We start from the raw sequence: 230,686 nt of genomic DNA on the forward strand, positions 1-230,686 counted from the left end.
GCCGGCGGCGGGTCTCCCGCCGCCGGCCCTCCGGCGTTTCGCCGCGCGCCCGTTCACCGGTGCGGCCCGCAGGGCCCCACCGCCCCGGCCGCGCCGGGCGGCCGCGCCGGGCGGCCGCGGCGGACCGCCGCCGCGCCCGTCAGCCGTTCCTCGGCCCGCCCAGCTGGATGCCCGCCATCCGCTCCCACTCGTAGGGGCCGGTGCGGATGCGGGCGGCCAGTTCGCCGTCCAGGTTCTCGTGGAGGGCGACTCCGGCCTCCTCCGCGGCCCGCTCCGCGATCTGCCGGGAGGGGGCCACCAGGTCGCCCCAGCCGCCGTCGGCACCGACCAGGACGAGTCGCACGCCGCGCTGCCCGAGGTACGCGATCTGGCCGTCGGCGCTGCCGCCGCGCTCCCGGGCGAACGCCGTGATCTCCTTGGCGAGCTTGGTCGTCCAGCGCCGGGCCCGGGCGTCGGACCTGGTCTCTTCCGCCTGCTGTGTAGTGGCCATGCCCTGGATGCTACCGGTGGGTAGATCACCTGGCGACTGCTGCTGCGGGTGGCCTGCGCCACCTCTGCGCGCCGGCCGGCGCGCTCAGGCGCGCAGGGGGCGGCGGGGGTGCCCCCGCGCGCCTCAGCGCAGGAACGGATCGACCGCCACCGCCACGAAGAGCAGCGACACGTACGTGATCGACCAGTGGAACAGCCGCATCTCCTTGAGCTTCGCCCCGGTGACCCCGGCCTTGGCACGGGCCTGGAGGGCGTGGGCCTCCCACAGCCACCAGCCGCCCGCGACGACCGCGACCAGCGGGTAGAACCAGCCGACGTACCCCAGCGGCCACAGGGTCAGCGAGACGGCCACCATGATCCAGCTGTAGACCACGATCTGCCGGGCCACGGTCCGGTTGCCCGCGACGACCGGGAGCATGGGGACGCCCACCCGGGCGTAGTCGTCCCTGACCTTCATCGACAGCGGCCAGTAGTGCGGCGGCGTCCAGAAGAAGATCACCAGGAAGAGGACGACGGCGGCCCAGCTCACCTCGTTCGTCACCGACGACCAGCCGATGAGGACGGGCATGCAGCCCGCGATGCCGCCCCAGACGATGTTCTGGGAGGTGCGCCGCTTGAGGAGCATCGTGTAGACGACGACGTAGAAGAGCAGGGCGGCCAGGGAGAGCGCCGCCGAGAGCCAGTTGACCAGCACCCCGAACCACACGGTGGAGACCACCGCGAGGGTGAGGCCGAAGACCAGCCCCTCGCGCGGCGAGACCACTCCGGTCACCAGCGGGCGCTGCTCGGTGCGGTGCATCAGCGCGTCGATGTCGCGGTCGATGTACATGTTCAGCGCGTTGGCGCCGCCCGCCGACAGGTAGCCGCCCACACAGGTGGCCAGGACCAGCCACAGGTCGGGCACGCCCTGCTCGGCGAGGAACATCACCGGAATGGTGGTGATCAGCAGCAGTTCGATGATCCGCGGCTTGGTCAGCGCGACGAAGCCCTTGATGCGGGCCCCGAGCGGCCGGTGCACTGGGCTCGGATCGAGCTCCCCCTCAGCCCTCCGGGCGTGGGCGGTACCCCCACCCGTGGGACGGGATTCGACGGCCGTCACGGACACCCCTGATCACGATGCGACATGCGCGGCTCGCGCCGCGTGGGAACAAGCGAGCCCGGGCCCCCCGGGGCCGGCGGTGACTCGCACGTACCACGCCACTGTAGACGCTGGCCATACGCCGCTCGCCTCCGGGGTGGCCCGTGTTGGGGACACCCCGCGCCGGGAGGCGGCGGGGGGCGCCCGGACGGGGGCGGCGGAGCGCGCCGGGCGGCACCCCGCCGGACGCCGCCCGGCGGCGCCCGTCCCCACCCCCTCCCCACCGTTACGGAGAGTGACGGAGATCGGAGTGCCGGGCTCGGCGGAGCGCCTCCGCTCATGTGCGCTCCGTGGCCGTCAGATGCCCGCCGGAAGCCCCGCCGGACATCCGTTTCCATCCGATTCGTCCAGGGCGTTGCCCAAAGGATGAGGAGCGGGAAAAGGGGAACACCAGCGGGGGTACGCTCGACACCGCCCGGTGTGACCCGACCGACACCGGCCTTCGACCTGTGGAGAGGAGCCCTGACGCAGGGTGAGCACCAAGCCGACCGCAACAGACCTCGAGTGGACCGAACTGGATCAGCGGGCTGTCGACACCGTCCGTGTCCTGGCCATGGACGCCGTGCAGAAAGTCGGCAACGGCCACCCAGGTACGGCCATGAGTCTGGCGCCCGCCGCGTACCTGCTCTTCCAGAAGCTGATGCGGCACGATCCGTCCGACGCGCGGTGGGCGGGCAGGGACCGGTTCGTCCTCTCGCCCGGCCACACCAGCCTGACCCTCTACATCCAGCTCTACCTGTCCGGTTACGGGCTGGAGCTCGACGACCTCAAGGCCTTCCGCACCTGGGGCAGCAAGACCCCGGGCCACCCCGAGTACGGCCACACGGCCGGCGTGGAGACCACCACCGGCCCGCTGGGCCAGGGCATCGCCAACGCCGTGGGCATGGCGATGGCCGCCCGCTACGAGCGCGGCCTGTTCGACCCGGACGCCGCGCCCGGCACCTCCCCCTTCGACCACACCGTCTGGGCGATCGTCTCCGACGGCGACCTGGAGGAGGGCGTCTCCGCCGAGGCGTCCTCGCTGGCCGGCCACCAGAAGCTGGGCAACCTCGTCGCCCTGTACGACGACAACCACATCTCCATCGAGGGCGACACGGCGACCGCGCTCTCCGAGGACGTCCTCAAGCGCTACGAGGCCTACGGCTGGCACGTCCAGCGCATCGAGCAGGCCGAGAACGGCGACTTCGACGTGCGGGCGCTGTACGCGGCGCTGAAGGCGGCGCAGGAGGAGACCGAGCGGCCGTCCATCATCGCGGCCCGCACGATCATCGCCTGGCCCGCGCCGAACGCCCAGAACACCGAGGCCTCCCACGGCTCGGCGCTGGGCGAGGAGGAGGTCGCGGCCACCAAGCGGGTGCTGGGCTTCGACCCCGAGCGGCACTTCGACGTCGCCGACGAGGTCCTCGCGCACGCCCGCAAGGTCGTCGACCGGGGCCGCGAGGCGCGCGCGGAGTGGGACAAGCGGCTCGCCGAGTGGCGCGAGGCCAACCCCGAACGCGCCGCCGAGTTCGACCGGATCAGCGCCGGCGAGCTGCCCGAGGGCTGGGAGAAGGCGCTGCCCGTCTTCGAGCCGGGCAAGGACATGGCCACCCGCAAGGCCTCCGGCGCGGTGCTCAAGGCGCTGGGCGGGGTGCTGCCCGAGCTGTGGGGCGGCTCCGCCGACCTCGCGGGCTCGAACAACACCACCATCGACGCCTCCTCGTCCTTCCTGCCGGCGGACAACCCGCTGCCGGAGGCGGACCCGTACGGCCGCACGGTGCACTTCGGCATCCGCGAGCACGCCATGGGCTCGACCATGAACGGCATCGCGCTGCACGGCAACACCCGGATCTACGGCGGCACCTTCCTGGTGTTCTCCGACTACATGCGCCCGGCGGTGCGGCTGGCGGCGCTGATGAAGCTGCCGGTCACCTACGTGTGGACGCACGACTCCATCGGCCTGGGCGAGGACGGCCCGACCCACCAGCCCGTGGAGCACCTGGCCGCGCTGCGCGCCATCCCGGGCCTGAACGTGGTCCGCCCGGCCGACGCCAACGAGACCGCGATCGCCTGGCGCGAGGTCATGCGCCGCCACGGCGACCGCCCGGCCCCGCACGGCATCGCGCTGACCCGCCAGAACGTGCCCACCTACGAGCCGAACGAGGACGCCGCGCGCGGCGGCTACGTGCTGTTCGAGGCCGAGGGCGGCGAACCGGAGGTCGTCCTGATCGCCACCGGCTCCGAGGTGCAGCTCGCCGTCGCCGCCCGCGAGACCCTCCAGGCCGAGGGCGTGCCCACCCGCGTGGTGTCGATGCCGTGCCTGGAGTGGTTCGAGGAGCAGGACCGGCAGTGGCGCGAGAGCGTCCTGCCGCCGTCGGTGAGGGCGCGCGTGGCGGTCGAGGCCGGCGTCGGCCTGACCTGGCACCGGTACGTCGGCGAGGCCGGCCGGATCGTCTCCCTGGAGCACTTCGGCGCCTCGGCCGACTACAAGGTGCTCTACCGCGAGTTCGGTCTGACCCCGGAGGCCGTCGTCGCCGCGGCCCGGGAATCGATCGACGCCGCCGCACGCTGACGCCAACAGGCAACGGAACAGGAGAGCATCCCTCATGACAGACGCACTCAAGCGCCTGAGCGACGAAGGCGTCGCGATCTGGCTGGACGACCTGTCCCGCCAGCGCATCACGTCCGGCAACCTGGCCGAGCTGGTGGACGACAGCCACGTCGTGGGCGTCACCACCAACCCCTCGATCTTCCAGAAGGCGATCTCCGAGGGCCACGGCTACGACCGGCAGCTCACCGACCTCGCCTCCCGCGGCGTCACCGTGGAGGAGGCGATCCGGATGATCACCACCGCCGACGTCCGCGACGCCGCCGACATCCTGCGCCCGGTCTTCGACGCCACCAACGGCCAGGACGGCCGGGTCTCCATCGAGGTGGACCCGCGCCTGGCCCACGCCACGCGCCCGACGGTCGCCGAGGCCAGGCAGCTCGCCTGGCTGGTGGACCGCCCCAACACCCTGATCAAGATCCCCGCCACCAGCGCCGGTCTCCCCGCCATCACGGAGACCATCGCCGCAGGCATCAGCGTCAACGTCACGCTGATCTTCTCCCTCGAGCGCTACCGGATGGTGATGGACGCCTACATGGCGGGCCTGGAGCAGGCCAAGGACGCGGGCCTGGACCTGTCGGAGATCCACTCCGTGGCGTCGTTCTTCGTCTCCCGGGTGGACACCGAGATCGACAAGCGGCTGGCCGCCCTGGGCACCGAGGAGGCCGACGCGCTCAAGGGCAAGGCCGCGCTGGCCAACGCCCGGCTGGCCTACCAGGCCTACGAGGAGGTCGTCGCCTCCGACCGCTGGACGGCCCTGGAGGCCGCCGGCGCCAACCGGCAGCGCCCGCTGTGGGCCTCCACCGGCGTGAAGGACCCGGCCTACCCCGACACCCTCTACGTCACCGAGCTGGTCGCCCCGAACACGGTGAACACCATGCCGGAGGCCACCTTGAAGGCCGTCGGCGACCACGGCGAGATCACCGGCGACACGGTGCGCGGCACCTACGAGCAGGCCCGCGCCGACCTCGACGCGATCGCGCGGCTCGGCATCGACTACGACGAGGTCGTCGAGCAGCTGGAGGTCGAGGGCGTCGAGAAGTTCGAGAAGGCCTGGAGCGACCTGCTGGCCTCCACCGAGGCCGAACTCGAGCGTCTCGCCCCGAAGGAGGCCTGACGCAGGTGAGCAGCGCAGCCAACCCGCTGCGTGACGCACAGGACCGGCGGCTCCCGCGCATCGCGGGGCCGTCGGGCCTGGTCATCTTCGGCGTCACGGGTGATCTGTCGCGAAAGAAGCTGATGCCCGCCATCTACGACCTGGCCAACCGGGGCCTGCTCCCCCCGGGCTTCTCCCTCGTCGGCTTCGCCCGCCGCGAGTGGGCGGACCAGGACTTCTGCCAGGTCGTGTACGAGTCCGTCAAGAAGTACGCGCGCACGCCCTTCCGCGAGGAGGTCTGGCGGCAGCTGGGCGAGGGCATGCGCTTCGTGCCGGGCGTCTTCGACGACGACGAGGCGTTCGCCACGCTGAAGTCCACCATCGAGGAGCTGGACTCCTCCCGCGGCACCGGGGGCAACTTCGCCTTCTACCTCTCGGTGCCCCCGAAGTTCTTCCCCACGGTCCTGGAGCAGCTCAAGAAGCACGGGCTGTCCGACGCGCCCGAGGGGTCCTGGCGCCGCGCGGTCATCGAGAAGCCCTTCGGGCACGACCTGGCCAGCGCCCAGGAGCTCAACCGGGTCGTCCACCGGGTCTTCCGGCAGTCCGACGTCTTCCGGATCGACCACTACCTGGGCAAGGAGACGGTCCAGAACATCCTGGCGCTGCGCTTCGCCAACACGATGTTCGAACCCCTGTGGAACCGCAGCTACGTGGACCACGTGCAGATCACGATGGCCGAGGACATCGGCATCGGCGGACGGGCGGGCTACTACGACGGCATCGGCGCGGCGCGCGACGTCATCCAGAACCACCTGCTCCAGCTGCTGGCCCTGACCGCGATGGAGGAGCCCTCCTCCTTCGACGCCAAGGCGCTGGTCACCGAGAAGCTCAAGGTGCTCAACGCGGTGCGGCTGCCGAAGGACCTGGGCCTGCACACCGTGCGCGGGCAGTACCAGGCCGGCTGGCAGGGCGGCCGGAAGGTGCCCGGCTACCTGGAGGAGGAGGGCATCGACCCGGCCTCCCGCACCGACACCTACGCCGCCCTCAAGCTGGAGATCGACAACCGCCGCTGGGCGGGCGTCCCCTTCTACCTGCGCACCGGCAAGCGGCTGGGCCGCCGGGTCACCGAGATCGCGGTGGTCTTCCAGCGCGCCCCCTACTCCCCCTTCGACGCCACCGACACCCAGGAGCTGGGCCAGAACGCCCTGGTCATCCGGGTGCAGCCGGACGAGGGCGTCACGATCCGGTTCGGCTCCAAGGTGCCCGGCACCTCGATGGAGATCCGCGACGTGACGATGGACTTCGCCTACGGCGAGTCCTTCACCGAGTCCAGCCCGGAGGCCTACGAGCGGCTCATCCTGGACGTCCTGCTGGGCGACGCCAACCTCTTCCCCCGGCACCAGGAGGTCGAGCGGTCCTGGGAGATCCTGGACCCGGTCGAGGAGTACTGGGACAAGCACGGCAGTCCCGAGCCGTACACCGCCGGGACCTGGGGGCCCCAGGCGGCCGACGAGATGCTCGCACGCGACGGACGGAGCTGGCGGCGGCCATGAACATCGACCTCACTGACACCACCTCCGGCGAGATCAACTCCACCCTGGTCACGGCGCGGCGGGCGATGGGCAGTCCGGCCGTCGGAATGGTCCTCACCCTCGTCATCGTCACGGACGAGGGCAGCCACTACGACGCGCTGAAGGCGGCCAACGAGGCGTCGAAGGAGCACCCCTCGCGCATCCTCGTCGTCGTCCGGCGCCCGGGCCGCTCCCCCCGCGACCGGGCCACGGCCCGGCTCGACGCCGAGGTGCGGGTGGGCGGTGAGACCGGCACCGGGGAGACGGTCCTGCTGCGGCTGCACGGCGAGCTGGCGGGCCACGCCCACAGCGTGGTGCTGCCCCTGCTGCTGCCGGACGCCCCCGTGGTGGTCTGGTGGCCGGCCGACGCACCCGAGCACCCCTCGAAGGACCCGCTGGGCGCCCTCGCCCAGCGGCGCATCACCGACGCCGCCGAGACCGAGGACCCGGTCTCGGCCCTCCGGCTGCGCGCCCTGTCCTACGCGCCCGGCGACACCGACCTGGCCTGGACCCGCGTCACCCTGTGGCGCAGCGTGCTGGCTGCGGCCCTGGACCAGGGGCAGACCCCGATCACCGGGGCCGCGGTCGAGGGCGAGGAGTACAACCCCAGCGTCGAGCTGCTGGCGCTCTGGCTCGCGGCACGGCTGGAGGTCCCCGTGCGGCGGGTGGTCTCCGAGGGGCCGGGCATCACGGCCGTGCGGATGGCGACCGGTGAGGGCGACGTCTGCCTGGTGCGCGGCTCCGGCTCGCTGGCCCGGCTCTCCGTGCCCGGTCAGCCGGACCGGGGCGTGGCACTCCACCGGCGCTCCACGGCCGAGCTGATCGCGGAGGAGCTGCGGCGCCTGGACCCGGACGAGACCTACGCGCAGGCGGTCGGTTTCGGCCTGGACCGGCTGGAGCGCCCCGGGGCCGCGGCGGCGACGGGAGGCGCCGCGGAGCCGGCGCAGGACGCGGAGCCGGCGCAGGAGCCGGCGCAGGAGCCGGCGCAGGAGCCGGCCGCGGAACCGGCAGGGGGCGCCGGGTCCCCCGCCGCGAAGGGCGCGGGCAGGAGCCGGGCGAAGCGGTCCGGCAGGAAGGAGGCCCGGTGACCGCCCCCGGACACGGCTCCCCCCAGCTCGTCGTCCACCCCGACACCGGGCGGATGGCCCGGGCCACGGCGGCCCGGCTGGTCACCGCGGTCGCGGAGGCGCAGGCCGCGCGCGGCGGCGCCTCCGTCGTGCTGACCGGCGGCCGCAACGGCAACGCGCTGCTGGCGGCCCTGGCCCAGGCACCGGGACGGGACGGCGTGGACTGGTCCCGGGTCGACCTGTGGTGGGGCGACGAACGCTTCCTGCCCGACGGCGACCCGGACCGCAACCACACCCAGGCCCGCGAGGCGTTCTTGGACGCCGTGCCGCTGGACCCGGCGCGCATCCACCCGATGCCGGCCTCCGACGGACCGCACGGCCACGACGCGGCGGCCGCCGCCGCGGCGTACGCGGCCGAACTGGCCGCCGCGGCGGACGCGGACGGCGCGGGCGGGGGCACGCCGCGGCTGCCGGTCTTCGACGTCCTGCTGCTCGGCCTCGGCCCGGACACCCACGTCGCCTCCCTCTTCCCCGGGCACCCGGCCGTGCGGGAGGAGGAGCGGACGGTCACCGGCGTCCTGGAGGCCCCCAAGCCGCCGCCGACGCGGATCTCCCTCACCCTGCCCGCCATCCGGTCGGCCCGGCAGGTCTGGCTGCTGGCGGCGGGCGAGGACAAGGCGGAGGCCGCAGCCGGCGCGCTGGCGGCCGACGACCCCTTCGAGGTCCCCGCGGCGGGCGCCCGGGGCCGTGAGCGCACCGTGTGGATCCTGGACGAGGCGGCGGCCGCCCGCCTGCCCGCCTCGGCCCGGGGCTGAGCGGGGCCGGGAGGCACCGAAACGGCCTGTGGCCCGCTCCCCCCGGCCGGGGGAGCGGGCCACAGGCGCACCGGCCCGGCCGGCGCGGGCTCAGCCGCGGCCGCGCAGGTCCCGGTAGCGGGCCACCAGAGCGGCCGTGGAGGCGTCCAGGCCCTCCACCTCGGCGCCCTCGGTCAGGGCGGGCTCGACGCGCTTGGCGAGCACCTTGCCCAGCTCCACGCCCCACTGGTCGAAGGAGTCGATGTCCCACACCGCGCCCTGGACGAACACCTTGTGCTCGTAGAGCGCGACCAGCTGGCCCAGCACCGACGGCGTCAGCCCGGAGGCCAGGATCGTCGTCGTGGGGCGGTTGCCCCGGAAGGTGCGGTGCGGCACCTGCTCCTCGGCGACGCCCTCCGCCCGGACCTCCTCGGCGGTCTTGCCGAACGCCAGGGCCTGGCCCTGGGCGAAGAGGTTGGCCATCAGCAGGTCGTGCTGCCCGGCCAGCTCCGGTGACAGTCCGGGCACCGGGCGGGCGAAGCCGATCAGGTCGGCGGGGACCAGCCTGGTGCCCTGGTGCAGCAGCTGGAAGTAGGCGTGCTGGCCGTTGGTGCCGGGGGTGCCCCAGACCACCGGCCCGGTCTGCCAGGCGACCGGCTCGCCCTGCCGGTCCACCGACTTGCCGTTGGACTCCATGTCGAGCTGCTGGAGGTAGGCGGTGAACTTCGACAGGTAGTGGCTGTAGGGCAGCACCGCGTGCGACTGGGCGTCGAAGAAGGAGCCGTACCAGATCCCCAGCAGGCCCAGCAGCAGCGGGGCGTTCTCCTCCGGCGGCGCGGTGCGGAAGTGCTCGTCGACGGTGCGGAAGCCGTCGAGCATCTCGCGGAAGCGGTCCGGGCCGATGGCGATCATGAGCGAGAGGCCGATGGCCGAGTCGTACGAGTAGCGCCCGCCGACCCAGTCCCAGAACTCGAACATGTTCGTGGTGTCGATGCCGAACGCCTCGACCGCCTCCGCGTTCGTCGACAGCGCCACGAAGTGCTTGGCCACCGCCTCCTTCCCCGCGCCCAGGCCGCTCAGCAGCCAGTCCTTCGCCGAGGTGGCGTTGGTGATCGTCTCGATCGTGGTGAAGGTCTTGGAGGCGACGACGAACAGCGTCTCGGCCGGGTCCAGCCCTTGGAGCGCCTCGTGGAGGTCCGAGCCGTCCACGTTGGAGACGAAACGGACGTCCAGCTTCCGGTCGGTGTAGGCGCGCAGCGCCTCGTAGGCCATCGCCGGGCCCAGGTCGGAGCCGCCGATGCCGATGTTGACGACCGCCCTGACGGGCCTGCCGGTGTGGCCGGCCCACTTGCCCGAGCGCACCGCCTCGGCGAACGCCGACATCCGGTCGAGCACGGCGTGGACGGCGGGGACGACGTTCTCCCCGTCGACCTCGACCACCGCGTCGCGCGGCGCGCGCAGGGCGGTGTGCAGCACGGCCCGGTCCTCGGTGGTGTTGATCCGCTCGCCGCGGAACATCGCGTCCCGCAGCCCGGCGACGCCGGCGGCCCCGGCCAGCTCGCGCAGCAGCCGCAGCGTCTCGTCCGTCACCAGGTTCTTGGAGTAGTCCAGGTACAGGTCGCCGACCCGGACGGTGTACCGCTCGGCGCGGCCCGGGTCCGCGGCGAACAGGTCGCGCAGGTGCACCTCCCCCAGCTCCTCGCGGTGCCTGGCCAGCGCCTGCCACTGCGGCATGCGGTCGAGCCTGTCGCGGCCTTCAGCGTTCATCTGCGAACTCAGTCCACTTCTCTCGTGACGAACCCCGCCGCGGACCAACCTAATGGAACGACGGCTCGGCCGCGCGCCCCGGCGGGGCGTACGGCCGAGCCGTCGCCGCGTGTCCGCCGGCCGGTCGGCCCGCGTTCAGATCTCGCCGCGGAGCTTGGCCAGCGCCTCGGCGAGGATCGCCTCGCCGTCGGCGTCGCTGCGCCGCTCGCGCACGTACGCCAGGTGCGTCTTGTACGGCTCGGTGCGCGGCGGGTCCGGCGGGTTGTCCCGGTCCTTGCCGGCCGGAAAACCACAGCGCGGACAGTCCCAGGTGTCCGGGATCTGCGCATCGCTGGCGAAGCTCGGCTGGGTCTCGTGCCCGTTGGAGCACCAGAAGGAGATGCGCAGACGCGGCGCGGACTCGCCCCGCTCGGCCTCCCCCATGGGCCCCGCTCCAACCCGGCTTCCCCGGATCGCGTTGCCACTTGCCACGGTCGTAACTCCCTGCCTCATGGTGCGGCGGAGCCTCGACGGACCGCTCCGCTGCGGGTGCCCCAGTGTACGTAGGGCCCAACGCACGTCCACAGACCGGAGTTACCGCCCCGCAGGACCGTGGACGCGAGCCTCATGATAGGCCGGGACGGCGGCGGAGCGTCAGGCGTCGAGCTTCATCAGGATGCCGAGCGCCACGATGATGGCGAACCAGACGAGGCCGACCACGACCGTGATGCGGTCGAGGTTGCGCTCGGCGACCGAGGAGCCGCCGACGGAGGACTGCATGCCGCCGCCGAACATGTCGGAGAGGCCGCCGCCCTTCCCCTTGTGCATCAGCACGAGCAGCATCAGCAGCAGGCTGAAGACGACGAGGGCGATGGAGAACCCCAGGATCACGGCTGGACCAACTCTCTCGGACGGGTGGAAGACGGATGGGAACTGCCGGGTGGTGCGGGTGGTGCCGGTGGTGCGTGCCCCGCGCGGGTGCGGGGCCGGGAGGCGCGCGGTGTGCCCGCTCCCGGCCCCGACAGGGTACGACGTGCGGCGCCCGGCGTCACTCGCCGCCGATCACGGCGGCGGCTCTCACTGGTCGCGGAAGCGGACGATCCGCACGAACTCGTCCACGTCCAGCGAGGCCCCGCCCACCAGGGCACCGTCCACGTCCGGCTGCGCCATGATCGCGGCGACGTTCCCGGCCTTCACCGAGCCGCCGTACTGGATGCGGACCCTGTCGGCCAGCTCCCGGTCGTACAGCTCGGCCAGACGGCCGCGGATCGCGCCGCACACCTCCTGGGCGTCCTCGGGGGTGGCGACCTCGCCGGTGCCGATGGCCCACACCGGCTCGTAGGCGATGACGACGGTCGCGGCGTGCTCGGCGGGGACGCCCTCGAGCGCGCCGTCCACCTGGGCGAGGGTGTGGGGGACCTGGTCGCCCGCCTTGCGGACGTCCAGGCCCTCGCCGACGCACAGGATCGGGGTCAGGCCGTGCCGGTAGGCGGCCTTGACCTTGGCGTTGCACAGCTCGTCGGTCTCGCCGTGGTACTGGCGGCGCTCGGAGTGGCCGACGGCCACGTAGGAGCAGTTGAGCTTGGCGAGCATCGCGCCGGAGACCTCTCCGGTGTACGCGCCGGACTCGTGCGCCGACAGGTCCTGGGCGCCGTAGCGGATCTTCAGCTTGTCGCCGTCGACCAGGGTCTGCACCGACCGCAGGTCGGTGAAGGGCGGCAGGACGGCGACCTCGACGGCCTCGTAGTCCTTGTCGCTCAGGGCGAAGGCGAGCTTCTGGACGTGGGCGATGGCCTCGAGGTGGTTGAGGTTCATCTTCCAGTTGCCCGCCATCAGCGGGGTGCGGGTGGCCATGGCTCTGCCTCTCAGTTCGCTTCTCCGCCCGCGCGGCGCGGGGGCGCGGGCGTCCTCGTGATCGTCTGCGGCGCGGCGGCCGCGCGCGCGGCGCCCATCCCTCAGTCCTCCAGCGCGGCGAGGCCCGGGAGCGTCTTGCCCTCCAGGTACTCGAGGCTCGCGCCGCCGCCGGTCGAGATGTGGCCGAACGCCTTCTCGTCGAAGCCCAGGATGCGGACGGCCGCGGCGGAGTCGCCGCCGCCGACGACGGTGAAGGCCGGGCTGTCGACCAGGGCCCGGGCGACGGCCCGGGTGCCCCCGGCGTAGTCGGGGTGCTCGAAGACGCCCATCGGGCCGTTCCAGAAGACGGTGGCGGCGTCGGCGAGCTTGGCGGCGTACAGCTCACGGCTGCGGGGGCCGATGTCCAGGCCCATCAGCTCGGCCGGGATGGCGTCCGCGGGGACCGTGGTGTGCTCGGTGGGAGCCTTGGCGCCCAGGTCGGGGAAGCCGGCGGCGGCCACCACGTCCACGGGCAGGACGAACTCCACGCCGCGCTCCGCGGCGCGCTTGAGGTAGCCCTGGACCGCCGGGACCTGGTCCTCCTGGAGCAGCGAGGAGCCGATCTCGTGGCCCTGGGCCCGGAGGAAGGTGTACGCCATGCCGCCGCCGACGAGGATGCGGTCGGCGCGCTCCAGCAGGTGCTCGATGACACCGAGCTTGTCGGAGACCTTGGCGCCGCCCAGGACGACCGCGTAGGGGCGCTCGACGTCGTCGGTGAGCTTGCGCAGCACCCCGACCTCGGTGGCGATGAGGTCGCCGGCGGCGTGCGGCAGCCGCGCCGGGAGGTCGTAGACGGAGGCGTGCCGGCGGTGGACGGCCCCGAAGCCGTCGCCGACGTAGAGGTCGGCGAGGCCGGCGAGTCGGTCGGCGAAGGCGCCGCGCTCGGAGTCGTCCTTGCTGGTCTCCCCGGCGTTGAAGCGGAGGTTCTCCAGCACCGCCACCTGCCCGTCGGCGAGGCCGCCGACGGTGGACCGGGCGGACTCCCCGACGGTGTCGGAGGCGAACGCGACCTCCCTGCCCAGGAGTTCGCCCAGCCGCCTCGCGACGGGGGCGAGGGAGAACTCCGGGTCCGGGGCGCCCTTGGGACGGCCCAGGTGGGAGGCGACGACCACCCGGGCGCCGGCCTCGGCCAGCCTGGTGATCGTGGGGACGGCGGCGCGGATGCGGCCGTCGTCGGTGATGGTCCCGCCCTCGAGCGGCACGTTGAGGTCGGCGCGGACGAAGACCCGCCGGCCCGCCACGTCGAGATCGTCGATCGTCTTCATGGTCTGACTCCGTAGTGGTCGGCCCCCGGGGCCGGTTCCGTGGTCGGTCGTCGTGAGGCGGGGCCCGCGGGGCGCGTCGTCGCGCCCTGCGGGCCCCGCCGTGTCACGTCTCGGCGCTGGTGGGGTGGAGCGGTGCGGTCAGAGCCGCTCGCCGACGTAGACCGTCAGGTCCACGAGGCGGTTGGAGTAGCCCCACTCGTTGTCGTACCAGCCGACGACCTTGACCTGCTTGCCCTGGACCATGGTCAGGGAGGAGTCGAAGGTGCAGGAGGCCGGCCAGTTGACGATGTCCGAGGAGACGATCGGGTCCTCGGTGTACTCCAGGATGCCCTTCAGCTGGCCCTCGGCGGCCTTCTGGAAGGCGGCGTTGATCTCGTCCCTGCCGGCCTCGCGGTCGAGCTCCAGCACGAGGTCGGTGACCGAGCCGGTCGGGACCGGGACGCGCATGGCGATGCCGTCCAGCTTGCCCTTGAGCTGCGGCAGGACGAGGGCGGTGGCCTTGGCGGCACCGGTCGAGGTCGGGATGATGTTCTCGGCCGCGGCGCGGGCCCGGCGCAGGTCCTTGTGCGGGAAGTCCAGGATGCGCTGGTCGTTGGTGTAGGCGTGGACGGTCGTCATCATGCCCTTGACGATGCCGAAGTTCTCGTCCATCACCTTGGCCATCGGCGCCACGCAGTTGGTGGTGCAGGAGGCGTTGGAGACCACGTGGTGCTTCTCGGCGTCGTAGGACTCGTGGTTGACGCCCATGACGACGGTGATGTCCTCGTTCTTGGCCGGGGCCGAGATGAGGACCTTCTTCGCGCCGGCCGCGAGGTGCTTGGCGGCGTCCTCGCGCTTGGTGAAGATGCCGGTGGACTCGATGACGATGTCGGCGCCGAGCTCGCCCCACGGGAGGGCGGCCGGGTCGCGCTCGGCCATCGTCTTGAAGGTCTGGTTGCCCACCGTGATGGTGTCGGCGGTGTGGCCGACCTCCTGGTTGAGGCGGCCCAGGATGCTGTCGTACTTCAGCAGGTGCACCAGGGTCGCGTTGTCGGTCAGGTCGTTGACACCGACGATCTCGACGTCCGCGCCCTGCTCCAGGAGAGCGCGGAAGTAGTTGCGACCGATGCGGCCAAAGCCGTTGATGCCTACGCGGATCGTCACGAACCGATCTCCTCGTTGGTACGCCGGTGCGGATACCGACGATGCTGTTTGGGATGTCCCCGACCACTTCCGACCCTACCGCGCCAGGCCCCGGCGAGTGGCATCGGCCACTATCCGGACACGGTGTGGCGCGGGGCGCCGCGCCGGGCGCGGACGGGCGGCCCGGACGGGCGGCGGGGGCGAGGAGAGGCACCCGGTGCGGGCCGCGGGCCCCGGCGTCAGCCGACCATCTCCTCCGTCAGGTTCGACTCGGTGCCGGGGATGCCCAGATCGGCGGCGCGCTTGTCGGCCATGGCGAGCAGCCGCCGGATGCGTCCGGCGACGGCGTCCTTGGTCAGCGGCGGGTCGGCCAGCGCGCCCAGCTCCTCCAGGGACGCCTGCTTGTGCTCCATCCGCAGCCGGCCGGCGGCGGCCAGGTGCTCGGGCACGTCGTCGCCCAGGATCTCCAGCGCGCGCTGCACCCGGGCGCCGGCGGCGACGGCCGCGCGGGCCGAACGGCGCAGGTTGGCGTCGTCGAAGTTGGCCAGCCGGTTGGCGGTGGCGCGCACCTCGCGGCGCATCCGCCGCTCCTCCCAGGCCAGCACCGACTCGTGGGCGCCCAGGCGGGTGAGCAGGGCGCCGATGGCGTCGCCGTCCCGGACGACGACGCGGTCCACGCCGCGCACCTCGCGGGCCTTGGCGGCGATCTGGAGGCGCCGGGCGGCACCGACGAGGGCGAGGGCGGCCTCGGGGCCGGGGCAGGTGATCTCCAGGGAGGAGGAGCGGCCGGGCTCGGTGAGCGAGCCGTGCGCCAGGAAGGCACCGCGCCAGGCGGCCTCGGCGTCGCAGGTGGCGCCGGAGACGACCTGCGGCGGCAGGCCCCGCACGGGGCGGCCGCGGCCGTCGACCAGGCCGGTCTGCCGGGCGAGCTGGTCGCCGCCCGCCACCACCCGCACCACGTAGCGGCTGCCGCGGCGCAGTCCGCCGGGGGCCATCACCACCAGGTCGGAGGCGTGGCCGAAGATCTCCAGGATGTCCTTGCGGAGTCTGCGGGCGGCGATGCCGGTGTCCAGCTCGGCCTCGATCACGATGCGACCGCTCACCAGGTGCAGTCCGCCCGCGAAGCGCAGGATCGACGAGACCTCCGCCTTCCGGCAGCAGGTCCGGGTGACGGGGAGCCGGGAGATTTCGTCCTTCACCGCTGCCGTCATCGCCATGGGCCGATCCTTCCATGCATTCGAAAAATACGGTCGTACGCGGCGGCCAGCAGCTCCGGATCGTGCCGGGGCACTCCGCCCGGCCCGGCGACCTCGGCCAGTTCGACCGTTCCGCCCAGCCGCCCGGCGGCATCGCGGAGGCCCTCCTCGTCGGGCACGGCGGCCCGGTCGGCCAGCACCACGTCGAAGGTGAGTTTAGGGGCGTGCCGTGCCAAAACCTCCAAATGACGCTGCGGTGAGAAGCCCTCGGTCTCACCGGGCTGCGGCGCGAGGTTGAGCGACAGCACCCGGCGCGCCCGGGTCTCGGTGAGCGCCTTGAGGAGTTCGGGGACCAGCAGGTGCGGGATCACCGAGGAGAACCAGGAGCCGGGCCCGAGCACCACCCAGTCGGCGTCCATGACCGCCTCGACCGCCTCGGGGACGGCGGGCGGGTCGTGCGGGACGAGGTGCACCCGCTGCACCTCGCCGGGGGTGAGGGCGACGGTGGCCTGGCCCCGGACGGTGGTGACCTCCTCCGGGCGCGCCGGGTCGTGGCCGCGCACCAGGGCCCGCAGCTCCAGGGGCACGGCGGACATCGGCAGCACCCGGCCGTGCGCGCCCAGCAGCTTCCCCACCAGGTCGAGGGCCGCGACGTGGTCCCCGAGCTGCTCCCACAGGGCGACGATCAGCAGGTTGCCCACCGCGTGCTCGTGCAGGTCCCCCCTGCTGACGAAGCGGTGCTGGATGACCCGGGCCCACGTCCGGCCCCACTCGTCGTCGCCGCAGAGCGCGGCCAGGGCCTTGCGGAGGTCCCCCGGAGGCAGTACGCCCAGCTCGTCGCGGAGCCGCCCGCTGGAGCCGCCGTCGTCGGCGACGGTGACGACGGCGGTCAGGTCGCGGGTGATGCGGCGCAGCGCGGCGAGCGAGGCGGACAGGCCCATGCCGCCGCCGAGTGCCACCACCTTCGGGGTCCCACCGCGGCTGACGCGGGTGGTGACCAGCCGCCTCAGCCTCCGGGTGCGGACGCTCACTCGCGTCCCATGTCCCGGTGCACCACGACGGTCTCCACGCCCTCGGCGGCCAGCCGCCGGGCCAGTCTCTCGGACATCGCGACGCTGCGGTGCTTGCCCCCGGTGCAGCCCACGGCGATGGTCGCGTAGCGCTTGCCCTCCCGCCGGTAGCCCGCGGCGACGAGCTGGAGCAGCTCGGCGTAGCGGTCCAGGAACTCCTTGGCGCCGGGCTGGTTGAAGACGTACTGGGCGACCTCCTCGTTGAGGCCGGTGTACGGCCGCAGCGCGGGGACCCAGTGCGGGTTGGGCAGGAAGCGGCAGTCGACGACCAGGTCGGCGTCCACGGGGAGGCCGTACTTGTAGCCGAAGGACATCACCGTCGCCCGCAGCTCGGGCTCCTCCTCGCCGGCGAACTGGGCGTCGAGCTTGGCGCGCAGCTCGTGGACGTTGAGGGAGGAGGTGTCGATGACCAGGTCGGCGTCGCCGCGCAGCTCGCGCAGCAGGTCGCGCTCGGCGGCGATGCCGTCCACGATCCGCCCGTCGCCCTGGAGCGGGTGGGGGCGGCGCACCGACTCGAAGCGGCGCACCAGGGCGTCGTCGGAGGCCTCCAGGAAGACGATGCGCCGGGTGACGTTCTTGGCGTCGAGGTCGGCGAGGGACTCGCGCAGGTTGTCGAAGAAGCGGCGGCCCCGGACGTCGACGACGACGGCGATCTTCGCGACGTTGCCCTGGGAGCGGGCCCCCAGGTCGACCATGGTCGGGATCAGGGCGGGCGGCAGGTTGTCCACCACGAACCAGCCGAGGTCCTCCAGGCACTTGGCGGCGGTGCTGCGGCCCGCGCCGGACATGCCGGAGATGATCACCAGTTCGGGGATCGCCGAGCCCTCGCCCCCGGCCGCCTGGCCCGCGGCGTCCGCGGCCTGCGCGTCGTCCGCGGCGGCGTCCGCCGGGTCCCTGCCCGTGTCCGTTCCCACCTGTGCTCCGTCTCCCGTGTTCCCGCTCATCCGCTCTCCCCCGGTGGACGATGGTCCGCTCGTGCTCACTGGTCTTCCAGGATCTCACCCGTGGCGGTGTTCACCGCCGGGGCGGCCGGTGCCGCCTGCGCCAGGGCGGCGGCGACGGTCTCGGCGGTCTTGCGGCCGATCCCGGGGACCTCGCATATCTGGTCGACGGTGGCGGCGCGCAGGCGCTTCACCGAGCCGAAGTGCTTGATCAACGCCTGTTTCCTGGTCTCCCCCAGGCCGGGGACGGCATCCAGGGGGCCTGCCCTCAGCGACCGCGACCGCTTGCCGCGCTGGTAGCGGATGGCGAAGCGGTGCGCCTCGTCGCGGACCCGCTGCAGAAGGTACAGGCCCTCGCTGGTGCGCGGCAGCACCACCGGGTCGTCCTCGCCGGGCAGCCACACCTCCTCCAGGCGCTTGGCCAGCCCGCACACGGCCACGTCGTCGATGCCCAGCTCGTCCAGGGCCCGCCGGGCGGCGGCGACCTGCGGCTGCCCGCCGTCGACGACCACCAGCTGCGGCGGGTAGGCGAACTTCGGCGGCCGCTCGCGCCCCGTCCCGCCGTCCCGCTCCCCGGCGGGCCGTTCGGCCGGGGCGGGCCCTTCGCCGGCCCCGGTCCCCTCCGCGCCGGCGGCCGGGAGGCCGCCGGGCTCCTCCCCCGTCCCCCACTCGCCGGTGCGCTGCCGCTCCTGGAGGTAGCGGCGGAAGCGGCGGGAGACCACCTCGTGCATGGAGCGGACGTCGTCCTGTCCCGCGAAGCCCTTGATCTGGAAGCGGCGGTACTCGCTCTTGCGGGCCAGGCCGTCCTCGAAGACCACCATCGAGGCGACCACGTCGTCGCCCTGGAAGTGGGAGACGTCGAAGCACTCGATGCGCAGCGGCGCCGAGTCCAGCCCGAGGGCCTCGGCGATCTCCTCCAGGGCGCGGGAGCGGGTGGTCAGGTCGGAGGCGCGCCTGGTCTTGTGCAGGACCAGGGCCTGCTGCGCGTTGCGCTGGACCGTCTCCATCAGGGCCCGCTTGTCGCCGCGCCGGGGCACGCGCAGGTCGACGGCCGCGCCGCGCCGCCCGGCCAGCCATGCCGTGACGGGCCCGGCCGGCTCGGGCAGGGCCGCGACCAGCACCTCCCGGGGGACGGCGTCGCCGCTCTCCTCGCCGTAGAGCTGCTGGAGGGCGTGCTCGACCAGTCCGGCGGCGGTGACCTCCTCCACCTTGTCGGTGACCCAGCCGCGCTGGCCGCGCACCCGCCCGCCGCGGACGTGGAAGATCTGGACGGCGGCCTCCAGCTCGTCCTCGGCCACCGCGATCAGGTCGGCGTCGGTGGCGTCGGCGAGGACGACCGCGTTCTTCTCCATGGCGCGCCGGAGCGCCTCGATGTCGTCGCGCAGCCGGGCCGCCCGCTCGTACTCCATCTCCTCCGCGGCCCGGTGCATCTCCTGCTCCAGCCGGCGCAGGTGCGTGCCCGTGCGCCCCGCCATGAAATCGCAGAACTCCTCCGCCAGCCGGCGGTGCTCCTCGGCGGTGACGCGGCCGACGCAGGGGGCGGAGCACTTGCCGATGTAACCCAGCAGGCAGGGGCGGCCGATCTGGGCCGAGCGCTTGAAGACGCCGGCCGAGCAGGTGCGCACGGGGAAGACCCGCAGCAGCAGGTCCACCGTCTCGCGGATCGCCCAGGCGTGGGCGTAGGGGCCGAAGTAGCGCACGCCCTTCTTCTTGGGTCCGCGCATCACCTGGACGCGCGGGAACTCCTCGTTCAGCGTCACCGCGAGGGAGGGGTAGCTCTTGTCGTCGCGGTACTTGACGTTGAACCGGGGGTCGTACTCCTTGATCCAGGAGTACTCCAGCTGGAGCGCCTCGACCTCGGTGGTCACCACCGTCCACTCCACGGAGGCGGCCGTGGTGACCATGGTGCGCGTGCGCGGGTGGAGGCCCGCCAGGTCCTGGAAGTAGTTGGCCAGGCGCTGGCGCAGGCTCTTCGCCTTCCCGACGTAGATCACCCGGCCGTGTTCGTCACGGAACCTGTAGACCCCCGGGGAGTCGGGGATCTCTCCAGGCCTGGGGCGGTAGCTGGAGGGGTCTGCCATGCGGCCAACCCTACTGGCGGGGGGTGACGGGAGGGGCGGGCGACGCGGTTCGGCCCGGCCGCCCCTCCCGGCCGCGGCGGCCCGCGGTCACCAGCCGCGCTCGCGCCACTGCGGCAGGTGGGGGCGCTCGGCGCCCAGGGTGGTGTCGGCGCCGTGCCCGGGGTAGACCCAGGTCTCGTCGGGCAGCTCCCCGAAGAGCTTGGTCTCCACGTCGTGCAGCAGGGAGGCGAACGCCTCGGCGTCGCCGCGGGTGTTGCCCACCCCGCCCGGGAAGAGGCTGTCCCCGGTGAAGACGTGCGGGTGGCCGTGGGGGTCGTCGTAGACGAGCGCGACGGAGCCGGGGGTGTGGCCCCGCAGCCGGCGGACGGTGAGGGGGACCCGGCCGACGGTGACGGTGTCCCCGTCGTCCAGGAGCGTGTCGGTGGGGACGGGGATGCCCTCGGCGTCGTGGCGCCCGGCGCAGGTGCGGGCCCCGGTGGCGCGCACGACGTCGTCGAGCGCCTGCCAGTGGTCGGCGTGGCGGTGGGTGGTGACGACGGCGGTCACGCCGTCGTCGCCGATGAGGCCGAGCAGGGTCCCGGCGTCGGCGGCGGCGTCGATCAGCAGCTGCTCGCCGGTGGCGCGGCAGCGCAGCAGGTAGGCGTTGTTCTCCATGGGGCCGACCGCGACCTTGGAGATCATCAGGTCGGTCAGCTCGTGGACGTCGGCCGGGCCGCCGACCACGACCTTTCCGGTGTACGGCATGGGGCTCGCGACTCCTTTCGGGGGGCGCTTCGGGCAGGTGGCGCGCGGTGCGGGCGGCCGGCGCGCCTACAGGGGCGGCAGCGGGGGCAGGACGGGGACGGAGGCGGTGAGCCCCGCGCCGTCGGTGCGGCCGGTGAGCCAGCCGACGAGAGCGGTGGCCGTGCCCGAGACCACGACCGCCTCCTCCGCCGCGCCCTCCGGTCCGTCCTGCCCGGCGCCGGCCGTGCGGCCGGTGCGCAGGGCCCGGCCGTCCCCGGCGCGCAGTTCGAGGGGCCTCACCTTGGGGTTCCCCGAGAACCGCCTGGCCATGTTCTCCAGCTCGCGCTCGGTGAAGTCGGCCGGCATGTCGCCGAGACCGTAGCCGATGCCGAGGTCGACGTGGTGCAGCTCGACCTCGATGCGGCGGCGGAAGGGCACGGAGGAGGCCAGGTCGGTGACGCCGTTGCGCAGCTCGACGGTGGCCCGCCACCGCTCCCCGGTGAGGGCGGCCATCGCCCGGTCCAGGCGGGCGGCGCTGGTGCGCAGGTCCTCCAGCTGGACCGCCAGGGGGCGGGGGGCGCCGCGCTCGATGTCGGCGTCGCGGGCCTCGGCGCTGGGATACATCGGCCGTCCGGCGAGTACGTTGGTCAGGGCGTCGGCGTTGCGGGACAGGTGGGCCAGGACGTGTCCGCGGGTCCAGCCGGGCAGCCGGGAGGGTTCGGCGAGCGCGGCGTCGTCCAGCTTCTCCACGGCGGCCAGGAGGCGGTCGGTGGACTCCTTCAGGGCGGCGGCGTCGGCGGCTGGGTCAGCGGCGGGGTCAGCGGCGGGCGAAGTCATGATCCAAAGCTATCCCCGCCACTCCTTCGGGTGAAGCTCTGGGAGGCCGCCCGTAAATCGAATGTGCGTGCTATAGGCTCGCGATGTGCACCGCGTACGACATCACGGCGGCGCTCCCCATACCCTGGGCGGGGGCTCCGCCCCCTGTTCTCCACACGAAAGGTGCCGACCGGCGTGACCGACCGTCTCATCGTCCGTGGCGCTCGCGAGCACAACCTCAAGAACGTCTCGCTCGACCTCCCCCGGGACTCCCTGATCGTCTTCACCGGGCTCTCGGGGTCGGGCAAGTCCTCGCTCGCCTTCGACACGATCTTCGCCGAGGGGCAGCGCCGTTACGTGGAGTCGCTGTCCTCCTACGCCCGGCAGTTCCTGGGGCAGATGGACAAGCCCGACGTGGACTTCATCGAGGGGCTGTCGCCGGCGGTCTCCATCGACCAGAAGTCCACCTCGCGCAACCCCCGCTCGACGGTCGGCACCATCACGGAGGTCTACGACTACCTCCGTCTGCTGTTCGCGCGGATCGGCAAGCCGCACTGCCCCGAGTGCGGGCGCCCGATCGCCCGGCAGTCCCCGCAGGCCATCGTGGACAAGGTGCTCTCCCTGGAGGAGGGCAGCCGCTTCCAGGTGCTCTCCCCGCTGGTGCGCGAGCGCAAGGGCGAGTTCGCCGACCTCTTCGCCGAGCTCCAGTCCAAGGGCTACAGCCGCGCCCGGGTGGACGGCGAGACCGTCCAGCTCTCCGACCCGCCGAAGCTGAAGAAGCAGGAGAAGCACACCGTCGAGGTGGTCGTGGACCGCCTGACGGTGAAGGAGAGCGCCAAGCGGCGGCTGACGGACTCGGTGGAGACCGCCCTCGGGCTCTCCGGCGGCATGGTCGTCCTCGACTTCGTCGACCTGGACCGGGACGACCCGCAGCGCGAGCGGATGTACTCCGAGCACCTGTACTGCCCCTACGACGACCTGTCGTTCGAGGAGCTGGAGCCGCGCTCGTTCTCCTTCAACTCCCCCTTCGGGGCCTGCCCGGAGTGCACCGGCATCGGCACCCGCATGGAGGTGGATCCGGAGCTGATCGTCCCCGACGAGGACAAGTCGCTGGACGAGGGGGCCATCCACCCCTGGTCGCACGGGCACTCCAAGGAGTACTTCGGGCGGCTCGTCGGCGCCCTGGCCGACGCCCTGGGCTTCCGCACCGACATCCCCTGGAGCGGGCTGCCGCAGCGCGCGAAGAAGGCCCTGCTCAACGGCCACAGGACGCAGGTCGAGGTCCGCTACCGCAACCGCTACGGGCGGGAGCGGTCGTACACCACCGCCTTCGAGGGCGCGGTGCCCTTCGTGCGGCGGCGGCACTCGGAGGCCGAGTCGGACGCCGGCCGGGAGCGCTTCGAGGGCTACATGCGCGAGGTGCCCTGCCCGGCCTGCGAGGGCACCCGGCTCAAGCCGGTCGTCCTGGCCGTGACGGTGCAGGGGAAGTCGATCGCGGACATCTCCGCGATGTCGATCAGCGAGTGCGCCGACTTCCTGGGCGCCATGGAGCTCGACGACCGCGAGAAGACCATCGCCGAGCGGGTGCTGAAGGAGGTCAACGAGCGGCTGCGGTTCCTGGTCGACGTCGGCCTGGACTACCTCTCCCTCAACCGCGCCGCCGGGACGCTCTCGGGCGGCGAGGCGCAGCGCATCCGGCTGGCGACCCAGATCGGCTCCGGTCTGGTGGGCGTGCTGTACGTGCTGGACGAGCCCTCCATCGGCCTGCACCAGCGCGACAACCACCGGCTGATCGAGACCCTGGTGCGGCTGCGGAACCTGGGCAACACCCTGATCGTCGTCGAGCACGACGAGGACACCATCAAGACCTCCGACTGGGTGGTGGACATCGGCCCCGGCGCGGGCGAGCACGGCGGGAAGGTGGTGCACAGCGGTCCGCTGAAGGAGCTGCTGGCCAACGAGGAGTCGATGACCGGGCAGTACCTGTCCGGCCGGCGCAGCATCCCCACCCCCGCCGAGCGCCGCCCGGTGGACCGCAAGCGGATGCTGACGGTGCGCGGGGCCAAGGAGAACAACCTGCGCAACATCGACGTCTCGTTCCCGCTGGGAGTGCTCACCGCGGTCACGGGCGTCTCCGGATCGGGCAAGTCCACCCTGGTCAACGACATCCTCTACACCCACCTGGCGCGCGAGCTGAACGGCGCGAAGGCGGTGCCCGGGCGGCACGTGCGGGTCGAGGGCGACGAGAAGGTGGACAAGGTCGTGCACGTCGACCAGTCCCCCATCGGCCGCACCCCGCGCTCCAACCCGGCCACCTACACCGGCGTCTTCGACCACGTGCGCCGGCTGTTCGCGGAGACGACGGAGGCGAAGGTCCGCGGCTACCAGCCGGGGCGCTTCTCCTTCAACGTCAAGGGCGGCCGCTGCGAGAACTGCTCCGGCGACGGCACGATCAAGATCGAGATGAACTTCCTGCCGGACGTGTACGTGCCGTGCGAGGTCTGCCACGGCGCGCGCTACAACCGGGAGACGCTGGAGGTGCACTACAAGGGCAAGTCCATCGCGGAGGTGCTGGACATGCCCATCGAGCAGGCGCTGGACTTCTTCGAGGCGGTCCCCGCCATCGCCCGCCACCTGCGCACCCTCAACGACGTCGGGCTCGGCTACGTCCGGCTCGGCCAGCCCGCCACGACGCTCTCCGGCGGCGAGGCGCAGCGCGTCAAGCTCGCCTCCGAGCTGCAGAAGCGCTCCACCGGGCGCACGGTCTACGTGCTGGACGAGCCCACCACCGGCCTGCACTTCGAGGACATCCGCAAGCTGATCGAGGTGCTGTCCGGGCTGGTCGACAAGGGCAACACCGTGATCGTCATCGAGCACAACCTCGATGTGATCAAGACGGCGGACTGGATCGTGGACATGGGCCCGGAGGGCGGCAGCGGCGGCGGCATGGTCGTGGCCGAGGGCACTCCGGAGCAGATCGCCGCGGCCCCGGAGAGCCACACCGGCAAGTTCCTCCAGACCGTCCTGCCGTCGGCCCCCTGAGAGACCGAGGAGAACAAGAGCACCCCATGAGCACCCAGCCTCCCGGCCGCCGCACCGTCCTGTGCGGCGCGGCCCTCACCGGAGCCGCCGGGCTCGGTCTGACCGGCCTGACGGCCTGTTCGGTCCGCCCGGACGACAAGCGCGGTCCGGCCGTCCCGACCGCCCCCGCGGACCTCGGAGCGGCCGACGCCGTACCGGTGGGCGGGGCCCGGCTCTACCGGGACGAGAAGCTGGTCGTCTCGCAGCCGGCCGGGGGCGAGTTCAGGGCGTTCAGCGCGGTGTGCACCCACGCGGGCTGCGTGCTGAGCTCGGTGGAGGAGCTGGAGGCCCTCTGCACCTGCCACGGCAGCCGCTTCGACACCGCCAGCGGCGAGGTGCTGGCGGGCCCGGCGAACGAGCCGCTGCCCGAGGTCCCGGTCCGGGTGGAGGGCGGCCGTCTGGTCGCCGGGCCCGGCGACTGACCCGCGGCGGGCCCGCCCCCGCACGATCCCGCGCCTGCCCCGTCCGGCCCAACGGCCGGACGGGGTAAGCGCGTTGTGCCTTCCGAGTTGTTCTCCCGCAGTTCGCCCACGCCCTCTGGTGTAGACCGGTCGGCCTTGCCACCCTGTGGCGCCGGTGCGCAAGGAGCGCACGGTCTCGCAGCGTCTGTGGGTGATGCCCGTGTCACGAGGATCGCAGGACGGAAGAATCCGCCGACGGGCCGCGGTGTGCGCCGTGGCCGTCCTCTCCCTGGTACTGGGGGCCGCGCCGCCGGCCGCCGCCGGTCCGCCCCCCGTTCCCGCCGCCGCGGCGGCGCCCCCCGCCCCCGCCGCCCCCGGCGCGGACGAGGGCCTGGAGCTCTCCCGCACCACCCGCCCGGTGGCGCCCGGCACCACACTGACCTCGTTCGACCGGCTGGAACCGGACAAGTGGCTGCGCGCCGACGCCCTCAGCGTCGACCTCGACGGCGGTGCCGAGGTCGACTACCTCTCCACCGGCCGGGTCTCCGACCGCGCCACCGTCTCCGAACTGGCCGCCGCGCACGATCCCGGGCCCGGCCGGCGCACCGTCGCCGCCGTCAACGCCGACTTCTTCGACATCAACCAGACCGGTGCCCCGCTCGGCCCCGGCATCGCCGGCGGCGAGGTCACCCACTCCCCCGCCCCCGGCGCCACCGAGGCGGCCGGCTTCGGCCCGGACGGCGCCGGCCGCATCCTGGAGATGTACTTCGAGGGCACACTCACCCTCCCCGGCGGTCCCGTGCCGCTGGCCGCCTACAACGCCGCCGACGTCCCCGCCGGGGGCATCGGCGCCTACAACGCGCAGTGGGGGGAGGCCGACCGCGCCCTGGCCGTGGCAGGGGCCCGGCAGGTCACCGAGGTGACCGTCTCCGCCGGGAAGGTCACCGCCGTCGCCGGCGCGCCCGGCAGCGGGCCGATCCCCGAGGGAACCACCGTGCTGCTCGGCCGCGACGCGGGGGCCGCGGCACTGGCCGCGCTGTCTCCGGGCACCGCGGTGAGCTGGGAGTACGCGCTGCGCACCGCGGACGGCACCGAGGCGCCGCACACGGCCGTCGGCGGCCGCGGCGTCCTCGTCGTGGACGGGGAGCCGCAGAACTGGGACGGACGGCCCAACAACACTCCCGCGCCCCGCACCGCCGTCGGCTTCTCCGAGGACGGCACCACCTTGCACGTGCTGACCGTGGACGGCCGCCAGGCGGCCTCCGGCGGGGTCACCCTCACCGAACTGGCGCTGATGATGGACGAGCTGGGCGCCCACAACGCACTCAACCTCGACGGCGGCGGCTCCTCCACCCTGGTCGCCCGCGAGCCCGGCTCGGACGCCTTGCAGGTGGAGAACAGCCCCTCCGACGGCTCCGAGCGCGAGGTGCCCAACGGGCTGGCCGTCACCGCGCCCGACGGCAGCGGCAGGCCGGCCGGCCTGCGGGTGGAGACGGCCGCGGACCCGGCCCGCGCCCCGTCGGCGGACACCGTGCCCGGCGGCCACCCGGAGCGGGTCTTCCCCGGGCTGACCCGCTCCCTCACCGCCGCCGGGTACGACGAGACCTACGGCCCGGCCGCGGGCACCGCCCGCTGGCACAGCACCCGGCCCCAGGTCGGACGGGTGGACTCCGCCGGCGTCTTCCACGCCCGCCGGCCCGGCCGCACCGAGGCCGTCGCCCGCCTCGGCCGGGCCCGCGGGTCCCTGGGGCTGACCGTGCTGGGCCCGCTGGAGCGGATCGAGCCGACCCGCAAGCGGGTCGGGCTGGCCGGGCCGCAGGACGAGGGCTCCTTCGGCTTCACCGGCTTCGACGCCGACGGCCACAGCGCTCCCGTGGAGCCGGCGGACGTCGTGCTCGACTACGACCGCTCGCTGTTCCGCATCGCCCCCGACCCGGTCGGCGGCGGCTTCACCGTCTCGGCGGCCGGCGGCACCGACGCGGTCTCCGGGCTGGTCCGGGCGACGGTGCCGGGGACGGGGGACCGGGCCGCCGCGACGGCGGTCCTGGCCGTCACCGTCGGCCTGCGGGAGCAGCCGGTGGCCGACTTCGAGGACGCCGGGCGGTGGACCTTCAGCGCCGCCCGCGCCTCCGGCTCCCTGGCCGCCGACCCCGCGGGGCACGACGGCACCGGGCTGCGGATGACGTACGACTTCACGGGCTCCACCGCCACCCGCGCCGCCTACGCCAACCCGCCCGGGGAGATCGCCGTGCCGGGCCAGCCGCAGAGCTTCGCCCTGTGGCTCAGGGGGGACGGGCACGGCGCCTGGCCCTCGCTCCACCTGACCGACGCGGCCGGCACCGCCCAGGTGCTGCGCGGCCCGCACGTCGACTGGACCGGCTGGCGGCGGATCGTCTTCGAGGTGCCCGAGGGCGTCGCCCACCCGCTGAAGGTCCGGCGGTTCTACCTGGCCGAGACCCGCGCCGCCGAGCAGTACGGCGGCGAGGTCGTCCTGGACGGGCTGACCGCCCGGACGCCGCCGGACGTGGAGCTGCCCGGCGCCGGGGGGCACCGGGACCCGCTGATCTCCACGGCCGCCGACGCAGCCGGCCGCGACTGGCGCTTCGCGGTGGTCTCCGACGCCCAGTTCGTCGCCCGCGACCCCGACGGCCCGCCGGCGCGCCAGGCCCGCCGGACCCTGCGGGAGGTGCGGGCGGCCCGGCCCGACTTCGTGGTGGTCAACGGCGACTGGGTGGACGAGGGGTCGCCCGGGGACCTGGCCTTCGCCCGCCGGATGCTCGAGGAGGAGCTGGGCGGCGAGGTCCCCTGGTACTACGTGCCGGGCAACCACGAGGTGATGGGCGGTTCCATCGACGGTTTCCGCGCGGAGTTCGGCGACGCCCACCGCGTCTTCGACCACAAGGGCACGCGCTTCATCACCCTGGACACCTCCTCGCTGACCCTGCGCGGCGGGGGCTGGGAGCAGATCCGGGCGCTGCGCGACCGGCTCGACGCCGCGGCCGGGGACGAGGGGATCGGCTCGGTCGTCGTCCTGGCGCACGTGCCGCCGCGCGATCCGACCGCGCAGCAGGCCAGCCGGCTCACCGACCGGCTGGAGGCGGACCTGCTGGAGGACTGGCTGGCCGACTTCCGCCGCCGCACCGGCAAGGGCGCGGCGTTCATCGGCTCGCACGTCGGCGTCTTCCACGCCTCCCGGGTGGACGGCGTGCCGTACCTGGTCAACGGCAACGCGGGCAAGGCGCCGGCCGCCCCCGCGGCCGAGGGCGGCTTCAGCGGCTGGTCGCTGGTGGGCGTCGACCGGCGGGCGCGGGACGGGGGGCGGGACTGGATCTCGGTGCAGACCCGCGCCCACGTCGACGGGCTCCTCCTCGACGCCCCGGAGGCGGTGAAGGCGGGCGGCCCGCCCGGGAAGGTCTCCGCGACGGTCCTCCAGGGCTCGGGCGGCTCGGCGCGGGCAGTCCCGGTGGGCCGGCCGCTGAGCGCGGACTGGTCCGGCTCGCGCGGGCTGTGCACGGGCGTCCCGGAGCGGGCGCGCGGCCGCTGCACGGCCGTCCTGGATCCGGTGGCGGGCACGCTGACCGGTCTGCGGCCGGGCACGGTGGAGCTGTCGGTGACCGTGAACGGCGAACGGCGGCGGGCGCAGGTCGCGGTCGTGCGGTGAGGTGCGGCGGCGGTCCGGCGGGGTGGGCACCCCGCCGGACCGCCGCCGTGCACCGTGTGCGCCGCTCCCGGGTCAGCCCCGGGGGGCCTGGGACTCCCGCTCCGCCTGCTTGCGGGAGGCGCGCAGGCTGGTGGCCGTCGTGACGACCAGCACCGCGCAGATCACGCCGAGCGAGACCGGGGTGGAGATCTCCGGCACGTGGACGCCGGCCTCGTGGAAGGCGTGCAGCACGAGCTTGACGCCGATGAAGCCGAGGATGATCGACAGCCCGTAGGACAGGTGCACCAGCCGCTTCAGCAGGCCGCCGATGAGGAAGTACAGCTGGCGCAGCCCCATCAGCGCGAAGGCGTTGGCGGTGAAGACGATGTACGGGTCGTCGGTCAGGCCGAAGATCGCGGGGATGGAGTCGAGGGCGAAGAGCAGGTCGGTGCTGCCGATGGCCAGCATGACGACCAGCATCGGGGTGATCAGCCGCCTGCCGTTCTCGACGACGAGCAGCTTGGTGCCGCGGTAGTCCGGGGTGGAGGGGAAGCGCCGCTCGACCATCTTCAGCAGGCGGTTCTCCTCGTAGGCCTCGTCCTCGTGCCCCTGGCCCTCGGCGCGGGCCTCGCGGACCAGCTTCCAGGCCGTCCAGATCAGGAAGGCGCCGAAGATGAAGAACACCCAGGAGAAGGCGGAGATCAGCGCGGCGCCCGCGGCGATGAAGATGGCGCGCATGACGAGCGCGATGAGGACGCCGACCATCAGCACGCGCTGCTGGTAGATCGTCGGCACCGCGAACTTCGCCATGATCAGGACGAAGACGAAGAGGTTGTCGACGCTGAGGGACTTCTCGGTGATGTAGCCGGCGGCGAACTCGCCGGCCGGTTCGCCGCCTTCGGCGACGTAGAGGCCGACGCAGAAAAGGACCGCCAGGACGATCCAGACGACCGTCCAGATGCCGGCCTCCTTGATGGAGACCTCGTGCGGCTTGCGTCCGATGAAGAAGTCGACGGCGATCAGGGCACTCAGACCGACGACGGTCAGGACCCAGACGGTCAGGGAGACGTCCATACGGGAATTCCTCCGGCTCGGGTTGCCGGAGGTCTCTTCCGCCCGGGCCCGACGGGCCTGCGGGCCGACGCCCCGGAACCGGTCACGCCCGGTCCGTACTGACGGAACGCCGCAGCCGGGAATACTCCCCTCCGCTCCAAGGAAGAGTAAAGCAAAGTCATGGGACGGCAAAGCCCCCAGGGCAGACGGGGGCGGGAGGGACGTCAGCGGCCGTGCCTCCCGCGGGCCTCGGCCACCCGCTCCAGCACCCGCGACAGGATCCGGCTGCCCGGCGGCACCAGGGACGGCTCGTACGTCCACGCGTGACCCACCCAGGGGTCGGCGAGGTGGTCCTCGGGCACCGGGGTGATCCGCAGCAGCGCGCGCCACAAGGGGTCGAGCACGGGGCCGTAGCCCCGCGCGTCCTCCCGGTCGGCGACCATCATCAGGTGCACGCCGACGGACGGCCCCTCGTCGGCGAGGTAGCGCAGCCGGGTGACGGCCCGGTCGTCGAAGCCGTGCGGGAAGTCGTGGACGACCAGGAGCTGCTCGGCCGGGTCCACGTCCGGCGGGAGGGAGTCCAGCGCCCCGGTGCGCGCTGCCATCTGCACCAGGTCGACGCGGCGGATCAGCCGGTCGATCACCGGGGCGACGCCTCCGGGTCCGGTGGCGGGCGGCTCGCGCAGCACCCCGGAGTCCACCAGCGGGGCCAGGGCGGGCGAGCCGGCCCCCGCCGGGTCGAGCAGATGGACGGCGAGGCCGCCGGCCGGGTGGACGGCCAGCAGCCTGCCGACGACGGCGGTGGCCAGCTCGCCCGCCGACCGGCGCAGCGCACGGGGGTCGGCGGGGGACGCGGACGAGCGGCTGCGCCCGGCGTCGATCCACAGCCCCCGCTCCAGCGGCAGCCGCACCAGCAGGGGGATGCGGGGGGCACCGGGCTCGGGGAGCGAGAGGTCGCCCAGGCGCAGGGCCATCGGCCTCTCCGCCGGCACCCGGTAGGCGTGCCAGACCGGGCTGTCCCAGCGGGCGAAGGCGGGCGGCAGGGCGGGTTCGACGACCTCGGACTCGGCGGTGAGCTGGGCCAGGTCGCGGTCGAGCACGGCCCGCGCCCGGTCGACGAGGGCCTCGCGGCGGGCCCGGGCCCGTGCGCGGGCCCCGTCGGCGGCGGGGCCGACCCGGGTGCGCGGGTCGGCCAGCACCCGGTCGACCTCCCGCTCCAGGCGGGAGTCGGCGAAGTCGACGGCGCTGCGGTAGGCGGCGGCGGTGCGGGCCAGGTCCTCGAACATCCCCCAGACCTGGTTGTAGAGCCGCTCCTGCGTGCTCCAGCCGGGAGCGTCGCCCGCGACGGGGGCGGTGCCCTCCCCGGGCCCGGAGGGCGGGGCGGCGGGCGGCGGGGGCGGCGGCACGGCCGGCGTGCGGCGGGGGTGGCGGTAGTCGACCGCGCCCGTGCCGTCCGCGGGGCGTGCGGCCGCCCGCACGGCCTGCGGACCGCCCGGCCGCCCGGCGGCCGGGGGCGGTACGGCAGGCGCGGCCGGCTCCGGGGCGGGGCCCGGGCGGCCGGTGCTCCCGGCCGGTACCGCGCGCCGGGAGTCTGCGGTGTCCGCGGTGCGGGGCGGCGCCACCGAGCGGGCCGCTCGGCGGGCCACGGCCTCCTGGACGGCCGCGGCCAGCTCACGGGCCCGGGGCAGGCCCTGGTCCTCCAGCATGGCCGCGAGGCCGCCCGCGTACCCCTGGCCGACCGCACGCACCTTCCACACGCCCTGCCGGAGGTAGAGCTCGACCGCGACGACGGCGGACTCGGAGCCCAGGCCGGCGACGGTGTAGCCGGCGATCCCGGTGCCGTCCGCGGTGGTGACGGCGGCCCGGGGAGCAGGCAGGGCGCCGAAGGAGAGCGGCCCGCCGGCTCCGGTGGGCAGCGCGAGCAGCACGTTGACCCGGTGCGCCCCCGCGGGGAGCGCCTCCAGGTCGACCGCCAGCCGGTGCTCGGCGGCGGCCTGCCGGGGGACCTCCACCCCGGGCAGGCGCGGCGAGCCGGGATGGGCGAACCGGTCCGCCCCGCACAGCCGCCCGCCGCCGTCGTCGAGCGTCACCCCGGCCACGACCGGCCCCCCGGCCGACACCCGGACCTCCAGACGGGTCCCGGGCAGCGGATGGTTCTGCCCCCGGACCAGCTCCACCGTCACCGCCGCGCCCCCTCCTGCCGTGTCCTGCACCGCCGCACCGGCCCTGCGCCGCAGGGCCGTGCCGCGGGGCCGTGCCGCGGGCCCGGCCCCGGTGGTCCCCGTGCCGCCTACAGCAGCGGCAGCATCTGCGGCATCAGGTCCTGGAAGGTGCGGCCGTTGGAGGGGGTGCCCAGGGCGGTCATCTGCCAGCCGCCGCCCTGGCGGTGCACCTTGGCCATGATCTGCGCGGTGTACTCGCCTCCGCCGGTGAGGGTGTAGCGGGCCATCTCCTGGCCGTTGGTCTCGTCCACCAGCCGGCAGAAGGCGTTCTCCACCTCGGCGAAGGTCTGGCCGGTGAAGGAGTTCACGGTGAAGACGATCTGGTCGATGTGGACCGGGACCCGCTGGAGGTCCACCAGGATCGCCTCGTCGTCCCCGCCCTGCCCGGCACCGCCGACCAGGTTGTCGCCGGTGTGCCGCACGGAGCCGTCGTCGCTCACCAGGTGGCGGAAGAAGACGACGTCCACGGGCTGCCGGTCGGCGAAGAGCACGGCCGAGGCGTCGAGGTCGATCTCCTTCGTGCGCCGGCCGAACAGGCCGCGGCGGGGGGCCGCCTGCCAGCCGAGGCCCATCCGCACCGCGGTCAGGGTGGCCCCGTCGGACTTCTGCAGGCTGATCGCCTGCCCCTTGGACAAGTTGACCGTCACGTGCGTTCCCCTCTTTCCTGCCTTGCACGAACAGCGGCCGTCGGCGACGGCTGCCACGAACCCTACGCACCGCGGGCACCGGCCCGTGCGGGGCGGCCGGGTTTGTGTCGCTCCTGCAACACTTCGCCCGGCCGTCCCGTCACCGCAGGCCCGCCTCCCTCATCTGCCGCAGCTCCTTCTTCAGCTCGCCCACCTCGTCGCGCAGCCTGGCGGCCACCTCGAACTTCAGCTCGGCGGCGGCGGCCCGCATCCGCCCGGTCATCTCGTCGATGAGCTCGGCCAGCTCGGCGGCGGGCCGGTCGGTGGGCTGCCCGGCCTTCCCCACGCCCCGCCCGCGGGCCTCGCGGCCGAGGTCGGGGACCGGCGCGCGGCCCTTCCCCTCCTCCCCGGCGCCGGGCCTGCGGTATCCGCTGTCCAGCAGCTCCCGGGTGTCGATCTCCTCGCGCGCGATCGTCGCCACGATGTCGTTGATCTTCTTGCGCAGGGGCTGCGGGTCGATGCCGTTGGCCTCGTTGTAGGCGATCTGCTTGGCCCGGCGCCGGTTGGTCTCGTCGATGGCCCTCTCCATCGCCGGGGTGATCCTGTCGGCGTACATGTGGACCTGCCCGGAGACGTTGCGCGCCGCACGGCCGATGGTCTGGATCAGGGAGGTGCCCGAGCGCAGGAAGCCCTCCTTGTCGGCGTCGAGGATGGCCACTAGGGAGACCTCCGGCAGGTCCAGCCCCTCGCGCAGCAGGTTGATGCCGACCAGCACGTCGTACTCGCCGGCGCGCAGCTCCCGCAGCAGCTCGATGCGGCGCAGGGTGTCCACGTCGCTGTGCAGGTAGCGGACCTGGATGCCCAGCTCTGTGAAGTAGTCGGTGAGGTCCTCGGCCATCTTCTTGGTCAGCGTGGTGACCAGGACGCGCTCGTCCCGCTCGGTGCGGGTGCGGATCTCGTGCACCAGGTCGTCGATCTGCCCCTCGGTGGGCTTGACCACGACCTCCGGGTCGACCAGGCCGGTGGGGCGGATGATCTGCTCCACCACCCCGTCCGAGCGCGACAGCTCGTAGGGCCCGGGGGTGGCCGACAGGTAGACCGTCTGCCCGATGCGCTCCAGGAACTCCTCCCACTTCAGCGGCCGGTTGTCCATCGCCGACGGCAGCCGGAAGCCGTGGTCGACCAGCGTCCGCTTCCGCGAGGCGTCGCCCTCGTACATGGCGCCGATCTGCGGGACGGTGACGTGGGACTCGTCGATGACCAGGAGGAAGTCCTCCGGGAAGTAGTCCAGCAGGGTGTGCGGCGGGGATCCCTTCTCCCGGCCGTCGATGTGCAGCGAGTAGTTCTCGATGCCGGAGCAGGTGCCGATCTGCCGCATCATCTCGATGTCGTAGGTGGTGCGCATCCGCAGGCGCTGGGCCTCCAGCAGCTTGCCCTGCCGCTCCATCCGGGCGAGGGTCTCCTCCAGCTCGGCCTCGATCCCGGCGATCGCCCGCTCCATGCGCTCGGGGCCCGCCACGTAGTGGGAGGCGGGGAAGACGTACAGCTCCCGCTCCTCGGAGACGACCTCCCCGGTGACGGGGTGCAGGGTGGTCAGGGCCTCGATCTCGTCGCCGAACATCTCGACGCGGACGGCGAGCTCCTCGTAGACGGGGAAGATCTCGACCGTGTCGCCGCGCACCCGGAAGGTGCCGCGGGTGAACGCCATGTCGTTGCGGGTGTACTGGATGTCCACGAAGCGGCGCAGCAGCTCGTCCCGGTCGACCTCCTGGCCCACCCTCAGCGGCACCATCCGGTCGACGTACTCCTGCGGGGTGCCCAGGCCGTAGATGCACGAGACGGAGGCGACCACGACGACGTCCCGGCGGGTGAGCAGCGCGTTGGTCGCGCTGTGCCGCAGCCGCTCGACCTCCTCGTTGATGGAGGAGTCCTTCTCGATGTAGGTGTCCGTCTGCGGGACGTACGCCTCGGGCTGGTAGTAGTCGTAGTACGACACGAAGTACTCGACGGCGTTGTTCGGCAGCAGCTCGCGGAACTCGTTGGCGAGCTGGGCGGCCAGCGTCTTGTTCGGCGCCATCACCAGCGTCGGGCGCTGGAGCCGCTCGATCATCCAGGCGGTGGTGGCCGACTTGCCGGTGCCGGTCGCGCCCAGCAGGACGACATCCTTCTCACCTGCTGTGATGCGCTTCTCCAGCTCCTCGATGGCCGCCGGCTGGTCACCGCTGGGCTGGTAGGGGCTGACGACCTCGAAGGGCGCCACCCTGCGTTCGATCTGAGTCACGGGCCGCATGCCCACCACCGTACGTCCCCGCACCGACAGCCGGGCCCGGCCGGAACGCCCCGCCGGTGCGGGCCGGCGCCGGCGGGGCGTTCCGTAGCGCGTTCAGGTTCTGTCCGCCTCCCGCTCAGGTAACCGACCGCCGAACCCGGAATGCTCTCCGTGTCCAGGTGCACCGCAAGACGTGAGGAGTCCTCGTGTCCCTACGCCCCGCCGTCGTCTTCGCCGGTCCGCTCGCCGGTCTGTGCGCGCTCGTCCTCACCATCTCGCCCGCCCACGCCGCACCGGACGCCCCTCCCCTCCCCGTCGCCCACCGCGGCGCCTCCGGCTACGCGCCCGAGAACACCCTGGCCGCCGTCGACGCCGCCCACGACCTGGGCGTGGCCTGGGTGGAGAACGACGTGCAGCGCACCCGGGACGGCGAGCTGGTCGTCGTGCACGACGCCACCCTCGGCCGCACCACGGACGTGGAGGAGGTCTTCCCCGACCGGGCGCCCTGGCGGGTGGCGGACTTCACCGCCGCGGAGATCGCCCGGCTGGACGCCGGGAGCTGGTTCGGCCCGCGGTACGCGGGCGAGCGGGTGCCCACGCTGGAGCAGTTCCTGCGGCACATGAACCGCACCGGGCAGAACCTGCTGCTGGAGATCAAGCGGCCCGAGCTGTACCCGGGCATCGAGGCGGACGTCCTGCGGGAGCTGCGCAGCGAGGGGTGGCTGGACCGGCGGCACGTGCGGGACAAGCTGGTCGTGCAGAGCTTCGGGGCCGACTCGGTGCGGGCCGTGCACGACCAGGCGCCGGCGGTGAGGACCGGCTTCCTGGGGACCCCGGAGCCGGCGGAGCTGCCGGAGTACGCGCGGTTCACCGACCAGATCAACCCGCCCCACACCACCCTGTCCGAGGAGTACGTGCGGCGGGTCCACGCGCTGGAGGGCGCGCACGGCAGGCCCCTGGAGGTCTTCACCTGGACGGTGAACGACGCGGGGACCGCCCGGCGGGTCGCGGACATGGGCGTGGACGGGATCATCTCCAACGTCCCCGACGTCGTCCGGGACGCCGTGTCGCCCGCCGGCGAGGGCGAACCGGGCGGCGCGGAGGACGGCCGGCCGGACGGGACCGGCGAGGACGGCCCGGACACACCGCGCCGGGTCGTCCTGGAGGTCGCCCTGCGGGAGGCCGGGGTCCCCGCAGGGGGGTGAAGCGCCCGGGCGGGGCGGCCCGGGCGCGGAACGCGCGGAACGCGGGCCGCCGTCGGCGCCGACCCGTAGGCTCGTGGCATGACGCAGACGTTCGCGGGGCCGGCGGAACCGGCCGGGCCGGTGTGGACCGTGCTCGACCGCACCCCCGTCGGCCCGCTGCTGCTCGCGGCCACCGAGCGGGGCCTGGTGTCCGTCGTCTTCCACGCCCGCGGGCCGCTGGTGGGCCGCTCCCTGGAACGGCTCGCGGTGCGGCTGGGTGCCCGGCCCGTCCCGGCCGGCGGGGACGGCCGGGGGTGCGGCGGCGGGCCCGAGGTGCTGGAGGAGGCCGCGCGGGAGCTGGAGGCCTACTTCCGCGGGGCGCTGCGGGAGTTCTCGGTGCCGCTGGACTGGTCGCTGTCCTCCGGCTTCAACGAGCGGGTGCTGCGGACGCTGGCCGGCACCGTGCCGTACGGCGCCGTCGCCGGGTACGGGACGCTGGCCGAGCGCGTCGGCGAACCGGGTGCCGCCCGCGCGGTGGGCGTCGCCATGGGGTCCAACCCGCTGCCCGTGGTGGTGCCGTGCCACCGGGTGGTGGAGAGCGGCGGCGGGATCGGCGGCTTCGGCGGCGGCCTGGAGGTCAAGCGGACGCTGCTCGCCCTGGAGGGCGTCCTGCCCGCCCCGCTGTTCTGAGCGGCGCCGGCCCACCGGGCGCGCCCCGCGGGCACGGACGGGGCGCGCCCGGTGGGCCGGCGCTCCGGCCTGCGTGCGGGGCCCGGCGGGTACCCGCCCGCGTCCCCTGCCCGGCCGCCGCTGCCTGGCAGACTGCCCCCGTGACCGACACCTCCGCGACGGCCGGCGCCGCCGGCGACCCCTCGGACATATCCCGCCGCGCCGCGCGTCCCCCGTCCGGGGAGGAGCTCGGCGCGCTGCGCCGCCGCACCACCGCGGTGCTCGTCCTCAGCCAGATCCTGGGCGGCCTGGGCGTGGCCACCGGTATCGCGCTGGCCGCCGTGCTGGCCGAGGAGGTCGGCGGGTCGAAGGCCCTGGCCGGGCTGGCGGTGACGTCCTCGGTGCTGGGAACGGCCGTGCTCTCCCTGCCCTTCGCCGCCCTGACCGCCGCGCGCGGCCGCCGTGCGGGGCTGGCAGCGGGCTACCTGGTCGGTGCGGCGGGCGGCGTCCTGGTGGTCCTGGCCTCCGCCGCCGGCAGCTTCCCCCTCCTGCTCCTGGGCACGGCGGTCTTCGGGGCCGGCTCCTGCGCCAACCTCCAGGCCCGGTTCGCCGCCGCCGACCTCGCCGAGCCCGCCCACCGCGGCCGGGCCATCTCCACGGTGGTGTGGGCCACGACGATCGGAGCGGTGCTCGGCCCGAACATCGCGGCCCCGGCCGGGCGCAGCACCGCGGGCCTGGGGATCCCCGAGGCGGCGGGCCCCTTCCTGTGGGGCGCGGCCGTCTTCCTGCTGGCCGCCGTCCTGGTGCTCGCCCTGCTGCGCCCGGACCCCCTGCTCACCGCCCGTGCGCTGGCCGCCGCCGGCCCCGCCTCCGCTCCGGAGGCGGGCCGCTCGCTGCGGGCCGGGGCGGCCGCCGTCGCCGCCTCGCCGCACGCCCGGCTGGCCCTGGCCGCCGTGGCCTGCTCGCACACCGCCATGGTCTCGATCATGGTGATGACCCCGGTGGACCTCGGCCACCACGGCGCGGACATCGAACTGATCGGCCTGGTGATCAGCCTGCACATCACGGGCATGTACGCCTTCTCGCCCCTGGTGGGCCGGCTCTGCGACCGCCTCGGCCGGCTTCCGGTGATCGCGCTGGGCGTCGCGCTCCTGGCAGGCGCGGCGCTCACGGCCGGCACGGCCGACGGCGACCACGTGCAGACCGCCGCCGGCCTGTTCCTGCTGGGCCTGGGCTGGTCGGCGGGGCTGGTGGGCGGCTCCACCCTGCTGACCGACTCGGTGCCGCAGTCCTCCCGCGCGGCCGTCCAGGGCCTGTCCGACCTGGTGATGAACGCGGCGGCGGGCGCGGGCGGAGCGCTGGCCGGGGTGGTCGTCGCGCAGGCCGGTTACGGCTGGCTCAACGCGATGGGCGCGGCCGTGCTCCTGCCGGTCGCCGCGCTCGCCCTGTCCGCGCCCGCCGCCCGCCGCCCCGGACCGGGCGGCGGGTGACCCGCGCGGGGCCGGCCGCCTCCCGGCCGGGCGTCGTGGACCGGTCCTCCGGGAGGGGGCGCCGTGCCGCCCCTCCGCTGCCCGGGTCCGGACTCCTGCCCGGGGAGCGCCGCGTCAGCCCCGCGGGTAGAGCTGGAAGGCCACGGCCGGCCGGCCGCCCGTGTGCGGGGCGGCGGCGTCCAGCCCCCCGGTGACGACGTCACGGGCGTACGCGGCCGGCTCGCGGTCGCTGAGGGCCGTGATGTAGGCGCGGTGCTCGGCGAGCGAGGCGACGGCCCGTTCCACGTCCTCCTCCCCCACCTCCACCGCGTGCGTGGGCTGCGGCGACCCGGCCACCGCCACCCAGCGCACCCCGTCCCAGGGCCGCAGGCCCTCCCCGGCCAGGTCGGTGAAGATCCAGCGGTTGCCCGCGTCCCCGGCGGCGTCCAGCACCGCGCGCCCGACGGTCCGGTGGTCGGGGGTGTTCCAGGCGGTGCCGCCCCAGGTGTCGTGGTGGTTGAGGGTGACGACCAGTTCGGGGCGGTGGCGGCGGATCGCGGCGGCCAGGTCGCGGCGCAGGGCGACGCCTCCCTCGATCACCCCGTCCCGGTGGTCGAGGAACTCCACGCTCCCCACCCCGACCACGGCGGCGCTCGCCCGCTGCTCGGCCTCCCGCACGCGCGCCGCCTCCGCCGGCTCCATGGTGTCGATCCCGGCCTCGCCCCGCGTCACCAGCAGGTACGAGACCTCGCGCCCGGAGGAGGTCCAGCGCGCCACGGCGGCGGCCGCGCCGTACTCCAGGTCGTCCGGGTGCGCGACGATCGCCAGTGCGCGCTGCCAGTCCTCGGGCATGGGGCCGAGCCGGTCGTTCACGGTGCCTCCTGGGCGACGGCGGTGCGGAACGGTGCGCGGGTGCGCCCCGATGTGCTGTGCCCGCCCACGGGCGGTCCGGCGCGGGACGTACCGCCACCGGAGGCGGTGCACCACCCGGTTGCGCCCCGTCCGGTCCAGCGCCCGCGTCTCCCCCCGCATTCCCCGCGGACGCCCCCCGACGCGCAGAGCCCCGCCCCTCCCTTCCGGTCGCTTTCCGAAACCTTGCCACGCCAGAGAACTGGCGCAACGGCTTCCGTCACCCCTATCCGGAAGTACCCCCAGTTCAGATCGGTTGACAAGCCAATTTGCACCGATTTGTTTCTCGGAAATATTCCGGAACTAGTTATTGACGCCTCCTCAGAGATCCCCCAATACTCCTACCGATCGCAGCCGTCCGCCCCCGACCACCGCTTCCCGCCCCGACGGTGCGGGAGCCGCGGAGCCGCGGCCGGCGCGTCCAGAACCGGACTCCCCCCACGTCCGGTCCCGAGGAAGGGACAGCAATGACCGACCACTCCCCCCACGGGCGGCGCCGCTCACGCGCGCTGCCGGGCTTCCGCAGGGCCGCCGTCCTCGGCGCGGGCCTGGCGGTGGCCGCCGCCGGCACCCTCACCGCCCTGAGCGGGACCGCTTCGGCCGCCTCCACCCTGCACGCGGCGGCCGCCGAGAAGGGCCGGTACTTCGGCACCGCGATAGCGGCCGGCCGCATGGGCGAATCGGACTACATGGCCACCTTGAACCGCGAGTTCGGCTCCCTGACGGCCGAGAACGAGATGAAGTGGGACGCCCTGGAGCCCTCCCGCAACTCCTTCACCTTCGCCACCGCCGACCGCATCGCCGACCACGCCCGCAGCCGGGGCATGGCCCTGCGCGGCCACACCCTGGTGTGGCACTCCCAGCTCCCCGGCTGGGTCGCCGGGCTCTCCGCCGGCGACCTGCGCTCGGCGATGAACAACCACATCAACCGGGTCATGGGCCACTACAAGGGCCGGGTCCACTCCTGGGACGTGGTCAACGAGGCCTTCGCCGACGGCTCCAGCGGCGCCCGCCGGAGCGAATCCCCCTTCCAGCAGAAACTGGGCAACGGCTACATCGAGGAGGCCTTCCGCACCGCCCGCGCCGCCGACCCGGCCGCCAAGCTCTGCTACAACGACTACAACACCGACAACTGGAACCACGCCAAGACCCAGGCCGTGTACGCCATGGTCAAGGACTTCAAGGCCCGCGGCGTCCCCATCGACTGCGTCGGCTTCCAGGCCCACTTCAACAGCGGCAACCCGGTGCCGGCGAACTACCACACCACCCTGCAGAACTTCGCCGACCTCGGCGTCGACGTCCAGCTCACCGAGCTGGACATCGCCGGCTCCGGAACCTCCCAGGCCGAGCAGTACCGCGGCGTCGTCCAGGCCTGCCTCGCCGTCTCCCGCTGCACCGGCATCACCGTCTGGGGCGTCACCGACAAGTACTCCTGGCGCTCCTCGGACACCCCCCTCCTCTTCGACGGCTCCTACCGCAAGAAGCCCGCCTACGACGCCGTCCTGGCCGCCCTCGGCGGCACCGGAGACGGCGGCACCACCACCGGCGGCACCACCGGCGGCACCGGGGGAACCGGAGGAGGCGGCACCGCCTCCTGCACCGTCACCTACGAGCAGACCGACCGCTGGGGCGACCGCTTCAACGGCAGGGTGACCGTGAGGGCCGGCGACTCCCCCCTCGGCGGCTGGTCCACGACCGTCACCGTGACCCCGCCCCAGAAGATCTCCGCCACCTGGAACGGCTCCCCCACCTGGGACTCCAGCGGCAACGTGATGACCATGCGCTCCAACGGCACCCTCCAGGCCGGGGCCTCCACCAGCTTCGGCTTCACCGTCATGGCCAACGGCAACTGGTCCGCGCCCCGGATCGGCCCCTGCACCGCTTCCTGACCCCGGCCCCGGCCGGTGACGGACGGACGGCGCGGCGGCTCCTCCCGGCCGCCGCGCCGTTCACCGCCGTGCCCCCGCGCCCGCCGTGCCCCCGCGCCCGCCGCGCTCCCGGGCCCGCCGCGCTCCCGGGCGGCCCGGCGCGGACGGCGCACGATATACCACGGATCCGGACGGTGCGCGGGAACCCGTGGCGGCGTGTTCAGGCGCGGGCCGGGGCCGATACGGTGTGAGCGTGTTGCCTTCCCCCCGTTTCCTGCCCCGATCCCCGCTCAGGCTCTGCTGTTTCAGCGCGTCGTTCCACCGGAGGCCGGTCCGGGCGCGTTGCCGTCCGAGGGCCGGCAGGGAGCACGCCGGACGGCCGGTGGTCAGGGCCGGCTCCGGGCGCACCGTCGTCTGCCGACGGCTGTGCGGCCACCTGCCGCCCCCGTCCGCCCGGGCCCACTAGGCCCTGTATCGAAAGTGGATCTTGGGCTGTGAATGATCACGGTTCATGGGTCGGGGAGATCTCACGGACGAGCAGTGGGCGGTGCTGGAGCCGCTATTGCCGAAGGGTGCCAGGTTGGGGCGGCCGCCCGTCTGGCCTCGGCGGCAGCTGATCGACGGCATACGGTTCCGGGTCCGGACCGGCGTTCCGTGGCGGGATGTCCCCGCCGAGTACGGACCGTGGAGCCGGGTCTATGACCTGTTCCGCCGGTGGCAGCGCAACGGCACCTGGCACCGGCTTTTCACCCGTCTCCAGTCCCTGGCCGACGCGGAAGGTGCGATCACGTGGGACCTGAGCGTCGACTCCACGGTGTGCCGCGCTCATCAGCATGCAGCCGGGGCCTGTAAACAGGGCGACCTGCAGAAGGAACCGCCTGGTGGTATATCCACCGAACCGGTCGATCACGGGCTGGGACGGTCGCGTGGCGGGTTCACGACCAAGCTGCACCTGGCGGTCGAGCAGGGCCAGAAGCCCATGTCGATCGTGGTGACGGCCGGGCAGCGCGGGGATTCACCGCAGTTCGAGGCGGTGTTGGACAAGGTCCGCGTGCCCCGCATCGGTCCGGGACGGCCTCGCGTCCGCCCCGACCGCGTGCGGGCCGACAAGGCGTACGCCTCCCGCAGGAACCGGGCTTACCTGCGCAGGCGCGGGATTCGCTGCACCATCCCGGACAAGACCGACCAGGCCCGCAACCGCCGAAGGCTCGGTTCGCGCGGCGGCCGGCCGCCGCGCTTCGACCCGCTCGACTATCGCGAGCGCCACGCGGTCGAGTGCGGAATCAACCGCCTCAAGAGGAACCGCGCTGTCGCCACGTGGTACGACAAGCTCGCTGTCCGCTACGAGGCGACAGTCCTGGTCGCGGCGATCAACGAGTGGCTGTAATCCTTCACCGAAAAGGCATAGGGGTCCACGGCAAGGCCTCGCGCCATCCCTGTCGATCGTGAGCCCAGTCCATCATCACCTTGGCGGTCGACTCTTCCGGGCCGAACACTTCATGGACCCTTGGAACGTGGGCCTGGTAGTGCTGATCCGCACTGCCTTCGCGGTACTCGACCTGGTAGCTGAGGTCGTCGTTCAGGTACGCCTGAATGTAATGCTGATCCACAGGCTCCAGATCGAGTCTTTCCAGGATCACAAACCGGTGCGACAGGCTCATCTCGGACAACAGGTCGTGCAGGGCCTCCTCGGTCGGGTCGTCCACGGTACGACCGCCCGCTTCAACTGCACGCAGCAGTGGCTTCAGCATGCACGCGACTGTACCGATCAAGAAGACTGAACTGCCCAGCAGTCCACTTCCGCAACAGGCCCTAGAGCGGTCCCGCCCGCGGACCGCGGTCCGGGTCAGGAGTACGGGCAGTGCTCCACGTCGTCGAGGTACAGGCAGCCGCCGTCCCCGATCCGCCACTCGTGGGCCTTCGGCTCCCCCTCCTCGGGGAAGGTCAGCAGCGTGCCGCCCTTGACCTCGTAGCGGCCCGTGCGCCGGGACGCCCCCGTCTCCTCGGTGTAGACGCCGTCCTCGTAGAAGCTGTAGACGGTCGACTCGAAGGCGCTCGAACTGTCGGTGCTCCAACTCCCCACCACCTCGGGAGGGATGGAGCGCTCCTTGGTGCCGGTCCGCCCCGCGGCCCGGCCGTCCGGTCCCCCGGTGCCGTCCGTGCGGCCGCAGCCGCCCAGCAGCATCGCCCCGGCCGTCACCGCCGCGCTCACAACCGTCCGCCGTGTGGTGCCCACAGTCCCCCGCCTTCCGTGCAGTCGTTCCGGCGCCGCAGAGTACATGCGCCGTCACTCCTGCGAGACGGTACGGACGGGTACGGTCGTCCCTTCCGGGAAAGACCGTCAGTCCGTCTCGTCGGCCCGGGATATACGCCGTACGTCCTCTACGGCGGCGGCCGGGCGCGGTCCGCGCGGTACGGGCCCGTCAGTACAGCGACAGCCCGTAGGCCGCCAGGGCCTCGGTGACCGGCTGGTAGTACGCGGCGCCGCCGGAGGAGCAGCTGCCGCTGCCGCCGAGGACCAGCCCGACGGCCAGCGTGCCGGAGAAGGCCGGGCCCCCTCTGTCGCCCGGCTCCGCGCAGGCGTTGGAGCGGACGAGGCCGTGGACGGCCTGCCCGCCGCCGTGGTCGATCGTGGCGTTGAGCCCGGTGACCGTGCCGCAGCGGGTGCCGGTGGTCCGGCCGGCGTGGCAGACGGACTGCCCGATCCGCGGGGCGGCGGCGCCGGTGACGTCCCGGACGACGCCGCCGCCCAGGTGCACCTCGCCCGGGTGGGACAGGGAGGGGTTGGTGTAGCGGATGATCCCGTAGTCGTCGCCGGGGAAGCTGTAGGCCTCGGTGGCACCGGCCGGCACGGTCAGCGCCGGGTCCGCGTACCAGGCGGTGGCCGCAAGGGCGCAGTGCCCCGCGACGAGGGCGTAGTACGAGCCGCCGCCGCGGGCGTTGAAGCCCACCGTGCAGGAGACACCGCCCGCGCCGTACAGCCGGTCGCCGCCTCGCACGGCGGTCGCCGCGGCCGATGCGGCGGGGGCGGCCGCCGCAACCGGTGCGGCAGCGGTCGCCGTGGCCGATGCGGCGGGGGCGGCCGGCAGGACGGCTGCCAGGGCGGCCAGGGCGGCCGATGCGGCGGCGAGGAGGGGCGGACGTCTCACGGTTCCTCCCGGTGGGGATCCGGCGGAGTGGTGCGGTCGGTTCCCCCATGGTGGGGAAGGACCGGCCGCGCCACCAGACCGCCTCGCGCCGCCTCGGCCCGGGCTCCGGGACGCCCCGGCCGCTCGGTCAGCCGCCGCACTGCCGCAGCATCATCCGCTTGTCCGCGGCCGTCACCGGCATCTCGTAGTCGAGGGCGACCTGGGCGAAGCGCACCGCGTAGGCGCAGCGGATCCGCTTGTTGGGCGGCAGCCAGGAGGCCGGCCCGGAGTCGCCCTTCGCCGAGTTGGCGCGGCCCTCGACCGGCAGCAGGTTCAGCGGGTCGTTGGCGAGCCGCTCACGCTTGCCCTCCGGCCACCGGGAGGCCCCCATCCGCCAGGCGTACGACAACGGCACCACGTGGTCGATCTGCACCTCGGCGGCGTCCTGCTTGCGCCACTCGATCGTCTTGCCCGTGTAGGGGTCGGCCAGGGTCAGGGAGACGACCACGCAGTCGGAGCCGGAGCGGAAGCGCAGCTCACGGCCGTCCCGGGCCAACAGGTCGTTGCGGGTGTCGCAGCCGTTGCGCGCCAGCGGCACGCCGTCGGCGGTGTCCATCCAGGCGTAGCCGAACTCGTCGCGGTCGTAGCCGGTCCCCGGGCCGCGTCCCCTGGTGGCCAGCTCCCCGATGAGCCGGCGCGCCTCCTCCCGGTCCGCCTCCGAGGTCACGGGGGCGAGCCCGGGCCCCGTCCCCTCCCCGTTCTCCAGCGGGTTGACGGAGCGGCCGTCGGAGGCGGTGGCCTCCCGGCCGTCGCCGCCGCCCTCTCCACCGACCGTCCCGCAGCCGCCCAGGGCGAGCGCGGCGGTCAGGGCGAGTGCGGCGGCGGGGACGGCGGGGCGGCCCGCGGCGGAGCCGGGGCGGCGGCGGTGTCGTGGCGTCACGGGAGGTCCAGAGGTCGGCGGCGGGAGTGCGGGCAGGCCGTCGTGTCCTGCTCGTGCCCATCATGCCGCCCGGTGCGGGGGAGGCCCCGGCCGCCCTCGGTCCGGGTGGGGGCGCGGGGCCGGGCCGGAGGGACGCGGCGGGGTGCCGCCCGCCCGGTGGCCGGGCGGGCGGTGCACCGCCGGGAGCGTCTCAGGCCGCGTGGTCGCCGAAGCGGGCCGCCTCCCAGAAGTCCGGGCGGGGGTCCAGCGCGGCGGCGAGGCGGAAGTGGCGCAGCGCCTCGCCGTCCCGGCCCCCGCGCTCCAGGGTGCGGCCGAGGGCGAAGTGGGCGAAGGCGTTGTCCGGTTCGCGCTCCAGGACGACCTGGAACTCCTCCTCGGCGGCGCGCAGCTGGGCGCTGAGGAAGAAGGCCCGAGCGCGGAGCAGACGCACGGAGGTCTTCTCCGGGAAGGCGGCGACCACCGACTCCAGGAGCTTCAGCGCGCCCCTGGGATCGCGGGCGGCCAGCAGCTGCTCCGCGGCGCGGTACTGGATGACATGGGTCTCGGGCGTGGCCTCGTGCACGTCGACGCCTCCTCGACCTGGATCGGCCGCTTCGCGTTCGTTCCGCGGGATCACGGGTCCTCGGGTACGGATGGTGGTGCCGGGGCACCCCGGACGCCGGGGGCGTCACGGGCGCCGCGAACGCACCGCCACGGCAACGTGCGGCCGCACGGACGTATTCCCCGGGCCCGCGGGTCCCGCGGTTCCCATTCGGGGAGTCTTCCCGCCCGGCACGGCGGTCAAGCGCGTTCGCGCAGCCGCCGCCAGAGCTCCGCCACCCGCTCCCGGAGCTGCTCCGGCGAGCCGTCGTTGTCGATGACGACGTCGGCCACCGCCAGTCGCTGCTCGCGCGTGGCCTGGGCGGCCATCCGGGCGCGGGCGTCGGCCTCGGTCATGCCGCGCAGCCTCACCAGGCGGTCGAGCCGGTTCTCGGTGGAGGCGTCGACGACGACCACCAGGTCGTACAGGGGACCCAGACCGTTCTCGACCAGCAGCGGCACGTCGTGGACGACGACCGCGTCCTCGCCCGCCGCCCGCTGGAGCTCGGCGGAGCGGGCCCCGACCAGCGGGTGGACGATCGCGTTGAGGGCCTTGAGCCTCTCGGGGGCGCCGAAGACGAGGGCGCCGAGCCTGGGCCGGTCCAGGGTGCCGTCGGGGGCCAGGACCTCCTCGCCGAACTCGGCCACCACCGCCGCGTGCCCCTCGGTCCCGGGCGCCACGACCTCGCGGGCGATCCGGTCGGCGTCGACGATCACGGCGCCGTGCTCGCCGAGCAGCCGCGACACCTCGCTCTTGCCCGAGCCGATCCCGCCCGTCAGCCCCACGGAGAGCATGGCCGTGCCTCCACCCGCACCTTCGGTGTCCGTCTCGCGCCCCGCTCCGGGCGGCGGGGCCGCGCGCCGCGTCCGGTCGGTGCCCGCCGCGGCCCCGTCAGGGTACCCGGGCGCGGTCGGCGCCCGGGCGGCGGCCGTTCAGGGCCGGCGGTCCCCGGCCCCGGCGTCCCCGCCGCCGGTCTCCCCGGTCCCGCCCTCGCCCTCGCGCTCGGCGAGGAAGCGCTCGAAGACGGCGCCCAGTTCGTCGGCGGAGGGCAGGTCGACGGGCTCGGCGACCAGGCTGCCGCGGGTCTCGGCCCCGGCCATGGCGTCGTACTGCTGCTCCAGCCCGCGGACGACCGCGACCAGTTCGCCGTCCCCCTCCGCGAGCTGCCGCTCGATCTCGCTCTGCACCCGGTGCGCGTCCGTGCGCAGCGCGTGGGCGACGTCCGGCAGGACCAGGCCGGTGGCCGCCGTGACGGCCTCGACCACGGACAGCGCGGCGTCGGGGTAGGTGGAGCGGGCGACGTAGTGCGGCACGTGCGCGGCGAAGCCCAGGACGTCGTGGCCGGCCTCGGCCAGCCGCAGCTCCAGCAGCGCGGCGGCGCTGCCGGGCACCTGCGCCTCCTCGAACGGGGTCTGCCGCACAGGGGTCAGGTCCAGGCGGTTGCCGTGCGGGGTGAGCCCGACAGGGCGGGTGTGCGGGACGCCCATGGGGATGCCGTGGAAGCCGACCGAGATCCGCACCGCGAGCCGTTCGGCGATGGCGCGCACGGCGGCGGTGAAGCGTTCCCACTCCACGTCCGGTTCGGGGCCGGACAGCAGCAGGAAGGGGGTGCCGGTGGCATCGTGCAGCAGCCGCAGCTCCAGCCGGGGGGTGTCGTAGGAGACCCAGCGGTCGCGCCGGAAGGTCATCACCGGGCGGCGGGCCCGGTAGTCGACGAGGCGGTCCGCGTCGAAGCGCGCGACGGTCCGGTGCGGCCGGCTCTCCAGCAGCTTCCCGACGATCTGGCCGCCGGTCTCACCGGCGTCGATGAAGCCCTCGAAGTGGTGGAGCATGACGAGCCCGGCGCTGCCCGGCTCGCCGACGGCCCTCTCGGCCTCCACCAGGCCGGTCGGGTCCCACTCGTACAAACCCTGCGGGTCCAGCACTGCTGCCGCTCCTCCGTGTCGCTTCCCTGCCCCGGCAACGTCCCCGGCCTCGCGCGCATTCCCGCGGCCGGCGGCCGGAGGCCCTGCGTGATCACGATGGTGCCACGCCCCGCGCGGCGCCCGGCACCCGGTCCCGCGCCGGGCACCCGGCGCGGGACCGGGTGCCGGGGGCGGAACGCCGCAGGGCCCCCTTCCCCGTGGGGAAGGGGGCCCTGCGGCGGACTTCACCGCGAACCGCCGGCCGGACCGGCCGGCGGACCCGGGTCAGATCAGCTCTGGCCGCCCGCGAGCTTCTCGCGGAGAGCGGCGAGGGCCTCGTCCGACGCCAGGGCGCCGGAGTTGTCGTCCGACTCCGAGGAGTACGAGCCGCCGCCACCCTGCTGACCGCCGGTGCTGCCGGCACCGCCCTCGGCCTCGGCCTCGGCGTCGGCCTCGCGGGACTTGAGGACCTGCGCCTGGTGCTGCTCGAAGCGCTGCTGCGCCTCGGCGTACTGGCGCTCCCACTCCTCGCGCTGCTTCTCGTAGCCCGGCAGCCAGTCGTTGGCCTCCGGGTCGAAGCCCTCGGGGTAGATGTAGTTGCCCTGGTCGTCGTAGGACGCGGCCATGCCGTACAGGGTCGGGTCGAACTCGACCGCCAGCGGGTCGGCGCCGAAGGCCTCGTTGGCCTGCTTCAGCGAGAGGCTGATGCGGCGGCGCTCCAGGTCGATGTCGATGACCTTGACGAAGATCTCGTCGTTGACCTGGACGACCTGCTCGGGGATCTCCACGTGGCGCTCGGCCAGCTCGGAGATGTGGACCAGACCCTCGATGCCCTCGTCGACGCGGACGAACGCACCGAACGGCACCAGCTTGGTGACCTTGCCGGGGACGACCTGGCCGATCTGGTGGGTGCGGGCGAACTGCTGCCACGGGTCTTCCTGGGTCGCCTTCAGCGACAGGGAGACGCGCTCGCGGTCCATGTCGACGTCCAGGACCTCGACCGTGACCTCCTGGCCGACCTCGACGACCTCGGAGGGGTGGTCGATGTGCTTCCAGGACAGCTCGGAGACGTGGACCAGACCGTCCACGCCGCCCAGGTCCACGAAGGCGCCGAAGTTGACGATCGAGGAGACGACGCCGGACCGCACCTGGCCCTTCTGCAGGGTGGTGAGGAAGGTCTGGCGGACCTCGGACTGGGTCTGCTCCAGCCAGGCGCGGCGGGAGAGGACCACGTTGTTGCGGTTCTTGTCCAGCTCGATGATCTTGGCCTCGAGCTCCTTGCCGACGTACGGCTGGAGGTCGCGGACCCGGCGCATCTCGACCAGGGAGGCCGGGAGGAAGCCGCGCAGGCCGATGTCGAGGATGAGACCGCCCTTGACGACCTCGATGACGGTACCGGTGACGATGCCGTCCTCTTCCTTGATCTTCTCGATGGTGCCCCAGGCACGCTCGTACTGGGCGCGCTTCTTCGAGAGGATCAGGCGGCCCTCCTTGTCCTCCTTCTGGAGGACCAGGGCCTCGATCTCGTCACCGACGGCGACGACCTCGTTCGGGTCGACATCGTGCTTGATCGACAGCTCGCGGGAAGGAATGACGCCTTCGGTCTTGTAGCCGATGTCGAGCAGGACCTCGTCCCGGTCGACCTTCACGATGACGCCGTCGACGATGTCGCCGTCGTTGAAGTACTTGATCGTCTCGTCGATCGCGGCGAGGAAGGCTTCCTCGGAACCGATGTCGTTGACCGCAACCTGCGGGGTGGTCACGGTGGTCTCGGTGCTGCTCGTCATGTGGAAAAGGGCTCCGGTACGGACATTGAAGTCGTAGGTACTGCTACGCCGAGAGCCCGTATCGCACTGCCGAAGCCGGACAGCCTGGGAGGCGCCTGCCGAACGATTCCCGAGGAAACCACAAGCACCTCGACACACCGAGGGGACATACAACAGATGCGAGCGCGACCTGCTCCGTCCGAGGCGCGCAGGCCCGCAGCGCAACTTGTAGCATACGGGGGCAGCCGGGCGGGGTCAATGCGCGAAAGCTGACACACCGGAAGGACATCTTATTTCCGGCACACGTCACTCCGTTCGCACTCCGAATCCCCCCTCGTCCGGCCCCTCGCCGGCGGGCGGGGACCGGTCCCGACCCCCCGGCCGCCGCGGAGAGCCCGCCGGCAGGCGGGCACGCGCCGGAACGAGGCCACGACGACGGGCAGCATGAACCAGCACACCGAACCAGAGGTCACCCGCCGCCACGCCGGCGACACCGAGAGCAGCCGGGCCAGCCGCGGCTGGTGGGACCGGAACGCCGACGACTACCAGCGCGAGCACGGCGGCTTCCTCGGCGACGACCGCTTCGTGTGGGGTCCGGAGGGCCTGGACGAGGAGGAGGCCGGGCTGCTGGGGCCGGCGGAGGGACTGGCCGGACGGCGGGTGCTGGAGGTCGGAGCCGGGGCGGCCCAGTGCTCCCGCTGGCTGGCCTCGCGGGGCGCACGGCCGGTGGCCCTGGACATCTCCCGCCGGCAGCTCCGGCACGCCCTGCGCATCGCGGAGGGCTCCCCCGCCTCACCGGCGTTCCCCCTCGTCCAGGCGGACGCCGGCGCCCTGCCCTTCGCCGCCGGCTCCTTCGACCTGGCCTGCTCGGCCTACGGGGCGCTGCCCTTCGTCGCCGATCCGGTGCGGGTGCTGCGCGAGGTGCACCGGGTGCTGCGGCCGGGCGGGCGCTGGGTCTTCTCCGTGACGCACCCGATCCGCTGGGCGTTCCCCGACGAGCCGGGGCCCGAGGGGCTGACCGTCGCCGCCTCCTACTTCGACCGCACCCCCTACGTGGAGCAGGACGAGCGGGGGCGGGCCGTCTACGTCGAGCACCACCGCACGCTCGGCGACCGGGTGCGCGACGTCGTCGCCTCCGGGTTCCGGCTGGTGGACCTGGTGGAGCCGGAGTGGCCCGAGTGGAACCGCCGGGAGTGGGGCGGCTGGTCGCCGCTGCGCGGGCGCCTGATCCCGGGCACGGCGATCTTCGTCTGCGAGCGCGGCTGAGGGACGCTCCCGCGCGGCCGGCCGTGCGGGGGCGGGGGGACGCGCTGGGAGGATGGGGGCATGCTCCAGCGGACCGACGCCCTGCGGCACCTGCCCGTGCGCTCCAGCCTGCCCGCCCTCGCCGCCGCCCTGGAGGAGTCCGGCGCGGCCGTGCTGTGCGCGCCGCCGGGCACCGGCAAGACCACCCTGGTGCCGCTCGCCCTGGCCGGGCTGGCCGGGCCGGACGGGCCCGGAGGACCGAGCGGCCCCGGTCCGGGTGCCGCGCGGCGCGTGGTCGTGGCCGAGCCGCGCCGCATCGCGGTGCGGGCCGCGGCCCGGCGGATGGCCTGGCTGCTGGGCGAGGACGTGGGGGAGCGGATCGGGTTCACCGTGCGCGGGGAGCGTGCGGTGGGCCCGCGGTGCGCGGTGGAGGTGGTGACCACCGGCGTGCTCCTCCAGCGCCTCCAGCGCGACCCCGAGCTGCCCGGCGTGGACGTGGTGGTGCTGGACGAGTGCCACGAGCGGCACCTGGACGCGGACACCGCCGCCGCCTTCCTGCTGGACGTGCGGGCGGCGCTGCGCCCGGAACTGCGCCTGGTCGCCGCGTCGGCCACCACCGACGCCGGCGCCTGGGCACGGCTGCTGGACGCACCCGTGGTGGAGTCGCCCGGCGCCGCGCACCCGGTGCGGGTGGTGTGGGCGCCGCCCCCGCGCCCGGTGCGTCCCGCCCACGGCACGCGGGTGGATCCGGCGCTGCTGGAGCACGTCGCGGCCGTGGTGCGGCGGGCGCTGCGCGAGGAGGACGGCGACGTGCTGTGCTTCCTGCCCGGCACCGGCGAGATCGCGCGGGTCGCCGGGCTGCTGGGCGGCGGCCTGGACGGCGCGGACACCGAGGTGCTCCAGGTGCACGGGCGCGCCCCGGCGGCCGTCCAGGACGCGGTGCTGGCCGGGGGCGGCGGGCGGCGGCGGGTGGTGCTGGCCACCTCCGTCGCCGAGTCCAGCCTGACCGTGCCGGGGGTGCGGGTGGTGGTGGACGCGGGGCTGGCCCGCGAGCCGCGCACCGACCACGCCCGCGGTCTGAGCGCGCTGACGACGGTGCGCGTCTCGCGGGCGTCGGCCGAGCAGCGTGCGGGCCGGGCCGGGCGCGAGGCGCCGGGTGTGGTGTACCGCTGCTGGCCGGAGGCCGAGCACGACCGGCTGCCCCGCTTCCCCTCCCCCGAGATCGCGGTCGCCGACCTCACCTCGTTCGCCCTGCGCACCGCCTGCTGGGGCGATCCGGACGCCCGCGGCCTGGCGCTGCCCGACCCCCCGCCGGACGGTGCGATGGCCGCGGCCCGTGAGGTGCTGCGCGCGATCGGCGCGGTGGACGGGGAGGGGCGGGCCACCGGGCGCGGGCGGGCGATGGCCGCCCTGGGCCTGCACCCCCGGCTGGCGCGCGCCCTGCTGGACGCCGCCCCCCTGGTGGGGGTCCGGCGGGCGGCGGAGGTGGTCGCGCTGCTGAGTGAGGAGCCGCCGCGGGAGTACGGCGACGAGGTGGCGGCGGCGTGGCGCGCCGCGCGCCGCGGCGGCGACGCCTACGCGGCGCGCTGGCGCCGGGAGGCCCGCCGCCTGGCGGGCGCCCTGCCGGGGGGCGCCGGGGACGCGCCGGGGCGGGGGGCCGCGGCGGAGCTGCCGGACGGTGCCGCCGCGGGGCTGGTGGTGGCGCTGGCCTTCCCCGAGCGGGTGGCGCGCTCGCGCGGCGAGCGGACGTACCTGATGGTCTCCGGGACCCGCGCGGAGCTCTCCCCCGGCTCCGGGCTGCGCGAGGCGCCCTGGCTGGCGGTCGCCGTCGCCGACCGGCCGGTGGGCTCGGCCTCGGCGCGGGTCCGGCTGGCCGCGGCGGTCGACGAGGACACCGCGCGCCGGGCCGCCGGGGCGCTGCACTCGGACGCGGAGGAGGTGGGGTGGTCCCCGGGGCGGCAGGGCGCCGGGGACGTCGTGGCCCGCCGGGTGGAGCGGCTGGGCGCCGTCGAGCTGTCCTCCCGTCCGCTGCGCGACCCCGATCCGGCGCTGGTGCGCACCGCGCTGCTGGAGGGGCTGCGGCACGAGGGCGTGGAGGTGCTGCACTGGTCGCGGGAGGCCCGTTCGCTGCGGGAGCGGCTGGCCTTCCTCCACCGTGAGGTGGGCGAGCCGTGGCCGGACGTGTCCGACGAGGCGCTGCTGGAGCGGGCCGGGGAGTGGCTGGGCACGGTGCTGGACTCCGCCCGGCGGCGGGCCGATCTGGAGCGGGCCGACGCCGGACGGCTGCTGGGGGCCCTGCTGCCGTGGGCCTCCGGCGAGGCGGCACGGCTGGACGAGCTGGCGCCGGAGCGGATCGAGGTGCCCTCCGGCTCGCGGATACGGGTGGACTACGGCGGCGAGCGGCCGGTCCTCGCGGTCAAGCTCCAGGAGCTGTTCGGCTGGCAGGAGGCCCCGCGGCTGGCGGGCGGCCGGGTGCCGCTGCTGGTGCACCTGCTCTCGCCCGCGGGCCGTCCGGCCGCCGTGACCGCGGACCTGGCGTCGTTCTGGCGGGACGGCTACCGCTCGGTGCGGGCCGAACTGCGCGGCCGCTACCCCAGGCACCCCTGGCCGGAGGATCCGGCGGCCGCGGAGCCGACGCGGCGGACGGCGGCCGCCGCGCGCAGGGCCGCGGCGGACCCGGGGGCGCGGGACCGGTCCCGCTGACGCTCTGGGCCGGCACCGACCCGGTGCCGGCCCAGAGCGGGCGGTCTCAGCCCAGGCGGCTGACGGCGTGGGCCGACCGGGACGGGGTCGCGGCCGGGGAGGGCGCGGTCGCGTTCCCGGCACCGTCTCCGCCGTCCTTCTTCGCCTCCTCGCCGCTGCCGTCCTGCTCGCCCTCCTGCTCGCCGCAGGGCTCCTCCGGGCCGCCGGACTCCCCCGGCTCCTCCGGGCCGCCGGGACCGTCGGCCGGTGTCGTGGTCGGAGTCGGCGTGGTGGTGGGCTCCGGAGTCGGCGTGGTGGTGGGTTCCGGGGTCGGCGAGCCGCTGCCGGTGGGTTCCGGGGTCGGCGAGCCGCTGCCGGTGGGTTCCGGGTCCGCGGGGCAGGTGGTGGTCGGGTCCGGGGACACGGTCGGCCCACCGGTGCCGCCGGCCGGCGGCGGGGTGATGATGGGCGTCCTGGTCGGTCCGATCGTCGGCAGGACGGGCGAGACGGTGGGCCGCGGGCCGACGGTTCCGCTCTCGGTGGCGGTGGGCTGCGGCAGGGGGTCCTGCTTGCCGCCCCCGCCTCCCCGGCCGTCCTCCTCGCGGCCGCCACCGCCGTTCCCGGGGCGGTCCTCCGGGCGGGAGGTGGAATCGGTGTCCGGCTCGGCGGGCCGCTTCTCGTTGCCCGCTCCGGGGCTGTCGGGCAGCACGCCCTCGCCGTCGGGCACCTCGTGGACGCCCTTGCGGTAGAACTCCAGCCAGGACAGCACCGTCCGCAGGTAGTCCCGCGACCGGTTGTAGCTGAGGATGGCCCGCTCCAGGTCGGCCCGATCCGACAGGTCCCTGTCGCCCGCGCACAGGTAGCGGCCCGCGGCGAGCGCCGCGTCGTAGATGTTGTTGGGGTCCTTGCGGCCGTCGCCGTTGCCGTCTGCGCCCCAGCCCGCCCAGGTGGACGGGATGAACTGCATGGGTCCGACGGCCCGGTCGTACCGGGTGTCGCCGTCGTACGCGCCGTTGTCGGTATCCGATATGTGCGCGAAGCCCACGCCGTTGAGAGCCGGTCCGAGGATCGGCTTGTGGGTGGTGCCGCCGGAGTCGACCGCGCCGCCGCGCGCCTGGCCGGACTCCACCTTGCCGATCGCGGCGAGGAGCTGCCAGGGGAGGTTGCAGCCGGGCTGCTCGTCCCTCAGCGTGCGCTCGGCCTTCTTGTAGGCGGCCAGGACGGTGGCGGGGATGCCCGACTCGGTGGGGCCGGTGGCGCCCGGCAGGTCGTGGGAGGAGTCCGGCTTGTCCGGCTTGACCAGCGGCGGGAGGTCGGTGTGGTAGGGGGAGTTGCCGTCGGCGGGCAGATCGGGCGACGGGGAGGAGGCGGCGTCTCTCCCGCCGGGCTGGACGAGTTCCACACCGGGCCCCTGCGACGCGGTGAGCGCGGCCATCGCCGCCGCAGCCACCGCGGTGCCGGTCACACCCCTACGGACCCTGCCCACGAGCCGACCCGCCATCTGACCAGATCCTCCACGCTGATGTCCCGCGCCGGCGCGACGGCTCGCGTGCGCCGGTTCCCCGTGCTTCGAGTGCTGTGCGCGCCCGGTGCTCCCGGCGCCGCCGGAGCGCCCGCGCCTGCCGTGCGTCCGCTCCGGCCGCCCCGCTCCCGTGCGGACGGCAACGATCGTGACACTACGGCAAGTTCGGCACCCGATCCACCACCCCGCACGAGGACGCCGGAGGGGGATCTTCCGTTTCCCTCGGTGTCCACGGCGGTTCACCCGGCCCCTTCCCGCGCGCCTGCCCCGCGGCGCCCGGGAGGCGGGCCGGCGGACCGCCGGCCCGCCTCCCGGGCGCGCCCCCGCGGGCGGCGTCCTCAGTGGGCGGCGTTCTCCCAGTCCCCGCCCGAACCCACGGAGACGTCCAGCGGCGCCCGCAGTTCGACGGCCCCGGCCATCTCCCGGCGCACCAGCTCCTCCACGGCCTCCCGCTCCCCCGGGGCGACCTCCAGCACGATCTCGTCGTGCACCTGGAGCAGCATCCTGGAGCGCAGCTTCTCCCGCGCCAGCGCCCGGTCCACCTTCAGCATCGCGATCTTCACGATGTCCGCGGCGGTGCCCTGGATCGGGGCGTTGAGCGCCATCCGCTCGGCCATCTCCCGGCGCTGGCGGTTGTCGCTGTTGAGGTCGGGCAGGTAGCGGCGGCGGCCCAGGATGGTGGAGGTGTAGCCGGTGGCCCGCGCCTCCTCCACCACCCGGTGCAGGTAGTCGCGCACCCCGCCGAACCGCTCGAAGTAGGCGTCCATCAGCCGGCGCGCCTCGTCCGGCACGATGCCGAGCTGCTGCGACAGGCCGAAGGCCGACAGCCCGTAGGCCAGCCCGTAGGACATGGCCTTGATCTTGCGGCGCATCTCCGGGTCCACCCGGTCCTTGGGCACCTCGAAGACCTGGGAGGCGGCGGTGGTGTGCAGGTCCTCGCCGGAGGTGAACGCCTCGATCAGGCCCTCGTCCTCCGACAGGTGGGCCATCACCCGCAGCTCGATCTGGCTGTAGTCGGCCGTCAGCAGCGTCTCGTAGCCCTCGCCGACGACGAAGCCGCGGCGGATGGCCCGGCCCTCGTCGGTGCGGACGGGGATGTTCTGGAGGTTGGGGTCGGTCGAGGACAGCCGGCCCGTCGCGGCGACCGTCTGGTTGAAGGTGGTGTGGATGCGGCCGTCGGCGGCGACCGTCTTGATCAGGCCCTCGACGGTGGTGCGCAGCTTGGACTGCTCGCGGTAGCGCAGCATGACCACCGGCAGTTCGTGCTCGGTCTGCGTCGCCAGCCAGGCCAGCGCGTCGGCGTCGGTGGTGTAGCCCGTCTTGGTCCGCTTCGTCTTCGGCAGCCCCAGCTCGCCGAAGAGCACCTCCTGCAGCTGCTTGGGCGAGCCGAGGTTGAACTCGTGTCCCACCGACGCGTGCGCCTCGCGCACCGCCTGCTCGACGGCGGCGGCGAACTGCTGCTCCAGGTTCCCCAGCCACGCCCGGTCGGCGGCGATGCCGGCGCGCTCCATCCGCGCCAGCAGCTCGGAGGTCGGCAGCTCCACCTCCCTGAGCAGATCGGCCGCGCCCACCTGCTCCAGCCGCCCGGTCAGGGCCTCGCCCAGATCCAGGATGGTGCGGGCCCGGCCCATCAGGGCGTCCGCCTCGGCCTCCTCGTCGCCGCCGAGGGTCAGCTGCCCGCTCGCCTCGGCGGTGCGGGCCGGCTCACGCCCCAGGAACTCCACCGACAGCGCGTCCAGCGCGAAGGAGCGGCGGCCCGGCTGCACCAGGTAGGCGGCCAGCGCGGTGTCCATCACCACCCCGTCGACCCGCCAGCCGTGCTCGGCGAAGACCCGCATCACGGCCTTGGCGTCGTGCATGACCTTGGGCCGGCCGGCGTCCGCGGCCCAGCCCGCGAACGCCTTCTCGTCGGCCTCGTCCAGCTGCGCCGGATCGAACCACACCGCCGGACCGGCGGCCGTGGCCAGGGCGATCTCGGTGACACCGCCCGCCCCCAGCCGCCAGTTGTCGACGGTGGCGAGCCCCAGCGGGCCCGAGCCGGACGCGGCGTGCTCCGCCAGCCACGGCGCCAGCTCGCCCGTCCCCAGGATCGCGCCGTCGACCTCGACGCCGTCGGACGGGGCGGCCTCCTCCTCCGCCGCGCCCGGGTCGACGGCGTACAGCCGGTCGCGGAAGCCGGTGTTGCGGAACTCCAGCGCGTCCAGCACGACCTCCAGCGCCTTGCGGTCGTACGGCACGCGCTCCAGGTCCGCCGGGCCCGCGGGCAGCTCCACGTCGCACACCAGGGCCGTCAGCCTCCGGTTGAGGCGGACGCCGTCCAGGTGCTCGCGCAGCTTCTCGCCGACCTTGCCCTTGACCTCGTCGGCGCGCTCCAGCAGCTGCTCCAGCGAGCCGAACTGCCTGATCCACTTCGCGGCCGTCTTCTCGCCCACGCCGGGGATGCCGGGCAGGTTGTCCGACGGGTCGCCGCGCAGCGCGGCGAAGTCCGGGTACTGCCGGGGGGTGAGGCCGTACTTCTCCTCCACCTTCGCGGGCGTGAAGCGCGTCAGCTCCGACACCCCCCGGGTGGGGTACAGCACCGTCGTCGAGTCGTTGACGAGCTGGAAGGAGTCGCGGTCGCCGGTGACGATGGAGACCTGGAAGCCCTCGGCCACCGCCTGCGTGGCCAGGGTGGCGATGACGTCGTCCGCCTCGAAGCCCTCCACCGCGAACCGCCGCACGTTCATCGCGTCCAGCAGTTCGCCGATCAGCTCCACCTGCCCCCTGAAGCTGTCCGGCGTCTTGGCGCGGTTGGCCTTGTAGTCGGCGAACTCCGCCGAGCGCCAGGTGACGCGGGAGACGTCGAAGGCGACCGCCAGGTGGGTGGGCACCTCGTCGCGCAGGGTGTTCGCCAGCATCGAGGCGAAGCCGTAGACGGCGTTCGTCGGCTGCCCCGTGGTGGTGGAGAAGTTCTCCTCGGGGAGCGCGAAGAACGCCCGGTAGGCGAGGGAGTGCCCGTCCAGCAGGAGCAGGCGCCTCTCGGCGGGCGCGGACGGCTGTGTCGGTGCTGCGGTCGCTGTCGATGCTTTGTTGGCCACGCCCCGATCCTGCCACGCACCGCCGACAATCCCTCCCGGGCGTCCGCGGCGCCGTGCCGCATGTCGGCCGCGCGTGGCAGGATCACCCTCCATGAAGCGCAAGCCGCCCGCCACCGACCCCGTCCAGGACGCCCCCGCGGTCGGCGCCCCGCGCCGCTCGGCCGCCGGGCTGCCCGCCGTCGCCCGGTCCCTGCGCACGGCCCACCGGCAGATGGGGGTGCGGCGCACCGCCCTGACGCTGCTGGGGGTCAACCAGGAGGACGGCTTCGACTGCCCCGGCTGCGCCTGGCCCGAGCCGGGGCGGCGGCACACCGCGGAGTTCTGCGAGAACGGGGCCAAGGCCGTCGCCGAGGAGGCCACCCTGCGGCGCGTCACCCCCGACTTCTTCGCGCGGCACCCCGTCTCCGAACTGGCGGCCCGCTCCGGTTACTGGCTGGGGCAGCAGGGGCGCCTCACCCGTCCGATGTACCTGGCGGAGGGCTCCGACCACTACGAGCCGGTCGACTGGGACCGCGCCCTCGACATCGTCGCCGAGGAGCTGCGCGCCCTCCCCTCCCCCGACGAGGCCGTCTTCTACACCTCCGGGCGCACGAGCAACGAGGCCGCCTTCCTCTACCAGCTCCTCGCCCGCTGCTTCGGCACCAACAACCTGCCCGACTGCTCCAACCTGTGCCACGAGTCCTCCGGCGCGGCCCTGACCGAGACCCTCGGCGTCGGCAAGGGCAGCGTGCTGCTGGAGGACCTCCACCGCGCCGACCTGATCGTCGTCGCCGGGCAGAACCCGGGCACCAACCACCCCCGGATGCTCTCGGCGCTGGAGGAGGCCAAGAGGGGCGGGGCGCGGATCATCACCGTCAACCCGCTGCCCGAGGCGGGCCTGGAGCGGTTCGACAACCCGCAGACCCTGCGCGGCCTGGCCGGCCGCGGCACCCGGTTGACCGACCTGTTCCTGCAGATCCGCCTCGGCGGCGACCAGGCCCTCTTCCGGGAGCTGTGCCGCCGCGTGCTGGCGGCGGACGGCGGGGTGGACGAGGAGTTCGTCCGCGAGCACACCCACGGCTACGAGGAGTTCGCGGCAGCCGTCCGCGCCACCGACCCCGGGGAGGTGCTGCGCGCCACCGGCCTCGACCCGGCCGACATCGACCGGGCCGCCGAGATGGTGCTGGCCTCGGAGCGCACCGTGGTGTGCTGGGCGATGGGCCTGACCCAGCACCGGCACGCCGTGCCCACCATCCGCGAGATCGTCAACCTCCTGCTGCTGCGCGGCGCCGTCGGCCGCCCCGGCGCCGGGGTGTGCCCGGTGCGCGGCCACAGCAACGTCCAGGGCGACCGCACCATGGGCATCGTCGAGAAGCCCTCCCCGGCCCTGCTGGACGCCCTGGAGGAGGAGTTCGGCCTCCCCATGCCGCGCGCGCACGGCCTGGACGTGGTGAACGCCATCCGCGCCCTGCGCGACGGGCGGGCGAAGGTGTTCTTCGCCCTCGGCGGCAACTTCGTCGCCGCCTCCCCCGACACCGAGGTGACCGAGGCCGCGATGCGGCGGGCCCGGCTGACGGTGCACGTGTCCACCAAGCTCAACCGCTCCCACTGCGTCACCGGCGCCCGCGCCCTGATCCTGCCCGTCCTCGGCCGCACCGAGCGCGACGTGCAGGCGGGCGGCGAGCAGTTCGTCACCGTCGAGGACTCCATGGGCGTGGTCCACGCCTCCCGCGGGCGGCTGGCCCCGGCCGGCGGGCACCTGCTGTCGGAGCCCGCCCTCGTGTGCCGCCTGGCCCGCCGCGTCCTGGGCCCCGACCACCCCGTGCCCTGGGAGGAGTTCGAGGCCGACTACGCCGCGATCCGCGACCGCATCGCCCGCGTGATCCCCGGCTTCGCCGACTTCAACGCCCGCGTCGCCCGCCCCGGCGGCTTCACCCTCCCCCACGCCCCCCGCGACGAGCGCCGCTTCCCCACGGCCACCGGCAGGGCCAACTTCACCGCCGCGCCCCTGGCGTACCCGCGCGTCCCGCCCGGCCGCCTGCTGCTGCAGACGCTGCGCTCCCACGACCAGTACAACACCACCGTCTACGGCCTGGACGACCGCTACCGCGGCATCAGGGGAGGCCGCCGCGTGGTGTTCGTCCACCCCGGCGACGCCGCCGCGCTGGGCCTGCCCGACGGCTCCTACGCCGACCTCACCAGCGAGTGGGACGACGGCCGCGAACGCACCGCGCCCGGCTTCCGCGTCGTCCACTACCCCACCGCCCGCGGCTGCGCCGCCGCCTACTTCCCCGAGACCAACGTGCTGGTCCCCCTCGACGCCACCGACGAGGTCAGCAACACCCCCGCCAGCAAGTCCGTGGTGGTCCGCCTCACCCCCGCCGGGGAGCCGGCGCCGGCCTCTGGTAAGTAAGACGGTGTAGAGCGCAACCATCCGCACCGGGGCGGCGCACCTCCACCGCCCCGGCACGACGATCGGAGCCGTGGGCCCATGGGCGAGCCGACCAGCACCACCTTCCCGCAGGAGATCATCGACCAGTGGGCCGGGTCCGGCGTCGACCTGCCCTCCCTGTTCTCCGCGGGGGACCTCGGCCGCCGCATGGGCCTGGAGGTCCTCCAGGCCTCCCCGGAGAAGGTCGTCGGCACCCTGCCCGTCGAGGGCAACACCCAGCCCTACGGGCTCCTGCACGGCGGTGCCTCCGCCGTGCTGGCCGAGACCCTCGGCTCCATCGGCGCCATGCTCCACGGCGGGCCGGGCAGGATCGCCGTCGGCGTGGACCTCAACTGCACCCACCACCGCGGGCTGAGCTCCGGCACCGTCACCGGCACCGCCACCCCCCTGCACCGCGGCCGCACCACCGCCACCTACGAGATCGCCGTCACCGACGAGCAGGGCCGGCGCGTGTGCTCCGCCCGCCTCACCTGCCTGCTGCGCGACGCGCCCGAGGGCGCCCACGGCTGACCACCGAACGGAATCCCCCGCTCCAAGGGGTGTTCCCGCCCGCCCCCGGCACGCTTCAATACCGGCTCGGGCCGCCACCGGGGCGGCCGGGACCGAAAGGGCACCGATCGTGCGGGCCATACGCCTGACAACCACCCGGCAGCGCGCCGCGGCCACCGCCGCGGCCACCGCCGCGGCCGTCGCCGCCCTCGCGCTGGCCGCCGCGGCACCCGCCGCGGCGATCAGCTCCTACAACTCCGAACCCGCTCCGGAGCGGACCGAGGTCGGAGCGCTGGTGGTCTCCCACGACCACGACGAGGACCCCGCCACCCCCGAGCAGGTCGACTGGGTCTGCTCCGGCACCATGATCGACCGGGACACCTTCCTCACCGCCGCCCACTGCACCACCGACTGGCCGGCCGGCGCCCGCTTCCACGTCTCCCTCGACCAGGACGTGCAGGCCGCCCTCGACGCCGCCGCCGGGGAGCACCCCGGCGACCCCGGCGCCGTCGCCGCGGCCGTCGCCGTGGAGGGCACCGCGCACAACCACCCCGGCTACCCCGGCCCCTCCTCCGACACCCGCGACATCGCCGTCGTCGAGGTCCCGGCCGACGAGATGGCGCGGCGCTGGGACTTCACCCCGGCCACCCTGCCCGCCGCCGGGCAGCTCGACGCCCTGGGCCCCGCCGCGCTGGACGACGCCGCCTTCACCGTCGCCGGCTACGGCACCCAGGAGGCCCGGCGCGGCCCCGGCGGCCACACCCACCCCGGCGGTGGCGTCCGCCTGAAGGCGCCCACCGACTTCAACGCCCTCAACAAGGCGTGGGTGCGGGTCTCCATGATCGGCGCGCAGGGCAACGGCGGCGCCTGCTACGGCGACTCCGGCGGCCCCAACTTCGCCGCGATCGGCGGCGAGCGGATCCTGGTGGGCACCACCATCACCGGCGACTCCCCGTGCTACGCCACCAACGTCGCCTACCGGCTCGACAGCCCCGGCGCCCGCGCCTTCCTCGCCCCGTACACCGACCTGCCCTGACCGGCGGCACCCGGCCCGGGAGCGGGACGGCGGTGCCCCCGCGGCCGGGGAGGCCGCCGCGGCACCGCCGCCGGTGACAGGGGGAAGGGGCCCGCTACGCGGCTCCCTCGCCCAGGTAGGCGGCCCTGACCCGGGGGTCGGACAGCAGCACCGACGCCTCGCCCTCCATCGCCACCGCACCGGTCTCCAGCACATAGCCGCGGTCCGCCAGCTGGAGCGCCTGCGCGGCGTTCTGCTCCACCAGCAGCACCGTGGTGCCCTGCTCGTTGATCTCCCTGACGATCTCGAAGATCTGCTGCACGATCAGCGGCGCCAGACCCATCGACGGCTCGTCCAGCAGCAGCAGCTCCGGCCTGCCCATCAGGGCCCGGCCGATCGCCAGCATCTGCTGCTCGCCGCCGGAGAGCGTCCCGCCCAGCTGGCTCCTGCGCTCCCCCAGCCGGGGGAAGAGGGTGAACACCCGGTCCAGGTCGGCCTTGTCCACCGATTTGAACCGGTAGGCCCCCATCCTGAGGTTCTCCAGGACCGTCATCCGCGGGAAGACCCCACGCCCCTCGGGGACGTGCCCGATGCCGAACCGGACCAGGTCGTGCGACTTGATGCCGTCGATCCGCTCCCCGTGCAGCAGCACCTGGCCCTCGCGCGGGGCGATCATCCCCGACGCCGTCCGCAGCGTGGTCGACTTGCCCGCGCCGTTGGCGCCCAGCAGCGCGACCACCTCACCGCGGCGGACCGTCAGGTCGATGCCCTTGAGCGCCTCGATCGCGCCGTAGAACACCCGCAGGTCGCGGAGTTCCAGCAGCACCGGGGCGGACGTCCCGCCGTCGCCGGGCTGCTCCTTCTTCAGCTGCGTGGTGACGCTCACTCGTGCTCCTCGGTGTCCTGCGCCCGTGCCTCCGGGCCGTCCGTGCCGTCGGAGTCCGCGGCCCCCGTGCCCGCCTCGGCGACCACCTCCGCCACCGCGGCCTCGTCCTCCTCGCCCACGGCACCCAGGTACGCCTCGATCACCGCCGGGTCCCGCTGCACCTCGGCCGGCGACCCCTCGGCGATCTTCCGGCCGAAGTTCAGCACCATCACCCGGTCGGCCACCGACATCACCAGCCGCATGTCGTGCTCGATCAGCAGCACGCTCACGCCCAGCTCGGTGTTGATCCGCCGGATCAACACCTCCAGCTCCAGCTTCTCCGTCGGGTTGGTGCCCGCCGCCGGCTCGTCCAGCAGCAGCACCTCCGGGTCGGTCGCCAGCGCCCGCGCGATCTCCAGCCGCCGCTGGTCGCCGTAGCTCAGCGACCCCGCCAGCTCGTTCATCTTCTCCAGCAGGCCCACGAACGACAGCACCTCGTGCGCCCTGCGGTCGCTGGTCCGCTCCGCCCTCCGCGCGCCCGGCAGCCCCAGCATGACCGAGACCGGCCCGGCCTTCAGCCGCGTCTCCGCCGCGATCTTCACGTTCTCCAGCGCCGTCAGCGCCCCGAACAGCCGGATGTTCTGGAACGTGCGCGCCAGGCCCAGCCGGCTCACCACGTGCGGCTTGGCGCCCAGCAGCGAGTGCTCACCGCCACCGCGCGGACGGTAGGCGATCCGCCCCTCCTGCGGCACGTACGCGCCGGTCAGCGAGTTGAACAGCGACGTCTTGCCCGCGCCGTTGGGGCCGATCACCGCCAGCACCTCGCCGCGCCGCATCCGCAGCTCGACGTCGTCCAGGCTGGTCAGGCCGCCGAACCGCAGCGTCACGCCCGACGTCTCCAGCACCAGGTCCCCGGCCGCGTCCGCCGCCGGCACCCGGCCCGTCTTCGTCACCTCGGTGGTCACCGCTGTCCGCCTTCCGCCGGGCCGGTCGCGTCGGCGCCACCGACCCCCGCCTCCGCCATCCTCAGCTCGCGCTTGCGGCGGCGGGAGGGGATCACGCCCTGCGGCCGGTAGATCATCATGATGACGAGCAGGGCCCCCAGGTACATGTAGCGGTCCTTGGGGTCCACCCACTCGCGCAGGTACTCCGGCAGCCACACCAGGAACGCGGCGCCGAACAGCACGCCGGGGATCGACCCCATGCCGCCGAAGATCACGTAGGCGAGCACCAGGACCGACAGCAGGATCGCGAAGTTCTCCGGGTTGAAGTACCCGACCTTGCTCGCGTACGCCACACCCGCGACACCCGAGGTCGACGCGCCGATCGCGAACGCCATCAGCTTGTACCGCACCGTGTCCACACCCGTGGCCGCCGCGGCCACCTCGTCCTCGCGGATCGCGGTCCAGGCCCGGCCCACCTTGGAGTGCTCCAGCCGCATGAACAGGAAGATCGCCAGCACGATGAACCCGATCAGCAGCCAGTAGTACGGCATCGGGTCCAGCTCCCACTCGTAGGAGAAGAAGCCCAGGTCGATGCTGAACCGCTCGACCTTCACGCCCCGCGCGCCCTCCGTGACGCCCTCGGCGTTCTTCGCCATCAGGTAGACGATCTCGTGGAAACCCAGCGTCACGATCGCCAGGTAGTCGCCGCGCAACCGCAGCGTCGGCGCGCCCAGGACCACCCCCGCCACCAGGCAGGTCAGCACCGCGACCGGCAGCACCAGGAAGTTGTTCAGCACCACCGGCGGCTGCACCGGCAGCGCACCCGTCCAGTACGCCGCGCTGTAGGCGCCGATCGCGAAGAACGCGATGAAGCCCAGGTCCAGCAGGCCCGCCCAGCCGATCACCACGTTCAGGCCGATCGCCAGCAGCACGAAGATCGCGATCTGGTCCACCAGCACCTGCTGCCAGTACCGCTCCACGCCCAGCGGCCCGAACACCGCCAGCGCCAGCAGGGCCGTCAGCACGCCCGCGCGCACCCGCCCGTCCGACTCCCACCGGCTCCGCGCCGCCGCCAGCGGACCGGAGGCGGCCTGCCTGGCGCCCCCCACCGCGCGGGCGGCCTGGTCGGCCAGGAACTCCCGCACCGCCCAGACGGCCACCGCGGCGGCGACCCAGATCCACAGGCCCGGACCGGTGAAGTCCTCCCGCAGCGCCAGGAACAGGTCCTGGGTGGTGCCCTCCTCGCCCGTCATCAGCGTCAAGGTCACCGCGATCGCCAGCATCGCGCCCAGCCGCCGCCACCGCGGCTGCTGGTACCAGCGCACCCTCCGCAGCCGGGCCGCGGCCGACAGCGCCTCCGGAGCCTCCGGGGCGGACCCTGCCGGAGCCGAGGTCTTCACGCTCATGCCGTCCTCCCCAGACGCTCGCCGAGAATGCCGGTCGGACGGACCATCAGCACCAGCACCAGCACCACGAAGGCCCCGACGTAACGCCAGTCGTCGCCCCACAGGCCGACCGTCATGGTCTCCACCACGCCCAGCAGCAGACCGCCGAGCATCGCACCGCGCACGTTGCCGATGCCGCCCAGCACCGCCGCGGCGAACGCCGTGATGCCGGGCAGGAAGCCCATCGTGTACCACACCTGGCTGTTGGTGCCGAAGAGGAAACCGGCCGCACCGCCGAGCAGACCGCCCAGCACGAACGTCCGGGAGACCACCTTGTCGATGTCCACGCCCATCAGCGACGCGACATCCGGGTCCTGCGCCACCGCGCGGATGCCCGACCCCATCTTCGTGCGGTTCACCACGTAGTCCAGCAGGACCATCATCGCGACCGCCGACACCAGGATCAGCACCTGGGTGACGGTCAGCTGGGCGCCGAAGACGCTCAGCACCTTCGTGTTCTCGTACATGGTCGGCATCGGCAGCGGATTGCGGCCGAACAGCTTGCCCGCCAGGTTGTACAGGAAGAACGAGGCGCCGATCGCGGTGATCAGGAACACCAGGCGCGGCGCGCCCCGCCTGCGCAGCGGCCGGTACGCCACCCTCTCCAGGCCGAAGGCCACCGCGCCTCCCAGCGCGGCGCCGGCCAGCATGCCGATCAGCACGTAGCCGACCGAGCCCATCCCGGTGGGCGTCGTCTCGGGAATCAGGGCGGTCAGGGCCAGCAGGCCCCCGTAACCGCCGAACATGAACACCTCGCTGTGCGCGAAGTTCAGAAGCTGCAGCACGCCGTAGACCAGCGTGTAGCCGATGGCGATGACGGCGTAGAGACTGCCGAGCACCACCCCTAGGACGAGGAAGTCCCAGAATTCGCTGAGGGACATCGAACTGTCTTCCTTGTGGGAATGTGCCGCCCGGCCGTGCGTTCAGCACCGGGCAGGGGCGGCCCGGGATCACGGGGGCGGACGCGCCGGGACGCGGGCGTCCGCCGGGTGTCGTGCCGGCCGGCGCGGGAGCCGAGCCCGCCGCGCCGGCCGGCCGGAAGCATCGGCCGGCTCAGCCGACCAGCTCGTCGATGTTGCCCTGGTACTCGATGCCGTCGCCCTTGACCTGGTACAGGTAGATCGTCTGGTTGGTGAACTCGCCCTTGTCGTCGAAGGAGAACTCCTTCGTCAGACCCTCGTACTTCGCGCCGCGCAGCGCGTCCACCAGCGCCTGGCGCTCGACACCGCCCTCGGCGTGGAGCTTCTTGATCTCCTCGATGATCATCGTCGCGGCGTCGTAGGACTCGGCCGAGTAGGTGCCCGGAGCCTGCTTGAACTCCTTCTCGTAGTCGGCGGCGAACTTCTTCGTCGCCTCCTCCTTCGTGGCGTCCGTGCACGGGCAGGTCAGCAGCCAGCCGTCGGCCGCGTCGCCCGCCAGGTCGATGAACTGGACGTCGTTGGTGCCGTCGCCCGACATCGCCACACCGTCGAAGCCCGCCTCCTTGAGCTTCTTGGCGAACGGCCCCGCGTCCTGGTAGTAGCCGGCGTAGATCATGGCGTCCGGCTTGTTCTTCACGACGTTCTTCGCCGCGGCGCTGTAGTCCGGGGTCTTCTGCGGCACGCTCTGGCGCACCACCTCCACGCCCGCCGCCTTCAGGTCCTTCTCCGCGACGTCCGCCAGGCCGATGCCGTAGTCGGTCTTGTCGTCGACCACCACGACCTTCCCGGCCTTCTCCTTCTCCGCCAGGTACTTCGCCATGCCCGCGCCCTGGGCGCTGTCGTTCGGCACCGCGCGCAGGAACGTCTCGTAGCCCTTGGTGGTCAGGTCCGGGCGCGTCGCCGAGGACGACAGCGCCACCAGGCCCGCGGCGCCGTACACCTCGGCAGCGGTGTCCGCCGGACCCGAGAACGCCGGGCCGATCACCGCGACGACGCCCTCGTCGTCGATCGCCTTCTGCGCGGCGGCCGTCGCCTTGTCCGGCAGGCCCTGGTCGTCGACCGGCATGTACTCGACCTTGAAGCCGAGGTCGCCCGAGGCGTTCGCCTGGTCGATCGCCAGCTTGATACCGTTCTCCATGTTCTGGCCGAGCTGGACGTTGTCGCCGGAGAGCGGGCCCTGGAAGGCGATTTTGTACGCGCCGTCGCTTCCGCTGTCCCCCCCGCCGCATCCGGTGAGCGCGAGCGCACCGATGGCCATGGGAACGGCCAGCTTGACGATGGTCTTGTTGAGCACCTGGAACCCCCTGGAGCCAGCTCAGATCACGACGACCGCCGTACTGTCCCGGCGTCGCGGCCCGCACGTACGTGTGTGCGGTGTGGCCCGGAATCTATTGCCCCGGAAGCGGACCAGACAGATGAGAGCGACAGATGTGATCTCCCTGTGACCTGCGCCATGCGCCGGAAACAGAACACTCCTTACCGGAGAACGGACAGAAAGGGAAAGATCAACAGAGGCCGGACCGGTGGAATTCCGATCCGTTCCGACCAACTCCCCGACCAAAGGGCGCACTTGCGGTCGCACACGCGCCGGAGACAAACCCGCGCCCCCGGTCCCCGGCCCGACCAGGCGAAACCACCCCCGGCGCCCTTTGCACCCCCGCCCCCGAAAACGACGCCGGACACCCGCCGACTCCCCTCTCCGGCCGCCGGCGCGCGAATCCCGCGCGAAAACGCCCGGACACCCGTCCGCGTCCCACCGCGGAGGGGCCCGGGCGCCACCGGACCACCGGGAGCGGCCCCGGTCACTTCCGCTGCTTCTTCTCCTCCGCGTCCTGGATCACGGCCTCCGCCACCTGCCTCATCGACAGCCGCCGGTCCATCGACGTCTTCTGGATCCACCGGAACGCCGCCGGCTCCGACAGCCCGTACTGCGTCTGCAGCAGCCCCTTGGCCCGGTCCACCAGCTTCCGCGTCTCCAGCCGCTGCGCCAGGTCCGCGACCTCCTGCGTCAGCACCTTCATCTCGTTGAACCGCGACACCGCCATCTCGATGGCGGGCACCACGTCGCTCTTGCTGAACGGCTTCACCAGGTACGCCATCGCACCCGCGTCCCGGGCCCGCTCCACCAGCTCGCGCTGCGAGAAGGCCGTCAGCATCAGCACCGGCGCGATGGCCTCCTCGGCGATCTTCTCCGCCGCCGAGATCCCGTCGAGCACCGGCATCTTCACATCCATGATCACCAGGTCGGGACGGTGCTCCCGCGCCAGGTCCACGGCCCTCTGCCCGTCCCCGGCCTCGCCGACGACGGTGTAGCCCTCCTCCTCCAGCATCTCCTTGAGATCCAGGCGGATCAACGCCTCGTCCTCGGCGATGACGACCCGCGTCGTCTCCGGCGGCACGTGCGCCCGCTCGTCGGCGCCACCGCCGGCGCCGTCGCCGCTGTCGGTGCTGATGGGCTCGGGGATGTCCGCGGTGCTCACTGGGCTCCTCGTTTTCCGGCCGGGTGGACCACATGAGCCTACCTAGTTCCTGTAAGGTGGTCCCACGTCGGGAGGGCTCGACCTTCGATTCCCAAGGCCCCGGTAGCCCAATTGGCAGCAGGCAATGGATTCAAAACCCATACAGTGTCGGTTCGAATCCGACCCGGGGCACTTTCCCTTCGTTTCCAAGGCTGCAAGCGCAACAGGGGAACTTCACTGATCAGGAGTAACGTCCTCCTGCTGCCCCCTTGGAGAACCCCGCTCCGTGCACGCTTGCGGCCATGTACGACCTCGACACCCGTAGGCGCGTCCTCACGCTTGTCGGTCAGGGACGCAGCCTCAACTCGGTCAGCAGAGCGACCGGGATATCCCGCTCCACCATCCGCGCCTGGCAGACCAGGATCGAGCCACTTCCCCACCCCCGCGCCTCCCGGGAAGCCAAGTGCGTCCGCTGTGCGCCCGAGCCGTCCCTCCCCGCCGACCGCCCCGCCTACGCCTATCTCCTCGGCCTCTATCTCGGCGATGGGTGCATCAGCGCGCATCCGCGGCGCGACGGCCACTACCTGCGCATCGCTTGCGCCGACGCCTGGCCCGGGTTGATCACCGCTTGCTGCGAGGCGATCACAGCCGTCCTGCCGGATCGCAGCGCCTACCGTGCGCGGGCCGAGGGCTGTGTGATGGTCACCTCCTACGGCCATCACTGGCTCTGCCTGTTCCCACAGCACGGCACGGGCAGAAAGCACGAGCGGCGGATCACTCTGGAGTCCTGGCAGCGGGAGATCACCGACGGGCACCCCTGGGAGTTGGTCCGGGGTCTGGTCCACTCCGACGGCTGCCGGATCACCAACTGGGCGACGCGCCCCGTGGGCGGCGTACGGAAGCGCTACGAGTACCCGCGCTACTTCTTCACCAACACCTCCGAGGACATCGTGCGCCTCTACGTCGAGGCCCTGGACCGCGTCGGGGTCGAGTGGAAGGCGACACGCCGCCGCACGGGCGTGTACGACGTCTCCGTGGCCCGGCGGGCGTCCGTGGCGCTGATGGACGAGCACATCGGCCCCAAGCACTGAGCCGGGGCCGGGCCGGGCGCGGGTCCGCGGTGGAGGGGCGGGGAAGCCCCGGCCGCCGCTGGCGCGGGACGGCGTCCGGGGCTTCCGGTCCGTGGGGGCCGGTCCGTGGCGGGGCCGGCGGATCAGCGGACGGGGCCGCTCTCGCCGATGTGGTGGACGCGGACCATGTTGGTGGTGCCGGGGACTCCGGGCGGGGAGCCGGCGGTGATGATCACCTTGTCGCCCTCCCGGCAGCGGCCGATCCCCAGCAGCTGCTCGTCGACCTGCCGGACCATCTCGTCGGTGGTCCGCACGGTGGGACCGAGGAAGGTCTCCACGCCCCAGGTCAGGCTGAGCTGGGTCCGGGTGGCCGGGTCGGGGGTGAAGGCGAGGACGGGGATGGGCGAGCGGTAGCGGGACAGGCGCCGGGCGGTGTCGCCGGACTGGGTGAGGGCGACGAGGAAGTCGGCGCCGAGGAAGTCGCCCATCTCCGCCGCGGCGCGGGCCACGGCACCGCCCTGGGTGCGGGGTTTGCCGCTCTCGGTGAGCGGGGGCAGGCCCTTGGCGAGCATGGCCTCCTCGGCGGCGGCGACGATGCGGCTCATGGTCCTGACCGTCTCGACGGGGTGTTTGCCGACGCTGGTCTCGCCGGAGAGCATCACGGCGTCGGTGCCGTCCATGACGGCGTTGGCGACGTCGGAGGCCTCGGCGCGGGTGGGCCGGGAGGAGTCGACCATGGAGTCGAGCATCTGGGTGGCGACGATGACGGGCTTGGCGTTGCGCCGGGCGATCTCGACGGCGCGCTTCTGCACCATCGGGACGGTCTCCAGGGGCATCTCGACGCCGAGGTCGCCCCGGGCCACCATGAGCCCGTCGAAGGCGGCGACGATGTCGTGGAGGTTCTCCACCGCCTGGGGCTTCTCTATCTTGGCTATGACGGGGAGGTGGCGCTCCTCCTCCTTCATGACGCGGTGGACGTCGGCGATGTCGCGTGCGCTGCGGACGAAGGACAGGGCGATGACGTCCACGCCGGTGCGCAGGGCCCAGCGCAGGTCCTCGACGTCCTTGCCGGAGAGGGCGGGTACGGAGACGGCGACTCCGGGGAGGTTGAGGCCCTTGTGGTCGGAGACCACGCCGCCTTCGGCGACCTCGGTGCGGATGCGGGGCCCGTCGACGGCGGTGACCCGCAGGGCGACGCGCCCGTCGTCGACGAGGATGGTCTCCCCGGGGGAGACGTCGTCGGCGAGGCCCTCGTAGGTGGTGCCGCACTGTTCGCGGTCGCCCTCGACGTCCTCGGTGGTGATGGTGAACTCGTCGCCGCGTTCGAGGAGGACGGGCCCTTCGCGGAATCGTCCCAGCCTGATCTTCGGGCCCTGGAGGTCGGCGAGGACGCCGACGCTGCGTCCGGTCTCCTCCGCCGCGCGGCGCACCCGGTGGTACCTGTCCTCGTGTTCGGCGTGGCTGCCGTGGCTGAGGTTGAGGCGTGCGACGTCCATGCCGGCTTCGACGAGTGCCCTGATCCGCTCGTACGAGTCGGTGGCGGGCCCGAGCGTGCAGACGATTTTGGCGCGGCGCATGGCGTCGACCCTATGTCGTACCTGTGGGTAGGGAAATGCGATGAGGCAACTGTTCAGCGGCTGTTTCTCAAAGGGCCGCCGACGGCCTGTGGAATGTGCGCGGAGTTGCTCTGATGAGCGTTTCCTTTTCGTTCGGCGCCGGGAAAGGGAGGGCGTTCCGGGCGTTCCGGAAGGGCGCGCGAATTTCCGGAGCACCGCATTCCCCCTTTCTCGCGGGGCCGTCCGCCTCCGGCGGGCGTCCGCGGGGGCTCTGTTGACAGCAGCGGGGGCCGCGTCGGACTCTACGCGCGTCGCCAGGGAGGCGGCGGTACGCGCCGCTTCGGGGGCGCGGGTTCGCACGACCGCGAGGAGAACAGCACCATGCCGCTCGACCGCAGAGGTTTCCTGGGCCGGACCGCGGCCACCGGAGCGGGCGTCGCCCTGGCGGGCGCGGTGGCCGCGCCCGCCGGGGCCCGGGAGGAGGACCGGAGCGGGGGCGGGGCTGCCAAGCGGTACTCGTTCACCGTGATGGGGACGACGGACCTGCACGGCACCGTCTTCAACTGGGACTACTTCACCGACGCCGAGTACGACGACAGGGACGGCAACGACATCGGGCTGGCCAAGATATCCACCCTGGTCGCCCGGATCCGGCAGGAGCGGGGGCGGGGCAACACCCTCCTGATCGACGCGGGCGACACCATCCAGGGCACCCAGCTGTCGTACTACTACGCCAAGGTCGACCCGATCACCGGCGAGAACGGCCCGGTGCATCCGATGGCACAGGCGATGAACGCCATCGGCTACGACGCGGCGGCGCTGGGGAACCACGAGTTCAACTACGGCATCCCGGTGCTGCGGAAGTTCGAGGAGCAGTGCGACTTCCCGCTGCTGGGCGCCAACGCCCTGGACGCGGTCACCGGCCGTCCGGCCTTCCCGCCGTACTGGACGGGCCGGCTGCGCACGCCGCGCGGCCGGGACGTGAAGGTGGCGGTGCTGGGGCTGACCAATCCGGGCATCGCCGTCTGGGACAAGGCGCACGTGCAGGGGAGGATGACCTTCCCCGGCCTGGAGGAGCAGGCGGCGTTCTGGGTGCCGCGGCTGCGGTCGATGGGTGCGGACGTGGTGATCGTCTCGGCGCACTCGGGCACCAGCGGCACGTCCTCCTACGGGGACCGGCTGCCGCACGTGGAGAACGCGGCGGCGCTGGTGGCGGAGAGGGTGCCGGGCATCGACGCGGTCCTGGTGGGCCACGCGCACGCCGAGATCCCCGAGCGCCGGGTGGTGAACGCGGAGACGGGCCGCGAGGTGGTGCTGTCGGAGCCGCTGAAGTGGGGGCAGCGGCTGTCGGTGTTCGACTTCGGCCTGGTGTGGGAGCGGGGCCGCTGGGTGGTGGAGTCGGTCTCGGCGCGGGTGCTGGACTCCGCCGAGGTGGAGGAGGATCCGGCGATCACGCGCCTGCTGGGCGACGAGCACGCGAAGGTGGTGGCGTACGTCAACCAGGTCGTCGGGACGTCGGTCGAGGCGATGTCGTCCGCCGAGGCCCCGTACCGGGACACGCCGGTCGTCGATCTGATCAACTTCGTGCAGGCGGAGACGGTCCGCGAGGCGCTGGCGGGCACGGAGCACGCCGGGCTGCCGGTGCTGTCGCAGGCGGCGTGCTTCTCGCGGTCGGCGGTGATCCCGGCGGGCGAGGTGACGATCCGGGACGTGGCGGGGCTGTACCCCTTCGAGAACACGCTGGAGGCGCGGCTGATCACCGGCGCGCAGTTGCGGGAGTACCTGGAGTTCTCGGCGCGCTACTACGCGCGGGTGCCGGCGGGCGCGCCGGTCGATCCGGCGGGGCTGACGAACGCGGGCGGCATCCCGGACTACAACTACGACGTGGTGAGCGGCGTCTCGTACGACGTCGACATCTCGCGGGAGCCGGGGTCGCGGATCGTCGGGCCGGTCATCGGGGGGCGCGAGGTGGCGGACGACGACCGGTTCGTGCTCGCGGTGAACAACTACCGGGCGAACGGGGGCGGGAACTTCCCCCACATCGCGTCGGCCCCCCAGGTGTGGGCGAACTCGGAGGAGATCCGCAACACGATCATCGCGTGGGTGCAACGGGCCGGGGAGGTCGACCCGGCGCGGTTCGCCTCGGTGGACTGGCGGCTGGTGCGCGAGGGGACGCCGGTCTTCTGACAGGGCCGGCTCCGCCGAGCCCGCCGCGAGCGGCCCGGGGCGGGCCCCGCCCCGGGCGGCCGTGCACGCGCCGACTCCGCACTGTTATTGTCCGGACACCGAATCGATCCGACCGGTCATGGGGGACGCATGTCGTTCGACGAGGAGTGGGCCGCCCTGGTGGCCGGGGCTTCGCAGCAGGGCGGCGTCCGCGTGCACGTGAACAGCGCCGGTCCCGGCGGGGGCGGAGGCGGCGGGCAGCACGACCTGTCGACCAGCCAGGTCGAGCTGGGGGCCATCGGGCACGACGCCTACGTACTGTTCGGGCGACTGCAGAAGGACGGCGACATCGCCCGCGACTCCAGCGACACCGCCGCCACCACGTTGAAGAACGCCGATTTCACCCTGGGTGAGGAGCTCGGTCTCACCGTCGGCGTGTGGAACTCCCAGCTCAAGACGTTGCTGCAGTCCTGTGCCCACATCTCCAACCACCTCGACTACAGCGCGAAGTCCTACGCCAGGCAGGACGAGGAGATCGAGGCCCGGATGCGGCACCGCGACGGCTCGGCCATGTCGGTGTCGGAGATCGAGCGGTACTACAGGTGACGGACGGGGAACCGGGGGAGGCACCACCATGGCCACGTTGACCTTCAGCGATCTGTACGGCGTCTCCTTCTCCAACCTGTCGGCGGCGGTCTCGGACTGGGAGTCGATGGCCACCAAGCTGGAGAAACTGGCCGACGACGCCCGCACCGGCATGGCGGCCAAGGCCGACAAGGCCGAGTGGAGGGGTGAGAACGCGGGCGTCACCAAGCCGTTCGTCCGCAAGACGGCCAAGGAGTTCGAGGATGCGGCCGCCCAGGCCAGGAGCATCAGGAACATCCTCAAGGACGCGCACGCGGACCTCAGGTCCGTCCAGTCGGACCTGAAGAAGGAGGTCGGGGACGGCCGCAAGCAGGGCATCCGGGTGGTGGACAACGGCGACGGAACCGTACGGTGCGCCTTCGACCGCCAGCCGGACAACAGCGCCCCCTCCGAAGAGCAGCGGCGGGCCGGAGCGGACCTGGCGACCCGGATCGACCGGCTGATCGTCCGGGCCGAGGAGATCGACGACCTGGCGGCACGGGCGCTGAAGAAGGTCCACGGCGGCGACACCCACAACTTCGGGCACGCCACCTACAGGTCGTTGGACGAGGTCGAGGCCGAGCGCGCCGTGGAACTGGCGAAGTTGGGCCCCGACATGTCCACCGCCCAGTACCGCGAGTTCAACAACCTGATGGCCTTCAACGCCCGGGACCCGGAGTTCTCCACCTCCTTCTACAAGGGGTTGGGCGGGCCCGAGGAGGCCCTGCGCTTCTACGGCCGCATGGCGCTCGACGGCACGCAGGGGGACGGGGAGGAGAACAAGGAGCGGCTGGCACTGTCCCGGGAGCTCCAGCGGAACATGGGCATCGCGCTGGCCGCAGCCACCGACCCGGACAACAGGACGCACCTGCCGTCCGGTTGGGGTGACGAGTTCCGCAAGCTCGGCACCCAGCAGATCGAGCTGGAACCGGGGGCGTTCGGCCGGCAGCCGTACGGATACCAGGTCCTCGGCGGGATGCTGCGGTACGGGAACTACGACGCGGACTTCCTCACCCCGATCGCGGAACACGTCACCCAGCTCCACCACGAGAACCCCATGCGGTTCATGTCGAACAAGCCGGTGGGCATGGGGGACATGGACTTCGGTTACAACCCGTCCGGGAAGGGCGGGGCCGGCTACGACCCGTTGACGAGCGTGCTGGAGGCGCTGGGACACAGCCCGGAGGCGTCGGAGAGGTTCTTCACGGGCGAGCCGACGGTGTACCGGGAAGACGGAACGGTGAACCCGGACAGGAAAGCGGAGCTGGGGTACACGTACAAGGAGGAACTCCTCAAGAAGGACTTCGTCTGGCCGCCGGACACCCTGGCGATGCCGGGCACGGAAGGTTCCAGGGACGTCTTCGAGCACGGCCCCGACGCGCTCGGTCACGCGCTGGAGTCCGCGGCCACCGGACGCGCGTACGACAGCGAGTCGACGGAACCGGTCGAGCACACGGTGGAGCGTGCGGAGTTCACCGAATACCTGGTGTCGTACTTCGGCGAGAATCCCGATCTGATCCGCCACAACGAGAACGGGGAAGCGAAGGACCTGAAGTCCGGCCCGCTCCACGTGCTGCGGGACAGTCTCGGCAACATCACCGCCGAGTACATGGGCGACTTCCAGCGCTCCATGTACGGGGACGACCCGTCGGACCACTTCCCGATCAACGGTGTGCCGGCGGTCTTCGAGGACAGCAGTCACGTGATGCGGTTCCTGGGCGAGGTGGGTCAGGACCCGGACGCCTACGCCACGATCACCAGCGCTCAGCAGGCGTACACGACGTTGATGGTGGACAGGGTCGTCAACGAGGAGACGCAGTCGACGGTCTCCCTGGAGCAGCGGGTCAGCAACGCGGTCGCCCCCGGCGCGGTGATCGCGGGCATCATGAGCGAGGCCCGCGCCGACGCCGTCCACGACTACCACACGGCGGCCGCCAAGGACTTCAACGAGGCCGCGGCCGAGAAGGGCAAGTGGGCCACCCGTACTATCGAGTTGGGCACTTCCTTCATCCCGCAGCGGGTTCCGGTGGTGGGCGAGGTCGTCAACTGGCTGGCCGAGGACATCACCAACAGTGTGGTGAAGAGCACCGAGAAGGATGTCACCGAATTCAAGGGTGACGGCAGTCGGGATTACAGTCAGGCAAGAGACGCAACCGTCGAAGCTTCCAAGGAAGCCATCAGGCGCGCCTGCTCAATGAGCCCTGAGATCAACCTTCAAACCATGGAAGACCTTCAGCGCTCGGTGGGCCCCCAGGCGGGAAACAGTTACAGCGAGGGAACCAGTTGGAGGCGTTCGGGAGATGTTTCGTGAAGCTTCCCTCGATTGATTCGGCGCGCTTTTCGTGCTGCCTGCTGGCAGCTGTTCTGATCCTTTCTTCGGTCGGCTGCTCACAGGAGGAGAAGAAACGGAACTACTCGGTTCCCGAACAGTTGTGCGGCCTGGATGTCGGCGGGAAGTTGGCCGAGCCGTTCATGCCTCCGGGCGATCGAGTGCACCAGGCCGAAGAAGGCGGTGGCGTCTCCATCTGGCACTGCGACATCTCGGTCGATGACAAAGCCGTTTTCCAGATGGCTCGCGAATGGTGGAAACCCGGATGGTCGGCACGGCGCTTCGCTCCCTCGCAGGCCTACGTGGAGCCGGAACACGAAGCCGCCGACGAGTCGTACGTCTACTCGGACGAGGGTGCGGTAGCGGCCCTGCGCTGCACCGAGGAGGGGAACGACTGGGACCTCTTCCTGGTGGCCAGGGTGAGGGACGCGGGCGTACCCGACGAGAAGGCCATGGGGAAGTTCATCACCGCCTATCGCGCCGAGGTTCTGAAGACCGACCCGTGCGCCGAGGAGTGAGTCCCGGCTGACACGGCAAGGCGCCTGACCCCGTCCGCAGCCGGGGCCAGGCGCCTTGCCGTGTCAGTGCGCCTCGCGGACACGGAGGGCGCGGGCGAGGTCGTCGAGCGCGTCGGTCAGGCCGCGGCGCAGGGCGGCGGTGAGGTCGGGAGCGGCCAGGCACCGCTCCCCCGCCGCCAGGGTGGCGGTGTCGGTGAAGGGCCAGGGGAAGCCGTGGCGGACCAGGGCCTGGGCGACGGCCTCGCCCCGGCGGGCGGCGAGGGCGGGGGCCTGGGCGAAGTAGCGGGGCACGTAGTCGCGCAGCAGGTCGCGCTGCTCGGGGTGCCAGAAGCCCTGGAGGGTGGCGGTGAGCCGGTAGGCGGAGAGGGTGTCGGCCTCGTCGAACACGTCCCGCCAGGCGGCCTCCTTGGCCTCGGGGTCGGGCAGGGCGGCGCGGCAGCGGGCGGCTCCCTCGGTGCCGGTGGCGCTGGGGTCGGCGTCGAGGGCGGCGTCGATGTCGTCGGGGCCGGCGGCTCCCAGGGCGGTCAGGCGGTGCAGCAGCCGCCAGCGCAGTTCGTGGTCGAGGGGCTGTCCGCCGGGGAGGGTCGCGGTCTCCCACCAGGTGCGGAGTTCGGTGGGGTCGGTGGTGCTGTCGACGAGGGTGCGCACGGCGGTCAGTCGTGTGCCGCCTTCGTCGTCCTGCTCGCCGGTGGTGGCGTTCGCCAGGAGAGCGCGGGCGGTGCGGGCGAGGGTTTCCAGGGCCGCGGTGCGCCGCCCGGGGGCGAGGTACCGGTCGGCGAGTTCGCCGCGGGCGAAGCCGAGGACGCCGGAGACGACGGCGTTGTCGGTCTCGCGGGGCAGGTGGTCCCGGGCGGTGTCCAGGTACGCGGCGGGCGGCAGTTCGCCGTCGCGGACCATGTCGCGCAGCGCGTTCCAGGCGGTGGCGCGGGTGAGCGGGTCGGGCAGGGCGGACAGGTGGTGCCGTACGGTCCGCCGGGAGCGCTCGTCGAGGCGGACCTTGGCGTAGGTCAGGTCGCGGTCGTTGAGGAGGACGAGGTCGGGGCGGGGGCCGTCGGCGGTGAGGGGGTGCCGGTCCTCGTCGGCGGCCAGGTCGACCTCCAGGGGAGCGCGCGGTGTGAGGGCGCCGCTGCCGTCGCCGGCCAGGTCGTACGGGCCGACGGTGACGCGGTGGGGCCGGTTGCCGCGGTGGGCGATCTCCAGGTGCCAGCGCCGGGCGTCCTCGTCGGCGGTGACGCCGGGGGTGAGGGTGTCGACGCCGGTGGTGCGCAGCCAGCGGCCGGCCCAGGCGTGGACGTCGCGGCCGGAGGCGCGGGTGAGGGAGTCGACGAAGTCGGCGAGGGTGGCGTTGCCGAAGCGGTGCCGGGCGAAGTGGTCGTTGACCCCGGCGAGGAACGCCTTCTCGCCGAGCCAGTGGACGAGTTGGCGCAGGGCGGAGGCGCCCTTGGCGTAGGAGATGCCGTCGAAGTTCAGCAGGGCGGTGTCGGTGTCGGGCACGGCCTCGGGTTCGGGGGCGACGGGGTGGGTGGAGGGCCGCTGGTCGGCGTCGTAGCCCCACGCCTTGCGTCCGATGGCGAACTCGGTCCAGGCGCCGGTGAAGGGGGTGGCGTCGGCGACGACCTGGTAGCCCATGTACTCGGCGAAGGACTCGTTGAGCCAGATGTCGTCCCACCAGCGCAGGGTGACGAGGTCGCCGAACCACATGTGGGCCATCTCGTGGGCGATGGTGACGGCCCGGGTCTGCCGCTGGGTGCCGGTGACGGCGGAGCGGTGGATGTACTCGTCGCGGAAGGTGACCAGACCGGGGTTCTCCATGGCGCCGGCGTTGAACTCGGGGACGAAGGCCTGGTCGTAGGAGTCGAAGGGGTAGGGCTCGTCGAAGATCCGGTGGTAGCGGTCGAAGCAGGCGCGGGTGATGTCGAGGAGTTCGGCGGCGTCGGCGTCGAGGTGGGGGGCGAGGGACTGCCGGACGTGGAGGCCGAAGGGGATGCCGGCGTGCCGGGTGCGCACCGAGTGCCAGGGGCCCGCGGCAACGGCGACGAAGTAGGTGCTCAGGGGCGGGGTGGTGGCGCACTCCCAGCGCCCCGGCCGGTCCCCGGTGCGGCGGGCGGTGCCGTTGCCGAGGACGGTCCACTCCTCGGGTGCGGTGACGGTGACGGTGAAGGGGGCCTTGAGGTCGGGCTGGTCGAAGGCGGCGAAGACGCGGGGTGCCTCGGTCTGGAAGCACATGGTGTAGAGGTAGGTGCGGCCGTCGGCGGGATCGGTGAAGCGGTGCATGCCCTCGCCGGTGCGGGAGTAGGCCATGTCGGCCTCGACGCGCAGTTCGTGGTCGCCCGCGGTCAGTCCGGTCAGGGGGAGCCGCCCGTCGGCGAGGGCCGCGGTGTCGAGGTCGTGCCCGTCGAGGACGGCCCGGTGGAGGGTGTGGGGCCGTACCTCGACGAAGGTGTCGCCGGCTTCGCGGGTGGTGAAGCGGATGGTGGTGGTGGAGCCGAAGACGTCCTCGCCGCGGGTCAGGTCGAGGTCGATCGCGTACTGCCGGACGTCGAGGAGGTGGGCGCGGGTGAGCGCCTCTTCGCGGGTGAGTGCGGGCATGGGGCTCATGCTGCCGCACCCGCCGGGCCGCGCGCACGGCGGTTCCGCGGGGGCGGGGGCGGCCGGTGGCGCTACCGCTGCGGCTGCCCGCCGCGGGTGTCCCCGGCGATCCGCTCGTGGTGCCGGATCACCTCGGCGACGATGAAGTTCAGCAGCTTCTCGGCGAAGGCGGGGTCGAGTTTGGCGCTTTCGGCGAGACGGCGCAGGCGGGCGATCTGCTGGGCCTCGCGGGCGGGGTCGGCGGGGGGCAGGTCGTGTTCGGCCTTGAGGCGGCCGACCTGCTGGGTGCACTTGAAGCGCTCGGCGAGCATGTGCACCACGGCCGCGTCGATGTTGTCGATGCTGTCGCGCAGCCGGGTGAGTTCGGCGCGCACCGCCGGATCGATCTCGCTGTCGGTCATGGTCACCGACCCTATGTCCTGGTGGGCGGGTGTCCCGCCGGGTGTCCGGCGGTCGGGACGGGCCGCGGGTGCGGGCCTGGAGCGCGCTCCAGGCCCTAGGCTCGGGGTATGAGTCCTTCCATCGCCACCACCACCCGCGTCGGCCTCGACGAGCTGCTGGAGTTCGTGCGCCCCCGTCACCGGGCGATCCTGTTCACCCGCCGCGCCGACGGCTCCCCCCAGGGGTCGCCGGTGTCGTGCGGGGTGGACGGCGGGGGCCGGATCGTGGTCTCGACGTATCCGGAGCGGGCCAAGACCCGCAACGCCCGCCGCGATCCGTCGGTCGGCGTGATCGTGCTGTCGGACGACTGGAACGGTCCGTGGGTGCAGGTGGACGGCACCGCGGAGGTGCTGGACGTGCCGGAGGCGGTGGAACCGCTGGTGGAGTACTACCGGTCGATCGCGGGTGAGCACCCGGACTGGGACGAGTACCGGGAGGCGATGGTGCGGCAGGGGAAGTCGCTGCTGCGGATCACGCCGGTGCGGTGGGGGCCGGTGGCCACGGGCGGTTTCCCGGCGCGGCTGGCGGAGGGTTCCTGACCGGTTCTGCGGTCCCCGGCCCGGGCCCGCCGGCCGCGGGCGTGCCGCGGCGCCGGCCCCCGGTCGGGGAGGGGGCCGGCGCCGCGGTTCGCCCCGCCGGGCCCGCCGGCTGCTGCCGTGCGGTGCCCGGCGGGCGGCCGGGTGGGTCGTTCCTCCGGTGTCAGACCGCCAGGGCGCGGTCGGTGGGCCGGATGGGGGCGGGCAGGGAGCTGTCGCCGGTGAGGTAGCGGTCCACGGCGCGGGCCGCGGAGCGCCCCTCGGCGATGGCCCACACGATCAGCGACTGGCCTCGGCCGGCGTCGCCGGCGACGAAGACGCCGTCGACGTTGGTGGCGTAGTCGCCGTCGCGTGCGACGTTGCCGCGCGCGTCCAGTTCCAGGCCGAACTGCTCGACCAGGCCGTTGGTCCTGTCGATGCCGGTGAAGCCCATGGCGAGGGTGACGAGCTGGGCGGGGATCGTCTTCTCGGTGCCGGGCCGGGGTTCGAGCCGTCCGTCCCTCAGGTCGACCTCGACCATGTGCAGGGCCTGCACGTTGCCGTCCTCGTCGCCCTCGAAGTGGGTGGTGGAGACGGAGTAGATCCGCTCGCCGCCCTCCTCGTGCGCGGAGGTGACCTTGTAGAGCATGGGGAAGGTCGGCCAGGGCTGGGAGACCGGGTCCCGCTCCTCGTTCGGCCGGGGCATGATCTCCAGCTGGGTGACGGAGAGGGCGCCCTGGCGGTGGGCGGTGCCGACGCAGTCGGCGCCGGTGTCGCCGCCGCCGATGACGACGACGTGCTTGCCCTCGGCCGTGATCGGGGGCGTGACGTAGTCGCCCTCCTGGACCTTGTTGGCCAGCGGCAGGTACTCCATCGCCTGGTGGATGCCGTTCAGCTCGCGGCCGGGGACGGGCAGGTCGCGGGCGGTGGTGGAGCCGGCGGCGATGACGACCGCGTCGTAGCGCTTGCGCAGGTCGGCGGCGTCGATGTCGCGGCCGATCTCGACGCCGGTGCGGAACTTGGTGCCCTCGGCGCGCATCTGCTCGATGCGGCGGTTGATGTGCCGCTTCTCCATCTTGAACTCGGGGATGCCGTAGCGCAGCAGTCCGCCGATGCGGTCGGCGCGCTCGTAGACGGCGACCGTGTGGCCGGCGCGGGTGAGCTGCTGGGCTGCGGCCAGGCCGGCGGGGCCGGAGCCGATGACGGCGACGGTCTTGCCCGACAGCCGCTCGGGCGGCTGCGGGGTGACGTCCCCGGCCTCCCAGGCCTTGTCGATGATGGAGACCTCGACGTTCTTGATGGTCACCGGGGGCTGGCTGATGCCCAGGACGCAGGCGGACTCGCAGGGGGCCGGGCAGAGCCGTCCGGTGAACTCGGGGAAGTTGTTGGTGGCGTGCAGCCGTTCGCTGGCGGCCTGCCAGTCGCCCCGGTAGGCGTAGTCGTTCCACTCGGGGATGAGGTTCCCCAGCGGGCAGCCGTTGTGGCAGAACGGGATGCCGCAGTCCATGCAGCGTCCGGCCTGCTTGCCGATGATGGGCAGCAGGGAGCCGGGAACGTAGACCTCGTTCCAGTCCTTGACGCGCTCGGGCACGGGGCGGGTCTGGGCGACCTCGCGATCGGTGGTCAGGAAGCCCTTGGGGTCAGCCATGGGTCGCCGCCTCCATCATCTTCTCGTGGGTCTCGGCCTGGGACAGTCCGGCTCGCTCGGCGGCTTCCTTGGCGGCGAGCACTGCCTTGTACGTGGTCGGCATGATCTTGCTGAAGCGGCCGGCGGCGCTGTCCCAGTCGGCGAGCAGCGCCTCGGCGACGGTGGATCCGGTCTCCTCGTGGTGGCGGCGCACGACGTCGTGCAGCCACTGCCGGTCGGTGTCGTCCAGGGGCTCGACGGCGTCCGCGGCGTCGGGGTTGACGTTGCGGAGGTCGAGGTCGACGACGTAGGCGGTGCCGCCGGACATGCCGGCGCCGAAGTTGCGGCCGGTCGGGCCCAGGACGACGGCGGCGCCGCCGGTCATGTACTCGCAGCCGTGGTCGCCCACGCCCTCGGAGACGACCAGCGCGCCGGAGTTGCGGACGCAGAAGCGCTCGCCGACGCTGCCGCGCAGGAACATCTCGCCGCCGGTGGCGCCGTAGGCGAGGGTGTTGCCGGCGATGGTGGAGTACTCGGCCAGGTGGGTGGCGTTCCGGTCGGGTCGGACGATGACGCGCCCGCCCGACAGGCCCTTGCCGACGTAGTCGTTGGCGTCGCCTTCCAGGCGGAGGGTGACGCCGCGCGGCAGGAAGGCGCCGAAGGACTGGCCGGCGGATCCGGTGAAGGTGATGTCGATGGTGTCGTCGGGCAGGCCCGCACCGCCGAACTTCCTGGTGACCTCGTGGCCGAGCATGGTGCCCACGGTCCGGTTGATGTTGCGGATGGGCACCTGGGCGCGGACCGGCTGGGCGGCTTCGGCGGTGTCGGCCGACAGGGCGTCGGCGGCGAGCCTGATCAGCTGGTTGTCCAGGGCCTTGGCCAGGCCGTGGTCCTGGGCGACGACCCGGCGGCGGGCGGCGCCCTCGGGCAGGTCGGGCACGTGCAGCAGCGGGGCGAGGTCCAGGCCCTGTGCCTTCCAGTGGTCCACCGCGCGGCTGACGTCGAGGACCTCGGCGTGCCCGATGGCCTCGTCCAGGGTGCGGAAGCCCAGTTCGGCGAGGATCTCGCGGACCTCCTCGGCGATGAACTCGAAGAAGTTCACCACGAACTCGGCCTTGCCGGTGTAGCGCTCGCGCAGGACGGGGTTCTGGGTGGCGATGCCGACCGGGCAGGTGTCCAGGTGGCACACGCGCATCATCACGCAGCCGGAGACGACCAGGGGCGCGGTGGCGAAGCCGTACTCCTCGGCGCCGAGGAGGGCCGCGATGACCACGTCGCGGCCGGTCTTGAGCTGGCCGTCGGTCTGGACGACGATCCGGTCGCGCAATCCGTTGAGCAGCAGGGTCTGCTGGGTCTCGGCCAGGCCGAGCTCCCAGGGGCCGCCCGCGTGCTTGAGGGAGGTCAGCGGGGAGGCGCCGGTTCCGCCGTCGTGGCCGGAGATCAGCACGACGTCGGCGTGGGCCTTGGAGACGCCCGCCGCGACCGTGCCGACGCCGACCTCGGAGACCAGCTTGACGTGGATCCGCGCCTGGGGGTTGGCGTTCTTCAGGTCGTGGATGAGCTGGGCGAGGTCCTCGATGGAGTAGATGTCGTGGTGCGGCGGCGGGGAGATGAGCCCGACGCCGGGGGTGGAGTGCCGGGTCTTGGCCACCCAGGGGTAGACCTTGGGGCCGGGGAGCTGGCCGCCCTCGCCGGGCTTGGCCCCCTGGGCCATCTTGATCTGGATGTCGTCGGAGTTGACCAGGTACTCGCTGGTGACGCCGAAGCGGCCGGAGGCGACCTGCTTGATGGCCGAGCGGCGGGCGGGGTCGTACAGCCGCTCGGGGTCCTCGCCGCCCTCGCCGGTGTTGGACTTGGCGCCCAGCCGGTTCATGGCGATGGCGAGGGTCTCGTGGGCCTCCTGGGAGATGGAGCCGTAGGACATGGCTCCGGTGGAGAACCGCTTGACGATCTCGGAGACGGGCTCGACCTCCTCGATGGGGATCGAGGGCCGGTCGGAGGTGAAGCCGAACAGGCCGCGCAGCGTCATCAGGCGCTCGGACTGCTCGTCGACGCGCCGGGTGTACTGCTTGAAGATGTCGTAGCGGCGGGTGCGGGTGGAGTGCTGGAGGCGGAAGACCGTCTCGGGGTCGAACAGGTGGGGCTCGCCCTCGCGGCGCCACTGGTACTCGCCGCCGATCTCCAGGTTGCGGTGGGCCGGTGCGATGCCGGAGGCCGGGTAGGCCTTGGCGTGGCGGGCGGCGACCTCCTTGGCGATGACGTCCAGGCCCACGCCGCCGATCTTGGTGGCGGTGCCGTGGAAGTAGGTGTCGACGAACTCCTCGTCCAGGCCGACGGCCTCGAAGACCTGGGCGCCGCGGTAGGAGGCGACGGTGGAGATGCCCATCTTGGACATCACCTTCAGCACGCCCTTGCCGAGCGCCTTGATGAGGTTGCGGATGGCGGTCTCGGGCTCGGTGCCGGCGGGCAGGAAGGTGCCGGCGCGGACCAGGTCCTCGACGGACTCCATGGCCAGGTAGGGGTTGACGGCGGCGGCGCCGTAGCCGATGAGCAGGGCGACGTGGTGGACCTCGCGGACGTCCCCGGCCTCGACCAGCAGGCCCACCTGGGTGCGCTGCCTGGTGCGGATGAGGTGGTGGTGGACGGCGGAGGTGAGCAGCAGCGACGGGATCGGCGCGTGCTCGGCGTCGGAGTGCCGGTCGGACAGGACGATCAGGCGGGCGCCGTCGGCGATGGCGGCGTCGGCCTCGGCGCAGATCTCCTCGATGCGGGCGGCCAGGGCCTCGCCTCCGCCGGCGACGCGGTAGAGGCCGGAGAGGGTGGTGGCCTTCATGCCCGGCATGTCGCCGTCGGCGTTGATGTGGACGAGCTTGGCCAGCTCGTCGTTGTCGATCACCGGGAAGGGGAGGGTGACGCTGCGGCAGGAGGCCGCGGTGGGCTCCAGCAGGTTGCCCTGGGGGCCGAGCGAGGACCGCAGGGAGGTGACGAGCTCCTCGCGGATGGCGTCCAGCGGCGGGTTGGTGACCTGCGCGAACAGCTGGGTGAAGTAGTCGAAGATCAGCCGCGGGCGGGTCGAGAGCGCGGCGATGGGCGAGTCGGTGCCCATGGAGCCGATGGGCTCGGCTCCGGTGCGGGCCATGGGGGCCAGCAGGACGCGCAGCTCCTCCTCGGTGTAGCCGAAGGTCTGCTGGCGACGGGTGACCGAGGCGTGGGTGTGGACGACGTGCTCGCGCTCGGGCAGGTCGCCCAGTTCGATGATCCCGGCGTCGAGCCACTCCTGGTAGGGGTGCTCGGCGGCGAGGGACGCCTTGATCTCGTCGTCCTCGACGATGCGGTGCTCGGCGGTGTCGACCAGGAACATGCGGCCGGGCTGGAGCCGGCCCTTGCGGACGACCCTGTCCTGGTCGATGTCGAGGACGCCGACCTCGGAGGAGAGGACGACCAGGCCGTCGTCGGTGACCCAGTAGCGGCCCGGGCGCAGGCCGTTGCGGTCCAGGACGGCGCCGACCTGGGTGCCGTCGGTGAAGGTGACGCAGGCCGGTCCGTCCCAGGGCTCCATCATCGTGGAGTGGTACTGGTAGAACGCCCGGCGGGCGGGGTCCATGGAGGGGTGGTTCTCCCACGCCTCGGGGACCATCATCAGCACCGCGTGGGGCAGCGAGCGGCCGCCGAGGTGGAGCAGCTCCAGAACCTCGTCGAAGGAGGCGGAGTCGGAGGCGTCCGGGGTGCAGACGGGGAAGATCCGCTCCAGGTCCCGGTCCCCGAACAGGTCGGAGACGAGCTGGGACTCGCGGGCGCGCATCCAGTTGCGGTTGCCGCGGACGGTGTTGATCTCGCCGTTGTGGGCGACGAAGCGGTAGGGGTGGGCCAGCGGCCAGGAGGGGAAGGTGTTGGTGGAGAACCGCGAGTGGACCAGGGCGATGGCGCTGGCGAAGCGGCGGTCGGACAGGTCGGGGAAGAAGGGCTCGAGCTGTCCGGTGGTGAGCATGCCCTTGTAGACGATGGTCCGCGCGGACAGTGAGGGGAAGTAGACGCCGGCCTCGCGCTCGGCGCGCTTGCGCAGCACGAACGCCTTGCGGTCCAGGGCGAGCCCGCTGCTGGTCCCGTCGGCGACGAAGAGCTGCCGGAAGACGGGCATGGTGGAGCGCGCGCCGTTGCCCAGCAGGTCGGGGGCGACGGGGACCTCGCGCCAGCCCAGGACGGTCAGGCCCTCCTCGGCGGCGATCGCCCCGATGGCCGAGACGGCCTCGTCGAGCTGTGTCCCGTCGGTCGGGAGGAAGGCGGTGCCCACGGCGTACGAGCCCGCCTCGGGGAGGTCGAAGCCGGCCGTCTCGCGGAAGAAGGCGTCCGGGACCTGGACCAGGATGCCCGCGCCGTCGCCGGAGTCGGGCTCGGAGCCGGTGGCGCCCCGGTGCTCGAGGTTGCGCAGGACGGTCAGGGCCTGCTCGACGAGCCGGTGGTCGGCCTCACCGGTGAGGGTGGCCACGAAGCCGACGCCGCAGGCGTCGTGCTCATCGCGCGGGTCGTACATTCCCTGCTTGGCAGGGTGGGCCGTCAGGGGCGCAGCACGCATCGGCTCTCCCGTCGTCATCGTGGCTGGTGTGCTCCCGGCCGGGGCCTGGGGAGCGGTGCCGAGGGACGACGCTGGCCCTCTGCTTGCTGGATAAATTTCCGTGCAGGTTACATGATGCGGCTTTTCCCGAGGTACGGACGCCTGGGTCCATCATGTGGACGCTGCGGTGGGGGTGAATCGGACGTACGGCGCGTTGCCCGCCGCATGGGTCCGGTGGCGCCGGCGACACTGCCAGAAGCGCTCGCTGTTCATTCCCGGCGGTGACACGCCTGAAACCACCGGGTAACACGGAAGCCGCCCGGGGCGGAGTGCAACGGGTCACACCCCGGCCGTCCTCGGGCCGCGGCCCCGCGGCCTCACCCCACGGCCACCCCGAACAGGGTACCCAGCCCGTAGGTGACGGCGGCGGCCGCGCCGCCCAGCAGCAGCTGCCGCAGTCCGCTGTACCACCAGGGCCGGGCGGTGATCCGCGCCACGGCCGCGCCGCACAGGAAGAGCCCCGTCAGCGCCACCGCCACCGCCGGCCACAGGGCGGTGGCCCCCAGCAGGTAGGGCAGCACCGGCAGCAGGGCGCCGACCGCGAAGGAGGCGAAGGAGGAGACGGCGGCGAGCATCGGGGACGGCAGCTCGCCCGGGGCCACGCCCAGCTCCTCGCGGGCGTGGGTCTCCAGGGCCTGCTCGGGGTCCTTCGACAGGTGCCGCGCGACCTCCTCGGCCAGCTCCTCCGGCAGCCCCCGGCCCCGGTACAGCCCGACCAGCTCGCGCCGCTCGTCCTCGGGGTTGCGGCTCAGCTCGCGCCGCTCCACCTCCAGCTCCGCCATGACCAGGTCCCGCTGGGAGGCCACCGAGGTGTACTCCCCGGCCGCCATGGAGAACGCCCCGGAGGCGAGTCCGGCCAGACCGGTGATGACGATCACCTGCCGGTCCGCGGCACCTCCCGCGACGCCCGTCATCAGGGCCAGGTTGGAGACCAGGCCGTCCATGGCGCCGAAGACCGCCGGGCGCAGCCAGCCGCCGCTCACGTCGCGGTGGGTGTGGTGGTCGGTGTGGGCCGAGCCGGGCTCCCCCGGCCTCAGCGTCGTCCCGGTGTCTTCCCCGGCCGTGGACGCCATGCGGTGCGGCCTCCTCTCCCCCGGTCCCGGGCTCGTTCCGTCCGTCCGGTCCGGGGCCGGTCCTTCGACCGTACGCCGACCGGGCGAGGGGCTGCCAGCAAGGAAGGCCGTACTAACCGGCGCGGGCGGGCCGGTGGTTCGCCCGGACGGCGGCCGGCCCCGGCGCGCGGGACGCGACCGGGGCCGGGGCCGGAGCGGAGGGGGAGGGCCCGGTTCAGTCGTCCGCGGAGGAGGGGCCGCCGTTGCGGGCGGGCCTGCGCGCGTCGGCGCCGCCGGAGCGCTCGCCGTCCCCGGCGCCCTCCCGCCGGTCGTTCCCGGCGTCCTCCGCCTCCCCGGCGTCCTCCGCCTCCTGCGGGACCGCGGGCCCCGGCTCCACCACGGCCTCACGGCCCGGACGGAGCCTGGCCGAGAGCAGGATGTAGACCACCGCTCCCAGGAACACCGCGATCGAGGTCCAGTTGTTCAGCCGCAGGCCGAGGATCTCGTGGGCCTCGTCGATCCGCAGGTACTCGATCCAGAAGCGGCCCGCCGTGTACGCCGCCACGTACAGGGCGAACGCCCGGCCGTGGCCGAGGGTGAAGCGGCGGTCCGCCCAGATCACCAGCAGGGCCACGCCCACGCACCACAGCGACTCGTACAGGAAGGTGGGGTGGAAGGTGCCGGTGTCGACGCCGTTGTCGATGCTGACGGCCCACGGCAGCTCGGTCGGACGCCCGTACAGCTCCTGGTTGAACCAGTTGCCCCAGCGGCCGACGGCCTGGGCCAGCGCGATGCCCGGCGCGATGGCGTCCGCGTAGGCGGGCAGCGGGATGCCCCGTCGGCGGCACCCGATCCAGGCGCCGACCGCACCGAGCGCGATCGCGCCCCAGATGCCGAGGCCGCCCTCCCAGATCTTGAAGGCGTCGACCCAGTCGCGGCCCGCGCCGAAGTAGAGCTGGTAGTCGGTGACGACGTGGTAGAGGCGGCCGCCGACCAGGCCGAAGGGCACCGCCCACACGGCGATGTCGGCGACCGTCCCGGGCTGCCCGCCGCGGGCGACCCAGCGCTTCCCGCCGAGCCAGACCGCGACGAACACGCCGATGATGATGCAGAACGCGTAGCCCCGCAGCGGGATCGGTCCGAGCACGATCTCGCCGGACGACGGGCTGGGGATGAAGGCAAGGGTGTCCATGGCTCCACGAACGCTACCGCGCCGGGCGCGGCGGACGGCGCCCGGTCCGGCAACGGGTCCGTAACGCACGCCCCGCCGGGGACCGCGCCCCGGCCGCCCCCGCCCGGGGGCGGCGACCGGCGGACGGCGGACGGCGTCCGGGGAGCCTCCGGGCATCCCCTCCGCGCCCCTTCACGGCCGTTTCGCCCCGGGGCGCTGCCGCTCGGCGCGGAACGACGACCGCTCGGCGCACGACGACCTACCGTTCGGCGCACGCATCCGGCGTTCGCCGCACACCGCGAACGGTGTCTTCACCCGGGGTGTGACGCACCTTACGTTCCCCGCATTCCTTGTTCCGCTCCCGTGCGTCGTGTCACATCGCGTCGTGTCGATGAAGGAGGCGGCAGTGTCCGCAGAACGTCCGCAACAAACCCTGGACCCCGCCGGGGAAGCGGAGGACCGCATGGTCGCCATGCACAGCGATCCGCGCTTCGAGAACCTCAGGCGCAGCCTGATGGCGTTCGTCCTCCCCATGAGCCTCGCCTTCCTGGCCTGGTACCTGCTGTACGTGCTGATGTCGGCCTACGCCCGTGGCGTGATGTCCACGGTCCTGTTCGGCGACGTCAACGTGGCGCTGGTGTTCGGGCTCCTCCAGTTCGCCAGCACCTTCGGCATCGCGATCCTGTACGCCCGCTACGCCGACCGGAAGGTGGACCCGCTCGCCGACGACCTGCGCGCCGAGCTGACCGGCGCGGGCGACGCGCGGAAGGGGGCAGGGGCATGACCGGCGCCTCGAACGTGTTCCTGGCCGCGGAGGTCAGCTCCAGCAGCCGCACCCTCACCATGCTGGTGTTCACCCTGATGATCGCCGTCACGCTCGGCGTCACCGTGTGGGCCGGGCGCCAGACCAAGTCGGCGGCCGACTTCCACTCCGGCGGCCGCGAGTTCACCGGCATGCAGAACGGGTTCGCCATCGGCAGCGACTACATGTCCGCCGCCTCGTTCCTGGGCATCGCGGGCATGATCTCGCTCTTCGGCTACGACGGCTTCCTGTACTCCATCGGCTTCCTCGTCGCCTGGCTGGTGGCCCTGCTGCTCGTCGCCGAGCTGCTGAGGAACTCCGGACGGTTCACGATGGCCGACGTGCTGTCGTACCGGATGCAGCAGCGTCCGGTGCGCACCGCCGCGGCCGTCTCCACGATCACCGTGTCCATCTTCTACCTGCTGGCCCAGATGGTGGGCGCCGGCGCGGTCGTCGCGCTCCTGCTGGGCATCAAGCCGGGCGAGACGTACCTGGGCATGGACGCGGACACCGCCAAGATCGTGGGCATCGTCGTCGTCGGCGTCCTGATGACCCTGTACGTCACCTTCGGCGGCATGAAGGGCACCACCTGGGTGCAGATCATCAAGGCCGCCATGCTGATGGGCGGCACCATCCTGCTGGCCGCCCTGGTGATGGCCGTCTACGGCTTCGACTTCGGCGCGCTGATGAGCGACGCCGCGAACGCCAGCGGCGCCGGGCAGTCCTTCCTGGAACCCGGCCTGCGGTACGGCGTCGAGGTGCCCGGCGACGCCCTGCAGACGATGTGGAACAAGCTCGACCTGATCAGCCTCGGGCTGGCGCTGGTGCTGGGCACCGCGGGCCTGCCGCACATCCTGATCCGCTTCTACACCGTCCCCGACTCCAAGGCCGCGCGGAAGTCCGTCAACTGGGGCATCGGCCTGATCGGCACCTTCTACCTGATGACCCTGATCCTGGGCTTCGGTGCGGCGGCCCTGGTGGGCAAGGAGGCCATCACGGCCCAGGACGCCTCCGGCAACACCGCCGCGCCCCAGCTGGCCAGGGAGGTGGGCGACCACTTCGGCGGCGAGCTCTTCGGCTCGGTGATGCTCGCCGTCATCGCGGCCGTCGCCTTCGCGGCGATCCTCTCCACGGTCGCCGGCCTCGTCATCGCCTCCTCCTCGTCCCTGGCGCACGACTTCTACAACAGCGTGGTGCGCAGGGGCCGGGCCTCGGAACGCGAGGAGATCAAGGTCGCCCGGCTGTCCGCGTTCGGCATCGGCGCGGCGTCGATCGTCCTGGCGATCTTCGCCCAGAGCCTCAACGTGGCCTTCCTGGTGGGTCTGGCCTTCGCCATCGCGGCCTCGGCCAACCTGCCGACCCTGCTGCTGAGCCTGTTCTGGAAGCGCTTCAACACCCGGGGCGCGCTCGCGGGCATCTACGGCGGCCTGATCGGCGCCGTCGGCCTGGTGATCTTCTCGCCGGTGTTCTCCGGCGCCGAGAACGCCCTCCTCCCGGGCATCGACATCGCCTGGTTCCCGCTGTCGAACCCGGGCCTGGTCTCCATACCGCTCGGTCTGCTGTGCGCGGTCGTCGGCACGCTGACGTCCGGCGAGAACAACCCGCGGCGCTTCGCCGAGCTCCAGGTGCGGGCCCTGACCGGGGCCGGCGCCGAGGGCGCGGCCCGGCACTGACCCCCACCGGGCCCGGCGGCGCGTCCGCCGGGCCCGCCGGGACCCCGGTGGCGGGTGTTTCTCCCCGGCGTGACCCCCCACGCACGGCGCCGGCCCCGCCACCGGGCCCGAGGACGCCCTGGGGTCCTCGGCGGCACCCCGCCGAAGGCTCCCCAGGGCGTCCGGCGCGTTGTACGGTCGGCCCGTGGTCTGGAGAGCGTGGTCGGGCAGTCGGCGCGGACGGGCGGGCCGGCCGGGACCGGCCGGGCCCGGGCCGTCCGGCGCCTTCGGCGTCCTGCGCGAGGCCCGGCTGATCGGCGCCGACCTCCGGGACGGGCTGCACGGCGACCGGACGCCGGCGGCCGCGCGCCGCATCCGGCGGCTGGTGGGCGCCGAGGCCGTCGTCCTGGCCGATCTGGACGGCCCCGTCGTCCGGCACGGAGCGCTCCCGGAGGGCACCGACCTGGAGGCCGTGCTCGCGCAGGTGTACGAGCACGGTGCCGCCTTCCGCAAGCCGCCGCTGTGCGCGGTCCCGCTGCTGGTGGCGGACGAGCTGACCGGCTGCCTGGTGGCCGCCTTCGCCCCCGGCGTCCGGACGCCCGGCGAGCGGGAGATGGCCGAGCTGGCGGAGATGGTGGCGCAGGCGCTGGACCACTCCGAGCTGCGCAGCGCCCGGGCCCGGATCGCGGCGGCGGACCTGCGGACCCTGCGGGCCCAGATCTCGCCGCACTTCGTGCACAACTCCCTGGCCGTCATCGCCGCGCACATCCGCAGCGACCCCGGCCGCGCCCGCCGGCTGCTCACCGACTTCGCCGACTACCTGCGCTACAGCTTCTCCACGGCGGGCGACTACGTCACCGTGGCCGCCGAGCTCCAGGCGACCCAGACCTACCTGGAGCTCCAGCGGGCCCGGTTCGACGACCGGATGGAGATCACCGTCCGGATGGCGCCGGAGGTGCTGCCCGTCGCCATTCCCTTCCTGGTCGTCCAGCCCATCGTGGAGAATGCGGTGCGACACGGTCTGGAGAAGAAGGCCGGGCCCGGGCACATCGGCGTCTCGGGGTTCGGCGAGGGCCCGCTGTGCGTCATCGAGATCGAGGACGACGGAGTGGGCATGGAGCCGGAACTCGCACGGGCGATCCTCGCCGGAGTCGGCCCCCCTGCCAGGAGCGTCGGTCTGGCCAACGTCGACCGGCGGCTGCGCACCGTCTACGGCCCGGAGTACGGGCTCGTCATCGAGACCGCGCCGGGCAGCGGCACCAAGGTGACGATCCGGGTGCCGAAGTTCATGCGAGGAGTGGTTGTGCAATGAACGGCTCACCGCGGTCCTTGCGGGTCCTCGTGGTCGAGGACGAGGCCTCCACCCGCGAGGAGCTGGCCGAGTTCCTCGGCGACGTCCCCGAGGTCGACGAGGTGTACACCGCCGAGAGCGGCACCCGGGCCGTGCAGCTGCTGGGCGCGGCGGCCTTCGACGCGGTCTTCCTGGACATCTCCATGCCCGGTCTGGACGGGATGGACGTGGCCCGGGTGATCGGCCGGCTCTCGGCACCGCCCTCCATCGTCTTCGTCACCGCCTCGGAGTCGCACGCCATCGAGGCGTTCGGCGTCGGCGCGGTGGACTACCTGCTCAAGCCGATCCGGCCCGAGCGGCTGGCGGAGTCGGTCTCGCGGGTGGCGGCCGCGCGCCGGGCGGCCGCCGGCGACGGCGGCGGGCCGGGCGAGCCGCGCGACGAACTGGCGGTCGTCCAGATCGACCACGGCCGGCGGACGGTGTTCGTGCGGCGCGACGACGTGCAGTTCGTGGAGGCGCACGGCGACTACATACGGCTGCACACCGCGCAGGGCACGCACCTGATCCGGCTGTCGCTGTCGTACCTGGAGGAGATCTGGGCGCCGGCGGGCTTCGTGCGGGTGCACCGGGGCTACCTGGTGGCGGTGGGCTGGGTGCACGACCTGCGGGTCACCAGCTCCTCGGGCCTGGTGGCGTGCACACCGGCCGGCGACGTGCCGGTCAGCCGGCGCCACGCGCGGAGCCTGAAGGAGCAGCTGCTGGAGGCGGCCCGCAGCGGGCAGCTGGGCCGGGCGGCCCGGTGAGCCGCCCGGTCGGCCGGCCGATGGGGCTCCCGGTGGGGCGCCCGGCGAAGGGGGCCCAGCCCGGCGGCACCCGCCGGGCGAAGGTCACCAGTCCGCAGACCCGGCTCGCCCTGGCCCGGGGCCACCGCCGCCATCCGCAGCTGCTGCCGCTGCCGGCGCCGGCGGACGCCGAGGCCGCCCGCGCCGTCTTCGCGGCGCAGCGCCGCACAGCCCTGCGGACGGCGGCGCTGCTGGGCGCGGTGCTGTTCGGGACCAGCGGGACGATCGCGGCGCTGCCCGTGCTGGACCGGCTCTCCGTGGCGGGCGTCCCGGTGTCGTGGCTGGTGCTCGCCGTCGCCACCTACCCGGTGCTGCTGGCGCTCGCCGTCTGCCACGTGCGGCGCGCCGAGCGGGCGGAGGACCGCGCCGGTCCGGGAGGCGGACCGTGACCGGCCTGACGGCGATCGGGCTGGTGCTGGCCGCCAGCCTGGCCATCGGCCTCTACGGCGTCCACGCCGCGCGCACCAGCCCGGACTTCCTGGTCGCCTCGCGCCGCGTCTCCCCCGGCTGGAACGCCATGGCGATCGCCGGGGAGTACGTCTCGGCGGCCTCGGTGCTGGGGCTGGCCGGGCTGATGCTCAAGGACGGCATCGGGGCGATGTGGTACGCCGTCGGCTTCACGGCGGGGTACGTGGCGGTGGCGGCGCTGGTGGCCGGGCCGATGCGGCGCTCGGGGGCGTTCACGGTGCCGGACTTCGCCGAGTACCGGCTGGGGTCGCCGACGATCCGCAGGCTGTGCGGGGTGATCGTACTGGTGATCATGCTGCTGTACCTGGTGCCGCAGTTCAAGGGCGCCGGGGTGGTCCTGCACCTGGTCAGCGGCACCCCGTACTGGGTGGGCGTGGTGCTGGCCGGGCTGGTGGTGAGCGCCTCGATCGCGGTGGGCGGGATGCGGTCGGCGACGTACGTCCAGGCCTTCCACTACCTGGTCAAGCTGGTGTTCATCGCGGTGCCGGCGGTCTACCTGGTGGTCCACGTCGGCCCCGGCACCCGCGCGGAGGCGCTGCGGCCGGCCGGCGCGCACGGCCCGGGGGCCGCCGAGTGGAGCCGTCCGCTCGTCGACATCGAGGGGGCGGGGCTGCCGCTGCTGTCCACCTGGTCGGTGCTGCTGGCGACCACGCTGGGGGCGATCGGGCTGCCGCACGTGATCATGCGGTTCCACACCAGCCCCACGGCCCGGGCCGCCCGCCGGGTGGCGGTGACGGTCATCGGGCTGCTGGGGCTGTTCTACCTCTTCCCGGCGGTGTACGGGCTGCTGGGGCGGGTGCTGACCCCGCAGCTGGTGCACAGCAACGCCACCGACACCGTCTCGGTGGTGCTGCCGGGGACGGCGGTGCAGGGGACGCTGGGCAGCGTGCTGACCGCCCTGGTGGCCACCGGGGCGTTCGCGGCGTTCCTGTCCACCTCCTCCGGGCTGCTGCTGGCGCTGGCCGGCGGGCTCTCCCACGACCTGTTCGGGGGCGGGGTGGCCCGGCTGCGCGCGGCGGTGGCGGCGGGCGCGGCGGTGGCGGTGCTGCTGTCGCTGCCGGCCGAGCACCTGGACATCAACGTCGTGGTGGGCTGGGCCTTCGCGGTGGCGGCGTCCACGTTCTGCCCGCTGCTGGTGCTGGGCATCTGGTGGACCCGGCTGACGGTGGCGGGCGCGGCGGCCGGACTGGCCACCGGGGCGGTCACGGCGACGGGGGCGGCGGTGCTGTCGGCGGTCACACAGCCGGCGTCGCCGTGGCTGACGGTGCTGCTGGCCCAGCCGGCGTCGTGGACGGTGCCCCTGGCGTTCCTGACGATGGTCGCCGTCTCGCTGCGGGGCACCCCGGCCGACTGGTCCGAGCGGGCGGTGCTGCGGCTGCACGCGCCCTGAGGGGCAGGGGCGGCGGCCGGGAGCCCGGGGCGCGCGACCGGTGCCGCACGCCCCGGGTCCGGTGTTCCCGGCGGAGCCGGCTCAGCGGCCGGGCCGCCGCACGCCCCCGGCCAGTTCGCCCGCGAGCGAGCGGACCGCGGCCAGGCCCCCGTCCAGGTCGCCGCTGTGGTCCAGCAGGCGCTTGACGAAGGCCGAGCCGACGATCACTCCGTCGGCGAAGGAGGCCACCTCGGCGGCCTGGTCGGCGTTGGAGACGCCCAGGCCGACGCAGACCGGCAGGTCGGTGGTGGCGCGGGTGCGGCGCACCAGGTCCTCCGCCTCCCGGCCCACCGACTCGCGGGTGCCGGTGACACCCATCAGGGAGGCGGCGTAGACGAAGCCGCTGCCCGCCGCGGTGATCTTCGCCAGCCGCTCGTCGCGGCTGCTGGGCGCCACCACGAAGACGGTGGCCAGGCCGTGCTGCTCGGCGGCCTTGCGCCAGGCCTCGGACTCCTCCACCGGCAGGTCGGGCAGGATGCAGCCCGCGCCGCCGGCCTCGGCCAGCTCGGCGGCGAAGCGCTCGGCGCCGTAGCGGTCGACGGGGTTCCAGTAGGTCATGCACAGCACCGGCGCGCCGGTGGCGGCGTGGGTCTCGCGCACGGTCCGCAGCACGTCGGCGATGCGCACCCCGCCGCGCAGGGCGATGTCGTCGGCGGTCTGGATGACCGGGCCGTCCAGCACCGGGTCGCTGTGGGGCAGCCCGACCTCGACGATGTCGCAGCCGCCCTCCAGCAGGGCCGTGCAGGCGGCGATGCCGCCGTCGACGGTGGGGAAGCCGGCGGGCAGGTAGCCCACGAGCGCGGCCCGCCCCTCGTCCCTCGCCGCCGCCAGGACGCGTCCCAGCAGCTCCGCTCGTCCCGCCATCACTCGGCCCCCTTCGCGGTGTCGGTGCCGCCGGGGGCGTCGTCGTAGAGCCCGAAGTAGCGTGCGGCGGTGTCCATGTCCTTGTCGCCCCGGCCGGAGAGGTTCACCAGCAGCAGCGCGTCCGGGCCCAGCTCCCGGCCCACCTCCAGGGCGCCGGCCAGCGCGTGGGCGCTCTCGATGGCCGGGATGATGCCCTCGGTCTCCGACAGCAGGCGCAGCGCCCGCATCGCCTCGTCGTCGGTGACCGGGCGGTACTCGCCGCGGCCGATGTCCTTGAGGTAGGAGTGCTCGGGCCCGATGCCGGGGTAGTCCAGCCCGGCCGAGATGGAGTACGGCTCGGTGATCTGCCCCTCGTCGTCCTGGAGGACGTAGGAGCGCGAGCCGTGCAGGATGCCGGGCTCGCCGGCGGTCAGCGTGGCGGCGTGCTCCCCGGAGTCCACGCCGTGCCCGGCGGCCTCCAGGCCGATCAGGCGCACGGAGGTGTCGGGCAGGAAGGCGTGGAACAGGCCGATGGCGTTGGAGCCGCCGCCGACGCAGGCCAGCGCCGCGTCCGGCAGCCGCCCGGTGCGCTCCAGGATCTGCCGGCGGGCCTCGACGCCGATGACGCGGTGGAAGTCGCGCACCAGCGCCGGGAAGGGGTGGGGGCCGGCGACGGTGCCGAAGAGGTAGTGGGTGCGGTCCACGTTGGCGACCCAGTCGCGGAACGCCTCGTTGATGGCGTCCTTCAGCGTCCGGCTGCCGGAGGTGACGGGGACGACCTCGGCGCCCAGCATCCGCATCCGGGCGACGTTGAGGGCCTGGCGCTGGGTGTCGATCTCGCCCATGTAGATCGTGCACTCCAGGCCGAACAGGGCGCAGGCGGTCGCGGTGGCGACGCCGTGCTGGCCCGCGCCGGTCTCGGCGATGACGCGGGTCTTGCCCATCCGCCGGGTCAGCAGGGCCTGCCCCAGCACGTTGTTGATCTTGTGTGAGCCGGTGTGGTTGAGGTCCTCGCGCTTGAGGAAGACCCGGGCGCCGCCGGCGTGCTCGGCGAAGCGCCGCACCTCCGTCAGCGGGCTGGGCCGGCCGGTGTAGTGGACGAGCAGGTCCTCCAGCTCGGCGGCGAAGGACGGGTCGGCCTTGGCCTTGTCGTACTCGGCGGCCACCTCGTCCACGGCGGCGACCAGCGCCTCCGGGATGAACTTGCCGCCGAAGGCGCCGAAGTAGCCCTCGGCTGTCGGCACCCGGCCCTCGGGGTCGGGAACGAAGAGGTCGGTAGGCATCCGACGTGCTCCTTGTCGGGGCGCTCGCCCCGGAGAAGGGGTGGTCAGGGAAGGGGACGCCCTCCGCCCCGGCCGCGGGGCGGACGGGGTGCGGGCGGGGACGGAGCTGCCGCGGCACGCCGCCCGGGGAGGCGGCCCGGCCCGCCGCGCTCCGCGCGGCCGGGGCGGTCAGGCGCCGGGAGCGGAGGCGGCGGTGCGGCCGGTGCGCACGGCCCCGGCGCGCCATCGCCTTCCGTCGACCTGGCCCGGTTCGCAGCCGATGTGGTAGCGCACGCGCCGTCCCAGCACCCGGCGCGCGGGCGCGCGGCAGCCGCGCGGGCGGCAGCCGCGGGCCAGGCGGGCGCTCAGGGGCATCGGCGTCGTCCTCCGCTCGTCTTCCGTCCGCTCCCGCTCAGTTCCCGCTCTGCCGCAGGGCGGGATGGGTGCCGGCGGCGACCAGGTCGGCCACGGCCGCCTTCGGGTCCCTGCCGGTGACCAGCGACTCCCCGACGAGCACGGCGTCGGCGCCCTCGTTGGCGTAGGCGATCAGGTCGTGCGGGCCGCGCACGCCCGACTCGGCGACCTTCACGATGCCCTCGGGGATCTCGGGGGCGACGCGGGCGAAGGTGCCGCGGTCGACCTCCAGGGTCTTGAGGTTGCGGGCGTTGACGCCGATGATCTTGGCCCCGGCGTCGACGGCGCGCTCGACCTCGTCCTCGTCGTGCACCTCGACCAGCGGGGTGAGCCCGATCGACTCGGCCCGCTCCACCAGGGACACCAGGGCCTCCTGGTCGAGGGCGGCGACGATCAGCAGGGCGAGGTCGGCGCCGTGCGCCCGCGCCTCCCACAGCTGGTAGGAGGTGACGATGAAGTCCTTGCGCAGGACGGGGAGGTCCACGCGCTCGCGCACGGCCTCCAGGTCGGCCAGCGAGCCGCCGAAGCGCCGCTGCTCGGTGAGGACCGAGATCACCGCTGCGCCGCCCGCCTCGTAGTCGGCGGCGAGCCCGGCCGGATCCGCGATGGCGGCCAGCGCTCCCTTGGAGGGGCTGGACCGCTTGACCTCGCAGATGACCCTGACGCCGTCGCCCTTGAGCGCGGCCACGCCGTCGCGCGCCCGCGGCGCCCCGGCCGCACGCTCCTTGAGCTCGTCGAGGCTGACACGCGCCTGCCGCTCGGCGAGGTCCGCACGGACCCCGTCGATGATCTCGTCGAGCACACTCACGCGAGCGGCCCCCTTCCTGGCTGGCTCGGTCCCTGCGCCGGGCGCGGGGCTGGTCTGGCACGCGGTGGTGCACTGCGATGGTATCCGGCCCGGGACTCCGGGCCCTCATCCGGGCGGCACGGTCCCACATACCGGGCGGTAGCCCCGCCCCCTGCCGGGGGCGGGGGGCGGCCGAGCAACGGAAGAGGCGCGGTGCCGGCGTCCGGCACCGCGCCCGGTCGAGTCGCCCCCGGACGGCTCCGCTACGCCTCCGCCCGCTCCTTGGTCTGGTCGAGGCGGCGGCCCTGCTGCTCGGGCTGCCCCATGCCCATCGAGCGCATCACCAGACCGACGACGCCACCGAGGAGGGTGATGGCCACACCGGCCCAGAAGCCCACCGGCTCGGCCATCACCGTGAAGGCCGAGGCCACGCAGAAGCCGATGAACGCGATGGTGACGCCGGTCCAGGCGGCAGGGGTGTGTCCGTGGTTGTTGCCCGCCATTGAGTGCTCCTCGTAGGTCCGATCTGGGCTCGCTCAGCGGCCATTGTGTCAGGGACGTTTTCCGGTTCTGCCGGTGGTGGGGTCCTCGCCCCGGTCCAGGGCCCTCCACAGTTCCTCGGGGCGTTCCGGGTCGGCGGCGGAACCCCGCGGACCCGCGCTCCGGGAGGCGCCCGCGCGCTCGTGGCGGCCCGACATCGCGGGCCAGTGGCGGCCGTGACGCAGCGCCAGCAGCCCGGCCGCCAGCAGCAGCAGCCCGCCGAACGCGGCCGCGTAGGGCCACACGCCGTAGGAGACGCCCTCGACCGTTCCCCGCGCCAGACCGCTGGCCCTGGACGCCTCCGCCTCCAGCGCGCCCCGGTCGCCCGCGCCCAGCAGCGCCGCGAGGGCGGCGCCGGCGCCGCACAGCGACAGCAGGGCGGCCACGAGCGTGCGGCCGGCCCGGCGGACGGCGAAGACGGCGACCAGCGCGGCCAGGCCGACCAGCGCCAGCGCGCTGGGCACCCCGGTCACCTCGCCGCCCGTGGCCTGCACCGGGAGCTCCCCCTGGGGCAGGACGGCGGTCGCCTCGCCCCAGACCCGTCCGGAGGCCACCAGGACGGTGGCGGCGCCGAGCGCGCCCGCGGCCAGGGCCGCGGCCAGGGCGCGCCGGTGGGCCGCGGCGCCGTCTGCGGCGCCCTCTGCGGGGGCGTCCGGGCCGGGGGTGGCGGGGGTCGCGGAAGTCACCCTTCCACGCTACCCCCGAGGTGTCCGGCGGTGCGCACCGCCCTGAGCACCGCCGCCGCCTTGTTGCGGCACTCGGCGTCCTCCGCCGCGGGGTCGGAGTCGGCCACGACCCCGGCGCCCGCCTGGACGTAGGCCGTTCCGTCGCGCAGCAGCGCGGTGCGGATGGCGATGGCGGTGTCGGCGTCCCCGGCGAAGTCCAGGTAGCCGATGCAGCCGCCGTACAGGCCGCGCCGGGTGGGCTCCAGCTCCTCGATGATCTGCATCGCGCGGGGCTTGGGGGCGCCCGAGAGCGTGCCGGCCGGGAAGCAGGCGGTCAGCGCGTCGAAGGCGGTGCGGCCCTCGGCCAGGCGTCCGGTCACCGTGGAGACGATGTGCATCACGTGGCTGTAGCGCTCGACCGACATGAAGTCCACGACCTCGACGCTGCCGGGTTCGCAGACCCGGCCCAGGTCGTTGCGGCCCAGGTCGACGAGCATCAGGTGCTCGGCGCGCTCCTTGGGGTCGGCCAGCAGCTCCTCGGCGAGCACGGCGTCGTCCTGCGGGGTCGCGCCGCGCGGGCGGGTGCCGGCGATGGGGTGCATCATGGCGCGCCCGTCCTCGACCTTCACCAGCGCCTCGGGGCTGGAGCCGACGACGTCGAAGCCGTCGAAGCGCAGCAGGTACATGTAGGGGCTGGGGTTGGTGGCGCGCAGCACCCGGTAGACGTCCAGCGCGCCCGCCGGGCAGGGCGCCTCGAACCGCTGCGAGGGCACCACCTGGAACGCCTCGCCCGCGCGGATGCGCTCCTTGACGTCCTCCACGGCCTCCCGGTACTCCCTCCCGCCCCACAGGGCGGTGTACTCGGGCAGCTCGGACGGCGGCAGGGGGACCGCGCCGGCGGGCGCGGGGCGGCCGAGGTCGGCGGTCATGGCGTCCAGGCGCCGCACCGCGTCGGCGTACGCCTCGTCCACCCCGGTGTCGAGGTCGTTGTGGTTGATGGCGTTGGCGATCAGCAGCACCGTGCCGTCGCGGTGGTCGAGGACCGCGAGGTCGGAGGTGAGCATCATGGTCAGCTCGGGCAGCGCCAGGTCGTCGCGGGCGCTGTCGCCGATGCGCTCCAGACGCCGCACGATGTCGTAGCCGAGGTAGCCCACCATGCCGCCGGTGAAGGGCGGCAGGTCGGCGCTGCGGTGCAGGTCGCGGGGGGTGTGCAGGGCCTCGACGGTGGCCCGCAGCGCCGCCAGGGGGTCGCCGTCGGCGGGGACGCCGACCGGCGGGGTGCCCAGCCAGTGGGCCTGCCCGTCGCGCACGGTGAGCGTGGCGGAGGTGCGCACGCCCACGAAGGAGTAGCGCGACCAGGTGCGCCCGTTCTCGGCGGACTCCAGCAGGAAGGTGCCGGGGCGCTCGGCGGCGAGCTTGCGGTAGAGCGCGATGGGGGTGTCGCCGTCGGCCAGCAGGCGGCGGGTGACGGGGATGACGCGGCGGTCCTTGGCCAGGGTGCGGAAGGTCTCCAGGTCCACGGCGGTGTGCGGGGCGGTCACGCCGGGCCCCCGTTCCCGCGGGGCCCGCCGTCCGCGGCGTCCGCGCCGTCCCCGGGCCCCGCGGCGTCCGCGGCGGGGCCGCCCAGCGGGATCTCCCCGGCGTCGAAGCAGGTGCGGTCCCCGGTGTGGCAGGCGGCGCCCACCTGGTCGACCTTGACCAGGACGGTGTCGCCGTCGCAGTCCAGCGCCACGGACTTCACGTGCTGGACGTGGCCGGAGGTGTCGCCCTTGACCCAGTACTCGCGGCGGCTGCGGCTCCAGTAGGTGCAGCGGCCGGTGGTGAGGGTGCGGTGCAGCGCCTCGTCGTCCATCCAGCCCAGCATCAGCACCTCTCCGGTGTCGTACTGCTGGGCGACGGCGGGCACCAGGCCGTCGGGGGTGCGCTTGAGGCGGGCGGCCACGGCTGGATCGAGTGGGGATCGGGGCATGGGGCCATTGTGCCGCCGGCGCGGGGCGCGCCGCGACGGCGTCCGGGGGGCGGACGGCCCGCCGGGGCCGGCCGGGCGCCCGCCGGCGGCCCGGAGGCGGTGCCGGCGGTTGCCCGGCTGTGTCAGTGCTGTGACGTACCCGGCGCACCGCGTGTCGGTGCGGTGCGGCATCCTTTCGCCATGAGTTATCCACCGCCGCCGAACGGCGCGCACAACCCCGGCCCCGGCGGCGGTTTCGGTCCGCCCCAGGGCTTCGGTCCCCCCGAGCAGCCGGGCCCGCCCGCGGGCGGTTACGGCTACCCCGGCCCGGCTCCCGGCTACGGGTACCCCGGTCCGGCCGGGGCCCCCGGCGCCGGCGGCCCCGGCGGCCCCGGCGGTTACGGCGGCCCCGGCGGCTACGGTCCCGGCGGTCCCGGCCCCTACCCTCCCCCGCCGGGCGGAGGCGGCGGGGGCAACGGTGGGAAGGTCGCCGCGATCATCATCGCCGCGGTGCTGGTGGCCGGTCTGATCGTCGGCGGCGTGCTCTTCCTGGCCGACGGCGACGAGGGGAGGGAGCACCGGGCCGATCCGGGCTCCACCCCCAGCGCCACCCCCGGGTCCGGGGAGTCCCCCGAGGCGTCCCCCGGGGAGAGCCGGGAGCCGACCGGGCCGCCGAGTCCGGACATACCCTCGCCCGACGCGTCCCCGGACGTGTCGGTGGACCCGGACGAGACCATCGAGTACGTGGTGCTGGAGCCCGGCACCTGCTTCGACCACCCGTCCCTGAGCAGTGACGTCACCGAGGTCGAGGAGCTGTCCTGCGACGGGCCGCACGACGCCGAGGTGATCTCCAACCGCACGCTCACCGGCGACTTCGCCACCACCGAGGAGCTCCAGGACGAGGTGCTGGAGATGTGCCGGCAGGACGCGGAGAAGCGGATGAAGCGGATCACGGACGGCAGGACGTACTACTCCTACGTGCTCTACCCGACGCTGACGACGTACCGGTTCAACGGCAAGGACCAGGTCTCCTGCTCCCTGACGCTCAGCAACCGGCAGGACGGGACGGAGCTGGGGGCGCCGCTGCCGGGCTGACCGGAGGCGGTGCGTGGCGCGTGGCGTGGGCCGCCGGACGGCCGTAGGCTGGCCGCATGTCGACCCACGCCCGGCGCGAACGCCTTCTGCTGGCCGATCTGTTGGAGAGTTGCGGACCCGAGGCGCCCACCCTGTGCGACGGGTGGCGGACCAGGGACCTCGCCGCCCATCTCGTGGTGCGCGAACGCCGCGCCGACGCGGCCGGCGGGATACTGGTCAAGGCCCTCCAGCCCCGACTGGAGCGCGTGCAGCAGGAGTTCGCCTCCAAACCGTACGAGGAACTGCTCCAGCTCATCCGCACCGGACCGCCGCGGGTGTCGCCCTTCGCCCTCAAGCAGGTCGACGAGGCCGCCAACACCGTGGAGTTCTTCCTGCACGGCGAGGACGTGCGCCGCGCCCGCGAGGACTGGACGCCGCGCACGATCGACCCGGTCTTCGCCGACGTGCTCTGGCGGCGGCTGGAGACCTCGGCCCGCGTGTACGGGCGCCGCTGCCCGGTGGGCCTGGTGCTGCGCCGCCCCAACGGCCAGGTGGTGGTGGCCCGCAAGGGCACCCCGGTCGTCACCGTCGAAGGGGAACCCGCCGAGCTGCTCGTCTTCGTCTCCGGCCGTCAGGCCGCGGCGCGGGTGGAGCTGGAGGGCGACGAGAAGGCCGTGGCGCGCGTCCGCGAGGCCGACCTGGGCCTGTGAGGCGGTGCCCGGTGGGCCGGCGGCCGCCCGCCGCCGGCCCTCCGGCCTGCCCCCTCCTCCCGGCGGCCGCCGCCGTCAGCTCCCCAGCCCCGCCTCCCGCGCCCGGGCGGCGGCCGCCATCCGGTCGGTCACCTGGAGCTTGGCGAAGATGTGGGAGATGTGGTTGCGGACCGTCTTGTCGGACAGGACCAGCTCCCGCGCTATGCGGCGGTTGCCGTAGCCGCGGGCCAGCAGGTCGAGCACCTGACGCTCCCGGTTGGTGAGCTGCGGGAAGGCGGCCCGGCCGGGCATGTCGTGGACGGCCGAGAAGTAGTCGCCCAGCCGGTCGGCGACGAACGGGCTGAACACCGCCCCGCCGTCCGCGACCGTGCGCACCGCCCTCAGCAGCTCCTCGCGGGGTGCCCCCTTGGCGACGTAGCCGCGGGCCCCGGCGCGGAGCGCCGATATCACCGCGTCGTCCTCCTCCCGGGCCGAGACCATCAGCACCCGGGGCGGGGCGCAGACGGCCCCCGCGGCGCCCTCCGGCGGAGCGGTGATCCGCCGGGTGGCCTCGGTGCCGGGGCAGTCGGGCAGCCCGAGGTCCATCAGGACCACGTCCGCGGCCACCGCTCCCCCGCGCAGCGTCCGCACGGCCTCCTCCCCCGTGGCGGCCTCTCCCACGACGTCCATGTCGTCCACGCTCTCCACCGCGTGCCGCGTCCCGGCCCGGAACATGGGGTGGTCGTCGACGAGGAAGACCCTGATCGTCACGAGCGCCTCCGCCCCGCCGGTGCGGCCGCGGCCCTCCCGGCGGGGCGCCGGCCGCCGGACGGGGGCCGGCCGGGGCGGCACGCTCCGGCGTTCCCTTCGCACAAGAAAACCCCCGCTCCCCGGCGGAAGAACGGAGCGCCGTGTTTTCCGGTCGCCTCCGGCCGCATCCGCGCCGTTTCGGAGAGGGCGCGGGAGGGCGGTCTCGTTTTCGGTTCAAGCGCTTTCCGGACCGTCCGTCGATCCGGCGTTCCGTCCCCCGACCGCGCTTCCCGGCGTACGAGCCGTCCGGTCGCACGGCTCCCCGGCGTCGCCATGAAAGTCCCCCCAATTCCTCTGAGTCTCGAACATTAATACAGTTGCTCCTGTTTCCGGAGGGATGTATTCGGCCACCGGCGAGCGGCGCCGATCAGTCATTTCCCACCGCCGTCACACTGGGTCCCCGCGTGACAGCGGCATGTGACGGGTGGTCGGGAGGTAGGGAAAGTGGCGAAAAATGATGGGTATTGATGCGGCACGGCCGCCACCCGCCCGTCCTTTTCACCTCGCCCTCACCCGGCCCTTCACCGTCCTGGCCGGGACTTTCCGGGACTCCGCTCCCACGAAACCGGGACATCCGGCCTCCTACGTTGAGGGGGTCCGGAGTGATCCGGCGCCCGTCCGGGCGACGGATTCCGGCGCCCGTCCAGCGACAGCCGCTCTCCGCCCCGCCCCTCCCGAAGGGAAATCCCATGGCGCGCGAGGCCGAACGACGAAATATTCCACGGACACCCCCGGCACCCCCGGGATCGGCGGCGGAAGCCGCCCCGGCCGCACCCCCCGGACGCCCCCTTCGAATAGCGGGCCGCCCCGGCGGGGAAACCGGAGGCACCGCCGGCCCGGCGCGGAACTCCCGCGCCTTTGCCCCACCACTCGCCGGAACGTCGTCCGGCGCCTTTTCCCCGCCCTTTTCCACCGGTGGCAACCGCAACGCCCCGCTGCCGGGCGACCGGTGGGGGAAGGGGGCGTCGTGACGGCGTGGGGTGCATACGGCGGCCAGGGCGCCGTCGGCGTGTGGCTGGTGGGGGCCCGCGGCTCGGTGGGGGTCACCACGATCGCCGGCACGGCGGCGCTGTGCGCGGGGCTGGTACCGCCCACCGGATGCGTCACGGCGCGGCGCGAGTTCTCCTCGCTGGAGCTGCCCCGCTTCGACGAGTTGGTCTTCGGCGGGCACGACATCGCACCGACCGGGCTGCTGGAGCGCGCCGAGCGGCTCGCCGACGAAGGCGTCATGCCGCCCGGTCTGCCCCGGCTGGTGCGCGACGGCCTGCTGGCGGCCGAGGAGGAGGTGCGCCCCGGCGTCGCCGGCACCGGCCCCGGGCCCGGCGGCCGCAGCGGGCGGCCGCCCGGCCAGGAGGAGGCGATCCGCCGCCTGACCGACGACATCCTCTCGTTCCGGCGGCGGCTGGCCCTGGAGCGCGTCGTCGTGGTCAACGTCGCCCCGCCGGGCCCCGCCGTCCCGCCACGCCCCGCCCACGCCTCGCTGTCCGCGCTGCGGCAGGCCCTGGCCGCCGGGGAACGGGTCCTGCCCGACGGCGCCCTGTACGCCTGCGCCGCGCTGCGGGCCGACTGCTCCTACGTGGACCTCGCCCCGCCCCCCGGCGGGGAACTGCCGGTCCTGGCCGAACTGGCCGTCGAGCGGGGCCTGCCGTACGCGGGCGGCGAGGGCGGAAGCGGCGGGGCGCTGCTGAGGTCGGCGCTGGACCCGGTGCTGGCCCACCGGGCCCTGGACGTGCGCTCCTGGTCCGGCGGCCGGGTCCGCGGCGGGCGGCGGACCGCCCGGGAGCAGGTGAGCTTCGAGGGGTTCCTGGGCGCCCGGATGGCCCTGCGGTTCAGCCTGCAGGGCTGCGAGTCCGCCCTGACCGCCCCCCTGGTCCTGGACCTGGCCCGGCTGATGGCGCTGGCCGACCGGGCCGGCGTCCGGGGGCCGGTGCCCGAACTGTCGTTCTTCTTCGGCGGCCCCGCCCCCGATGCCCCCGACGGCCGCGAAGGGCCCCTGGAGGAACGGTACGCGGCGCTGGTCGACTGGGCGCACGGTCTGAGCGTGCCCGTGTGACACCGCCCCGCGGGAGGCGGGCGGACACCGCCCGAGGCGGCGCCGGCGGGACGGCGGCCGGACCCGTCCCGGCGGCGCCGCGGGCGGCGTCCGCCCTGCGCCGGGGCGTCAGCGCACCGGGTGGCCGGCCTCCCGCAGGGCCTCCTTGACCTGGCCGATGCGCAGGTCCCCGAAGTGGAAGACGCTCGCGGCCAGCACCGCGTCGGCGCCCGCCGCCACCGCCGGGGGGAAGTCGGACGTCCGCCCCGCGCCCCCGGAGGCGATCACCGGGATGGTGACGTGCTTGCGGACGGCCCCGATCATGGCGAGGTCGTAGCCGTCCTTGGTCCCGTCGGCGTCCATGGAGTTCAGCAGGATCTCCCCGGCGCCCAGTTCGGCGGCCCGGTGCGCCCACTCCACCGCGTCGATGCCCGTGCCGCGGCGGCCGCCGTGGGTGGTGACCTCGAAGCCGGACGGCGTCACCGTGCCCTCCGGGCAGCGGCGGGCGTCCACCGACAGCACCAGCACCTGGCTGCCGAAGCGCTCGGAGACCTCCCGGATCAGCTCCGGACGGGCGATGGCCGCGGTGTTGACGCCCACCTTGTCGGCGCCGGCGCGCAGCAGCCGGTCCACGTCCTCGGCGGTGCGCACGCCGCCGCCGACGGTCAGCGGGATGAAGACCTGCTCGGCGGTGCGGCGCACCACGTCGTAGGTGGTCTCGCGGTTCCCGGAGGAGGCGGTGATGTCGAGGAAGGTCAGCTCGTCGGCACCCTCGGCGTCGTACACCTTGGCCATCTCGACCGGGTCGCCGGCGTCGCGCAGGTTCTGGAAGTTGACCCCCTTGACGACCCGGCCGCCGTCCACGTCCAGGCAGGGGATGACTCGTACGGCCAGGGACACTTAGGGGCGCTCCTTCGTGGTGCGGAAGGCTTCGATCTCGACCTCGACCAGCACGCGCGAGTCGACGAAGCCGGAGACGACGACGAGCGTGGCGACGGGGCGCACGGACCCGAAGACCTCGCGGTGGGCCCGTCCCACCTCCTCCACGTCGCGCGCGTGGGTCACGTACATGCGGGTGCGCACGACCGAGGAGACGTCCAGCCCGAACGGCTCCAGCGCGGCCAGCGCGTTGCCGAAGGCCGTCCTGGCCTGGACGTACGGATCCCCCTCGCCCTGCACGACGCCGCCGACCAGCGGCATCGTGCCGGCGACGACGACCCGGTCGCCGGCCGCGACGGCCCGCGAGAAGCCGATGGTCTCCTCCCACGGGCTGTCGGACCGGACCCGCTCGACCGGCGCGCGCCCTCCCCCCACCGGATCCGTCATCGGGACACGGCCTCCAGGGCCTCCTCCAGGGTGAAGGCCTTGGCGTAGAGGGCCTTGCCCACGATGGCGCCCTCGACGCCCTCGGGCACCAGGGAGGCGATGGCGCGCAGGTCGTCCAGGGAGGAGACGCCCCCGGAGGCGACGACCGGGCGGTCGGTGGCGGCGCAGACGTTCCTCAGCAGCTCCAGGTTGGGCCCCTGCAGGGTGCCGTCCTTGGCGATGTCGGTGACGACGTAGCGGGCGCAGCCCTCGGAGTTCAGGCGCTCGAGCGTCTCGTAGAGGTCGCCGCCGTCGCGGGTCCAGCCGCGGCCGCGCAGGGTGGTGCCGCGGACGTCCAGGCCGACGGCGATCCTGTCGCCGTGCTCGGCGATGGCCTTGGCGACCCACTCGGGGCTCTCCAGGGCGGCGGTGCCCAGGTTGACGCGGGTGCAGCCGGTGGCCAGGGCGGCGGCCAGCGAGGCGTCGTCGCGGATGCCGCCGGAGAGCTCGACCTTGATCTCCATGGCGCGGACGACCTCGGTGATCCGCTCGCGGTTGTCGCCGGTGCCGAAGGCGGCGTCCAGGTCCACCAGGTGCAGCCACTCGGCCCCTGCCCGCTGCCAGGCCAGGGCGGCGTCCAGTGGGTCGCCGTAGGAGGTCTCGGTGCCGGACTCGCCGTGGACGAGGCGGACGGCCTGCCCGTCGCGGACGTCGACGGCGGGGAGGAGTTCGAGGCGGTGGGTGCTCATCGGGTGGCGGTCCTCGGTACTGGGGGGCGGGGGTCGGGGGCGGTGTCCGGGGCGCCCGGGTCCGGTGTCCGGCCGGCGGCCGGTGCTCCGGACCCGGACCGGGCCGGCTAGAGGGTGCCGATCCAGTTGGCCAGCAGTTGCGCGCCGGCGTCGCCGGACTTCTCCGGGTGGAACTGGGTGGCCCACAGGGGGCCGTTCTCCACGGCGGCGACGAAACGCCCGCCGTGGGTGGCCCAGGTGACCTTGGGAGCGGGCATGGCGGGGTTGGTGGCCTCCAGCTCCCACTCGTGCACGGCGTAGGAGTGCACGAAGTAGTAGCGGGCGTCGGCGGGCAGCCCCGCGAACAGCTTCGAGTCGCCGGGTGCCTCGACGGTGTTCCAGCCCATGTGCGGCACGACGTCCGCCGTGAGCGGCCCGACGGTGCCGGGCCACTCGGCCAGCCCCTCGGCCTCCACCCCGTGCTCGATGCCCCGGCCGAAGAGGATCTGCATGCCGACGCAGATGCCCATCACCGGGCGGCCGCCGGCCAGCCGGCGCTCGACGACCCAGTCGCCGCGGGCCTCGCGCAGCCCCTTCATGCAGGCGGCGAAGGCACCGACGCCGGGGACGAGCAGGCCGTCGGCGTCCATGGCCGCGCCGTAGTCGCGGGTGATCTCCACGTCCGCGCCGGCCCGGGCCAGGGCGCGCTCGGCGGAGCGCACGTTGCCGAAGCCGTAGTCGAAGACGACGACCTTCTTCCTCTCCGTCATGACCACACCTCCAGGCGCAGGACTCCGGCGAGCAGCGCCAGGAACGCCCCGACGCCGAGCAGCGTGATGACGCCCCTGGGCATCCCCTGCTTCCAGAAGGAGACCGCGCCGCCGAGGAGGAAGAGCCCCACGAAGATCAACAGGGTCGAGACACCGTTCACAGCGCACCCTTGGTGGAGGGGATGCCCGTCTGGCGCGGGTCGATCTCGCTGGCGTAGCGCAGGGCCCGGGCGAGCGCCTTGAACTGGCACTCCACGATGTGGTGCGCGTTGCGCCCGTAGGGCACGTGGACGTGCAGCGCGATCTGGGCCTGGGCCACGAACGACTCCAGGATGTGCCGGGTCATGGTGGTGTCGTAGGCGCCGATCATCGGCGCCATGTTCTCCGGCTCGGTGTGCACCAGGTACGGGCGGCCCGACAGGTCCACGGTCACCTGGGCGAGGGACTCGTCCAGGGGCACCGAGGCGTTGGCGAAGCGGACGATGCCGCGCTTGTCGCCGAGGGCCTGCCGGAAGGCGGCGCCCAGCGCCAGCGAGCTGTCCTCGATGGTGTGGTGGCTGTCGATGTGCAGGTCGCCCTCGGTCTTGACCGTGAGGTCGAACAGCCCGTGGCGGCCGAGCTGGTCGAGCATGTGGTCGTAGAAGCCGACCCCGGTCGACACGTCGACCTTCCCGGTGCCGTCGAGGTCGATCTCGACGAGGACGGAGGTCTCCTTGGTGGTGCGCTCCACGCGTCCCACGCGGCTCATCTGTCGTTCTCCTTCAGTACTGCGCGCATCGCGTCGAGGAACGCGTCGTTCTCGGCCGGGGTGCCCGCGGTGACCCGCAGCCGGCCCGGTACTCCGTTGTCCCGGACCAGCACGCCCCGCTCCAGCAGGGCCTGCCACACGGCATGGGCACCGCCGGGGCCGTCGAAGCGCCCGAACTGCACGAAGTTGGCGTCGGACTCGGTGACCTCGCAGCCCATGGCGCGCAGCTCGGTCACCAGGCGGTCCCGTTCGGTCTTCAGCTGCTCCACGTAACCGAGCAGCGTGTCGGTGTGTTCCAGCGCGGCGAGCGCGGTGGCCTGGGTGACGGCGGACAGGTGGTACGGCAGGCGCACCAGCTGGACGGCGTCGACGACGGCCGGGGCGGCGGCCAGGTAGCCCAGCCGCAGTCCGGCGGCGCCGAACGCCTTGGACATGGTCCGCGAGACCACCAGGCCCGGGCGGCCGTCGATCAGGGGCAGCAGCGAGGGCCGGTGGCTGAACTCGCCGTACGCCTCGTCGACGACGACCAGCGAGGGCCGGGCCGCCTGCGCCGCCTCGTACAGGGCCAGCACGATGTCGGCCTCGACGGCCGTGCCGGTGGGGTTGTTGGGCGAGCAGACGAAGACCACGTGCGGCCGGTGCTCGGCGATGGCCGCCCGCGCCGCCGCCACGTCGATGCGGAAGTCGTCGGTGCGCGGCCCGGAGACCCAGCCGGTGCCGGTGCCGCGGGCGATCAGGGCGTGCATCGAGTACGAGGGGTCGAAGCCGATCGCGGTGCGGCCGGGGCCGCCGAACGCCTGGAGGAGCTGCTGGAGCACCTCGTTGGAGCCGTTGGCGGCCCAGACGTTCTCCGCGGTGACCTCGTACCCGGTGGTGCGGCTCAGGTAGCGGGCCAGCCCGGCGCGCAGCTCGACGGCGTCGCGGTCGGGGTAGCGGTTGAGGCCCCGGGCGGCCTCGGCGACGCGCTCGGCGATGCGGGCCACCAGCGGCTCGGGCAGCGGGTAGGGGTTCTCGTTGGTGTTCAGGCGTACGGGGACGTCGAGCTGCGGCGCCCCGTAGGGGGACTTGCCGCGCAGCTCGTCCCGGATGGGCAGGTCGTCGATGCCGGTCACTTTCCCTCGGGCACCTTCCAGTCGAACCTCGCCTTGAGGGCCGCCCCGTGTGCGGGCAGGTCCTCGGCCTCCGCCAGGGTGACGACGTGGTGGGCGACGTCGGCCAGGGCGTCGCGGGTGTAGTCCACGACGTGGATGCCGCGCAGGAACGACTGCACGGACAGGCCGGAGGAGTGGCAGGCGCAGCCGCCGGTGGGCAGCACGTGGTTGGAGCCGGCGCAGTAGTCGCCGAGGGAGACGGGGGCCCAGGGGCCGACGAAGACCGCTCCGGCGTTGCGGACCCGGGCGGCGACCCCGGCGGCGTCCTCGGTCTGGATCTCCAGGTGCTCGGCGGCGTAGGCGTCCACCACGGCCAGGCCCTGGTCCAGGTCGTCCACCAGGATGGTGCCGGACTGCCGTCCGGCCAGCGCCTCGGCGATGCGCTCCTGGTGCTTGGTCGAGGCCAGCTGGGAGGTCAGCTCGGCGTCGACCGCGTCGGCCAGTGCCTCGGAGGGGGTGACCAGGACGGCCGCGGCCAGGGTGTCGTGCTCGGCCTGGCTGATCAGGTCGGCGGCGACGTGCCGGGCGTCGGCGGTGTCGTCGGCGAGGATCGCGATCTCGGTGGGACCGGCCTCGGAGTCGATGCCGATGCGGCCCTTGAGCAGGCGCTTGGCGGCGGCGACCCAGATGTTGCCGGGGCCGGTGACCAGCTGGACGGGGGCGCACTCCTCGGTGCCGTAGGCGAACATGGCGATGGCCTGGGCGCCGCCGGCGGCGTACACCTCGTCCACGCCCAGCAGGGCGCAGGCGGCCAGGATCGTGGGGTGCGGCAGTCCGCCGAACTCCTTCTGCGGGGGCGAGGCGACGGCCAGCGAGCCGACCTCGGCCTCCTGCGCGGGCACCACGTTCATCACCACGGACGACGGGTAGACCGCCCGCCCGCCGGGCACGTACAGGCCCACCCGCTCCACCGGCACCCAGCGCTCGGTGACGGTGCCGCCGGGCACGACGCGGACGGTGGAGTCGGTGCGCCGCTGGTCGCGGTGGACGATCCGGGCGCGGCGGATGGACTCCTCCAGCGCCGCGCGCACCGCCGGCTCCAGATCCGCCAGGGCCTTCTCCAGCGCCTCGGCCGGGACCCGCACCCGGTCGGTCCGCACGCCGTCGAAGCGCTCGTTGTACTCGATCACCGCCGCGGTGCCGCGATGGTGCACGGCGTCGCAGATCGGCCGCACCTTCTCCAGGGCGGCCTCGACGTCCAGTTCGGCTCGGGGCAGCAGGTCCCTGTCGACTCCGGCGGCGGCGAGGTCGCGGCCGCGCAGGTCGAGTCGGGTCATGGATACGGATCGAAGCACGTGTCCCAGTGTCTCAGACGCGATCGCGTGCCCGCCCCCGCGTATCGGTGCGTGATACGGAAGCGACCGCAGGGGGCATCCTGCTGTCAGTGGTGACCGGTAGCGTCGGAGTCATCACACAGAGGCATCTGTGACTTGGGGGAACGAGTCGTGAGCGAACCCATGGAGAACGGGGACCCGCCCCCGGGACTGCGGCTGACCACCGCGGAGTGGGGCATGTGGCAGGCGTTCCGCAACGGCAGCGAGCACGACCTGCGCTCGGGCGAGCCGGAGCTGGACGACCCCAACGGGGAGCACGAGTGGGGCCCGCACCGCACGGTGCGGGCCCGGGTGATCGCCCTGCTCCTGCTGCACGGCCCGCCGCCGCTGCTCGGGCGTGTCGCGTCCCTGCAGCTGACCGGCGCCTACATCGCCGGGCGGCTGGACCTGTCCGGCGGGACGGTGGAGCCGTACTTCGAGTTCCGGCAGTGCCGCTTCGAGCAGGAGGTGCTGCTGCACGAGTGCCGGATGATCACGGCCCGGATGGTCGACTGCCACATACCCCGGCTGGAGGCCGCCCGGATGAGCACCGAGGGCGATCTCCACCTGCCGCGCTGCACCATCCCCGGGGGCGTGCGGCTGACGGACGCCTCCATCGGCACGGACCTGATGTTGAACGAGATGACGGTCGGCAGCGGACGCCGGCCCCGGTCGTTCTCGGCCGACGGCATCCAGATCGCGCAGGACCTCCAGGCCAGTCTGGTGCTGGCGACCGGCGAGGTGAGCCTGCGCGGCGCGGAGATAGGCGGCTCGCTGTTCATGTACGGCAGCGTCCTGCGCAACCACAACGGGCAGTACGCGCTGTACGCCCCGCAGATGACCGTGGAGCACTTCGCGCACTTCGCCTCCTCCGGGCCGCGCGAGCTGCCGGTCGTGCACGGCACCACCCCGCCGGACGGCACCGCCTGGCCGCCGCCGGACGAGCACAGCCACATGGCGCGGCGGAGCAAGCGGTTCGAGTGCACGGGCGGGATGAAGCTGGACGACGGCAGGTTCGGCGACTCCCTGGTGCTGGACGGGGCCCGGTTCGTGCTGGAGCGCGACCAGGAGGTGTCGCTGCGCCGCATCCAGACGCCGGAGCTGTGCTTCACGCCCGAGCGGCCGGCCGGCGGCCGGGTGGTGCTGGCGGGGGCGACGGTGGACAACCTGGTCGACCGGGTGGAGAGCTGGCCGGTGGGCGAGGGCCTGTGGATGGCGGGGTTCACCTACCAGAACCTCATTCCCCGCGGGCCGTTCAGCCTCGCCCAGCGCCTGGAGTGGCTGGCGACGGCGACGCCGGAGTACGCACCGGAGCCGTACGAGCAGTTGGCGGCGGTGATGCGCAGCAGCGGGGAGGACGCGGACGCACGGGCCGTCCTGCTGGCCAAGCAGCGCCGCCGCCGCGAGACGCTCCCGCCGGCCGCCAAGCTCTGGGGATACCTGCAGGACTGGACGGTCGCCTACGGCTACCGGCCCGGCCAGGCCGCCCTGTGGATGGCGGTGCTGTGGGCCTCGGGCACGCTGTCCTTCGCCCGGAACCCGCCGGATCCGCTCAAGCCCGGCGAGTCGCCGCACTGGAACGCGGCGCTGTACGTCCTGGACCTGCTGCTGCCGGTGATCGACCTGGGCCAGGACACCCACTGGAAACCCGCGGGGGCCCACCAGTGGGCGGCCACGGCGCTGATCCTGCTCGGCTGGGTGCTGGCCACCACGGTCGCCGCGGGTGCCACCAGGCTGCTGCGGCGGCAGTGAGACGGCTGTGAGGCGGCAGTGGAGCCGTGTCCCCGTCCCCGCACGCCGCGCCCCCGCCCAAGCCCCCCGCCGCGGGGAGGTGGTGCGGCGCAGCCGGGCGGAGTCCGCGGCGGCGAAGGGGGCGACCGGCCCGCGCCGGCACGGCCGATGGCCTTAGGCTGCCGGGTGTGAGCATCACGCGCCTACCGATCTTCCCCCTCAACACCGTGCTGTTCCCGGGGCTGGTACTGCCGCTGAACGTCTTCGAGCAGCGCTACCGGGCGCTGGTGCGCGACCTGCTGAAGATCCCGGAGGACGCGCCCCGCCGCTTCGGGGTGGTCGCCATCCGGGACGGCCGCGAGGTGGCGCCCACCGCCGTCGGCATGCCCGATCCCACGGGGCCCTCCGCGGTGGGGCCGACGGCGGGCTTCGGCCCGGATCCGATGCGGGCCTTCCACTCGGTGGGCTGCGTCGCCGACGCCTCGTCCATCCGCGAGCGCTCCGGCGGGGACGGCAGCGACGGGGACGACGGGGACGACGGCCCCGGGAAGGGCGACGGCTACGAGGTGCTCGCCACCGGCACCACCCGCTTCCGGCTGCTGTCCGTCGACACCTCGGGTCCGTACCTGGTGGGCGAGGTCGAGGAGCTGCCGGAGGACGGCGGCGAGGGCGCGGGCGCCCTGGCCGCCGGGGTGCTGCGCGCCTTCCGCGGCTACCAGAAGCAGCTCGCCGGCGCCCGGGAGCGGACCCTGGCCGGCGTCCAGGAGCTGCCGGACGACCCGTCGGTGGTGTCGTACCTGGTCGCGGCCGCGACCGTGCTGGACACCCCGACCAAGCAGCGGCTCCTGCAGGCCCCGGACACCGCCACCCGGCTGGCCGAGGAGCTGAAAATCCTGCGGCGCGAGACGGCGCTGATCGGTAGGCTCCCGTCGGTCCCGGCCGCGGAGCTCACCCGGATGCCGACCAGCCCCAACTGACCGGCCCCCGGCGGCACCGCGGCCCGGCTCCGGCGGACGCGAACGAGCACGGCGGGCCGGGGCGGACGGCACAGTCGGCACCACCAGGACGAGGCAGGACGAGCGTGGCCAGGAAGAAGCAGAAGTCCGGCTCCGGCGGCACCCCCGCGACCGTGGCCGCCGCGAAGGCGGGCATCCCCTTCACCCTGCACTCCTACGAGCACGATCCGGCGGCCCCCTCCTACGGCGAGGAGGCCGCCGAGGCGCTCGGAGTCGACCCGGGGCAGGTCTTCAAGACGCTCGTCGCCGAGGTCGACGGCGCGCTGACCGTCGCGGTCGTCCCCGTCTCCGGGTCGCTGGACCTCAAGGCGCTGGCGGCGGCGGTGGGCGGCAAGCGGGCCGCGATGGCGGACCCGGCCGCCGCCGAGCGCACCACGGGGTACGTGCGCGGCGGCATCTCACCGCTGGGCCAGCGCAAGGCGCTGCCGACGGTGGTGGACGCCTCCGCCGAGCGGCACGGGACGATCTGCGTCTCGGCCGGGCGCCGGGGCCTGGAGATCGAGCTGGCGCCCGCGGACCTGGTGAAGCTCACCGGTGCGGTGACCGCCCCGATCGCCCGGCACTAGCCGGCCGCCGGGCGCTTCCGGCCGCGTCCCGCGGGAGGTGCCGGGGCTCAGGCCCTGCCGGCGTCCTCCCCGCCGGCCCGCGGTGCCGGCCCCCAGCCGGGGTGGACGGGCCGGGCGGCCTCCTCCGGTGCGGGATCCCGGGGGCCGAACATCCCGGTGAGCGCCAGGTGCGCCGCGAGCGCGGCGAACGGCCAGACCAGCAGCGCGCCCTTGGCCCGCAGCCCCAGCGGCCCGTCGAAGACCTCCCCCTCGCCCGCCTCCTCGGCGCGGGCGGCCAGGTCCTGTCCGGGGCCGAGCCAGACGCCCAGCCGCCAGGCCAGCACCGAGCCCAGCACCGCGCCGGCCGCCAGGCCGATCGCCACGCCGACGCCGCCCCGGCGCCGGGCGAGGAAGACGGCGGCACCGCTCAGCGCGCCGAAGCCCAGGGCGAGCAGCACGAAGGTGCCGTCGGCGCCGGCGGCCTCCTCGCCCTCGGAGTTCCTCAGGTAGACGGCCGTGCCGTCGGAGACGACCGGCACCCGGGGGGCGAGCCAGAGCCACAGCAGTCCCAGCACCACTCCGGCGGCCGTCAGGACCGCCGCCACCCGCAGGGCGTCGGCCGCCTCGCGCGCGACCTCGGCCCGTCCGGCGGCCTCCGCCGCCTTGCCGTCCCCGCCGCCGGGGGGCGTCCCCCACGGGTCGAAGGGGCTGTCCGGCCGCGACGGGCCGTCGTGCGGGGAGGAAGGCGTCGGTGCGGTCACGCTGCCATCGTGCCAGGTCCGGCTCCGGGCCGGGCGGGGGGCCCGGCCGGTGTCCCGCCCGGCCCGGTTCCGTCAGCGGACGGCGGCCCGGCGGTACGCCCAGGTGGCGGCGGCCAGCGCGGCGGCCCCGACGGCGGCGCACACCCCGAGGTCGACGGCGACCGAGCCCCACGGCGGTTCTGGCCCCAGCGCGGCGGCCAGGGCCTCCACGCCGTACGTCGAGGGCAGCAGGTCCCGCAGCAGCCGCACCGGCCCGGGCAGGGCGCCGCCCGGGAGCACGCCCAGCAGCAGCGCGGCCGACATGCCCAGCTGCCCGCAGAGGGTGGCGAGCTCCTGGCGGGGCGCCAGCAGCCCGAGGGCCGCGCCGAGCCCGGCGAGGGCGGCGCCGGCCAGCGGCACCACGGCCGCCAGCACCCACAGCCCGCCCATCGGCAGTCCGTACAGCAGCGAGCCGGCCACGGCGGTGACCGCCACTCCGGGCACCGTGAAGGAGGCGTAGGCGGCGGCCGCCCCCAGGACCACCGCGGCGGGCGGTACCGGCAGGGTGGCGTAGTGGTCCAGGCCGCCGGAGGCGCGCAGCTGCCCGAAGTACTGGGCGAGGAGGTTGAGCGCGACGAAGGCGACCACCAGCACGCTGGAGCCGGCCACCACCGCCCGTGCCTCGTCGCCGGGCCCGCCGTCCACGACCCCGCGCATCAGGACCATGATCCCGATCGACTGGAAGGTCGCCACGAACAGCAGCGGGATGCGGGCCACCCGCGCCCGGGACAGCTGCGCCCGGTAGACGGCGGCCAGGGAGGGCCACAGGGCGGCGCCCGGGGCCAGTGGCGCCGCCGCGGCGCCGCCGGACCGCTCCCCGGTGCCGGACCCGCCGCTCCTGCCGTTCCGGGCCCCTGCGGACTCCCCGGCCCCTCCGGGGCCTTCCGCCTTCCGGGCTCCCGCCGTGGCGGTGCTCACGCCTTCACCAGACCTTCCGTGTGTCCGCCGAGCGCCAGGTAGACGTCCTCCAGGGTCGGCGTGGCGAGTGTGAAGTCGTCCAGGGCGGCGAACGCGGGCCCGCCGGTGACGGCCGCGACGGCGGCGCGCGCCTCCTGGGGGGAGAGCCGCAGCGTCCAGCGGCGTCCCGAGGTCGCCGCGGACCGGCGCAGGGCGGCGACCTCGGGGACCTCCGTCGGGGCCCGGTCGCGCCACACCAGCTCCAGCCGCACGTCCTCGCCGACCGCGGCCTTCAGTCCGGCGGGGGTGTCGCAGGCGATGGCCCGGCCGCGGTCCATCACCGCCACCCGGTCCAGCACCAGCTCGGCCTCGAGGACGTTGTGGGTCACCAGGACCACGGTGGCGCCGCGCTCGGCCCGCCGCCGGTCGACCGCGGCCCACACCGCGCGCCGCGCCACCGGGTCCATGCCGGTGGTCGGCTCGTCCAGCACCAGCAGGGGACGCTCCCCCACCAGGGCCGCCGCCACGCAGGCCAGCCGCCGCTGGCCGCCGGAGAGCCGCTTGAGGGGGCGGTCGGCCAGGGGGCCCAGTCCCAGCTCCTCCAGGACGGCGTCGCGCTCGCGCCGGGCCGCGGCGGCGTCCAGGCCGCGCAGCCGCCCGGTGGTCTCGGCGGCCACCGCCACGGTCAGTTCGTCCAGCGCGGTGGACTCCTGCCCGAGGTAGGACAGCAGCCGGGCCGCGCGCCGGGGGTGGCGCACCAGGTCGTGGCCGAGGACGTCGACCCGCCCGGAGTCGGGCCGCAGCAGCCCGGTGAGCTGCCGCACCAGGGTGGACTTCCCGGCGCCGTTGGGGCCGAGGAGCCCGAAGACCTCACCGCGCCGGACGGTCAGGCTGACGCCGTCGCTGGCCCGTACCGCCGGGGTGGCGGGGGCGCCGCGCCGCCCGCGGCGGGCGGGGTAGGTCTTGACCAGGTCGCGGACGCGCACGGCCTCCTCCGCCGGCGCGTCCCCGTCGCCTTCCGCGCCGTCCGCCGCGCCCTGCGCCGCCTGCCACGTGCCCGTGCTCACAAGCTACGAGGGTACGCGCCCGCGGTGGCGTCACTCGCCGGTGGGTGCGCGTTCCCCCGCGGTCCGGGCGTCGACCTCGCGCCAGAAACCGGCGCGGATCGCGTAGCGGTCGCGTTCGTCGATCTGGTCGTCCTTGTGGGCCAGCAGGCCGAAGCGGGCCGCGTAGCGCAGCAGCTCGCCGTCGATGCGGTGCGGGACGCGCGGGTACTCGGCGGACAGGGCCCGCAGGTGGGCGGGGTCGGTCAGCCGCTGGACCCAGCGGCGGGCGAAGACCTGGCCGACCTCGAAGGGGTCGCCGCTGACGGTGGTGATGTCCTCCTCGCGGTCCGCCCAGCGCTGCTCGGCGGTGGTGAGCTGGGCGAGCGTGGGCAGGGTCGCGGCCTCGGGGGACTCGGCCGGGGACCCGCGGTCGACCCAGCCCCGGTCGGAGGACCAGCGCAGGGTGGCGCCCGCGGGGGGAGCGGCGTGGTGCGGGTGGCCTGAGTGGCCCGGGTGGTGGGCGCCGGGGCGGCCGAGCCCGGCCAGGTCCTTGGGGGTGGGCACACCCCTGCCGGTGCCGTTGTCGCCGGGGCGCGGCTCCTCCTCGCCGGCCGGCGGGGCGGGGACGGCCGAGCGGGTGGCGTCCTCCGCCGCGGCGGGGGGTCCGGGGGCGGTCCCGTCCGGCGGACGCTGCCCGCCCGTACCCGCGCCGGTCCCGTTCGCGCCGGGGGGCGGGGTCCCTCCGGCGGGGGCGGAGGAGGGCTCGGGCAGCGGGGCGGAGAGGATCGCGGCGATCTCGGGCCGGGTGTCGGGCTGGGGCGGGCAGACGCCGGTGACCTCCCGGGCGCGGACGGCGCGGGTGATCCAGCCGCGGTCCAGGACGCGCCGCTCGTCGGCCTCGGCGACCAGGTCCTCGGACTGGTTGTAGTCCCCGTCGGCGGCCTGCACGGCCCACAGGTGGACGGCCACGCCGTGCTCCTTGGCGGACATCAGGCCGGGCAGCAGGTCCCCGTCGCCGGTGACCAGCACGATGTCGGAACAGGCCCGGTTGCGCGCCAGTTCGGTCAGTTCGGCGTGCATGGCGGCGTCCACGCCCTTCTGGGCCCACCGCCCCTCGCTGCGCGTGAGCGCGCCGAGCCGCACGGTCACGCGCGGCATCACCCGCAGCCGCCGGTGCTCGGGCTGGGGCACCCGGTCGGGGGCGCCGTCGAACCAGTAGATGCGCAGCAGTCGGCAGCCGGTGTCCTCCTCGGCGCGCTCGCGCAGCCCCTGGACGAGCACGGAGTGGTCGACGGTGATCCGGGACCGGGCGGGCTCCCCCGCCAGAAGGCTCGCGGCGGCCCCCAGGAGGTATCCGGCGTCCACCAGGACGACGCAGCGGTCCACGTTCCACCCACTCTCGGTACGACCGGCACGGCCGGCGCGGTCGCCGCGGCCGGACGGTGTCCCGTGCGACTGCGGTCCGCGTCCCTCGGGCCTGTTCCTTCGGATCTGGTTCGAGTCTGCCCGACCGCAGGGGGCTTATCGCCCCCGGGCCCGATCCTCGGCGTGGCGGGCGGCCGGTGTCCACCGCGCGCCGGCCGCCCGCGGGGGCGGGGGCGGCTGCGGCCGCGGCGCCCGGTCCGAAGGCCCCGGCGACTCAGGGTAATTGATCGAAATGCGGCTTCTGTCGGCTCGTGCGAGGCTGAGCACGGCCCATCGCTTCGAGGTCCGTACAGGAGGAGATCATGGGCAAGCGCAAGAAGGACGAACGCCGTCAGCAGCACGACAGCGGCCTCTCCGCCCGGTCCGGGGAGGAGCCGAGGAGCACCGCGGAGGCACGGCCGGCGGCCCCGGCCAGCCCCGCGGACGTGGCCCGCAAGCACCGCAGGCGGTTCGGCCACAACTGACCGGCCGCCGCCCGGATCCCGCGTCCGCGGTTCCCGGCCCTGGCCGCGGCACGGGGGCGGCACGGGCGCCCCGTCAGGCCGGGCGCCCGCCGCACGGGCGGCGCGGTCCCCCGGCGCACACCGCGCCGGGGGACCGCGCCGCATCCGGGTTCGTCAGCCCGCCAGGCAGGACGGGCCGAGCAGCGCCTTGAGGTCGCCGAACAGGGCCGGGTCCGCGGTGACCCGGTGCCGGTCCAGGCGCAGCACCGTCGTCTTGCGGCCGCCCTGGAGCTTGACCCGCACCTCCGTGGAGCCGCGGTGGTGGGTGAGCACCTCGCCCAGCCTCTCCACCAGCGGCGGGGTCACCTTGACCGCGGGGATGGTGATGGTGACGGGCGCGTCGGAGGCGGCGTCCGACAGGTCGGGGACCATCAGCTCCATGGCGACCAGCCTGGGCACGTCCTCGCGCTTGTCCAGCCGCCCCTTGACGAAGACCACCGCGTCCTCCACCAGCTGGGTGGAGACCAGCTGGTAGGTGGCGGGGAAGAACATGCAGTCGATCGAACCCGCCAGGTCCTCGACGGTGGCGATCGCCCAGGCGTTGCCCTGCTTGGTCATCTTCCGCTGGAGGCCGGAGATGATGCCGCCGATGGTGACGATCGACCCGTCGGAGAAGTCGCCGCCGGTGAGCTGGGAGATCGCCGCGTCGGTCTTGTCGGCCAGCACGTGCTCCAGCCCGAACAGCGGGTGGTCGGAGACGTAGAGGCCGAGCATCTCCCGCTCCTGGGCCAGCAGGTAGCTCTTGTCCCACTCCTCGGCGGGGAACTCCACGTCCATCCCGAAGCCCGGACCGCTGTCGGCGGAGTCGTCGCCCATCCCGCCGAACAGGTCGAACTGCCCCTCCGCCTCCTTCCGCTTGACCTGCACCACGTTGTCGATCATCGACTCGAAGTGCGCGGTCAGCCCCTTGCGGGTGTGGCCCAGCTCGTCGAAGGCGCCGGCCTTGATCAGGGACTCGACGGTGCGCTTGTTGCAGACCACCGCGTCGACCTTGTCGAGGAAGTCCGGGAAGGAGGTGTACTTCCCCTTGGCCCGGCGGCAGGCGACGATGGAGTCCACCACGTTCTGGCCGACGTTGCGCACCGCCGTCAGCCCGAAGACGATCACGTCGTCGCCGCGCGGGGTGAAGTTCGCCTCGGACTCGTTGACGTCCGGCGGCAGCACCCTGATGCCCATGCGGCGGCACTCGTTGAGGTAGACCGCCGACTTGTCCTTGTCGTCGCGGACCGAGGTCAGCAGGGCGGCCATGTACTCGGCCGGGTAGTTGGCCTTGAGGTAGGCCGTCCAGTACGAGACCAGTCCGTACGCCGAGGAGTGCGCCTTGTTGAAGGCGTACCCGGCGAAGGGCACCAGCACGTCCCACACGGCCTGGATGGCCTCGTCGGAGTAGCCCTTCTCGCGGGCGCCCTTCTGGAAGTTGACGAACTCGGCGTCCAGGACCTCCTTCTTCTTCTTGCCCATCGCCCGGCGCAGCAGGTCGGCCTGGCCCAGGCTGTAGCCCGCGAGGACCTGGGCGGCCTTCTGCACCTGCTCCTGGTAGACGATCAGGCCGTAGGTGACGTCGAGGACCTCCCGGAGCGGCTCCTCCAGCTCCGGGTGGATCGGCGTGATCTCCTGCTGCCCGTTCTTGCGCAGCGCGTAGTTGATGTGGGAGTTCATGCCCATCGGGCCGGGCCGGTACAGGGCCGAGACCGCGGAGATGTCCTCGAAGTTGTCGGGCTTCATCATGCGCAGCAGGGAGCGCATGGGGCCGCCGTCGAACTGGAAGACGCCCAGGGTCTCGCCGCGCTGCAGCAGCTCGAAGGTCTTGGGGTCGTCCAGCGGGAGGTCGAGCAGCTTGATGTCGACGCCCTTGTTGGCCTTCACCAGCTTGACGGCGTCGTCCATGATCGTGAGGTTGCGCAGGCCCAGGAAGTCCATCTTCAGCAGGCCCAGCGACTCGCAGGTGGGGTAGTCCCACTGGGTCACCACCGCGCCGTCGTTCTTGGGGCTGAAGACCGGCACGTGGTCGACCAGCCGCTCGCTGGACATGATCACGCCCGCCGCGTGCACGCCCATCTGCCGCACCAGGCCCTCGATGCCGCGCGCGGTGTCGATGACCTTCTTCACGTCCGGCTCGTTCTCGTACATCGAGCGGACCTCGGCCGCCTCGCTGTAGCGGGGGTGCTGGGGGTCGGTGATGCCCGACAGCGGGATGCCCTTGCCCAGGACGTCGGCGGGCATCGCCTTGGTGATGCGGTCGCCCATGGCGTACGGGTAGCCCAGCACGCGGGCGGAGTCCTTGATCGCGGCCTTCGCCTTGATCGTGCCGTAGGTGCCGATCTGGGCGACCTTGTCGGCGCCGTACTTCTCGGTCACGTAGCGGATGACCTCGCCGCGCCTGCGCTCGTCGAAGTCGATGTCGACGTCGGGCATGGAGACGCGCTCGGGGTTGAGGAACCGCTCGAAGATCAGCCCGTGCTCGATCGGGTCGAGGTCGGTGATGCCCATGGCGTACGCCACGATCGAGCCCGCCGCCGAGCCCCGGCCGGGGCCGACGGCGATGCCGTTGTTCTTGGCCCACATGATGAAGTCGGCGACGACGAGGAAGTAGCCGGGGAACCCCATCTCGACGATGACGTCCATCTCGTAGTCGGCCTGCTTCTGCCGGTCCTCGGGGATGCCGCCCGGGTACCGGCGCTGCATGCCGCGCCGGACCTCCTCGCGGAACCAGGACTCCTCGGTGTGCCCCTCGGGGACGGGGAAGCGGGGCATCAGGTCCCGCTTCTCGAACCAGCCGGCGGTGTCGACCTGCTCGGCCACCAGCAGGGTGTTGCGGCAGCCCTCCTGCCAGGCGTCGGAGGAGTCGATGGCGTACATCTCCTCCGTGGACTTCAGGTAGTAGCCCGCGCCGTCGAACCGGAAGCGGTCGGGGTCGGAGAGGTTCTTGCCGGTCTGGACGCACAGCAGCGCGTCGTGGGCCTCGGCCTCGTGCGCGTAGGTGTAGTGGCTGTCGTTGGTGACCAGCGGCGGGATGCCCAGCTTCTTCCCGATCTCCAGCAGGCCGTCGCGGACCCGGCGCTCGATCTCGATGCCGTGGTCCATCAGCTCCAGGAAGTAGCGGCCCTTGCCGAAGATGTCCTGGTAGTCGGCGGCCGCCTGGAGGGCCTCGTCGAACTGGCCGAGCCGCAGCCGGGTCTGCACCTCGCCCGAGGGGCAGCCGGTGGAGGCGATCAGCCCCTCGGAGAACTCGGCGATCATCTCCCTGTCGGTGCGGGGCCACTTGACGAAGAAGCCCTCCATGTACGCGTCCGAGGAGAGCCGGAAGAGGTTGTGCAGGCCGGTCTTGTTCGCCGCCCAGATCGTCTTGTGGGTGTAGCCGCCGGAGCCGGAGACGTCGTCGCGCTTCTGGTGCGGCTGGCCCCACTGGACGCGCCGCTTGTAGCGCCGCGACTGCGGGGCGACGTACGCCTCGATGCCGATGATCGGCGTGACGCCCGCCTTGGTGGCGTGCTGGAAGAAGTCGTAGGCGCCGTGGAGGTTGCCGTGGTCGGTCATGGCGATGTGCGTCATGCCCATCTCCTGACAGGCGTCGAACATGTCCTTCAGCCGCGCGGCACCGTCCAGCAACGAGTACTGAGTGTGTACGTGCAGGTGTGTGAACGGCGGTTTGGCCACGGCCTATGACCTCCAACGAGCGGGTGTGCGGCGGTTCCCTGGACGGGTCCGAAGTCTACGTCGCCGGAGCCCCTCCGGCTCCTTCCGCCCCGGCCCCCACACGGGCGGTCCCCGTCCTCCCCCACCCCTCCCGCACGCCCCTCGCGCCCCGTGCGCAACCGGCGTGCGCGCGGGCGTCGCGCACCCTCGAAGGCACCGGTGCGCGGACCGGGGGCCGCGGGCCGTACGGGCCCGCGCCCCGCTCCCCGGACCGCTCCCCGGGCCCCCGAGGCCCCGGGCGGCGTCGCGGCCGTCATCCGGTGACCGCCTTTAGGTCCGTCTTAGCGGAACGCGTGGCACACTCGGCTGCGATGAACAGGACGGGCACCACCGACACGGGCCTCCGGGCGGCACGCGCCGCGGTCTTCACCGCGCTGTGCCTCGCCCTGTCCTCGGGTGCCCACGTGCTGCTCACGGCGGAGCCCCTGCCGTACGCGCCGCTCCTGCTGGTCGGCGCGGCGGTCTTCGCGGTCGCCTTCGCGCTCGCCGGGCGGGAGCGCGGCTACTGGTCGATCGCGGGCCTGATGGTGCCGCTGGAACTGGCGGCCGACACCGTCTTCACCACCGGCCAGCACACCTGCTACGGGCAGGCGGGCGGCCCCGTCGCCGGGCCGCTGCGCTCCCTGGGCCTGGACCTGCTGTGCGCGGGCGGCGACTTCGGCACGCCGCTGGCGCGGATGGCCGCCCCCGGCTCCTCCCCGCTCCCCGCGGCGGCCCACCCCGCGGCCCCCTGGCTGCTGCTGGCCGCGCACGTGGCCGTCGGCCTGGCGGCCGCCGCCTGGCTGCGCCGCGGCGACGCGGCGCTGACCCGGCTGCTGCGCGCCGCCGCGGCGGCCGTCTTCCGGCCGCTGCTGCTGGCCGCCACCGCCCTGCGCACGCCCCCCGCGGCCGCCGGCCCCGGCACCCGCCCGGGCCCCGGCCCCGCGGGGCCGCGCGCGCTCCCGCTGCTGGTCCACTCCGTCGTGCGACGGGGGCCCCCGTGCCCGGTGGCTCCCGCCTCCTGAGCACCACCGCCCCCTGACGCACACGACACGGAGAACACACCCCCATGAGCAAGCGCAACAGCCAGGAAGCCAAGCGTGCCGCCCGCGAGCGCCTGAAGGTCGAGCGGGAGAGGCAGGCCAAGAAGGACAAGCTGCGCCGCCAGCTGATCGTCGCCGTCTCGGTCGTCGCGGTCCTCGCGATCGCCGGCGGCATCGGGTTCGCCGTCGCCAACATGGAGCGCGGCGGCAGCGACAAGTCCTGGGAGAACGTCGCGGACCGGAAGCTGGTGAAGCCGGCCAACACCTCCGGTGAGAACGGCACCACCGTGGTCGTCGGCGGCGAGGACGCCGAGAAGACCATCGACGTCTACGAGGACATGCGCTGCCCGGCCTGCGCCAACTTCGAGCAGCAGATCGGCGAGCCCCTCAAGCAGGGCGCCGAGGACGGCAAGTACAAGCTGCAGATCCACCTCGGCAGCATCATCGACGGCAACATGGGCGGGAACGGCTCCAAGAACGCCATCAGCGCGCTGGGCGCCGCGCTGAACGTGAGCACCGAGGCGTTCGCCGAGTACCACTCCCTGCTGTACTCGGCCGAGCACCACCCGTCGGAGGCCGAGGACAAGTTCGCCGACAACGAGTACCTGCTCGACGTCGCCGAGAACGTCGACGCGCTGAAGGGCAACGAGAAGTTCGAGACGGCCGTCGAGAAGGGCACCTACGACAAGTGGGCCCTGGAGATGGTCGACAGCTTCAACAAGGCCGACATCAAGGGCACGCCCACCGTCCGGATCGACGGCAAGGACGTGGAGACGGCCAAGCTGCCCGAGGAGCTGGGGAAGCTGGGCGTCAAGCTCCAGTGACCGCGCGGCCCGGCTGACCGGGCCGCCGCTCCGGCCCCCCGCACCACCGGCCCGGTGGCCGCCGCACCCCGCGGCGGCCACCGGGCCGAGCCGTCCGCGGGGCCGGAACGGTACGCCCGCCCCTCTTCCCGGCCAACGGTGTCCGACGGCTCGGCGAACTCCCGCGGGCACCCTGTCCGATCACGCTACCGGCGCGTAGCATCTGCCGCCGTGACCGACACCCACACCGCTTCCGACGGCGCCGCCCGCGCCTTCGCGCCCACCCGGCGCACCGTCGTCGCCGCCGGCGCCGCCGGTGCCGCGCTGCTGTCCGTGACCGCCCGGCAGCGCGCGAGTGCCGCCGGCGCCGCCTCCACCCCCGTCTTCGCCCACGGTGTCGCCTCCGGCGACCCGCTGCCCGACGGTGTCCTGCTGTGGACCCGCGTCACCCCCGCCCCCGAGGCCGCCCCGGGCTCCGGCGCGGGCCCGGACGTGGAGGTCTTCTGGGAGGTGGCCGAGGACCGCGGCTTCACCTCCGTCGTCGCCTCCGGCCGCACCACCGCCACGGCCGCCTCCGACCACACCGTCAAGGCCGACGTGCGGGGGCTGCGCCCGGCGACCGAGTACCACTACCGCTTCTCCGCCGCGGGCACCCGCTCCCCCGCCGGACGCACCCGCACCGCGCCGGCCGACGGCGCGGCGGCCGGCCGGATCCGCTTCGGGGTGGTCTCCTGCTCCCACTACGAGAGCGGCTTCTTCACCGCCTACCGGCACCTGGCCGCCCGGAACGACCTCGACGCCGTCCTGCACCTGGGCGACTACATATACGAGTACGGCAAGGGCGAGTTCCCGCTGAAGGACGGCATCGTCCGCGAGATGCGGCCCGTCCACGAGACCGTCACCCTCGCCGACTACCGGCAGCGCCACGCCCACTACAAGTCCGACCCGGACCTGGCGGCCCTGCACGCCGCCCACCCGGTGATCGCGATCTGGGACGACCACGAGGTGGCCAACGACGCCTGGTCCGGCGGCGCCGAGAACCACACCCCCGGCACCGAGGGCGACTGGGCGGCGCGCGCGAGGGCGGCCCGGCAGGCCTACTTCGAGTGGATGCCGGTCCGCCCCTCCACCGAGGGAACCGTCTACCGGCGGCTGCGCTTCGGCGACCTGGCCGACCTCCACCTGCTGGACCTGCGCTCCTTCCGCGACCGGCAGGCCGGCTTCGGCGACGGCGACGTGGACGACCCCGACCGCACCATCACCGGGCGCGCCCAGTTGGACTGGCTGAAGTCCTCCCTGGCCTCCTCCGGCACCCGGTGGCACCTGGTGGGGACCTCGGTGATGATCTCCCCGATGGCCTTCGGCTCCGTGCCCGCCTACCTGCTGGGGCCGCTGGCGGAGCTGCTCGGCGTCCCCCGCGAGGGCCTGGCCGTCAACGCCGACCAGTGGGACGGCTACACCGACGACCGCCGCGAACTGCTGACCCACCTGCGCGACCGGGGCATCGGCAACACCGTCTTCCTCACCGGCGACATCCACATGGCGTTCGCCAACGACGTGCCGGTACGGGCGGCGACGTACCCGCTGCAGAAGCCGGTCGCCACCGAGTTCGTGGTCGCCTCCGTGACCTCGGACAACCTCGACGACTTCCTGAAAGTGCCGCCGCACACCGTCTCCTCCGTCGCCGAGGCCGCCGTGCGCGCCGCCAACCGCCACACCCGGTGGGTCGACATGGACTCGCACGGCTACGGCGTCCTGGACGTCACCGCCGAACGGACCCAGATGGACTACTACGCCCTGTCGGACAAGACCGACCCGCAGGCCGCGTCCCACCACGTCCGCTCCTACCGCACCGTCTCGGGAGCGCAGCGGCTGGAGCGCGCCGAGGAGCCCGTGCGCTGAACCGCCTCCCCCGGCCCGGCGCGTCCCGCGCCGGGCCGGGGCGCGGCCGCCGTCAGCCCTCGCCGGTCCCGGCCAGGAAGTCCAGCGCGATCCGCCAGGTCCGCTCGGCGGCCTCCGCGTCGTGGTCGGGCAGGCCGGGGTCGGTGTACAGGTGTCCGGCCCCGGCGTAGCGGTGGACCTCCACGTCCGCGCCCGCCCGCCGCATCCGCAGGTACCAGGCGTTGAGCCAGTCGTGCGGCTCGAAGGGGTCGGGGTCGGCGACGTGGAGCTGCACGGGCAGGTCGTCGACGGAGGCGTCCTCCGGGATGTCGGAGGTGCCGTGGAGCAGCAGCAGCCCGCGCGCCCGGGTGTCGGCGAGGGCGAGGTTCTGGGCGACCGCCCCGCCCAGGGAGAACCCGGCGTACACCAGCCCCCGCTCGGAGAGGGGGGCGGTGGCGGCGACGGCGCGGCGCAGCAGGTCGTCCCGGCCGATCTCGTCCTTGATCGCCATGCCCTCCTCGACGGTGTCCGCGGTCCGCCCGCCGTACAGGTCCGGGGTGTGCACCTCGTGCCCGGCCTCCCTCAGCCGCTCGGCCGCCTCCAGGACGGCGGGGCGCAGCCCGTAGGCGGAGTGGAACATCACAACGGTGGGCACGGTGTCACTTCCTTCGCAGGTCAGGGTCGTGATCCGGATACGGGCGCCGAGTCCGGGAACAAGACCTGTCCCATGGTGCCAGGTACGGTCGATGGGGTCCCCGCCGTCCCACGGAAGTCCACCGAGGAGTTCACACGACCATGGAGAACGTGCTGCGGCCGCTGATCGTCTTCGGCGGTGCGATCGCCCTGGCGTTCGCCGTCGGCTGGGTGGTGGACCGTGCGCTGCGCCGCATGGACGCCCGGCACCCCGAGACGCCTATGTGGGGCCTGCTGCGCAGCGGCCGGGTGCCCCTCCAGGCGGTGGTCCTCGTCGGCCTGCTCAACGCCTTCTCCGACGAGACGCACCTGGCGCGCGACCACCAGAAGACCGTCGACCTGTGGCTGAGCCTGATATTCACCGGGGCCGCCGCGTGGCTGGCGCTGCGGGCGCTGACGGCGGTGGTGGAGACGGCGTTCTCGCGCTACGCCGGGATCGCGCACGACGCGGCGCGGGTACGGCGCGTGCGCACCCAGCTGACGCTGGTGCGGCGGCTGGCGACGACCGTGGTCGTGATCATCGCCGGCGCGGCGATGCTGCTGCAGTTCCCCGCGATGGAGAAGCTGGGGACCTCCATGCTGGCCTCGGCCGGTGTGCTGGGCATCGTGGTCGGCATCGCCGCCCAGTCCACGCTGGGCAACCTCTTCGCCGGCCTCCAGATCGCCTTCGGCGACATGGTGCGCATCGGCGACACGGTGATCGTGGACGGCGAGTGGGGGACGGTCGAGGAGATCACCGTCTCCTACCTGGTGGTGCGCACCTGGGACGAGCGCCGGATCACCATGCCGGTGTCGTACTTCACCAGCAAGCCGTTCGAGAACTGGTCGCGCGGCGGCGCGCAGATGACCGGAACGGTCTACCTCCACCTGGACCACTCGGCGCCCATCGCGGCGATCCGCGCCAGGACGGAGGAGATCGTACGGGCCAGCGACACCTGGGACGGCCGCTCCTGGGGCCTGGTGGTGACCGACACCACGCCCACCACGATCGAGGTCCGCGCGACGGTGACGGCGCGCAACGCCGACGACATCTGGACGCTGCGCTGCCATCTGCGCGAGGAGCTGATCGCCTGGCTCCACCGGGAGCACCCCTACGCCCTGCCCCGCGTCACCACGGCGCAGGCGGCGCCCGAGCCGCCCCGGCGCGGCGCGCCGGAGCAGGCCGGGCCGCGCGGCGAGGACGGCGGCCCGGGGAGCGGCGGCCCGGGGAGCGGGCGCACGCCGGGGATACCGGACGCCCGCAAGCCGAGCCGCTGAACCGGGGCGCGGGCGGTCCCCCGGGGGCCGGCCCCGTACCGCCCGCGCCCCGGCGGTGCCGCCCTACGCGCTCTCGGCGCGCACCCGGTCCAGCGCGGTCCGCAGGTCGTCGGGGTAGTCGCTGGAGAACTCCACCCAGCGGCCGTCCGCCGGGTGCTCGAAGCCGAGCCGGACCGCGTGCAGCCACTGCCGGGTCAGGCCGAGCCGCCTGGCCAGCGTCGGGTCGGCGCCGTAGGTGGTGTCGCCGACGCACGGGTGCCGGTGGGCGGCCATGTGGACGCGGATCTGGTGGGTGCGGCCGGTCTCCAGCTTGATGTCGAGCAGGCTGGCGGACCGGAACGCCTCGATCAGGTCGTAGTGGGTGACCGACGGCTTGCCGTCCGCGGTGACGGCCCACTTGTAGTCGTGAACGGGGTGCCGTCCGATGGGCGCGTCGATCGTGCCGCTGAGCGGGTCGGGGTGCCCCTGGACGAGCGCGTGGTAGCGCTTGTCGACCGTGCGCTCGCGGAACTGCTGCTTGAGCAGGGTGTAGGCCCGCTCGGACTTGGCGACCGCCATCAGCCCGGAGGTGCCCACGTCCAGCCGGTGGACGATGCCCTGGCGCTCGGCGGCGCCGGAGGTGGAGATCCGGAAGCCCGCGGCGGCGAGTCCGCCGACCACGGTGGGGCCGGTCCAGCCGGGGCTGGGGTGGGCGGCCACGCCGACCGGCTTGGAGACCACCACGACGTCCTCGTCGTCGTGGACCACCTCCATGCCCTCCACGGGCTCGGCGACGACCTTCACCGGCGCGGGGGGCGCGGGCATCTCGACCTCGATCCAGGCCCCGCCGCGCACGCGCTCGGACTTGCCCACCTCGCCCCCGTCGAGCCGGACCTTCCCCGAGGCGGCCAGTTCGGCCGCCTTGGTGCGGGAGAAGCCGAACATCCTGGCCAGGGCGGCGTCTATGCGCTCGCCCTCCAGGCCGTCGGGTACGGGCAGGGTGCGGATCTCGGGAAGCTGGCTCACCCGATCGAGTATGCCGGAAACGGACCGTGCCCCCTCCCGGCGGCCGGGAGGGGGCACGGTGGACGGCCGCCGCGCGGGCGGTCAGTCGCGGTGGACGCTGCCGTCGGGATCCAGTCCGCGGAAGGACAGCAGCACGATCAGCACCCCGCCGCAGACGATCGCCGAGTCCGCGAGGTTGAAGACGGCGAAGTGCGCGGGCGCGATGAAGTCCACGACGTGGCCCTGGAACATCCCCGGCGACCGGAAGACCCGGTCGGTGAGGTTGCCCAGGGCACCGCCCAGGAGCAGCCCGAGGGCCACGGCCCACGGCGTGCTGTACAGCTTGCGGGCGATCCGCACGATCACCACGATCACGGCCGCCGCGATGACGGTGAAGACGACGGTGAGGGCCTCGCCGATGCCGAAGGCCGCTCCGGGGTTGCGCACGGCCTGGAAGCGCAGCCAGGTGCCGATCACCTCGATCGGGTCGTGGCCCTCCAGCTTCTCGACCACGACGATCTTGGTGATCAGGTCCAGGGCGTACGCGACCGCCGCCACGACGGCGAGTTCCGTGATCCGCCGCCGGCCCCGCCCGCCGTCCGCGGCGGCACCCGTGGGGTCCGTCCCCCCCGTCGTCGCCCCCGGCCCGCGCACAGGGGTCCCGGTCTCGCTCTGGGCCTCGCCCGGCTGCTCGCCGGCCCGCTCCACCTCTGTCACGTGATGCAGGGTACGTCACACCCGTGCGGGAGCGGTCAGCGGCGTTCCTGCCGCTGCTTGCACTCCACGCACAGGGTGGCCCGGGGGAAGGCCTGCATCCGCGCCTTGCCGATCGGCCGGCCGCAGCTCTCGCAGGCGCCGTAGGTGCCGGCCTCCAGCCGGTCCAGGGCCCGCTCGGTCTGGTAGAGCATCTCCCGGGCGTTCTCGGCGAGCGCCATCTCGTGCTCGCGCGTGATGTTCTTGGTGCCCGTGTCGGCCTGGTCGTCCCCGGCGCCGTCGGCCGAGTCGCGCATCAGGCCGCTGAGCGCCTCCTCGGCGGCGTGGATCTCCACGCGCAGGCGCTCGGACTCCCGGGCCAGCTCCGCGCGGGCCTCCTCGACCTCCTGGGCCGTCCAGGGCTCCTCCCCGGGCCGCACCAGCAGCTCGTCGGGGGCGGCGAGGGCCGCGGCCGTACGCGCCGGGGGGACCGGAGCCGCCGCCTGCTCGGCAGCCCGTGCTCCCGTCGTGGACTTCTTGGCAACCACCGTCTCGGCTCCCGTCTTCCTGCCGGCCGCCCTTCCGGCGGACGGCTCCCTGGCTGCGCTCCGGCCGGCGTTCCCCGCCGCGGTGCCGCGGGCCGGCTTCTTCCCTCCGGCGGCCCCGGCCGGCGCGGCGGCCGCGGAGGTCCTCCCCGCGGCCCCGCCGGCGGTTCCCGCGGTCTTCCGCGCGGTGTCCGCCCTCGTGCCCGCGGTCTCCTCCGCCACCATGGCCGCGATCCCTTCACATATTATGATCTTGCTCGCGAATCGTGACCGGAACGATAAAACGCCGCCCATCCCTCGGCAACCGGGCACGCCGGTCGACCGCTCCTCTTCCGGCACGAACCCGCGCCCCTGCCCAGTTGTGCCCCACCGTGCCGCCCGAAAACCGGTCCGCCCCCATTGGGCGGCACCCTTACACTGGGCGGAGCGAGAGGCGTCGAAGGGGACGAGTAGCGTCCGTACGCAGCCACGAGCGACCCGGGGACGGTGTGAGCCCGGGGGCGAGCGCGGCGTGAAGATCACCCCGGAGCCGCCGGAAGAAAGTCCTCCGAGGCGTCCGCCCGGAGCGGCGAGTAGAACCGGCATCGCAGCACCAATGAGTGGGCGGTGGACGCGCGGCCCCGCGCGACCGCCGCCAAGGAGGGTGGTACCGCGGGAACCGGCGCCGAGCGGCGGCTCTCGTCCCTCCGGCGGAAGTCACCACGTCCGTTGGAGGAAGCTCGACATGACCCCGCAGTCCCCGCCCCGGTACCGTCCGGTGCCCGCCCAGGTGGACCTCCCCGCCCTGGAGCGCGCCGTACTGGACTTCTGGCGGGACAACAAGGTCTTCGCCCGCAGCCTGGAGCAGTCCGAGGGCCGCCCCGAATGGGTGTTCTACGAGGGACCCCCGACGGCCAACGGCATGCCCGGCGCCCACCACATCGAGGCCCGCGTCTTCAAGGACGTCTTCCCGCGCTTCCGCACCATGCGCGGCTACCACGTGGCGCGCAAGGCCGGCTGGGACTGCCACGGCCTGCCGGTCGAGCTGGCGGTCGAGAAGGAACTGGGCTTCAACGGCAAGCAGGACATCGAGGCGTACGGCATCGCGGAGTTCAACGCCCGGTGCCGCGCGTCGGTGACCCGGCACACCGACGCCTTCGCCGAGCTGACGACCCGGATGGGCTACTGGGTCGACATGGACGACGCCTACCGGACGATGGACCCGCAGTACATCGAGTCCGTCTGGTGGTCGCTGAAGCAGATCTTCGGCAAGGGCCTGCTCGTCCAGGACCACCGGGTGGCCCCCTGGTGCCCGCGCTGCGGCACCGGCCTGTCCGACCACGAGCTGGCCCAGGGCTACGAGACCGTGGTCGACCCCTCGGTCTACGTCCGCCTCCCGCTGACCTCCGGCCCGCTGGCGGGCGAGGCCGCGCTGCTGGTGTGGACGACCACCCCCTGGACCCTGGTGTCCAACACCGCGGTCGCCGCACACCCGGACGTCACCTACGTGGTGGCCACGGACGGCCGCGAGAGGCTGGTGGTGGCCGAGCCGCTGCTGGACAAGGCGCTCGGCGAGGGCTGGAGCACCACCGGGCAGTCCTTCACCGGCCGCGAGATGGAGCGCTGGGCCTACCGCCGCCCGTTCGACCTGGTGGAGATCCCCGGCGCCCACTTCGTCCTCAACGCCGAGTACGTCACCACCGAGGACGGCACGGGCCTGGTCCACCAGTCCCCCGCCTTCGGCGAGGACGACCTGAGGACCTGCCGCGCCTACGGGCTGCCGGTGGTCAACCCCGTCCGGCCCGACGGCACCTTCGAGGAGGAGGTGGGCCTGGTCGGCGGGCAGTTCTTCAAGAAGGCCGACGAGGCGCTGGTCGCCGACCTCGACGCGCGCGGCCTGCTCTTCCGCCACCTGCCCTACGAGCACAGCTACCCGCACTGCTGGCGCTGCCACACCGCGCTGCTCTACTACGCGCAGCCGTCCTGGTACATCCGCACCACCGCCGTCAAGGACGCGCTGCTGCGGGAGAACGAGCGGACCAACTGGTTCCCGGAGTCGGTCAAGCACGGCCGCTACGGCGACTGGCTGGACAACAACATCGACTGGGCGCTGTCCCGCAACCGCTACTGGGGCACCCCGCTGCCGATCTGGCGCTGCGAGGAGGGCCACCTCACCTGCGTCGGCTCGCTGGCGGAGCTGACGGAGCTGACCGGCACCGACCAGTCCGGCCTGGACCCGCACCGGCCCTACATCGACGCCGTCACCTTCCCCTGCACCTCCGAGGGCTGCGCCCTGGAGGCCGTCCGCGTCCCGGAGGTCATCGACGCCTGGTACGACTCGGGCTCGATGCCCTTCGCCCAGTGGGGCTACCCGTACCGCAACAAGGAGGTCTTCGAGAAGCGCTACCCGGCGCAGTTCATCTCCGAGGCCATCGACCAGACGCGCGGCTGGTTCTACACCCTGATGGCGGTCGGCACGCTGGTCTTCGACCGCTCCTCCTACGAGAACGTGGTCTGCCTGGGCCACATCCTCGCCGAGGACGGCCGGAAGATGTCCAAGCACCTGGGCAACATCCTGGAGCCGATCCCGCTGATGGAGCGGCACGGCGCGGACGCGGTGCGCTGGTTCATGGCGGCCGGCGGCTCCCCGTGGAGCGCGCGGCGCGTGGGCCACGGCACCATCCAGGAGGTCGTCCGCAAGACGCTGCTGACCTACTGGAACACCGTCGCCTTCCAGGCCCTGTACGCCCGCACCTCGGGCTGGGCCCCCTCGGCGTCCGACCCGGAGCCCCAGGCGCGGCCGCTGCTGGACCGCTGGCTGCTCAGCGAGCTGCACGCGCTGGTCGACCAGTGCACCCAGGCCATGGAGGCCTACGACACCCAGCGCGCCGGCAAGCTGCTGTCGACCTTCGTGGACGACCTGTCCAACTGGTACGTGCGCCGCTCCCGGCGCCGCTTCTGGCAGGGCGACGCGGCCGCGCTGCGCACCCTGCACGACGTGATCGAGACCGTCACCCGGCTGATGGCCCCGCTGGTCCCGTTCATCACCGAGCGGGTCTGGCAGGACCTGGTCGTGCCCGTCACGCCCGGCGCCCCGGACTCGGTCCACCTGGCCTCGTGGCCGGAGGCCGACCTGGACGCCGTCGACCCCGACCTCTCCCGCGACATGCTGCTGGTGCGGCGGCTGGTGGAGCTGGGCCGGGCCACGCGCGCGGAGTCGGGGGTCAAGACCCGGCAGCCGCTGTCGCGCGCGCTGCTGGCGGCGCAGGGCTTCGAACTGCTCAGCGACGAGCTGCGGGAGCAGATCGCCGAGGAGCTGAACGTCACCTCGCTGGCCTCGCTGTCGGAGGTGGGCGGTTCCCTGGTGGACACCGCGGCCAAGGCGAACTTCCGCGCGCTGGGCCGCCGCTTCGGCAAGCGGACGCAGGCGGTCGCCCGGGCCATCGCCGAGGCGGACGCGGCGGCCCTGTCGGCGGCGCTGCGCAACGGCACGGCGGCGGTGGAGGTCGACGGCGAGACGATCGCGCTGTCGCCGGAGGAGGTCATCATCACCGAGACCCCGCGCGAGGGCTGGTCGGTGGCCTCCGACGCCGGCGCCACGGTCGCCCTGGACCTGGAGATCACCCCGGAGCTGCGGCGGGCCGGACTCGCCCGCGACGCCATCCGGCTGATCCAGGAGGCCCGCAAGAACAGCGGCCTGGACGTCGCCGACCGGATCGCCCTGCGGTGGCGGTCGGACGACGAGGAGGTCGCCCGGGCGCTCACCGAGCACCGGGCCCTCATCGCCGACGAGGTCCTGGCGGCGGAGTACGCCGAGGGCGCGGGCGACGACTCCTTCGGTGAGCCGTTCGAGGACGAGGGGCTGTCCCTGGTCTTCCGCCTCCGCCGGGAGCCGGCCCGGGCCTGAGCCGGCCGCCGCCCTTCCGCCGCCCCGGTTCCGTTCCCGGCCCGCGGCCCTTGTGGGCGCCCGCGGGCCCGTGCGGGGGGGGGGGAGCCCGCCCTCCGCGACAGTGAAATGAGCACGCCAACGGGCCGGGCCCGGGACACCTTCTTCGGTTCCCGGGCCCGGCCCGTTGCGATATGCCGACCTGCCGCCGCCTCCGGCGGCCTCTTCCGACTGCCGGTCAGGGGCCGGTCAGTTGTCGTCCTCGTCGATGAGGAAGCCCCGCATCGGCGAGGGCGCCTGCTGCATCGGCTGCGGACCCTGCGGCCGCACCGGCGCCATCGGCTGGGTCATCGCCGGGGACATCTGCTGCTGTCCGCCGTACGACTGGCCGCCCTGGCCGCCGTGACCGCCGCCGTGGCCGCCCGGCCCGCCCATGGACTGGCCGCCCATCGCCTGGTGGCCGCCCATGGTGTTGCCGGCGGAGGCACCCGCCGACGCCATCGACGGGGACGGCGGCAGCGAGGCCGTGGCCGGCGTGCGCGGCGGGGCCAGGGAGTCGTCGGCCTGGTTCTCCAGCTGGCGCAGCTGGCTCTCCAGGTACGACTTCAGACGGGTGCGGTACTCGCGCTCGAAGCCGCGCAGGTCCTCGACCTTGCGCTCCAGCGTGGCGCGGGCGGACTCCAGGGAGCCCATCGCGACGCGGTGCTTCTCCTGCGCGTCCCGCTCCAGGGCGTCGGCCTTGGCGCGGGCGTCCCGCTCCAGGCCCTCGGCGCGGCTGCGCGCCTCGCCGACGATCTTGTTGGCCTCGGAGCGGGCCTCCGCGATCGCCTGGTCGGCGGTCTGCTGCGCCAGCGACAGCACGCGGGCCGCGCTGTCGCCGCCCGGGCCGCCCTGGCCCGGCTGGGGCATGCCCGGACCACCGGGGCCGCCCATCGGTCCGGGGCCCATCGGCCCGGGACCGTGCGGGCCCTGCGGCCCGTGCCCGCCGGGACCTGCCGGCAGCTGCGGTGCACCGCCGGGCAGCTGGGGCGGGCCGCCCATCTGCCCCGGCGGGACCGGCTGCGGACCCGATATGGCGGCGGGCACCGGCCCCGACCGTTCCTGGGGCTCGGGTTTGCGCATGCCCTGCTGTTGCTGGTTCTGCGCCGCGGCACGGGTGGCGGCGGCCAGCTTGGCGCGCAGGTCCTCGTTCTCGCGGAGCAGTCGGGTCAGTTCGGCCTCGACCTCGTCGAGGAAGGCATCGACCTCGTCCTCGTCGTAGCCCTCTCGCAGGCGGACGGTCGTGAACTGCTTGTTCCGCACGTCCTCGGGGGTCAGCGGCATCTCTTCACCTCAACGTAAGTCATCGGCATATCGGCAAGACCGTATCGCTCACAGCCTGGCCACGACACTGATCAGGATGTAGACGATGATCATCAGTACGAAGAAGGACAGGTCGAGCGCCACGCCCCCGAAGCGCAGCGGCGGTATGAACCGCCGCAGAAGCTTGAGTGGCGGATCAGTGACAGTGTAGGTGGCCTCCAGGACGACCACCATCGCCTTGCCGGGCTGCCATGAGCGGGCGAACATGAAGACGTAGTCCATGACCAGGCGGAAGATCAGCACGACGAGGAAGCATTGCAGCGCAATGAGGACCACCTGCTGTGCGACGCCCATCGTGCGCTTCCCTCTCCCTGTGGGTCGTGTCCGGCCGCCTGCCGGCCGGACTGTCTGCTCGTACTGACCATCAGCTCTGGTTGAAGAACCCGCCCTCTGCGATGCGGGCCTTGTCCTCCGCCGTGACATCGACGTTAGCAGGAGACAGCAGGAAGACCTTCTGTGTCACCCGCTCGATGCTCCCGTGCAGACCGAAGACCAGCCCCGCCGCGAAGTCGACGAGACGCTTCGCGTCGGTGTCGTCCATCTCGGTCAGGTTCATGATCACCGGGGTGCCCTCGCGGAAGTGTTCCCCGATGGTACGGGCTTCGTTGTACGTCCGGGGGTGGAGTGTGGTGATCCGGTAGGGCTCCCGCTCGGACACGACCTTGGGCATGATCACCGGTGCGTTCTTCTCCAGGTTCTGGCGCTCGGGTGTGATGGATGCCACGGGGGCGATTCTCCCGTGTCGCCCGCTTTCGCCGGCGATCGCGGGGGTCTGCTCCCGTTCCCGGTGGGCCGGAGGGGGGACGACCCGCACCGGCTCCTCGGGCTCGGGCTCGCCGCCGGCCTTCACCGCGGGAGCGCCCAGGGGCTGGTGCGCCTGATGCCTGTGCCGGTCCCGCTCGGGCTCCGGCTCGGGCTCGAACTCGTCGTCGGGGTCGAACCCCGGGCCGTCGTACCCATCGTCCTCCACGAGGCCGAGGTAGACCGCCATCTTGCGCATCGCGCCGGCCATTCTCTGCGTCCTCCGCTCTGTGGTGGTGTCCCCGGCCTCCGGCGGGGAGACCCCAAGCTCCCTCACCGGTGGCCCAGGATCCACACGGCCATCCCCTCCGGAGGGAAATGACCATATTTTCTGCTGTGGTCCGACTTGCTTGGCGACGTTACCGGAGGCCAGGTCGTACTCCGAGTACCGCACTGCCGATGCGCACATGTGTCGCACCGGCCGCCACCGCCTCCTCCAGGTCCCCGCTCATTCCCGCGGAGACCATGGTCGCAGCAGGATGGTCGGCCCGCAGTCGGGTCGAGATTTCCCTCAGGCGCTCGAAGGCGGCGCGCGGTCTCCCGGCGTACGGCCCGGACAGGGGTGCGACGGTCATCACCCCGGCCGGCCACACCCCTGGGGAGGAGGCGATCGCGTCGGCCAGCTCCCCCACCGCGTCCGGTTCCACACCACCGCGCTGCCCGGCCGCGCCGGACCCGCGGTCCAGGGCCACCTGGACCAGGCAGCCGATCCGCCGCCCCTCGCGCTCGGCCGCCGCGGAGAGCGCGGTGACCAGCCGGGTCCGGTCGACCGAGTGCACGAAGTCGGCGTAGCGCACCACGGAGCGGGCCTTGTTGGTCTGCAACTGCCCCACGAAGTGCCAGGCCAGGGGGAGATCGGCGCAGGCGGCCGCCTTGGGCGCGGCCTCCTGGTCCCGGTTCTCGGCCACCTGCCGCACCCCCAGCCGGGCCAGCCGCCGCACGTCGTCGGCCGGGTACGTCTTGGTGACGACGACCAGGGTCACGTCCTTCGGTTCGCGCCCCGCGGTGACACAAGCGCGGGTGATGCGCTCCTCCACCCGGGCGAGGTTGGCGGCCAGTTCGGCCTGGCGCCCGTCCGCTTCCCCGCTCATGCTCCGCCTCCTGCCTCCGCCGCGCCGGCGGCACCGTCGCCGGCCAGCCAGACGTACCCCGCCAGCCGCCCCGTCGTCCTCTCCCGGCGGTACGAGTAGTGGTCGGCGGACTCCAGGGTGCAGACCGGCTGCGGCGGCGGCGCCGGGATGCCGAGCCGGGCCAGCTGGGCCCGCACCCCCGCGGCCACGTCGACCGCCGGCGTGCCCCGGCGCGTGGTGGCGTGGGCCTCGGGTACCACGGCCGCGACCTCCGCGCGCATCTCCTCCGGCACCTCGTAGCAGCGTCCGCACACCGCCGGGCCGATGCGCGCCACCGTGCGCGCCGGGTCGGCGCCGAGCCGCACCATCGCCTCCACGGCCGCCGGGACGACGCCGGCGACCAGCCCGGGCCGCCCGGCGTGCGCGGCGGCCGCCACCCCGGCGGCGGGGTCGGCGAGGAGGACGGGGACGCAGTCGGCGGTGAGGACCGCGAGGGCCAGGCCCCGACGGGTGGTCACCACCGCGTCCGCGCAGGGGACCTCGCCGGTGCCCCAGGGGCCGTCGACGACGGCCACGTCGCGGCCGTGCACCTGGTTCATCCAGACCACGGCGGACGGGTCGAGGCCGAGGGCCTCCGCCACCCGCGCGCGGTTGGCCCGTACGGCGCCGGGGTCGTCGCCGACCGCGCCGCCGAGGTTGAGTTCGTCATACGGAGCGGCGCTCACCCCGCCCCACCTGTCGGTGAAGGCGAAGTGCGCGCCGCTCACGCCGTCGTGCCCGGTTATCACGTCGTCACATCACCGGTGCTCACTTGAGGAAGTCCGGTACGTCGAGCTCCTCGGCGGACCCGTCCTGGTACGGGCGGGCCGGGGGGACCTGGGGGGCCGGGGCGGGACCGGTGTCGCCGGACAGCGGCGAGGGGGCCGGCATCCCGTAGGCGGAGGCGGGCTCGCCCACCGGGGCGGGAGCCGTCTCCTCCTCGCGCGGGGTGACCGAGCCCAGGCCCCCGAAGGTCGGGCGGTCGTTGTCGGCGGGGACCGGGCGGGGGGCGGCGGGGACGGGGCTCTCCTCCTTGCCCCCGTACGAGCCGAGCACCTTGTCGCGGTTCTTGGCCGGCGGCTGCCCGCCGTCGAAGCCGGCCGCGATGACGGTGACCCGGACCTCGTCGCCGAGCGCGTCGTCGATGACCGCGCCGAAGATGATGTTCGCCTCGGGGTGGGCCGCCTCGCTCACCAGCTGGGCGGCCTCGTTGATCTCGAACAGGCCCAGGTCCGAGCCGCCGGAGATGGAGAGCAGCACCCCGCGGGCGCCGTCGATGGACGCCTCCAGCAGCGGCGAGGAGATCGCCATCTCGGCCGCGGCCACCGCGCGGTCGTCGCCGCGCGCCGAGCCGATGCCCATGAGCGCCGAGCCGGCCTCGGACATCACGGACTTGACGTCCGCGAAGTCCAGGTTGATCAGGCCCGGGGTGGTGATCAGGTCGGTGATGCCCTGCACACCGGACAGCAGCACCTGGTCCGCCGACTTGAACGCGTCGAGCACGCTCACCTGGCGGTCCGAGATGGACAGCAGCCGGTCGTTGGGGATGACGATGAGGGTGTCGACCTCGTCGCGCAGGGCCGCGATGCCGTCCTCGGCCTGGTTGGCCCGGCGGCGGCCCTCGAAGGTGAACGGGCGGGTGACGACGCCGATGGTCAGGGCGCCGAGGGAGCGTGCGATGTTCGCGACGACGGGCGCACCGCCGGTACCGGTGCCGCCGCCCTCGCCCGCCGTGACGAAGACCATGTCGGCCCCCTTGAGGACCTCCTCGATCTCCTCGCGGTGGTCCTCGGCCGCCTTGCGGCCGACGTCGGGGTTGGCACCGGCGCCGAGGCCGCGGGTGAGTTCGCGGCCGACGTCGAGCTTGACGTCGGCGTCGCTCATCAGCAGGGCCTGTGCGTCTGTGTTGATCGCAATGAACTCGACGCCCTTGAGACCGACCTCGATCATCCGGTTGATGGCGTTGACGCCACCGCCGCCGATACCGACGACCTTGATGACTGCGAGGTAGTTCTGCGGTGCTGCCACGTCGAAGGCCTCTCGCCTCGAGTTACGTGTCGCCGCTCCACGGTGCTTGCGGTGCGCCGACCTATGCCGAGTGGGACGGTCCGGACGCCGACCCCGAACCCTAACGGTGAAGTTTAGGGTTACCTGTGTCTGTCGTTCCTCGGATTCTCCGGAACGGACACTAGGTCGACAGGTGGCCCGCGTTCAACGAACACGCCGAACCTCCCGTTTTTCGTCTCACCCTATGTGATCAGCCGATGCGGTAGCCAACCAGGGTGCTGGCCTGCACGTACGTACGTCAACTCCCCGACGTCGCCGGAGCGGTGGGAACGCTCACGTCGTATCTCCCCGCGTCCGCGGCCGCCTTCATGAGCAGGGAGAGCGAACGCGCCTTGGCCGCACTCCCCTCGGCGCTGCCCCACACCACCGTGCGCCCTCCCGTCAGCTCCAGGGTGACGGAGTCGTGAGAACGCACCCGGATGGTGCGCGTGTCGCGGCGCACCGCATCGGGAAGGGCCGCGGCCACCTTCACCGCCTCCCCGCGGACCCGCTCCTCGCCGAAGCGGTGCCGGCTCGGGGAGCCGTCGAGGTCCAGGACGAGCAGGGGGACTCCGGCGGGCCGCTCGGCGACCGTGCCGAACCGCACCCCCTCCTCGTCCACCTCGGCATACGTCCGCCCCCTCGCGCCGTCCCCACTGCCCCCGCCTTCCCCGTCCGGCGCGTTCTGCACCATGACGACGACGGGTTTCCGCTCGGTGACGGCCACCTCGACACCGTGGGGCCAGGAACGGGCGACCTCCGCGGCGCCGACCCGCGGCAGCCGCTCCAGCAGTCGCCGCTCCACCGCCTCCGGATCGACGGAGACCAGCGGCTCGCCCATCGGCACCTCGGCGGCCCGCAGGACCTGCCGCTCCGTCAGCACCTCCTCGCCGGTGACCGCGACGGCCTCCACCCGCAGCCACGCGGAGCCGTAGAGCACCCACAGGGCGAAGCCGCCGAGCAGCAGGGCCGGGGCGAGCGCGAGGACGAGCGGCAGACGGCGGCGGGCCCGGTCCTCGGGCCGCCCGGGGCCGTCGGGGCGCAGCAGCCGGCGCACGCGCCGGACGGCCGGGAGCGGGCCGGAGCCCTCCCCCGGCCCCCCGGGGGTGCCGCCGCGTCCGGCGGCCGTCGTCCGTCCGGCCACGCTCCCTGCCCTTCCGCGTTCCGTCTCTCCCGTCCGGGCCCGCTCCGGTCCCGGCTGCGCGCCTCAGCCCTGGCGGCGCGCGGCGATCGCCTCGTGCACCATGCCCACCAGCAGCTCGTCGGCGTCGCGGCGGCCGAACTCGGCGGCGGCGCGGGACATGGCCAGCAGCCGGTGCGGATCGGTGAGCACCGGAAGGACCTCGTCCCGGATCCACTCCGGCGACAGCTCGGCGTCGTCGACGAGCAGCCCGCCGCCCGCCTTGACCACCGGCTGGGCGTTCAGCCGCTGCTCGCCGTTGCCGATCGGCAGCGGGACGTAGGCGGCCGGCAGCCCCACGGCGGACAGCTCCGCCACCGTCATCGCGCCCGCGCGGCAGAGCATCATGTCGGCCGCGGCGTAGGCGAGGTCCATCCGGTCCAGGTACGACACCGGGACGTAGGGCGGCATGCCGGGCATGTTGTCCACCTGCGGCAGCTCGTTCTTCGGGCCGACCGCGTGGAGGATCTGGATGCCGGAGCGCTGCAGGGCCGGGGCGACGGCCTGGACGACCTCGTTGAGCCGCCGTGCGCCCTGGGAGCCGCCGGTGACCAGCAGCGTGGGCAGGTTGGCGTCCAGCCCGAAGGCCGCGCGGGCCTCGGAGCGCGCGGCCTGCCGGTCCAGGGTGGCGATGGAGCGGCGCAGCGGGATGCCGACGTAGCGGGCGTTGCGCAGCTTGCTGTCCGGGGTGGAGACGGCGACGAAGCGGGTGTAGCGGGAGCCGATCTTGTTGGCCAGACCGGGCCGCGCGTTGGCCTCGTGCACCACGATCGGCACCCCGAGCCGCTTGGCCGCCAGGTAGCCGGGCAGCGCCACGTAGCCGCCGAAGCCGACCACGCAGTCGGCCTTGGTCCGCTCCAGGACCTGCTCGGCGGCCTTGATGGTGCCCCGCAGCCGCCCCGGTACGGTGATCAGCTCGGGGGTGGGTTTGCGCGGCAGCGGCACGGCCGGGATCAGCGCCAGCTCGTAGCCCCGTTCCGGGACGAGCCGGGTCTCAAGTCCGCGCTCCGTGCCGAGTGCCGTGATCCCCACGGTCGGGTCCTGCCTGCGCAGGGCGTCCGCGAGGGCGAGCGCGGGCTCGATGTGGCCGGCGGTCCCCCCACCGGCGAGTACGACATGCACCGAATTTCACCGCTCTCCGGACGGGCGCCGTACGGCGCTCCGTCGCATCGTCTTCCGTCTCACCCCAGCCAGCTTCTTTCTCACAGCAGGCTGCCGCATGGCCAGTGCCGCCTTCGCGGCGGGCTCGTTTCTCGCGGACGAGATCAGCAGCCCGACGGCGAACATGGTCGGCAGCAGGGCGGACCCCCCGTAGGAGAACAGCGGGAGCGGGACACCGGCGATCGGCAGCAGACCGAGCACCGCACCGATGTTGACCACGGCCTGGGCCGTGATCCAGGTGGTCACGCCTCCCGCGGCGTACCTGACGAAGGGGTCCTCCGTGCGTCCGGCCACGCGGATACCCGCATAGCCTAGAGCCGCGAAAAGGGCGAGCACCGACAGCGTCCCCGTCAGGCCGAGTTCCTCCCCGGTCACGGCGAAGATGAAGTCGGTGTGCGGTTCGGGCAGTTGTCCCCATTTCTCCATGCTGGCACCCAGCCCGGAGCCGAACCACCCGCCGGAGGCCAGGGCGTAGATGCCGTGCACCGCCTGCCAGCATTCGGAGTTGGGGCCCGGCTCGGTGGCGCCCAGGCAGGCGAAGCGCGCCAGGCGGTTGCCGCTGGTCCCGATGAGGAGCGCCCCCAGGACGCCGGCGACGGCGACCACCGCGGCGAAGAGCCGCAGCGGCGCGCCGACCAGCCACAGCAGGCCGACCAGGATCGCGGCGACGATGATCGCGGTGCCCATGTCCCGGCCCAGCATGATCAGGCCGAGCAGCAGGAGCGTCACCGGAACGAGCGGCACCAGCAGGTGCTTCCACTGGACGAGCGTGCGCCGGTCGCCCTTGCGGGCCAGCAGGTCGGCGCCCCACAGCACCAGGGCGAGCTTGGCGAGCTCGCTGGGCTGGAACTGGAAGGGGCCGCCGATGCGGATCCAGTTCTGGTTGCCGTTGACCTCGTGCCCGATGCCCGGGACCTGCACCAGGCAGAGCAGGAAGACGGAGACGGCCAGCAGCGGGTACGCCAGCCCGCGCTGGAGGGCGACGGGCATCCGGGCCGCCGCGAACATCAGCACGCCGCCCAGCACGGCGGCCAGGAGCTGCTTGCGGAAGAAGTAGGCGGAGGGCAGGCCGGAGCCCAGCGCCTCGATCTGGGAGGCGGAGAAGACCATCACCAGGCCCAGGCCGGTGATCATCAGGCTGCCGCCGAGGATCAGGTAGTAGGCGGTCAGCGGCCGGTCCCAGGCCCTCCTCGCCCGCAGGTACAGCCCGCGTACGGCCCGCACGGCGCGGCGCGGGCCGCGGGCGCCGCCCCCCTCGCGCGACGGGCGTGGGGAGCGCGGGGCCGGGGGGCGGAAACCCTGGCGGGCACCCCCCTCCGGGCTCCGGCGGGGCGCCTGCCGCGGGCCGCGCGGGGAGCGCTGCGCCTCGCGCAGGACGGCGCCCGGCAGGGGCGGACCGCCCGCGGCCGCGGCCACCGGCCCACCGGCTGCCGCACGGCGCACGCGGTCCGCCGCGCGGCCCGCGGCGGCGCGCACCGCGCCGCCGCCCTGCGGTGCCGCCGGGGGCGGCGCGGGTCGCTCGGCCGGCATCGTCCCCTCCTGTCTCCCCGCACCGTCCGGCCCCGGCGCGGGGGCCGGCGGGTTATCGCTCCTGGGCCGCGGGCCGGCCGGCGGCCAGCTCGCGGACCGCGGCGGCGAAGGCCTCGCCGCGCTCGTGGTAGTTGGTGAACATGTCCATGGAGGCGCAGGCCGGGGCCATCAGGACGGTGTCCCCGGGACGGGCCAGGCGCGCCGCCTCGCGCACCGCCGCCGCCATCGCCCCAGTGTCGGTCCGGTCGAGCTCGACCACCGGGACATCCGGGGCGTGTCGCGCCAGCGCCTCCCGGATCAGGGCCCGGTCCGCGCCGATCAGGACGGCGGCGCGCAGCCGCCCCGCCGCCTTCGCCACCAGCTCCCCGAAGGTCGCCCCCTTGGCGAGGCCGCCCGCGATCCACACCACCGGATCGTAGGCGCCCAGGGAGGCCTCCGCGGCGTGGGTGTTGGTCGCCTTGGAGTCGTCGACGTAGCGCACGCCGCCCACGTCGGCGACGTGCTCGATGCGGTGCGGATCGGGCCGGAAGGCGCGCAGGCCGTCGCGCACCGCCCTCGGCTCCACGCCGAAGGCGCGCGCCAGGGCCGCGGCGGCCAGCGCGTTGGCGACGTTGTGCGGGGCGGGCGGGTTCACGTCCGCCACCTCCGCCAGCTCCTGCGCCTGCTTCTGCCGGTCCTCGACGAAGGCCCGGTCCACCAGGATGCCCTCCACGACGCCGAGTTCGGAGGGCCGCGGGCTGCCGAGGGTGAAGCCGATCGCCCGGCAGCCCTCCACCACGTCGGCCCGGCGCACCAGTTCCTCGGTGCGCGGGTCGGCGGTGTTGTAGACGCAGGCGACCTCGTTGCCCTCGTAGATCCGGCCCTTGTCGGCGGCGTACGCCTCCATCGAGCCGTGCCAGTCCAGGTGGTCGGGGGCGAGGTTGAGCACCGCGGCCGAGTGGGGGCGCACCGAGGGGGACCAGTGGAGCTGGTAGCTGGAGAGCTCCACGGCGAGCACGTCGTGGGGCTCGTCGGACAGGACCGCGTCCAGCAGCGAGACCCCGATGTTGCCGACGGCGGCGGTGCGCAGTCCGGCGGCCTCCAGGATGGAGGCGAGCATGCGCACGGTGGTGGTCTTGCCGTTGGTGCCCGTGACCGCCAGCCAGGGCGCGGCGCCGGGGCCGCGCAGCCGCCAGGCCAGCTCCACGTCGCCCCACACCGGCACCCCGGCCTCGGCGGCCGCCGCGAACAGCGGCTTGTCCGGCCGCCAGCCGGGCGCGGTGACGACCAGCGAGGTGCCCTCGGGCAGGGTGTCGCCGTCGCCGAGGCGGACCACGGCGCCCAGGGCCTCCAGTTCGGCCGCCTGCCGCCGGGAGCGCTCGTCGTCGCCGTCGTTGACGACCGTCACCTCCGCGCCCAGCTCCCGCAGCACGCGGGCCGCGGGGACGCCGGAGACGCCGAGGCCGGCGACGGTGACATGCCGGCCGGCGAGTTCGCCGGTGGGGTCCTGGATCATTTGCCGGCCGCCCAACCGGCGTAGAACAGGCCGATGCCGACGATGGTGCACATGCCCTGGATGATCCAGAAGCGGACCACGACCAGCACCTCGCTCCAGCCCTTGAGCTCGAAGTGGTGCTGGAGCGGCGCCATCCGGAAGACCCGCTTGCCCGTCAGCCGGAACGAGCCGACCTGGATGACGACGGACATGGTGATGAGGACGAACAGGCCGCCGAGCAGGGCGAGCAGCAGCTCGGTGCGGGAGACGATGGCCAGGCCGGCCAGCGCGCCGCCCAGGGCCAGCGAACCGGTGTCGCCCATGAAGATCTTGGCGGGCGAGGTGTTCCACCACAGGAAGCCGAAGCAGGCGCCCATCAGCGCGGAGGCGACGACCGCGAGGTCCAGCGGGTCGCGCACCTCGAAGCAGCTCGGGCTGCCGGTGAGGGCGCACGAGTCCTGGTGCTGCCAGACGCCGATGAACGTGTAGGCGCCGAAGACCATCACCGAGGCGCCGGTGGCCAGGCCGTCGAGGCCGTCGGTGAGGTTCACGCCGTTGGACATCGCCAGGATCATGAACAGCGCCCAGACGACGAAGAGCACCGGCCCGATCGACCAGCCGAAGTCCTGGATGAAGGAGAGCTTGGTGGACGCCGGGGTCTGGCCGCGGGAGTCGGCGAAGTTCAGCGACAGGACCGCGAAGGCGATGCCGACGATGAGCTGGCCGAGCATCTTGGCCTTGGCCCGCAGGCCCAGGCTGCGCTGCTTGACGATCTTGATGTAGTCGTCGAGGAAGCCGACCAGGCCCATGCCGGCCATCAGGAAGAGCACCAGCACGCCGGAGAACGACGGCGGTTCGCCGGTGATGACCTTGGTGAGCCCGTAGGCGATCAGCGTCGCCAGGATGAAGGCGATGCCGCCCATGGTGGGGGTGCCGCGCTTGCTGTGGTGGTCCCGCGGGCCGTCGTCGCGGATGTACTGCCCGTAGCCCTTGCGGGCCAGCAGTTTGATCAGCAGCGGGGTGCCGATCAGGGTCAGGAAGAGCCCGATGACCCCGGAGAAGAGGATCTGCCTCATCATCGGCCGGCGACCTCGCCCTCGACCAGCGCGAGCGCCACCTTCTCCAGGCCGGCCGACCTGGAGGCCTTCACCAGCACCACATCCCCCGGCCGCAGATCGTCGCGCAACAGGTCGATTGCCGCCTGAGCGTCGGACACGTGCACCGACTCCTCACCCCACGAACCCTCGTTCTTGGCACCCATGTCGAGCCAGCGGGCCTCCCGGCCGCCGACCGCCACGAGCTTGCTGACGTTGAGCCGGACGGCCAGCCGTCCGACCGCGTCGTGCTCGGCGAGCGACTCCTCGCCGAGCTCGGCCATCTCGCCGAGCACCGCCCACGTGCGACGCCCCTGGGCCATGGCGACGAGCGCGCGGAGCGCAGCCCGCATGGACTCGGGGTTCGCGTTGTAGGCGTCGTTGACGACGGTCACGCCGTCCGAGCGCTCGGTGACCTCCATCCGCCAGCGGGAGAGCGTGCCTGCCTCGGAGAGCGCGGTGGCGATCCCGTCGGCGGGCATGCCCAACTCGTGGGCTACGGCGGCCGCGGCGAGCGCGTTCGACACGTGGTGCTCACCGTACAGGCGCATCGTCACATCGCCGCACCCGGTGGGGGTGTGAAGGGTGAAGGCGGGCTGCCCCTTCGGGGTGAGTCGGACATTCTCGGCGCGGACGGCGGCGTCCTCGGACTCGCCGAAGAGGACGATGCGGGCGTCGGTGCGGGCGCGCATGGCGCGCACCAGGGGGTCGTCGGCGTTGAGGACGGCGATCCCGCCCTCCTCCGCCGGGGGGAGGGACTCCACCAGTTCGCCCTTGGCCAGGGCGATCTGCTCCCGGCCGCCGAACTCCCCGATGTGCGCCGAGCCGACGTTGAGGACCACGCCGATGCGCGGCGGGGTGAGCCCGGTGAGGTAGCGGATGTGGCCGATGCCGCGGGCGCCCATCTCCAGCACGAGGTGGCGGGTGCCCTCCTCCGCGCTGAGCGCGGTCAGCGGCAGCCCGATCTCGTTGTTGAGCGAGCCGGGCGTCCACACGGTGGGGCCGTGCCGCTGCAGGAGCTGGGCGATCAGGTCCTTGGTGCTGGTCTTGCCCGCGGAGCCGGTCAGGGCGACGACGGTGGCGCCCAGCCGCCCCACGACGTACCGCGCCAGGGCGCCCAGGGCGGCCTCCACGTCCTCCACGACGATCGCGGGGACGCCGACGGGGCGGGCGGCCAGCACGGCCACCGCACCGTCGGACACGGCCCCGGCCGCGAAGTCGTGGCCGTCCGCGCGCGCCCCGGCGAACGCCACGAACAGGGCGCCGGGGACCACCTCGCGGGAGTCCCTGACCACGGGCCCGGTGACGGTCACATCCGGATCCGGTATGTCGTGGGGCCGGCCGGAGACGGCCTCCGCGATCTCTGCGAGGGTCAGCGGGATCATGACCTGCTCTCCCCGGTCTCCCCGGACTCCCCGGACCCCTCGCCGGTGCCGGTCCCCCCGGCCCCCAGGCGGCGCTCGATGGCCTCCCGCAGCACCTCGCGGTCGTCGAAGGGCCGGATCACGCCGGCGACGTCCTGGCCCTGCTCGTGGCCCTTGCCGGCGATCAGCACGGTGTCCCCGGGCTCGGCCCGGGCGACGGCGGCCTCGATCGCGGCGGCGCGGTCCTCCTCCAGGAGCACGGTGCCGCGCTCGTGGACCGGGACCTCCGCCGCGCCCGCGAGCATGGCGGCCAGGATGGCCAGCGGATCCTCCGAGCGGGGGTTGTCGGAGGTCAGCACGGCGGTGTCGGCCAGCCGGGCCAGGGTGGCACCCATGGCGGGGCGCTTGTGCGGGTCGCGGTCGCCGCCGCAGCCGAGCACCGCGTGCACCCGGCCGTCGGTGACCTTGCGCAGGGCGCGCAGCACGGAGTCGACGGCGTCGGGCTTGTGCGCGTAGTCCACGACCGCCAGGTAGGGCTGCCCGGCGTCCACGCGCTCCAGGCGTCCGGGGACGCCGGGCACCGCGGCGACGCCCCGGACCGCGGTCTCCAGGTCGATCCCGGCCACCACCAGGGCGGTGACGGCGGCGAGCGCGTTGGAGACGTTGAACGGGCCGGGCAGCGGCGCCGCGGCCCGCGCCGTCTCGCCGCCGGGGCCCACGACGGTGAAGGTGGAGCCGAGCGGGCCGACCTCCACGTCCTGCGCCCGCCAGTCGGCGTCCGGGTGCCCCTCGGCGGAGAAGGTGGTGACGGGGACCTCGCTGACGCCGCCCGCCAGCCGCTGCCCGTACTCGTCGTCGAGGTTGACCACGCCGGCACGGGAACGGGCCCTGGTGAACAGCTGCGCCTTCGCCCGGAAGTAGTCCTCCATGTCCGGGTGGAAGTCCAGGTGCTCGGGGCTGAGGTTGGTGAAGACGGCGACGTCGAAGACGCAGCCGTCCACGCGGCCGAGCGTCAGCGCGTGGCTGGAGACCTCCATCGCCACGGAGCGGACGCCGCGTTCGCGCATCACCGCGAACAGCGCCTGGAGCTCGGTGGCCTCGGGGGTGGTGCGCTCGGACTTGACGCGCTCGTCGCCGATGCGGGTCTCGACGGTGCCGATCAGGCCGGTCGGCTCGCCCTCCTTCGCCGCGGCGCGCAGTCCGCCCTCGACGAGGTAGGAGGTGGTGGTCTTGCCGGAGGTGCCGGTGATGCCGATCTGGAGCAGGTCCCGGCCGGGGTCGCCGTAGATGGCCACGGCCAGCTCGCCCAGCCGCTCGCGCGGGTCCGGGACGGTCAGCACCGGCAGGCCGGTGGTGGCGGACCGCTCGGTGCCCGTCGGGTCGGTGAGCACCGCGACGGCGCCCAGCCGGGCCGCCTGGGCGGCGAAGTCCGCGCCGTGGAAACGGGCGCCCGGACGGGCGACGTAGACGTCGCCGGGGCGCACCGCGCGCGAGTCGTGGGTGATTCCGGTGACCGCCACGTCCCCCGGGGGGACCGTGACGTCCAGCCGCCGGGCCAGCTCCGCCAGCGGGACGGGGACGACCCGCTCGGGGCGGGGTGAGGCCGGGGGCGGGGAGGGGGTCTGATCAGCGTGTGGCACGGCGGTGAGCGTACCCGGCACGTCCGGCCCGCCGCGAAGCGAGGGGCCGGACGTGCCGGAGGTTCCGCCGGCGGCGCCGGCACTGTTCCACGGGTCGTCGGTGATGGTTCTCACGGGTCGCTTTCCGGTCGGTGCCCGGGTGGTCAGTCCCCGGGGTCGAAGGTGACGGGCAGACGGGGCGGCTCGGTCCCGCTGGGGGGGATCCGGAGGGCCTTGAGGGTGTACTTCATGACCTCCTGGTACACCGGGCCGCACACGTCGCTGCCGTGGTAGCTGCCCTTCTTGGGGTTCTGCACGGCGCAGTAGACGGTGACGCGGGGCTGGTCGGCCGGGGCGAACCCGGCGAAGGAGGAGGTGTAGCCGTTGTAGCGGCCGGTCTCGGGATCCACCCGGTTGGCCGTGCCGGTCTTGCCCGCCACCCGGTACCCCGGGATCCGGGCGGTGGTGCCGGTGCCCGAGTCGTCGGCCACCACCGACTCCAGCATGGCGGCCAGCGTCCGGGCGGTCCCCTCGCTCACGACGCGGGTCCGCTCCGGCTCCGGCGCGGGCCGCCACGTCCCGTCGGCGCCGGTGGTGCCGCGCACGATGGACGGCGCGACGCGCACACCGCCGTTGGCGACGGTGGAGTACACCGAGGCGGCCTGGACGGCGTTGACGGACAGGCCCTGGCCGAAGGGGATCGTGTACTGCTGGGAGGCGTTCCAGTCCTCCGGGTCGGCGAGGATGCCGGGTGTCTCGCCGGGGAAGCCCAGGCCGGTCCTCTGCCCCAGCCCGAACTTCCGCAGATAGGAGTGGAGCACCCGGTTGGCCTCCGCCTGGGTGTCGCCGAGCTGCTCGGCGGCCAGGATCGTGCCGATGTTGCTGGACCTGGCGAGCACCCCGTTGAGGGTGAGGTACAGGGTGGGGTGGTCGTGGTCGTCGGCGAAGCTGCGGTCGGCGCGCGGCAGCCGGTTGGGCACCACCACGTGGGTGCCGGGGGTGGCGGCGCCCTCCTCCAGGACGGCGGCCATGGACATCAGCTTGCTGGTGGACCCCGGCTCGAAGGCGTCCTGGAGCGCCGGGTTGCCCAGGGCGGAGGGATCGGCCTTCGACAGGTCGTTGGGGTCGTAGCCGGGGGCGCTCGCCATGGCCAGCAGCTCGCCGGTGCGCACGTCCTGCACGATCACGTAGCCGCTGTCGGCCTCGGACTCCTCGACCTGCTCCTCCACGGCCCGCTGGGCGGCCCACTGGATGTCGCGGTCCAAGGTCAGCTCCACGTCCGCGCCGGGCACGGCGGGCTGCTCCTGCTCGCCCGCGGTGGGGACCTGGCGGCCCCCGGACTGGGCGTAGGTGATCTTGCCGTCCTCGCCCGCCAGCGTCTTCTCGTACATCGCCTCCAGACCGCCGCCGCCCTCCCCCCGGGCGTTGACGAAGCCGAGCACGTTCGCCGCGAGCCGCCCGTTGGGGTAGACCCGTTTGGCGTGCTCCTCGGAGTACACCCCGGACAGCACGTGGACGCCGCCGCCGGTGCTCTCCTCGGCCAGTGCCCGCTTGAGGTCGGTGATCTGCCGCCAGACCTGCGGGGACTGCTGCCGGGCCAGGACGACGTAGCGGGTCTCCCCGCGGGAGAGCCGCTCGGTGAGGGTCTCCTCGTCCACGCCGAGGATCGGGGACAGCAGCTCGGCCGCCTGGGCGGGGGCGTCGGGCACCTCGGTCTGCTCGGGCGTGAACAGGTAGGGGTCGGCGGTGATGTCGTAGGCGTCCACCGTGGTGGCCAGCGCCACGCCGTCCCGGTCGGTGACGGTGCCCCGCTCGGCGGCGAGCGGAACGGTGATGTAGCGGTTGACGTGGGCCTTGCCGGCGTAGGTGCTCGCGTCCACGGCCTGCACCTGGAGCAGCCGCACGGTGAAGACGAGCATCACCAGGGTCAGCAGGACGCCGAAGAGCCTGAGCCGGGGGCGGTGCCCGACCAGCCGGATCGTCCCCGGCGGCCCGGGGCGGGAGGAGGGGCGGGGCGGGCGGGCGCCCCCCGCGGCGCGGGTCCTCCCGGCGGGGGGACGGCCGGACGTGCGGCGCGGGCGCTCGCTCACGGGCCCTCCACCCCCTCGCCGGTCCCGCCGCTCGCCCCGGCCCGCGGGGCCGGCTCGGGCACGCCGCGGACGGTGCCGTCCGGCAGGATGAACACCGGGTTCCCGCCGGGCACCAGGCCCAGCTCACGGGCCCGTTCGGTGAGCGGTCCGGGCGCCGAGTAGGAGTCCAGTTCCTGCTGGAGCGCCTGCTCCTCGTCGGTCAGCTCCTCGGCCTGCCGCTCCAGTTCGCTCAGTTCGAAGGAGCCCTGGTTGACGGCCGCGTTGAGCAGCAGCAGCGCCAGCAGCCCGGAGCCGAGCAGCAGGACGACCAGGACCACGAAGGGGGTGCGGGCGGGCGCGGAGGGGCCGCCGGCGGGCACCAGCCTCGCCAGCCGGGCCAGCCGCTGCTGCGGGGTCGGGGCGCCCGCGAGGACGCCTCCCGCCCCCGGGGCCGCGGACGCGCCCGGAGCCCTCCCCTGCCGTTTCCTCGGTGTCTCCTTCAGGGCTCCTCCCGGATGCGCTCGGCACCGCGCAGCCGGGCGGGCGCGGCGCGGCGGTTCTCGGCGACCTCCTCCTCGGTGGGGAGCTCGGCGCCCCGGGTGAGCAGCCTCAGCCGGGGCTGGTAGCGCTCGGGCACCACCGGCAGCCCCGGGGGCGCGGTGGTCGCGGCCCCCGCGGCCAGCACCTGCTTGACCAGGCGGTCCTCCAGCGAGTGGTACGACAGGACGGCGATCCGGCCGCCCACGGCCAGCGCGGCGACGGCCGCCGGCAGGGCCCTCTCCAGCACCGCCAGCTCGCCGTTGACCTCGATGCGCAGGGCCTGGAAGGTCCGCTTGGCCGGGTTGCCGCCGGTGCGCTTGGCGGCCTGGGGCAGTGCCGCGCGGATCAGCTCCACCAGCCGGGCGCTGGTGGTGAAGGGCTCCTTCTCGCGCTCCCGCACGATCGCCTCGACGATCCGCTTGGCGTGCTTCTCCTCGCCGTAGACGCGCAGGATGCGCACCAGTTCGCCCGGCGGGTAGGTGTTGAGGACCTCGGCGGCCCCGATGCCCCTGCTCTGGTCCATCCGCATGTCCAGCGGCGCGTCCCTGGCGTACGCGAAGCCGCGCTCGGCCTCGTCCAGCTGCATGGAGGAGACGCCGAGGTCGAACAGGACGCCCTGGACGCGCGGCACGCCGAGCCGGTTCAGCACCCGGGGCAGTTCGTCGTAGACGGCGTGCACCAGCGTCGCCCTCTCCCCGAAGGGCGCCAGCCGCTCGCCGGCCAGCCGCAGGGCCTCCGGGTCCCGGTCCAGCCCGATCAGCCTCACCTCGGGGAAGGCCGAGAGCATGGCCTCGCTGTGCCCGCCCAGTCCGAGGGTGCAGTCCACGACGACGGGAGCCCGTCCCCCGCCGGCCCCGCCGGGCTTCTCGAGGGCGGGGGCGAGCAGGTCCAGGCAGCGCCGGAGCATGACCGGGACGTGCCGCTCGTTGGTGCTCACTGGACTCTCTCCTCGAGCCGGCCCGTACGGCCTGGTCCCCGCCCGCTCGCGGTGGGGAAGCGGCCGGCGGCGCCGGGGAAGGGACGCCGGCGGCCGGGAGCGGGAGGAGGCCGGATCGTACGCGACCGTACGCGCGCCCGCGCACATGGGTCTGGAACGGGAAGCGGGGAGCTCGGCGCGTGTCCCGGCTCCCGCTTCGCGCCACTTTAGTCCACTCGTTCCCCTGGTCAACCAACCGGTCGGGCGCGTCACGGCGGCCGCCGGGCCGCCCGCGCCGGGGACCGCCGCCCCGCCCCGGCGCCGGGGTTCACTCCGACGGACCACCCCGCACCGGCCGTGTGGGGTACCTCACACCCGCGCGCGTTGACCGGCTTTGCCCCGTCTCACAGCAGGCCGGACGGAGAAGGGGCGGTTACGGTCATAGGTATGTCACCGTCTTCCTCCGAAGCTTCGGTCACCGACCGCCTCGTCGCCGCCAACCGGCGCTACGCAGCCGAGTTCACCGACCCGGGCATGGACGCCCGGCCGGTGCTGAAGGTCGCCGTGGTCGCCTGCATGGACGCCCGTCTGGACCTGCACGCCGCCCTCGGCCTGGAGCTGGGCGACTGCCACACGATCCGCAACGCCGGCGGCGTGGTCACCGACGACGTCATCCGGTCCCTGACCATCAGTCAGCGGGCGCTGGGCACCCGTTCGGTCGTCCTGATCCACCACACCGGCTGCGGCCTGCTGAACATGTCCGAGGACTTCCGGCACGAACTGGAGCTGGAGGTCGGCCAGCGGCCGTCGTGGGCCGTGGAGGCCTTCAAGGACGCCGACCAGGACGTGCGCCAGTCGATGGAGCGGGTGCGCACCTCCCCCTTCCTGCTGCACACCGACGACGTGCGGGGCTTCGTCTTCGACGTCACCACGGGCCTGCTGCGGGAGATCGACCCCTCCGGCGACGCGGGGCGGTGACGCGGGGACCGGTCTGTGTGAAGAATGCGTGAGTGACGGCTCCTGCCCCCGGGAACTCCGGGGGGCAGGTGTCGGTTGTTCTGGGTGGGCCGGCCGCCCACGGGGGAGACCGGCCCACGGAATTGGGCCGAGGAGGGCCGGGTGACGACCTATGACGAACGGGTGGACCTCAGCGATCTGACCGCCACGGCGGACCGGGTGCGCCGGTCGGTGGAGAGCGTGATCGAGGGCAAGCCGGAGGTCGTGCGGCTCTCGCTGACCGTCCTGCTGGCCGAGGGGCACCTGCTGATCGAGGACGTGCCGGGGGTGGGCAAGACCATGCTCGCCAAGGCGCTGGCCAGATCGATCGACTGCTCGGTGCGCAGGATCCAGTTCACCCCCGACCTGCTGCCCTCCGACGTCACCGGGGTGAGCATCTACGACCAGCAGCGGCACGAGTTCGAGTTCAAGCCGGGCGCCATCTTCTCCCAGATCGTGATCGGGGACGAGATCAACCGCGCCTCGCCCAAGACGCAGTCGGCGCTGCTGGAGTCCATGGAGGAGCGGCAGGTCACCGTCGACGGGCACAGCTACGAGCTGCCCGAGCCGTTCATGGTGGTGGCCACGCAGAACCCGGTCGAGATGGAGGGCACCTACCCGCTGCCCGAGGCGCAGCGCGACCGCTTCATGGCACGGGTGTCCATCGGCTACCCGAGCCCGGAGGCCGAGCTGCGGATGCTCGACGTCCACGGCGGGGCCTCCCCGCTGGACGGGCTGCGGCCGGTCGCGCACGCGCACGAGATCTCCACGCTGGTGGGGGCCGTGCGCGGCATCCACGTCTCCGAACCGGTCCGCCGGTACGCGGTGGACCTGGTCTCGGGCACCCGCGACCACCCCGAGCTGCGGCTGGGCGCCTCGCCGCGGGCCACGCTGCACCTGCTGCGGGCTGCGAGGGCCGCGGCGGCCCTGGCCGGACGCGACTTCGTCCTGCCCGACGACGTCCAGGCGCTGGCCGTCCCCGTACTCGCGCACCGGCTGCTGCCCACCGCGCAGGTCCAGCTGGGCGGCCGCACCTCGGAGCAGATCGTCGCGGACCTCGTGCGGCACGTGCCGGTGCCCGCCGCCGGCCCCCGGGAGGCGGCCCCCCGTCTCCCGCTGCACGGCCGGCAGTCCCAGCGGGGGTACTGATGGAGGGCGGCCCCGGCGCGGCGGGCCGGGACACGGCCGGGCCCCCGGCCGCGCCCCGGGAGCCCGGCCCCGGGGGCGGAGCGCCCCGGCCGTCCCCGCCCGGCGGGGACGGGGAGTGGCGGGGTTCGCTGCGCGCCGCGCTGGGCGGTCTCACCACCCGGGGGCGCTCCTTCCTGGCCGCGGGCGGTGCCGCGGTGGTCTGCGCCTACGTCCTGGGCCAGGCCGACCTGCTGCGGGTGGGGGTGCTGCTGACCGCGCTGCCGCTGGTGTGCGTGGTCGTCCTGCACCGCACCCGCCACCGGGTGGCGGCCTCGCGGATGCTCTCCCCCGCCCGGGTGCCCGCCGGTTCCGAGGCCAGGGTCCACCTGCGGCTGGACAACGTCTCGCGGCTACCGACCGGTCTGCTGATGCTCCAGGACCGGGTCCCCTACGTCCTGGGCCCGCGTCCGCGCTTCGTGCTGGACCGGGTGGAGCCGGGCGGCCGCCGCGAGGTCTCCTACCGGGTCCGCTCGGACCTGCGCGGCCGCTATGCGCTGGGCCCGCTGCAGATGCGCCTGAGCGACCCCTTCGGCCTGGTGGAGCTGGCCCGGTCCTTCAGCGCGTACGACACCCTCACCGTGGTGCCGCGCACCGAGCCGCTGCCGCCGGTGCGGCCGGGCGGCGAGAACGGCGGCCGGCACGGGGGCCGGTCCCGCTCCCTGGCGGCGGCCGGCGACGACGACGTGATACCGCGCGGCTACCGCCACGGCGACGACCTGCGCCGGGTGCACTGGCGCTCCACCGCCCGGTACGGGGAGCTGATGGTGCGCCGCGAGGAGCAGGCCCACCGGCCCCGCTGCACGGTGCTGCTGGACACCCGGCGCCGGGCCTGGGCGGGCTCCGGCCCGGGGTCGGCCTTCGAGTGGGCGGTCTCGGGCGCCGCCTCGGTCGCCGTCCACCTGCTGGAGCGCGGCTGCTCCACACGGCTGCTGACCGACTCCGGCACGCCGGTCCCCGGCCCGGAGGGCGGCGGCCCGGGAGGTTCCCCGGCGGAGACCGCCGGGCTGATCCTGGAGGCGCTGGCGGTGGTGGAGCGCTCCGGGGAGCCGGGGTTGGCGCGGGTCCGGGACGCGCTGGGCGGCGGCGACGGCAGCGAGGGGCTGCTGGTGGCGTTCCTCGGCCTGCTGGATGACGGGGACGCGGCGCTGCTCGGCGGGGTGCGGCACCGCTCCGGGGGCGCGGTGGCCTTCGTCCAGCGCGTCCCGGGCGAGCCCCCGGAGGGGGGCGGGCCCCGGCGGCTGCTGCGCGAGGCGGGCTGGACGGTGCTGCCCTACGCGCCCGGTGACGCGCTGCCCGCCCTGTGGCGGCAGGCCGACCGGAGCGGCGGCCTCGCCCCCGGACGGACCGCGGGAGGTGGACGGTGACGGGCGGACGGATGCGGCTGGCGCTCTGCGCCTGGATCGCCACGGTGGCGGCGGCGGGCGCGCTGCTGCCGCTGGTCGCCCCGGCGGGCTGGCTGCTCGAGGCCGGTGTGCTGCTGGGCGTCCAGACGCTGGTGGGCGCGGGGATGCGGCGGGCGCCGGCCGGCCGCCTGCCCGTGGTGGCGGTCCAGCTGCTGGTGACGCTGCTGCTGCTGACCTTCGTCTTCGTCCGCCGGGAGGCGGTGCTCGGGGTGCTGCCGGGCCCGCGGGCGCTGGAGGCGTTCGGCTCGCTGCTGGCGCAGGGCACCGCCGACGTCGGCCGGTTCGCGATCCCGGCCCCGGTCACCGACGGCATCCGGCTGCTGCTGGTCGGCGGGGTGCTGCTGATCGGCCTGCTGGTCGACGCGCTGGCGGTGACGTACCGCAGCGCGGCTCCGGCCGGGCTGCCGCTGCTGGCGCTGTACTCGGTGGCCGCCGGGCTCTCCCAGGACGGAACGCGCTGGGTGTGGTTCCTGTGCGCTTCGGCCGGCTACCTGCTGCTGCTCCTGGCCGAGGACCGGGAGCGGCTGTCGCGGTGGGGCTGGTCGTTCGGCCCGGCCGGCGGCCCGGCACGCCCCACCTCGCCGGACGGCCCCGCTCCGGTGCCGGTGCGGGGCGGGCGGCGGATCGGCGTGCTGGCCCTGGGCATCGCCCTGGCGGTGCCCGCCGCGCTGCCGTCGCTCGACGGCGGACTGCTGGAGACCGCGCGCGGCGGGAGCGGCGGCGGGCCGGGCGGCGGCACCGTCTCGGCGGTCAATCCGCTGGTCGCCCTCCAGGACAGCCTGAACCAGCCGGACAACCGCGCGGTGCTGACGTACACCACCGACGCGGAGAGCACCTCGGACCTCTACCTGCGGATCGTGGCGCTCGACCAGTTCGACGGCACGGCCTGGCGCCCGTCGGAGCGGAGGATCACCGAGCTGCCGCGGCCGCTGCCGCCGGTGCCCGGTCTGGCGCCGTCCGTGGAGACCGACCGGGTGACCTCCTCGGTCCGGGCGGCCGGGTGGTACGCGCAGAACTGGCTGCCCATGCCCTACCCGGCCGCCGAGGTCCGCGTCGGGGGGCGGTGGCGCTTCGAGCCGGAGGGCCGCTCCCTGGTGGGCGACCGCGGGCAGACCACCCGGGGCGTGCGGTACGAGGTGGAGAGCCTGGCGGTGCGGCCGACCATCGAGCAGCTGACGGACGCCCCCGATCCCCCCCAGCCGCTGCTGGACGAGTACACCCGGGTGCCGGACTCGCTGCCGGCGGTGGTGGCGCGGACGGCGCGGGAGGTCACCGTGGACGCCTCCGGCGCCTACGAGCAGGCCGTCCGGCTCCAGGAGTGGTTCTCCTCCGACGGGGGCTTCCGCTACGACACCCGGGTGAAGGCGGGCAGCGGCAGCGCCGCCATCGCCCGCTTCCTGGAGCAGCGGGAGGGCTTCTGCGTCCACTTCGCGTTCTCGATGGCGGCGATGGCCCGCACCCTGGGCATCCCGGCCCGGGTCGCGGTGGGGTTCACCCCGGGCGTCTCCGACGGCAGCGGCGGGATGGTGGTGGGGCTGCAGGACGCCCACGCCTGGCCCGAGCTGTACTTCGAGGGGGTGGGCTGGACGCGCTTCGAGCCCACCCCGAGCCGGGGCAGCGTCCCGGAGTACACCCAGCCCGACCTGCCCTCCCCCGGCCGGCCGTCCGTCCCCGAGCCGCGGCCGACCGGCGGCGCCGAGCCGGAACCCGCACCGTCCCGGTCCTCCGAGTGCCTGGCGGGGTACGGGGAGGACTGCGGCGCGGCGGCCGCCCCGCAGGACGGCGGCGGCGGTGGCCGGTCGCTGCCGCGGCGGCTGCTGGACGCGGTGGTGGGCGCGCTGCCGCCGGCCGCCGGGGCGGCGGCGGTGCTGGCCCTGCTGGCGTTCCCCCTGCTGTGGCGCAGGAGGGTGCGGGCCCGGCGGATGGACGAGATCTCCGCTCCGGAACCCGGGGAGCGGGTGGAACCGCCGGGCGGGGCCCTCGTCCCGCGGGATCCCGCGGGCTCCCCCGGCGGACCGCCGGGGTCCCGGGCCGCGCCCGCGGGGCGCGGCTCCGGCGCCCGTGCCCTCGCCGCCTGGCGGGAGCTGACCGACTCCGCCTGGGACTACGGCGTCCCGCCGCTGGAGTCGGCGACTCCGCGGGCGGCCGCCGAGCGCGTCGTGCGCCTCGGGCGGCTGGAGGGGGAGGCCGCCGCCTCGGCGCACCGGCTGGCCACCGCCCTGGAGCACGCCCTGTACGCCGCCGGGGCACGTCCGGCCCCGGAGCTGGCCGAGGACGTGCGGCGGGTGCGGGACGGGCTGCGGGCCGCGGCAGGCCGCCGCGAGCGGCTCCGGGCGCTGCTGCTGCCGCGGTCGTCCGTGCGGATGGTGTGGGCCGTCTCCGCGCGGTGGGCGGTGCTGGCCGAACGGTGGCGCACCGCCGCCGGGCGGTTCCGGCGGTCGGCGGCGCGCCTGGGGCCGTCACGCCGGAGGGTGTGAGGGCCACCGGTCCTCCGGGGCCGCGGCGCGGCCCCGGAGGACCGGCCGGGCCGGGGACGCCCCGGGCGGGGGGGCCGGAGCCGGGGAGCGACGCCCGCCCCGTCCCCGGGGCCGCTGCCGGGGGCTTCCGACCGGCCCTGCGGGGTCCGGCCGCCCTGCAGGCGCAAAGAACCGGCGCTCGCCGCGCCACCACGGGGGAGGCGAGCTCGTCCTGATCGCCATGGCCGACGCCAACCGCGACCCCGCGCGCTTCCCCTCGCCGCGCCACCACGGGGGAGGCCGTGGTGGCGCGGCGAGCGCCGGTACCCGTCGTGCTCCGGGGGAGCGTTACTGCTGTTCGTCGCGGCGGCGCTGCCAGCGCTCCTCGATGCGGTGCATCATCGAGCGGCGCGGCCGGCCCTGCCGTCGTGGATGGGACGGTCGCCCGCCGTCGTCGCCCCCACCGTCGTGGGACTGCTCCCCGGCCTTGGGGGCCTTGCGCCAGCCGGTCACCGCGAGGACGGCGCAGCCGAGCATCACGAGGAAGCCCAGGACGCTGACGACGACCACCTTCGCGACCATCCCGGCCATGAGGAGCGCGACGCCCACCAGAAAGCCCGCGACCGCCTGGTAGACCCGTCGCCGGGTGTACGTGCGCAGCTCGCCTCCCTCGAGCGCTGTCGCGAACTTGGGGTCTTCGGCGTACAGCGCTCGCTCCATCTGCTCGAGCATGCGCTGCTCGTGCTCAGAGAGCGGCACGGAGTCCTCCTACTCGTCGGTCGCGGGGGCGACCGGATGCGACCCTTCAAGGATAGGCAGGGATTCGCCCCCGTGAAACCCGCCCCTCTACGCCAGTTGTGCCACCGGGACCGGGGTGCCGGATAGCGGTTTCGGGCTTCTCATTCCCCTGCCGCCGTGCCGTCATGCCGGACGGTGCGCTTCGATCATACGGCGGGTAGCCGCCGTTCGGGCCGCCTGTGGTCCACCGCACCTCGCCGCGGGCCCGGGCCGGGACTCAGCGCGTACGCGCCAGTACGTGGAGCTGCGCCGCGACGGACCGGAAGGCGGGCAGCTCGGCGACCGCCTCCTCGAGCCGGGCCAGCGCCTCGGGGGCGCCCGGCTCGGTGTCCACCAGGGCTCCGGGCACCAGGTCGGCGAAGACCCGCACGCCGTGGACGGCACCGACCTCCAGACCGCTGCCGGCGACCAGCTCGGTGAGCTGCTCGGCGGTGAAGCGCCGGGGCATGGGGTCACCGCCGCCCCAGCGTCCGTCGGGGTCGGTGAGCGCCCGCTGGGCCTCGGTGAAGTGGCCGGCCAGGGCGCGGGCGAGCACCGCGCCGCCCAGGCCCGCCACGAGCACGCTCAGCGTGCCGCCGCGCGGACGCAGGGCGGCCGCGGCGTTGCGCAGCCCCTCTGCCGGGTCGTCGACGTACTCCAGGACGCCGTGGCACAGCACCACGTCGTAGCCGCCGCGCTCGGCCACGTCGAACAGGCCGTGGGCGTCCCCCTGCACGCCGCGCACCCGGTCGGCCACGTCCTCCTCGGCCGCGCGGCGCTCCAGCGCGAAGAGGGCGTCGGGGCTGGGGTCCACCACGGTGACGCGGTGGCCGAGCCTGGCGACGGGCACCGCGAAGTTGCCGGTGCCGCCTCCGGTGTCCAGGACCTCCAGCGTCTCCCGCCCGGCGGCCTCGGCCCGCTCCTCGAGCGCTTCCCTCAGGATCTCCCAGACCACGGCGGTGCGGACGTGTGCGTGGGGGCGGGACATGGCGGACGCTCCTCGGCGGCTCGGACGTGGCTGGCCCCAGCCTATTGCGTCCCCCCGCGCGCGGTCGCACGCCCCGTGCGGACGGCACGCTCCTCCCCGGCGGGGCACGCTCCTCCCGGCGGCGCGGCCCCCTCCGGCCGCTCCCTGCCCGCCCCCGGTCCGCCCTCAGCCGGCCCTCAGTCCGCGCTCCGCTCCTCCGGCGCCGCGCTCCCGGCCGCCGCGCCGGCCGGGCAGCCCCGCCGGCCCCGGCGCCCCGGGGCCTTCCCCGGCCCCGGGCGGATCCGCCCGGTCCGCCGGCCCCTCCGCGGCGACCGCGGGGCGCGGCAGCGCGGGCTGCTGCACCAGCATCTGCTCGACGATCCGCAGGAACATGCCGGCGTCGCGTATCAGGTCGTCGGCGTCCCGCGGGCCGGCCGCCCCCTCGATGCCCGCCTCGGCACGGGCCCGCTTCGGGGCCCCGGCGGCGAAGAGCCTGCTCCACTCGTCCAGCTCCGGGGCCACCTCGGGCAGGACCTCCCAGGCGCTGCGTATGCGCTTCCTGGCGCGTGCGGTGGACTCGGGGCGCCCGCGCACCGCGAGCACCGCGGCGGCGGTGCGCAGGGCGGCGAGGTGCGCGGTGGCGTAGCGGTCGTTGGGGTGCTCCAGCTCCGCCGCCTCGTCGAGGCCGTGCTGCGCCTGCGCGAGCAGGTCGAGCGCGGCCGGCGGGGCCGATGCCCGGCGCAGCACGGGGTGGACGTCCTTCGCGGGCCCGTTCATCTGCGAACCTCCTGTCGTCGGCTGACTGTGCTGTTCGCGTCTGCTGGTCTCGCATCGCTGGTCGCGACCGGGAACATCGTTGCGCATGCCACTGACAATCGGCTCCGACCTGGGCAAACACCATCCTCTTCCGGCCGGTCCGGCGTATCGGGACAGACTGCCGCCCCTCCGGTCCGCACGCCTCGGCGCGGCGGGCGGGCCGGGTTCCCGTCCGGCGGCGCGCATCGGTGAGAATCGGCGCATGCACAGCGCCCCGCGATGGACCGCCACCCGGCAGAGGCTCTACGACGCGGCCGCGGCGCTCATCTCCGAGCGGGGCTTCTCCGCGACCACGGTGGACGAGATCGCCGAGCGCGCCGGCGTCGCCAAGGGCACCGTCTACTACAACTTCGCCAGCAAGGACGGGCTGCTGGAGGCCCTGATGCTGCACGGTGCCGAGGAGCTCGCCGCCTCGCTGCGGCAGGCGGCGCAGGGTGCCGTCCGGCACGGCGGCGGCCCCGGCGGGGCGCTGGACGCGATGGTGCGGGCCGGGCTGGCCTTCATCGACCGCCGCCCTGCCTTCGCCAAGCTCTACGTCGCCGAGCTGTGGCGGTGCGACCGCCCGTGGCAGGAGACCCTGGCGGCCGTGCGGGGGCGCGTGGTGGCCGCGGTGGAGGAGGAGCTGCGCGCCGGCGCCGGGCCGGGGGGGCCGGAAGGCCGCCCCGACGTGTCGCTGACGGCCTCCGCGCTGGTGGGGACGGTGCTGGTGGCGGCGCTGGACTGGAAGGTGTTCCAGCCGGAGCGCCCCCTGGAGGAGGTGCACCGCGCGCTGGCGGCCCTGCTGGAGGGGCGGGTGGCAGGGGCGGGCGGTCCGACCTGAGCCGGACCGCCCGCTCCCTTCCCCCGTGCTCCCCCGAGCATTCCCCCGCGGACGGCCGCCGCGTCGCTCCGCCGCCCCGTGCCGGCGGTGCGGCGCCGCTTGTGCCCGCCGTCTCCGACTCTGCCGTCCGCGCTGGTCGAAGCCCATCCGTACGGGTACTCAGAACCCTACTCAGGTACTCCTACCCCCCTCTGCGTACGGCCGCCCGAAGCCGTTACCCTCACCCGACTAGAGTCCCTGGTCATGGCAGGGACTGTGGTGGTAGGCGCCGGCATGGGCGCGATGGCGGCCGCCGCCCGGCTGGCCGTCGCCGGCCGGCGGGTGACGGTGTACGAGCGGACGGACACCCACGGCGGCGCGGTGCGCCGCCTGGAGCGGGACGGCTTCGGCTTCGACACCGGTCCGGGGCTGCTGCACCTGCCGGCCGTCTGGCGCGACCTGTTCGTCAAGACCGGACGCGAGCCCCTGGAGGCGTGCGTGGAGCTCGCCGAGGTGGAGCCGGCCGTGGAGCACGTCCTGGCCGACGGCACGGTGGTCCGGCTGCCGGGCGGCTCCAGGGGCGGGACGGTCGACGCGCTGGACGCCGCGCTCGGCGCGGGCTCCGGCGAGCGGTGGAGCGCGCTGCTGGGCCGGGCCCGGGTGGCGTGGGAGGCCACCCGGCGCCCGCTGCTGGAGGAGCCGCTGGTCTCCGCGGCCGACCCCGGGCCGCTGGCCCGCGACCCGTACCCGGCGCGGCGGCCGGGACTGCTGCGCCGCCGCGCCCCCGCGCTGGCCGCCGCGGCCCGCGCCGAGCTGCGCGATCCGCGGCTGGTGGCGCTGCTGGAGGGCTGCGTGCTGTCCTACGGGCTCGATCCGCGCCGCGCCCCCGCGAGCGCCGCCGTCCTGCCCTACCTGGAGCAGACCTTCGGCACCTGGTACGTCGCCGGGGGGATGCGCGCGCTGGCGGACGCGGTGCACCGGCGCTGCCTGGAGCGCGGCGTGGAGTTCCGCTTCGGTGCGCAGGTGTCGGGGATCGTGGTGGAGGACGGCCGGGCCGCGGGTCTGGAGCTGGCCGACGGCAGCCGGGTGGCGGCCGACGCCGTGGTCTGCGGTGCCGACCCGCGGCCGATGTACGGCGACCGGGCCGCCGGGGCGGACGGCGGCCCCGGATACGCGGTGGGACGGCTGACGGTGCTCCTGGCGCTGCGCGGCGGACGGCCGGAGGGGACCGCGCACCGCACGGTGGTGCACGCCTCCGCTCCGGGCGGTCCGGTGTGCACCGTCACCGTGCTGCGGCCCGGCGATCCCGCCCTGGTGCCCGACGGCGCCCACGAGTCGGCGGTGCTGTCGGTGGTCGTGCCGCCGCACCGCGCGGGAGCCGGGCGGCCGGACGGACTCTCCGGAGCCGGTGCGCGGGCCTGGGACGGCGGTCCGGTGGACTGGACGGCGCCGGGCGCGGCCGAGAGGGCCGCCGACGAGGCGCTGGCGGCGGTGGACGCCGCCGGGCTGGGCCTGGGAGGGCGGCTGCTGTGGCGCGAGGTGCGCACCCCGGCCGACACCGAGCGGGAGACGGGGGCGCCGGGCGGTGCCGTGCCCGCCCCGGCGCTGGCGGGCGCGGGGGGCGCGTTCCTGCGGGCCGCCAATCTGACGCGCACGGCCGGGCTGTACCGCGCGGGCGGCTCGGCGCACCCCGGGGGCGGCCTGGCGCACGCCGGGATGTCGGGCGCGCTGGTCGCCGGACTCGTCGTCGAGGGCGACGACTGGCGCGGCTCGCGGTGAGCCGCCGGGCCCGGCGGCTCACCGCGGGCCCGGTGGTTCAGTGGCGGGGCTGCTCCCCGTAGTGGTGGCCGGCGCCGAAGGGGGCGCCGTAGCCGTCGTACCCGGCGCCCTCCCAGGCCCCCGGCCCGTCCTCCCCGGGGCCGTGGCGCTGTTCGGCGTCGCGCTGCTGCGGCACCCAGACCCCGTCGGGGGGCGCCTGCCCGGCGTACGGGTCGGGGGAGTAACCGGTGGCGTAGGCGGTGGTGTGGGGAGTGCCGTAACCGCCGGAGGAGTAGGACGGGCCGGGGGCGGCCGCGTACCCGTCCTCCGGGGAGGGCTGACCGGGAACGCCCGCGTGGGGCGCGGGGGTGCCCGCACCGTACCCGTGGTCGTACCCGTATCCGTACCCGTGGTCGTACCCGTACCCGTGGGGCTCCCCGTACCCGTGGGGCTCCCCGTAGCCGTGGCCGGGATCGGCGGCGGGCGCGGCCTGCGCGTACCGGCCGTCCCCGGCGTCTCCGCCGGCTCCGGCGTACTCGTCCCCCGCGTCCTGCCCCCGCGGTCCGGACGGCTCGCCGAAGGCGTCGTCATCCCGCCGGTAGACGCCGTAGCCGCCGGTGTCGTCGGGCAGCGGCTCGGGCCGGTAGGCGGGCTCGGGCGCCTGCGGGGGGTGGACCTCCAGTCCGGAGATCTCCAGGCGGGGGTCGGCGTCCCGGGGCGGCAGGGGCCGCCGCTCGCGGCGGCGCCTGCTGCTGCCGGGCTTGCCGCCCAGCGCCCATCCCGCGGTGAAGCCGCGGCGGTAGGAGAGGGTCACCAGGGTCTGGCCGACGGCGAAGGCCGCGGCGCCCGCCGAGATGACCAGCAGCGAGAGCACCGTCGAGGAGACCGCCACCACCCCGAGCACCACCGCGGCGAAGCCCGCGAAGGCCAGCAGCCGCCAGCGAAGCCGCGCCTTGTACTGCAGCAGCACCTCGGCCAGCAGCCACACCGCGACGGCGCCGAACGCGATGTAGAGGAGCGTCCACCCCACGTACGTCCTCCCCACCCGCCCCTAGCCCCGTCGGTGCAGGCCCAGGTTCTCGTAGATCTCCAGGGTCGCCGTGGAGTGGTTGAGGGTGATGAAGTGGAGTCCGGGGACGCCCTCCGACATCAGCCTCGCGCACAGCTCCGTGGCGTACTCGATTCCCAACGAGCGTACAGCGGAAGGATCGTGTTCGACCGCGAGGATGCGCTCGGCCAGCTCCGGCGGGAAGGCCGCGTTGCTGAGCTTCGCGAACCTCTCGATCTGCCGCACGTTCGTGACGGGCATGATCTCCGGGATGATCGGGGTGTCGCAACCCGCCGCGGCCACCCGGTCCCGCAGGCGCAGGTAGTCGTCGGCGTGGAAGAACATCTGCGTGATGGCGTAGTCGGCCCCGGCCCGGCACTTCTCCACGAAGTACCGGATGTCGCTCTCCCAGTCGGTGGAGCGCGGATGCATCTCGGGGAAGGCGGCGACGCCGACGCAGAAGTCCCCCGACTCCTTGATCAGCCGGACGAGCTCGGCGGCGTAGGTGATGCCCTGCGGGTGGGGTATCCACTCCCCCGTCGGGTCGCCGGGCGGGTCGCCGCGGACCGCGAACATGTTGCGGATGCCGGCGTCGGCGTACTGGCCGATGACGTTGCGCAGCTCGGCCACGGAGTGGTTCACCGCGGTGAGGTGGGCGACGGGGGTGAGGGTGGTCTCGGTGGCGATCCGCTCGGTGGCCCGCACCGTTCCCTCGCGGGAGGACCCGCCCGCGCCGTAGGTCACCGACACGAAGGTGGGGGCGACGGCCTCGACGCGGCGAATGGCGTTCCAGAGGGTGCGCTCGCCCTTCTCGCTCTTGGGCGCGTAGAACTCGAAGGAGTACGACTGCTCACCGGAGGCGAGCAGCTCGCGGACGGTCGGCGCGTGATCCGTCCTGGTGGAAGGGGTACCGAGGGCCATGGGGGCAGGCTAACCGCGGAGACGCTCCACCATCGCCTCAACGGGGATTTTCGTCCCTTTTGACGGAATGCTGTCCAGTGGGTGGACAGCCGACCCCTCCCGGCCCCCCCGGAGCCGGGGCGGGACGGGGACGTGCGGAGCCCTCAGAGTGCGCGCAGCCGCTTCGCCAGCTCCGCCGCGGCGGCCCCCGGGTCGTCCGCCTCGGTGATCGCGCGGACCACCACCACCCGCCGTGCTCCCGCCCGCAGCACCTCGTCCAGGTTGGAGGCGTCGATCCCGCCGATGGCGAACCAGGGCCGCTCGGGCTCGCGCGCGGCGGCGTAGCGGACCAGGGGCAGTCCGGGGGCGGGCCGTCCCGGCTTGGTGGGGGTGGGCCAGCAGGGCCCGGTGCAGAAGTAGTCGACGCCGGGCTCGGTCAGCGCCGCGTCCACCTCGGCCTCGCTGTGGGTGGAGCGGCCGATCAGGACGTCGTCGCCCAGGATCGCGCGGGCGGCGGGCACCGGCAGGTCGCCCTGGCCCAGGTGCAGCACGTCCGGGCCGGCGGCGTGGGCGACGTCCGCGCGGTCGTTGACGGCGAGCAGCTTCCCGTGGCGGCGGCAGGCGTCGGCGAAGACGGCCAGGTGCTCCAGCTCCTCACCGGCCTCCATGCCCTTGTCGCGCAGCTGCACGATGTCCACGCCGCCCGACAGCGCCGCGTCCAGGAACGCGGCCAGGTCCCCGCGCTCCCTGCGGGCGTCCGTGCACAGGTACAGGCGTGCGTCGTGGAGCCGCTCTCGTGCGGTGGCTGTCATGCGGGTCTCGTCCCCCCGGGGTCGGGCGTGCGGGTCCCCGCCCCGGTCCGGGGCGGGGACCCGCACGCCGGTGGTTCCGTCGTGCGGTGGTGCTGTCGTGCGGTGGTGCTGCGGCTCCGCGCGTTCCGGCGCGGTACCGCCGTGCGGCGGGGCCGCCGCCGTCCGGCTCAGACGGCCAGTGCCTGGGCCCGCCGCTTCACCTCGGTCCCGCGATTCTCGCGCAGCGCCTGCGCCGGGGTGCCGGGCAGGGAGTCATCGGGCGTGAACAGCCACTCCAGCATCTCCTCGTCGCTGAAGCCGTCGTCCCTGAGGAGGGTGATCGTCCCGGACAGCCCCTTCACGATCCGGCCGTCGCCGATGAAGTCCGCGGGCACCTGGAGCACCTTGTTCTCACCCCGGCGCACCGCGATGAGCTGCCCCTCCCTGATGAACTGCCGCACGCGCGTCACCTCGACGCCGAGCCGCTCGGCGACGTCGGGGACGGTGAGCCAGGCCGGGACGAGAGCATCGATCTTCACGTCAATCTCGGTCACGGAACAAGCCTGCCACCTCGTACCGACAGCCACTAGCGCACGGCGCTCTTCAGGGGGACGGACGGGTCGGCGGCGCGCGCCGGGTCCAGCACCGCGGAGCGTTCGACCAGCTTCCGCCCCTGGGCCAGGTCGCGCGGCCGCCCCACGGCCAGTACGGCGTTCAGCACCCCGTCGCGCAGCCAGCACACCGACCACGCGGCGTCCGCCGGGTCGCCGCGCCACAGCAGTTCGTCGCCGGCGCCGTGGTGGCCCGCGTACTGCACGAAGCGGCCGAACTGCTCGGACCAGAAGTACGGCACCGGGTCGTACGGCGGGGTCTCGGCCTCGCCCGCGACCAGCACCGAGGCGACCGTGCGCGGCCCCTGGAGGGCGTTGTCCCAGTGGTGCACCAGCAGTCGGCGGCCGTAGCGGGCCGAGGGGAAGGAGGCGCAGTCGCCGACGGCGCACACGTCGGGGACGGAGGCGCGCAGGCGGTCGTCGGCGAGGACCGCGCCGTCCCCGCCCAGCGCCACGCCCGAGCCCGCCAGCCAGCGCGTGGCCGGCCGGGCGCCGATCCCGGCGACGACGGCCCCGGCCCGCAGCACCGAGCCGTCGGAGAGCTCCACCTCGACGCGCTCCCCGGGACGCCCCCGGTCGGCGGGGCGCACGGCGGTGACCGCGCGCCCGGTGAGCAGTTCCACGCCCGCCTCCCCGTACCAGCGGCGCATGGGGGCGGCGACCTCGGGCGGCAGCACCCCGGCCAGCGGCCGGTCGGCGGCCTCGACCACGGTGACCCGGCAACCCGCCTCGCGGGCGGCGGTGGCGAACTCCGCGCCGATCCAGCCGGCGCCGACGACCACCACGTCCTGCCGTCCGGCGAGCACCGGCCGCAGCAGGCCGGCGTCGTCGAGGGTGCGCAGCAGGTACACCCCGGGCACCCCCCGGGCGCCGGGCAGCGGCACCGGTTCGGCCCCGGTGGCCAGGACCAGCCGGTCGTAGGGCAGCGGGCCGTCCTCGGTGTCCACCTCCCGGTCGGCGGTGCGCAGGGCCGTGGCGGCCGTCCCCAGGCGCAGGTCCACGCCGAGCGCGTCGAAGTCGACCTCGAAGGCGGTGCCCGCGGCCGTCCCCAGCAGCACGGCCTTGGACAGCGGCGGACGGTCGTACGGCCGGTGGGGCTCGGCCCCGGCCAGGACGATCTCCCCCGCCCAGCCCTGTTCGCGCAGCCGGACCGCGGTCTGCACCCCGGCCATGCCGGCGCCGACGACGAGGATCCGCTGCCTGCTCTGCCGCTCGGTTCGCACACTCACGCGATCACTGTAGGAGGTCGGCGGCCCCGGCGCCCCGGCGCTCCGCCGGGGCTCCCCTTCAGCCCCGCGGAAGGCGGGGCTAGGCTGACGGCAGTCCGGACGGCGGCGCCACGGGACGGAAGGGCCGCCGAGCACACCGGACACGGGATGCGGAAGAAGCGGAAGAACTCGCGGGAGCCCGGCGCACCGGGCTGAGAGGGAGGCTGGAGCGGCCTCCGACCGTACGAACCTGATCCGGGTCATGCCGGCGAAGGGAGGGGCACGGCGCACATGCGTGTGGTGATCATCGGCGGTGGTGTCATCGGGCTGGCCACGGCCTGGCGGACGGCGCAGCGCGGGGCGGGGGTCACGGTCGTCGACCCGGATCCGGGCGGCGGGGCGGCCCGGGTCGCGGCCGGGATGCTGGCGGCCGTCACGGAACTGCACTACGGCGAGGAGGCCCTGCTCGCCCTCAACCTCGCCTCCGCGCGCCGCTACCCGGACTTCGCGGCCGAGCTCCGGGAGGCGTCCGGGCAGGAGGTCGGCTACCGCGCCTGCGGCACCCTGGCCGTCGCCCTGGACGCCGACGACCGCGCCCACCTGCGCGAGCTGCACGCGCTGCACCGGCGCTGCGGACTGGAGTCGACGTGGCTGACGGGCCGGGAGTGCCGCCGCCTGGAGCCGATGCTGGCGCCCGGCGTGCGCGGCGGGCTGCGCGTGGACGGCGACCACCAGACCGATCCCAGGCGGCTGGCGGCCGCGCTGCTGACCGCCTGCGAACGCGCGGGCGTCTCCTTCGTGCGGCAGCGGGCCGAGCGGCTGGCGCTCACCGGCGACCGGGCGTCGGGGGTGGTCCTGGCGGACGGCACCGGGCTGGCGGCCGACCGGGTGGTGCTGGCGGCGGGCAGCGAGAGCGGCCGGCTGGCGGGGGTGCCCGAGGAGGTGCTGCCGCCGGTGCGCCCGGTCAAGGGCCAGATCCTGCGGCTGCGCGTCCCGCCGGTGTACGCCCCGTTCCTCTCCCGCACGGTGCGGGCCGTGGTCCGCGGCGGCCACGTCTACCTGGTGCCGCGCCTGGACGGGGAGCTGGTGCTGGGCGCCACCAGCGAGGAGCAGGGGTGGGACACCACGGTGACGGCGGGCGGCGTCTACGAGCTGCTGCGCGACGCCCACGAGCTGGTGCCCGGCATCACCGAGCTGCCGCTGGTGGAGACCCGCGCGGGCCTGCGCCCCGGTTCCCCCGACAACGCGCCGCTGCTGGGCCCGACCGCCCTGCCCGGCCTGCACCTGGCCACCGGCCACCACCGCAACGGGGTGCTGCTCGCCCCGGTCACCGGCGACGCCCTCGCCGAGGCGCTGACCGGCGGGGAACTCCCCGGCGAGGCCCGCCCGTTCACGCCCCTGCGCTTCTCCCGCACGCTCCAGGAGGTCCGCACATGAGCGACCGTGAAACCGCCACCGCCGCCGCCGTCACCGTCCACGTCAACGGGGAGCCCCGCGAGGTCGCCGCCGGGCTGACCCTGGACCGGCTCGTGGCGGCCCTCACCACCGCCCCCACGGGCGTCGCCGCGGCCGTCAACGAGGCCGTGGTGCCGCGCGGGCAGTGGCCCGCCACCGAACTCGGCGACGGCGACCGCGTCGAGGTCCTGACCGCAGTCCAGGGAGGCTGAACCCGCCATGGCCGACGACCCGCTCACCATCGCCGACACCGTCTTCTCCTCCCGGCTCATCATGGGCACGGGCGGCGCCCCCAGCCTGGACGTCCTGGAGCGCGCCCTGGTCGCCTCGGGCACCGAGCTGACCACCGTCGCGATGCGGCGCGTGGACCCCACCGTCTCCGGTTCGGTGCTGTCGGTGCTCAAGCGGCACGGCATCAGGGTGCTGCCCAACACCGCCGGCTGCTTCACCGCCGGGGAGGCCGTCCTCACCGCCCGGCTGGCCCGCGAGGCGCTGGGCACGGACTGGGTCAAGCTGGAGGTCGTCGCCGACGAGCGCACCCTGCTGCCCGACCCGGTGGAGCTGCTGGAGGCCGCCGAGACGCTGGTGGACGACGGCTTCACCGTGCTGCCGTACACCAACGACGACCCCGTCCTGGCCCGGCGGCTGGAGGACGTGGGCTGTGCGGCGATCATGCCGCTGGGCTCGCCCATCGGTTCGGGCCTGGGCATCCGCAACCCGCACAACTTCCAGCTGATCACCGAGCGGGCGTCCGTCCCGGTCATCCTGGACGCGGGCGCCGGCACCGCCTCGGACGCGGCGCTCGCCATGGAGCTGGGCTGCGCGGCGGTGATGCTGGCCTCCGCGGTCACCCGGGCCCAGGAGCCGGTGCTGATGGCCGAGGCGATGCGGCACGCGGTGGAGGCCGGGCGGCTGGCGCACCGGGCCGGACGCATCCCGCGCCGGCACTTCGCGCTGGCGTCCTCCCCGACGGAGGGCGTGGCGGACCTCGATCCGGAGCGCCCGGCGTTCGGCTAGCGCCGGACCGGTGCGCCCCCGCGCGGTGCGCGACCGGGCCGCGCACCCGGTGCGGCCCGCTCCGCCGTGCCGCACCGGGCCGGGTCGCGGCCGGGCAGCGGTTCCGTCACCGTTCCGCTGCGGTCCGGTGCGCCTGCGGGCGGCGCTGGGGGGAGCGCGGGCGGCGGCTCGTAGACTCTGCGCCGTGGACACCACCCTTCGGGACCCGTTGATCGGGCACGTGCTGGACGGCCGGTACCGCGTGGAGTCGCGGATCGCCGTCGGCGGCATGGCCACGGTCTACCGGGCGCTGGACACCCGGCTGGACCGGGTGCTGGCCCTGAAGGTGATGCACCCCTCCCTCGTCGGCGACGGCTCCTTCGTCGACCGGTTCATCCGGGAGGCCAAGTCCGCCGCGCGCCTGGCCCACCCCAACGTGGTGGGCGTCTTCGACCAGGGCTCGGACGGCGGCTACGTCTACCTGGCGATGGAGTACGTCGAGGGCTGCACCCTGCGCGACGTGCTGCGCGAGCGCGGGGCGCTCCAGCCGCGCGCCGCCCTGGACGTGCTGGAGCCGGTGCTGGCCGCGCTGGGCGCCGCCCACCTGGCCGGGCTGGTCCACCGCGACGTGAAGCCGGAGAACGTCCTGATAGGGGACGACGGACGGGTGAAGGTCGCCGACTTCGGGCTGGTGCGGGCCGTCGGCCAGCAGACCTCCGCCTCCACCGGTTCGGTGATGGGCACCGTCTCCTACCTCGCCCCCGAGCAGATCGAGCACGGCACCGCCGACGCCCGCGCCGACGTCTACGCCTGCGGCGTGGTGCTCTACGAGATGCTGACGGGCGCCAAGCCGCACGCCGGCGGCACCCCGGCCCAGGTGCTCTACCAGCACCTCCAGGAGGACGTCCCGGCGCCGTCCGCCGCCGTCCCCGGCCTGGCGGCCGCGCTGGACGCCCTGGTCGCCCGCTCGGCGGCCCGCGACCCCGGGCTCCGGCCTGCCGACGCGGTGGAGCTGCTCGCCGAGGTCCGCGCGGTGCGGCAGTCGCTGACCGACGGGCAGCTGGACGCCCTTCCCCCCGCCGCCACCGGTGCGGGCGCGTCCGCCGGGGCCGAGGACCCCACCACCGTCCTGCCCCGCCGCGCCCCCGGGACCGGGGGCGCCGCGGGCGGGGCCGCCCCGGAGCACACCAGCGTGCTGCCCGCGCCCGCGGTACCCCCCGGGGAGCCGCCGGCACCCGCCGGGGCGGGTACCGGCAGGCGCCGGACGGGCCCGTTCCGCGGTGCCGGGCCCCGGTCGCGCCGCTCGGTGCCGGCGCTGGTCGCCGCCGTCCTGCTGGTGCTGGGGGGCGTGCTGGGCGTGTGGTACGTCAACTCCGGGCAGTTCACCCGCACCCCCGGGGTGATCGACCTGACCGAGGCCGAGGCCAAGCGGGTCGTCGAGGAGGCCGGGCTGGAGTGGCGGATCGCCCGCGAGCACAGCGACACCGTGGAGCGGGGCCGGGTGGCCTCCAGCGATCCGGGCCGCGGCGAGCGCATCCGCACCAACGGCACGGTGACCCTCACCGTCTCCGAGGGCCCGGAGCGGGTCGAGGTCCCCGACGTGGCCGGGGAGGCGCTCGCCGACGCGCGCCGTCTGATCAAGGAGGCCGGGCTGGAGCCCGGCATGGTGACCAGGGAGTTCTCCCGGGACGTGGAGCGGGGTTCGGTGGTCCGCACCGACCCGGGGGCGGGCAGCGCGCGCCGGCCGGGCACGGCCGTGGCGCTCACCGTCTCCAAGGGGGCGCGGATCGAGGTGCCCGACGTCACCGGGATGCCCGAGGGCGCCGCACGGCAGCGGCTGACCGAGGCCGGGCTGACGGCCGAGACGGCCCCGGAGCGGGTCTTCTCCGGGGAGGAGGCGGGCACGGTGGCCCGGCAGTCCCCGGGCGAGGGCTCGGTCGCGGCCGAGGGCGACACCGTGACCCTCACCGTCTCCAAGGGGCCGGACATGGTCGCCGTCCCCGACGTGGAGGGCATGGGCGAGGAGGAGGCCCGCGCAGCCCTGGAGGAGGCGGGCTTCGAGGTGCGGGTCCGCAGGGTCTTCTTCACCGGGACGGTCTTCGACCAGTCCGTCCGCGGCGGCGAGCGGGCACCGCGCGGCTCGACGATCACCGTCTGGGTGCGCTGACCCGCTCACCGAGCGTTGCTTGAACGGGCATGCGTTGTGAGACGCCCCATAGGACCCAGATCACTTACGAAGGGGCATAGTGGGCATCGCGGCCGCCTGAGCGGCCACGATCGCCGTTCGTGTGCCCGTTGAGCGGAGAACCTACGACTTCGGGTAGTACGTCACACCTTTGTCCCCGAAAGTTCCGGCCGCTAACAATGCAGGAGTCGCCCAGCGCCGAGGAGCAGAACCCGGCGCAATCCGCTCGGCCCCCCTGGCCGGCCCGGCTGATCCGGCTCTGCGACGCAAGCGATCGGAAGAGGTTCTCCTCCCCCATGACCGTGACCCGCATCCTCGACCAGTTCCGCCTGACCGGCACCCGCCTGAACACCACCCAGCGCACCTCCGCCCTCGGCCTGGCCGCCGTCACCGGCGCCGCCACCCTGGCCCTCGGCTTCGCCCCCGGCGGCGAGCAGGGCGACACCCGGGCCGAGGCCAGGCCCGCCGCCGCCTCCGCCGCCCTCCCGGCGGAGACGGCCGCCCAGGCCGACGAGCTCTCGGCCGAGCAGGGCGGGCTGCGCGCCCGCGCCTCCACCGCCTACCAGCAGGCCCAGACCGACGCCGTCGAGGCCGCGCAGAAGGCCGAGGCGGAGAAGGAGGCCGAGGCGGAGAAGGAAGCCGAGGCCCAGGCCGAGACCCGGGCCCAGGTCCAGGCCGAGCGCGCGGCGGAGGCCGGCACCGGCCAGGCCGCCAGCCGTTCGCACGAGCGGGACGCGGCCGCCGCCACCGAGTACCCGGACAACCTCGACGGCTGGATACGCGAGGCCCTGGCCATCATGGAGCGCGAGGGCATCCCCGGCACCTACGAGGGCATCCACCGCAACATCATGCGCGAGTCCAGCGGCAACCCGCGGGCCATCAACACCTGGGACATCAACGCCCGCAACGGCGTCCCCTCCAAGGGCCTGCTCCAGGTGATCCAGCCCACCTTCGACGCCTACCACGTCGAGGGCACCGAGTACGACCTGTACGACCCGGTGGCCAACATCGTCGCCGCGTGCAACTACGCCGCCGACCGGTACGGCTCGATGGACAACGTCGACTCGGCCTACTGACCGGCCCTCCCGCCCGGACGGGACGGCTCCTCCCCCACGGCCCGGCGGCCCGCTGCGAGCGGGCCGCCGGGCCGTGTGCCGCGCGCACCTGGCACCCTCGGTGTGTGAGCACAGCACCTTCCCCCTCCCCCGACGCCCCGGCGGGCCGGTCCCGCAACCCGGTCGGCAGCCACGTCGCCGTCTCCGGCGGACTCGCCGCCAAGGGGCTGGCCTACGCGCGCGAGATCGGCGCCGAGGCCGTACAGGTCTTCGTCGCCAACCCGCGCGGCTGGGCCACCCCGGCCGGCGACCCCCGGCAGGACGAGGCGTTCCGCACGGCCTGCGCCGAAGAGGGCATCCCGGCCTACGTCCACGCCCCCTATCTGATCAACTTCGGCTCCCACAACCGGACCACGGCCGAGCTGTCGGCCGTCTCGCTGCGCCACTCGCTGCACCGGGCCCGGCAGATCGGGGCCCTGGGCGTGGTGGTGCACACCGGGTCGGCCACCGGCGGACGCAGCCGCGCGGCGGCCCTGGCCCAGGTGCGCGAACTGGTGCTGCCGATCCTGGACGAGCTGGACCCGGGCGACCGCGGCGACCCGTGGCTGCTGCTGGAGCCGACGGCCGGCCAGGGCGCCTCGCTGTGCGCGCGCGCCGAGGACCTCGGCCCCTACTTCGACGCCCTGGACCACCATCCCCGGCTGGGGGTCTGCCTGGACACCTGCCACGCCTTCGCCGCCGGGCACGACATGACCGCCGAGGGCGGCGCGAAGGCACTGCTGGACGAGGTGACGGCGGCGGTGGGCGGGGGGCGGCTGCGGCTGGTCCACGCCAACGACTCCCAGGACGTCGCGGGCGCCCGCCGGGACCGCCACGCCGCCATCGGCTCCGGTCACATCGGTGCGGAGCCGTTCCGCGAGCTGCTGCGCCATCCGGCCACGGAGGGCGTGCCGCTGGTCATCGAGACCCCGGGCGGCAAGGAGGGCCACGCGGCGGACCTGGCGCTGCTGAAGGGGCTCAGGAGCTGAGCGGGCGGCCTGAGGGACCCGGGCGGCGGCTCCGGGGCGTCCCCCGGGCGGCTACGGCTGCGGCCCGTCGCCCGGCTCCTCCTGGTACGAGTAGCGCTGCTCGTGCCAGGGGTCGCCGATGTTGTGGTAGCCCCGCTCCTCCCAGAAGCCCCGGCGGTCGGCCGTCATGTACTCCACGCCCCGCACCCACTTGGGGCCCTTCCACGCGTACAGGTGGGGCACCACCAGCCGCACCGGGAACCCGTGCTCGGCAGTGAGGGGCTCGCCCGCGCGGTGCGTGGCGAAGAGGGTGTGCCCGGCCGCGAAGTCCGACAACCGCAGGTTGGCGCTGTAGCCGTACTCGGCCCACACCATCACATGGGTGACCTGCCGCGCGGGCGGCACCTTCTCCAGGATCGCGCGGGCGGGCACCCCGCCCCACTCCACGTCCAGCATGCTGAAGCGGGTGACGCAGTGGAGGTCCCCGACGACGGTCTCGTGCGGCAGCGCCGAGAACTCCTCGTGGTTCCAGCTGAAGGTGCCGCCGTCGGCGGTGGCCCCGAAGACCCGGAACTCCCAGCGCTCGGGCCGGAACCTGGGCACCGGCCCGTAGTGCGTCACCGGCCAGCCGCGCTGGATCCGCTGCCCCGGCGGAAGGCGTGGATGCTCCTCCTTGCGGCTTTCCGGCTGATCCATGACTCCATGGTGACAGACCCCCGGGGCGCCGCCGACCACCGCCTCACCACATCGAAAGCCAACACAACGGACAGGTCGTCACTTACTGGACCAATGTGCACGACGGTGCGAGGATGCGCGCATCCGACCGGCCCCCCGTGGAAGGAACCATGCCGGCATGCAGGGCGACCCCGAGGTCATCGAGTTCCTCAACGAACAGCTCACCGCCGAACTGACGGCGATCAACCAGTACTTCCTCCACGCCAAGCTGCAGGAGCACAACGGCTGGACGAGGCTCGCGAAGTACACCCGGGACGAGTCGTTCGACGAGATGCGGCACGCCGAACGGCTGACCGACCGCATCATCTTCCTGGAGGCGCTGCCCAACTACCAGCGGCTCTTCCACGTCAGGGTGGGCCAGACCCTCACCGAGATGTTCCAGGCGGACCGCCAGGTCGAGGTCGAGGCGATCGACCGGCTGCGGCGCGGCATCGAGGTGATGCGGGCCAAAGGCGACATCACCTCGGCCAACGTCTTCGAGGACATCCTCGCCGACGAGGAGGAGCACATCGACTACCTCGACACCCAGCTCCAGCTGATCGAGAAGCTCGGCGAGCCCCTGTACATCGCCCAGCAGATCGAGCAGCCGGACGGGCAGGGCTACGGCCACGGCTACGAGAAGAAGGGCTGACGGAAGCCGGGGCCCCGCCGGCTCAGGCCGCGACGCTCCGGCCGGGCCACGCAGCCGGCACCGCGGCGGCGGGAGCGGGCGCCGGGACCGCGGGGGAGGCCGGGGAGGCCGCACCGGGGGCACTCGGGCCCGGAACGCCGGGCACCTGCGGCGGCGTACCGGCGGAGCGGGCCGCGGCCTCGCGGCGCGGGCAGCCGCCGCGGCCCAGCAGCCCCTGGATGCGGCGGACACAGGAGCCGCAGTCGGTGCCCGCCCGGCTCGCGGAGGCTATCCGGCGCGGGGTGCAGGCCCCGGCGGCCGCGTGCTCGCGGATCTGCTCCTCCGTGACGCCGAAGCACGAGCAGACGTACACGCGGTTCACCTCCGCCGCAGCAGCCGGACAGGATCGAAGGACCCGCCCCCGGGCAGGTCAGGTAAACCTTACCTTAGTTGCGCCGTGCCGCCTCCGACAGGCCGATGGGGCGCGGACCGGTGTGATCCGCGCCCCATCACGCTCGACGCTCCGTACGCGGCCCGCCGGGCACCGACGCCCGGCCGCTCACTGGTCCCGGTACATCTCCGCGACCAGGAAGGCCAGGTCGAGGGACTGGCTGCGGTTCAGACGCGGGTCGCAGGCCGTCTCGTAGCGCTGGTGCAGGTCGTCGACGAAGATCTCGTCACCGCCGCCCACGCACTCGGTGACGTCGTCGCCGGTCAGCTCCACGTGGATGCCGCCCGGGTGGGTGCCCAGGCCCTTGTGGACCTCGAAGAAGCCCTTGACCTCGTCGAGCACGTCGTCGAAGCGCCGCGTCTTGTGCCCGCTGGCCGCCTCGAAGGTGTTGCCGTGCATCGGGTCGCACACCCAGGCCACCTGGGCGCCGGAGGCCGTGACCTTCTCCACCAGGGTGGGAAGCCGGTCGCGGATCTTGTCGGCCCCCATCCGGGTGATGAACGTCAGCCGGCCGGGCTCGCGGTCCGGGTCCAGCCGCTCGATCAGCGTCAGGGCGTCCTCGGGCGTGGTGGTCGGCCCCAGCTTGACCCCGATCGGGTTGCGGATGCGGGAGGCGAACTCGATGTGCGCGCCGTCCAGCTGCCGGGTGCGCTCCCCGATCCAGACCATGTGGCCGGAGACGTCGTACAGGTTGCCCGTACGGGAGTCCACCCGCGTCAGCGCCGACTCGTAGTCGAGGATCAGCGCCTCGTGGGAGGCGTAGAACTCCACCGTCTTGAACTCCTCCGGGTCCACCCCGCAGGCGTTCATGAAGTTCAGCGCCCGGTCGATCTCCCGGGCCAGGGCCTCGTAGCGCTGCCCCGAGGGCGAGTTCCTCACGAAGTCCTGGTTCCAGGCGTGCACCTGGCGCAGGTCGGCGTAGCCGCCGGTGGTGAAGGCGCGCACCAGGTTCAGCGTGGCGGACGAGGCGTGGTACATCCGCTTGAGCCGCTGCGGGTCCGGGGTGCGGGCCTCGGGGGTGAACTCGAAGCCGTTGACGGAGTCGCCCCGGTAGGAGGGGAGCGTGACCCCGTCGCGGGTCTCGGTCGGCTTCGAGCGCGGCTTGCTGTACTGACCGGCGATCCGGCCCACCTTCACCACGGGGACGGATCCGGCGTAGGTGAGCACGGCCCCCATCTGGAGCAGCGTCTTGAGCTTGTTCCTGATCTGCTCGGCGGAGACGGCGTCGAACGCCTCGGCGCAGTCCCCTCCCTGGAGGAGGAACGCCTCGCCCCTGGCCACGGAGGCCATGCGCTCCCGGAGCTGGTCGCACTCGCCTGCGAAGACCAGCGGCGGATAGGACTCGAGCTCGGCGATCACGTCGCGCAGAGCCTCGGAGTCCGGCCAGTCGGGCTGCTGCGCCGCGGGTAGGTCTCGCCAGGTGTTGGCACCGGCGTCGGGTTTGGCGTTCACGGTCACACCCCCAGACTACGCGGCGGCCTCCGGCCCCCCGCTCCGCTGCCCGAAGGATGAGACACGGGCTGCCGCGGGCCGGGCCGATCGGGTAGGGTCCGGACCATGTTCGCGCAGACGACCCCGGCGGCCCCCACGGCCGCCGCCTGGTGGTGGCCCGCCCCCTCGGCGGCCCACCGACGCGCGCACTGACGACCACCGACGCGAAGGCCGCCCGAAGGGCGGCCTTCGCCGTGCCGGGCACCGCCCGGCGCACCCGGCCGTCCCTTCCGGGCAGGAAGGAACGGACCCGCTGTGGAAACCACCGAGCCCGCCGAGCACCCCGGCACCGCCGAACCCGCCCGCCCCGCGGACGCCGGCGCCCTGATCGCCCGGCTGTCGGCCGACGTGAGCACCCCCTTCGCGCTGCTGCGGCGGCGCACCCCGGGCCGGGACGGGCGCACCGTCGAGGTGCTGCTCGGACCGGTCACCGAGGCGGAGCGGCTGGCCGACCTCCCCGTCGGGGAGCTCGGCACCCTCGCCCTGGTGCCCTTCCGGCAGATCCGCGAACGCGGCTTCGACGCCGTCGACGACGGCACCCCGCTGGCCGTCCTCACCGCCGCCGAGCGGTTCGAGCTGCCCCTGGAGGCGGTCCTGGCCGCGCTCCCCCGCCACCCGGTGCGGGTCGCCGCGGGGGGCTTCGACGTCTCCGACGAGGAGTACGCGGAGGTGGTGCGCCGGGTCGTCCGGGACGAGATCGCCGCCGGCGAGGGCGCCAACTTCGTCGTCCGCCGCACCTACCGGGGCACGATCCCCGGCTACGGGCTCGCCGACGCGCTGGCCCTGTTCCGGCACCTGCTGACCGGGGAGCGCGGGGCGTACTGGACCTACGTCGTCCACACCGGCGAGCGCACGCTGGTGGGGGCCAGCCCCGAGGTCCACGTGCGGATGAGCGGCGGGACGGTGGTGATGAACCCCATCAGCGGCACCTACCGCTACCCCCCTTCCGGCCCGACCGCGGAGGACCTGCTGGCGTTCCTCGGCGACCGCAAGGAGACCGAGGAGCTGTCGATGGTCGTCGACGAGGAGCTGAAGATGATGTGCACCGTCGGCGACAGGGGCGGGGTGGTGGTCGGGCCGCGGCTGAAGGAGATGGCCCACCTGGCGCACACCGAGTACGAGCTGCGCGGGCGCAGCACCTGGGACGTCCGCGACGTGCTGCGCGAGACGATGTTCGCCGCGACCGTCACCGGCAGCCCGGTGGAGAACGCCTGCCGGGTGATCCGGCGCCACGAGGCGGGCGGGCGCGGCTACTACGCGGGCGCGCTGGCGCTGCTCGGCCGGGACTCCGGCGGCGCCCAGACCCTGGACTCCCCCATCCTGATCCGCACCGCCGACATCGACGCGGCCACCGGCGACCTGCGGGTGCCGGTGGGCGCCACGCTGGTGCGCGCCTCCGACCCGGCGGGCGAGGTCGCCGAGACCCACGCCAAGGCCGCCGGGGTGCTGACCGCGCTGGGCGTGCGGCCGGGACCGGCGCAGCCGGCCGGGGACGCGGCGCGAGCGCCCGTGCGCCCGCGCCTGGCGGACGACCCGCGGGTGCGGGCCGCCCTGGACGCGCGGCGCGCCGGCCTCGCCCCGTTCTGGCTGCGGATGCGGACGGACGGCGACGGCGACGGCGCGACCGGCGCGCGGACCGGCGGCGCGGTCCGCGGGAGGGTGCTGGTGGTGGACGGTGAGGACACCTTCACCTCGATGCTGGCCCACCTGCTGCGCTCCACCGGGCTGGAGGTGGCGGTGCGGCGGTACGACGAGCCGGGACTGCGCGAGGCGGCCCTCGCCCACCCCGGCCCCGTCGTCCTCGGCCCCGGACCGGGCGACCCGCGGGACGCGGCCGACCCGAAGATGCGGCTGCTGCGCCCGCTCGCCGCCGAGCTGCTGCGCGGCCACCGGCACGGGGTGCTGGGCGTCTGCCTGGGCCACGAGCTGATCGCCGCAGAGCTGGGCCTGCCCCTGGTCCGCAGGGACGAGCCGTACCAGGGCGCGCAGGAGCGGATCGACCTGTTCGGCACCGCCCGGACCGTCGGCTTCTACAACTCCTTCACCGCCCGCTGCGACGAGGCGGCCGTCCGCGCGCTGGCCGCGCGCGGGGTGGAGCTGAGCCGTGACCCGGCCCGCGGGGACGTCCACGCGCTGCGCGGTCCCCGCTTCGCCGGGGTGCAGTTCCACCCCGAGTCGGTGCTGACGCTGGAGGGGCCGCGGATCGTGGCCGACCTGCTGGCCGCCGTACCGGTCTGAGCGGCCCCCGCCCGGTGCCCGGCCCGCGCTCCCCCGCCGGGCTGGGCACGGGCCGGGCGCGCGGGCGGGGCCGTCAGCCGAAGAAGACGCTCGCCTCCTCGTACAGCGCGGGGTCGACCGTCTTGAGCGTGGAGGTCGCCGCGGCCAGCCGCACCCGGGCGATCCGGGTGCCCTGCAGCGCCGTCATCACGCCCCAGTCGCCGTCGTGCACCGCGTCGATGGCGTGCAGGCCGAAGCGGGTGGCCAGCCAGCGGTCGAACGGGCTGGGGCTGCCGCCGCGCTGGATGTGGCCGAGCACGGTGGTGCGGGACTCCTTGCCGGTGCGCCGCTCGATCTCCCTGCCCAGCCACTCGCCCACCCCGGAGAGCCGGGCCCTGGGGTCGGCGCCGGGCGGCGGCGTGACGTCGCGGTGCAGGGTGATCTCGCCGGTCTCGGGCAGCGCGCTGTCGGCGATGACGACGATCGGGGCGTAGGTGGCGCGGAAGCGGGACTCGACCCAGCCGCACACCCGTTCCACGCTGAAGGGCCGCTCGGGGATGAGGATGCAGTTGGCGCCGCCGGCCAGCCCGGCGTGCAGCGCGATCCACCCGGCGCTGCGCCCCATCACCTCCACCACCAGCACCCGCTTGTGGGACTCGGCGGTGGTGTGCAGCCGGTCGATGGTCTCGGTGGCGACGCCGACGGCCGTGTCGAAGCCGATGGTGTAGTCGGTGAGGGGGATGTCGTTGTCGATGGTCTTGGGGACTCCCACGAGGGGGACGCCGTGGTCGTCGGCGAGCTGCGCCGCGACGCCGAGCGTCGCGGTCCCGCCGATCACGATCAGGGCGTCCAGCCGGTGGCGGGCGAGGGTGCCGCGCACCCGGTCGAGGCCGTCGTCCAGGAGGAGGGGGTTGGTGCGCGTGGAGCCCAGGATGGTGCCGCCGCGCGGCAGGGTGCCGCGCACCGCCGGGATGTCGAGCGCCACGGTCTCGTCCCGCAGCACACCGCGCCAGCCGTCGCGGAAGCCGACGAACTCGTCGCCGTACTCCTGCACGCCCTTGCGGACGACCGCGCGCAGCGCCGCGTTGAGGCCGGGGCAGTCGCTGCCCCCGGTGAGCACTCCGACCCGCATGGAATTCCCCTCTCCGCCCGGAAGCCGGGCTCCGGTCTCTCCCGTCGGTGTCCGTTCCGGTCACGCTAACGGCCGGGTGCCCGGGTGGGGCGGTGGAACACGCGCCGGGGCGGGAGGGCGCCGCGGGGCTCAGGCGTCGTCCAGGCCGCGCTCTATCGCGTAGCGCACCAGTTCCACGCGGTTGTGGAGCTGGAGCTTGCCGAGGGTGTTCTGCACGTGGTTCTGCACGGTGCGGTGCGAGATGACCAGCCGCTCGGCGATCTGCTTGTACGACAGCCCCTTGGCGACCAGCCGCAGCACCTCGGTCTCCCGCTCGGTCAGCCGGGGCGCGGCGGGCCGGTCGGGCTCGCGCGGCTCGGAGCCCCCGGCCAGCCGCCGGTACTCGCCGAGCACCAGGCCGGCCAGGCCCGGGGTGAACACCGGGTCCCCGTCGGCGGTGCGGCGCACCGCGTCCAGCAGCTCCCCGGTGCTCGCCGACTTCACCAGGTACCCCGTCGCCCCCGACTTCACCGCCTCCAGCACGTCCGCGTGCTCGCCACTGGCGGAGAGCACCAGCACCCGCGGGCCCGCGCCGTCCGGGCCGACCAGCTGCCGGCACACCTCGACCCCGGGCAGACCCGGCAGGTTGAGGTCGAGCACCAGCACGTCCGGCTCGGTGGCCCGTGCCCGGCGCACGGCCTGGGGGCCGTCCCCGGCGGTGGCCACCACCGTGAAACCCGCCTCGGTCAGGTCGCGGGCGACCGCGTCCCGCCACATCGGGTGGTCGTCGACGACCATGACCCGCACGGCCGGCCGGCCGTTCCGCTCCCCGCTCTCACCGGTCATCCTTGGGCACCCTCATCTCGACTTCCGTCCCCTGCCCCGGCACCGACACCAGCTCCGCGCTGCCGCCCAGGTCCCGCAGCCGCCCCCGGATGGACAGCGCCACACCCATCCGGCCCTCGGCCTCCGCGGCCTCCAGCCGCCCGGGCGGGATGCCCGGGCCGTCGTCCCGGACCGTCACCACGACGGCGTCCGGCTCGTCCTCCAGCAGGAGCCACACCTGCGCCTCCTCGCCCCCCGGGCCGCCCGCGTGCCGCCGCGCGTTGTCCAGGGCCGCGCCGACGGCCGCCGCCAACTCCCGGGCCGCGCGGGCCGGGAGGGTCACCGGGGCGCCGGGCTCCGCGAAGGAGACCCGGGGGCCGCAGTACGCGGCCAGCAGCGCGCGCACGTCGCAGGCGCCGTCGCCCTCCTCCCGCCCTCCGCGCCGCAGCGGCGGCCGCGCGGCCGGCGCTGCGGCCGGCCGAACTGGCGCGGGTGCTGGGGGCGGCGCGCGGCGGGCCGTGCGGTGTTCGCCCTGTCTGGCGGCGTGGGGCACCACGGGCGCCCGGCGCTCTGGTCCGAGCGGCGCGGCGGCGGGCCCGGGCGGCCGATCCGGGGCCGTACGGGTGACCCGCCGGCCGCCGCGGAGGCCGGGCCCCGGCGGGTTCGAGGGCCCCGCGGGCCGTCCGCCCACCCGCCGCCGCGGGAGCGACGCGGGGAGCGCGCCGGGCTCCTTCGCCGCCGGGACGCCGCCCCGGCCGCCGCCGCGGACCCGGTCGAGCCGGCGCCCGGCCCGTCCGGTTCCGGTCGGCCGGCGGAGCGCGTCGTGCGCGCTGCCCCCCTCACGCCTCGCCGGAGTTCCCGCGCCGGGACGCCGTACGGGCCGCTCCCCGCGGCGCCCCGGTCGCGCGGTGCCCGGGCGGCCGCCGCTTCTCCGCGTCCGTCCGGAGCGCGGGTGCGGCAGGCGGTGGCGACCGCGGGGGAAGCAGGGTGCCGCACGACTATTGACGGCCCGGCTGACAAGCCCTTAGCGTCCATGATCCCAGCATCCGGAAACTTTCCGGAAACTCCGAAAAGGCCGACCGAAATGAGAGTCCTCCGATGAGACCCGTCCGCTTCGTCACCGCCGCGCTCGCCACGGCCGCCCTGTCCCTGCCGCTGGCGGCGGTACCGGCCGCGGCCGACCCGTCCTCCGACCAGGGGGCCGCGTCCCACTCCAACGCCAGGTTCGACCGGCTGCGCTGGGCCGCTCCCGACGGCTTCTTCGTGGGCACCGCCGTGGCGGGCGGCGGCCACCACCTCGAGCAGGACTACCCGGACCCCTTCACCTCGGACAGGGAGTACCGGAAGATCCTGGGGCGCCAGTTCAACTCGGTCTCCCCCGAGAACCAGATGAAGTGGGAGTACCTCCGCCCGGAGCGGGACCGGTACGACTTCGGTGCGGCCGACGCCATCGTCGACTTCGCCGAACGCCACCACCAGGTCGTGCGCGGCCACACGCTCCTGTGGCACAGCCAGAACCCGGAGTGGCTGGAGGAGGGCGACTTCTCCGACGAGGAGCTGCGCACCATCCTGCGCGAGCACATCACCACCGTCGTCGGCCGCTACGCCGGCCGGATCCAGCAGTGGGACGTGGCCAACGAGATCTTCGACGAGCAGGGCGACCTGCGCACCGAGGAGAACATCTGGATCCGGGAGCTCGGTCCGGGCATCGTCGCCGACGCCTTCCGCTGGGCGCACCAGGCCGACCCGGAGGCGAAGCTGTTCTTCAACGACTACGGCGTCGAGGACGTCAACGCCAAGAGCGACGCCTACTACGAGCTCGTCCAGGACCTGCTCGAGCAGGGGGTGCCCGTGCACGGCTTCTCCGTGCAGGCGCACCTGAGCATGCGCTACGGCTTCCCCGGCGGCCTCGAGGAGAACCTGCGCCGGTTCGACGAACTCGGCCTCGAGACGGCCGTCACCGAGCTGGACGTGCGCATGGACCTGCCGGAGGACGGCGAACCCACCGCTGCGCAGCTGCGGAAGCAGGCCGACTACTACCAGCGGGCGCTGTCGGCCTGTCTGGCGGTGGAGGACTGCAACTCCTTCACGATCTGGGGCTTCACCGACAAGTACTCCTGGGTCCCGGTGTTCTTCCAGGGGGAGGGCGCCGCGACGGTCATGACCGACGACTTCCGGCGCAAGCCCTCCTTCTACGCCCTGCAGGCCACCTTGAAGAAGGCGAAGAGGAAGTAGGGCAGCCCCCCTCGGACCGCCCCGCCGCGGCAGCCCGCGGCGGGGCGGCCGCTGCCGCCCCGGGCGCGGCGCGTGTCTTGTTCCCGGGGCTTCGGCCGGCGCCGCCACGCCGTAGGGTGGCCGGCGAACGGGATCACGGGCCGCGGCGCGTCCACCGTGGCGGGGCGGGGCCCGTGCCGGACGGAGAGGCGAAGGGCGCTGATGGTGAGGAAAGACCCCTGGATGAGGGAACTGCGCAGGAGCGCACGGCCTGTGGCGCACGTGGTCTTCTTTCCGCACGCCGGGGGCGCCGCCACGTTCTTCGCGCCGTTCGCCCCGTGCTTCCCCGAGGGGTTCGACCTCTCGGCGGTCCAGTACCCGGGCCGGCAGGAGCGCTTCGGCGAGCCCTTCGTCACCACCATCGAGGGCCTCGCCGACCGGATCCTGCCGTCCTGCCGGCGGTACGCCGCCGCCCCCGTGCCGCTCGTGCTCTTCGGCCACAGCATGGGAGCGACCGTGGCCTTCGAGACGGCGGTCCGGCTCGAACGCGAGGGCCCGGCGGCGCCGTGCCGCCTGGTCGTCTCCGGGCGGTCCGCCCCGTCGGTGCCCCGGGAGAGCCGCGTGCACCTCGGCACGGACCGGGAGCTCCTGGACCACATCATCGACATGGGCGGGACCGACGCCGAGGTCGTCCGGAACCCGGACCTCATCGACATGGTCATGCCCGCGATCCGCAACGACTACCGCGCGGTCGAGCTGTACCGGCCCAGGGAGCACACCCTGGTGGGCCTGCCGGTCCTGTGTCTCACCGGTGACCGGGACCGGTGGGTCGCACACGAGGGGGCCGCGGCGTGGAAGGACCACACGACCGCGGACTTCCGGCTGAGGGCCTTTCCGGGAGGGCACTTCTTCCTGGCGGAGCACCGGGAGGCCGTGGCGCGCCTCGTGGCGGACTGGGCCGTGTCCGCGGACGGCTGTCCTCCCCGGGGCGCCGGGGGGTGACGCGAGGCGGGGCCGGCGCGGTCCCGGCGGCGCCGGCTCCGCGGAAGGCGGGTTGTGAGGATGCACGCCTCCATGCAATTTCATATGAGCGTGCGCCCCTGTGCGCCCTCCTGTGCCACTCTGCTCCGTCGTGCACCGGGACGCCCCGCGCCCGGTTCGCACACCTGTCCCACCCCTGGAGCCGACCGGCTCGCGCGGCCCGGCCGGGCCGGCCCCGACACCCTCGCCGACCTGGGATTTCGCCGGTGATCGCGGTGGGTTCCCGGCGGTCCGGGCCCGCATCCGGGGCGGGCGCCCGCAGGAAAATCCGACGATCTGAGGGGGCCGGTGTTTGAGGGTGCGCGTGAGGGGCACACGCGGAGGCGGTGTTCCGGTCCCCGCACCGTGATGTGAGGGGCCGGGTTCCGGTTGAAGCTACTCGTTGGTCACGGTGCGCGGGTGGGAAAAGCACCCTCCGTTAAATTTCCGGGGGTTGCCATCGCGTGACACACCGTGAAGACTGTGGCCGGGATCCACCGGGACGAAGGTGTGCGGAGGGCGCATTAGGCCTACGCTCGAACAGTTCGGGCCGAATGTGTGCACCCTTCCGTCCCGCCATCAGGCGTCCGGCCCTGCGGGCCGGTGCCTGTCCGTGTGTGTTCAGGGGAAGTCCGCGCAACGGCTGCGCGGAGGGTTTCGCTGGGGGGTTTGTGATGTCGGCTTGGTCCGCGAGGCAGATGCCACCGTCCGTCCTCGGACGGGCGGAAGACCGGAGTGCGGTCCGGCGGACGTGTTGACCCGGCCCGGGCGGCCTGAGTGACGAGCGCATGACAACCATGCGCGCCGACGGGAGACCGCCGTCTCCCGCCTCCCCCGCGCCGCGCCGCCCGTAAGCGGGCGGGCGGACCGCTCGACGCCGGCGGCAGCGGCCGGCGGAGCGCATGTCACCGCACGCCGTCCCCACCGGCGCGGGCCACGAGTCCGCCCGGAGCCGTGCACGGCGGCCGCCACCGGGCGTGCCGTGCACAGCCACCACCCAGCCCCGCCGCAACCGCGGTCCGCTGCGCCTGCGCGCCCCACCCAAGGGAGAAAAGGTGACCAGCAACCAACTGAGGCAGAGGTCCTCGGTCTTCGACGCGTTGACCGACCGATGGCGGTCCTTACGGGCCGCCGGGCCGGTGGTCCACGACGAACAGCAGGGCCTGTGGCAGGTCGTGGACCACCAGAGCGTCGCCGCCGTGCTCGCCGACCCCGCGACGTACTCCTCGGACCTCTCCGCGATCACCCCCACCCAGGAGGACTTCGAGGCCTTCCGCCAGGGCAACTTCGTCGGCATGGACCCGCCGGAGCACCGCAAGCTCCGCACCCTGGTGAGCCAGGCGTTCACCCCGCGGGTGGTGCACGGGCTGGAACCGCGCATCGAGGACGTGTGCGCGAGACTGCTGGACGCGGTCGGGGACCGCGACCGCTTCGACCTGGTCGACGCCCTGGCCTATCCGCTCCCCATCATCGTGATCGCCGAACTGCTGGGCATACCGGCCGAGGACCACAGGCTGTTCCAGGAGTGGGCGAGCACCCTGTTCGGCGGCGACCAGCTCGGCGAGACGCTCGACATGGCCGACCTGGAGCGGGCGCTGGAGGCCATCGCCCCGACCGTGCGCGAGATGAACGGCTACGTCCTGGACCACATCCGCCGCCGCCGCGCACATCCCGCGGAAGACCTCATCGGCCGGCTCCTCACCGCCGAGGTGGACGGCACCCGCCTGAGGGACGAGGAGATCGTCGGGTTCGTGGCCCTGCTGCTGGTCGCCGGGCACATCACCACCACGGCGCTGCTGGGGAACGCCGTGGTGGCCTTCGACCGGCACCCCGGCACGCTCACCGCGCTGCGCGCCGACCCCGGCAGGCTGCCGGACGCCATCGAGGAGGTGCTGCGCTGGCTGCCCCCCTTCCCCGAACTGGGGCGCCGCACCACCCGCCCCGTGGTCCTCGGCGGCCGCGAACTCCCGGCCGACACCCTGCTGATGGCCCACCTGGGCGCCGCCAACCGCGATCCGGCCCGCTTCACCGCGCCGGACGACTTCGACGTGACCCGCAGTCCCAATCCCCACCTGACCTTCGGGCACGGCATCCACTTCTGCTTCGGCGCGCCACTGGCCCGGCTGGAGGCGCGGATCGCGCTGCGCATGCTGCTGGAGCGCTTCCGTGACATCGCCGTCCCCGCACCGGGCGACGTCACGTTCCAGAACCCGGCCGTCATCGTCGGCGTACGCCACCTGCCGATCGAGGTCGGCAGGCCGTAACACCGGGCGCCGACGCGCCCCGGCCCGGCCCCGCACCGCTCACCCCGCGGGCCGGTCCGCCACCCGTCCCCACCCACTCACCGGGAGTCCCCTCCTCATGCCGTATCCCACCGGCGCTCCGGTCACCGACCGGCGGCCGACCCTGACCCACCAGGCGTTACAGGACCGTCTGGACACCCTCGCCCGCATCCACCGGGTGCCCGGCGCCCAATTGGCCGTGGACACCGGGACGCAGCTCCTGAGCGTGCACACCGGAACGGCCGACGCCGCCACGGGCGCCCCCTTCACCGCGGACACGGCCGTGCCGCTGGGATCCGTCACCAAGGTCTGCACGGCGGCCGCCGTGATGCTCCTGGCCGACGACGGCGACCTCGATCCGGACGCCCCCGCCGCCGAGTTCCTCCCCGAACTGCGCGAACTGCCCGCGGTGTCGGTGCGCCACCTGCTCGGCCACACCGCCGGCCTGCCCACCGGGCCCGACTCGGACACCGCCGCCGGCACCACCGCCTCCCGCTACCTGTCGGCGGTCTGCACCGCACGGGACGCGCTGTTCGCGCCCGGGACCGGCTTCTCCTACTCCAACGCCGGCTACGTGGCAGCCGGGCGCCTGGTGGCGGCGGTGACGGGCATGACCTGGCAGGAAGCCGTCCGCGCGCTGCTGCTGGACCCGCTCGGCACCGTCCCCGCCTTCCTCGGCGACACCCGCCCCGCCCGCCCGGTCGCCGCCGGCCACGCCGTCAACACGGCGTCGGGCCGGGTGCGCCCGGTGCACCAGAACCTGGCCCCCGTGGAGGCGCCGGCCGGCGCCCTGCTGGCGAGCGCCCTGGACCTGGCGGCGCTGGGAAGGGCCCTGGCCGGCCGGACCGACGTGCTGCCGCCCGCCACCGCCGCGCGGATGCGCCGCCCCGAGCCGGGAGCCGAACCGGGCGTCCTGGCGGACGCCTGGGGACTGGGCCTGGCGCTGTTCCGGCAGGACGGGCGGTGGTGGTGCGGCCACGACGGGAACGCCCAGGGCACCTCCTGCCACCTGCGGGTGGAGCCGGCCGACGGTGTGGTGGTCGCCTTCACCGGCAACGCCGCCTCCGCCACCGCCCTCTGGCGCGACCTGGTCGAGGACATCACCCGGATCACCGGTGTGCGCGTGCCGACCGCTCCGGCTCCCGCACACCGGGGCGCCCCCATCGCCCTCCCCGAGTGCGCCGGCACCTACCGCAACGGCCGGACCGAGTACCGAATCACGGTCGGTGCGAGTGGTTCCCCGGAACTGTCCGTGGACGGCGACTCCCCGGCGCCGCTGGTCTGCTACCCGGACCTCTCCTGCGACCTGGTCGATCCGGCCACCGGCCGGCGGGAGCCGGGCGGGCACTTCCACCGCGACCCGGCCACCGGCGCCATCGACCGCGTGCAGATATCCGGGCGCACGGCCCGCCGGACCGGCACCGCCTGACCGGCGCACCACCGCCCCGTCCCGCCCCGCACACCGCGGAGGCCCACCGCACCGCTCCGGTGGGCCCACGGGCCGCCTCCCCGGGCCGGCCCGTGCCCGCGCGCACCGCACCGTCCCCGCTCCGAAGGACTTGACCCATGACGGACCTGCACGACAAGCCCGTACCGGCGTCCCACCTGCCGCAGGCCGACGGCGTCGCGGCTCCGGGAGGAGAGACGCCCCCTCCGGAAGCGCACAGACCGCTCGGCGAGCTGTTCGCCGCGCAGGCGGACCGCACGCCCCGGGCGCCGGCGATCACCGACGGCCGGCGGACCTGGTCCTACCGGGAGCTGGCGGCGCGGGTCGAGCGCCTGGCCGGCGACCTCGTGCGGCGCGGGGCCGGCCCGGACCGGGTGGTGGCACTGGTCCTGCCGCGCTCGATGGAGCTGATCGCGGCGGAGCTGGCCGTGGCCCGGGCGGGCGCCGCCTTCCTGCCGGTGGACCCCGACTACCCCGCCGAGCGCCGCGCCCTGATGCTGGACGACGCCGCGCCCGCCGTGGTCCTCGACGACCTGGACCGCGTCCGTGCCGCCCTGGAGGCGGACGACATCCCTGCGCCCGCGGACCGGCGCGCGGCGGTGGACTCCGGCCACGCGGCGTACGTGATCTACACCTCCGGCTCCACGGGCACCCCCAAGGGCGTGACGGTCACCCACCGGGGCATCGGCGGCTTCGCCGCGGCCGCCGCCGAGCGGTACGCCGTGGGCCCGGGCGACCGCGTGCTGCAGTTCTCCTCGCCCAGCTTCGACGCCTCCGCCTTGGAGCTGTTCATATCCGTCCTGTCCGGCGCGACCCTGGTCGTACCGCCGGACGGGCCGTGGCTGGGCGACGAGCTGGCCTCCGTCCTGGACGAGCACCGCATCACCCACGCCCTCATCCCGCCGGCCGCCCTCGCCACCCTCCCCGACCCCCGGCAGGGCGGCGTCGCGCGCCACCTGCGCACGCTCATCGTGGGGGCCGAGGCCTGCCCGGCGGGGCTCGTCGACCGCTGGGCACCCGGCCGCCGGATGATCAACTCCTACGGCCCCACCGAGGCCACGATCGTCGCCTCCTGGACCGGGCCGCTGTCCGCCGGGAGCGGCGCCCCGACGATCGGCACCCCGCTGCCCGGCACGCAGGCGCACGTGCTGGACGCGGAGATGCGCCCGGTGCCGCCCGGCACCGACGGCGAGCTCTACGTGAGCGGCGACGGGCTGGCCCGCGGCTACCTCGGCCGGCCGGGCCTGACCGCCGCGCGCTTCGTCGCCAGCCCCTTCGGGCCGCCCGGCGCCCGGCTCTACCGCACCGGTGACCGGGCGCGCCGGACCGCGGGCGGCGAGCTGGAGTTCCTCGGCCGCGTCGACCGCCAGGTGAAGGTCCGCGGCTTCCGCATCGAACCCGGCGAGATCGAGGCCGCCCTGCTGGACCACGTCGGCGTCCGCGAGGCCGTGGTCGTGGTCCGCGAGGACGAGCCGGGACGGCGGCGGCTCGTCGGCTACGTCACGCCCGACGACCCGGGGCGGGCCCCGGAGCCCAGAGAGCTGCGCACGGCGCTCGCCGCCACCCTGCCGGCGCACATGGTCCCGTCCGCCGTCGTCGTCCTGGACGAACTGCCCCTCACCCCGCAGCACAAGGTCGACCGGCGGGCCCTGCCCGCGCCCGGCCGCGCACCCGCGGCCGGCCACGTCCCGCCGCGCACCCCCGGCGAGCGGGCCCTGGCCGCCATCTGGGCGGACGTGCTGGCGGTCGACGCCGTCGGCGTGGAGGACGACTTCTTCGACCTGGGCGGCGACTCGATCCTCGCCGCCCGGGCACTGTCCCGGATCCGCAGCGACCTGGGCGCCGGACTGTCGGTGCGGGACGTGTTCACCGCCCGGACGATCGCCGCCCTGGCCCCGCTGCTCGAGGACCCGTCCACCGCCGCGCCGCCGGACCCGATCCCGCCCGCCCCGCGCGACCGGCCGCTCCCGCTGTCCAGCGCGCAGCGGCGGCTGTGGTTCCTCGACGACCTCACCGGCGGCGGCACCGAGTACAACACCGGCGTGGTGGTGCGTCTGGCCGGACCGCTGGACACCGCCGCGCTGCGCCGCGCCCTGGAGCGGCTCGCCGCCCGCCACGACGCCCTGCGCACCACCTTCACCACGGTCGACGGGCAGGGCGTGCAGCGGGTGGGCCGCGACGCCGTGCTGCCGCTGCGCACGGCCGACCTCGGCGCCCTCCCCGCCGACCGGCGGGACGAGGCCGCCGAACGCCTGCTGACCGAGGAGCTGAGCCGCCCCTACGACCTGGCGGAGGGACCGCTGACCCGGGCCCTGCTCGTCCGCCGCGCGGACGGCGACCACCTGCTGCTCCTGGCCCAGCACCACATCGTCACCGACGGCTGGTCGGTGGGCGTCCTGGTCCGCGACCTGGCCGCGCTCTACCGGGACGAGGTCTCCGGCGAGCAGGGCGCGCCCCCCGCGCCGCCCGTGCAGTACCCGGACTTCGCCGTGTGGGAGCAGCGGCGGCGGTTCGCGGCCGGCGACGCCGGGGACCTCGCGTACTGGAAGCGGCACCTGGCCGGGCTGCAGCAGCTGGAACTGCCCACGGACCGGCCCCGGCCGGCGGTGCGCACCACCGCCGGCGCGGCGCACCGCCACCGCCTTCCGGCGGACCTGGTCGCGCGGCTGCGGAACCTGGCGGGGGGCCGCGGCACGACCGTCTTCACCCTGTTCGCCGGCGCGGCGGCCGTGCTGTTCTCCCGGTACTCCGGGCAGCGGGACGTCGCGTTCGGCACCGTCACCACCGGGCGGGGCCACCGGGACCTGGAGGACGTGGCCGGCTTCTTCGCCAACACCGTGGTGCTGCGCGGCGAGGTGGACGACTCCGCCACGGTCGACCGGTTCGTGGAGACCATGCGCGCCACCGTGCTGGACGCCTTCGCCCACGACGGGGTGCCGTTCGACCGCGTGGTCGAGGAGCTGGCCCCGCCCCGGGACCCCAGCCGCACCCCGCTGGTGCAGGTGCTCGTGGTCCAGCAGACCGCCCCGGCGTACCCGCCGCAGGCCGGCGGGGTGTGGATCGAGGAGTACCCGCTGCCCCGTCCGGCCGCCCGCTTCGACCTGGTCCTGGAGTTCGCGCCGCGCCCGGACGGCGGGTGCGAGCTGACGATCGAGTACAACACGGACCTGTTCGAGGCGCGGACCGCGGCCCGGCTCGGCCGCCACCTGCACCGCCTGCTGGAGGGCATGGCGGACGGCCCGCACCGGACGCTGGCCGAGCTGCCGCTGCTGTCGGACGACGAGCGGCGCACGCTGCTGGACTCCTGGAACCCGCCCGTGCGGGCCGGGCGGCAGGCCGGGGACGCGACGCTGCCGGCGCTGTTCGAGGCGCAGGTCGCCCGGACCCCCGACCGGACCGCCGTGGTCTGCGGCCCGGTGCGGCTGGACTACGCCGAGGTGAACCGGCGCGCCAACCGGCTCGCCCGGCTGCTGACGGCCCGCGGCGCGGGCCCGGAGACGCTGGTGGCGCTCTGCCTGCCGCGCTCCGCCGACCTCCTGCCGGTGCTGTGGGCGGTGCTCAAGACGGGTGCGGGGTACCTCCCGGTGGACCCCGCCTACCCGGCCGACCGCATCCGCTTCATGCTCGCCGACGCCGCCCCCGCCCTCGTCGTGGCGAGCCGGGAGACCGCGCACGCGCTGCCCGAGGACTCCGGCCCGCTGGTCCTGGAGGACTGCGCGGCCGACGGCGCCGACGCCCCCGGGGCGGCCGACGCGGACCCGGCCGACGCGGACCGGCTCGGGCCGCTGCACCCGGACCACCCGGCGTACGTCATCTACACCTCGGGATCGACCGGCCGCCCCAAGGGCGTCGTGGTCACCCACCGCAGCGTGGCGGCGTTGGCGGCCTGGGCGGGGGAGCGGTTCGGGCCCGACCGGTTGGCGCACGTGGTGGCCTCCACCTCGCTCAACTTCGACGTCTCGGTCTTCGAGATGCTCTGCCCCCTGCTGGTCGGCGGCGGCGTCGAGCTGGTCGCCGACCTGCCGGCCCTCGCCGACGGGTCCGGCCCGCGGCGGGCCGGCCTGGTCAGCGGGGTGCCGTCGGCGGTCTCCCGGATGCTCACCGGGGGCGCCGCTGTCGAGGCGGACACGATCGTGCTGGCCGGCGAGGCGCTGCCCGCGCAGACCGTGCGCGACCTGCGGCGGGCCATGCCCTCCTGCGAGGTGGCCAACATCTACGGCCCGACCGAGGCCACCGTCTACGCCACCGCCTGGTTCGCCGGCGGCACCGTGCCCGTCCAGGCCCCGCCGATCGGCAGGCCCGTGGCGCGCACCCGGGCCTACGTCCTGGACGGCCTGCTGCGCCCGCAGCCCCCGGGAGTGACGGGAGAGCTCTACCTCGGCGGCGACGGCCTGGCGCGCGGCTACCTGCGGCGCGCCGGACTGACCGCCACCCGGTTCGTCGCCGACCCCTTCGGCGCGCCGGGGGCGCGCATGTACCGCACCGGGGACCTGGTGCGGTGGAACGCCGACGGCGAGCTGGAGTACATCGGCCGGACCGACCAGCAGGTGAAGGTGCGCGGCTTCCGCATCGAGCTGGGCGAGGTGGAGGAGGCGCTGCGCGGCTGCGAGGGCGTCGCCGAGGCGGCCGCCGTCGCCCGCGAGAAGGACGGCCACCGGCGCCTGGTCGGCTACGTCGTCCCGGCCGCGGGGGCGCGGGTGGGACCGGACGCGGTGCGCCGCGCGCTCGGCCGCACGCTGCCCGACTACATGGTGCCCCAGACCGTGGTGGTGCTGGAGGCCATGCCGCTCAACCCCAACGGCAAACTGGACCGCGGCCGGCTCCCCGACCCGGGGCCCGCCGGGCCGACCGCGCGCCACGTCGCGCCGCGCACCCCCACCGAGCGGACGCTCGCCGCCATCTGGGCGGACGTCCTGCGCGTGGAGCGGGTCGGGGCGGACGACAACTTCTTCACCCTGGGCGGCGACTCGATCCTCAGCATCCAGGTGGTGGCCCAGGCCCGGCAGGCGGGCCTCACGGTGACCTCCCGCGACGTCTACCGGCACCAGACGGTCGCCGCCCTCGCCCGGTGCGCGGACGCCGCGGGCAGCCGGCGGCCCGCCGCTCCCGCCGCCGTGGCGGCCACCGGCCCGGCGCCGCTCACGCCCATCCAGCACTGGCTGTTCGAGGCGGCCGCCGAGCGGGCCGGCCACTACGCCCAGACGCTGTCGGTGGAACTGGCCGACACGGTGGACACGGCGGCGCTGGAGGACGCCCTGGACGACGTGGTCGCCCACCACGACGCGCTGCGCTCCCGCTTCCCCACCGACGGCACCGACGGCACGGGGGGCGGCGCCGCGGGCGTCAGGTGGCACATCGACGACCGGACCTCCCGGTTCCGGCTGGCGCACCACACCGGCCCGGACACCGACGCACCCCACCTGGGCCCCTTCGACCTGCGCGACGGCCCGCTGCTGCGCGCCGTGCTGCACGACCGGGGGGCCGGCCGCCCCCGCGTCCTGCACCTGGCCGTCCACCACCTGGTGGTCGACGGCGTCTCCTGGCGCGTCCTCCTGGAGGACCTCGACCGGGCCTACCGCGCCCGCCGCGACGGGCGCGAGGGGGCGTCGGCGCTGCCGCCGAAGTCCTCCGCGCTGCGGCACTGGGCCCGGCGCCTGGCCGAGTACGCCGCCGCGGGCGGCTTCGGGGACGAGGCGGCGTACTGGGCGGAGTCGGCCGCGGGCGCCGAGGCGGCGCTGCCGGTGGACCTGGCGGGTGCCAACACCTACGCCTCGGCCCGCTCGGTGACCGTGCGCCTCACCCCCGAGGACACCGCCGCCCTGCTGCGCACCCTGCCGGACACCTACCGCACCCGGGCCAACGACGCGCTGCTGAGCGCCCTGGGCCGGGTGCTGTGCGCGTGGACCGGGCACGACCGGGTGGTGGTGGACGTGGAGGGGCACGGCCGCGAGGAGCTGTTCGCCGACGTCGACACCAGCCGCACCGTCGGCTGGTTCACCACCCGCCACCCCGTCGCCCTCGCCGTCCCGCCGGACGCCGACTGGGACACCGTGCTCAAGCGCGTCAAGGAGCAGCTCCGGGCGGTGCCCCGGCACGGCCTGGGCCACGACGCCCTGCGGTACCTGGCCCCGCCCGGGGCGCTGCCCCGCACCCCGGCCGCGCAGATCAGCTTCAACTACCTGGGCCGGTTCGCGCTCCCGGACGAGCCGGGGGGCCTGTACCGCGCGCCGTTCCGCACGCTGGAGCTGGACGCCGACCCGGCGGCCGCGCGCCCGCACCCCCTGGAGGTCGTGGGGCGCCTGGACGGCGACGCGCTGGAGTTCACCTGGTTCTACTCGGAGCAGCTGCACCGCGAGGCGACCGTCGCCGACCTGGCCGGACGGTTCGCCGACGCGCTGGCGGACATCGCCCGGCACGCCGCCCGGCCGGGCACCGGCGGCCGCACCCCGTCGGACTTCCCGCTGGCCCGGCTCGACCAGGCGGCCGTGGACCGCCTGGTGGGGGACGACCCCGCCGCGGTGGAGGACGTCCACCCGCTCACGCCGACCCAGGCCGGCATGCTCTTCCACGGGCTCTCCCAGGACGACCGGAGCGTCTACTTCCAGCAGTTGACCTTCGTCCTGGACGGCGTCCCCGACCCCGCCGCGCTGGAGGCGGCCTGGCAGCGGGTGGCGGAGCGCACCCCCGTGCTGCGCGGCCGCGTCGTGTGGCAGGACGTGCCCGAGCCGCTGCTGGTGGTACAGCGCCTCGCACCCGTGCCGGTCACCCACCTGGACTGGCGGGACCTCTCCGAGGAGGAGCGGGAGAACCGGCTGCGGGAACTCCTGGACCGGGACCGCGAACGCGGCATCGACCTGACGCACGCCCCGCTCCAGCGCCTGGTGCTCGCCCGGCTCTCCGACGGCGGTGTGCGGGTGGTGTGGTCCTTCCACCACCTGGTCCTGGACGGCTGGAGCCTGTTCCAGGTGCTGTCCGACGTCTTCGCCTGCCACGCGCTGCTCTCCGGACCCGCCGGGGCGGACGGCACGGCCGGCGACGCCCTGCCCGTCCGGCCCCCGTTCCGGGACTACGTGGCCTGGCTGCGCGAGCGCGACTGGACGGAGGCCGAACGGCACTGGCAGGACCGCCTCGCCGGGCTGACCGAGGCCACCGCCCTGCCCTACGACCGCGAGCCGCGCGAGACCCATCGCGCGGAGTCCACCCGGGCGGTCCGCGTCACGGTGCCCGAGGCCGCCACCCGGGCGCTGGAGGACCTGGCCAGGGCGGCCGGCCTGACCGTCAACACCCTGGTCCAGGGGGCGTGGGCCCTGCTGCTGAGCCGCCAGGCCGGCAGGGCGGAGGTGCTCTTCGGCACCACCGTGTCCGGACGGCCCCCCGAGCTGCCGGGAGCCGAGGCCATGACCGGCCTGTTCATCGCGACCCTGCCCACCCGCGTCGCGGTGCCGCGCGACGGGACCCTGCTCGACTGGCTGCGCCGGCTGCAGCAGGAGCAGAGCGAGGACCGGCGGTTCGACTACGTCCCGCTCACCCGGATGAAGGCGTTCACCGAACTCCCCGAGCGGGCCGCCCTGTTCGACAGCATCGTCGTCTTCGAGAACTACCCGGTCGACGACGGCCTCGCCGCCGCCCACGGGCTGCGGCTGAGCGGCCTGGACGGCATCGAGACCACCAACTACCCGCTCAGCCTGGTGGCCTATCCGGGCACCGAGCTGACCCTGCGCCTGGGCTACGACCCGGAGCTGTTCGACGCCGCCACCGCCGCCCGCATGGCCGAGTACCTGACCGTCCTGCTGGAGGGCATGGCCACCGGACCGGAGCGCCCGCCCGCGCGCCTGCCGCTGCTGACGGCCGCCCGCCGGGACCAGGTGCTCCGCGCCTGGAACGACACGGCCGCCGACACGTCCGAGGCCACCGTGGCCGACCTCTTCGCCGCACAGGTGCGGCGCACGCCCGGCGCCGTCGCGCTGGAGGCCGGCGACGAGCGCCTCACCTACCGGGAGCTGGACGCCCGGGCGGCGGCACTGGCCGCCCGGCTGGCCGGGCTCGGGGTGGCGGCCGAACGCCCGGTGGGCGTGCTGATGGACCGCTCGGTCACCCTGGTCGTCGCCCAGCTGGCCCTCGCCCGCACCGGCGGCGTCTACGTCCCCCTGGACGGCAGGGCTCCGTGCGAGCGGCTGCGCCGGATGCTGGCCGAGGCCGGCGCGGAGCTGCTGCTCACCGACGGCGCCTGGGAGGAGACCGCCCGCGCCGTACTGCCCGGCGGAGACGTCCTGCGCCTCGACGGCGGCGGCTGCTGCGACGGAGGCGACGGCGGCGACGGCACCGGGCCGGCGGTTGGGGCGGGGCGCGCGGACACCCCCGCGGTGCACCCGGACAACGTCCAGTACCTGATGTTCACCTCCGGCTCCACCGGCGTCCCCAAGGGCGTCGCGGTGCGCCACCGGGACGTGGCCGCGCTCGCCCTCGACCGCGCCTTCACCGGCCACGACCGGGTCCTGGTGCACTCCCCGCACGCCTTCGACGCCTCCACCTACGAGCTGTGGGTGCCGCTGCTGCGCGGCGGAACGGCCGTGCTGGCCCCGCCGGCGGAGCTGGACACCGCCGCCGTCCGCCACGCCGTCACCCGGCAGGGCGTGCGGCACCTGTGGCTGACCGCGGGCCTGTTCCGCCTCCTCGCCCAGGAGGACCCGGCCTGCCTGCGCGGCGCGGAGGAGGTGTGGACCGGGGGCGAGGCCGTGCCCGGCGCGGTGGTGCGCCGCGTCCTGGACGCCTGCCCCGGCCTCGCCGTCGTCGACGGCTACGGCCCGACCGAGACCACCACCTTCGCGACCCGGCGGGTCTTCCGCGCCGGCGACCCGCTGCCCGCGGTGCTGCCCATCGGACGCCCGCTGGACAACACGCGGGTGTACGTGCTGGACGACGCGCTCCAGCCCCAGCCGCCGGGCGTCCCCGGCGAGCTCTACATCGCCGGCGCCGGGCTGGCCCGCGGCTACGCCGGCCGCCCCGGGGCGACCGCCGCGCGCTACCTGGCCGACCCGTTCGGGCCGCCCGGCGGCCGGATGTACCGCACCGGCGACGTCGTGCGGTGGAGCGCCGAGGGCGAACTGCACTTCGTGGGACGCGCGGACGGACAGATCAAGATCCGCGGCTTCCGCATCGAGCCCGCCGAGGTCGAGGCCCGGCTCACCGCCCACCCGGCCGTCGCCGAGGCCGTCGTGTCGGTGTACGAGCACGCCGGGCGCAAGCGCCTGGCCGCCCACCTCGTGCCGGCCCGGGACGCGGCCGTGCCGTCCGCGGCCGGACTGCGCGCCCACCTGTCGGCCGACCTGCCCGACTACATGCTGCCCGCCGCCTTCGTCACGGTGCCGGAACTGCCCCTGACGGCCAACGGCAAGGTGGACCGGCGCCGGCTGCCGGCCCCCGACTGGTCGGCGGCCGGCGACACCGCCTACCGCGCGCCGCGCACCGAGGCCGAGCGCGTCCTCGGCGGGATCTGGGCGGACCTGCTCGGCGTGGAGCGGGTCGGGGTGGACGACAACTTCTTCACGCTGGGCGGAGACTCGATCCTGAGCATCCAGGTCGTCTCCCGCGCCCGCGCCGCCGGCCTCGCGCTGACCCCCCGGGACCTCTTCCGGCACCCCACGGTCGCCGCCCTGGCCGCCGCCGGCGCCACCGGCACCGCCGCGCCCGTCGCCGGGACCGGCCCGGTCTCCGGGGACGTCGCGCTCACCCCCATCCAGCACTGGTTCCTCGACCCCGGGCCGCGGCGGCCGGAGTTCTTCGACCAGTCCGTCGTCGTGGAGACGCCCGGCGCCCCCGACCCGGACGCCCTGCGCCGCGCCCTGGCGGCCCTGTGGGAGCACCACGACGCCCTGCGGTCCCGCTTCACCCGGCAGGCCGACGGATCGTGGCGCCAGCACTGCGCCCCCGCGGACGCGGAACCGCCGCAGCTGCTGGAGGTCCACGACCTGGGCGGGCTGGACGCGGCGGCGGCCGAGGAGGCCGAGGCCCGCGCCACGGCGGAGGCACACGCCTCCTTCCGGCTGGAGAGCGGCCCGCTGCTGACCGCGCGGCTGTTCACCGCCGCCGGCGCCCGGCCCGCCCGGCTGCTGCTGGCCGTGCACCACCTGGTGGTCGACGGCGTCTCCTGGCGCGTCCTGCTGGAGGACCTGGAGACCGCCTACCGGCAGGCACGGGCCGGGGAGCCGGTGCGCCTGCCGGCCCGCACCACCTCCGTCCAGGAGTGGGCGCGGCGGCTCCACGCGCACGCCGCGGCCGGCGGCTTCGCGGAGCAGCGCGCCCACTGGGACGAGGTGGCCCGGCACTGCGCCGCGCCGCTGCCGGTGGACTCCGGCGGCGGCAACACCGCCGCCGACCTGCGCGCGGTGACCGTCCGCCTGGACCGGCGGCACACCGACGAGCTGCTGCGGAAGGTGCCCGGCGTCTACCGCACGCGCATCGACGACGTGCTGCTGTGCGCCCTGGGCCGGGTGCTGGCCGACTGGACCGGGCGGCGCACCGTCGCCGTCGGGCTGGAGGGGCACGGCCGCGAGGACCAGCTGTTCGACGACGTCGACCTGTCCCGCACGGTCGGCTGGTTCACCACCCTCTTCCCGGTCGCCCTCGACGTGCCGGACGGGGACTGGGGCGGCGCCCTGAAGTCCGTCAAGGAGCAGCTGCGGTCCGTGCCGGACCGAGGCCTGGGCTACGGCGTCCTGCGGTACCTGGCGCAGGACGGCCCGCTCGCCGGCGCGCCGATGCCCGGCATCAGCTTCAACTACCTGGGCCGCTTCGACTGGTCCGCCGACGGCGGCGCACTGGTCCGCGCGGTGCCCGGCGGCCTGGGCGGCGCGGAGGCGCCCGAGGCGGAGCGGCCGCACCTGCTGGACGTGGTGGCCCGCGTCGAGGACGACCGCCTGGAGGTCACCTGGCACTACAGCGGCGGGCTGCACCGCGAGGAGACGGTCGCCGGTCTCGCGGCCGGCATGCTCCGGGCGCTCGAGGAGATCGTCGCCCACTGCGCCGACCCGGACGCCGGCGGCCGCACGCCGTCGGACTTCCCGCTGGCCCGCGTGGACCAGGCGGCCGTGGACCGGGTCGTGGGGGACGGGCGTGCCGTCGCGGACCTGTACCCCCTGACGCCGATGCAGGCCGGCATGCTCTTCCACAGCCTCATGGACCCCGAGGGCCGCACCTACGTCAACCAGGTGCAGCTGGTGCTGTCCGGCGTCACCGACCCGCACGCCCTGGCCGAGGCGTGGCAGCGGACGGTGGACGCCAACCCCATGCTGCGCACCCGGCTGGTGTGGCAGGAGACCGCCGAGCCGCTCCAGGTCGTGCAGCACCGGGCCACCGTCCCCGTCACCCACCACGACTGGTCCGGATGGCCGGCCGAGCGGTGCGAGCGGGAGACCGCCGCGCTGCTGGCCGAGGACCGCCGGGCCGGTGTCGACCTGGCCGCGGCGCCGCTGATGCGGCTGGCGCTGATCCGCCTCGCGCCGGACCGGGTGCGGATGGTGTGGACCTTCCACCACGTCCTCCTCGACGGGTGGAGCGCGGCGCAGGTGTTCGACGAGGTGTGCGAGCGGTACGCGGCACTGACCGCCGGGCGCCGCCCGCAGGTCCCGCACCGGGCGCCCTTCGGCGACTACCTGCGCTGGCTGGCCCGGCAGGACGCCGGGCGGGCGGAGCGGTACTGGCGCGAGACGCTGGCCGGCTTCCGCGTCCCCACCGAACTGCCGCGGGACCGCCGGCCCGCCGAGGCGCACCGCTCGTCCTCGTCCGGGTCGGTCCACGTGACGCTCGACGCCGGTCTGTCGGCGCGCCTGCGGGAGACGGCGCAGCGGGCGGGCCTGACCGTCAACACCGTGCTCCAGGGCGCCTGGGCGCTGCTGCTGTCCCGCTACGGCGGCGGCGAGGACGTGGTGTTCGGCACGACCGTGTCCGGCCGCCCGGCCGAGCTGCCGGGAGTGACCTCCATGGTCGGCCTGTTCATCAACACCCTCCCCACCCGGGCGCGGATCGACGGGCGGCGCGGCCTGCTGGAGTGGCTGCGCGACCTGCAGACCGCCCAGTCGGAGTCCCGGCGCCACGACTTCGTCTCCCTCGCACAGCTCCAGACCTGGAGCGAGGTGCCGGGCGGGACGAACCTGTTCGACAGCATCGTGGTCTTCGAGAACTACCCGTTCGACGGCGACGCCCTGGCCCGGTACGGGCTGGCCATCGAGCAGGAACGCGACCTGGAGCCGACCAACTACCCGCTCAGCGTGGTGGTCGCCCCCGGCGACACCCTGTCGGTCGCCCTCGACTACGACCCGGCGGCGTTCGACGCCGAGACGGTCGAGGGGCTCGGCGAGAGCCTGCGGACGCTGCTGACGCAGATGGCCACCGACCCGGACCGGTGCCTGGCCGACCTGCCGCTGGTGGACCCGGCCCACGGGCGCCGCCTCCTCGACCGCTTCGGCGGGCCGGTGGCGCGGACGCCGCACCGGACCCTGCCCGAGGTCTTCCGGGAGCAGGCCGCGCGCACCCCCGACGCCCCGGCCGTGCTGGCCGGCGCGGAGCGGCTCACCTACCGGCAGCTCGACGAGCGCTCCAACCGGCTGGCCCGGCTGCTCGTCGACGCCGGCGCCGGCCCCGAGCGGTTCGTCGCGCTGGCCCTGCCGCGCACCGCCGAGCTGGTCGTCGCGCTCCTGGCGGTCCTCAAGAGCGGCGCCGCCTACCTCCCGGTGGACCCCGGCCACCCGGCCGAACGCATCGCGTTCCTCTTCGAGGACGTCCGGCCCGACGCGGTCGTGACGAGCACCGAGACGGCCGGCCGGCTGCCGGACGGCCCGTTCGCGCGGATCGTCCTGGACGACCCCGCCTGCGCCGGGCGCCTGGCCGCCGCGTCCGCCGCCGGCATCGACGACGGGGAGCGGCGCGGGACCCTGCTGCCGGACCACCCCGCCTACGTCATCCACACCTCCGGCTCGACGGGCCGGCCCAAGGGCGTCGTGGTCGCCCACGGATCGGTGGTGGCGCTGACCGACTGGGCCGCCGCCGAGTTCGGCGACCGGGGGCTCGCCCACGTGGTGGCCTCCACCTCGCTCAACTTCGACGTGTCGGTCTTCGAGATCCTCTCGCCGCTGCTCGCCGGCGGGTGCGTGGAGGTCGTCCGCGACCTGCTCGCCCTCGCCGAGCGCCCCGGCCCGTGGCGCGCGGGACTGCTCAGCGCGGTCCCCTCCGCCCTCGGCAGGCTCCTGACGGAGGACACCGTCCACGTCGCGGCGGACACCGTCGTGCTGGCCGGCGAGGGACTGCCCGCCCGCATCGTCCGCCAGGTGCGCGCGGCGGTCCCCGGCTGCCGGGTGATGAACATCTACGGCCCCACCGAGGCCACCGTGTACGCCACCGCCTGGCCCTGCGACCCCGCGGACCCCGACCGCGTCCCCCCGATCGGCAGGCCGGTCGGGGGAGCCCGCGCCTACGTGCTGGACTCCCGGCTGCGCCCGGTGCCCGCCGGGGCCCCCGGCGAGCTGTACCTCGCCGGTACGGGCGTCGCCCGCGGCTACCTGCGCAGGCCCGGCCTGACCGCCTCCCGCTTCCTCGCCGACCCGTTCGGCCCGCCGGGCTCCCGCATGTACCGCACCGGCGACCTGGCGCGCTGGACGGCCCGGGGCGACCTGGTCTACCTCGGCCGCTCGGACGACCAGGTGAAGGTGCGCGGCTTCCGCATCGAGCTGGGCGAGGTGGAGGCCGCGCTCGCCCGGCACCCGCAGGTCTCCACCGCGGCCGCCCGGGTGGTGGAGCACGACGGGCACCGGCGGCTGGTGGGCTACGCGGTGCCCCGCGGCGCCGAGGCCCCGGACCCCGGGGACCTGCGCGCCTTCCTGGCGCGCACACTCCCCGACCACCTGGTCCCGGCGGTCGTGGTGCCGCTGGAGCGGCTGCCGCTCGGACCCACCGGCAAGCTGGACCGGCGGGCCCTGCCCGAGCCGGTGTGGGCCGCCCCGGCCACCGCCGGCGGCCGCCCCCCGCGCGCCGGCACCGAGCAGACGCTCGCCGCGATCTGGGCCGAGGTGCTGGGCGTGCCCGAGGTCGGCGCGGAGGACAACTACTTCGCGCTCGGCGGCGACTCGATCCTCGGCATCCAGATCGTCTCCGCCGCCCGCCGGGCGGGCATCGCGCTGACCCCCCGGCACCTGTTCCTCCACCAGACCGTCGCCGAACTGGCGGCGGCCGCCGAGGAACTGCCGGCCCCGGCGCCCACCGCCGAGCAGGGACCGGTCGTGGGCGAGGTGCCGCTCACCCCCGTCCAGCACTGGCTCTTCGACTCCCTCACCGGCGACCCGGCGCGCTTCACCCAGGCGCTCTCCTTCCACCTGGCCGCCGACACCGACGAGACGCTGCTGCGCGCCGCCCTGGCGGCGGTGCTGGAACAGCACGACGCCCTGCGCCTGCGGTTCGAGCCGGCCGGCGACGGGCGGTGGCGCCAGTGGGGCACCGCGCCCGGCGCCGAACCGCACCTGGAGGTGCACGACCTGCCCGGGGGCGCCCCGGACGGCGTCGACGCGGCGCTGCGCGAGCTGGCCGACGGACTGTGCGCCGGTTTCGACCTGGCCGGCGGGCCGCTGCTGAAGGCCGCGCTGTGCCGCCCGGCCGACGGCCGGCGGCCGGTCCTGCTGCTGGCCGCCCACCACCTGGTGGTGGACGCCGTGTCCTGGCGCGTGATCCTGGAGGACCTGGACACCGCGTACCGGGCGCTGCGGGCCGGGGACCGCGCCGACCTCGGCCCGAAGACCACCTCCTTCCGCGCGTGGGCGCAGCGCCTCGCCGCGCACACCGCCGCCGGCGGCTTCGACGCGGAACTCGCCCACTGGCGGGAGCCGGACGGCCACGGCGACCTGCCCACCGACCGCGCCGGGCGCAACACCGCCGCCTGCGAGGAGACGCTGACGGTGGGCCTGGACAGCGAGGACACGCGCCGGCTCCTCCAGGACGTGCCGGACGTCTACCGCACCCGCGTCAACGACGTCCTGCTGTGCGCCCTGGGCCGGGTCCTGGCGCGCTGGACGGAACGGGACCGGGTGCTGGTGGCGCTGGAGGGCCACGGCCGGGAGGACCTCTTCGACGACGTCGACCTGGCGCGGACCGTCGGCTGGTTCACCACGATGTTCCCCGTCGCGCTGGAGGTCCCCCGGGACGCGGACACCGGGACCGCGCTGAAGTCCGTCAAGGAGAGCCTGCGGGCCGTGCCGCGGGGCGGACTGGGCTACGGCGCCCTGCGCCACCTGCACCCCGAGGCCGGCCCGGACCTGCCGGACCTGCCGCAGATCGGCTTCAACTACCTGGGGCAGCAGGACTGGAACGTCACCCCGGGCGGCCTGCTGCACGCGCCGCACGGCGGGCTGGCGGGCGGCATGGACCGCACGGCGGACCGGCCGCACCTCATCGACGTCGTCGGCCGGGTCGCCGACAAGCGGCTGGAGTTCACCTGGTCGTACTCGCGCGAGGTGCACCGGCGCGACACCGTCGCCCGGCTGGCGGCCGAGATGGCCGACGAACTGCGGGAGATCGTGCGGCACTGCGCCCGGCCCGGCGCCGGCGGCCGCACGCCCTCGGACTTCCCGCTGGCCCCGCTGGACCAGGCCGCGGTCGACCGGCTGGTGGGCACCGGTCGCGACGTCGTGGACGTCTACCCGCTCACCCCCACCCAGACCGGCATGGTCGTCCACGGCATGGACGAACCCGGCCGGGGGCTGTACGTCGAGCAGATCACGTTCGTGGTGGACGGGGTGCGCGACCCCCGGCTGCTGGCCGCCGCCTGGCAGCACGTGGTCGACCGCACCCCCGTGCTGCGCACCGCCGTGGTGCTGCGCGGAGTGCCCGTCCCGCTCCAGGTCGTGCACCGCAGCGCCACCCTGCCCGTCGCCGAACACGACTGGAGCGGCCTGACCCGGGCCGAGCGCGACGCGGAGCTGGAGCGGCTGCTCGCCGAGGACCGGGCCCGCGGCATCGCCCTGGACGACGCGCCGCTGCTGCGGGTCGCCCTGATCCGGCTCGGCCCCGACGAGGTGCGGGTGGTGTGGACCTTCCACCACGTGCTGCTGGACGGGTGGAGCGTCTTCCACGTGCTGTCGGACGTCATGGCCTGCCACGCCGCCCTCGCCCGGGGGGACGGACCGCGCCTGCCGGACCGCCGGCCCTTCGCGGACTACGCCGCCTGGCTCGCCGGCCGGGACACCGCCCGGGCCGAGGAGCACTGGCGGGGCGTCCTGGCGGACCTGACCGCCCCCACGGCGCTGCCCTACGACCGCAGGCCCGCCCAGGGCGCGGTGGCCCGCTCCGGCACCTGGCTGTCGCAGCGGCTCGGGCAGGCCGAGACGGAACGGCTCCAGGACTTCGCCCGCCGCCACCGCCTCACCCTCAACACCGTGGTGCAGGGCGCCTGGGCGCTGCTGCTGTCGCGCTGGAGCGGCGAGCGGGAGGTGTGCTTCGGCACCACCGTCTCCGGACGGCCCGCGGACCTGCCCGGTGCCGACACCATCACCGGCCTGTTCATCACCACCCTGCCCGCACGGGTCGCCGTCGACGGCGGCGCGCACTGCGACGCGTGGCTGCGCCGGCTGCAGTCCGCGCGGGCCGAGGACCGCCGCTTCGACCACGTACCGCTGACGGACCTGCACGACCTCAGCGGACTGCCCGCCGGGACGGCGATGTTCGACAGCCTGCTGGTCTTCGAGAACTACCCGGTCGGCGACGCGACGGCCGGCGCGCACGGCGTGCGGGTGCGCGACCTGGACGCCCGGGAGGCCACCAACTACCCGCTCACCGTGGTGGTCTCGCCCGGCGACCGGCTGGGCGTCGAACTCGGCTACGACCCCCGGTACTTCGAGGAGTCCACCGCGCGCTCGCTGGCCGGCCAGCTGCTGCACACCCTGCACGCCCTGGCCGCCGCGGAGGACGCCGTCCGCCTGGACGCGGTGGACGTGCTGCCGCCGCGGGAGCGGGAGCGGCTCCTCCGGGGGCCCGCGCGGCCGCGGCTCGCGCCGGTGCCCCCGGCGACCCTGCCCGAGCTGGTCGAGTCCGCGGTGGACCGCCGGCCGGCGGCACCGGCGCTGAGCGCGCCGGGCCTGCTGCTGTCCTTCGCGGAGGTGGAGGAACGGGCGAACCGCATGGCGCACCGGCTCATCGCCCGGGGCACCGGCCCCGGCGACATCGTCGCGCTGGTCCTGCCGCGCTCGGCGGACATGGTCCTCGCCCAGCTCGCGGTGGCCAAGTCGGGCGCCGCGTTCCTGCCGGTGGACCCGGGCTACCCGGACGAGCGGGTCGCGCTGATGCTGCGCGACGCGGAGCCCGCCGCGACCCTCGACGCCGGGCAGGTGGCCGACCTGCTCGCGGCCGGGCCGGACGGCGCGCCGGAGCACCGCCCCACCGACGCCGACCGCGTCCGCCCGCTGCACCTCGACGACCCCGCCTACGTCATCTACACCTCGGGCTCCACCGGGACGCCCAAGGGCGTGGTCGTCACCCACCGGGGCCTGGCGGGCTTCGCCGCCGCCGAGGCCGAGCACTACCGGGTGGGCCCCGGCGACCGGGTGCTGGCCTTCGCCACACCCAGCTTCGACGCCTCGGTGCTGGAGTTGTGCATGTCCCTGCCCAACGGCGCCCGGCTGGTCGTGCCGCGGCCCGGCCCGCTGCTCGGCGCGGAGCTGGCGGAGGTGCTGCGCGGCGAGCGCATCACCCACACCCTGCTGCCGCCGGCCGCGCTCGCCACCCTGCCGCCGGACGCCCCCGGCACCCTGCCGGACCTGACGACCCTGGTGGTCGGCGCCGACGCCTGCGGCGCCGACCTGGTCACCCGCTGGGCCCCGCACCACCGGATGGTCAACTCCTACGGGCCCACCGAGGCCACGGTGGTCGCCACCTGGTCGGCACCGCTGGAACCGGACGGCGCCGCGCCGCCCATCGGCCGCCCGCTGCCCGCCACCGGCGCCTACGTCCTGGACGCGCGGCTGCGGCCGGTCGCCGACGGCGTGGCGGGCGAGCTGTGGCTGAGCGGCCCGTCCCTGGCCCGCGGCTACCTGAACCGGCCCGGCCTGACCGCCGCGCGGTTCACCGCCGACCCGTTCGGCCCGCCGGGCTCCCGCATGTACCGCACCGGCGACCTGGTGCGGCGCGACGCCCGCGGCGAGCTGCACTACCTGGGCCGCACCGACCACCAGCTCAAGCTGCGCGGCCACCGGATCGAGGCGGGGGAGGTCGAGGCGGCCCTGGTGCGCCACCCGGCCGTGCGGGACGCCGTGGTGTCCGTGCGGGAGGACGAGCCGGGGCTGCCGCGCCTGGTGGCCCACCTGCTCGCCGCACCGGACGCCGGGGCGCCCGGCACCGCCGAGCTGCGGGCGTTCGCCGCCCGTACCCTGCCCGGGCACATGGTCCCCTCGGCGTTCGTGGTGATGGAGCGCTTCCCGCTCACCGAGAACGGCAAGACCGACCGGGCCGCCCTGCCCGCCCCCGCGCCGGACGAGGCGGACACGGCGGACCGCGTGGCCCCCCGCACCCCCACCGAGGAAGCCCTGGCCGCCATCTGGGAGGAGGCCCTCCACACGCCCGCGGGCGCGCTGGACGACTTCTTCTCCCTGGGCGGCGACTCCCTGCGCGCCCTGCTCATCGCCTCGCGCGCCGGCGAAGCCTTCGGCGTGACCCTCACGCCCCGCGACGTCCTGGTCTCCCGCACCGTCGCTGCCCTGGCGGAGCTGGTGGAGGAGCAGGTGCTGAGCGAACTCGAAGACGCCGCACGCGGCGGCAGCGACCACGACGAACGGTGAGGACCGGACGACCATGACGTCTTCGAAGCAGAACCGCGCCCAGGCCCTGCCCCGGGACCTCCAGGAGGCGCTGCGCCGCCGGCTGGCCGGACGGGCCGGCGCACCGGACACCGCCGCCCGGCAGGGCATCCCGCGCGCGGACCGGACACGGCCCCTGCCGCTCTCCTTCGCCCAGCAGCGGCTGTGGTTCCTGGACCGGCTGCGGCCCGGCGACGCCCGCTACAACAGCGCGGTCGCGCTGCGGTTCACCGGCCCGCTGGACCGCGGCGCCCTCTCCCGCGCCCTGGACACCGTGGTGGAGCGCCACGAGGCGCTGCGCACCACGTTCGAGGAGGCCGACGGCCGGCCGGCGCAGACCGTGCGGCCGGCCGGCCCGGTCCCCCTGCCGGTGACGGACCTGACCGCGCCCAACGCGCGTCCCGCCGCCCCCGGCGGCGGGGCGCCCGCGCTGGAGGCCGCGCTGCTGGCGGAGTACTCCCGCCCGTTCGACCTGCGCACCGGGCCGCTGCTGCGCGCCCTGCTGCTGCGGGAGTCGGACGCCTCGCACGTGCTGATGCTGACCGCGCACCACATCGTCACCGACGGCTGGTCGATGGGCGTGCTGCTGGAGGAGCTGTGCACCGCCTACGAGGCCCTGGCACGCGGCGCGGCACCGGACCTGGCGCCGGTGGCGACGCAGTACCCGGACTTCGCGGTGTGGCAGCGCGAGCAGCTCTCCGGCCCCCGGCTGGAGCGGCACCTCGCCTACTGGACCGACAAGCTGTCCGGCACCGTTCCGCCGGAACTGCCGCTGGACTACCCGCGCCGCGGCGAGGAGTCCGGGGAGGGAGCGGTCCACACCTTCACCGTCCCCGCCGACGTCGCGGCCCGGCTGCGGAACCTGGCGGCGGAGCAGCACACCACGCTGTTCACCGCCCTGGTCGCGGCCTGCCAGGCGCTGCTGGCCCGCTGGTCCGGGCAGGACGACATCGCCGTGGGCTCCCTGACGCCCGGGCGCTCCCGCACCGACCTGGAACGGACGGTCGGCTTCTTCGCCAACACCGTCGTGCTGCGCACCGCCGTCGAGACCACCGGATCCTTCCGCGACCTGCTGGCCGCCGCCGCCGACACCGTCAACGACGCCTTCGCGCACGGCGACACGCCGTTCGAACGGCTGGTGGAGGCCGTGGGCGCGGTCCGGGAGGCGGGCCGCAACCCCCTGTTCGACGTGATGGTCCTGCTCCACCCGGACCCGCCCGCGGCCCCCGCCCTCCGGGGGACGGCCACCTCGCCGGTCGCCGTGCCCCGGCAGGCGGCCACCTTCGACCTGAGCGTGGAGTTCGTGCCGGACGGCGACCGGCTGACCGGGCTGCTGGAGTACCGCACCGACCTGTTCGACCCGGCCACCGCGCGGCGGATGGCGGACCAGCTGCTGCGGATGCTGGCGGGCGCCGCCGCCGAACCGGACCGCCCGCTGGGCACCCTGCCCCTGCTCTCCCCGCAGGAGGTGCGGCGGGTGACGGCCGAGTGGAACGCCACCGGGCGTCCCGCCCCGGACCCCGCCGCCACCTGCCCGGGGCTCTTCGAGCGGCAGGCGGCCCAGACCCCGCACGCCACCGCCCTGGTCGCGGGGGAGACGCGGCTGGACTACGCGACGCTCAACGCCCGCGCCAACCGGCTGGCGCACCACCTCATCGCCCGCGGCGCCGGCCCCGAGCGGCTGGTCGCACTGCGGCTGCCGCGCACCGCCGACATGATCGTGGCGATCCTCGCCGTGTGGAAGTCCGGGGCCGGCTACCTGCCCCTGGACCCCGCCCTGCCCGAGGAGCGCGTGCGGTTCCTGCTCCAGGACGCAAGACCGGCGCTCGTCCTGGACGAGGCCGCGCTGCGGGCGGTGCCGGACACCGGCCCGGACACCGACCCGGCCGACACCGACCGGCTCGCCCCGCTGCACCCGCAGAACACCGCGTACGTCATCTACACCTCCGGCTCCACCGGCCGCCCCAAGGGCGTGGCCGTGGCGCACCGCTCCCTGGCCAACCTGCTGGCCGGCCACCGCGAGGGGTTCGTCGCCGAGGCGGGCGGCGGCCCGCTGCGGGTGGCGCTGACCGCGTCGTTCTCCTTCGACACCTCGCTGGAGGGCGTGCTGCTGATGGCCGACGGCCACCGGCTGCACCTGGTCGACGAGGCGACCCGGCTCGACGCGGCCGCCCTGGTCGAGTACGTCGTCGAGCACCGCGTCGACTTCCTCGACCTGACCCCCTCGTACCTGCGGCAGCTGCTGCCCGCCGGGCTGCTCACCGACCCGCGCCACCGCCCCCGGGTGCTGATGCTCGGCGGCGAGGCGGTCGGCCCCGGGCTGTGGCGCGAGCTGGCCGGCCACGGGGACGTCGCCGCGTACAACTTCTACGGCCCCACCGAGTGCACGGTCGACGCCCTGGCCTGCCGCATCGAGGGCGGCGGACGCCCGCTGGTGGGCCGGCCGCTGCCCGGTGTGCGGGCCTACGTCCTCGACCAGCGGCTCCAGCCCGTGCCGCCCGGCGTCGGCGGCGAGCTGTACCTGGCGGGCGAGCAGCTGGCGCGCGGCTACGCGGGCCGCCCGGGACTGACCGCCGCGCGGTTCGTCGCCGACCCGTTCGGCGGGCCGGGAGAGCGGATGTACCGCACCGGCGACCTGGCCCGCTGGACCGCCGACGGACGGCTGGACTACCTCGGCCGCGCCGACGACCAGGTCAAGGTGCGCGGCCACCGCATCGAGCCCGGCGAGATCGAGGCGGCCCTGCTGGACCTGCCGGACGTCGCCGCCGCCGCCGTCGTCGCGGCGGCCGACGCCCACGGCCACACCCGGCTGGCCGCCTACCTGGTGCCCGCCGCGGGCGCCGCGCGGCCCGCCGCCGCCGAGCTGCGGGCGGCCTGCCGGCGCGTCCTGCCCGACCACATGGTGCCGTCCTCCTTCACGGTGCTCGACGCCCTGCCGCTGAACACCAGCGGCAAACTGGACCGCCGGGCCCTGCCCGCCCCCGACGTCGACGCCGCCCCGCGCGAGCGGGAGTTCGTCGCCCCGCGCACCCCCGACGAGGAGACGCTGGCGGGCATCTGGTCCGAGGTCCTGGGCGTGGCCCGGGTGGGCGCCACCGACAACTTCTTCGAACTGGGCGGCGACTCCATCCTCAGCATCCAGGCCGTCTCCCGGGCCCGCGCCGCCGGTCTGCGCCTGACCTCGCAGGACGTCTTCCGCCACCAGACCGTCGCCGACCTGGCCGCCGCCGCGTCCCGCCGGACCACCGCGGCGGCGGCCCCGCGGCAGCCGCGCGGTGGGGGACCCGCCCCGCTGACCCCCGTCCAGGAGTGGTTCTTCACCGCGCACGGCCCGCTGCGCCACTTCAGCATGTCGATGCTGCTCGACCTGCCGCACGACCTCGACGAGCAGGCCCTGCGGCGGGCCCTGGAGGCGGTCGCCGCGCACCACCCGGCGCTGCGCACCCGCTTCGAGCGGGCCGGGGAGACCTGGGTGCAGCATCCCGGAGCCGGCCCGGCCACCGGACTGCTGACCCGCCACGACCTCCCCGCCGCCGGCGGCGACGCCCTGGCGGCCGCACGGACCGAGGCCGCCGACGCCGCCCGCGCGGCCCTGGACCCGGCCACCGGCGCCCTGCTGCGCGCGGCCCTGCTGCTGCCCCCGGACGGGGCGCGGCCGCAGCTGTTCCTGACGGCCCACCACCTGGCCGTCGACAGCGTCTCCTGGCGCATCCTCCTGGCCGACCTGGAGCAGGCCTACCGGCAGGCGGCCGCGGGCGAGCCGGTCCGCCTGGAGCCGGCCACCACGCCGTTCGCCGACTGGGCCGCGCACCTGTCCCGGCGGGTGCGGGCCGGCGACCTGGACGGCGACCTGCCGTACTGGACGGCCGAGGCCGCCCGGCCGTGCTCCCCGCTACCCGTCGACCACCCCGGGACCCCGCTCGCCGGGTCGGTGCGCACCGTCCGCACCCGGGTGGACCGCGCCACCACCGAGGCGCTGCTGCGCAAGGTCCCCGGGGTCTACCGCACCCAGGTCAACGACGTGCTGCTCAGCGCCCTGGGCCGGGTGCTCGCCGACTGGGCGGGCACCGAGCGGGTCACCGTCGCCCTGGAGGGCCACGGCCGGGAGGACCTCGGCGGCCCGGACCCCGACGACGCGGTCGACGTGTCGCGGACCGTGGGCTGGTTCACCACCCAGTACCCCGTCACCCTCGCCCCGGCCGGCCCGCCGGACGCGCCGGACTGGGCCGCCACGCTGAAGGCGGTGAAGGAGCGGCTGAGGGCCGTACCCCGAAGGGGCCTGAGCTACGAGGCACTGGCCCGCCTCGGTTCGCCCGACCCGTCCGCCCGCGCCCTGCGGGACCGGCCGCTGCCCCAGGTCTCCTTCAACTACCACGGCCAGTGGGACGCCTCCGCCGGGCGGGACTTCGCCCCGGCCGGCGAGGCACCCGGGCGGGACGTGGCGGCCGACGAGCCGGTGGACCACCTGCTGGACGTCTCGGCCGCGGTGACCGGCGGCGTGCTGGAGATCACCTGGCACTACAGCGACCGGGTGCACGACGCGGACACCGTCCGGGGCCTGGCGGACGGCATGGTGCGGGCGCTGACCGCGATCACCGAGCACTGCGCCCGGCCGGACGCCGGCGGCCGCACCCCCTCCGACTTCCCCCTGGCCCGCCTGGACCAGGCGGGCGTCGACCGGCTGGTCGGCGACGGCCGCGACGTGGAGGACGTCCTCCCGCTGACCCCGCTCCAGGAGGGCATGCTCTTCCACCGGCTGGTCGGCGGCCCGGACGACGTGTACGTGGACCAGGCCGCCCTGCTGCTGGAGGGCGTGGCGGACCCGCACGCCTTCGCCCTCGCCTGGCAGCGGGTGGCCGACCGCACGCCCGCGCTGCGGACCTCGGTGGTGTGGGAGGGCGTGCCCGTCCCGCTCCAGCTCGTGCACCGGGACGTCCGCGTGCCGGTGACCCACCTGGACTGGCGCGAGGTGGACGAGGGGGAGCGCGCCGAGAGGTTCGCCCGGCTGCGGTCGGACGACCTGGCGCGCGGCATCGACCTCGGCGCGGCGCCGCTGATGCGGCTCACCCTGGTGCGGCTGCCCGACGCGCGGCTGCACCTGCTGTGGACCTCCCACCACCTGATCCTGGACGGCTGGAGCCTGGCCCAGGTGCTCACCGAGGTGTCCGAGGAGTACGCGGCGCTCACCACCGGGGGCGAACCGCGGCCGCCCGTGCGCCGGCCCTTCGGGGACTACGTGCGCTGGCTGGCCGACCAGGACGCCGACGCGGCGCGCGAGTACTGGCGCGGCGTCCTCGGCGGCTTCGCGACCCCGACCCCGCTGCCCGTCGACCGCCCCCTGCGCGAGGCGCACCGGTCCCGGTCCGCGGGCGTCCACACGGCCGGCCTGTCCGACGCGGTGTCGGAACGGCTGGCCCGCACCGCCCGGGACGCCGGGCTCACCCTGGGCACGGTGGTGCAGGGCGCCTGGGCGCTGCTGCTGGCCCGCTACGGCGCGGAGCGGGACGTGGTCTTCGGCACCACCGTCTCCGGGCGCCCCGACGACCTGCCCGGCGTGGAGTCGATGGTGGGCATGTTCATCAACACCCTGCCCACCCGCGTCGAGGTGGACGGCCGGCGCACGGCCACCGCGTGGCTGCGGGAACTGCAGGAGGCCCAGGCCGAGGCGCGGCGCTTCGCGGCGGTCTCCCTGGCCGAGCTGACCGGCCTGAGCGACGTGCCGTCCGGCACCGCGCTGTTCCACAGCATGGTCGCCTTCGAGAACTACCCCTTCGACGAGGCCCGCACCGCCGGCTCGGGCGTGCGCCTGCTGGACGTCGCCTCCCGGGACGCCACCAACTACCCGCTCGTGCTCCGCGCCTACCAGGGCGGGCGGATCGGCTTCGACCTGGCCTACGACCCGGAGCTGTTCGACGCCGCGACCGTCCGGGCGCTCGCCGACCGGCTGTGCCTGCTGCTCGCGGAGTTCGCCGCCGACCCCGACCGGCCGCTGCGCGCCCTGGCGTGGACGACCGCCGAGGAGCGGCGGCGGATGCTGGTGGACTGGAACGGGACCGAACACGGCCGCCCCGACCGGACCCTGGTGGACCTGTTCGAGGCCCAGGCCGCCCGCACCCCGGACGCCACCGCCGTCACCTGCGCGGGCGAGCACCTCGGCTACGCCGAGCTCGACGCGCTCGCAGGCCGGCTCGCCCACCGGCTGGCCGAGGCCGGCGCGGGACCCGAGCGCTTCGTGGCGCTCGCCCTGCCCCGCTCCACGGACCTGGTCGTGGCGGTCCTGGCCGTCCTGAAGACGGGCGCGGCCTACCTGCCGGTCGACCCCAAGCTGCCCGCCGAGCGCATCGCCCACCTGCTGGGGGACGCCGCGCCGGTGATGCTGGTGACCACCGCCGCCACCGCCGGGCGGGCGGAGGGGACCGGTGTGCCCGTCCTGCCGCTGGACGACCCGGCGGTACGGGCCGACCTCGCCCGGCGCCCGGCCGCCGGCCCCGGCCCGGCCCGCCGCCCGCTGCCGGAGACCCCCGCCTACGCCATCTACACCTCGGGCTCCACCGGCCGCCCCAAGGGCGTGGTGGTGCCGCACGCCAACGTGGTGCGGCTGTTCACCCGCACCCGCCACTGGTTCGGCTTCGACGAGACGGACGTGTGGACGCTCTTCCACTCCTACGCCTTCGACTTCTCCGTGTGGGAGATCTGGGGCGCGCTGCTGCACGGCGGCCGGCTCGTCGTCGTCCCCGAGGACACCGCCCGCTCCCCGGAGGACTTCCTGCGCCTGCTGGCGGACGAGCGGGTCACGGTCCTCAACCAGACCCCGTCCGCCTTCTACCCGCTGGTGCGCGCGGACGCCGAACACCCCGCGGTGAGCGCCCGGCTGACCCTGCGCACGGTGGTCTTCGGCGGCGAGGCGCTGGACGTCGAGCGGCTGGCCGACTGGTACGCGCGCCACCCGGACACCGCCCCGCGCCTGGTCAACATGTACGGCATCACCGAGACCACCGTGCACGTCACCCACGAGTCCCTGGACCGCACGACGGCCCGCACGGGCGCCGCCAGCCCCATCGGCACCGGCATACCCGACCTGCGGGTGTACGTGCTCGACGGCGACCTGGCCCCCGCGCCGCCCGGCGCCGTCGGCGAGATGTACGTGGCGGGGGAGGGCCTGGCCCGCGGCTACCTGGGCCGCCCGGGCCTGACCGCGGCCCGCTTCGTGGCCGACCCGTTCGGCCGGCCCGGCAGCCGCATGTACCGCACCGGCGACCGGGCCCGGTGGCGGGCGGACGGCACCCTGGAGTACCTGGGCCGCGCCGACCAGCAGGTGAAGATCCGCGGCTACCGCATCGAGCCCGGCGAGATCGAGGCCGCCCTGCACACCCACCCGGGCGTCGGCGCCGCCGCGGTGGGCGTGTACGAGGACGCCGCCGGGACGCGGCGGCTGGTCGCGCACGTCGTCGGCTCCGGCGGCGGGGAGCACGCCGCGCCGCCGCCCGCCGCCGAACTCCGCGCCCACCTGGAGCGCCTGCTGCCCGCGCACATGGTGCCCGCCGCCTACGTGCCGATGGCGGCGCTGCCGCTCACCGTCAACGGCAAGCTCGACCGGCGCGCCCTGCCCGCGCCCGGACCGGACGGCTTCGCCGCCGGAGGCGACCGCACGCCGCCGCGCACCCGGGCCGAACGCCTGGTCGCCGACGCCTGGGCGGACGTGCTGGACACCGACGAGGTGGGCGCCGAGGACGACTTCTTCGCCCTCGGCGGCGACTCCATCCTCGCCGTCCGCGTCACCTCCCGGCTGCGTGCCGCCTTCGGCACGGACGTCTCGCCCCGGCTGCTGTTCACCCACCCGACGGTCTCCGCCCTGGCCGCCGCCCTCGACGAGCCGGCCGGGGACCGCCCCGCGGCGGCCGACGCCGTGCCGGCCGCCGACCCGGACACCCCGCCGCCGCTGTCGTACGCGCAGCAGCGCCTGTGGTTCCTCGACCGCTTCGAGCCGGGCAGCACCGAGTACACGACGCTGTCCGTGCTGCGCCTGCGCGGCCGGCTCGACCGGTCCGCCCTGCGCACCGCCCTGGACGCGCTGGTGGCCCGGCACGAGGCGCTGCGCACCACCTTCGCCGAGACCGGCGGCCGCGCCCGCCAGGTCGTGCACCCGCCGCGTCCGGTGGAGCTGCCGCTGGACGACCTCACCGGCGCCGGGGACCGCTCCGCGGCCCTGGACGCCCTCCTGGAACGCGAGGCCGCCACCCCCTTCGACCTGGGCACCGGGCCCCTGCTGCGCGCCCGGCTGGCGCACCTGGCCGCCGACGAGCACGTGCTGGTCCTGGCCGTCCACCACATCGTCACCGACGGCTGGTCCACCGCCGTCCTCGGCCGGGACCTGGGCGAGCTGTACGCGGCGGCGCTGGAGGGCCGCCGTCCCGACCTGCCCGACCTGCCCGTGCGGTACACCGACTACGCCGCCTGGCAGCGGGCCCGCACCGACCGGGCCGACGAGCAGCTCTCCTACTGGCGCCGGGCGCTGGACGGGCTGGCCCCGCTGGAGCTGCCGACCGACCGGCCGCGCCCGGCGGTGCGCACCCGCGAGGGAGCGCTGGTGACCTTCACCCTGCCCGCCGAGCTGACCGAGCGGCTGCGCGAGACGGGCCGCGACACCGACGCGACCCTCTACATGACGCTGCTGACGGCGTGCACGGTCCTGCTCGCCCGCTGGTCCGGCCAGGAGGACGTCGCCGTCGGCACCGTGACCGCGGGCCGTGAGCGCCCCGAACTCCACGACGTGGTCGGCATGTTCGTCAACACGCTGGTGCTGCGCAACCGGGTGCGCCCGGAACTGTCCTTCCGCGAGCTGCTCGCCCGGGTGCGCGCCACCGTCCTGGAGGCATTCGCCCACCAGGAGGTGCCCTTCGAGAAGGTGGTGGACGCCCTCCAGCCCGAGCGGGACACCAGCCGCACTCCCCTGTTCCAGGTCATGGTGGCACTGCACAACCTGGGCGCCGAGGCGCCCCGGCTGCCGGGGCTGGACGCCGAGCCGGTGGCACCGCCGGTCCGGCACGCCACCTTCGACCTCGCCTTCGACTTCGTGGAGGGCGACGGCGGCGTCACCGGCTACCTGGAGTACAACACCGGCCTGTTCGACGCGGACACCGCCGAGCGCCTGGCCGGCCGGCTGCGTCTGCTGCTGAAGGCCGCCGCCGAGGACCCGGACCGGGCCGCCGGCGCGCTGCCGCTGATGACCGCCGCCGAACGGGACCGGGTGCTCCACCGGTGGCAGGGCGCCCGGCTGGAGGCTGCGGACACCGCCCCCGCCACCTTCCCCGCCCTCTTCGAGGCGCAGGCCGCCCGCACCCCGCACGCCACCGCCCTGGTGGCCCGGGACGCCACCCTCGACTTCGCCGCCCTGGACGACCGCGCCAACCGGCTGGCCCACCACCTCATCGCCTCCGGCGTCGGACCCGAGCGCGTGGTCGCCGCCCGCCTGCCGCGCACCTCGGAGATGTACGTGGCGCTGCTCGCCGTCCTCAAGGCGGGCGGCGCCCTGCTCTGCCTCGACCCCGACCTGCCCGCCGAGCGCGCCGCGTTCCTCCTGGCGGACGCGGCGCCGCACACGGTCCTGACAGCCGACACCCTGCGCGAGGTGCCCTGGGGGCGGCTGCCCGCGCACGACCCCACCGACGCCGACCGGCTCGCCCCGCTGCGCCCGCAGAACACCGCCTACGTCGTCTACACCTCCGGCTCCACCGGCCGGCCCAAGGGCGTCGCGGTGGAACACCGCCACCTGGTCAACCTCTGCCGCGACCACCGGGAGGGGCTCGTCGCACCGCACACCGCGGACGGACGGCGGCTGCGCGCCGCGCTCAGCGCGTCGTTCTCCTTCGACACCTCCTGGGAGGGGCCGCTGCTGCTCGCGCTGGGCCAGGAGGTCCACCTGATCGACGAGGACGTGCGCCTGGACCCGGAGGCGTTCTGCGCCCAGGTCGCCGAGCGGCGCCTGGACCTGGTGAACGTCACCCCGTCCTTCCTGCGGGAGCTCACCGCCGCCGGGCTCCTCGCGCCCGGCCGCCACCACCCGCGCCTGCTGCTGGTGGGCGGCGAGGCGGTCGGCGCCGCCGCGTGGCGGCAGCTGTGCGCGGCGGGCGAGGACCTGGGCGTCACCGCGTACAACATGTACGGGCCCACCGAGTGCACCGTCGACGCCGTCTACGGCCCCTGCTCCGACCGGCCCGACCGCCCCGTCATCGGCCGCCCCGGCCGCAACCTGCGCGCCTACGTGCTCGACGGCGCGCTGCGGCCGGTGCCGCCCGGCACGCCGGGCGAGCTGTACCTGGCCGGGGCGCAGGTGGCCCGCGGCTACCTGAACCGGCCCGGCCTGACCGCCGCCCGCTTCGTGGCCGACCCGTACGGCGCGCCGGGGGAGCGGATGTACCGCACCGGCGACCGGGCCCGCTGGGACGCGCGCGGGCTGCTGGAGTTCCTGGGCCGGACCGACGAGCAGGTCAAGATCCGCGGTTTCCGCATCGAACCCGGCGAGGTGGAGGCCGCCCTCCTCGACCACCCGGACGTCGCCGAGGCCGTGGTGGCCGCCCGCGACCACGCCGGCCGCACCGTGCTCGTGGCCTACCTGGTGCCCGCCGGCGACCGCACACCGCCGGCCGACGAACTGCGGGTGAGGCTGCGGCGGACGCTGCCGGACCACATGGTGCCCGCGGCGTTCGTCCCGCTGGCGCGGATCCCGCGCACCAGCAGCGGCAAGACCGACCGGCGCGCCCTGCCGGACCCGCCGGCGCAGCCCGACAGCGCCGCGCCGTACGTGGCGCCGCGCCCCGGCACCGAGGAGACCCTGGCCGCCGTCTGGGCCGAGGTGCTGGGTGTCGAGCGGGTGGGCGCGCGGGACAACTTCTTCGCGCTCGGCGGCGACTCGATCCTCAGCATCCAGATCGTCTCCCGCGCCCGCCGGGCCGGACTCGCCCTCACCACCAAGGACGTCTTCCGGCACCAGACCGTCGCCGAACTCGCCCTCCACGTCACCGAGGCGGACCCGCGGCCGGCCGCCGCGGACGGCGCCCCGCCCGCCGAGGCGCCGCTCACCCCCATCCAGCGCTGGTACCTCGACGGCCGCCGCCCCGGCGACGCGCTGCGCTTCACCATGACCCAGCGCCTGGAACTGGCCCCGGACACCGACCCGGCGGCGCTGGGCCGGGCGGTCGACGCCCTGGTGGACCGCCACGCGGCGCTGCGCACCCGGTTCCGACGCACCGACGGCGGCTGGTACCAGGAGGTCCTGCCGAAGGCTCCGCAGGACGTCCTCACCCGCCACGACGCGGCGGACCTGGACGCCCCGGCCCTGGAGGCGGAGGTGCAGCGCGCGGCGGAGGCGGCGCAGGTCTCGCTCGACCCCGTCGAGGGCCGGGTCGTCCGGGTGCTGCTCTTCGACCGCGGCCCCGGCCGGCCGGCCCAGCTCCTGGCCACCGTCCACCACCTGGTGGTGGACGGGGTCTCCTGGCGCATCCTGCTGGCGGACCTGGAGACCGCCTACCGGGACTGCGCGGCCGGCCGGCCCGCCGGGCTGCCCCCGGTGGGCACCGCGTACGGCCGCTGGGCGGCCCGGCTGGAGCGGCACACCCTCTCCGGCGCCCTGGACGCCGACCTGGCCCACTGGGAGCGCACCGCCGCGGCCCCGGCCGACCTGCCCGCCGGCCGGAGCGGCCCCAACACCCACGGCACCGCCGCCACCGTCACCGTGGCCCTGGAGCCCGGGGAGACCGACGCCCTGCTGCGGCAGGTCCCCGACGTCTACCGCACCCAGGTCAACGACGTGCTGCTCAGCGCCCTGGGCCGGACCCTGGCCCGCTGGTGCGGGCGCGACACCGTCCTGGTCGGCGTGGAGGGACACGGCCGCGAGGACCTCTTCGACGACGTGGACCTGTCGCGGACGGTGGGCTGGTTCACCGCCGAGTTCCCCCTCGCCCTGACTGCCGGCCCCGACGCCGACTGGCGCGACACCCTCCGGTCCGTCAAGGAGCAGCTGCGCGCGGTGCCGCTGCACGGCCTGAGCCACGGCGCACTGCGCCACCTGCTCCCGCAGAGCCCGCTGGCCGGCGCCCCGGCGCCGCAGATCGGCTTCAACTACCACGGGCAGTGGGACGCCCGGACCACCGCCGGCCCGGAGGCCGGCGGGCTGTACCGCGCCGCGCTGCCGCCGGCCGGCCGCGACGCCGACCCGGACGAGCCCCGCCCCTACCTGCTGGACGTCACCGGCGTGGTCCAGGAGGGCCGGCTCGAACTGGGCTGGACCTACCCGACCGCCGTCTACGACGAGACCACCGTGCGGCACCTGGCCGAGGAGATGCGCGCGGCGCTCCGCGAGATCGTGGCGCACTGCGCCCGGCCGGACGCGGGCGGGCGCACCCCGTCCGACTTCCCGCTCGCCGGGCTCACCCAGGCGCAGCTGGACGGGCTGGTCGGCGACGGGCGGCACGTGGCGGACGTGCTGCCGCTGACGCCCCTGCAGGCCGGCATGCTCTTCCACGGGCTGGTCGACACGGCGGACGCCTACCTGAACCGGACGGCGGTACGGCTGTCGGGGGTGGCCGACCCCCGCGCGTTCGCCGCTGCCTGGCAGCAGGTCGCCGACCGCACGCCGGCGCTGCGCACCTCCGTCCACTGGCAGGGCCTGCCGCACCCGGTGCAGGTGGTGCACCACCGGGTGAAGCTGCCCGTCACCCACCTGGACTGGCGCCGGTCGGCGCCCGACCGGCGCGCGGCGGCGGTCGGGGACCTCCTCGCCGAGGACCGCGCGGCGGGCATGGACCTGACCGCGGCGCCGCTCACCCGCATCACGCTGGCCGCCCTGCCCGGCGACGAGGTCCTGCTGCTGTGGTCCTCCCACCACCTGGTCCTGGACGGCTGGAGCACCGGGCAGCTCCTCACCGAGGTGTGCGAGCGCTACGCGGCGCTCACCGGCGGCCGCGACGCCGCCGAGCCGGTGCGGCGGCCGTTCGCGGACTTCCTGCGGTGGCTGCACGACCAGGACGAGGACGCGGCCGAGCGGTACTGGGCCGACGCCCTCGCCGGCTTCACCGCGCGCACCCCGCTGCCGTACGACCGCACACCCGCCGAGGCGCACCGCGCCCGCTCCGGCGAGGCCGTCCACCACGAGCTGGACGCCGACGTCTCGCGGCGGCTGCGCGAGACGGCCGCCCGCAGCGGACTGACCGTCAACACCGTGGTGCAGGGCGCGTGGGCGCTGCTGCTGGCCCGCTACAGCGGGCGCCGCGACGTGGTGTTCGGCACCACCGTCTCCGGCCGCCCGGCCGAACTGCCGGGTGTGGCGTCCATGGTCGGCATGTTCATCAACACCGTGCCCACCCGGGTCCGCGTGCCCGGGGGAAGCGGAGTCCTGCCCTGGCTGCGCGGCATCCAGGAGCAGCAGAGCGACGCCCGGCGCTTCGACTTCCTCGCGCTGCCCCGCATCCAGGCCCAGGGCGAGGTCCCGGCGGGCGAGGCGCTGTTCGACAGCATGGTGGTGTTCGAGAACTACCCCGTGGACGAGTCGGCCACCGCCAGGACGGGCGTGCGGGTGGAGGAGGTGCACGCCGAGGACGCCACGACCTTCCCGCTGTGCCTGCGCGCCCACCTGGCCGACCGGCTCGGCTTCGACCTGGCCTACGACGCCGCCCTGTTCGACCGTGCCACGGTGGAGGGCGCCGCGGCCCGCCTGGCGGCCCTGCTCACCGCGCTCGCCGACGGCGCCGAGGGCGACGTGGACGCCCTGGAGCTGCTCACCGACGCCGACCGGAGCCTGCTGGAGCGGTGGAACACCACCGCGCGGCAGGCGCCGGCCCGCACCCCGGTGGACCTGTTCGCCGAGCAGGTCCGCCGCACCCCCGACGCGGTCGCCCTGCGCGACGGCGACCGCGAGGTGACCTACCGGGAGCTCGCCGACTGGTCGGACCGCGCGGCCTCCCGCCTGCTGGCCGGCGGACTGGCGGCCGAGGACCGGGTGGCGCTGCTCATGGACCGCTCCGCCGAACTCGTGGTCGCCCAGCTCGCCGTCCTCAAGGCGGGCGGCGCCTACGTGCCGGTGGACACCCGAGCGCCCGAGGAGCGGCGCGGCCTCCTGCTCGACCGGGCGGGCGCCGCGCTCCACCTCACCGCCCGGGAGGTGGCCGCCGCGCGGGCCGCCGGACCGGAGGGGCCCGCCCTCCCGCCCGCGGACCCCGACCGGCTGGCCTACGTGATGTTCACCTCCGGGTCCACCGGCCTGCCGAAGGCGGTGGCGGTGCGCCACCGCGACGTGGCGTCGCTGGCCACCGACAGCCGCTTCGCCGGCGGGGTGTGCGACCGGGTGCTGCTGCACTCGCCGGTGGCGTTCGACGCCGCCACGTTCGAGGTGTGGGCCCCCCTGCTGAACGGCGGCTGCGTGGTGGTGGCCCCCGGGCAGCCGGTGGACGCGGCCCTGCTGCGGCGGCTGGCCCGCGACGGCGGGCTGACGGCGCTGTGGCTGACGGCCGGGCTGTTCCGGCTGCTCTCCCAGGACGCGCCGGACTGCTTCGCGGGGCTGCGCCAGGTGTGGACCGGCGGCGACGTGGTCCCCGCAGCGGCCGTGCGCCGGGTCCTGGCCGCCTGCCCCGGCCTGACCGTGGTGGACGGCTACGGGCCGACCGAGACCACGACCTTCGCGACGTCCTTCCCCCTCGCGGACGCGGCGGCGGTGCCCGACACCGTGCCCATCGGCCACCCGCTGGACGACATGCGGGTGCACGTCCTCGACGCCCGCCTGCGGCCCGTACCGCCGGGCTGCGCCGGGGAGCTGTTCCTGGCCGGCGAGGGCGTGGCGCGCGGCTACCTGGGACGCCCCGGCGAGACCGCCGCCCGGTTCCTCGCGGACCCCTGCGGGCCGCCCGGCGCCCGGATGTACCGCACCGGCGACCTGGCCCGGCGCCGCCCGGACGGCACGGTCGAGTTCCTGGGCCGCGCCGACGACCAGGTGAAGATCCGCGGCTTCCGGGTCGAGCCCGGCGAGGTGGAGGCCGCGCTGGCGGCCCATCCCGGTGTCGCGGACGTGGCGGTGCTGGCCCGCGAGGACCGGCCGGGCGCCCGGCGGCTGGTGGCCTACGTGGTCGGGCCGGCCGGGGACGACCCCGAGGACCTGCGGGCGTTCGCCCGCCGGACGCTGCCCGACTACCTCGTCCCCTCGGCGTTCGTCCCGCTGGCGGCCCTCCCGCTGAGCGCCAACGGCAAGGTGGACCGGGCGGCGCTGCCCCGCCCGGACGCGGACCCCGGCACCGGGCCCGGCACCGCGGTCGAGCCCCGCACCGAGGCCGAGCGCCGCACGGCGGAGGTCTTCGCCGAGGTGCTGGGCGTGGACCGGCCCGGGGTGGAGGACGACTTCTTCGCCCTCGGCGGCGACTCGATCCTCAGCATCCGGCTCGCCTCCCGCCTGGCCGAGGCGTTCGGGACGGACCTGTCGCCGCGGGCGGTGTTCACCCACCCCACACCGGCGGCGCTCGCCGGGCTGCTCGCGCAGCGGCGGGCCGACGGCGCGGGGCGCACCGCCATCGTCCCGGTCGACCGCGGTACGGCGGCACCGATGTCCTACGCGCAGCAGCGCCTGTGGTTCCTGGAGGAGTTCGCGCCCGGCGGCACCGAGTACACCACCGCGCTGGCCCTGCGCCTGCGCGGCCGGCTCGACACCGGTGCCCTCGGCGAGGCGCTGCGCGCCCTGGTGGCGCGGCACGAGTCGCTGCGCACCACCTTCGACACGGTCGACGGCCGGGGCGTGCAGATCGTCCACCCGCCGCAGGACGTCCCCCTGCCGCTGCACGACCTGTCCGGGCTGCCCGAGGAGGACCGCTCGGCGGAGCTGGAGCGGCTGCTGGCGGCCGAGCGCACCCGTCCGTTCGACCTGCGCCGCGGCCCGCTGCTGCGGACCGGTCTGGTGCGGTTGGCCGGCGACGACCACGTGCTGACCCTGGCCCTGCACCACATCGTCACCGACGGCTGGTCCACCGCCGTGCTCACCGGCGACCTGGCGCACTTCTACCGGGCCGCACTGGGCATGGCCGCCGAGGACCTGCCGCCGCTGCCCGTGCAGTACGCCGACTTCGCCCACTGGCAGCGCACCGCGGGCGACGCCGGGGCCGAGGAGCACCTCGCGTACTGGAGGGAACGGCTGGCCGGGACCGAGCCGCTGGAGCTGCCCACCGACCGGCCGCGCCCGGCGGTGCGCACCCGCGACGGCGCGACCGCCCGCCTGGCCCTGCCGCCGGAGACGGCCCGCCGCCTCGCCCGGGTCGGCCGGGACCGGGGGGCCACCCTGTTCACCACGCTCGTCGCCGCCGCGCAGACGTTCCTCGCGCGGCTGTCGGGGGGACGGGACATCGCCGTCGGCACCGTCACCTCCGGCCGCGACCGGCCCGAGACCCAGAACCTGATCGGGTTCTTCGTCAACACCCTCGTGCTGCGCTCGCGGGTCGAGACGGACCGGCCCTTCCCCGAGTTCCTCGCCGAGGTGCGCGACACGGTACGGGACGCCTTCGACCACCAGGAGGTGCCGTTCGAACGGGTGGTGGACGAGGTGCAGCCGGTGCGCGACACCAGCCGCACCCCGCTCTTCCAGGTCATGGTGGTCCTGCAGAACACGCCGGCGGCCGACCTGGACCTGCCCGGTCTGGAGGTCTCCGACGTCGACACGGACCTCCGGCACGCCGCGTTCGACCTCACCCTGGAGTTCGCCGAGGCGGACTCCGGGGCACTGCACGGCCTGCTCACCTACAACACCGACCTGTTCGACGCGGCCACGGCCGAGCGGATGGCCGACCAGCTCGGCACCCTGCTGACCGCCGTCGCCGAGGACCCGCACCGCCCCCTGGGGGCCCTGCCGCTCGCCTCCGACGAGGCGCTGAAGACCCTGCTGGACCACGGGCGGGGCACGGCCCCGCCGGTGCCGGCGGCGACACTGCCCGAGCTGTTCGAGCGGCAGGCGGCCCGCACCCCCGACGCGGTGGCGCTGGAGGACGGCGGCCGGCGGCTGACCTACGCGGAGGTGGACCGCGCGGCCAACCGGCTGGCCCACCGGCTGATCGGCCGCGGCGTCGGCCCCGAGCGCGTCGTCGCCCTGGCCCTGCCCCGCGCCGCGGAGACGGTGGTGGCGCAGCTCGCCGTCGCCAAGGCCGGCGGCGCCTTCCTGCCCGTGGACCCGGCCTACCCCGAGCAGCGGCGGGAGCTCATGGTGCGTGACGCGGACGCCTGGCTGACCCTGGACGACCCCGCGGAGGTCCTGGCCGCGGAGGGACCGGACACCGCCCCCACGGACGCGGACCGCACCGCCGCGCTCACCCCCGACCACCCGGCCTACGTGATCTACACCTCCGGATCGACCGGGACGCCCAAGGGCGTGGTCGTCACCCACCGGGGCCTGGCGGGCTTCGCCGCGGCCGCCGCGGACCGCTACGCCGCGGGTCCCGGCGACCGGGTGCTCCAGTTCGCCTCGCCCAGCTTCGACGCCTCCGTGCTGGAGCTGTGCGTCTCCCTGCTCGCCGGCGCCACGCTGGTGACCGGGGAGGAGGGGCCGCTGGTCGGCGAGCGGCTGGTCCAGGCGCTCACCGAGCGGCGCGTCAGCCACGCGCTGATCCCCCCGGCGGCGCTGGCCACCGTGCCGTCCGGGACACCCGGCGGCCTGCCGCACCTGCGCACCCTGATCGTCGGCGCCGAGGCGTGCCCGGCCGACCTGGTGGAGCGGTGGGCCCCCGGCCGCCGGATGATCAACTCCTACGGCCCCACCGAGGCCACGGTGGTCGCCACCTGGACCGGCCCCCTGGCCCCGGAGGCGGTCGCCCCGCCGATCGGCCGCCCGGCCGGCGCCACCCGCGTCCACGTCCTGGACACCGCCCTGCGGCCCGTCCCGCCCGGCGTGACCGGGGAGCTGTACGTGGCGGGCCCCGGGCTCGCCCGCGGCTACCTGGGCCGCCCCGGCCTGACCGCGAGCCGGTTCGTCGCCGACCCCTTCGGCGGGCCGGGGGAGCGGATGTACCGCACCGGCGACCTGGTGCGCTGGGACGCCGACGGGGAGCTGCGGTTCGCCGGGCGGGCCGACGACCAGATCAAGCTGCGCGGCTTCCGGATCGAGCCGGGCGAGATCGAGAGCGCGCTGCGCCGCAGCCCCCGGGTGCGCGACGCGGTGGTCGTCGTGCGCTCCGGCGGCCCGGAGGACGGGGCGGCCGCCGGCGCCGGACGGCTGGTGGCGTACGTCGTGCCCGCCGAGGGCGCCGACGGGCAGCTTCCCCCCGCGGAACTGCGCGAGCACCTTGCCGGGCTGCTGCCGCCGCACATGGTCCCGTCGGTGTTCGTGCCCCTGGAGCGGCTGCCGCTCACCCCCAGCGGCAAGACCGACCGGCGCGCCCTGCCCGACCCCGGGCCCGCCCACACCGCCGCCGGGCCGCGCACCGCGCCGCGCACCGACACCGAGCGCCGCATCGCCCGCATCTGGGCCGACGTCCTCGGGGTGGAGGAGGTCGGCGCGGACGACAACTTCTTCCACCTCGGCGGCGACTCGATCCTGAGCATGCAGGTGGTGTCGAGGCTGCGGCGGGACGGCCTGCACCTGGCCACCCGCGACCTGTTCACGCACCAGACCGTGGCCGAGCTGGCCACCGTCGTGACCGCCGCGCCGCAGGACTCCGGCGGCGGCCCGGTGACCGGCGAGGTGCCGCTCACCCCCATCCAGGAGTGGTTCCTGACCACCCCGCGCGCCAGCCACCACCACTTCAACCAGTCGGCGCTGCTGGAACTCGACGGCTCGCCCGACCCGGAGGCCCTGCGCACCGCGCTGGACGCCCTGCTGGAGCACCACGACGCGCTGCGCATGCGCTTCACCGAGGGGGACGGCGGCTGGCACCAGTTCAACCCGCCGCCGGCCGGCGGCGAGGAGGTCCTGGTCCGGTACGACCTGACGGGAATGCCGGCCGCGGAGGCGGACACGGCCATGGAGAAGGCCGCCGACGACCTGCACACCGGTTTCGACATCGGACGCGGGCCGCTGCTGCGGGCGGCGCTGTTCACCGGCGACGCCGACCGGCCGGCGTTCCTCCTCCTGGTCGCCCACCACCTGGTCGTGGACGCCGTGTCCTGGCGGATCCTCCGCGACGACCTGGAAGTCGCCTACCGGCAGGCCCGGCGCGGCGAGCCCGTCGCACTGGGGGAGCGCTCCACCTCCTTCCGGGACTGGGCCCGGGGACTGGCCGAGCACGTCGCCGGCGGCGCCCTCGACCACGAACTGCCCTACTGGGAGGAGGCGGTGGCCGCCGACGAACCGCTGCCGGCCGGCCACGACCCGGAGGCGGACCCGGGGGAGACCCGCACGCTCACCGTGGAACTGGGGGAGGAGGACACGGAGTCGCTGCTGCGCGCCGCGCCGACCGCCTACCGCACCCGTGTCAACGACGTCCTGCTGGCCGCGCTGGCCCTCGCCCTGGCCCGCTGGACGGGACGCGACCGGGTCCGCCTGGACCTGGAGGGGCACGGCCGCGAGGACCTGCTCGACGGGGTGGACCTGTCCCGTACGGTCGGCTGGTTCACCACCGTCCACCCGGTCGCCCTGCGGGTGCCCGAGCCGGAGGAGCTCGGCCCCGCCCGCGACTGGCGGGGGCTGGTGAAGTCGGTGCGCCGCCAGTTGCGCGCCGTGCCGGGGAACGGGATCGGCTTCGGCGCCCTGCGCACCTACGGCCCGCCCGAGGTGCGCGAGCGGCTCGGCTCGGCGGCCCACGGGCAGGTGGTGTTCAACTACCTCGGTCAGTGGGACGCCCGCCCGGAGGACTCCGGCGGCGGCCTGGTGCGCGCCGAGCACGGCTCCTTCGGCCAGGACCACGACCCCCGGGACAGCGGGTCGCACCCGCTGGAGGTGGTGGGCGCGGTGCAGAACGGGCGCCTCGCCTTCACCTGGCACCACCGGCCCGGCCTCCACGGGACGGAGACCGTGCGGCGGGTCGCCGGGGAGTTCGCCGAGGCCCTGCGCCACATCGCCCGGCACGCCCGGGGCGGCCGGTGAGGGCCCCGCGCCCCGGTGGCGTGCCCCCGGGGCGCCCCCGGCGCACCCCGGGGGCGCCCCGGGCGCCGTGTGCCGGCCGCGCCCGGTCCCCGGGAACCGCCCCGCGGAGCGCGTACCGCGGACAGACCGAGCAGGACCGGCCGGACCGGACCGGCCGGGGAACCGTACCCACGAGGGAGAGCGTGACATGGACGAGAACACCCGCTACCAGGTGCTGCGCAACGACGAGGAGCAGTACTCGCTGTGGCCGGTCGACGTCGAGGTGCCCGCCGGCTGGCACGCCGTCGGCAAGGAGGGCACGGAGGCCGAGTGCTCCGCCTACGTCGACGAGGTCTGGACCGACATGCGCCCGCGCAGCCTGCGCGAGCGCATGGAGGGCGCCGGGGCCTGACCGGTGCCTCCGGACGCCGGGGTGCGGCGGCCGCCGCACCCCGGCACCACGCGTCGCCCCGGCACCGCCCGTCACCGCGCCACCGCTCCGGTCCGGCGCGCCCGCCCCACCGCCCCGCTGAGCCGCGCCCCACCGCGACGAGGCCCTCTTGTCCCACCGCCCCGCTGAGCCGCGCCCCACCGCGACGAGGCCTTCTTGTCCCGCACCGCGCCCTCACAAGGAGTCGCCATGACGCCCGCTCTGCGCACCGAACGACTGGAGTTCACCCCCTACCGCCCCGAGGACGAGGACGCCTTCGTCGCCCTCCTGCGCGACGAGGAGGTGTGCCGCTGGATGGGGCAGGAGCGGAGCCCCGAGGCCGACATCCGCGTGCTGTTCCGCGCCATCCTCACCGACGTGTACCCCAAGCGCCTGTTCGACGTCTGGGGGGTGTGGTGCGACGGGAGGTACATCGGGCACGCCGAGGTGAAGAAGACCGGCAACGTCGACGGCCACGAACTCGTCACCGCGCTCGCCCCGGCGTACTGGGGCAGGGGGCTGGGCACCGAGGTGGTCCGCGGCCTGCTGCGCCACGCCGCCGACAACCTGGGTCTGAAGGAGGCCTACGGCATGGTCGGCGCGGAGAACACCGCCAGCCTGGCGATGTGCCGCCGTCTGGGCTTCCGGCACGTGCGCGACGTGGTGGCCGACGACGGCGCGGTGACGAAGATGCT

The 230,686-nt window shown here is 74.6% G+C and carries 161 protein-coding genes, 1 tRNA gene, 1 pseudogene and 1 riboswitch (1 of these 164 cut by a window edge); of the genes and pseudogenes, 65 read left to right on the forward strand and 98 right to left on the reverse strand.

Features of this window, described 5'->3' with window-relative positions; translation table 11 throughout:
• Positions 1–139 precede the first annotated feature (139 nt).
• Positions 140–490 (reverse strand): hypothetical protein, encoded by a 351-nt coding sequence (locus ACFSJS_RS19825; RefSeq protein WP_380902246.1) that lies wholly within the window; start codon positions 488–490, stop codon positions 140–142.
• A gap of 123 nt (positions 491–613) precedes the next feature.
• Positions 614–1,588 carry a heme o synthase gene (locus ACFSJS_RS19830; protein ID WP_380902248.1) on the reverse strand — a complete coding sequence of 325 codons (975 nt, stop codon included), beginning with the start codon at positions 1,586–1,588 and terminating at the stop codon, positions 614–616.
• A gap of 511 nt (positions 1,589–2,099) precedes the next feature.
• Here ACFSJS_RS19830 and tkt point away from each other — a divergent pair.
• Genes tkt through pgl form a run of 5 tightly spaced genes read left to right on the forward strand, consistent with a single transcriptional unit; the run spans position 2,100 to position 8,763 of the window.
• Complete coding sequence (gene tkt / locus ACFSJS_RS19835; protein WP_380902250.1) at positions 2,100–4,178, forward strand: transketolase; 2,079 nt, start codon at positions 2,100–2,102, stop codon at positions 4,176–4,178.
• A 34-nt stretch (positions 4,179–4,212) separates the two neighbouring features.
• Positions 4,213–5,331, forward strand: a complete 1,119-nt coding sequence (tal, locus tag ACFSJS_RS19840; RefSeq protein ID WP_380902252.1) for a transaldolase — start codon at positions 4,213–4,215, stop codon at positions 5,329–5,331.
• 5 nt (positions 5,332–5,336) lie between these two features.
• Entirely contained in the window at positions 5,337–6,863 is a 1,527-nt protein-coding gene (zwf, locus tag ACFSJS_RS19845) for a glucose-6-phosphate dehydrogenase (protein WP_380902254.1), read from the forward strand.
• Positions 6,860–7,969, forward strand: a complete 1,110-nt coding sequence (gene opcA / locus ACFSJS_RS19850) for a glucose-6-phosphate dehydrogenase assembly protein OpcA (RefSeq protein ID WP_380902257.1) — start codon at positions 6,860–6,862, stop codon at positions 7,967–7,969. Before zwf ends, opcA begins: the two co-directional genes overlap by 4 nt.
• Entirely contained in the window at positions 7,966–8,763 is a 798-nt protein-coding gene (pgl, locus tag ACFSJS_RS19855) for a 6-phosphogluconolactonase (RefSeq protein WP_417824142.1), read from the forward strand. The genes opcA and pgl overlap by 4 nt, the downstream gene beginning before the upstream one ends.
• Before the next feature lie 90 nt (positions 8,764–8,853).
• On the opposite strand, the gene pgi is transcribed toward pgl, so the two are convergent.
• The 12 genes from pgi to ACFSJS_RS19915 form a co-directional block, all read right to left on the reverse strand.
• Positions 8,854–10,509 carry a glucose-6-phosphate isomerase gene (pgi, locus tag ACFSJS_RS19860; RefSeq protein WP_380902259.1) on the reverse strand — a complete coding sequence of 552 codons (1,656 nt, stop codon included), beginning with the start codon at positions 10,507–10,509 and terminating at the stop codon, positions 8,854–8,856.
• Positions 10,510–10,644: 135 nt separating this feature from the next.
• On the reverse strand, positions 10,645–10,980 hold the full coding sequence (locus ACFSJS_RS19865) for an RNA polymerase-binding protein RbpA (RefSeq protein WP_076971064.1): 336 nt from the start codon (positions 10,978–10,980) through the stop codon (positions 10,645–10,647).
• 162 nt (positions 10,981–11,142) lie between these two features.
• Positions 11,143–11,379, reverse strand: a complete 237-nt coding sequence (gene secG / locus ACFSJS_RS19870) for a preprotein translocase subunit SecG (RefSeq protein WP_380902261.1) — start codon at positions 11,377–11,379, stop codon at positions 11,143–11,145.
• A gap of 186 nt (positions 11,380–11,565) precedes the next feature.
• On the reverse strand, positions 11,566–12,342 hold the full coding sequence (tpiA, locus tag ACFSJS_RS19875) for a triose-phosphate isomerase (RefSeq protein ID WP_380902263.1): 777 nt from the start codon (positions 12,340–12,342) through the stop codon (positions 11,566–11,568).
• Positions 12,343–12,443: 101 nt separating this feature from the next.
• Positions 12,444–13,646 (reverse strand): phosphoglycerate kinase, encoded by a 1,203-nt coding sequence (locus ACFSJS_RS19880; protein ID WP_380902265.1) that lies wholly within the window; start codon positions 13,644–13,646, stop codon positions 12,444–12,446.
• 138 nt (positions 13,647–13,784) lie between these two features.
• Positions 13,785–14,789, reverse strand: a complete 1,005-nt coding sequence (gene gap, locus ACFSJS_RS19885) for a type I glyceraldehyde-3-phosphate dehydrogenase (RefSeq protein WP_380902267.1) — start codon at positions 14,787–14,789, stop codon at positions 13,785–13,787.
• Positions 14,790–15,007: 218 nt separating this feature from the next.
• Positions 15,008–15,985, reverse strand: coding sequence for a DNA-binding protein WhiA (gene whiA / locus ACFSJS_RS19890; RefSeq protein WP_380902269.1), 978 nt, complete (start codon positions 15,983–15,985; stop codon positions 15,008–15,010).
• A complete protein-coding gene (locus ACFSJS_RS19895; protein ID WP_380902271.1) occupies positions 15,976–16,995 on the reverse strand; it encodes a gluconeogenesis factor YvcK family protein in 1,020 nt (339 codons plus the stop codon). Before ACFSJS_RS19895 ends, whiA begins: the two co-directional genes overlap by 10 nt.
• The gene (gene rapZ / locus ACFSJS_RS19900; RefSeq protein WP_380902273.1) at positions 16,992–17,978 is read right to left on the reverse strand and encodes an RNase adapter RapZ; all 987 of its coding nucleotides are present in this window, start codon (positions 17,976–17,978) and stop codon (positions 16,992–16,994) included. Before rapZ ends, ACFSJS_RS19895 begins: the two co-directional genes overlap by 4 nt.
• A 35-nt stretch (positions 17,979–18,013) precedes the next feature.
• A complete protein-coding gene (gene uvrC, locus ACFSJS_RS19905; RefSeq protein ID WP_380902275.1) occupies positions 18,014–20,056 on the reverse strand; it encodes an excinuclease ABC subunit UvrC in 2,043 nt (680 codons plus the stop codon).
• A gap of 87 nt (positions 20,057–20,143) precedes the next feature.
• Positions 20,144–20,800: an MBL fold metallo-hydrolase gene (locus tag ACFSJS_RS19910; RefSeq protein WP_380902277.1), complete on the reverse strand. Its 657-nt coding sequence runs from the start codon at positions 20,798–20,800 to the stop codon at positions 20,144–20,146.
• A gap of 66 nt (positions 20,801–20,866) precedes the next feature.
• Positions 20,867–21,616, reverse strand: a complete 750-nt coding sequence (locus ACFSJS_RS19915) for a maleylpyruvate isomerase family mycothiol-dependent enzyme (RefSeq protein WP_380902279.1) — start codon at positions 21,614–21,616, stop codon at positions 20,867–20,869.
• 174 nt (positions 21,617–21,790) lie between these two features.
• Between ACFSJS_RS19915 and uvrA the strand changes: the two genes are divergently transcribed.
• The 3 genes from uvrA to ACFSJS_RS19930 all read left to right on the forward strand — a co-directional run bounded on the left by uvrA (position 21,791) and on the right by ACFSJS_RS19930 (position 28,738).
• Positions 21,791–24,637, forward strand: coding sequence for an excinuclease ABC subunit UvrA (gene uvrA, locus ACFSJS_RS19920; protein ID WP_380902281.1), 2,847 nt, complete (start codon positions 21,791–21,793; stop codon positions 24,635–24,637).
• Between the two features lie 26 nt (positions 24,638–24,663).
• Positions 24,664–25,098, forward strand: coding sequence for a QcrA and Rieske domain-containing protein (locus ACFSJS_RS19925; RefSeq protein ID WP_380902283.1), 435 nt, complete (start codon positions 24,664–24,666; stop codon positions 25,096–25,098).
• Between the two features lie 193 nt (positions 25,099–25,291).
• Positions 25,292–28,738 (forward strand): phosphodiester glycosidase family protein, encoded by a 3,447-nt coding sequence (locus ACFSJS_RS19930; RefSeq protein ID WP_380902285.1) that lies wholly within the window; start codon positions 25,292–25,294, stop codon positions 28,736–28,738.
• 72 nt (positions 28,739–28,810) lie between these two features.
• Here ACFSJS_RS19930 and ACFSJS_RS19935 read toward each other — a convergent pair whose 3' ends face one another.
• The 4 genes from ACFSJS_RS19935 to uvrB all read right to left on the reverse strand — a co-directional run bounded on the left by ACFSJS_RS19935 (position 28,811) and on the right by uvrB (position 34,908).
• Positions 28,811–29,791 (reverse strand): TerC family protein, encoded by a 981-nt coding sequence (locus ACFSJS_RS19935; protein ID WP_380902287.1) that lies wholly within the window; start codon positions 29,789–29,791, stop codon positions 28,811–28,813.
• Between the two features lie 203 nt (positions 29,792–29,994).
• The gene (locus tag ACFSJS_RS19940) at positions 29,995–31,953 is read right to left on the reverse strand and encodes a TerD family protein (RefSeq protein ID WP_380902582.1); all 1,959 of its coding nucleotides are present in this window, start codon (positions 31,951–31,953) and stop codon (positions 29,995–29,997) included.
• A gap of 107 nt (positions 31,954–32,060) precedes the next feature.
• Positions 32,061–32,639: a TerD family protein gene (locus ACFSJS_RS19945; RefSeq protein WP_380902289.1), complete on the reverse strand. Its 579-nt coding sequence runs from the start codon at positions 32,637–32,639 to the stop codon at positions 32,061–32,063.
• A 139-nt stretch (positions 32,640–32,778) separates the two neighbouring features.
• The gene (gene uvrB / locus ACFSJS_RS19950; RefSeq protein WP_380902291.1) at positions 32,779–34,908 is read right to left on the reverse strand and encodes an excinuclease ABC subunit UvrB; all 2,130 of its coding nucleotides are present in this window, start codon (positions 34,906–34,908) and stop codon (positions 32,779–32,781) included.
• A 185-nt stretch (positions 34,909–35,093) separates the two neighbouring features.
• On the opposite strand from uvrB, the gene ACFSJS_RS19955 reads away from it, so the two are divergent.
• The 3 genes from ACFSJS_RS19955 to ACFSJS_RS19965 all read left to right on the forward strand — a co-directional run bounded on the left by ACFSJS_RS19955 (position 35,094) and on the right by ACFSJS_RS19965 (position 38,230).
• Positions 35,094–36,092 (forward strand): glycerophosphodiester phosphodiesterase, encoded by a 999-nt coding sequence (locus ACFSJS_RS19955; RefSeq protein WP_380902293.1) that lies wholly within the window; start codon positions 35,094–35,096, stop codon positions 36,090–36,092.
• Between the two features lie 78 nt (positions 36,093–36,170).
• Entirely contained in the window at positions 36,171–36,761 is a 591-nt protein-coding gene (locus tag ACFSJS_RS19960) for a methylated-DNA--[protein]-cysteine S-methyltransferase (RefSeq protein WP_380902294.1), read from the forward strand.
• A 188-nt stretch (positions 36,762–36,949) separates the two neighbouring features.
• Positions 36,950–38,230: an MFS transporter gene (locus ACFSJS_RS19965; RefSeq protein ID WP_380902584.1), complete on the forward strand. Its 1,281-nt coding sequence runs from the start codon at positions 36,950–36,952 to the stop codon at positions 38,228–38,230.
• 114 nt (positions 38,231–38,344) lie between these two features.
• Here ACFSJS_RS19965 and ACFSJS_RS19970 read toward each other — a convergent pair whose 3' ends face one another.
• Positions 38,345–39,061, reverse strand: a complete 717-nt coding sequence (locus ACFSJS_RS19970) for a PIG-L deacetylase family protein (protein WP_380902586.1) — start codon at positions 39,059–39,061, stop codon at positions 38,345–38,347.
• A 524-nt stretch (positions 39,062–39,585) separates the two neighbouring features.
• On the opposite strand from ACFSJS_RS19970, the gene ACFSJS_RS19975 reads away from it, so the two are divergent.
• On the forward strand, positions 39,586–41,007 hold the full coding sequence (locus tag ACFSJS_RS19975; protein WP_380902296.1) for a glycoside hydrolase family 10 protein: 1,422 nt from the start codon (positions 39,586–39,588) through the stop codon (positions 41,005–41,007).
• Between the two features lie 490 nt (positions 41,008–41,497).
• The gene (locus tag ACFSJS_RS19980) at positions 41,498–42,373 is read left to right on the forward strand and encodes an IS5 family transposase (RefSeq protein ID WP_380902298.1); all 876 of its coding nucleotides are present in this window, start codon (positions 41,498–41,500) and stop codon (positions 42,371–42,373) included.
• Positions 42,374–42,377: 4 nt separating this feature from the next.
• On the opposite strand, the gene ACFSJS_RS19985 is transcribed toward ACFSJS_RS19980, so the two are convergent.
• The 8 genes from ACFSJS_RS19985 to rpsA all read right to left on the reverse strand — a co-directional run bounded on the left by ACFSJS_RS19985 (position 42,378) and on the right by rpsA (position 49,325).
• Complete coding sequence (locus tag ACFSJS_RS19985; protein WP_380902300.1) at positions 42,378–42,737, reverse strand: hypothetical protein; 360 nt, start codon at positions 42,735–42,737, stop codon at positions 42,378–42,380.
• 95 nt (positions 42,738–42,832) lie between these two features.
• Positions 42,833–43,222: a hypothetical protein gene (locus tag ACFSJS_RS19990; protein WP_380902302.1), complete on the reverse strand. Its 390-nt coding sequence runs from the start codon at positions 43,220–43,222 to the stop codon at positions 42,833–42,835.
• A gap of 187 nt (positions 43,223–43,409) precedes the next feature.
• Positions 43,410–44,135: a S1 family peptidase gene (locus tag ACFSJS_RS19995; protein WP_380902304.1), complete on the reverse strand. Its 726-nt coding sequence runs from the start codon at positions 44,133–44,135 to the stop codon at positions 43,410–43,412.
• Between the two features lie 127 nt (positions 44,136–44,262).
• Positions 44,263–45,054, reverse strand: coding sequence for an HNH endonuclease family protein (locus ACFSJS_RS20000; RefSeq protein WP_380902306.1), 792 nt, complete (start codon positions 45,052–45,054; stop codon positions 44,263–44,265).
• A 190-nt stretch (positions 45,055–45,244) separates the two neighbouring features.
• On the reverse strand, positions 45,245–45,616 hold the full coding sequence (locus ACFSJS_RS20005; protein WP_380902308.1) for a tetratricopeptide repeat protein: 372 nt from the start codon (positions 45,614–45,616) through the stop codon (positions 45,245–45,247).
• 218 nt (positions 45,617–45,834) lie between these two features.
• Positions 45,835–46,428 (reverse strand): dephospho-CoA kinase, encoded by a 594-nt coding sequence (gene coaE, locus ACFSJS_RS20010; RefSeq protein WP_380902310.1) that lies wholly within the window; start codon positions 46,426–46,428, stop codon positions 45,835–45,837.
• Positions 46,429–46,566: 138 nt separating this feature from the next.
• A complete protein-coding gene (locus ACFSJS_RS20015) occupies positions 46,567–47,559 on the reverse strand; it encodes a PAC2 family protein (protein WP_380902312.1) in 993 nt (330 codons plus the stop codon).
• 269 nt (positions 47,560–47,828) lie between these two features.
• A complete protein-coding gene (gene rpsA / locus ACFSJS_RS20020) occupies positions 47,829–49,325 on the reverse strand; it encodes a 30S ribosomal protein S1 (RefSeq protein WP_380902314.1) in 1,497 nt (498 codons plus the stop codon).
• Between the two features lie 423 nt (positions 49,326–49,748).
• On the opposite strand from rpsA, the gene ACFSJS_RS20025 reads away from it, so the two are divergent.
• Together ACFSJS_RS20025 and hrpB are read left to right on the forward strand one after the other, a co-directional pair.
• Positions 49,749–50,570 carry a class I SAM-dependent methyltransferase gene (locus ACFSJS_RS20025; protein ID WP_380902316.1) on the forward strand — a complete coding sequence of 274 codons (822 nt, stop codon included), beginning with the start codon at positions 49,749–49,751 and terminating at the stop codon, positions 50,568–50,570.
• Between the two features lie 60 nt (positions 50,571–50,630).
• Entirely contained in the window at positions 50,631–53,252 is a 2,622-nt protein-coding gene (gene hrpB, locus ACFSJS_RS20030; RefSeq protein ID WP_380902318.1) for an ATP-dependent helicase HrpB, read from the forward strand.
• Positions 53,253–53,298: 46 nt separating this feature from the next.
• Here hrpB and ACFSJS_RS20035 read toward each other — a convergent pair whose 3' ends face one another.
• Both ACFSJS_RS20035 and polA read right to left on the reverse strand, forming a co-directional pair.
• Positions 53,299–54,732 (reverse strand): lytic transglycosylase domain-containing protein, encoded by a 1,434-nt coding sequence (locus ACFSJS_RS20035; RefSeq protein WP_380902320.1) that lies wholly within the window; start codon positions 54,730–54,732, stop codon positions 53,299–53,301.
• A gap of 359 nt (positions 54,733–55,091) precedes the next feature.
• Positions 55,092–57,830, reverse strand: a complete 2,739-nt coding sequence (polA, locus tag ACFSJS_RS20040) for a DNA polymerase I (protein WP_380902322.1) — start codon at positions 57,828–57,830, stop codon at positions 55,092–55,094.
• Positions 57,831–57,921: 91 nt separating this feature from the next.
• On the opposite strand from polA, the gene ACFSJS_RS20045 reads away from it, so the two are divergent.
• The 3 genes from ACFSJS_RS20045 (at position 57,922) to ACFSJS_RS20055 (ending at position 61,786) form a co-directional block, all read left to right on the forward strand.
• Positions 57,922–60,222 carry an FdhF/YdeP family oxidoreductase gene (locus ACFSJS_RS20045; RefSeq protein ID WP_380902324.1) on the forward strand — a complete coding sequence of 767 codons (2,301 nt, stop codon included), beginning with the start codon at positions 57,922–57,924 and terminating at the stop codon, positions 60,220–60,222.
• 78 nt (positions 60,223–60,300) lie between these two features.
• Positions 60,301–60,771, forward strand: a complete 471-nt coding sequence (locus ACFSJS_RS20050; RefSeq protein WP_380902326.1) for a PaaI family thioesterase — start codon at positions 60,301–60,303, stop codon at positions 60,769–60,771.
• Positions 60,772–60,880: 109 nt separating this feature from the next.
• Positions 60,881–61,786 carry a trypsin-like serine protease gene (locus ACFSJS_RS20055; protein ID WP_380902328.1) on the forward strand — a complete coding sequence of 302 codons (906 nt, stop codon included), beginning with the start codon at positions 60,881–60,883 and terminating at the stop codon, positions 61,784–61,786.
• A 94-nt stretch (positions 61,787–61,880) separates the two neighbouring features.
• Here the strand turns inward: ACFSJS_RS20055 and ACFSJS_RS20060 are convergent, their stop codons facing one another.
• The 6 genes from ACFSJS_RS20060 to ACFSJS_RS20085 all read right to left on the reverse strand — a co-directional run bounded on the left by ACFSJS_RS20060 (position 61,881) and on the right by ACFSJS_RS20085 (position 68,419).
• Positions 61,881–62,651: an ABC transporter ATP-binding protein gene (locus ACFSJS_RS20060; RefSeq protein WP_380902330.1), complete on the reverse strand. Its 771-nt coding sequence runs from the start codon at positions 62,649–62,651 to the stop codon at positions 61,881–61,883.
• Positions 62,648–63,595: an ABC transporter ATP-binding protein gene (locus tag ACFSJS_RS20065; RefSeq protein ID WP_380902332.1), complete on the reverse strand. Its 948-nt coding sequence runs from the start codon at positions 63,593–63,595 to the stop codon at positions 62,648–62,650. Before ACFSJS_RS20065 ends, ACFSJS_RS20060 begins: the two co-directional genes overlap by 4 nt.
• Positions 63,592–64,980 (reverse strand): branched-chain amino acid ABC transporter permease, encoded by a 1,389-nt coding sequence (locus ACFSJS_RS20070; protein WP_380902334.1) that lies wholly within the window; start codon positions 64,978–64,980, stop codon positions 63,592–63,594. Before ACFSJS_RS20070 ends, ACFSJS_RS20065 begins: the two co-directional genes overlap by 4 nt.
• Positions 64,977–65,900: a branched-chain amino acid ABC transporter permease gene (locus tag ACFSJS_RS20075; protein ID WP_380902336.1), complete on the reverse strand. Its 924-nt coding sequence runs from the start codon at positions 65,898–65,900 to the stop codon at positions 64,977–64,979. The genes ACFSJS_RS20070 and ACFSJS_RS20075 overlap by 4 nt, the downstream gene beginning before the upstream one ends.
• A gap of 172 nt (positions 65,901–66,072) precedes the next feature.
• Entirely contained in the window at positions 66,073–67,233 is a 1,161-nt protein-coding gene (locus ACFSJS_RS20080; protein ID WP_380902338.1) for a branched-chain amino acid ABC transporter substrate-binding protein, read from the reverse strand.
• Between the two features lie 508 nt (positions 67,234–67,741).
• A complete protein-coding gene (locus ACFSJS_RS20085; protein WP_380902340.1) occupies positions 67,742–68,419 on the reverse strand; it encodes an ANTAR domain-containing response regulator in 678 nt (225 codons plus the stop codon).
• 96 nt (positions 68,420–68,515) lie between these two features.
• Here ACFSJS_RS20085 and ACFSJS_RS20090 point away from each other — a divergent pair.
• Both ACFSJS_RS20090 and ACFSJS_RS20095 read left to right on the forward strand, forming a co-directional pair.
• Positions 68,516–68,590, forward strand: a tRNA-Leu gene (locus ACFSJS_RS20090).
• A 110-nt stretch (positions 68,591–68,700) separates the two neighbouring features.
• A complete protein-coding gene (locus tag ACFSJS_RS20095) occupies positions 68,701–69,489 on the forward strand; it encodes a transcriptional regulator (protein ID WP_380902342.1) in 789 nt (262 codons plus the stop codon).
• 122 nt (positions 69,490–69,611) lie between these two features.
• Here the strand turns inward: ACFSJS_RS20095 and pyk are convergent, their stop codons facing one another.
• Complete coding sequence (gene pyk, locus ACFSJS_RS20100; RefSeq protein WP_380902344.1) at positions 69,612–71,045, reverse strand: pyruvate kinase; 1,434 nt, start codon at positions 71,043–71,045, stop codon at positions 69,612–69,614.
• A gap of 360 nt (positions 71,046–71,405) precedes the next feature.
• Between pyk and ACFSJS_RS20105 the strand changes: the two genes are divergently transcribed.
• The 4 genes from ACFSJS_RS20105 to ACFSJS_RS20120 all read left to right on the forward strand — a co-directional run bounded on the left by ACFSJS_RS20105 (position 71,406) and on the right by ACFSJS_RS20120 (position 76,661).
• Positions 71,406–73,211 (forward strand): bifunctional metallophosphatase/5'-nucleotidase, encoded by a 1,806-nt coding sequence (locus tag ACFSJS_RS20105; RefSeq protein ID WP_380902346.1) that lies wholly within the window; start codon positions 71,406–71,408, stop codon positions 73,209–73,211.
• Positions 73,212–73,340: 129 nt separating this feature from the next.
• Positions 73,341–73,796: a hypothetical protein gene (locus ACFSJS_RS20110; protein ID WP_380902348.1), complete on the forward strand. Its 456-nt coding sequence runs from the start codon at positions 73,341–73,343 to the stop codon at positions 73,794–73,796.
• Between the two features lie 28 nt (positions 73,797–73,824).
• A complete protein-coding gene (locus ACFSJS_RS20115; RefSeq protein WP_380902350.1) occupies positions 73,825–76,125 on the forward strand; it encodes a hypothetical protein in 2,301 nt (766 codons plus the stop codon).
• Entirely contained in the window at positions 76,122–76,661 is a 540-nt protein-coding gene (locus tag ACFSJS_RS20120) for a hypothetical protein (protein WP_380902352.1), read from the forward strand. Before ACFSJS_RS20115 ends, ACFSJS_RS20120 begins: the two co-directional genes overlap by 4 nt.
• 63 nt (positions 76,662–76,724) lie before the next feature.
• On the opposite strand, the gene pepN is transcribed toward ACFSJS_RS20120, so the two are convergent.
• Both pepN and ACFSJS_RS20130 read right to left on the reverse strand, forming a co-directional pair.
• Positions 76,725–79,250 (reverse strand): aminopeptidase N, encoded by a 2,526-nt coding sequence (gene pepN, locus ACFSJS_RS20125; protein WP_380902354.1) that lies wholly within the window; start codon positions 79,248–79,250, stop codon positions 76,725–76,727.
• Positions 79,251–79,321: 71 nt separating this feature from the next.
• Positions 79,322–79,651: a chorismate mutase gene (locus ACFSJS_RS20130; RefSeq protein ID WP_380902356.1), complete on the reverse strand. Its 330-nt coding sequence runs from the start codon at positions 79,649–79,651 to the stop codon at positions 79,322–79,324.
• Between the two features lie 108 nt (positions 79,652–79,759).
• Here ACFSJS_RS20130 and ACFSJS_RS20135 point away from each other — a divergent pair, with 108 nt between their 5' ends.
• Positions 79,760–80,230, forward strand: a complete 471-nt coding sequence (locus ACFSJS_RS20135; RefSeq protein ID WP_380902358.1) for a PPOX class F420-dependent oxidoreductase — start codon at positions 79,760–79,762, stop codon at positions 80,228–80,230.
• A 160-nt stretch (positions 80,231–80,390) separates the two neighbouring features.
• Here ACFSJS_RS20135 and ACFSJS_RS20140 read toward each other — a convergent pair whose 3' ends face one another.
• The 4 genes from ACFSJS_RS20140 to lgt all read right to left on the reverse strand — a co-directional run bounded on the left by ACFSJS_RS20140 (position 80,391) and on the right by lgt (position 88,689).
• Positions 80,391–81,854, reverse strand: a complete 1,464-nt coding sequence (locus ACFSJS_RS20140) for a glutamate synthase subunit beta (RefSeq protein ID WP_380902360.1) — start codon at positions 81,852–81,854, stop codon at positions 80,391–80,393.
• Positions 81,847–86,406 (reverse strand): glutamate synthase large subunit, encoded by a 4,560-nt coding sequence (gltB, locus tag ACFSJS_RS20145; RefSeq protein WP_380902362.1) that lies wholly within the window; start codon positions 86,404–86,406, stop codon positions 81,847–81,849. The genes ACFSJS_RS20140 and gltB overlap by 8 nt, the downstream gene beginning before the upstream one ends.
• 356 nt (positions 86,407–86,762) lie before the next feature.
• Positions 86,763–87,518, reverse strand: a complete 756-nt coding sequence (locus tag ACFSJS_RS20150; protein ID WP_380902364.1) for a VIT1/CCC1 transporter family protein — start codon at positions 87,516–87,518, stop codon at positions 86,763–86,765.
• A 214-nt stretch (positions 87,519–87,732) separates the two neighbouring features.
• On the reverse strand, positions 87,733–88,689 hold the full coding sequence (lgt, locus tag ACFSJS_RS20155) for a prolipoprotein diacylglyceryl transferase (RefSeq protein WP_380902366.1): 957 nt from the start codon (positions 88,687–88,689) through the stop codon (positions 87,733–87,735).
• A 385-nt stretch (positions 88,690–89,074) separates the two neighbouring features.
• On the opposite strand from lgt, the gene ACFSJS_RS20160 reads away from it, so the two are divergent.
• The 6 genes from ACFSJS_RS20160 (at position 89,075) to ACFSJS_RS20185 (ending at position 95,113) form a co-directional block, all read left to right on the forward strand.
• Positions 89,075–89,452 (forward strand): DUF485 domain-containing protein, encoded by a 378-nt coding sequence (locus ACFSJS_RS20160; RefSeq protein WP_380902368.1) that lies wholly within the window; start codon positions 89,075–89,077, stop codon positions 89,450–89,452.
• Complete coding sequence (locus ACFSJS_RS20165; RefSeq protein WP_380902370.1) at positions 89,449–91,143, forward strand: solute symporter family protein; 1,695 nt, start codon at positions 89,449–89,451, stop codon at positions 91,141–91,143. Before ACFSJS_RS20160 ends, ACFSJS_RS20165 begins: the two co-directional genes overlap by 4 nt.
• A 184-nt stretch (positions 91,144–91,327) precedes the next feature.
• The gene (locus ACFSJS_RS20170; protein ID WP_380902372.1) at positions 91,328–92,434 is read left to right on the forward strand and encodes a sensor histidine kinase; all 1,107 of its coding nucleotides are present in this window, start codon (positions 91,328–91,330) and stop codon (positions 92,432–92,434) included.
• Positions 92,431–93,216: a LytR/AlgR family response regulator transcription factor gene (locus ACFSJS_RS20175; protein ID WP_380902374.1), complete on the forward strand. Its 786-nt coding sequence runs from the start codon at positions 92,431–92,433 to the stop codon at positions 93,214–93,216. Before ACFSJS_RS20170 ends, ACFSJS_RS20175 begins: the two co-directional genes overlap by 4 nt.
• Before the next feature lie 32 nt (positions 93,217–93,248).
• Positions 93,249–93,644, forward strand: a complete 396-nt coding sequence (locus ACFSJS_RS20180; protein WP_380902376.1) for a hypothetical protein — start codon at positions 93,249–93,251, stop codon at positions 93,642–93,644.
• The gene (locus tag ACFSJS_RS20185; RefSeq protein ID WP_380902378.1) at positions 93,641–95,113 is read left to right on the forward strand and encodes a sodium/solute symporter; all 1,473 of its coding nucleotides are present in this window, start codon (positions 93,641–93,643) and stop codon (positions 95,111–95,113) included. The genes ACFSJS_RS20180 and ACFSJS_RS20185 overlap by 4 nt, the downstream gene beginning before the upstream one ends.
• Before the next feature lie 81 nt (positions 95,114–95,194).
• Here the strand turns inward: ACFSJS_RS20185 and trpA are convergent, their stop codons facing one another.
• The 8 genes from trpA to hisI all read right to left on the reverse strand — a co-directional run bounded on the left by trpA (position 95,195) and on the right by hisI (position 101,632).
• The gene (trpA, locus tag ACFSJS_RS20190) at positions 95,195–96,016 is read right to left on the reverse strand and encodes a tryptophan synthase subunit alpha (RefSeq protein WP_380902380.1); all 822 of its coding nucleotides are present in this window, start codon (positions 96,014–96,016) and stop codon (positions 95,195–95,197) included.
• Complete coding sequence (gene trpB / locus ACFSJS_RS20195) at positions 96,016–97,278, reverse strand: tryptophan synthase subunit beta (protein ID WP_380902382.1); 1,263 nt, start codon at positions 97,276–97,278, stop codon at positions 96,016–96,018. Before trpB ends, trpA begins: the two co-directional genes overlap by 1 nt.
• Positions 97,279–97,446: 168 nt before the next feature.
• Entirely contained in the window at positions 97,447–97,632 is a 186-nt protein-coding gene (gene trpM, locus ACFSJS_RS20200) for a tryptophan biosynthesis modulator TrpM (protein ID WP_380902384.1), read from the reverse strand.
• A gap of 37 nt (positions 97,633–97,669) precedes the next feature.
• Entirely contained in the window at positions 97,670–98,479 is an 810-nt protein-coding gene (trpC, locus tag ACFSJS_RS20205) for an indole-3-glycerol phosphate synthase TrpC (protein ID WP_380902386.1), read from the reverse strand.
• A 242-nt stretch (positions 98,480–98,721) separates the two neighbouring features.
• Complete coding sequence (locus ACFSJS_RS20210; protein ID WP_380902388.1) at positions 98,722–98,961, reverse strand: HGxxPAAW family protein; 240 nt, start codon at positions 98,959–98,961, stop codon at positions 98,722–98,724.
• Between the two features lie 48 nt (positions 98,962–99,009).
• Positions 99,010–99,684, reverse strand: coding sequence for a TIGR02234 family membrane protein (locus ACFSJS_RS20215; RefSeq protein ID WP_380902390.1), 675 nt, complete (start codon positions 99,682–99,684; stop codon positions 99,010–99,012).
• Positions 99,681–101,183 (reverse strand): anthranilate synthase component I, encoded by a 1,503-nt coding sequence (locus tag ACFSJS_RS20220; RefSeq protein WP_380902588.1) that lies wholly within the window; start codon positions 101,181–101,183, stop codon positions 99,681–99,683. Before ACFSJS_RS20220 ends, ACFSJS_RS20215 begins: the two co-directional genes overlap by 4 nt.
• 17 nt (positions 101,184–101,200) lie before the next feature.
• Positions 101,201–101,632: a phosphoribosyl-AMP cyclohydrolase gene (hisI, locus tag ACFSJS_RS20225; protein WP_380902392.1), complete on the reverse strand. Its 432-nt coding sequence runs from the start codon at positions 101,630–101,632 to the stop codon at positions 101,201–101,203.
• A gap of 180 nt (positions 101,633–101,812) precedes the next feature.
• On the opposite strand from hisI, the gene ACFSJS_RS20230 reads away from it, so the two are divergent.
• Together ACFSJS_RS20230 and ACFSJS_RS20235 are read left to right on the forward strand one after the other, a co-directional pair.
• Positions 101,813–102,706, forward strand: a complete 894-nt coding sequence (locus tag ACFSJS_RS20230; protein WP_380902394.1) for a hypothetical protein — start codon at positions 101,813–101,815, stop codon at positions 102,704–102,706.
• A gap of 56 nt (positions 102,707–102,762) precedes the next feature.
• The gene (locus ACFSJS_RS20235) at positions 102,763–103,395 is read left to right on the forward strand and encodes a TIGR03085 family metal-binding protein (RefSeq protein WP_380902396.1); all 633 of its coding nucleotides are present in this window, start codon (positions 102,763–102,765) and stop codon (positions 103,393–103,395) included.
• A 75-nt stretch (positions 103,396–103,470) separates the two neighbouring features.
• On the opposite strand, the gene ACFSJS_RS20240 is transcribed toward ACFSJS_RS20235, so the two are convergent.
• Positions 103,471–104,145 carry a response regulator gene (locus ACFSJS_RS20240; protein WP_380902398.1) on the reverse strand — a complete coding sequence of 225 codons (675 nt, stop codon included), beginning with the start codon at positions 104,143–104,145 and terminating at the stop codon, positions 103,471–103,473.
• A 1,006-nt stretch (positions 104,146–105,151) separates the two neighbouring features.
• Here ACFSJS_RS20240 and ACFSJS_RS20245 point away from each other — a divergent pair.
• Positions 105,152–106,237, forward strand: a complete 1,086-nt coding sequence (locus ACFSJS_RS20245; RefSeq protein WP_380902400.1) for an inositol-3-phosphate synthase — start codon at positions 105,152–105,154, stop codon at positions 106,235–106,237.
• Positions 106,238–106,345: 108 nt separating this feature from the next.
• Here ACFSJS_RS20245 and hisF read toward each other — a convergent pair whose 3' ends face one another.
• From hisF to hisD, 8 genes are all read right to left on the reverse strand, one after another.
• On the reverse strand, positions 106,346–107,116 hold the full coding sequence (hisF, locus tag ACFSJS_RS20250) for an imidazole glycerol phosphate synthase subunit HisF (RefSeq protein ID WP_380902402.1): 771 nt from the start codon (positions 107,114–107,116) through the stop codon (positions 106,346–106,348).
• A complete protein-coding gene (locus tag ACFSJS_RS20255) occupies positions 107,117–107,542 on the reverse strand; it encodes a RidA family protein (RefSeq protein WP_380902404.1) in 426 nt (141 codons plus the stop codon).
• Positions 107,539–108,270 carry a bifunctional 1-(5-phosphoribosyl)-5-((5-phosphoribosylamino)methylideneamino)imidazole-4-carboxamide isomerase/phosphoribosylanthranilate isomerase PriA gene (gene priA / locus ACFSJS_RS20260; RefSeq protein ID WP_380902406.1) on the reverse strand — a complete coding sequence of 244 codons (732 nt, stop codon included), beginning with the start codon at positions 108,268–108,270 and terminating at the stop codon, positions 107,539–107,541. The genes ACFSJS_RS20255 and priA overlap by 4 nt, the downstream gene beginning before the upstream one ends.
• A 107-nt stretch (positions 108,271–108,377) precedes the next feature.
• Entirely contained in the window at positions 108,378–109,019 is a 642-nt protein-coding gene (hisH, locus tag ACFSJS_RS20265) for an imidazole glycerol phosphate synthase subunit HisH (protein WP_380902408.1), read from the reverse strand.
• Positions 109,016–109,180 (reverse strand): hypothetical protein, encoded by a 165-nt coding sequence (locus tag ACFSJS_RS20270; protein WP_380902410.1) that lies wholly within the window; start codon positions 109,178–109,180, stop codon positions 109,016–109,018. The genes hisH and ACFSJS_RS20270 overlap by 4 nt, the downstream gene beginning before the upstream one ends.
• Positions 109,177–109,767 (reverse strand): imidazoleglycerol-phosphate dehydratase HisB, encoded by a 591-nt coding sequence (gene hisB, locus ACFSJS_RS20275; protein WP_380902412.1) that lies wholly within the window; start codon positions 109,765–109,767, stop codon positions 109,177–109,179. Before hisB ends, ACFSJS_RS20270 begins: the two co-directional genes overlap by 4 nt.
• Positions 109,764–110,879 (reverse strand): histidinol-phosphate transaminase, encoded by a 1,116-nt coding sequence (locus tag ACFSJS_RS20280; RefSeq protein WP_380902414.1) that lies wholly within the window; start codon positions 110,877–110,879, stop codon positions 109,764–109,766. The genes hisB and ACFSJS_RS20280 overlap by 4 nt, the downstream gene beginning before the upstream one ends.
• The gene (gene hisD / locus ACFSJS_RS20285) at positions 110,876–112,195 is read right to left on the reverse strand and encodes a histidinol dehydrogenase (protein ID WP_380902416.1); all 1,320 of its coding nucleotides are present in this window, start codon (positions 112,193–112,195) and stop codon (positions 110,876–110,878) included. Before hisD ends, ACFSJS_RS20280 begins: the two co-directional genes overlap by 4 nt.
• Before the next feature lie 180 nt (positions 112,196–112,375).
• Here hisD and ACFSJS_RS20290 point away from each other — a divergent pair, with 180 nt between their 5' ends.
• The 3 genes from ACFSJS_RS20290 to ybaK all read left to right on the forward strand — a co-directional run bounded on the left by ACFSJS_RS20290 (position 112,376) and on the right by ybaK (position 115,544).
• Entirely contained in the window at positions 112,376–113,983 is a 1,608-nt protein-coding gene (locus tag ACFSJS_RS20290; RefSeq protein ID WP_380902590.1) for an oxidoreductase, read from the forward strand.
• A gap of 167 nt (positions 113,984–114,150) precedes the next feature.
• Positions 114,151–114,939, forward strand: coding sequence for an LON peptidase substrate-binding domain-containing protein (locus ACFSJS_RS20295; protein WP_380902418.1), 789 nt, complete (start codon positions 114,151–114,153; stop codon positions 114,937–114,939).
• Between the two features lie 104 nt (positions 114,940–115,043).
• The gene (gene ybaK, locus ACFSJS_RS20300) at positions 115,044–115,544 is read left to right on the forward strand and encodes a Cys-tRNA(Pro) deacylase (protein ID WP_380902420.1); all 501 of its coding nucleotides are present in this window, start codon (positions 115,044–115,046) and stop codon (positions 115,542–115,544) included.
• 47 nt (positions 115,545–115,591) lie between these two features.
• Here the strand turns inward: ybaK and ACFSJS_RS20305 are convergent, their stop codons facing one another.
• From ACFSJS_RS20305 to ACFSJS_RS20320, 4 genes are all read right to left on the reverse strand, one after another.
• Positions 115,592–116,284, reverse strand: coding sequence for an ABC transporter permease (locus tag ACFSJS_RS20305; RefSeq protein ID WP_380902422.1), 693 nt, complete (start codon positions 116,282–116,284; stop codon positions 115,592–115,594).
• 72 nt (positions 116,285–116,356) lie between these two features.
• Entirely contained in the window at positions 116,357–117,241 is an 885-nt protein-coding gene (locus ACFSJS_RS20310; protein ID WP_380902424.1) for an ABC transporter permease, read from the reverse strand.
• The gene (locus ACFSJS_RS20315) at positions 117,238–118,206 is read right to left on the reverse strand and encodes an ABC transporter ATP-binding protein (RefSeq protein ID WP_380902592.1); all 969 of its coding nucleotides are present in this window, start codon (positions 118,204–118,206) and stop codon (positions 117,238–117,240) included. The genes ACFSJS_RS20310 and ACFSJS_RS20315 overlap by 4 nt, the downstream gene beginning before the upstream one ends.
• A gap of 111 nt (positions 118,207–118,317) precedes the next feature.
• A complete protein-coding gene (locus tag ACFSJS_RS20320; protein ID WP_380902426.1) occupies positions 118,318–119,652 on the reverse strand; it encodes an NYN domain-containing protein in 1,335 nt (444 codons plus the stop codon).
• Positions 119,653–119,993: 341 nt separating this feature from the next.
• Here ACFSJS_RS20320 and ACFSJS_RS20325 point away from each other — a divergent pair, with 341 nt between their 5' ends.
• Positions 119,994–120,155, forward strand: a complete 162-nt coding sequence (locus ACFSJS_RS20325; RefSeq protein WP_380902428.1) for a hypothetical protein — start codon at positions 119,994–119,996, stop codon at positions 120,153–120,155.
• A 153-nt stretch (positions 120,156–120,308) separates the two neighbouring features.
• On the opposite strand, the gene dnaE is transcribed toward ACFSJS_RS20325, so the two are convergent.
• On the reverse strand, positions 120,309–123,851 hold the full coding sequence (gene dnaE / locus ACFSJS_RS20330) for a DNA polymerase III subunit alpha (RefSeq protein WP_380902430.1): 3,543 nt from the start codon (positions 123,849–123,851) through the stop codon (positions 120,309–120,311).
• Between the two features lie 350 nt (positions 123,852–124,201).
• Between dnaE and ACFSJS_RS20335 the strand changes: the two genes are divergently transcribed.
• The 3 genes from ACFSJS_RS20335 to ACFSJS_RS20345 all read left to right on the forward strand — a co-directional run bounded on the left by ACFSJS_RS20335 (position 124,202) and on the right by ACFSJS_RS20345 (position 127,617).
• Positions 124,202–124,894, forward strand: a complete 693-nt coding sequence (locus ACFSJS_RS20335; RefSeq protein ID WP_380902432.1) for a hypothetical protein — start codon at positions 124,202–124,204, stop codon at positions 124,892–124,894.
• A gap of 44 nt (positions 124,895–124,938) precedes the next feature.
• Positions 124,939–125,736 (forward strand): thioredoxin domain-containing protein, encoded by a 798-nt coding sequence (locus ACFSJS_RS20340; protein ID WP_380902434.1) that lies wholly within the window; start codon positions 124,939–124,941, stop codon positions 125,734–125,736.
• A 210-nt stretch (positions 125,737–125,946) separates the two neighbouring features.
• Positions 125,947–127,617, forward strand: a complete 1,671-nt coding sequence (locus ACFSJS_RS20345; protein ID WP_380902436.1) for an alkaline phosphatase D family protein — start codon at positions 125,947–125,949, stop codon at positions 127,615–127,617.
• A gap of 52 nt (positions 127,618–127,669) precedes the next feature.
• Here ACFSJS_RS20345 and ACFSJS_RS20350 read toward each other — a convergent pair whose 3' ends face one another.
• Positions 127,670–128,251 (reverse strand): dienelactone hydrolase family protein, encoded by a 582-nt coding sequence (locus ACFSJS_RS20350; protein ID WP_380902438.1) that lies wholly within the window; start codon positions 128,249–128,251, stop codon positions 127,670–127,672.
• A 140-nt stretch (positions 128,252–128,391) separates the two neighbouring features.
• Between ACFSJS_RS20350 and ACFSJS_RS20355 the strand changes: the two genes are divergently transcribed.
• Positions 128,392–129,546, forward strand: coding sequence for a mechanosensitive ion channel family protein (locus ACFSJS_RS20355; RefSeq protein WP_380902440.1), 1,155 nt, complete (start codon positions 128,392–128,394; stop codon positions 129,544–129,546).
• A gap of 63 nt (positions 129,547–129,609) precedes the next feature.
• Here the strand turns inward: ACFSJS_RS20355 and ACFSJS_RS20360 are convergent, their stop codons facing one another.
• The 3 genes from ACFSJS_RS20360 to ACFSJS_RS20370 form a co-directional block, all read right to left on the reverse strand.
• On the reverse strand, positions 129,610–130,551 hold the full coding sequence (locus ACFSJS_RS20360) for an RluA family pseudouridine synthase (protein WP_380902442.1): 942 nt from the start codon (positions 130,549–130,551) through the stop codon (positions 129,610–129,612).
• Positions 130,552–130,632: 81 nt separating this feature from the next.
• Complete coding sequence (lspA, locus tag ACFSJS_RS20365) at positions 130,633–131,247, reverse strand: signal peptidase II (RefSeq protein WP_380902444.1); 615 nt, start codon at positions 131,245–131,247, stop codon at positions 130,633–130,635.
• Between the two features lie 35 nt (positions 131,248–131,282).
• Positions 131,283–131,771 carry a TraR/DksA family transcriptional regulator gene (locus ACFSJS_RS20370; protein WP_380902446.1) on the reverse strand — a complete coding sequence of 163 codons (489 nt, stop codon included), beginning with the start codon at positions 131,769–131,771 and terminating at the stop codon, positions 131,283–131,285.
• A 721-nt stretch (positions 131,772–132,492) separates the two neighbouring features.
• On the opposite strand from ACFSJS_RS20370, the gene ileS reads away from it, so the two are divergent.
• Entirely contained in the window at positions 132,493–135,654 is a 3,162-nt protein-coding gene (gene ileS, locus ACFSJS_RS20375) for an isoleucine--tRNA ligase (protein WP_380902448.1), read from the forward strand.
• A gap of 228 nt (positions 135,655–135,882) precedes the next feature.
• Here ileS and ACFSJS_RS20380 read toward each other — a convergent pair whose 3' ends face one another.
• The 16 genes from ACFSJS_RS20380 to rsmH form a co-directional block, all read right to left on the reverse strand.
• Positions 135,883–136,956: a DivIVA domain-containing protein gene (locus ACFSJS_RS20380; protein ID WP_380902450.1), complete on the reverse strand. Its 1,074-nt coding sequence runs from the start codon at positions 136,954–136,956 to the stop codon at positions 135,883–135,885.
• Between the two features lie 48 nt (positions 136,957–137,004).
• On the reverse strand, positions 137,005–137,289 hold the full coding sequence (locus tag ACFSJS_RS20385; RefSeq protein ID WP_031506621.1) for a YggT family protein: 285 nt from the start codon (positions 137,287–137,289) through the stop codon (positions 137,005–137,007).
• A gap of 70 nt (positions 137,290–137,359) precedes the next feature.
• Positions 137,360–138,007 carry a cell division protein SepF gene (locus ACFSJS_RS20390; RefSeq protein ID WP_380902452.1) on the reverse strand — a complete coding sequence of 216 codons (648 nt, stop codon included), beginning with the start codon at positions 138,005–138,007 and terminating at the stop codon, positions 137,360–137,362.
• A gap of 148 nt (positions 138,008–138,155) precedes the next feature.
• Positions 138,156–138,887 (reverse strand): YggS family pyridoxal phosphate-dependent enzyme, encoded by a 732-nt coding sequence (locus tag ACFSJS_RS20395; protein WP_380902454.1) that lies wholly within the window; start codon positions 138,885–138,887, stop codon positions 138,156–138,158.
• Complete coding sequence (gene pgeF, locus ACFSJS_RS20400; RefSeq protein ID WP_380902456.1) at positions 138,884–139,654, reverse strand: peptidoglycan editing factor PgeF; 771 nt, start codon at positions 139,652–139,654, stop codon at positions 138,884–138,886. The genes ACFSJS_RS20395 and pgeF overlap by 4 nt, the downstream gene beginning before the upstream one ends.
• 19 nt (positions 139,655–139,673) lie before the next feature.
• Positions 139,674–140,933 carry a cell division protein FtsZ gene (gene ftsZ, locus ACFSJS_RS20405; RefSeq protein WP_380902458.1) on the reverse strand — a complete coding sequence of 420 codons (1,260 nt, stop codon included), beginning with the start codon at positions 140,931–140,933 and terminating at the stop codon, positions 139,674–139,676.
• A 277-nt stretch (positions 140,934–141,210) separates the two neighbouring features.
• Positions 141,211–142,095 carry a cell division protein FtsQ/DivIB gene (locus ACFSJS_RS20410; protein WP_380902460.1) on the reverse strand — a complete coding sequence of 295 codons (885 nt, stop codon included), beginning with the start codon at positions 142,093–142,095 and terminating at the stop codon, positions 141,211–141,213.
• A gap of 63 nt (positions 142,096–142,158) precedes the next feature.
• Positions 142,159–143,253: an undecaprenyldiphospho-muramoylpentapeptide beta-N-acetylglucosaminyltransferase gene (gene murG, locus ACFSJS_RS20415; protein ID WP_380902462.1), complete on the reverse strand. Its 1,095-nt coding sequence runs from the start codon at positions 143,251–143,253 to the stop codon at positions 142,159–142,161.
• 6 nt (positions 143,254–143,259) lie between these two features.
• Positions 143,260–144,822, reverse strand: a complete 1,563-nt coding sequence (gene ftsW / locus ACFSJS_RS20420) for a putative lipid II flippase FtsW (protein WP_380902464.1) — start codon at positions 144,820–144,822, stop codon at positions 143,260–143,262.
• A 52-nt stretch (positions 144,823–144,874) separates the two neighbouring features.
• Positions 144,875–146,317, reverse strand: coding sequence for a UDP-N-acetylmuramoyl-L-alanine--D-glutamate ligase (murD, locus tag ACFSJS_RS20425; protein WP_380902466.1), 1,443 nt, complete (start codon positions 146,315–146,317; stop codon positions 144,875–144,877).
• Positions 146,314–147,372 carry a phospho-N-acetylmuramoyl-pentapeptide-transferase gene (mraY, locus tag ACFSJS_RS20430; protein WP_380902594.1) on the reverse strand — a complete coding sequence of 353 codons (1,059 nt, stop codon included), beginning with the start codon at positions 147,370–147,372 and terminating at the stop codon, positions 146,314–146,316. The genes murD and mraY overlap by 4 nt, the downstream gene beginning before the upstream one ends.
• Positions 147,372–148,775: a UDP-N-acetylmuramoyl-tripeptide--D-alanyl-D-alanine ligase gene (locus ACFSJS_RS20435; RefSeq protein WP_380902468.1), complete on the reverse strand. Its 1,404-nt coding sequence runs from the start codon at positions 148,773–148,775 to the stop codon at positions 147,372–147,374. Before ACFSJS_RS20435 ends, mraY begins: the two co-directional genes overlap by 1 nt.
• On the reverse strand, positions 148,772–150,508 hold the full coding sequence (locus tag ACFSJS_RS20440) for a UDP-N-acetylmuramoyl-L-alanyl-D-glutamate--2,6-diaminopimelate ligase (RefSeq protein ID WP_380902470.1): 1,737 nt from the start codon (positions 150,506–150,508) through the stop codon (positions 148,772–148,774). The genes ACFSJS_RS20435 and ACFSJS_RS20440 overlap by 4 nt, the downstream gene beginning before the upstream one ends.
• A gap of 29 nt (positions 150,509–150,537) precedes the next feature.
• Positions 150,538–152,463 (reverse strand): peptidoglycan D,D-transpeptidase FtsI family protein, encoded by a 1,926-nt coding sequence (locus ACFSJS_RS20445; protein WP_380902472.1) that lies wholly within the window; start codon positions 152,461–152,463, stop codon positions 150,538–150,540.
• Positions 152,460–152,822 carry a cell division protein FtsL gene (ftsL, locus tag ACFSJS_RS20450; RefSeq protein ID WP_380902474.1) on the reverse strand — a complete coding sequence of 121 codons (363 nt, stop codon included), beginning with the start codon at positions 152,820–152,822 and terminating at the stop codon, positions 152,460–152,462. The genes ACFSJS_RS20445 and ftsL overlap by 4 nt, the downstream gene beginning before the upstream one ends.
• 119 nt (positions 152,823–152,941) lie before the next feature.
• Positions 152,942–153,919, reverse strand: coding sequence for a 16S rRNA (cytosine(1402)-N(4))-methyltransferase RsmH (gene rsmH, locus ACFSJS_RS20455; RefSeq protein ID WP_380902477.1), 978 nt, complete (start codon positions 153,917–153,919; stop codon positions 152,942–152,944).
• Positions 153,920–154,345: 426 nt separating this feature from the next.
• Here rsmH and ACFSJS_RS20460 point away from each other — a divergent pair, with 426 nt between their 5' ends.
• From ACFSJS_RS20460 to ACFSJS_RS20475, 4 genes are all read left to right on the forward strand, one after another.
• Positions 154,346–154,876 (forward strand): beta-class carbonic anhydrase, encoded by a 531-nt coding sequence (locus tag ACFSJS_RS20460; protein ID WP_380902479.1) that lies wholly within the window; start codon positions 154,346–154,348, stop codon positions 154,874–154,876.
• Positions 154,877–155,017: 141 nt separating this feature from the next.
• Entirely contained in the window at positions 155,018–156,043 is a 1,026-nt protein-coding gene (locus ACFSJS_RS20465; RefSeq protein WP_380902481.1) for an AAA family ATPase, read from the forward strand.
• Entirely contained in the window at positions 156,043–157,446 is a 1,404-nt protein-coding gene (locus tag ACFSJS_RS20470; protein WP_380902483.1) for a DUF58 domain-containing protein, read from the forward strand. Before ACFSJS_RS20465 ends, ACFSJS_RS20470 begins: the two co-directional genes overlap by 1 nt.
• An 11-nt stretch (positions 157,447–157,457) precedes the next feature.
• Complete coding sequence (locus ACFSJS_RS20475) at positions 157,458–159,962, forward strand: DUF3488 and DUF4129 domain-containing transglutaminase family protein (RefSeq protein WP_380902596.1); 2,505 nt, start codon at positions 157,458–157,460, stop codon at positions 159,960–159,962.
• 327 nt (positions 159,963–160,289) lie between these two features.
• On the opposite strand, the gene ACFSJS_RS20480 is transcribed toward ACFSJS_RS20475, so the two are convergent.
• The 3 genes from ACFSJS_RS20480 to ACFSJS_RS20490 all read right to left on the reverse strand — a co-directional run bounded on the left by ACFSJS_RS20480 (position 160,290) and on the right by ACFSJS_RS20490 (position 162,462).
• Positions 160,290–160,700: a DUF3040 domain-containing protein gene (locus ACFSJS_RS20480; RefSeq protein ID WP_380902485.1), complete on the reverse strand. Its 411-nt coding sequence runs from the start codon at positions 160,698–160,700 to the stop codon at positions 160,290–160,292.
• Positions 160,701–160,956: 256 nt separating this feature from the next.
• Positions 160,957–161,706, reverse strand: a complete 750-nt coding sequence (locus ACFSJS_RS20485; RefSeq protein WP_380902487.1) for a class I SAM-dependent methyltransferase — start codon at positions 161,704–161,706, stop codon at positions 160,957–160,959.
• Positions 161,707–161,871: 165 nt separating this feature from the next.
• The gene (locus ACFSJS_RS20490) at positions 161,872–162,462 is read right to left on the reverse strand and encodes an SAV_6107 family HEPN domain-containing protein (protein ID WP_380902489.1); all 591 of its coding nucleotides are present in this window, start codon (positions 162,460–162,462) and stop codon (positions 161,872–161,874) included.
• 241 nt (positions 162,463–162,703) lie between these two features.
• Between ACFSJS_RS20490 and ACFSJS_RS20495 the strand changes: the two genes are divergently transcribed.
• Together ACFSJS_RS20495 and ACFSJS_RS20500 are read left to right on the forward strand one after the other, a co-directional pair.
• A complete protein-coding gene (locus tag ACFSJS_RS20495) occupies positions 162,704–163,321 on the forward strand; it encodes a TetR/AcrR family transcriptional regulator (RefSeq protein WP_380902491.1) in 618 nt (205 codons plus the stop codon).
• Positions 163,322–163,564: 243 nt separating this feature from the next.
• Complete coding sequence (locus ACFSJS_RS20500) at positions 163,565–165,079, forward strand: phytoene desaturase family protein (protein WP_380902493.1); 1,515 nt, start codon at positions 163,565–163,567, stop codon at positions 165,077–165,079.
• 37 nt (positions 165,080–165,116) lie between these two features.
• On the opposite strand, the gene ACFSJS_RS20505 is transcribed toward ACFSJS_RS20500, so the two are convergent.
• The 5 genes from ACFSJS_RS20505 to ACFSJS_RS20525 all read right to left on the reverse strand — a co-directional run bounded on the left by ACFSJS_RS20505 (position 165,117) and on the right by ACFSJS_RS20525 (position 169,637).
• Positions 165,117–166,088: a hypothetical protein gene (locus tag ACFSJS_RS20505; RefSeq protein ID WP_380902495.1), complete on the reverse strand. Its 972-nt coding sequence runs from the start codon at positions 166,086–166,088 to the stop codon at positions 165,117–165,119.
• A 21-nt stretch (positions 166,089–166,109) separates the two neighbouring features.
• Positions 166,110–167,027: a methylenetetrahydrofolate reductase [NAD(P)H] gene (metF, locus tag ACFSJS_RS20510; protein WP_380902497.1), complete on the reverse strand. Its 918-nt coding sequence runs from the start codon at positions 167,025–167,027 to the stop codon at positions 166,110–166,112.
• 143 nt (positions 167,028–167,170) lie between these two features.
• Positions 167,171–167,818 carry a thiamine phosphate synthase gene (gene thiE / locus ACFSJS_RS20515; RefSeq protein WP_380902499.1) on the reverse strand — a complete coding sequence of 216 codons (648 nt, stop codon included), beginning with the start codon at positions 167,816–167,818 and terminating at the stop codon, positions 167,171–167,173.
• Positions 167,819–167,985: 167 nt separating this feature from the next.
• Positions 167,986–168,351 carry an Rv2175c family DNA-binding protein gene (locus ACFSJS_RS20520; RefSeq protein ID WP_380902501.1) on the reverse strand — a complete coding sequence of 122 codons (366 nt, stop codon included), beginning with the start codon at positions 168,349–168,351 and terminating at the stop codon, positions 167,986–167,988.
• A 32-nt stretch (positions 168,352–168,383) separates the two neighbouring features.
• A complete protein-coding gene (locus ACFSJS_RS20525; RefSeq protein WP_380902503.1) occupies positions 168,384–169,637 on the reverse strand; it encodes an NAD(P)/FAD-dependent oxidoreductase in 1,254 nt (417 codons plus the stop codon).
• Positions 169,638–169,797: 160 nt separating this feature from the next.
• Positions 169,798–169,910, forward strand: a riboswitch (TPP riboswitch).
• Here ACFSJS_RS20525 and thiO point away from each other — a divergent pair.
• The 6 genes from thiO to ACFSJS_RS20555 all read left to right on the forward strand — a co-directional run bounded on the left by thiO (position 169,908) and on the right by ACFSJS_RS20555 (position 176,335).
• Positions 169,908–171,053, forward strand: coding sequence for a glycine oxidase ThiO (thiO, locus tag ACFSJS_RS20530; protein WP_380902505.1), 1,146 nt, complete (start codon positions 169,908–169,910; stop codon positions 171,051–171,053). It overlaps the preceding riboswitch by 3 nt.
• The gene (thiS, locus tag ACFSJS_RS20535) at positions 171,050–171,283 is read left to right on the forward strand and encodes a sulfur carrier protein ThiS (protein ID WP_380902507.1); all 234 of its coding nucleotides are present in this window, start codon (positions 171,050–171,052) and stop codon (positions 171,281–171,283) included. Before thiO ends, thiS begins: the two co-directional genes overlap by 4 nt.
• 7 nt (positions 171,284–171,290) lie before the next feature.
• Complete coding sequence (locus ACFSJS_RS20540) at positions 171,291–172,088, forward strand: thiazole synthase (protein ID WP_380902509.1); 798 nt, start codon at positions 171,291–171,293, stop codon at positions 172,086–172,088.
• Between the two features lie 184 nt (positions 172,089–172,272).
• Positions 172,273–174,234, forward strand: coding sequence for a Stk1 family PASTA domain-containing Ser/Thr kinase (gene pknB, locus ACFSJS_RS20545; protein ID WP_380902511.1), 1,962 nt, complete (start codon positions 172,273–172,275; stop codon positions 174,232–174,234).
• A gap of 314 nt (positions 174,235–174,548) precedes the next feature.
• Positions 174,549–175,328 (forward strand): transglycosylase SLT domain-containing protein, encoded by a 780-nt coding sequence (locus ACFSJS_RS20550; RefSeq protein WP_380902513.1) that lies wholly within the window; start codon positions 174,549–174,551, stop codon positions 175,326–175,328.
• 104 nt (positions 175,329–175,432) lie between these two features.
• Positions 175,433–176,335: a deoxyribonuclease IV gene (locus ACFSJS_RS20555; RefSeq protein WP_380902515.1), complete on the forward strand. Its 903-nt coding sequence runs from the start codon at positions 175,433–175,435 to the stop codon at positions 176,333–176,335.
• 51 nt (positions 176,336–176,386) lie between these two features.
• Here ACFSJS_RS20555 and ACFSJS_RS20560 read toward each other — a convergent pair whose 3' ends face one another.
• Positions 176,387–177,010: a sulfite oxidase-like oxidoreductase gene (locus tag ACFSJS_RS20560; RefSeq protein WP_380902517.1), complete on the reverse strand. Its 624-nt coding sequence runs from the start codon at positions 177,008–177,010 to the stop codon at positions 176,387–176,389.
• Positions 177,011–177,167: 157 nt separating this feature from the next.
• Here ACFSJS_RS20560 and bfr point away from each other — a divergent pair, with 157 nt between their 5' ends.
• Positions 177,168–177,680 carry a bacterioferritin gene (gene bfr, locus ACFSJS_RS20565; protein ID WP_380902519.1) on the forward strand — a complete coding sequence of 171 codons (513 nt, stop codon included), beginning with the start codon at positions 177,168–177,170 and terminating at the stop codon, positions 177,678–177,680.
• 22 nt (positions 177,681–177,702) lie between these two features.
• Here the strand turns inward: bfr and ACFSJS_RS20570 are convergent, their stop codons facing one another.
• Both ACFSJS_RS20570 and ACFSJS_RS20575 read right to left on the reverse strand, forming a co-directional pair.
• Positions 177,703–178,032 carry a (2Fe-2S)-binding protein gene (locus tag ACFSJS_RS20570; RefSeq protein ID WP_380902521.1) on the reverse strand — a complete coding sequence of 110 codons (330 nt, stop codon included), beginning with the start codon at positions 178,030–178,032 and terminating at the stop codon, positions 177,703–177,705.
• Between the two features lie 186 nt (positions 178,033–178,218).
• Positions 178,219–179,568, reverse strand: a complete 1,350-nt coding sequence (locus ACFSJS_RS20575; RefSeq protein ID WP_380902523.1) for a class II 3-deoxy-7-phosphoheptulonate synthase — start codon at positions 179,566–179,568, stop codon at positions 178,219–178,221.
• Positions 179,569–179,925: 357 nt separating this feature from the next.
• Between ACFSJS_RS20575 and ACFSJS_RS20580 the strand changes: the two genes are divergently transcribed.
• Positions 179,926–181,839 carry an anthranilate synthase family protein gene (locus ACFSJS_RS20580; RefSeq protein WP_380902598.1) on the forward strand — a complete coding sequence of 638 codons (1,914 nt, stop codon included), beginning with the start codon at positions 179,926–179,928 and terminating at the stop codon, positions 181,837–181,839.
• Between the two features lie 73 nt (positions 181,840–181,912).
• Here the strand turns inward: ACFSJS_RS20580 and ACFSJS_RS20585 are convergent, their stop codons facing one another.
• The 3 genes and pseudogenes from ACFSJS_RS20585 to ACFSJS_RS20595 all read right to left on the reverse strand — a co-directional run.
• Positions 181,913–182,950: an ATP-dependent 6-phosphofructokinase gene (locus tag ACFSJS_RS20585; RefSeq protein ID WP_380902525.1), complete on the reverse strand. Its 1,038-nt coding sequence runs from the start codon at positions 182,948–182,950 to the stop codon at positions 181,913–181,915.
• 129 nt (positions 182,951–183,079) lie between these two features.
• A complete protein-coding gene (locus tag ACFSJS_RS20590; protein WP_380902527.1) occupies positions 183,080–183,775 on the reverse strand; it encodes a response regulator in 696 nt (231 codons plus the stop codon).
• Positions 183,765–184,253, reverse strand: a pseudogene (locus ACFSJS_RS20595) (sensor histidine kinase); the annotation flags it as partial. The gene ACFSJS_RS20590 and the pseudogene ACFSJS_RS20595, both read right to left, overlap by 11 nt.
• Positions 184,254–184,852: 599 nt before the next feature.
• Here ACFSJS_RS20595 and ACFSJS_RS20600 point away from each other — a divergent pair.
• The 8 genes from ACFSJS_RS20600 to ACFSJS_RS20635 all read left to right on the forward strand — a co-directional run.
• Entirely contained in the window at positions 184,853–185,989 is a 1,137-nt protein-coding gene (locus ACFSJS_RS20600; RefSeq protein WP_380902529.1) for an endo-1,4-beta-xylanase, read from the forward strand.
• Positions 185,990–186,211: 222 nt separating this feature from the next.
• Positions 186,212–186,970: a thioesterase II family protein gene (locus ACFSJS_RS20605; protein WP_380902531.1), complete on the forward strand. Its 759-nt coding sequence runs from the start codon at positions 186,212–186,214 to the stop codon at positions 186,968–186,970.
• A gap of 1,073 nt (positions 186,971–188,043) precedes the next feature.
• On the forward strand, positions 188,044–189,252 hold the full coding sequence (locus ACFSJS_RS20610) for a cytochrome P450 (protein WP_380902533.1): 1,209 nt from the start codon (positions 188,044–188,046) through the stop codon (positions 189,250–189,252).
• Between the two features lie 97 nt (positions 189,253–189,349).
• Entirely contained in the window at positions 189,350–190,699 is a 1,350-nt protein-coding gene (locus ACFSJS_RS20615) for a serine hydrolase domain-containing protein (protein ID WP_380902535.1), read from the forward strand.
• 137 nt (positions 190,700–190,836) lie between these two features.
• A complete protein-coding gene (locus ACFSJS_RS20620) occupies positions 190,837–209,526 on the forward strand; it encodes a non-ribosomal peptide synthetase (RefSeq protein ID WP_380902537.1) in 18,690 nt (6,229 codons plus the stop codon).
• A 13-nt stretch (positions 209,527–209,539) separates the two neighbouring features.
• Entirely contained in the window at positions 209,540–229,582 is a 20,043-nt protein-coding gene (locus ACFSJS_RS20625; protein ID WP_380902539.1) for a non-ribosomal peptide synthase/polyketide synthase, read from the forward strand.
• A 187-nt stretch (positions 229,583–229,769) separates the two neighbouring features.
• Positions 229,770–229,973, forward strand: coding sequence for an MbtH family protein (locus ACFSJS_RS20630; protein WP_380902541.1), 204 nt, complete (start codon positions 229,770–229,772; stop codon positions 229,971–229,973).
• A 228-nt stretch (positions 229,974–230,201) separates the two neighbouring features.
• Positions 230,202–230,686, forward strand: the 5' portion of a protein-coding gene (locus ACFSJS_RS20635; protein ID WP_380902543.1) for a GNAT family N-acetyltransferase. It continues 79 nt past the right edge of the window; only the first 485 of its 564 coding nucleotides appear in the window; it begins with the start codon at positions 230,202–230,204; its stop codon lies beyond the right edge, outside the window.

Source organism: Streptomyces desertarenae (genome assembly GCF_042681365.1).
Taxonomy (GTDB): domain Bacteria; phylum Actinomycetota; class Actinomycetes; order Streptomycetales; family Streptomycetaceae; genus Streptomyces; species Streptomyces desertarenae.

Bases quoted from the DNA above. Each gene is read 5' to 3' on its own strand.
- ACFSJS_RS20490 (WP_380902489.1), bottom strand. From the start codon at position 162,462: ATGAACGGGCCCGCGAAGGACGTCCACCCCGTGCTGCGCCGGGCATCG.
- trpA (WP_380902380.1), bottom strand. From the start codon at position 96,016: ATGGCGGGACGAGCGGAGCTGCTGGGACGCGTCCTGGCGGCGGCGAGG.
- ACFSJS_RS20590 (WP_380902527.1), bottom strand. From the start codon at position 183,775: ATGACCGGTGAGAGCGGGGAGCGGAACGGCCGGCCGGCCGTGCGGGTC.
- ACFSJS_RS19915 (WP_380902279.1), bottom strand. From the start codon at position 21,616: ATGACTTCGCCCGCCGCTGACCCCGCCGCTGACCCAGCCGCCGACGCC.
- ACFSJS_RS20150 (WP_380902364.1), bottom strand. From the start codon at position 87,518: ATGGCGTCCACGGCCGGGGAAGACACCGGGACGACGCTGAGGCCGGGG.
- ACFSJS_RS20210 (WP_380902388.1), bottom strand. From the start codon at position 98,961: ATGGCGGGCAACAACCACGGACACACCCCTGCCGCCTGGACCGGCGTC.
- ACFSJS_RS19970 (WP_380902586.1), bottom strand. From the start codon at position 39,061: ATGCCCGAGGACTGGCAGCGCGCACTGGCGATCGTCGCGCACCCGGAC.
- hrpB (WP_380902318.1), top strand. From the start codon at position 50,631: ATGCTCCAGCGGACCGACGCCCTGCGGCACCTGCCCGTGCGCTCCAGC.
- ACFSJS_RS20165 (WP_380902370.1), top strand. From the start codon at position 89,449: ATGACCGGCGCCTCGAACGTGTTCCTGGCCGCGGAGGTCAGCTCCAGC.
- ACFSJS_RS19880 (WP_380902265.1), bottom strand. From the start codon at position 13,646: ATGAAGACGATCGACGATCTCGACGTGGCGGGCCGGCGGGTCTTCGTC.
- murD (WP_380902466.1), bottom strand. From the start codon at position 146,317: ATGATCCAGGACCCCACCGGCGAACTCGCCGGCCGGCATGTCACCGTC.
- ACFSJS_RS20470 (WP_380902483.1), top strand. From the start codon at position 156,043: ATGGAGGGCGGCCCCGGCGCGGCGGGCCGGGACACGGCCGGGCCCCCG.
- mraY (WP_380902594.1), bottom strand. From the start codon at position 147,372: ATGAGGCAGATCCTCTTCTCCGGGGTCATCGGGCTCTTCCTGACCCTG.
- ileS (WP_380902448.1), top strand. From the start codon at position 132,493: ATGACCCCGCAGTCCCCGCCCCGGTACCGTCCGGTGCCCGCCCAGGTG.
- ACFSJS_RS20075 (WP_380902336.1), bottom strand. From the start codon at position 65,900: ATGTCCCTCAGCGAATTCTGGGACTTCCTCGTCCTAGGGGTGGTGCTC.
- ACFSJS_RS20050 (WP_380902326.1), top strand. From the start codon at position 60,301: ATGGGCGAGCCGACCAGCACCACCTTCCCGCAGGAGATCATCGACCAG.
- ACFSJS_RS20355 (WP_380902440.1), top strand. From the start codon at position 128,392: ATGGAGAACGTGCTGCGGCCGCTGATCGTCTTCGGCGGTGCGATCGCC.
- ACFSJS_RS20395 (WP_380902454.1), bottom strand. From the start codon at position 138,887: ATGAGCGGGGAAGCGGACGGGCGCCAGGCCGAACTGGCCGCCAACCTC.
- ACFSJS_RS20495 (WP_380902491.1), top strand. From the start codon at position 162,704: ATGCACAGCGCCCCGCGATGGACCGCCACCCGGCAGAGGCTCTACGAC.
- ACFSJS_RS19910 (WP_380902277.1), bottom strand. From the start codon at position 20,800: ATGCCGTACACCGGAAAGGTCGTGGTCGGCGGCCCGGCCGACGTCCAC.
- lgt (WP_380902366.1), bottom strand. From the start codon at position 88,689: ATGGACACCCTTGCCTTCATCCCCAGCCCGTCGTCCGGCGAGATCGTG.
- ACFSJS_RS20035 (WP_380902320.1), bottom strand. From the start codon at position 54,732: ATGGCGGGTCGGCTCGTGGGCAGGGTCCGTAGGGGTGTGACCGGCACC.
- tal (WP_380902252.1), top strand. From the start codon at position 4,213: ATGACAGACGCACTCAAGCGCCTGAGCGACGAAGGCGTCGCGATCTGG.
- thiE (WP_380902499.1), bottom strand. From the start codon at position 167,818: ATGACAGCCACCGCACGAGAGCGGCTCCACGACGCACGCCTGTACCTG.
- ACFSJS_RS20390 (WP_380902452.1), bottom strand. From the start codon at position 138,007: ATGGCCGGCGCGATGCGCAAGATGGCGGTCTACCTCGGCCTCGTGGAG.
- ACFSJS_RS19925 (WP_380902283.1), top strand. From the start codon at position 24,664: ATGAGCACCCAGCCTCCCGGCCGCCGCACCGTCCTGTGCGGCGCGGCC.
- pepN (WP_380902354.1), bottom strand. From the start codon at position 79,250: ATGCCCGCACTCACCCGCGAAGAGGCGCTCACCCGCGCCCACCTCCTC.
- ACFSJS_RS19960 (WP_380902294.1), top strand. From the start codon at position 36,171: ATGACGCAGACGTTCGCGGGGCCGGCGGAACCGGCCGGGCCGGTGTGG.
- gltB (WP_380902362.1), bottom strand. From the start codon at position 86,406: ATGCGTGCTGCGCCCCTGACGGCCCACCCTGCCAAGCAGGGAATGTAC.
- priA (WP_380902406.1), bottom strand. From the start codon at position 108,270: ATGAGCACCCACCGCCTCGAACTCCTCCCCGCCGTCGACGTCCGCGAC.
- ACFSJS_RS20255 (WP_380902404.1), bottom strand. From the start codon at position 107,542: ATGACGGATCCGGTGGGGGGAGGGCGCGCGCCGGTCGAGCGGGTCCGG.
- metF (WP_380902497.1), bottom strand. From the start codon at position 167,027: ATGGCCCTCGGTACCCCTTCCACCAGGACGGATCACGCGCCGACCGTC.
- ACFSJS_RS20140 (WP_380902360.1), bottom strand. From the start codon at position 81,854: ATGGCTGACCCCAAGGGCTTCCTGACCACCGATCGCGAGGTCGCCCAG.
- bfr (WP_380902519.1), top strand. From the start codon at position 177,168: ATGCAGGGCGACCCCGAGGTCATCGAGTTCCTCAACGAACAGCTCACC.
- ACFSJS_RS20335 (WP_380902432.1), top strand. From the start codon at position 124,202: ATGAACAGGACGGGCACCACCGACACGGGCCTCCGGGCGGCACGCGCC.
- ACFSJS_RS20625 (WP_380902539.1), top strand. From the start codon at position 209,540: ATGACGTCTTCGAAGCAGAACCGCGCCCAGGCCCTGCCCCGGGACCTC.
- ACFSJS_RS20385 (WP_031506621.1), bottom strand. From the start codon at position 137,289: ATGGGCGTCGCACAGCAGGTGGTCCTCATTGCGCTGCAATGCTTCCTC.
- ACFSJS_RS20110 (WP_380902348.1), top strand. From the start codon at position 73,341: ATGTCGTTCGACGAGGAGTGGGCCGCCCTGGTGGCCGGGGCTTCGCAG.
- ACFSJS_RS20045 (WP_380902324.1), top strand. From the start codon at position 57,922: ATGAAGCGCAAGCCGCCCGCCACCGACCCCGTCCAGGACGCCCCCGCG.
- trpM (WP_380902384.1), bottom strand. From the start codon at position 97,632: ATGCCCCTGAGCGCCCGCCTGGCCCGCGGCTGCCGCCCGCGCGGCTGC.
- thiO (WP_380902505.1), top strand. From the start codon at position 169,908: ATGCGTGTGGTGATCATCGGCGGTGGTGTCATCGGGCTGGCCACGGCC.
- whiA (WP_380902269.1), bottom strand. From the start codon at position 15,985: ATGGCGATGACGGCAGCGGTGAAGGACGAAATCTCCCGGCTCCCCGTC.
- ACFSJS_RS20290 (WP_380902590.1), top strand. From the start codon at position 112,376: ATGGAGAACGGGGACCCGCCCCCGGGACTGCGGCTGACCACCGCGGAG.
- pgi (WP_380902259.1), bottom strand. From the start codon at position 10,509: ATGAACGCTGAAGGCCGCGACAGGCTCGACCGCATGCCGCAGTGGCAG.
- opcA (WP_380902257.1), top strand. From the start codon at position 6,860: ATGAACATCGACCTCACTGACACCACCTCCGGCGAGATCAACTCCACC.
- trpB (WP_380902382.1), bottom strand. From the start codon at position 97,278: ATGCCTACCGACCTCTTCGTTCCCGACCCCGAGGGCCGGGTGCCGACA.
- coaE (WP_380902310.1), bottom strand. From the start codon at position 46,428: ATGCTCTCCGTGGGGCTGACGGGCGGGATCGGCTCGGGCAAGAGCGAG.
- ACFSJS_RS20615 (WP_380902535.1), top strand. From the start codon at position 189,350: ATGCCGTATCCCACCGGCGCTCCGGTCACCGACCGGCGGCCGACCCTG.
- ACFSJS_RS20600 (WP_380902529.1), top strand. From the start codon at position 184,853: ATGAGACCCGTCCGCTTCGTCACCGCCGCGCTCGCCACGGCCGCCCTG.
- ACFSJS_RS20460 (WP_380902479.1), top strand. From the start codon at position 154,346: ATGTCACCGTCTTCCTCCGAAGCTTCGGTCACCGACCGCCTCGTCGCC.
- ACFSJS_RS20105 (WP_380902346.1), top strand. From the start codon at position 71,406: ATGCCGCTCGACCGCAGAGGTTTCCTGGGCCGGACCGCGGCCACCGGA.
- ACFSJS_RS20115 (WP_380902350.1), top strand. From the start codon at position 73,825: ATGGCCACGTTGACCTTCAGCGATCTGTACGGCGTCTCCTTCTCCAAC.
- ACFSJS_RS20135 (WP_380902358.1), top strand. From the start codon at position 79,760: ATGAGTCCTTCCATCGCCACCACCACCCGCGTCGGCCTCGACGAGCTG.
- ftsW (WP_380902464.1), bottom strand. From the start codon at position 144,822: ATGCCGGCCGAGCGACCCGCGCCGCCCCCGGCGGCACCGCAGGGCGGC.
- uvrC (WP_380902275.1), bottom strand. From the start codon at position 20,056: ATGGCAGACCCCTCCAGCTACCGCCCCAGGCCTGGAGAGATCCCCGAC.
- ACFSJS_RS20620 (WP_380902537.1), top strand. From the start codon at position 190,837: ATGACGGACCTGCACGACAAGCCCGTACCGGCGTCCCACCTGCCGCAG.
- ACFSJS_RS20230 (WP_380902394.1), top strand. From the start codon at position 101,813: ATGAGTTATCCACCGCCGCCGAACGGCGCGCACAACCCCGGCCCCGGC.
- ACFSJS_RS20500 (WP_380902493.1), top strand. From the start codon at position 163,565: ATGGCAGGGACTGTGGTGGTAGGCGCCGGCATGGGCGCGATGGCGGCC.
- ACFSJS_RS19825 (WP_380902246.1), bottom strand. From the start codon at position 490: ATGGCCACTACACAGCAGGCGGAAGAGACCAGGTCCGACGCCCGGGCC.
- hisD (WP_380902416.1), bottom strand. From the start codon at position 112,195: ATGACCCGACTCGACCTGCGCGGCCGCGACCTCGCCGCCGCCGGAGTC.
- ACFSJS_RS20540 (WP_380902509.1), top strand. From the start codon at position 171,291: ATGGCCGACGACCCGCTCACCATCGCCGACACCGTCTTCTCCTCCCGG.
- ACFSJS_RS20095 (WP_380902342.1), top strand. From the start codon at position 68,701: ATGTACGACCTCGACACCCGTAGGCGCGTCCTCACGCTTGTCGGTCAG.
- thiS (WP_380902507.1), top strand. From the start codon at position 171,050: ATGAGCGACCGTGAAACCGCCACCGCCGCCGCCGTCACCGTCCACGTC.
- rpsA (WP_380902314.1), bottom strand. From the start codon at position 49,325: ATGACGAGCAGCACCGAGACCACCGTGACCACCCCGCAGGTTGCGGTC.
- ACFSJS_RS20550 (WP_380902513.1), top strand. From the start codon at position 174,549: ATGACCGTGACCCGCATCCTCGACCAGTTCCGCCTGACCGGCACCCGC.
- ACFSJS_RS20340 (WP_380902434.1), top strand. From the start codon at position 124,939: ATGAGCAAGCGCAACAGCCAGGAAGCCAAGCGTGCCGCCCGCGAGCGC.
- ACFSJS_RS20475 (WP_380902596.1), top strand. From the start codon at position 157,458: ATGCGGCTGGCGCTCTGCGCCTGGATCGCCACGGTGGCGGCGGCGGGC.
- uvrB (WP_380902291.1), bottom strand. From the start codon at position 34,908: ATGCGGCCCGTGACTCAGATCGAACGCAGGGTGGCGCCCTTCGAGGTC.
- rapZ (WP_380902273.1), bottom strand. From the start codon at position 17,978: ATGAGCGGGAACACGGGAGACGGAGCACAGGTGGGAACGGACACGGGC.
- ACFSJS_RS19935 (WP_380902287.1), bottom strand. From the start codon at position 29,791: ATGGACGTCTCCCTGACCGTCTGGGTCCTGACCGTCGTCGGTCTGAGT.
- ACFSJS_RS19985 (WP_380902300.1), bottom strand. From the start codon at position 42,737: ATGCTGAAGCCACTGCTGCGTGCAGTTGAAGCGGGCGGTCGTACCGTG.
- ACFSJS_RS19980 (WP_380902298.1), top strand. From the start codon at position 41,498: ATGGGTCGGGGAGATCTCACGGACGAGCAGTGGGCGGTGCTGGAGCCG.
- ACFSJS_RS20485 (WP_380902487.1), bottom strand. From the start codon at position 161,706: ATGTCCCGCCCCCACGCACACGTCCGCACCGCCGTGGTCTGGGAGATC.
- hisI (WP_380902392.1), bottom strand. From the start codon at position 101,632: ATGCCCCGATCCCCACTCGATCCAGCCGTGGCCGCCCGCCTCAAGCGC.
- ACFSJS_RS20235 (WP_380902396.1), top strand. From the start codon at position 102,763: ATGTCGACCCACGCCCGGCGCGAACGCCTTCTGCTGGCCGATCTGTTG.
- hisB (WP_380902412.1), bottom strand. From the start codon at position 109,767: ATGAGCCGCGTGGGACGCGTGGAGCGCACCACCAAGGAGACCTCCGTC.
- ACFSJS_RS19930 (WP_380902285.1), top strand. From the start codon at position 25,292: ATGCCCGTGTCACGAGGATCGCAGGACGGAAGAATCCGCCGACGGGCC.
- ACFSJS_RS20605 (WP_380902531.1), top strand. From the start codon at position 186,212: ATGAGGGAACTGCGCAGGAGCGCACGGCCTGTGGCGCACGTGGTCTTC.
- ACFSJS_RS20130 (WP_380902356.1), bottom strand. From the start codon at position 79,651: ATGACCGACAGCGAGATCGATCCGGCGGTGCGCGCCGAACTCACCCGG.
- ACFSJS_RS20325 (WP_380902428.1), top strand. From the start codon at position 119,994: ATGGGCAAGCGCAAGAAGGACGAACGCCGTCAGCAGCACGACAGCGGC.
- ACFSJS_RS20585 (WP_380902525.1), bottom strand. From the start codon at position 182,950: ATGCGGGTCGGAGTGCTCACCGGGGGCAGCGACTGCCCCGGCCTCAAC.
- ACFSJS_RS20380 (WP_380902450.1), bottom strand. From the start codon at position 136,956: ATGCCGCTGACCCCCGAGGACGTGCGGAACAAGCAGTTCACGACCGTC.
- pyk (WP_380902344.1), bottom strand. From the start codon at position 71,045: ATGCGCCGCGCCAAAATCGTCTGCACGCTCGGGCCCGCCACCGACTCG.
- ACFSJS_RS20070 (WP_380902334.1), bottom strand. From the start codon at position 64,980: ATGAGCGTGAAGACCTCGGCTCCGGCAGGGTCCGCCCCGGAGGCTCCG.
- ACFSJS_RS20560 (WP_380902517.1), bottom strand. From the start codon at position 177,010: ATGGATCAGCCGGAAAGCCGCAAGGAGGAGCATCCACGCCTTCCGCCG.
- ACFSJS_RS20175 (WP_380902374.1), top strand. From the start codon at position 92,431: ATGAACGGCTCACCGCGGTCCTTGCGGGTCCTCGTGGTCGAGGACGAG.
- tpiA (WP_380902263.1), bottom strand. From the start codon at position 12,342: ATGGCCACCCGCACCCCGCTGATGGCGGGCAACTGGAAGATGAACCTC.
- ACFSJS_RS20435 (WP_380902468.1), bottom strand. From the start codon at position 148,775: ATGATCCCGCTGACCCTCGCAGAGATCGCGGAGGCCGTCTCCGGCCGG.
- hisH (WP_380902408.1), bottom strand. From the start codon at position 109,019: ATGACGGAGAGGAAGAAGGTCGTCGTCTTCGACTACGGCTTCGGCAAC.
- ACFSJS_RS20630 (WP_380902541.1), top strand. From the start codon at position 229,770: ATGGACGAGAACACCCGCTACCAGGTGCTGCGCAACGACGAGGAGCAG.
- ACFSJS_RS20025 (WP_380902316.1), top strand. From the start codon at position 49,749: ATGAACCAGCACACCGAACCAGAGGTCACCCGCCGCCACGCCGGCGAC.
- ACFSJS_RS19975 (WP_380902296.1), top strand. From the start codon at position 39,586: ATGACCGACCACTCCCCCCACGGGCGGCGCCGCTCACGCGCGCTGCCG.